General features: G+C 35.8%; 200 protein-coding genes and 1 pseudogene (2 of these 201 running past the window's edge). 96 read left to right on the top strand and 105 right to left on the bottom strand.

Annotation, left to right across the window (positions count from 1 at the left end):
* The 3 genes from AC3IS6_RS03845 to AC3IS6_RS03855 form a co-directional block, all read right to left on the bottom strand.
* Positions 1-286: the 5' end (the start) of a UvrD-helicase domain-containing protein gene (locus AC3IS6_RS03845; protein ID WP_489163682.1), read on the bottom strand. The gene continues 2,873 nt to the left of window position 1, outside the view; only the first 286 of its 3,159 coding nucleotides appear in the window; the start codon lies at positions 284-286; its stop codon lies off the left edge, out of view.
* A 142-nt stretch (positions 287-428) separates the two neighbouring features.
* On the bottom strand, positions 429-1,028 hold the full coding sequence (locus AC3IS6_RS03850) for a lipoprotein signal peptidase (RefSeq protein WP_489163684.1): 600 nt from the start codon (positions 1,026-1,028) through the stop codon (positions 429-431).
* Positions 1,029-1,152: 124 nt separating this feature from the next.
* A complete protein-coding gene (locus tag AC3IS6_RS03855; protein WP_489163685.1) occupies positions 1,153-1,368 on the bottom strand; it encodes a hypothetical protein in 216 nt (71 codons plus the stop codon).
* A gap of 179 nt (positions 1,369-1,547) precedes the next feature.
* Between AC3IS6_RS03855 and AC3IS6_RS03860 the strand changes: the two genes are divergently transcribed.
* Positions 1,548-1,904 (top strand): roadblock/LC7 domain-containing protein, encoded by a 357-nt coding sequence (locus AC3IS6_RS03860; protein ID WP_263362133.1) that lies wholly within the window; start codon positions 1,548-1,550, stop codon positions 1,902-1,904.
* 33 nt (positions 1,905-1,937) lie between these two features.
* Complete coding sequence (locus tag AC3IS6_RS03865) at positions 1,938-2,318, top strand: hypothetical protein (protein ID WP_017497678.1); 381 nt, start codon at positions 1,938-1,940, stop codon at positions 2,316-2,318.
* A gap of 256 nt (positions 2,319-2,574) precedes the next feature.
* On the opposite strand, the gene AC3IS6_RS03870 is transcribed toward AC3IS6_RS03865, so the two are convergent.
* The 5 genes from AC3IS6_RS03870 to gdhA form a co-directional block, all read right to left on the bottom strand.
* Positions 2,575-2,955 carry a TraR/DksA family transcriptional regulator gene (locus AC3IS6_RS03870; RefSeq protein WP_089048658.1) on the bottom strand — a complete coding sequence of 127 codons (381 nt, stop codon included), beginning with the start codon at positions 2,953-2,955 and terminating at the stop codon, positions 2,575-2,577.
* A 7-nt stretch (positions 2,956-2,962) separates the two neighbouring features.
* Positions 2,963-6,364, bottom strand: a complete 3,402-nt coding sequence (gene ileS / locus AC3IS6_RS03875) for an isoleucine--tRNA ligase (RefSeq protein WP_489163687.1) — start codon at positions 6,362-6,364, stop codon at positions 2,963-2,965.
* Positions 6,365-6,494: 130 nt separating this feature from the next.
* Entirely contained in the window at positions 6,495-7,208 is a 714-nt protein-coding gene (recO, locus tag AC3IS6_RS03880; RefSeq protein ID WP_489163689.1) for a DNA repair protein RecO, read from the bottom strand.
* Between the two features lie 83 nt (positions 7,209-7,291).
* Entirely contained in the window at positions 7,292-9,574 is a 2,283-nt protein-coding gene (gene porZ, locus AC3IS6_RS03885) for a type IX secretion system anionic LPS delivery protein PorZ (RefSeq protein WP_489163691.1), read from the bottom strand.
* Positions 9,575-9,709: 135 nt separating this feature from the next.
* Positions 9,710-11,053, bottom strand: coding sequence for an NADP-specific glutamate dehydrogenase (gene gdhA / locus AC3IS6_RS03890; RefSeq protein WP_291286117.1), 1,344 nt, complete (start codon positions 11,051-11,053; stop codon positions 9,710-9,712).
* 282 nt (positions 11,054-11,335) lie between these two features.
* Between gdhA and AC3IS6_RS03895 the strand changes: the two genes are divergently transcribed.
* The gene (locus AC3IS6_RS03895) at positions 11,336-12,118 is read left to right on the top strand and encodes a THC0290_0291 family protein (RefSeq protein WP_489163693.1); all 783 of its coding nucleotides are present in this window, start codon (positions 11,336-11,338) and stop codon (positions 12,116-12,118) included.
* A gap of 87 nt (positions 12,119-12,205) precedes the next feature.
* Positions 12,206-12,316 (top strand): annotated as a pseudogene (locus AC3IS6_RS03900) (THC0290_0291 family protein); the annotation flags it as partial.
* Between the two features lie 98 nt (positions 12,317-12,414).
* Here AC3IS6_RS03900 and AC3IS6_RS03905 read toward each other — a convergent pair.
* Positions 12,415-13,557, bottom strand: coding sequence for a cystathionine gamma-synthase (locus AC3IS6_RS03905; RefSeq protein WP_489163695.1), 1,143 nt, complete (start codon positions 13,555-13,557; stop codon positions 12,415-12,417).
* A gap of 105 nt (positions 13,558-13,662) precedes the next feature.
* On the opposite strand from AC3IS6_RS03905, the gene AC3IS6_RS03910 reads away from it, so the two are divergent.
* Entirely contained in the window at positions 13,663-14,406 is a 744-nt protein-coding gene (locus AC3IS6_RS03910) for a DUF3298 and DUF4163 domain-containing protein (RefSeq protein ID WP_489163697.1), read from the top strand.
* An 86-nt stretch (positions 14,407-14,492) separates the two neighbouring features.
* On the opposite strand, the gene AC3IS6_RS03915 is transcribed toward AC3IS6_RS03910, so the two are convergent.
* The 3 genes from AC3IS6_RS03915 to AC3IS6_RS03925 form a co-directional block, all read right to left on the bottom strand.
* The gene (locus AC3IS6_RS03915) at positions 14,493-15,644 is read right to left on the bottom strand and encodes an ATP-binding protein (RefSeq protein WP_489163699.1); all 1,152 of its coding nucleotides are present in this window, start codon (positions 15,642-15,644) and stop codon (positions 14,493-14,495) included.
* Between the two features lie 221 nt (positions 15,645-15,865).
* A complete protein-coding gene (locus AC3IS6_RS03920) occupies positions 15,866-16,621 on the bottom strand; it encodes an SDR family NAD(P)-dependent oxidoreductase (RefSeq protein ID WP_489163701.1) in 756 nt (251 codons plus the stop codon).
* A gap of 178 nt (positions 16,622-16,799) precedes the next feature.
* Entirely contained in the window at positions 16,800-17,672 is an 873-nt protein-coding gene (locus AC3IS6_RS03925) for an aldo/keto reductase (RefSeq protein WP_489163703.1), read from the bottom strand.
* 223 nt (positions 17,673-17,895) lie between these two features.
* Between AC3IS6_RS03925 and AC3IS6_RS03930 the strand changes: the two genes are divergently transcribed.
* The 8 genes from AC3IS6_RS03930 (at position 17,896) to AC3IS6_RS03965 (ending at position 27,314) form a co-directional block, all read left to right on the top strand.
* A complete protein-coding gene (locus AC3IS6_RS03930) occupies positions 17,896-18,900 on the top strand; it encodes an AAA family ATPase (RefSeq protein ID WP_007807095.1) in 1,005 nt (334 codons plus the stop codon).
* An 80-nt stretch (positions 18,901-18,980) separates the two neighbouring features.
* Positions 18,981-19,844 carry a DUF58 domain-containing protein gene (locus AC3IS6_RS03935; protein ID WP_489163705.1) on the top strand — a complete coding sequence of 288 codons (864 nt, stop codon included), beginning with the start codon at positions 18,981-18,983 and terminating at the stop codon, positions 19,842-19,844.
* Positions 19,845-19,993: 149 nt separating this feature from the next.
* Complete coding sequence (locus tag AC3IS6_RS03940) at positions 19,994-21,628, top strand: hypothetical protein (RefSeq protein WP_489163707.1); 1,635 nt, start codon at positions 19,994-19,996, stop codon at positions 21,626-21,628.
* The gene (locus AC3IS6_RS03945; protein WP_173965055.1) at positions 21,628-22,629 is read left to right on the top strand and encodes a vWA domain-containing protein; all 1,002 of its coding nucleotides are present in this window, start codon (positions 21,628-21,630) and stop codon (positions 22,627-22,629) included. Before AC3IS6_RS03940 ends, AC3IS6_RS03945 begins: the two co-directional genes overlap by 1 nt.
* Before the next feature lie 80 nt (positions 22,630-22,709).
* Complete coding sequence (locus AC3IS6_RS03950; RefSeq protein ID WP_489163709.1) at positions 22,710-23,744, top strand: vWA domain-containing protein; 1,035 nt, start codon at positions 22,710-22,712, stop codon at positions 23,742-23,744.
* Positions 23,745-23,865: 121 nt separating this feature from the next.
* Positions 23,866-24,645, top strand: a complete 780-nt coding sequence (locus AC3IS6_RS03955; protein WP_489163710.1) for a tetratricopeptide repeat protein — start codon at positions 23,866-23,868, stop codon at positions 24,643-24,645.
* A 105-nt stretch (positions 24,646-24,750) separates the two neighbouring features.
* Entirely contained in the window at positions 24,751-26,505 is a 1,755-nt protein-coding gene (locus tag AC3IS6_RS03960; RefSeq protein WP_489163712.1) for a BatD family protein, read from the top strand.
* 59 nt (positions 26,506-26,564) lie between these two features.
* Positions 26,565-27,314 (top strand): tetratricopeptide repeat protein, encoded by a 750-nt coding sequence (locus tag AC3IS6_RS03965; protein WP_489163714.1) that lies wholly within the window; start codon positions 26,565-26,567, stop codon positions 27,312-27,314.
* Between the two features lie 167 nt (positions 27,315-27,481).
* On the opposite strand, the gene AC3IS6_RS03970 is transcribed toward AC3IS6_RS03965, so the two are convergent.
* Together AC3IS6_RS03970 and AC3IS6_RS03975 are read right to left on the bottom strand one after the other, a co-directional pair.
* Positions 27,482-28,051 (bottom strand): 5-formyltetrahydrofolate cyclo-ligase, encoded by a 570-nt coding sequence (locus AC3IS6_RS03970; protein ID WP_489163716.1) that lies wholly within the window; start codon positions 28,049-28,051, stop codon positions 27,482-27,484.
* The gene (locus AC3IS6_RS03975) at positions 28,038-29,018 is read right to left on the bottom strand and encodes a succinylglutamate desuccinylase/aspartoacylase family protein (RefSeq protein WP_489163718.1); all 981 of its coding nucleotides are present in this window, start codon (positions 29,016-29,018) and stop codon (positions 28,038-28,040) included. The genes AC3IS6_RS03970 and AC3IS6_RS03975 overlap by 14 nt, the downstream gene beginning before the upstream one ends.
* A gap of 133 nt (positions 29,019-29,151) precedes the next feature.
* On the opposite strand from AC3IS6_RS03975, the gene uvrC reads away from it, so the two are divergent.
* From uvrC to AC3IS6_RS04040, 13 genes are all read left to right on the top strand, one after another.
* Positions 29,152-30,945, top strand: coding sequence for an excinuclease ABC subunit UvrC (gene uvrC, locus AC3IS6_RS03980; protein WP_489163720.1), 1,794 nt, complete (start codon positions 29,152-29,154; stop codon positions 30,943-30,945).
* A gap of 8 nt (positions 30,946-30,953) precedes the next feature.
* Positions 30,954-33,311, top strand: a complete 2,358-nt coding sequence (locus AC3IS6_RS03985; RefSeq protein ID WP_489163721.1) for a patatin-like phospholipase family protein — start codon at positions 30,954-30,956, stop codon at positions 33,309-33,311.
* Positions 33,312-33,628: 317 nt separating this feature from the next.
* A complete protein-coding gene (locus AC3IS6_RS03990) occupies positions 33,629-34,786 on the top strand; it encodes a homogentisate 1,2-dioxygenase (protein WP_489163723.1) in 1,158 nt (385 codons plus the stop codon).
* 151 nt (positions 34,787-34,937) lie between these two features.
* Positions 34,938-36,098: a 4-hydroxyphenylpyruvate dioxygenase gene (gene hppD / locus AC3IS6_RS03995; RefSeq protein WP_264525605.1), complete on the top strand. Its 1,161-nt coding sequence runs from the start codon at positions 34,938-34,940 to the stop codon at positions 36,096-36,098.
* A gap of 299 nt (positions 36,099-36,397) precedes the next feature.
* The gene (locus AC3IS6_RS04000) at positions 36,398-37,168 is read left to right on the top strand and encodes a DUF3108 domain-containing protein (RefSeq protein WP_489163725.1); all 771 of its coding nucleotides are present in this window, start codon (positions 36,398-36,400) and stop codon (positions 37,166-37,168) included.
* Positions 37,168-38,109 (top strand): tryptophan 2,3-dioxygenase family protein, encoded by a 942-nt coding sequence (locus tag AC3IS6_RS04005; RefSeq protein ID WP_489163727.1) that lies wholly within the window; start codon positions 37,168-37,170, stop codon positions 38,107-38,109. Before AC3IS6_RS04000 ends, AC3IS6_RS04005 begins: the two co-directional genes overlap by 1 nt.
* Positions 38,110-38,130: 21 nt before the next feature.
* A complete protein-coding gene (locus AC3IS6_RS04010; RefSeq protein ID WP_489163729.1) occupies positions 38,131-39,351 on the top strand; it encodes a M23 family metallopeptidase in 1,221 nt (406 codons plus the stop codon).
* A gap of 33 nt (positions 39,352-39,384) precedes the next feature.
* Positions 39,385-40,005: a hypothetical protein gene (locus AC3IS6_RS04015; protein WP_489163731.1), complete on the top strand. Its 621-nt coding sequence runs from the start codon at positions 39,385-39,387 to the stop codon at positions 40,003-40,005.
* Complete coding sequence (locus AC3IS6_RS04020) at positions 39,999-40,391, top strand: hypothetical protein (RefSeq protein WP_489163733.1); 393 nt, start codon at positions 39,999-40,001, stop codon at positions 40,389-40,391. The genes AC3IS6_RS04015 and AC3IS6_RS04020 overlap by 7 nt, the downstream gene beginning before the upstream one ends.
* 113 nt (positions 40,392-40,504) lie before the next feature.
* Positions 40,505-42,148: a glucose-6-phosphate isomerase gene (pgi, locus tag AC3IS6_RS04025; protein ID WP_489163735.1), complete on the top strand. Its 1,644-nt coding sequence runs from the start codon at positions 40,505-40,507 to the stop codon at positions 42,146-42,148.
* A gap of 322 nt (positions 42,149-42,470) precedes the next feature.
* Positions 42,471-45,296: a TonB-dependent receptor gene (locus AC3IS6_RS04030; RefSeq protein WP_489163737.1), complete on the top strand. Its 2,826-nt coding sequence runs from the start codon at positions 42,471-42,473 to the stop codon at positions 45,294-45,296.
* Between the two features lie 105 nt (positions 45,297-45,401).
* Complete coding sequence (locus tag AC3IS6_RS04035; protein WP_489163739.1) at positions 45,402-45,824, top strand: hypothetical protein; 423 nt, start codon at positions 45,402-45,404, stop codon at positions 45,822-45,824.
* Between the two features lie 87 nt (positions 45,825-45,911).
* Complete coding sequence (locus tag AC3IS6_RS04040) at positions 45,912-46,403, top strand: septal ring lytic transglycosylase RlpA family protein (RefSeq protein WP_264525614.1); 492 nt, start codon at positions 45,912-45,914, stop codon at positions 46,401-46,403.
* Between the two features lie 73 nt (positions 46,404-46,476).
* Here the strand turns inward: AC3IS6_RS04040 and AC3IS6_RS04045 are convergent, their stop codons facing one another.
* A complete protein-coding gene (locus AC3IS6_RS04045; RefSeq protein WP_489163741.1) occupies positions 46,477-46,932 on the bottom strand; it encodes a DinB family protein in 456 nt (151 codons plus the stop codon).
* A gap of 77 nt (positions 46,933-47,009) precedes the next feature.
* Here AC3IS6_RS04045 and AC3IS6_RS04050 point away from each other — a divergent pair, with 77 nt between their 5' ends.
* From AC3IS6_RS04050 to AC3IS6_RS04080, 7 genes are all read left to right on the top strand, one after another.
* Positions 47,010-47,360, top strand: a complete 351-nt coding sequence (locus tag AC3IS6_RS04050) for an arsenate reductase family protein (RefSeq protein WP_173965075.1) — start codon at positions 47,010-47,012, stop codon at positions 47,358-47,360.
* 231 nt (positions 47,361-47,591) lie between these two features.
* A complete protein-coding gene (locus tag AC3IS6_RS04055) occupies positions 47,592-48,452 on the top strand; it encodes a YicC/YloC family endoribonuclease (RefSeq protein ID WP_489163744.1) in 861 nt (286 codons plus the stop codon).
* Between the two features lie 314 nt (positions 48,453-48,766).
* Positions 48,767-49,045 (top strand): hypothetical protein, encoded by a 279-nt coding sequence (locus AC3IS6_RS04060; RefSeq protein ID WP_489163746.1) that lies wholly within the window; start codon positions 48,767-48,769, stop codon positions 49,043-49,045.
* Between the two features lie 26 nt (positions 49,046-49,071).
* Positions 49,072-49,644 carry a guanylate kinase gene (gene gmk / locus AC3IS6_RS04065; protein ID WP_263362153.1) on the top strand — a complete coding sequence of 191 codons (573 nt, stop codon included), beginning with the start codon at positions 49,072-49,074 and terminating at the stop codon, positions 49,642-49,644.
* Between the two features lie 84 nt (positions 49,645-49,728).
* Positions 49,729-50,094: a four helix bundle protein gene (locus AC3IS6_RS04070; RefSeq protein ID WP_489163748.1), complete on the top strand. Its 366-nt coding sequence runs from the start codon at positions 49,729-49,731 to the stop codon at positions 50,092-50,094.
* Between the two features lie 52 nt (positions 50,095-50,146).
* Entirely contained in the window at positions 50,147-50,728 is a 582-nt protein-coding gene (nadD, locus tag AC3IS6_RS04075) for a nicotinate (nicotinamide) nucleotide adenylyltransferase (protein WP_489163750.1), read from the top strand.
* Positions 50,729-51,433: a hypothetical protein gene (locus tag AC3IS6_RS04080; protein ID WP_489163751.1), complete on the top strand. Its 705-nt coding sequence runs from the start codon at positions 50,729-50,731 to the stop codon at positions 51,431-51,433.
* A 178-nt stretch (positions 51,434-51,611) separates the two neighbouring features.
* On the opposite strand, the gene AC3IS6_RS04085 is transcribed toward AC3IS6_RS04080, so the two are convergent.
* From AC3IS6_RS04085 to AC3IS6_RS04120, 8 genes are all read right to left on the bottom strand, one after another.
* A complete protein-coding gene (locus AC3IS6_RS04085; RefSeq protein WP_489163753.1) occupies positions 51,612-53,087 on the bottom strand; it encodes a nicotinate phosphoribosyltransferase in 1,476 nt (491 codons plus the stop codon).
* An 8-nt stretch (positions 53,088-53,095) separates the two neighbouring features.
* Positions 53,096-53,938, bottom strand: coding sequence for an ADP-ribosylglycohydrolase family protein (locus AC3IS6_RS04090; protein ID WP_489163755.1), 843 nt, complete (start codon positions 53,936-53,938; stop codon positions 53,096-53,098).
* A gap of 43 nt (positions 53,939-53,981) precedes the next feature.
* Positions 53,982-54,536 (bottom strand): RNA 2'-phosphotransferase, encoded by a 555-nt coding sequence (locus tag AC3IS6_RS04095; protein WP_489163757.1) that lies wholly within the window; start codon positions 54,534-54,536, stop codon positions 53,982-53,984.
* Between the two features lie 41 nt (positions 54,537-54,577).
* Positions 54,578-55,105: a riboflavin biosynthesis intermediates N-glycosidase gene (gene ybiA, locus AC3IS6_RS04100; RefSeq protein ID WP_489163759.1), complete on the bottom strand. Its 528-nt coding sequence runs from the start codon at positions 55,103-55,105 to the stop codon at positions 54,578-54,580.
* A gap of 82 nt (positions 55,106-55,187) precedes the next feature.
* On the bottom strand, positions 55,188-56,021 hold the full coding sequence (gene prs / locus AC3IS6_RS04105) for a ribose-phosphate diphosphokinase (protein ID WP_489163760.1): 834 nt from the start codon (positions 56,019-56,021) through the stop codon (positions 55,188-55,190).
* A gap of 74 nt (positions 56,022-56,095) precedes the next feature.
* Positions 56,096-56,788, bottom strand: coding sequence for an NUDIX hydrolase (locus AC3IS6_RS04110; RefSeq protein ID WP_489163762.1), 693 nt, complete (start codon positions 56,786-56,788; stop codon positions 56,096-56,098).
* Between the two features lie 115 nt (positions 56,789-56,903).
* The gene (locus AC3IS6_RS04115; protein WP_489163764.1) at positions 56,904-57,260 is read right to left on the bottom strand and encodes a PKD domain-containing protein; all 357 of its coding nucleotides are present in this window, start codon (positions 57,258-57,260) and stop codon (positions 56,904-56,906) included.
* Between the two features lie 67 nt (positions 57,261-57,327).
* The gene (locus tag AC3IS6_RS04120; RefSeq protein ID WP_489163766.1) at positions 57,328-58,233 is read right to left on the bottom strand and encodes a LysR family transcriptional regulator; all 906 of its coding nucleotides are present in this window, start codon (positions 58,231-58,233) and stop codon (positions 57,328-57,330) included.
* A gap of 85 nt (positions 58,234-58,318) precedes the next feature.
* Here AC3IS6_RS04120 and AC3IS6_RS04125 point away from each other — a divergent pair, with 85 nt between their 5' ends.
* The 3 genes from AC3IS6_RS04125 (at position 58,319) to AC3IS6_RS04135 (ending at position 61,730) form a co-directional block, all read left to right on the top strand.
* Positions 58,319-59,080 carry a type 1 glutamine amidotransferase domain-containing protein gene (locus tag AC3IS6_RS04125; protein ID WP_489163768.1) on the top strand — a complete coding sequence of 254 codons (762 nt, stop codon included), beginning with the start codon at positions 58,319-58,321 and terminating at the stop codon, positions 59,078-59,080.
* 167 nt (positions 59,081-59,247) lie between these two features.
* Positions 59,248-60,405, top strand: coding sequence for an iron-containing alcohol dehydrogenase (locus tag AC3IS6_RS04130; RefSeq protein ID WP_489163770.1), 1,158 nt, complete (start codon positions 59,248-59,250; stop codon positions 60,403-60,405).
* 329 nt (positions 60,406-60,734) lie between these two features.
* Positions 60,735-61,730 carry an NAD(P)H-dependent glycerol-3-phosphate dehydrogenase gene (locus AC3IS6_RS04135; RefSeq protein WP_489163772.1) on the top strand — a complete coding sequence of 332 codons (996 nt, stop codon included), beginning with the start codon at positions 60,735-60,737 and terminating at the stop codon, positions 61,728-61,730.
* Positions 61,731-61,967: 237 nt separating this feature from the next.
* Here the strand turns inward: AC3IS6_RS04135 and AC3IS6_RS04140 are convergent, their stop codons facing one another.
* The 3 genes from AC3IS6_RS04140 to AC3IS6_RS04150 all read right to left on the bottom strand — a co-directional run bounded on the left by AC3IS6_RS04140 (position 61,968) and on the right by AC3IS6_RS04150 (position 64,023).
* Entirely contained in the window at positions 61,968-62,375 is a 408-nt protein-coding gene (locus tag AC3IS6_RS04140) for a hypothetical protein (protein ID WP_489163774.1), read from the bottom strand.
* 162 nt (positions 62,376-62,537) lie between these two features.
* The gene (pheS, locus tag AC3IS6_RS04145; RefSeq protein ID WP_489163775.1) at positions 62,538-63,557 is read right to left on the bottom strand and encodes a phenylalanine--tRNA ligase subunit alpha; all 1,020 of its coding nucleotides are present in this window, start codon (positions 63,555-63,557) and stop codon (positions 62,538-62,540) included.
* Between the two features lie 109 nt (positions 63,558-63,666).
* Entirely contained in the window at positions 63,667-64,023 is a 357-nt protein-coding gene (locus tag AC3IS6_RS04150; RefSeq protein ID WP_264525631.1) for a hypothetical protein, read from the bottom strand.
* 242 nt (positions 64,024-64,265) lie between these two features.
* On the opposite strand from AC3IS6_RS04150, the gene AC3IS6_RS04155 reads away from it, so the two are divergent.
* From AC3IS6_RS04155 to lepA, 5 genes are all read left to right on the top strand, one after another.
* A complete protein-coding gene (locus tag AC3IS6_RS04155) occupies positions 64,266-64,805 on the top strand; it encodes a CvpA family protein (RefSeq protein WP_489163777.1) in 540 nt (179 codons plus the stop codon).
* Positions 64,806-64,938: 133 nt separating this feature from the next.
* On the top strand, positions 64,939-66,039 hold the full coding sequence (locus AC3IS6_RS04160) for a helix-turn-helix domain-containing protein (protein WP_489163779.1): 1,101 nt from the start codon (positions 64,939-64,941) through the stop codon (positions 66,037-66,039).
* A gap of 115 nt (positions 66,040-66,154) precedes the next feature.
* Positions 66,155-67,147, top strand: coding sequence for an alpha/beta fold hydrolase (locus AC3IS6_RS04165; protein WP_489163781.1), 993 nt, complete (start codon positions 66,155-66,157; stop codon positions 67,145-67,147).
* A 7-nt stretch (positions 67,148-67,154) separates the two neighbouring features.
* Entirely contained in the window at positions 67,155-67,826 is a 672-nt protein-coding gene (locus AC3IS6_RS04170) for a hypothetical protein (RefSeq protein WP_489163783.1), read from the top strand.
* A 262-nt stretch (positions 67,827-68,088) separates the two neighbouring features.
* Complete coding sequence (gene lepA / locus AC3IS6_RS04175) at positions 68,089-69,885, top strand: translation elongation factor 4 (RefSeq protein WP_173965098.1); 1,797 nt, start codon at positions 68,089-68,091, stop codon at positions 69,883-69,885.
* Between the two features lie 459 nt (positions 69,886-70,344).
* On the opposite strand, the gene AC3IS6_RS04180 is transcribed toward lepA, so the two are convergent.
* Positions 70,345-70,737 (bottom strand): helix-turn-helix domain-containing protein, encoded by a 393-nt coding sequence (locus AC3IS6_RS04180; RefSeq protein WP_489163785.1) that lies wholly within the window; start codon positions 70,735-70,737, stop codon positions 70,345-70,347.
* Positions 70,738-71,027: 290 nt separating this feature from the next.
* Between AC3IS6_RS04180 and AC3IS6_RS04185 the strand changes: the two genes are divergently transcribed.
* Entirely contained in the window at positions 71,028-71,984 is a 957-nt protein-coding gene (locus AC3IS6_RS04185; protein ID WP_489164910.1) for a helix-turn-helix transcriptional regulator, read from the top strand.
* Positions 71,985-72,029: 45 nt separating this feature from the next.
* Here the strand turns inward: AC3IS6_RS04185 and AC3IS6_RS04190 are convergent, their stop codons facing one another.
* Together AC3IS6_RS04190 and AC3IS6_RS04195 are read right to left on the bottom strand one after the other, a co-directional pair.
* Entirely contained in the window at positions 72,030-72,530 is a 501-nt protein-coding gene (locus AC3IS6_RS04190; protein WP_281924657.1) for a DinB family protein, read from the bottom strand.
* A 54-nt stretch (positions 72,531-72,584) separates the two neighbouring features.
* A complete protein-coding gene (locus AC3IS6_RS04195) occupies positions 72,585-73,070 on the bottom strand; it encodes a DinB family protein (RefSeq protein WP_489163787.1) in 486 nt (161 codons plus the stop codon).
* Positions 73,071-73,283: 213 nt separating this feature from the next.
* Between AC3IS6_RS04195 and thiL the strand changes: the two genes are divergently transcribed.
* On the top strand, positions 73,284-74,330 hold the full coding sequence (thiL, locus tag AC3IS6_RS04200; protein WP_173965104.1) for a thiamine-phosphate kinase: 1,047 nt from the start codon (positions 73,284-73,286) through the stop codon (positions 74,328-74,330).
* A gap of 168 nt (positions 74,331-74,498) precedes the next feature.
* On the opposite strand, the gene AC3IS6_RS04205 is transcribed toward thiL, so the two are convergent.
* From AC3IS6_RS04205 to AC3IS6_RS04225, 5 genes are all read right to left on the bottom strand, one after another.
* Positions 74,499-75,197: a response regulator gene (locus tag AC3IS6_RS04205; RefSeq protein ID WP_489163790.1), complete on the bottom strand. Its 699-nt coding sequence runs from the start codon at positions 75,195-75,197 to the stop codon at positions 74,499-74,501.
* Entirely contained in the window at positions 75,194-77,245 is a 2,052-nt protein-coding gene (locus AC3IS6_RS04210) for a tetratricopeptide repeat-containing sensor histidine kinase (RefSeq protein ID WP_489163791.1), read from the bottom strand. The genes AC3IS6_RS04205 and AC3IS6_RS04210 overlap by 4 nt, the downstream gene beginning before the upstream one ends.
* Positions 77,246-77,342: 97 nt before the next feature.
* Positions 77,343-77,576, bottom strand: coding sequence for a hypothetical protein (locus AC3IS6_RS04215; protein WP_281924660.1), 234 nt, complete (start codon positions 77,574-77,576; stop codon positions 77,343-77,345).
* A 174-nt stretch (positions 77,577-77,750) separates the two neighbouring features.
* Positions 77,751-78,560, bottom strand: coding sequence for a LytR/AlgR family response regulator transcription factor (locus AC3IS6_RS04220; RefSeq protein WP_489163792.1), 810 nt, complete (start codon positions 78,558-78,560; stop codon positions 77,751-77,753).
* Positions 78,561-78,828: 268 nt separating this feature from the next.
* Complete coding sequence (locus AC3IS6_RS04225; RefSeq protein WP_173965109.1) at positions 78,829-80,370, bottom strand: glycine--tRNA ligase; 1,542 nt, start codon at positions 80,368-80,370, stop codon at positions 78,829-78,831.
* 98 nt (positions 80,371-80,468) lie between these two features.
* Between AC3IS6_RS04225 and AC3IS6_RS04230 the strand changes: the two genes are divergently transcribed.
* Positions 80,469-81,152 carry a ComF family protein gene (locus AC3IS6_RS04230; RefSeq protein ID WP_489163793.1) on the top strand — a complete coding sequence of 228 codons (684 nt, stop codon included), beginning with the start codon at positions 80,469-80,471 and terminating at the stop codon, positions 81,150-81,152.
* A gap of 92 nt (positions 81,153-81,244) precedes the next feature.
* On the opposite strand, the gene AC3IS6_RS04235 is transcribed toward AC3IS6_RS04230, so the two are convergent.
* Positions 81,245-83,944, bottom strand: coding sequence for a zinc-dependent metalloprotease (locus AC3IS6_RS04235; RefSeq protein ID WP_489163794.1), 2,700 nt, complete (start codon positions 83,942-83,944; stop codon positions 81,245-81,247).
* Positions 83,945-84,141: 197 nt separating this feature from the next.
* On the opposite strand from AC3IS6_RS04235, the gene AC3IS6_RS04240 reads away from it, so the two are divergent.
* The 4 genes from AC3IS6_RS04240 (at position 84,142) to AC3IS6_RS04255 (ending at position 87,987) form a co-directional block, all read left to right on the top strand.
* Positions 84,142-85,071, top strand: a complete 930-nt coding sequence (locus AC3IS6_RS04240; protein WP_489163795.1) for a bifunctional riboflavin kinase/FAD synthetase — start codon at positions 84,142-84,144, stop codon at positions 85,069-85,071.
* A 270-nt stretch (positions 85,072-85,341) separates the two neighbouring features.
* Positions 85,342-85,779: a hypothetical protein gene (locus tag AC3IS6_RS04245; RefSeq protein ID WP_017497388.1), complete on the top strand. Its 438-nt coding sequence runs from the start codon at positions 85,342-85,344 to the stop codon at positions 85,777-85,779.
* Between the two features lie 171 nt (positions 85,780-85,950).
* Entirely contained in the window at positions 85,951-87,039 is a 1,089-nt protein-coding gene (gene bioB / locus AC3IS6_RS04250; RefSeq protein WP_173965112.1) for a biotin synthase BioB, read from the top strand.
* An 81-nt stretch (positions 87,040-87,120) separates the two neighbouring features.
* Positions 87,121-87,987: a cupin-like domain-containing protein gene (locus tag AC3IS6_RS04255; RefSeq protein ID WP_489163796.1), complete on the top strand. Its 867-nt coding sequence runs from the start codon at positions 87,121-87,123 to the stop codon at positions 87,985-87,987.
* 69 nt (positions 87,988-88,056) lie between these two features.
* Here the strand turns inward: AC3IS6_RS04255 and AC3IS6_RS04260 are convergent, their stop codons facing one another.
* The 3 genes from AC3IS6_RS04260 to AC3IS6_RS04270 all read right to left on the bottom strand — a co-directional run bounded on the left by AC3IS6_RS04260 (position 88,057) and on the right by AC3IS6_RS04270 (position 100,611).
* A complete protein-coding gene (locus AC3IS6_RS04260; protein ID WP_489163798.1) occupies positions 88,057-91,554 on the bottom strand; it encodes a DUF8693 domain-containing protein in 3,498 nt (1,165 codons plus the stop codon).
* Between the two features lie 574 nt (positions 91,555-92,128).
* Positions 92,129-95,989 (bottom strand): DUF8693 domain-containing protein, encoded by a 3,861-nt coding sequence (locus AC3IS6_RS04265; protein WP_489163800.1) that lies wholly within the window; start codon positions 95,987-95,989, stop codon positions 92,129-92,131.
* A 173-nt stretch (positions 95,990-96,162) separates the two neighbouring features.
* On the bottom strand, positions 96,163-100,611 hold the full coding sequence (locus AC3IS6_RS04270) for a DUF8693 domain-containing protein (protein ID WP_489163802.1): 4,449 nt from the start codon (positions 100,609-100,611) through the stop codon (positions 96,163-96,165).
* A gap of 287 nt (positions 100,612-100,898) precedes the next feature.
* Between AC3IS6_RS04270 and AC3IS6_RS04275 the strand changes: the two genes are divergently transcribed.
* Together AC3IS6_RS04275 and AC3IS6_RS04280 are read left to right on the top strand one after the other, a co-directional pair.
* The gene (locus AC3IS6_RS04275) at positions 100,899-101,372 is read left to right on the top strand and encodes a regulatory protein RecX (RefSeq protein ID WP_489163804.1); all 474 of its coding nucleotides are present in this window, start codon (positions 100,899-100,901) and stop codon (positions 101,370-101,372) included.
* Positions 101,373-101,737: 365 nt separating this feature from the next.
* Positions 101,738-105,121, top strand: coding sequence for a DUF8693 domain-containing protein (locus tag AC3IS6_RS04280; protein WP_489163805.1), 3,384 nt, complete (start codon positions 101,738-101,740; stop codon positions 105,119-105,121).
* Positions 105,122-105,203: 82 nt separating this feature from the next.
* On the opposite strand, the gene AC3IS6_RS04285 is transcribed toward AC3IS6_RS04280, so the two are convergent.
* From AC3IS6_RS04285 to AC3IS6_RS04360, 16 genes are all read right to left on the bottom strand, one after another.
* The gene (locus AC3IS6_RS04285; RefSeq protein ID WP_489163806.1) at positions 105,204-106,370 is read right to left on the bottom strand and encodes a beta-ketoacyl synthase N-terminal-like domain-containing protein; all 1,167 of its coding nucleotides are present in this window, start codon (positions 106,368-106,370) and stop codon (positions 105,204-105,206) included.
* A 199-nt stretch (positions 106,371-106,569) separates the two neighbouring features.
* Positions 106,570-107,841: an adenosylmethionine--8-amino-7-oxononanoate transaminase gene (gene bioA / locus AC3IS6_RS04290; RefSeq protein WP_489163808.1), complete on the bottom strand. Its 1,272-nt coding sequence runs from the start codon at positions 107,839-107,841 to the stop codon at positions 106,570-106,572.
* Positions 107,842-107,941: 100 nt separating this feature from the next.
* Positions 107,942-108,559, bottom strand: coding sequence for a dethiobiotin synthase (bioD, locus tag AC3IS6_RS04295; protein WP_489163810.1), 618 nt, complete (start codon positions 108,557-108,559; stop codon positions 107,942-107,944).
* Between the two features lie 106 nt (positions 108,560-108,665).
* Positions 108,666-109,280, bottom strand: coding sequence for a DUF485 domain-containing protein (locus AC3IS6_RS04300; protein WP_263362189.1), 615 nt, complete (start codon positions 109,278-109,280; stop codon positions 108,666-108,668).
* A complete protein-coding gene (locus AC3IS6_RS04305; RefSeq protein ID WP_173965122.1) occupies positions 109,270-109,773 on the bottom strand; it encodes an RNA polymerase sigma factor in 504 nt (167 codons plus the stop codon). Before AC3IS6_RS04305 ends, AC3IS6_RS04300 begins: the two co-directional genes overlap by 11 nt.
* Positions 109,774-109,780: 7 nt before the next feature.
* Positions 109,781-110,644: a TraB/GumN family protein gene (locus tag AC3IS6_RS04310; protein ID WP_489163812.1), complete on the bottom strand. Its 864-nt coding sequence runs from the start codon at positions 110,642-110,644 to the stop codon at positions 109,781-109,783.
* 97 nt (positions 110,645-110,741) lie between these two features.
* Positions 110,742-110,939 carry a hypothetical protein gene (locus AC3IS6_RS04315; RefSeq protein ID WP_489163814.1) on the bottom strand — a complete coding sequence of 66 codons (198 nt, stop codon included), beginning with the start codon at positions 110,937-110,939 and terminating at the stop codon, positions 110,742-110,744.
* 215 nt (positions 110,940-111,154) lie between these two features.
* Positions 111,155-112,291, bottom strand: a complete 1,137-nt coding sequence (locus AC3IS6_RS04320) for an aminotransferase class I/II-fold pyridoxal phosphate-dependent enzyme (RefSeq protein ID WP_489163815.1) — start codon at positions 112,289-112,291, stop codon at positions 111,155-111,157.
* 184 nt (positions 112,292-112,475) lie between these two features.
* Positions 112,476-112,757: a F0F1 ATP synthase subunit delta/epsilon gene (locus AC3IS6_RS04325; RefSeq protein ID WP_173965126.1), complete on the bottom strand. Its 282-nt coding sequence runs from the start codon at positions 112,755-112,757 to the stop codon at positions 112,476-112,478.
* 92 nt (positions 112,758-112,849) lie between these two features.
* Positions 112,850-114,361, bottom strand: a complete 1,512-nt coding sequence (gene atpD / locus AC3IS6_RS04330; protein ID WP_047777068.1) for a F0F1 ATP synthase subunit beta — start codon at positions 114,359-114,361, stop codon at positions 112,850-112,852.
* Positions 114,362-114,592: 231 nt separating this feature from the next.
* Entirely contained in the window at positions 114,593-116,119 is a 1,527-nt protein-coding gene (locus tag AC3IS6_RS04335; RefSeq protein ID WP_489163818.1) for an SGNH/GDSL hydrolase family protein, read from the bottom strand.
* Positions 116,120-116,205: 86 nt separating this feature from the next.
* Positions 116,206-119,037 (bottom strand): TonB-dependent receptor domain-containing protein, encoded by a 2,832-nt coding sequence (locus AC3IS6_RS04340; RefSeq protein WP_489163820.1) that lies wholly within the window; start codon positions 119,035-119,037, stop codon positions 116,206-116,208.
* A 388-nt stretch (positions 119,038-119,425) separates the two neighbouring features.
* On the bottom strand, positions 119,426-119,950 hold the full coding sequence (locus tag AC3IS6_RS04345; protein ID WP_489163822.1) for a hypothetical protein: 525 nt from the start codon (positions 119,948-119,950) through the stop codon (positions 119,426-119,428).
* A gap of 343 nt (positions 119,951-120,293) precedes the next feature.
* Positions 120,294-122,144 carry a glutamine--fructose-6-phosphate transaminase (isomerizing) gene (gene glmS / locus AC3IS6_RS04350; protein WP_489163823.1) on the bottom strand — a complete coding sequence of 617 codons (1,851 nt, stop codon included), beginning with the start codon at positions 122,142-122,144 and terminating at the stop codon, positions 120,294-120,296.
* A 10-nt stretch (positions 122,145-122,154) separates the two neighbouring features.
* Positions 122,155-123,786: a BamH family beta-barrel-assembly machinery protein gene (gene bamH / locus AC3IS6_RS04355; RefSeq protein ID WP_489163825.1), complete on the bottom strand. Its 1,632-nt coding sequence runs from the start codon at positions 123,784-123,786 to the stop codon at positions 122,155-122,157.
* Positions 123,787-123,807: 21 nt separating this feature from the next.
* On the bottom strand, positions 123,808-124,614 hold the full coding sequence (locus AC3IS6_RS04360; protein ID WP_173964648.1) for a glycogen/starch synthase: 807 nt from the start codon (positions 124,612-124,614) through the stop codon (positions 123,808-123,810).
* A 78-nt stretch (positions 124,615-124,692) separates the two neighbouring features.
* On the opposite strand from AC3IS6_RS04360, the gene panC reads away from it, so the two are divergent.
* The 5 genes from panC to AC3IS6_RS04385 all read left to right on the top strand — a co-directional run bounded on the left by panC (position 124,693) and on the right by AC3IS6_RS04385 (position 130,840).
* Positions 124,693-125,571 (top strand): pantoate--beta-alanine ligase, encoded by an 879-nt coding sequence (gene panC / locus AC3IS6_RS04365; protein ID WP_263362204.1) that lies wholly within the window; start codon positions 124,693-124,695, stop codon positions 125,569-125,571.
* A gap of 14 nt (positions 125,572-125,585) precedes the next feature.
* Positions 125,586-125,936: an aspartate 1-decarboxylase gene (gene panD, locus AC3IS6_RS04370; RefSeq protein ID WP_017495920.1), complete on the top strand. Its 351-nt coding sequence runs from the start codon at positions 125,586-125,588 to the stop codon at positions 125,934-125,936.
* Positions 125,937-126,339: 403 nt separating this feature from the next.
* The gene (locus AC3IS6_RS04375; protein ID WP_489163829.1) at positions 126,340-127,494 is read left to right on the top strand and encodes an alpha/beta hydrolase; all 1,155 of its coding nucleotides are present in this window, start codon (positions 126,340-126,342) and stop codon (positions 127,492-127,494) included.
* Positions 127,494-128,855, top strand: a complete 1,362-nt coding sequence (gene radA, locus AC3IS6_RS04380) for a DNA repair protein RadA (protein ID WP_173964645.1) — start codon at positions 127,494-127,496, stop codon at positions 128,853-128,855. The genes AC3IS6_RS04375 and radA overlap by 1 nt, the downstream gene beginning before the upstream one ends.
* A gap of 17 nt (positions 128,856-128,872) precedes the next feature.
* Positions 128,873-130,840 carry a transglycosylase domain-containing protein gene (locus AC3IS6_RS04385; RefSeq protein WP_489163831.1) on the top strand — a complete coding sequence of 656 codons (1,968 nt, stop codon included), beginning with the start codon at positions 128,873-128,875 and terminating at the stop codon, positions 130,838-130,840.
* Positions 130,841-131,442: 602 nt separating this feature from the next.
* Here the strand turns inward: AC3IS6_RS04385 and AC3IS6_RS04390 are convergent.
* The 3 genes from AC3IS6_RS04390 to AC3IS6_RS04400 form a co-directional block, all read right to left on the bottom strand.
* The gene (locus AC3IS6_RS04390) at positions 131,443-132,480 is read right to left on the bottom strand and encodes an aldo/keto reductase (RefSeq protein ID WP_489163833.1); all 1,038 of its coding nucleotides are present in this window, start codon (positions 132,478-132,480) and stop codon (positions 131,443-131,445) included.
* A gap of 261 nt (positions 132,481-132,741) precedes the next feature.
* Positions 132,742-133,686, bottom strand: coding sequence for an OmpA/MotB family protein (locus AC3IS6_RS04395; RefSeq protein ID WP_489163835.1), 945 nt, complete (start codon positions 133,684-133,686; stop codon positions 132,742-132,744).
* Between the two features lie 109 nt (positions 133,687-133,795).
* Positions 133,796-134,557 carry an exodeoxyribonuclease III gene (locus AC3IS6_RS04400; protein WP_263362210.1) on the bottom strand — a complete coding sequence of 254 codons (762 nt, stop codon included), beginning with the start codon at positions 134,555-134,557 and terminating at the stop codon, positions 133,796-133,798.
* A gap of 118 nt (positions 134,558-134,675) precedes the next feature.
* Between AC3IS6_RS04400 and AC3IS6_RS04405 the strand changes: the two genes are divergently transcribed.
* On the top strand, positions 134,676-136,478 hold the full coding sequence (locus AC3IS6_RS04405; RefSeq protein WP_173964640.1) for a GNAT family N-acyltransferase: 1,803 nt from the start codon (positions 134,676-134,678) through the stop codon (positions 136,476-136,478).
* A gap of 65 nt (positions 136,479-136,543) precedes the next feature.
* Here the strand turns inward: AC3IS6_RS04405 and AC3IS6_RS04410 are convergent, their stop codons facing one another.
* The 4 genes from AC3IS6_RS04410 to AC3IS6_RS04425 all read right to left on the bottom strand — a co-directional run bounded on the left by AC3IS6_RS04410 (position 136,544) and on the right by AC3IS6_RS04425 (position 138,828).
* The gene (locus AC3IS6_RS04410; RefSeq protein ID WP_173964639.1) at positions 136,544-136,819 is read right to left on the bottom strand and encodes a TM2 domain-containing protein; all 276 of its coding nucleotides are present in this window, start codon (positions 136,817-136,819) and stop codon (positions 136,544-136,546) included.
* A gap of 58 nt (positions 136,820-136,877) precedes the next feature.
* Positions 136,878-137,342, bottom strand: a complete 465-nt coding sequence (locus tag AC3IS6_RS04415) for a DUF2752 domain-containing protein (protein WP_489163838.1) — start codon at positions 137,340-137,342, stop codon at positions 136,878-136,880.
* Positions 137,317-137,700, bottom strand: coding sequence for a DUF4234 domain-containing protein (locus AC3IS6_RS04420; RefSeq protein ID WP_173964637.1), 384 nt, complete (start codon positions 137,698-137,700; stop codon positions 137,317-137,319). Before AC3IS6_RS04420 ends, AC3IS6_RS04415 begins: the two co-directional genes overlap by 26 nt.
* Positions 137,701-137,880: 180 nt before the next feature.
* Positions 137,881-138,828 (bottom strand): 2-hydroxyacid dehydrogenase, encoded by a 948-nt coding sequence (locus AC3IS6_RS04425; RefSeq protein ID WP_489163840.1) that lies wholly within the window; start codon positions 138,826-138,828, stop codon positions 137,881-137,883.
* A 348-nt stretch (positions 138,829-139,176) separates the two neighbouring features.
* Here AC3IS6_RS04425 and AC3IS6_RS04430 point away from each other — a divergent pair, with 348 nt between their 5' ends.
* Both AC3IS6_RS04430 and nhaA read left to right on the top strand, forming a co-directional pair.
* Positions 139,177-139,866 (top strand): alpha/beta hydrolase, encoded by a 690-nt coding sequence (locus AC3IS6_RS04430; protein ID WP_489163842.1) that lies wholly within the window; start codon positions 139,177-139,179, stop codon positions 139,864-139,866.
* A gap of 163 nt (positions 139,867-140,029) precedes the next feature.
* A complete protein-coding gene (gene nhaA, locus AC3IS6_RS04435) occupies positions 140,030-141,172 on the top strand; it encodes a Na+/H+ antiporter NhaA (RefSeq protein WP_489163844.1) in 1,143 nt (380 codons plus the stop codon).
* Between the two features lie 137 nt (positions 141,173-141,309).
* Here the strand turns inward: nhaA and proC are convergent, their stop codons facing one another.
* The 10 genes from proC to AC3IS6_RS04485 all read right to left on the bottom strand — a co-directional run bounded on the left by proC (position 141,310) and on the right by AC3IS6_RS04485 (position 153,377).
* Positions 141,310-142,086: a pyrroline-5-carboxylate reductase gene (proC, locus tag AC3IS6_RS04440; RefSeq protein WP_489163846.1), complete on the bottom strand. Its 777-nt coding sequence runs from the start codon at positions 142,084-142,086 to the stop codon at positions 141,310-141,312.
* A gap of 412 nt (positions 142,087-142,498) precedes the next feature.
* Positions 142,499-143,905 (bottom strand): magnesium transporter, encoded by a 1,407-nt coding sequence (mgtE, locus tag AC3IS6_RS04445; protein WP_489163848.1) that lies wholly within the window; start codon positions 143,903-143,905, stop codon positions 142,499-142,501.
* Positions 143,895-144,674, bottom strand: coding sequence for a 16S rRNA (adenine(1518)-N(6)/adenine(1519)-N(6))-dimethyltransferase RsmA (rsmA, locus tag AC3IS6_RS04450; RefSeq protein ID WP_489163850.1), 780 nt, complete (start codon positions 144,672-144,674; stop codon positions 143,895-143,897). The genes mgtE and rsmA overlap by 11 nt, the downstream gene beginning before the upstream one ends.
* Positions 144,675-144,755: 81 nt before the next feature.
* Positions 144,756-145,067: a DUF4286 family protein gene (locus AC3IS6_RS04455; protein WP_489163852.1), complete on the bottom strand. Its 312-nt coding sequence runs from the start codon at positions 145,065-145,067 to the stop codon at positions 144,756-144,758.
* 155 nt (positions 145,068-145,222) lie between these two features.
* Positions 145,223-147,004, bottom strand: a complete 1,782-nt coding sequence (locus AC3IS6_RS04460; RefSeq protein ID WP_489163854.1) for a tetratricopeptide repeat protein — start codon at positions 147,002-147,004, stop codon at positions 145,223-145,225.
* Positions 147,005-147,088: 84 nt separating this feature from the next.
* Positions 147,089-147,925, bottom strand: coding sequence for a prolipoprotein diacylglyceryl transferase (gene lgt, locus AC3IS6_RS04465; RefSeq protein WP_489163855.1), 837 nt, complete (start codon positions 147,923-147,925; stop codon positions 147,089-147,091).
* A gap of 94 nt (positions 147,926-148,019) precedes the next feature.
* A complete protein-coding gene (gene serS, locus AC3IS6_RS04470) occupies positions 148,020-149,291 on the bottom strand; it encodes a serine--tRNA ligase (protein ID WP_489163856.1) in 1,272 nt (423 codons plus the stop codon).
* A gap of 336 nt (positions 149,292-149,627) precedes the next feature.
* The gene (locus tag AC3IS6_RS04475; protein ID WP_489163857.1) at positions 149,628-151,055 is read right to left on the bottom strand and encodes a tetratricopeptide repeat protein; all 1,428 of its coding nucleotides are present in this window, start codon (positions 151,053-151,055) and stop codon (positions 149,628-149,630) included.
* Between the two features lie 40 nt (positions 151,056-151,095).
* Positions 151,096-152,640: a patatin-like phospholipase family protein gene (locus tag AC3IS6_RS04480; RefSeq protein WP_489163858.1), complete on the bottom strand. Its 1,545-nt coding sequence runs from the start codon at positions 152,638-152,640 to the stop codon at positions 151,096-151,098.
* A 194-nt stretch (positions 152,641-152,834) separates the two neighbouring features.
* Positions 152,835-153,377: a DMP19 family protein gene (locus tag AC3IS6_RS04485; protein WP_489163859.1), complete on the bottom strand. Its 543-nt coding sequence runs from the start codon at positions 153,375-153,377 to the stop codon at positions 152,835-152,837.
* Between the two features lie 587 nt (positions 153,378-153,964).
* Between AC3IS6_RS04485 and AC3IS6_RS04490 the strand changes: the two genes are divergently transcribed.
* Positions 153,965-155,476, top strand: a complete 1,512-nt coding sequence (locus AC3IS6_RS04490; RefSeq protein WP_489163860.1) for a T9SS type A sorting domain-containing protein — start codon at positions 153,965-153,967, stop codon at positions 155,474-155,476.
* 18 nt (positions 155,477-155,494) lie between these two features.
* On the opposite strand, the gene AC3IS6_RS04495 is transcribed toward AC3IS6_RS04490, so the two are convergent.
* A complete protein-coding gene (locus tag AC3IS6_RS04495; RefSeq protein ID WP_263362221.1) occupies positions 155,495-155,668 on the bottom strand; it encodes a hypothetical protein in 174 nt (57 codons plus the stop codon).
* 680 nt (positions 155,669-156,348) lie between these two features.
* On the opposite strand from AC3IS6_RS04495, the gene AC3IS6_RS04500 reads away from it, so the two are divergent.
* Both AC3IS6_RS04500 and AC3IS6_RS04505 read left to right on the top strand, forming a co-directional pair.
* A complete protein-coding gene (locus AC3IS6_RS04500) occupies positions 156,349-156,906 on the top strand; it encodes a YdeI/OmpD-associated family protein (RefSeq protein ID WP_489163861.1) in 558 nt (185 codons plus the stop codon).
* A gap of 65 nt (positions 156,907-156,971) precedes the next feature.
* Positions 156,972-157,874, top strand: a complete 903-nt coding sequence (locus AC3IS6_RS04505) for a PhzF family phenazine biosynthesis protein (protein WP_489163862.1) — start codon at positions 156,972-156,974, stop codon at positions 157,872-157,874.
* A 42-nt stretch (positions 157,875-157,916) separates the two neighbouring features.
* On the opposite strand, the gene AC3IS6_RS04510 is transcribed toward AC3IS6_RS04505, so the two are convergent.
* Positions 157,917-159,047: a DinB family protein gene (locus AC3IS6_RS04510; protein WP_489163863.1), complete on the bottom strand. Its 1,131-nt coding sequence runs from the start codon at positions 159,045-159,047 to the stop codon at positions 157,917-157,919.
* A 151-nt stretch (positions 159,048-159,198) separates the two neighbouring features.
* A complete protein-coding gene (locus AC3IS6_RS04515) occupies positions 159,199-159,426 on the bottom strand; it encodes a CDGSH iron-sulfur domain-containing protein (RefSeq protein ID WP_489163864.1) in 228 nt (75 codons plus the stop codon).
* A 469-nt stretch (positions 159,427-159,895) separates the two neighbouring features.
* On the opposite strand from AC3IS6_RS04515, the gene metG reads away from it, so the two are divergent.
* From metG to AC3IS6_RS04560, 9 genes are all read left to right on the top strand, one after another.
* Complete coding sequence (gene metG / locus AC3IS6_RS04520) at positions 159,896-161,953, top strand: methionine--tRNA ligase (RefSeq protein ID WP_489163865.1); 2,058 nt, start codon at positions 159,896-159,898, stop codon at positions 161,951-161,953.
* Positions 161,954-162,301: 348 nt separating this feature from the next.
* Positions 162,302-162,577 (top strand): hypothetical protein, encoded by a 276-nt coding sequence (locus tag AC3IS6_RS04525; protein WP_489163866.1) that lies wholly within the window; start codon positions 162,302-162,304, stop codon positions 162,575-162,577.
* A 103-nt stretch (positions 162,578-162,680) separates the two neighbouring features.
* Positions 162,681-164,198, top strand: a complete 1,518-nt coding sequence (locus AC3IS6_RS04530; RefSeq protein WP_489163867.1) for a hypothetical protein — start codon at positions 162,681-162,683, stop codon at positions 164,196-164,198.
* A 79-nt stretch (positions 164,199-164,277) separates the two neighbouring features.
* Positions 164,278-165,156: a DMT family transporter gene (locus AC3IS6_RS04535; protein ID WP_489163868.1), complete on the top strand. Its 879-nt coding sequence runs from the start codon at positions 164,278-164,280 to the stop codon at positions 165,154-165,156.
* Positions 165,157-165,387: 231 nt separating this feature from the next.
* The gene (locus AC3IS6_RS04540) at positions 165,388-166,095 is read left to right on the top strand and encodes an HAD family hydrolase (protein ID WP_173964415.1); all 708 of its coding nucleotides are present in this window, start codon (positions 165,388-165,390) and stop codon (positions 166,093-166,095) included.
* Positions 166,095-166,724: a CatA-like O-acetyltransferase gene (locus tag AC3IS6_RS04545; protein WP_489163869.1), complete on the top strand. Its 630-nt coding sequence runs from the start codon at positions 166,095-166,097 to the stop codon at positions 166,722-166,724. The genes AC3IS6_RS04540 and AC3IS6_RS04545 overlap by 1 nt, the downstream gene beginning before the upstream one ends.
* A 49-nt stretch (positions 166,725-166,773) precedes the next feature.
* Complete coding sequence (locus tag AC3IS6_RS04550; RefSeq protein WP_489163870.1) at positions 166,774-168,219, top strand: hypothetical protein; 1,446 nt, start codon at positions 166,774-166,776, stop codon at positions 168,217-168,219.
* Positions 168,220-168,313: 94 nt separating this feature from the next.
* A complete protein-coding gene (locus tag AC3IS6_RS04555; RefSeq protein WP_173964418.1) occupies positions 168,314-168,832 on the top strand; it encodes a ferritin in 519 nt (172 codons plus the stop codon).
* 657 nt (positions 168,833-169,489) lie between these two features.
* A complete protein-coding gene (locus AC3IS6_RS04560) occupies positions 169,490-170,182 on the top strand; it encodes a DUF2461 domain-containing protein (protein ID WP_489163871.1) in 693 nt (230 codons plus the stop codon).
* A gap of 61 nt (positions 170,183-170,243) precedes the next feature.
* Here AC3IS6_RS04560 and AC3IS6_RS04565 read toward each other — a convergent pair whose 3' ends face one another.
* Positions 170,244-170,573 (bottom strand): single-stranded DNA-binding protein, encoded by a 330-nt coding sequence (locus AC3IS6_RS04565; protein ID WP_489163872.1) that lies wholly within the window; start codon positions 170,571-170,573, stop codon positions 170,244-170,246.
* 174 nt (positions 170,574-170,747) lie between these two features.
* Between AC3IS6_RS04565 and AC3IS6_RS04570 the strand changes: the two genes are divergently transcribed.
* The 4 genes from AC3IS6_RS04570 to AC3IS6_RS04585 are packed head-to-tail and all read left to right on the top strand — an operon-like array spanning position 170,748 to position 175,470.
* A complete protein-coding gene (locus AC3IS6_RS04570; protein WP_173964428.1) occupies positions 170,748-172,277 on the top strand; it encodes a bifunctional GNAT family N-acetyltransferase/carbon-nitrogen hydrolase family protein in 1,530 nt (509 codons plus the stop codon).
* On the top strand, positions 172,274-172,621 hold the full coding sequence (locus AC3IS6_RS04575) for a hypothetical protein (protein WP_489163873.1): 348 nt from the start codon (positions 172,274-172,276) through the stop codon (positions 172,619-172,621). Before AC3IS6_RS04570 ends, AC3IS6_RS04575 begins: the two co-directional genes overlap by 4 nt.
* Before the next feature lie 12 nt (positions 172,622-172,633).
* Positions 172,634-175,039 carry a M28 family peptidase gene (locus AC3IS6_RS04580; protein WP_489163874.1) on the top strand — a complete coding sequence of 802 codons (2,406 nt, stop codon included), beginning with the start codon at positions 172,634-172,636 and terminating at the stop codon, positions 175,037-175,039.
* 11 nt (positions 175,040-175,050) lie between these two features.
* A complete protein-coding gene (locus tag AC3IS6_RS04585) occupies positions 175,051-175,470 on the top strand; it encodes an SRPBCC family protein (protein ID WP_489163875.1) in 420 nt (139 codons plus the stop codon).
* A 42-nt stretch (positions 175,471-175,512) separates the two neighbouring features.
* Here AC3IS6_RS04585 and AC3IS6_RS04590 read toward each other — a convergent pair whose 3' ends face one another.
* Positions 175,513-175,908: a rhodanese-like domain-containing protein gene (locus AC3IS6_RS04590; RefSeq protein WP_489163876.1), complete on the bottom strand. Its 396-nt coding sequence runs from the start codon at positions 175,906-175,908 to the stop codon at positions 175,513-175,515.
* Positions 175,909-176,055: 147 nt separating this feature from the next.
* Here AC3IS6_RS04590 and AC3IS6_RS04595 point away from each other — a divergent pair, with 147 nt between their 5' ends.
* The 10 genes from AC3IS6_RS04595 (at position 176,056) to AC3IS6_RS04640 (ending at position 186,018) form a co-directional block, all read left to right on the top strand.
* A complete protein-coding gene (locus AC3IS6_RS04595; protein WP_489163877.1) occupies positions 176,056-176,958 on the top strand; it encodes a LysR family transcriptional regulator in 903 nt (300 codons plus the stop codon).
* On the top strand, positions 176,943-177,392 hold the full coding sequence (locus AC3IS6_RS04600; RefSeq protein WP_489163878.1) for a GNAT family N-acetyltransferase: 450 nt from the start codon (positions 176,943-176,945) through the stop codon (positions 177,390-177,392). Before AC3IS6_RS04595 ends, AC3IS6_RS04600 begins: the two co-directional genes overlap by 16 nt.
* A 108-nt stretch (positions 177,393-177,500) precedes the next feature.
* On the top strand, positions 177,501-178,325 hold the full coding sequence (locus tag AC3IS6_RS04605; RefSeq protein ID WP_489163879.1) for an NAD(P)H-binding protein: 825 nt from the start codon (positions 177,501-177,503) through the stop codon (positions 178,323-178,325).
* A 135-nt stretch (positions 178,326-178,460) separates the two neighbouring features.
* Complete coding sequence (locus tag AC3IS6_RS04610) at positions 178,461-178,937, top strand: methylated-DNA--[protein]-cysteine S-methyltransferase (protein WP_173964434.1); 477 nt, start codon at positions 178,461-178,463, stop codon at positions 178,935-178,937.
* Between the two features lie 179 nt (positions 178,938-179,116).
* Entirely contained in the window at positions 179,117-179,830 is a 714-nt protein-coding gene (locus AC3IS6_RS04615) for a 3'-5' exonuclease (RefSeq protein ID WP_281922879.1), read from the top strand.
* 11 nt (positions 179,831-179,841) lie between these two features.
* Entirely contained in the window at positions 179,842-180,915 is a 1,074-nt protein-coding gene (locus tag AC3IS6_RS04620) for a winged helix DNA-binding domain-containing protein (protein ID WP_489163880.1), read from the top strand.
* 110 nt (positions 180,916-181,025) lie between these two features.
* On the top strand, positions 181,026-182,465 hold the full coding sequence (locus AC3IS6_RS04625; RefSeq protein WP_264525722.1) for a nucleoside recognition domain-containing protein: 1,440 nt from the start codon (positions 181,026-181,028) through the stop codon (positions 182,463-182,465).
* Between the two features lie 91 nt (positions 182,466-182,556).
* Complete coding sequence (tnpA, locus tag AC3IS6_RS04630) at positions 182,557-183,018, top strand: IS200/IS605 family transposase (RefSeq protein ID WP_489163881.1); 462 nt, start codon at positions 182,557-182,559, stop codon at positions 183,016-183,018.
* 589 nt (positions 183,019-183,607) lie between these two features.
* Positions 183,608-184,342 (top strand): hypothetical protein, encoded by a 735-nt coding sequence (locus AC3IS6_RS04635; RefSeq protein ID WP_489163882.1) that lies wholly within the window; start codon positions 183,608-183,610, stop codon positions 184,340-184,342.
* Positions 184,343-184,413: 71 nt separating this feature from the next.
* The gene (locus AC3IS6_RS04640) at positions 184,414-186,018 is read left to right on the top strand and encodes a fumarate hydratase (RefSeq protein ID WP_489163883.1); all 1,605 of its coding nucleotides are present in this window, start codon (positions 184,414-184,416) and stop codon (positions 186,016-186,018) included.
* A gap of 140 nt (positions 186,019-186,158) precedes the next feature.
* Here AC3IS6_RS04640 and AC3IS6_RS04645 read toward each other — a convergent pair whose 3' ends face one another.
* Complete coding sequence (locus tag AC3IS6_RS04645; protein WP_489163884.1) at positions 186,159-186,656, bottom strand: PAS domain-containing protein; 498 nt, start codon at positions 186,654-186,656, stop codon at positions 186,159-186,161.
* Positions 186,657-186,755: 99 nt separating this feature from the next.
* Positions 186,756-187,838, bottom strand: a complete 1,083-nt coding sequence (gene dinB / locus AC3IS6_RS04650; RefSeq protein ID WP_489163885.1) for a DNA polymerase IV — start codon at positions 187,836-187,838, stop codon at positions 186,756-186,758.
* Positions 187,839-188,067: 229 nt separating this feature from the next.
* On the opposite strand from dinB, the gene AC3IS6_RS04655 reads away from it, so the two are divergent.
* Both AC3IS6_RS04655 and AC3IS6_RS04660 read left to right on the top strand, forming a co-directional pair.
* Positions 188,068-188,802, top strand: coding sequence for a metallophosphoesterase family protein (locus tag AC3IS6_RS04655; protein WP_489163886.1), 735 nt, complete (start codon positions 188,068-188,070; stop codon positions 188,800-188,802).
* Between the two features lie 50 nt (positions 188,803-188,852).
* Positions 188,853-189,383: a DUF6646 family protein gene (locus tag AC3IS6_RS04660; protein WP_173964444.1), complete on the top strand. Its 531-nt coding sequence runs from the start codon at positions 188,853-188,855 to the stop codon at positions 189,381-189,383.
* A 129-nt stretch (positions 189,384-189,512) separates the two neighbouring features.
* Here AC3IS6_RS04660 and AC3IS6_RS04665 read toward each other — a convergent pair whose 3' ends face one another.
* The 8 genes from AC3IS6_RS04665 to AC3IS6_RS04700 all read right to left on the bottom strand — a co-directional run bounded on the left by AC3IS6_RS04665 (position 189,513) and on the right by AC3IS6_RS04700 (position 200,526).
* Positions 189,513-190,400 carry an SAM hydrolase/SAM-dependent halogenase family protein gene (locus AC3IS6_RS04665; protein ID WP_489163887.1) on the bottom strand — a complete coding sequence of 296 codons (888 nt, stop codon included), beginning with the start codon at positions 190,398-190,400 and terminating at the stop codon, positions 189,513-189,515.
* Between the two features lie 135 nt (positions 190,401-190,535).
* The gene (locus AC3IS6_RS04670; RefSeq protein WP_489163888.1) at positions 190,536-193,310 is read right to left on the bottom strand and encodes a M4 family metallopeptidase; all 2,775 of its coding nucleotides are present in this window, start codon (positions 193,308-193,310) and stop codon (positions 190,536-190,538) included.
* Between the two features lie 366 nt (positions 193,311-193,676).
* Positions 193,677-194,333 (bottom strand): CoA transferase subunit B, encoded by a 657-nt coding sequence (locus tag AC3IS6_RS04675; RefSeq protein WP_489163889.1) that lies wholly within the window; start codon positions 194,331-194,333, stop codon positions 193,677-193,679.
* Between the two features lie 113 nt (positions 194,334-194,446).
* Positions 194,447-195,337 (bottom strand): class A beta-lactamase, subclass A2, encoded by an 891-nt coding sequence (bla, locus tag AC3IS6_RS04680; RefSeq protein ID WP_489163890.1) that lies wholly within the window; start codon positions 195,335-195,337, stop codon positions 194,447-194,449.
* Positions 195,338-195,446: 109 nt separating this feature from the next.
* Positions 195,447-196,145 carry a CoA transferase subunit A gene (locus tag AC3IS6_RS04685; RefSeq protein WP_489163891.1) on the bottom strand — a complete coding sequence of 233 codons (699 nt, stop codon included), beginning with the start codon at positions 196,143-196,145 and terminating at the stop codon, positions 195,447-195,449.
* A gap of 266 nt (positions 196,146-196,411) precedes the next feature.
* Positions 196,412-198,718: a penicillin-binding protein 1A gene (locus AC3IS6_RS04690; RefSeq protein WP_489163892.1), complete on the bottom strand. Its 2,307-nt coding sequence runs from the start codon at positions 198,716-198,718 to the stop codon at positions 196,412-196,414.
* Between the two features lie 10 nt (positions 198,719-198,728).
* The gene (locus AC3IS6_RS04695; RefSeq protein WP_489163893.1) at positions 198,729-199,208 is read right to left on the bottom strand and encodes a gliding motility lipoprotein GldH; all 480 of its coding nucleotides are present in this window, start codon (positions 199,206-199,208) and stop codon (positions 198,729-198,731) included.
* The gene (locus AC3IS6_RS04700) at positions 199,192-200,526 is read right to left on the bottom strand and encodes a PSP1 domain-containing protein (protein WP_489163894.1); all 1,335 of its coding nucleotides are present in this window, start codon (positions 200,524-200,526) and stop codon (positions 199,192-199,194) included. Before AC3IS6_RS04700 ends, AC3IS6_RS04695 begins: the two co-directional genes overlap by 17 nt.
* Positions 200,527-200,883: 357 nt before the next feature.
* Between AC3IS6_RS04700 and AC3IS6_RS04705 the strand changes: the two genes are divergently transcribed.
* The 4 genes from AC3IS6_RS04705 to AC3IS6_RS04720 all read left to right on the top strand — a co-directional run bounded on the left by AC3IS6_RS04705 (position 200,884) and on the right by AC3IS6_RS04720 (position 203,100).
* Positions 200,884-201,384 carry a hypothetical protein gene (locus AC3IS6_RS04705; protein WP_489163895.1) on the top strand — a complete coding sequence of 167 codons (501 nt, stop codon included), beginning with the start codon at positions 200,884-200,886 and terminating at the stop codon, positions 201,382-201,384.
* Positions 201,345-201,677, top strand: a complete 333-nt coding sequence (locus AC3IS6_RS04710) for an SHOCT domain-containing protein (protein WP_489163896.1) — start codon at positions 201,345-201,347, stop codon at positions 201,675-201,677. The genes AC3IS6_RS04705 and AC3IS6_RS04710 overlap by 40 nt, the downstream gene beginning before the upstream one ends.
* Positions 201,678-201,696: 19 nt before the next feature.
* A complete protein-coding gene (locus AC3IS6_RS04715; RefSeq protein ID WP_489163897.1) occupies positions 201,697-202,239 on the top strand; it encodes a hypothetical protein in 543 nt (180 codons plus the stop codon).
* Positions 202,240-202,347: 108 nt separating this feature from the next.
* A complete protein-coding gene (locus AC3IS6_RS04720) occupies positions 202,348-203,100 on the top strand; it encodes a hypothetical protein (protein WP_489163898.1) in 753 nt (250 codons plus the stop codon).
* 84 nt (positions 203,101-203,184) lie between these two features.
* Here AC3IS6_RS04720 and AC3IS6_RS04725 read toward each other — a convergent pair whose 3' ends face one another.
* From AC3IS6_RS04725 to trhO, 4 genes are all read right to left on the bottom strand, one after another.
* Positions 203,185-203,415 (bottom strand): ferredoxin, encoded by a 231-nt coding sequence (locus AC3IS6_RS04725; RefSeq protein ID WP_489163899.1) that lies wholly within the window; start codon positions 203,413-203,415, stop codon positions 203,185-203,187.
* The gene (locus AC3IS6_RS04730; RefSeq protein WP_489163900.1) at positions 203,415-204,656 is read right to left on the bottom strand and encodes a peptidase U32 family protein; all 1,242 of its coding nucleotides are present in this window, start codon (positions 204,654-204,656) and stop codon (positions 203,415-203,417) included. Before AC3IS6_RS04730 ends, AC3IS6_RS04725 begins: the two co-directional genes overlap by 1 nt.
* A 667-nt stretch (positions 204,657-205,323) precedes the next feature.
* Positions 205,324-205,758, bottom strand: a complete 435-nt coding sequence (tnpA, locus tag AC3IS6_RS04735) for an IS200/IS605 family transposase (RefSeq protein WP_489163901.1) — start codon at positions 205,756-205,758, stop codon at positions 205,324-205,326.
* A gap of 24 nt (positions 205,759-205,782) precedes the next feature.
* Positions 205,783-207,141: an oxygen-dependent tRNA uridine(34) hydroxylase TrhO gene (trhO, locus tag AC3IS6_RS04740; protein WP_489163902.1), complete on the bottom strand. Its 1,359-nt coding sequence runs from the start codon at positions 207,139-207,141 to the stop codon at positions 205,783-205,785.
* A 315-nt stretch (positions 207,142-207,456) separates the two neighbouring features.
* Here trhO and AC3IS6_RS04745 point away from each other — a divergent pair, with 315 nt between their 5' ends.
* From AC3IS6_RS04745 to AC3IS6_RS04755, 3 genes are read left to right on the top strand one after another with little or no spacing between them, the layout of a single operon-like run.
* Positions 207,457-208,602 (top strand): efflux RND transporter periplasmic adaptor subunit, encoded by a 1,146-nt coding sequence (locus tag AC3IS6_RS04745; RefSeq protein WP_489163903.1) that lies wholly within the window; start codon positions 207,457-207,459, stop codon positions 208,600-208,602.
* Positions 208,603-208,619: 17 nt separating this feature from the next.
* Positions 208,620-211,796, top strand: coding sequence for an efflux RND transporter permease subunit (locus AC3IS6_RS04750; RefSeq protein ID WP_489163904.1), 3,177 nt, complete (start codon positions 208,620-208,622; stop codon positions 211,794-211,796).
* Entirely contained in the window at positions 211,786-213,156 is a 1,371-nt protein-coding gene (locus tag AC3IS6_RS04755; protein WP_489163905.1) for an efflux transporter outer membrane subunit, read from the top strand. The genes AC3IS6_RS04750 and AC3IS6_RS04755 overlap by 11 nt, the downstream gene beginning before the upstream one ends.
* A 172-nt stretch (positions 213,157-213,328) precedes the next feature.
* Here AC3IS6_RS04755 and AC3IS6_RS04760 read toward each other — a convergent pair whose 3' ends face one another.
* The 8 genes from AC3IS6_RS04760 to AC3IS6_RS04795 all read right to left on the bottom strand — a co-directional run bounded on the left by AC3IS6_RS04760 (position 213,329) and on the right by AC3IS6_RS04795 (position 221,461).
* The gene (locus tag AC3IS6_RS04760) at positions 213,329-213,739 is read right to left on the bottom strand and encodes a BrxA/BrxB family bacilliredoxin (protein ID WP_173964459.1); all 411 of its coding nucleotides are present in this window, start codon (positions 213,737-213,739) and stop codon (positions 213,329-213,331) included.
* A gap of 97 nt (positions 213,740-213,836) precedes the next feature.
* Positions 213,837-214,634: a tetratricopeptide repeat protein gene (locus AC3IS6_RS04765; protein ID WP_489163906.1), complete on the bottom strand. Its 798-nt coding sequence runs from the start codon at positions 214,632-214,634 to the stop codon at positions 213,837-213,839.
* Between the two features lie 3 nt (positions 214,635-214,637).
* Complete coding sequence (locus tag AC3IS6_RS04770; protein WP_489163907.1) at positions 214,638-215,825, bottom strand: lycopene cyclase family protein; 1,188 nt, start codon at positions 215,823-215,825, stop codon at positions 214,638-214,640.
* A gap of 18 nt (positions 215,826-215,843) precedes the next feature.
* Positions 215,844-216,308: a thioredoxin family protein gene (locus AC3IS6_RS04775; protein ID WP_489163908.1), complete on the bottom strand. Its 465-nt coding sequence runs from the start codon at positions 216,306-216,308 to the stop codon at positions 215,844-215,846.
* Positions 216,309-216,453: 145 nt separating this feature from the next.
* Positions 216,454-218,715: a TonB-dependent receptor gene (locus AC3IS6_RS04780; protein ID WP_489163909.1), complete on the bottom strand. Its 2,262-nt coding sequence runs from the start codon at positions 218,713-218,715 to the stop codon at positions 216,454-216,456.
* A 267-nt stretch (positions 218,716-218,982) separates the two neighbouring features.
* Positions 218,983-219,894 (bottom strand): NAD(P)/FAD-dependent oxidoreductase, encoded by a 912-nt coding sequence (locus tag AC3IS6_RS04785; protein ID WP_489163910.1) that lies wholly within the window; start codon positions 219,892-219,894, stop codon positions 218,983-218,985.
* Between the two features lie 11 nt (positions 219,895-219,905).
* Positions 219,906-221,111, bottom strand: a complete 1,206-nt coding sequence (locus AC3IS6_RS04790; protein WP_489163911.1) for a GTP-binding protein — start codon at positions 221,109-221,111, stop codon at positions 219,906-219,908.
* 2 nt (positions 221,112-221,113) lie between these two features.
* The gene (locus AC3IS6_RS04795) at positions 221,114-221,461 is read right to left on the bottom strand and encodes a MerC domain-containing protein (RefSeq protein ID WP_489163912.1); all 348 of its coding nucleotides are present in this window, start codon (positions 221,459-221,461) and stop codon (positions 221,114-221,116) included.
* Between the two features lie 94 nt (positions 221,462-221,555).
* Between AC3IS6_RS04795 and AC3IS6_RS04800 the strand changes: the two genes are divergently transcribed.
* The 3 genes from AC3IS6_RS04800 (at position 221,556) to AC3IS6_RS04810 (ending at position 224,643) form a co-directional block, all read left to right on the top strand.
* Complete coding sequence (locus tag AC3IS6_RS04800) at positions 221,556-221,948, top strand: Fur family transcriptional regulator (protein ID WP_489163913.1); 393 nt, start codon at positions 221,556-221,558, stop codon at positions 221,946-221,948.
* A gap of 74 nt (positions 221,949-222,022) precedes the next feature.
* Complete coding sequence (locus AC3IS6_RS04805; RefSeq protein ID WP_489163914.1) at positions 222,023-223,891, top strand: Nramp family divalent metal transporter; 1,869 nt, start codon at positions 222,023-222,025, stop codon at positions 223,889-223,891.
* Positions 223,892-223,989: 98 nt separating this feature from the next.
* Entirely contained in the window at positions 223,990-224,643 is a 654-nt protein-coding gene (locus AC3IS6_RS04810; RefSeq protein ID WP_489163915.1) for a metal-dependent transcriptional regulator, read from the top strand.
* Positions 224,644-224,789: 146 nt separating this feature from the next.
* On the opposite strand, the gene AC3IS6_RS04815 is transcribed toward AC3IS6_RS04810, so the two are convergent.
* The 7 genes from AC3IS6_RS04815 to AC3IS6_RS04845 form a co-directional block, all read right to left on the bottom strand.
* Positions 224,790-225,188, bottom strand: a complete 399-nt coding sequence (locus AC3IS6_RS04815; RefSeq protein WP_489163916.1) for a hypothetical protein — start codon at positions 225,186-225,188, stop codon at positions 224,790-224,792.
* A 147-nt stretch (positions 225,189-225,335) separates the two neighbouring features.
* Complete coding sequence (locus AC3IS6_RS04820) at positions 225,336-226,118, bottom strand: enoyl-CoA hydratase/isomerase family protein (protein WP_489163917.1); 783 nt, start codon at positions 226,116-226,118, stop codon at positions 225,336-225,338.
* A gap of 10 nt (positions 226,119-226,128) precedes the next feature.
* Positions 226,129-227,544, bottom strand: a complete 1,416-nt coding sequence (locus tag AC3IS6_RS04825) for an ATP-binding protein (RefSeq protein ID WP_264526368.1) — start codon at positions 227,542-227,544, stop codon at positions 226,129-226,131.
* A 130-nt stretch (positions 227,545-227,674) separates the two neighbouring features.
* On the bottom strand, positions 227,675-228,223 hold the full coding sequence (locus AC3IS6_RS04830) for a CopD family protein (protein WP_489163918.1): 549 nt from the start codon (positions 228,221-228,223) through the stop codon (positions 227,675-227,677).
* Between the two features lie 3 nt (positions 228,224-228,226).
* A complete protein-coding gene (locus AC3IS6_RS04835; RefSeq protein ID WP_489163919.1) occupies positions 228,227-229,243 on the bottom strand; it encodes a PDDEXK nuclease domain-containing protein in 1,017 nt (338 codons plus the stop codon).
* 8 nt (positions 229,244-229,251) lie between these two features.
* The gene (gene hemH / locus AC3IS6_RS04840; protein WP_489163920.1) at positions 229,252-230,271 is read right to left on the bottom strand and encodes a ferrochelatase; all 1,020 of its coding nucleotides are present in this window, start codon (positions 230,269-230,271) and stop codon (positions 229,252-229,254) included.
* Between the two features lie 210 nt (positions 230,272-230,481).
* Positions 230,482-230,686: the 3' portion of an AraC family transcriptional regulator gene (locus AC3IS6_RS04845; RefSeq protein WP_173964474.1), read on the bottom strand. It continues 668 nt past the right edge of the window; 205 of the gene's 873 nt are visible here — the last part of the coding sequence; its start codon lies off the right edge, out of view; the stop codon is at positions 230,482-230,484.

Raw genomic sequence — 230,686 nt, forward strand, 5'->3', positions numbered from 1 at the left:
ATTTTATTTTGATTTTAACAATAGAAAGCCCTGTATCACGAGACAAGTCCTCCATCAAATCGACTGCTTTCGCCGAAGGTTCCTCTTTAGCAAACTCCGACAAACTTCCCACAATACGGCTTTTCATTTCATGAACCGCCTTATTGGTAAAGGTAATAGCCAGAATATTTCGATAGGCATCATTTCTCGGAGAAGAAAGAATAATTTTGAGATACTCTTTTACCAAAGTATAGGTCTTTCCAGAGCCTGCAGATGCATCGTAGATAGAGAAAGACGGACTTTGCATGAGTTTAGTTTTTCGTACGGTAAAAATAACACATTAAAATTTGAAATACCAATAAAGCAAAATTCCAAATTCTAATAGCCAATGCATTTATCGCACAGCTATTGGAATTTGGAAATTAAGTATTTTAGATTTTCTATAATAACTATACGGCTTTAGGAAAGGCTCTTTTATTAAAAACCAGTAAGATACCCACCCCTGTAGAAATTGCCACATCGGCAACATTGAAGATCGCATTAAAAAAAGAAACTTCTTCACCACCCCAGTAAGGAAACCAAGCCGGCAAAGTACCTCTCCAGATTGGAAAATAAAACATGTCAACCACTAAACCATGAAACCATGTTCCATAAGGTTCTGGTGAGAAAAATGTAGCCAGATTGCCATGACTGTCGTCAAAGATAATCCCATAAAATACCGAATCAATTATATTTCCGGCTGCTCCGGCAAAAATCAACGCTATAGCTACAATTAAGTAATCTGAATAACGCTTCTTAACCGAATCCGCCAACCAGTATCCAATTCCTACTACAGCAAAAATTCTAAAAACAGTTAGAAATAGCTTACCATATTCGCCAGGTATCTTTGTCCCCCAGGCCATTCCTTCATTTTCAATAAAGTGAATTCTAAACCAGTCAAAAATTACTACTTCATCACCTAAAACAAAGTTTGTTTTTACATAGATTTTTGAAAGCTGATCGACAATTAAAACTAAAAATATAAGGAAATACGCTTTTCGTAATGACATTTTATTAAATTTTGATGGGGCAAAAGTAACAATTTAATCAAAAAAAACGCCCCTATTGGAGCGTTAATTGTTTTTGGAGATAAACCAGCAACTGCCGAAGTATTTTAGTCCTTTAACTGAAGCTCTATTTTTTCACATTTGGCTGAACCGGTTTTTTAGGCGGATCCGCAAAGAAATCTGAAATAGATTTAAGCAACCCTTTACCTTCTTTTCCCGCTGTCCCATTCTTTGCTTCAGCCTTCTTTATCTGAGTTTTAAACTGTATACGAATCTTTTCAAATTCCTTCATTCGATGCTCAACATCAGAGTTCACTTCTTTGAATTTCAATACTTTAGCCATTTTATAAGATTTTTATGTTAAATAAATAAAATTATAATGATTTGATATTACAATGATACATAATTTAATTTATATTTGTTAATAAAAATTAACACTTGTTTAGACTAAAAAATCATATTTATCTCTCACACGGTATTAAAACGAAAAGAATTTAACAACTTTCCTAAATCTTACAAAATATGAATGAAATCACAACTACTCTAAACGATTTTCTGCTTACTACCAAATCTTCCGCAGCATTAATCATTAATGGGAAAGGGAAATTAATCACATCACTTCATTTAGATTATGCGGATAGTATCGCCGCAATGAGCTCGGCCATCGTATCGATGAGCGACAAACTTTTATTAGATCTCGAAAAAGGCTCCCTAAAACAACTCTTTTTAAAAACCACAGAAGGAGTTGTTGTTGGAAACAAAATAAGCGGCACAAATTTTATTATTACATTTTCAAAAGACGGCAGTAACCTCGGTTTATTACTACGATCGACCGAAGAAACGGCTACAGAACTAAGCAAAAATTCTTTGTTAAAATAACATATTTCTATTAACACCAAACCCCGAAAAACTATGAGTAATGACTTTTTAAACGTTTTTTTGAATGAAATGAAAACTAACGTAAACGGCTTTATTGCAGTAGCTGTAACAGAAATCGAATCAGGATTAAGCTTTGGAAACCTGACAACAGATCCGGCATTTGACCCTGAACTTGCAGCAGCTTACAATCTCGAAGTTGTGAAGGCAAAATTAAGTGCAGTAAAAGCTTTAAATTTAAATCAGGAGATCGAAGACATTTTGATTACTCTTTCCAATCAAATTCACATCATCGACATTTCTCCCAACAAAAAGTTCATGATCTATCTTGCCGCGGATTCGACTAAAGCAAATTTAGGAATGACAAGAGCAGTTTTAAGAAAACACAAATTAGAATTAGAAAAAAACTTAGCTTAAACTGAAGCTTATTTTATTAATTAGAACTGTCTTCTTTACAGACAGTTCTAATTGACATTACTTCTTTCCTACGTAAAAACGCCTGTTTTTAAAATTCTTACAAAAATAAACGAACTAATTTTACTACATATCCATCCTGGTGTAGCTAAATTCTTTCTTTAAAGAATTGTCATTGCTTTAACAAAGCTACTCAAACATTAAACAAAAAAACGCCCCTAAAAGGAGCGTTTGTTTTATAGAGTATAAAAACCCGGAATTATCTCTGCAAGTTTTTAGCTTCGATACTCATTGTAGCATGAGGAACGATTTTAAGCCTTTCTTTGCCGATTAATTTACCTGTTACTTTACAAATACCATAAGTTTTATTTTCAACACGGAATAGCGCGTTTTTTAGATCGCGAATAAACTTTTCCTGTCTGATAGCCAACTGTGAGTTTGCCTCTTTAGACATCGTTTCGCTTCCTTCTTCAAATGCTTTAAAAGTTGGAGAAGTATCATCTGTTCCGTTATTCAAATCATTCATGTAAGCACTTTTAATTAAATCCAGATCGGCTTGTGCTTTTTGTATTTTAATTTGAATTATTTCTTTGAACTCTGCTAAATCAGCATCAGAGTATCTTGTAATTTCATCTATCATATTATACTTATTTTGAAATTAATATCACTGTTTTAATATCATCAAATTCAATTTCTGTGCCGTTTTCCAAAGCGTCTACAAAAACCAAATCATCAGTTAATGTCTCAGACTTAATATAGTCTTCATTTTTTTGAATTGCCTCTTCTAAAAGGCCGCTTCTTTTTATTTGAACTTTAATCTTATCGGTAACTTCAAATCCTGAATCCTTACGGATGTTTTGAATTCTGTTTACCAATTCTCTTGCGATTCCCTCGTTTTTCAATTCGTCAGAGATTGTAATATCAAGCGCAACCGTAATTCCGTTTGAATTTGCAACCAACCAACCTTCAATATCCTGAGAGGTTATTTCTACATCTTCTAATGATAAAGTTACAGTATTTCCTGCAATAACAATATCCAATGCACCCTGCTTGTCTAATTGATTGATCTGATCTGCCGAAAAAGACTGTATCTCTTTGGAAATCAGACCCATGTCTTTACCGAAGCGCGGCCCTAAGGCTTTAAAATTAGGTTTAATCTGCTTCACCAAAATACCCGAATCATCGTCCAAAAGCACAATTTCTTTCACGTTAACTTCCGCTTTTACAAGTTCAGAAATAGCTTCAATTTCAGCTCTCTGATTCTCGTCAAGTACCGGAATCATTACCTTTTGCAAAGGTTGACGCACTTTAATCATTTCCTTCTTACGAAGTGATAAAACCAAAGACGAGATGGTTTGCGCCTTCTGCATTTTGCTTTCTAACGTTTTATTAACAAAGTTTTCGACAAATTTTGGAAACTCTGCCAAGTGAACACTGCTATATTGCTCGGTTTGCGTAGAACCTGTTAAGTCGCGGTATAATTTATCCATGAAAAAAGGAGCTATCGGTGCGCTTAATTTACTTATCGTCAATAAACAAGTATAAAGCGTTTGATACGCTGCTATTTTATCATGAGCGTACTCCCCTTTCCAGAAACGACGACGACACAGACGAACATACCAGTTACTCAGATTCTCCTGAACGAAGTCAGAAATAGCTCTTGCTGCTTTTGTAGGCTCATAGTCTTCATAACACTCATCAACAAATTTTATTAATGTATGCAATTCGGACATGATCCATTGGTCAATTTCCGGCCTTTCGCTTAATGGAATTTCTGCCTCAGCATATTTAAATCCATCGATATTGGCATATAACGAAAAGAAGGAATAGGTATTATAAAGGGTTCCGAAGAATTTACGACGAACCTCAGCAATCCCTTCAATATCAAACTTTAAGTTATCCCAAGGATTTGCGTTAGAGATCATATACCAACGTGTGGCATCAGGACCGTATTCCTTAATTGTTTCAAAAGGATCTGTCGCATTTCCTAAACGCTTCGACATCTTTTGTCCGTTTTTATCCAGAACCAAACCATTTGAAACTACATTCTTATACGCAATTTTATCAAAAACCAAAGTTCCGATTGCGTGTAACGTATAAAACCATCCACGAGTCTGATCGACACCTTCTGCAATGAAATTTGCAGGGAAATCTTTATTCTCGTCAATTTTATCTTTATTTTCAAAAGGATAATGCCATTGTGCATAAGGCATTGCTCCTGAATCAAACCAAACATCAATTAAATCACTTTCGCGTTTCATTGGCTGGCCTGAAGCTGAAACCAAAGTGATCCCGTCCACTACATTTTTATGTAAGTCGACTAAATCATAGTTTGATTCAGACATATTTCCGATTTCAAAACCTTTGAATGGATTTTCTTTTTGAAAACCTGCTTCGATAGATTTTTCGATCGCATTGTACAATTCTTCAACAGAACCAATAAGAACTTCTTCTTTTTTGTCTTCAGTTCTCCAAATTGGCAACGGAATCCCCCAATATCTAGAACGAGATAAGTTCCAGTCGTTAGCATTTTTTAGCCAGTTTCCAAAACGTCCTTCACCAGTAGACTTAGGCTTCCAATTGATAGTTTCGTTCAGGTCGAACATTCTATCTTTAACATCGGTTACTTTAATGAACCATGAATCTAGTGGATAATATAATAACGGCTCATCGGTTCTCCAACTGTGTGGATAACTATGTACGTATTTTTCAACTTTAAAGGCTTTATTTTCTTCTTTTAATCGAATAGCAATCTCAACATCTACAGAACGCTCTGGCGCCTGACCCGCATCATAATACTCATTCTTTACATACTTACCGGCCAAATCACCTACATGTGAAGTAAATCTTCCCTGTAAATCAACCAAAGGAACTGCTGTTCCATTTTCGTCTAAAACTAACATTGGTGGCACTTCCGGTTTTGCTTCTTTTGCAACTTTAGCATCATCAGCACCAAAAGTCGGAGCAGTATGCACAACTCCAGTTCCATCTTCTGTGGTAACAAAATCTCCTGTGATTACTCTGAACGCATTCTCTGGATTTTGATAAGGCAATACATATGGCAATAATTGCTCGTAACGGATTTCAGCCAAATCGACACCTTTTCCCTCTGCTAAAATTTTATATGGAAGCTGTTTGTCGCCATTTTTCACTTTATCAAAATCAGCATCGTCTTCGCTCACAAAAAACCCTTTTCCAAACTGTTTTCCGACCAAATTTTTAGCCAGAATTACATTAATCGATTCAAAAGTATACTGATTGAAGGTTTTCACTAAAACGTAATCAATCTTTGGCCCAACTGTCAAAGCTGTATTTGATGGCAATGTCCATGGAGTTGTCGTCCAGGCCAAAATATGAATATCTCCAAAACCTTGTAAAAAGGCTGGCAAAGTTTCCGGCAAAGTTTTAAATTGTGCTACGATCGTAGTATCAGTAACATCACGATACGCTCCGGGCTGATTTACTTCGTGAGAAGACAATCCTGTTCCGGCTTTAGGCGAATAAGGCTGAATCGTGTATCCTTTGTATAACAAACCTTTATCATAGATTTGTTTCAAAAGCCACCATACAGATTCCATATATTTAGGCTTGTAAGTTACATACGGATCTTCCATATCTACCCAATACCCCATTTTTTCGGTCAAATCATTCCATACATCGGTATAACGCATTACGGTTTTTTTACACGCTTCGTTATATTCTTCGATAGAAATTGTTTTACCAATATCTTCTTTTGTAATTCCAAGTTCTTTTTCGGTCCCTAATTCTACAGGCAATCCGTGAGTATCCCAACCCGCTTTTCTTTTTACCTGAAAACCTTTTTGAGTTTTATAACGACAAAAAATATCTTTAATCGCACGCGCCATCACGTGGTGAATACCCGGCAATCCGTTAGCTGAAGGCGGACCTTCAAAAAACACATAAGGCTCAGCACCTTCACGGGTACTTACACTCTTTTCAAATATATTTTCTTTCTTCCAAAAATCAAGTACTTCTGATGCTACTGTTGGCAAGTCAAGTCCTTTGTATTCAGTAAATTTTGTGCTCATTTTATCCTTTTCTTAAACGAGGTGCGAAAGTAAGGAATTTTGAGGAATATAGATAAAAGATGTTTAAAAAAAGCGCCCGGATAGAAAATTTCTAATAGATCTCGTAAAAAAGATTCCCGATTTTAAAAAATTAAGAAAAAATCTCCTTTAAAACCTCTAAAGATTTTGGTTTTTTGAATCCTTCCAAATGAAAACTGTAGTAATCAATAAGGATTTTTAGTAAAATTTGCCTTTCAACTACATGAAAAACCTTCTGATCGTTTTCGAATTTAAGATCAATTAATTTCTTAAAAAGATTTGTTTCATGTTCTGTCAAAGTATTCGCCCCATGAAACAAAGTAAAAACGCCGTCAATCATTTCAAAATAAGAAAATTCGACTTCTGAAACATCAGGATAAAAACCCAGGTATTTTGTAGCTTCCAAAAGCAGAATCAAATGAAAATTCGAAATTTCATCATGATGATCCAACCAGGTCAGTGCTGTCTCTAAGAACACAAAAAACGATTCGTTTTTCTCTTCTTCCTGAATAGAATAATGGAGCATCTCAGACAAAAACATAACCATAGTACTTTTCACAAGATCGGTATGAATACTTTGAAAAGGCACTGCTGTTTTTATTTCTTTAAAAGTCTCCAAAGTTCCTTTATTCTTATGCATCGCCTCGATTTCAAGAATAGACAAAGGCTGAAAATAAGCAATTTTCTGGCTTGCTTTCCGACTTGAAAAAGCATCACGCACAAAATAAGATTTCAGGCCGTTTGAAAGAGTAAAACACTTTACAATCAAACTTTTCTCCTGAAATTTTAACGATGAAATTACTATTGCTTTAGTTTTAATTAACAAAATTAGACCTTCTTAGACATTAGACTTTCTTAGACTTCTTAGATACTGGATTGTTCGATTATTCGATAATTAGATTTTAACAATTATCTAATTATCATTACTTTTTTCACTTTGGTCTCACTACCATCCTCAGCCGAAATAAAAACCATATATACTCCCGAAGCTACTTTATATTTTCCAAAAGCGGTTGTATCCCATTCAATTGTTCCGCCTGATGAAGTGGCTTCATAAACCAGATTACCTTCAATGTCTGTAATTTTAATATTAGCTTTATCAATAAGTCCGGCAACTTTTACAGTTCCGGCATATGTTGGACGCACTGGATTTGGATAAACATATACATTGCTCAAATCCTCATTTGCTCCCGTCGCTATTCCTTTAAAAGATATCATTCCTTTGTTGGTCGCAATAAAAACTTCCCCGGTTACACTGTTGATTTTAACATCGTTTACCACATTACTGGGTAAAGGCGAATTATTTATTGTAAAGTGATACTTCGTTTCCTGACCGTTTGGCGACACCATAAAGATCCCGGAATCTATTGTACCAATCCATTTATTATTAGCACCGTCAACCGCGATCGAAGTGATAAACTGCTCATAAAGCAATTCCTGAGCCAAATTATCCTCCATAATTATGATCGGGTTTGCCTTTAGCTGACTTTCTGTTTGAAAACCTCCCACATTAGATAAAACTCTTAATCCTTTAGTGGTACCAATCCAAAGCTGATTCTTTGTATCAAGTGCCACCGCTCTGACATCAGCAATTGGAAGATTCCCCAAATCAGCTCCAAAAGTCATCTTTTTAAATGTATTATTACTTTCGTTAAAAGCAATTAACCCGTCATTATTCGTTGCAATCCACTTTGTATTATTTTTATCGATTACAATACCGGCATAGCTGGTTGCTTCTGCATTTTTAAGAATTGAGGTCGTAGCATAACTCTGCCACTTCCCATCAGTTTTCAGCACTTTTAAACCGTTCTTAATTCTGCTGTTGGTCACCCACAAATTACCCGTTTTATCAAAAGCGGTTCCGTTAACACGAACATCAATATAATTTGGACCTTCGTAGGTTATCGTCTCTAATCCACTATTTTTTTCATTATATAAAAAGACCGGAATATCATTTTCAATTTTCAATAGTCCGGAAAAGAAAGAACTTACAAAGACCTGTTTTTCATTCGTCGGATTTATAATAACCCGGGTCAATGATTTCGCATCTAAAACCTGTGAATAAGGAATATTCAGCCAACTCGAAGTATTGTATTTACTAACACCGTAACTATCTAAGTTATAGGGATTATAATAAATATCATAATCACCATACACAGCCCAAAGTACATTAGGACTTACATCCAGAGAAAAAATATTATTTCGTACTGGTCCCGAAGGTGTATTCTCCTGAAAAGCAGAATTTCCTGAAAGTGTAGACGAAAATAGGCCTTTTTCTTTTGTTCCAATATAAATCTGGTCTCCAATAAGGGTTGAGCAGGTAAAATTCAGGGTATTATCTAAAACCTGCGTATTTGCTATTTGGCGCATCAATACCATTTGATTGGTATAAACATAAACCGTATTAGGTGTTGTAACTACTAAATTATGATTTACAGCACGCATGTCTGTTGAAGGTCGCGGAAGCTGAAAAAAGCTAACAAATGCATTTGAATTGTACCGATGAATGTATCCTCCTGAATTTATAGCAATAAGCTCACTATCTAATGGTTCTACACTGGTCCAATCACCCGCAGTTACCAAACTCCACTGGTTAAAATCGATAAGATTACCATTAGAACTACTGGCTTTTTTAATTCCGTTTGAAGTCGCAGCATAGAAAAATCCGTTAAAATAAGCCGTTTGCCTTACTTTTACTTCCGCACCATTATCTCCAATAAAATAAGTGTCTCCAAATTGCAGAGTGGTTAAATTAAACTGCACAATTCCAAAATCGCAGGAAACATAAACCATTCCGTTATGCTCCATAAAATGGTTAATTCTCTTTAAATTGGCCGGCAATTGTTTATTAATGATATCGATCACCTTTAATATACTGCCATCGGTATCATTTACCACGATCATTAATCCGTTTTCGTATCCGATTACTGTTTTCTTAAATCCTTCGCTGTGATACAAAGAAGATATCGTCTGCCCTGACAGGCCATCGACAGTTGTGGTAGTTTTTATTGTGTTTAACGCCGTGTTTTTAGAAAAAAGGGCATTCTCTGAAGCAGTAAAAATGGTAGTTGAGGATTGTGAGATATCTTTTACTTCATTGAATGAAAAATAACCCTGCCAGGACAATTTATTCTGAGAGAGACAAAATTGCACTACCAACAAAAACAAAACGTAGAAAAACCTTCTTTTCATTATTTAATAAATTCAGATAGACAAATATACTACAAACGAAAGTATTTGATTTTTGTTCTCCTAGAAATAAAAAAATGCCTCCGATTTATCTTTATAAAAGACAAATGGAGGCACTAAAAAACTATAACTAAAAAATTATACTACACCTTGTGCAAGCATAGCATCGGCAACTTTAACAAATCCTGCAATGTTAGCTCCTTTAACGTAGTCAACATAACCTGATTTATCCGAACCGTATTTTACACATGAAGCATGAATTGCTAACATGATTCCTTTTAATCTTTCGTCAACTTCTTCAGAAGACCAGCTTAAACGTAATGAGTTTTGCGACATTTCAAGACCTGAAGTTGCAACACCACCAGCATTAGAAGCTTTTCCAGGAGCGAATAAAATTTTCGCATCAAGAAAAACAGTAACAGCTTCTGGTGTAGACGGCATATTTGCACCTTCTGCAACGGCAATACATCCGTTAGCAACTAATACCTTAGCTTCATCACCATTTAATTCGTTTTGAGTTGCACATGGTAATGCTACATCACATTTAACTTCCCATGGACGTTTTCCTTCTACGTATTTCGCATTTGGATATTTTGCCACGTACTCGCTGATCCTTCCTCTAAGCTCATTTTTCAACTCCATTACAAAAGCTAATTTTTCAGCATCGATTCCATCTGCATCATAAATGTATCCGGCAGAATCTGACAATGTAACAACTTTTGCTCCTAACTGAGTTGCTTTTTCAGTTGCATATTGTGCTACGTTTCCAGAACCAGAAACTGCAACAATTTTTCCTTTAAAGCTATCTCCTTTAGTTGCTAACATACTTTGAGCAAAATAAACTGCTCCGTAACCTGTAGCTTCAGGACGAATTAATGATCCTCCGAAAGAAATTCCTTTTCCGGTTAAAACTCCGGTAAACTCATTTCTTAATCTTTTGTACTGACCAAACATATATCCTACTTCTCTACCACCTACTCCGATATCTCCGGCAGGAACATCAGTATCAGCTCCAATATGTTTTGAAAGTTCCGTCATAAAACTTTGACAGAATTTCATAATTTCGTTATCTGATTTTCCTTTTGGATCAAAATCAGAACCTCCTTTACCACCACCCATAGGCAATGTTGTTAAGCTATTTTTGAAAGTTTGCTCAAAAGCCAAAAACTTCAAAATACTTAAGTTAACAGAAGGATGAAAACGCAAACCTCCTTTGTAAGGTCCGATTGCTGAGTTCATCTGGATACGATATCCTTTATTAACCTGGATTTCACCTTTGTCGTTCAACCAGTTTACTCTGAACAGGATAACACGCTCAGGTTCTACCATACGCTCCAAAAGCATTTTGTTCTGGTATTTTTTATTTTCTTCAATAAAAGGAATTACCGTTTCGGCAACTTCTAAAACTGCTTGTAAAAACTCTGATTCGTTCGGGTTTTTTGCACTAACCGAATCCATAAAAGCGGTAATACTTTGTGACATGATTATTAGATTATTAACATTTAAGAAAACGTTTTCGTTATTTAAGACAAAGGTAATCGAAAATGGTATTTATTGAATATTTTTTTAAGAATCTCTTAAACTTTTATTTATAATACAGCTAATAAAGAAAAAAGATATTTTAGGTTTTGCGTTTTACAGTAAATTACTACCGAAATATTTAATAATTTAATATTTTTAATAAATATTCATCAATACACCTGTTTATACTTTTTAGTTCCTCGTGTTTTTATATATTTGCCGGGATTTGAAAGCCCAAACCCCATGCTTAAACCTATAGTACTCACGTTATTTGCCTTTCTGGGCATCTCAACATTATCGACTGCACAATCACTGGCACACGAAGTTGGAATAATATTCGGCCCCGTTACTTTCCAATCTGATTTTGGTGAAAGAAATAACCTGGATACCAATCTTGGAAACACGGGATTTGGTGTCGGATTGGTTCACTTTATAAATTTCTCTTCCAATAGCAACGGAGAAAGCTTCTTTACTGAGCATTTCAAAGTCAGATCAGAACTTTCTTTTAATAACACAAAACTGAATCATTTTGGAGAATGGACTGAGAAAAAACCTCAAACATTAGGGGTTAAGCAGCTTAAAGCCATGCACGGGAAATCAACTGTAATTTGTTTTGGATCACAACTCGAATTTTCTCCTGTAAAAATACATTACTACGAAACTTCTATAGGGACTTTCAGTCCTTATGTAAGCTTAGGCTTTTTAGTGAGCTACTATACGACAGAAGTAAGCTCTGAACTTGGCCAACTGGGAACTCCCGAAACTACATTTCCAAAATACCTAACCCCTTCAGACGGACGTCAATTTGGCTATTCCAGTGAGAATGGTTTGGTTTTATCAGGTACAGCCGGTTTAGGTATTCATTACAAATTAGGACGCATGAATGATTTAATGTTTGAAACTCGTTTTCAGGTTTTCAACTCCGACTGGGTTGACGGTTTAAATCCAAACAAGAAGATTTACAAAGAAAACAAATCAAATGACTCACAGATTTGGTTTAACGTAGGATATATTCAGTACTTATAATCTTTAAAATTCCAAATAAAACAAATCCCAAATTCCAAAATATTAAAATTGGAATTTGGGATTTATTATTTGAAACATATGTTTTTTTTCAACTTCGACTGGGTTGACGGACTAAATCCAAACAAGAAAATTTAAAAAGAAAACAAATCAAATGACTGGCAAGTTTGGTTTAATGTATGGTACATTCAGTACTTATAATTTAAAAAATTCCAAGTCCCAAGTTCCGAATAAAAAATCCCAAATTCCAAAGTAATTAAAATTGGAGTTTGGGATTTATTTTTTGGAATTTACTTTTTTTATGCTAAGGCTTGTTCCAGATCAGCAATTAAATCTTCGGCATCTTCAATACCAACACTTAATCGAACTAAATCGTCAGTAATACCAACTTCTGCTCTTTTGTCTGCCGGAATTGAAGCATGTGTCATCAAAGCCGGATGATTGGCCAAAGATTCCACTCCACCTAAAGACTCAGCCAAAGTAAAAACTTTCAGCTTTTCTAAAAAAGCAATCGAATCTTCTTTTTTTCCTGATTTGAACGTAAAAGACACCATCCCGCCAAAAGCTTTCATTTGTTTTTTAGCAATCTCATGAAATGGATGACTTTTTAAACCCGGATAATAAACGGTATCAATCTTAGGATGATTACTCAAATACTCTACTACTTTTTCTCCATTTTCACAATGTCTCTGTACTCTCAACGAAAGTGTTTTGATTCCTCTTAAAACCAGGAAACTATCCATTGGTCCTAATGTTGCTCCGGTAGCAAATTGCTGAAAATGCAACTGATCACCTAAAACCTCATCTTTCACAATTAAAGCTCCGGCAATGACATCTGAATGTCCACCCAGGTATTTTGTTGCAGAGTGCATTACAATATCAGCTCCCAAATCAAGTGGTTTTTGCAAATAAGGTGTTGCAAAAGTATTATCGACAGCAAATAGAATATTATTTGCTTTGGTGATTTTTGCTACTTCTTCGATATCTGCTAATTTCATCAACGGGTTAGTTGGTGTTTCAACCCAGATCAGTTTCGTATTTTCATTGATTAACGATTTCAGTTTTTCGAGATCTGTCATATCTACAAAATGAAACTTAATCCCTGAATCTTTATAGATTCTAGAGAACATTCTGTAGGTTCCTCCGTACAAATCATCCATTGCGATAATCTCATCGCCAGCTTTAAAAGATCTCAAAACACAATCCGTAGCCGCCAAACCTGATGAAAAAGCCAATCCACGGGTACCGTTTTCAATACTTGCCAAAGCATTTTCTAAAGCCGAACGTGTTGGATTTGATGCTCTGCTATACTCATAATCCGCCAAAGGTTTTCCCGGACTGGTTTGTATAAAAGTTGAAGTTTGATACACGGGAGGCATAACAGCTCCTGTAGCTGGATCATGATGCTGACCACCATGTATTACTTTAGTATTGAATTTCATATAGTTATATATTTAAAATGCATAATTGTGCTACAAATTTACCGTTTAATTTATTTTAATCCTGACACAACTTCTTACCTTTGTATATAATTAACATTTTTTGACATGAAACAATATCCTTTTTTAATCTTTTTACTTTTGACGCTTGTAAGCTGCAGCAAAGAACTTTCGTTTGAAAATGAGACATTTGAAAAAGAATCTACATTGCCTTGCGAAAAGGACTGCCCAAAAATAACCATTGATATTCCTATTGCAAAAAATATCCCTATTGTAGCTGACAGTATCAATAAAAAAGTTTTTTCGGTCATTAAAGAAATCGTCTATTTTGAAGAAGACCCGAAAAAAGCCAATGACTACAAAGCCCTTACAGCATCTTTTATCGGCTCTTATGAAGAAATGCATAAAAAATTCCCGGGCGAAACTTTTGGATGGGAGGCAAAAATAAAAGGAAATATTGAATTTGAATCCGATCAGATTATCAACATCAAAATTGACCACTATACTTTTACCGGAGGAGCACACGGTTATCAAGGGTATCGTTCCTTACTATTTCATTCTAAAACCGGAAAAACGATTTTTACCGATCAGGTCTTTAAAAATGAAAAAGAATTTCTGGCTTACGCCGAAAAAGAATTTCGAAAAAAATATAAAATCCCGGAAAAATCAAATATTAACGCAACAGGTTTAATGTTTGAAAATGATAAATTCCAACTGCCACAAAACATTTTCTACACCAAAGAAGGATTGCTTTTATACTACAACTCCTATGAAGCCGCTTCTTATGCTGATGGCCCAAAAGAACTGTTGTTCCCTTATGATGAAATCAGTAAATATTTAAAATACCAATAGCTTTAAACCAAAGCTGCACGTGCCAAAAAAACTTTATCGCTTTGAACCTTTGCACTTTTACCTAGAACCTCAGTACCTTAGCCACTCTATTTAGCTCCTTCCTGAAAATCGTATTTCATCTTACGTAAAATTCGCAGAGCTTCTTTAAACGACAAATAAATATTGCCAAAAGGCTTTAAAAGTAGTTTGGCGTCGATTAGTTTTTGTTTGGCATCGTCAAAACCATTTAGATAACAAATCATAAAAGTAGAAGGCAGATTCTCCAAATCTTTTAATTCTCGCTCTGATAAAGCTATACCGCGTTGAAGTTTTTGAAGTAAAGCCATATTTGCATTGTAAATATGATACAGCATTTTACGGTTGAACTCAGGAGGCTGGAAAAGCATTTCGCTATCAATTTTATAATAGCCGTTGTCAAAAAAATGAATGGTTTGCTTTTCTAACGGATAGTAGCTGGTCTTGTCGTTTAAACCTAAAGGAACATACTCCGTTATGGTAAAACTATTTTCATCATAAACAATTGTAACCACATCCTGAGCAGAATAAAAAAGTTTAATCTGTTCATTGATTAGCTCAATATCAACACGGGATAAGAAGGTTTTATCTCTGGATTTTTTTGGTACTCCTGCCCAGCAGATTACAAACAACTCTTTAAAAACATGATATTTAGGCGACATGTCTTTGTGCCTGAAATTCATAAAATCAATTACACCGTCAAGCGTGTACTGAATACTGTTTCTCGAATTGTTTTCGATCCCGATAACTGTTTCTGTATTTTGGTAATTCTTTTCGACTTCGCCTTCAACAGGAACCGAATTACTCCCCCGACGCACAAAAACACTATTAGCAACGATCGTATGAATTCCTTTTTTGAAATAGGAGATTTTACTTTTGGGCTTAATAGTCACCAATCCGATTACTTTATCTTTCGGAAGATTCGGAAAAGGCACATTTTCGTATTGAATTTTAGGCGGATTTTCTAAAAAAGCATTAACAAGATTCTGGATGCGGCTATCATCAAAAAAATCATCCCCTACAATTTCGTTATCGTGATCCTCTACTCCCACCACGATATAAGAATTATTCGTAGGATTTGAATTCGATAAGGCACAAATATGCTTCAGGAATTTCCCTTTTCCTTCACGTGAATGCAGGTTCAATTGCCTTTTTTTATCATAAAAACTGCTCTCGTCGTTATGAGCGAGCAGGTTTTTTATTAAAAGACGTTTATTGATCATTTTTTTAGATTGTTAGACTGACTTAGACTGGCTTAGATCTTTAGACATTCTTAGAATGTTAGATTATTGAGTTGGGAAACAAATTGCCAAACTTCTCAGGCACCTAAATTAATCTAAAAATTCAAGAAGTCCGTCAACCCAATTTTAAGATTACCAACTTAGAGTAAAAAAATCTAGGAAGTTTAAGCTAGTCTAAAGATCTAAGCCAGTCTAAGAAAAGTCTATAAATCTTTTTTAACAATTGTCGACGAGGCTTGTGCCGTACTCATGACAACTAAATCGGCAATATTGACGTGGTAAGGTCTTGAAATCACAAAGTGAATAATATCGGCGATATCTTCTGCCTGAAGCGGATCAAAACCTTTGTACACATTTGATGCTCTTTCTACATCGCCTTTAAAACGCACTTCACTAAATTCGGTTGCCACCATTCCGGGATGAATCCCTCCAACTCTGATTCCAAAAGGATTTAAGTCAATCCGCATTCCAGCAGTAATCGCATCAACGGCATGTTTACTTCCACAGTACACATTTCCGTTAGGATAAACTTCTTTTGCAGCTGTTGAACCAATGTTTATAATGTGTCCGGATTTTTTGGCTGTCATTTTTGGAATTACTGCTTTCGAAACATACAAAAGTCCTTTTACATTTATATCAATCATAGCATCCCAATCGTCCAAATCTCCAGTTTGAATAGGATCTAAACCATGTGCATTCCCGGCATTGTTTATCAAAACATCAATATCCGAAAATGACGCAGGAAGTCCAGCTATTTTTTCAAGAACATCCTTTTTATCACGAACATCAAATGACAGGGAATGTACTTCTGTAAATGCCGAAAGTTCTTTTTCAAGTTCGCTTAAACGGTCAGTACGTCTTCCGCAAAGCACCACTTTAAAGTTGTTTTTAGCCAGTATTTGCGAGGTTGCTTTTCCAATTCCGCTTGTGGCACCAGTAATTAAAACTGTTTTTTTCATTTTAAATATTTTATTTAACACATAGAAACATAGTTCTGCTTTGCTTTAAGGCATTTCATTTGCATTAGTTCACAAAACTATGTGCAAATGACATGCTTAAAAATACTACTTCTAAGTAAGCAGAGCATCTATGTTTCTATGTGTTTATTTTTTTTGCATCCTGACTAAACACTAAAAATTAAGCAACATCGTCACCCATACTTTCCGTCCAGATCGCAAACCAGTCTTCTTTGTCCATTTCTAACTCTACTGCTTTCATCAGCGATTGAATTCTGGCAATATTTACGGTTCCGGCAATTGGAATTACCTTTGCAGGATGTTTTAAAATCCACGCCAATAAAAGGGTATCAGAACCAAAACCATATTTTTTAACTAAATCTGACAGCAGCTTTTTCAAACGACGTGTTTTTTTAGTGTCTTCTCTAAAAACTGTTCCAAGAGGATTCCAAGACAACGGACGGATTCCGTGTGTTTGCATATAATCAAAACTTCCGTCAACCATAGGCTCAAAATTCGTCGCTGAAAACTGCACCTGATTGTAACTAACTTCTGTTTTCTGACGAATCAATTCAGTTTGTGAACTTGTAAAATTCGAAAGTCCGAAATCAATAATTTTACCTTCCGATTTTAACTTTTCAACAGCTTCTGCTATTTCTTCGACCTGCATAAGCGGGCTCGGTCTGTGCAGCAAAAAAACGTCTACATAATCTGTCTTCAGTTTCTTCAATGATTCTTCAACAGACCACACTATATATTCTTTAGAGTAATCGTAATGTTTGATTGTATTTTTACGACTTTCAGCAATCATCTGAATACCGCATTTGGTGATTAATTGTAATTTTTCACGCGAAATTTTGCTGGTTTGAAATGCTTTTCCAAAATCGGCTTCAGTAGTATAAGCGCCGTAAATATCTGCGTGATCAAAAGTAGTAATTTTGTTTTCGATACAAATCTGTATCATGTTTTCCATTTCTTTAAGCGTTAGGTTTTTATCCCATACACCCCAATTCATAGTGCCCGAAATAATAGGCGATAATACTGTTTTACTCATGGTTTTATTGCGTTATTTTTGGTAATAAATATGCTTTTCTGAAGCATAATCACCAAAGTTCTTAAAAATATAAAAATAGATTCCCAATTCGTCCTTAAAATTAGGTCTTTGGTCGAAGTTTTAACCATTTTTTAACATCTTACTTCTCAAAAAATATTCAATTTGCACTCTCAAAAGTTAGGCATAAAAATCAACGTTTTAAAAAGGTTTTAAAAATATTTATATGGAAGAAAATACAACGACTTTAGACATTAGAGCGATAAATGAGAAAATTGAAAGAGAAAGTGCTTTTATAGACCTTCTTACAATGGAAATGAACAAAGTTATTGTGGGCCAGAAACATATGGTCGAGCGTTTACTAATCGGACTTTTAGGACAAGGGCACATTTTGCTTGAAGGTGTTCCGGGATTGGCCAAAACTTTAGCGATAAATACTTTGTCGCAAGCGGTTCAGGGTTCGTTTAGCCGTATTCAGTTTACTCCGGATTTATTGCCTGCCGATGTTGTTGGAACGATGATCTACAATATCAAAGCCAACGAATTTTCAATTAAAAAAGGACCAATCTTCGCTAATTTCGTCCTTGCCGATGAGATTAACCGTGCTCCGGCAAAAGTACAGTCAGCACTTTTGGAGGCGATGCAGGAAAAACAAGTTACAATTGGCGATACCACTTTTAAACTAGACCGTCCGTTTTTAGTTCTTGCAACGCAAAATCCGGTGGAGCAGGAAGGAACTTACCAACTTCCGGAAGCCCAAGTCGATCGTTTTATGCTTAAAACTGTAATTGACTATCCAAAAATCGACGAAGAACGTTTTGTAATTCGTCAAAACTTAAAAGGATCTTACGAAAAAGTAAACCCTGTAGTTTCTGTAGAGCAAATCCTGCGTGCGCAGGAAGCTGTACGTGAAGTTTACATGGACGAAAAAATCGAAAAATATATCTTAGATATCATCTTTGCTACCCGTTATCCGGAGAAGTACAAACTTGCCGACTTAAAACCTCTTATTAGTTTTGGAGCATCACCTCGTGGAAGTATCAATTTAGCTAATGCAGCAAAATGTTACGCTTTCATCAAACGTCGTGGATATGTAATTCCAGAAGATGTTCGTGCAGTTGTACATGATGTTCTACGTCACAGAGTTGGAATAACGTATGAAGCTGAAGCCGAAAATATTACTTCTGTAGACATTATCAACAAAATCGTAAACGAGATTGAAGTACCTTAAAAATTTGTTTAATGTTTCATGTTTCAAGTTGTAGCAAAACTATCTTGAAACATGAAACTTTTAAACTTTAAACAAATAAAATGGATACAAAAGAGCTTTTAAAAAAAGTACGGAAAATAGAAATCAAAACCAAAAGACTGAGCAATCATATCTTTTCGGGAGAATACCACTCTTCCTTTAAAGGACGAGGGATGACTTTTAGTGAAGTACGTCAATACCAATATGGCGATGACATTCGTAACATCGATTGGAATGTAACGGCACGCTACAATGAAGCCCACGTAAAAGTTTTTGAAGAAGAGCGCGAACTAACCATGGTTTTAATGGTGGATATTTCGGGATCTGAAAGTTTTGGTTCAAAAAGTCAGTTTAAGAAAGACATCGGCAACGAAATTGCGGCAACGATGGCTTTTTCGGCTACACAAAATAATGATAAAATTGGTTTAATATTATTCTCTGACAATGTAGAGTTGTATATTCCCCCAAAAAAAGGACGTTCTCACGTACTGCGAATCATTCGTGAGTTAATTGAATTTGAACCGAAGAGTCATAAAACCGATATTTCACAAGCTTTAAAATTCCTATCCGGAACGCAAAAAAAGAAAGCTATCGTTTTTATGATTTCCGATTTTATGTCTGAAAATTACGAGCAGACTTTAAAAATTGCTTCAAAAAAACATGACATAACCGGCGTTCGTGTATACGATATCCGTGAGGAAAAAATTCCAAATTTAGGAATGGTGAGTATGCTTGATGCTGAAACGGGAAAAATTCAATTGGTCAATACCGGTTCAAAAACAGTACGACTTAATTATGAAAAGCATTATCAGGACAGAGTAAACTATTTCAAAGATATTTTCAGCAAATCCGGAGCAGGAGTCGTAAATACAAGAGTCGACGAGAATTATGTAACGAAGTTGTTGGGCTATTTTAAATCAAGATGATAATTCTAGATTATTAGACTTCTTAGATTGTTAGAATATTAGATTTTAAAGAATATAATTATCCCAAAAATAAAATCCGCTTAAATCTGTGTCATCCGTGTGCCATTTTAAGCATTAGTTTTAGACTAAAATCTGAAATCAAAAATCAAATGAAATTAAAATTTTACATATTTTTATTTTTACTTTCTTCCGCTGTTTTTGCGCAACAAAAACAAGTAGAGACAAGCATTGATACTACAAAAAATAAAATTGGCGCCGAATTTAAACTAACCCTCAAAACGGTTGTAAGTTCGAAGTCTAAGGTTGTTTTTCCTAAACTAAAAAACATAGGACCATTAGAGGTTATTCAATCGTATCCCATTGATACCGTAAAGAAGAATGACACTTATGAACTGATCAAAAAATATGGTTTAACACAATTTGATTCCGGAAAATATACCATTCCGGCTATTAAGATTTTAATTGACAAGAAACCCTACTTAACAGATTCTATTCGTGTTGAAGTGGCAAATGTAAAAGTAGACACTCTGCAACAAAAAATGTACGATATCAAAGACATCACTCCCGCTGATAGTGGCATGGGCAATTGGTGGCTTTATCTTTTAATTCTGATTGTAATCCTTGCCATTGGAGCATTTGTATATTGGTACGTTAAGAAACACCAAAAGAAAAAAATAGAAGAGGAAGTTTACAAAACTCCTATCGAAAAAGCGACTAGCTTGTTGAACAATCTAGAGCAAAAAGAACTGGTACAGAAAGGCGAAATTAAAGAATACTATAGCGAACTAACGGATATCGCCCGAAACTATATCGAAGAAGCCATTCATATTCCTGCAATGGAAAGCACCACTTCTGAATTGATTCAGGCCATCAGAACCGCTTCTACAAAAAAGAAAATGACTTTAACACCGGAAACCGTTGAAAACTTAGAACGCGTGCTGCGTCAGGCGGATTTGGTAAAATTTGCGAAGTCTAAACCTTTAGAATTTGAAATTACGGAAGACCGAAATAAAATTCAAAAAGTAATCTTAACCCTTGATAATGCTATTCCAACCGAAGTTCCGGCAGAGGAAGAAGATCAATTGTTGAACGAAGCACAAAAACAAAAACAGATTAAACTTCAGTTGTTAAAGAAACGCAACAAACGCATTGCCATTTCTGTAGGCTCTGTTTTCTTTTTATTAATTGCAACCACAGCCTTTTTTATCGCTACCAAAGGTTTCACTTATGTAAAAGATAATATAATCGGACATCCGTCAAAAGAATTATTAGAGGGAGAATGGGTAAAAAGTGAGTACGGAAATCCGGGTATTTTAATCGAGACGCCAAAGGTTTTAAAACGTATGGATACGCAGAAAGTGCTTCCCAAAGAAACCATGGCGCTGATCAAAGAAATGCAGCTTTTTGCTTATGGAAGCATGGTTGGAAATTTCTATGTAACCGTTTCAACAAGCAAATTTAAAAATCCGGTAGAACTTGATCTGGCCAAAGCATTGGAAGGTTCTTTAAAAGTTATCGAAGCTCAGGGTGGACAAAATATCATTGTAAAACAAGAAGATTTTCAAACCAGCGAAGGGGTTCAGGGACTAAAAGGATACGGAACCATGACCGTCCTAAATCCGGTTGACAAAACAAGTTCAAAAGCATATTATGAACTTCTACTCTTTAAACAGGATCAGGGATTGCAACAAATTTTGATTTTACATGAAGAAGGAGACACTTATGCCAATGATATTACAACCAGAATATTAAATTCTGTCGAACTTAGAAAAGCGAGTAACTAATGAATAAGATAACTTTTTTAAATCCGGAATTCTTTTGGTTATTTCTGTTAATTCCAATTGCGATCGCTTGGTTCTTCTGGAAACGAAACCAACAATCGGCGACTTTAAAGATGAGTTCAACTCAGGGTTTCAAAAACAGCGAATCGTTGCTGACTAAATTAAAACCTTGTTTATATGTTTTCAGGATTATTGCCTTAAGCTCTTTAATCATTGCTTTAGCAAGACCAAGAACGGTTGACATCAGCAATCAGACCAAAACTACAAAAGGAATCGATATTGTAATGGCGATTGACGTTTCGGGTAGTATGCTTGCCAAAGATTTAAAGCCAAACCGTATGGAGGCTTTAAAAAGAGTCGCTGCAGATTTTGTTGAAGAAAGACCTAATGACAGAATCGGATTGGTTCTATATGCCTCAGAAGCATATACCAAAACCCCTGTTACAAGTGATAAAGCCATAATCTTAGAAGCGATCAAAGGAATCAAATACGATACGGTTCTGCAAGACGGAACAGGAATTGGAATGGGATTGGCAACGGCCGTAAACCGCTTAAAAGACAGTAAAGCAAAAAGCCGTGTGATTATTCTAATGACCGATGGAGTAAACAACGCCGGTTTTATCGAGCCCGAAACGGCTTCTGACATTGCAAAACAATACGGAATAAAAGTATATACGATTGGAATTGGAACCAACGGAATGGCTCCATCCCCATATGCATACGCACCAAACGGAGGTTTCCTTTTCAAAATGCAAAAAGTAGAAATCGACGAGCAACTAATGAAAAGCATCGCCCGTAAAACAGACGGAACTTATTTTAGAGCCACAAGCAACGATCGATTAGCCGAAATATACAGTGCCATCAATAAGTTAGAAACCACTGAAATACAAGAATTAAAATTCTACGATTACGATGAAAAGTACAGAACATTTGTTTTATTAGCAGCCTTTTTACTATTATTGGAAGTAGGTTTACGAAATACGGTTTACAGAAGCTTTATATAATATTTTAGTCGCAGTCACAGTTTTCAGTTTACAACTGAAAACTGTGACTAAAAACTGCGACTGAGAACTAGAATTAAAAAATGGAATTAGACGAAAAAAAATATTTATACCTTTTATTCTTACTCCCGATTGTGGCGTGCATTTTTCTTTTCAATATGTATTGGAAGAAGAAAAAGCAACGCGAATTTGGTGATCTTGAAATGGTAAAAAGACTGAGCCCTGAACGCTCTGTTTTTAAACCTGTATTAAAATTATCGGTATTTCTTTTGGCACTTGCCTGTTTGATTATTGGATTGGTGAATCCGAAGATTGGAACCAAAATGGAAACCGTAAAACGTGAAGGAATCGATATTGTTTTTGCCGTTGACGTTTCAAAAAGTATGCTTGCCGAAGATGTCGCACCAAGCCGTTTAGATAAAAGCAAACAATTAGTTTCCCAAATCATCAACAATCTGGGAAGTGACAGGATTGGAATCGTAGCCTATGCCGGAAGTGCTTTCCCCGTTTTACCTATTACCTCCGATTATAGTGTGGCCAAAATGTTTCTGCAAAGCATGACTCCTGATATGGTTTCCTCACAAGGAACTTCGCTGGATGAAGCCATTCGATTGTCTTCGACTTATTTTGACGAAAAAAGCAAAACCAGTAAACTGTTGATTTTAATTTCTGACGGAGAAGACCACTCTGAAGGTGCCTCAGCCGCTGCCGAAGAAGCCAACAAAATGGGAATGAAAATCATTACGGTTGGTGTTGGAACTGAAAAAGGAAGCACCATTCCGTTAAAAGAAAACGGAGTAGTCAGAAGCTATCAAAAAGATCAAAACGGACAGACTGTTATTACAAAATTAAATCAGGAAGGTTTAAAAACTATTGCAAAAGCGACTAAAGGTGGTTATGTTTACGGCGGAAATACAAAGGAAGTGCTGGAATACATCAAGAACGCCCTGAACAATATTCAAAAAACAGAATTTGAAGCTACTCAAATGGCCGATTTTCAATCCCAATTTCAGTGGTTCATCGGATTCGCTTTTCTGTTGTTATTTTTAGATATTTTCCTTTTAGAAAGAAAAACAAACTGGATTAAAGAGTTGAATTTATTTAACGAAAAGAAATAATTAAAGTTAGCCACTAATTACACGAAACAAAAAATGTCTTCGTGAGATTCAAAAATAAAAAACAATTAAATTAGTGATAATTGGTACAATTTGTGGCCAACTAAAAACATAAAAAATTAGAATGAAAAATTTACTTCTTTATATTTTACTAACATTTTCTTTGGCAGTTTCTGCTCAGGAGAAAGACAAAACATTGCCTGACACCAATGAGGAATATAAGCAGAATAAATTTACTGATGCAGAAGCCAACTACAGAATTTCAGAGTCAAAATTCCCAAAACGTGCTACCGCTCCTTATAATCTGGGAAATACTATTTACAGACAAAATCAGGCCTCTGAAGCTAAGTTTGCTTACGCGAAAGCCATAAAAAATTCCAAAACAAGACCTGAAAAACATAAAGCATTTCACAATTTAGGAAATGTTTTAATGAAAGAGAAAAATTACACTCAGGCTGTCGAAGCTTACAAAGAAGCTTTGCGCAACGATCCAACTGATGAAGAAACGCGTTACAATTATGCTTTGGCAAAACAAAAACTAAAAGAAAATCCTCCGAAAAACGACAAAAACAAAGATAAGAATAAGGACAAGGATAAAAAGAACGACAAAAAAGACGATCAGAAAAAAGACGGCGACAATAAAGATAAAAAGGACGGAAAAGACGATCAGAAGAAAGACGATAAAGGCGATAAAGACAAGGATAAAAAAGACGGCAAAAATGACCCTAAGAAAGATGACAAATCCGACAACAAAGGGGAGCCAAAACCAATGCCGGGAGGGATATCCAAAGAAAGAGTTCAGAATTTACTGGATGCAGTAAACAACGAAGAGAAGAAGATTCAGGACAAAGTTAACGCCCAAAAGGTAAAAGGTAACCCTAAAAAAACAGAAAAAGACTGGTAGAAAGATTGTTTGTTGTTTTTGGTTTATTGTTCATAATTGCTAAACCAACGATAAACCAAAAACAACAAACAACAAACTATAAACAACAAACCGATTAAACAAGTAATGAAAAGATATTTAATTCTATTACTATTCACTTTTCAGGGGCTTATGGCTCAGGTTCAATTTGAAGCCAAAGTAAGCAAGAATACGCTTGGAGTAAATGAAAGACTCCGTATTGACTTCATCATGAATGTTGATGGAGACAACTTTGACCAGCCTTCATTTGATGGTTTTAAAATTGTAGCCGGACCCAGCCAGCAAATAAGTCAGTCCTGGATTAATGGAAGAAGTTCTTTTCAGAAAATCTATTCTTATATTTTACAACCCAATCAAAAAGGGTCTGTAACGATCAAACAGGCCGCTATTGAATACAATGGTCAGATTTACAAAACGGCACCTTTGAAGATTGTGGTAACCAATGCTGTTGCGCAGGAAAGAGATCCAAATGACAGACCGCAGGGATCCAGTTCTGGCGATGAAATGCTAAATCTTGTAGCCGAAATTTCAAAGACAAATCCATATCTGAATGAACCGATTACAGTGGTGTACAAATTGTATTTCAATTATATCAATGTAACAGGATTTAAAGAACTTGCAAAACCTAAATACAACGACTTCTGGAATCAGAATATCGATATCAAACAACTAGCTGTTGAGCAGGGTAGCTATCAGGGGCAAAGATGTTATTATGTCATCTTAAAAAAGACCATCTTATATCCTCAAAAATCAGGAAGGCTTACTATTGAGCCTCTTTCACTGGACATAGGTGTACAACTGCCAACCAACCGTCGTGACATGTTTGGCCAAATGATTGTAAGCGATGACAACAAAGTGGTTTCAGCCGGCGCTAAAACAATCAACGTACGACCACTGCCGGAGGCTACCAAACCTGAAGGTTTTGGAGGTGCAGTAGGTAAATTTAATTTTACCGTTACCCCTTCTAAAACAACTTTGAAGAATGGAGAAAGTCTTGATTTATTTGTGAGTGCAACCGGAAACGGAAACATGAAATTGTTTACTTTGCCAAAACCTGTTGTACCTAATGCATTAGAAATGTATGATCCTGTACACGACGAAAAGGTGACAACTTCACTGTCCGGAATGTCTGGAAAAATTAGCGACAAATACACCATCATTCCACAATACAAAGGAAAGTATGCGATAAAGCCAATGCAATTTTCTTATTTTGATTTGGGCACAGGTTCATACAAAACAATCACGTCCCAGGAGATCATGATTGACGTTTTAGATGGTCCAATGCCATCGGCAGCAAATGCCCCTGCACATGCGGCTACAAATGCAATTGCCAAAACAGAACAATTTAAATATATCAAGCCAAAAACAACTTTAGTTTCTATTGCTAAGAAAGATTTTTACGGTTCTAATCTATATTACACTCTATTGTTTTTGCCTTTCGTTATTCTGCCAATTATCATTTTGGCTAAGAAAAGAAAAGAAGCAATTGATGGTGACGTTACCGGAAACCGAATTAAAATGAACAATAAGCTGGCGAAGAAATATTTATCTGAAGCCAAAAAACAGCTTAACAACAAAGAACCATTTTATATTGCTCTGGAAAAAGCAATGCATAATTTCCTGAAAGCGAAACTACATATTGAAACCTCAGAAATGAGTAAGGATAATATTCGCGAATTGTTACTGTCCAGAAGTGCCAACCCGGAATCCGTTCAAAGTTTTATCGATTTGACTGAAAACTGCGAATTTGCGAGATATGCTCCGGCATCAAGTGCATCAATCCAACAGGATTTTGACAAGGCTGTTTTGATAATTTCGGAGTTAGAAAAACAAATTGTTTAAACTTAAATAAACTAAAATCCGACAGGTTTAAAAGTCCTATCGGGTTTAAAAGAAATAAAATGAAAAACATAATAGTGTACCTTTTTTTATTAATTACTCAGGTTTTCTTTGCTCAGAGCAGCTTTGAAAAGGGAAATATGTTGTATCAAAAAGGACAATATCAACAAGCTGTTGATGTTTACGAAAGCATTATCAAAGAAGACAAACAACAATCGGCAGAATTGTATTTTAATCTGGCAAACAGCTATTATAAATTAAATAAAGTCGCTCCTTCGATCTATAACTACGAAAAAGCACTAGTATTAAAACCACATGATCCGGAGACCTTAAACAACTTAAAATTTGCCAAGAAACTAACCATTGATGAAATAAAAGAAGTTCCAAAAGTAGGTTTCGCAAAACTGATTCAGAACTTTACCGGTATTTTTAATTACAATACCTGGGCTATCATTTCGATCGCAATTGCCTTTGCCTTCTTATTGACTTTTATTGGCTATTACTTTTCTCAGCTTACCCTTTCGAAAAGAATTTACTTCATTGGAATGTTTATCCTTTTGGTAGCACTAGTTTTAAGTGTTTCAGCTGGAATATCTGAAAAAAATCATTTTGACAACGATCGCCCTGCAATTGTTTTTGCCGAATTGAGTGAAGTTCGCAGCGAACCTCAAAAAGCAGGTTCTGCCATTCTCTTACTACACGAAGGAGCAAAAGTTTATGTAATCGAAACTGTCGGAAGCTGGAAAAAAGTCGAATTAACTGACGGAACGGAGGGCTGGATTGATGCTTCAACGATTAAAGAAGTAAAATAAAATTTCTCAAAAACTCAAATAAAAAATCCCAAATACCGATTTAAAATGGTACTTGGGATTTTTCATTATATGACCTAATTGTTTCTAAATCATACAAATGATATAAAAAAACAGGTATCAGCTTGTTTAAACAATAAATTTACCTATATCACCTTTGCGGTTTACAATCAAAAAGTATAGATTTTTAAAGGCGTTACACAGTAATCCAGCTTCACATCCGATTCAAAGACATCTGTAATCTGGTTCTCCGCTTCAAAAAAAGAAAGTCCAATTTTGATTGTGTCAGGTTTGCATTCCGCAAGAAACTTATCATAAAAACCTTTTCCGTAACCTACCCGATTTCCAAAAACATCAAAAACTAAAAGCGGTACAAAAACCACCTCAATAGTTTCAGACGGAACCGGCAAACCATTTACAGGTTCCGGGATATTATATTCATTTTTTTTAATTCTGGTATTATCCGTCAACAAAAAATGTTTCATACCCCGAGTTTCAAAATCACTTTTTGAAACTACTATTTCCTTGTCTTTTCCGGAAAGTAAATGCAGAACATATTCTGTATTGACTTCCCGCTGTTCTTCAATAGGAAGAAAAACATGATAATAGGTTTTATTCCAAATGGGCAACTGGATTAAATTATTGGCAATAGCCAGACTTTTTTCTTCAATATCATTTTCCGAAAGTTCTTTTCGAAGACTTTTATAATGTAATCGTAACTCTTTTTTATTCGTCGGCATGTTCATCACTGTTTTTAGACATATGGTAAATGGCGTCCCCTTCGTACACAATTGGCGAGTGATTGGCGTTAATCACAAATCCATCATGAGGTGCTTTTACTTTTTGCTCAAATTTACCAAACGGATCTGTAATAATGGCCAAGATAGTCCCTTTGGTTACAAAACGTCCAATCCTATTATAATCGTGCAATAGGCCTGAGCATTTGGCACGCAGCCAAACCGAATTTTTAATATAAATAGAAGGTTCATCCTCTGTTTCCACTAGCTGTTTAGAATCCAGCATTTTTAAATAATTCAACAAACGCTTTGCTCCTTTTACCCCTTCATTTGCAACAAAATCATTAATATCCAGCGATTTTCCTCCTTCAAAAAGCAGCATTTTCACATTGGCTTTTTCGCAAGTATTTCGGAAAGAACCGTTGATATTTTTAGAGTATAAAGTAAAAGGTGCATTAAACACATCGGCAAGTATTTTCAGCTCGGGATTGTTCTGTGTGATTCTAATTTGCGGAGCATTAAAACGGCTTGCTCCTCCGGCATGAAAATCAACCGCATAATCGATAATAGGTAAAATTTCGGCCACGATATGATAGGCAAAACGGCTTGCCAGAGAACCTTTTTTACTTCCCGGAAAAACCCGGTTCAAGTCACGTCCGTCAGGAAACTCTCTCGATTTATTTACAAAACCGTACATATTGATAATGGGAATGCAAATAATAGTTCCTCTCGAAGGGCGATTGATTTTTTTGCTGATAATTTGTCGAACAACTTCAACACCATTGATCTCGTCGCCATGAATTCCGGCCGAAAATAAAACAACAGGGCCTTCTGTTTTTGAACGGCGTACAATAACCGGAATATTAAGTTTTGTAGTGGTATGAAGACGTGCAATTTCAACGTTTATAGTTTTACTCTCGCCCGGCAAAATTGCTTCGTCAAAAATAATCAGGGGTTTACTATTTTTCATGTAGAATTATAAAATCTAAATATAGAAATTATTCTTTTGATTTCGTAAATTTGAAACTAAATCAATGTTAAGCTTTTTAAACCGCGAAATGTTTTCTAAAAAGTACAACATCTATCTTCAGAAATAAAACAGAATGCAAAAACCATCCCTAGATCTTCAAATCCTAACCTTGCCTGACAATCCGGGTGTATACCAATATTATGATAAAGACGGGAAGATTTTATATGTTGGAAAAGCCAAGAACTTAAAAAAAAGAGTTTCCTCTTATTTCAATAAAATACACGATACCGCCAAAACCAATGTTCTGGTTAAGAAAATTGTAACCATAAAACACATTGTAGTTCCAACAGAAACCGATGCGCTTTTATTAGAAAACAATCTGATTAAAACCCTGCAGCCACGATACAACGTCCTGCTTCGTGACGACAAAAGTTACCCTTGGCTCTGCATCAAAAAAGAACCTTTTTCGAGAATATTCTATACACGAAAAATGGTCAAAGACGGCTCTGAGTATTTTGGCCCTTACACCAGTTTTAAAACGGTACACACCATTCTGGATTTAATCAAAGAATTATATCCTTTACGAACCTGTAATTTCGATTTGAGCCAATCAAATATCGATTCAGGAAAATTTAAAGTTTGCCTCGAATACCACATTGGCAATTGCAAAGGCCCTTGTGAAGGATTGGAATCTTTAGAAGATTATCAACGACAAGTGGATGCTATCCGCGAAATTTTAAAAGGAAATTTCAAAGAAAGCATGAAAGACTTCAAACGACTGATGACAGAATACGCAAAGGATTTACGTTTTGAAGAAGCGCAAAAAATAAAAGAAAAAATTGACGTCCTCGAAAATTACCAGTCACGATCAACAATTGTAAATCCGAAGATTACCAATATTGATGTTTTCTCGATTGTTTCAGATGAAAGTGCAGCCTATGTTAACTTTCTTCAGATTTCACACGGATCGATTATACGTTCGCATACTTTAGAAATCAAGAAAAAACTGGATGAAACAGATGAAGAATTATTAGAACTGGCGATTATAGAACTTCGCGAACGTTTTCAATTACTTTCTAAAGAAATCATTGTTCCGTTTGAAATGGATCTGGGCGAGAACATTAAAACCACTGTTCCGCAACTGGGAGACAAAAAACAAATACTGGAACTGTCTATTCGAAATGCAAAGTTTTATCGAATTGAACAACTCAAACAGTTACAAATTGTAGATCCCGACCGACATGCTAACCGAATCATGGCGCAAATGCAAAAAGACCTGCGATTGCCTGTTGAACCACGTCATATCGAATGTTTTGACAACTCGAACATTCAGGGAACAAATCCGGTAGCTGCCTGTGTTGTTTTTAAAGACGGGAAACCCAGTAAAAAAGACTATCGCCATTTTAACGTCAAAACCGTTGAAGGTCCTGACGATTTTGCTTCGATGACCGAAATCGTATACCGTCGTTACAAAAGATTATTAGACGAAAATGAGCCTTTACCACAATTAATTATTATTGACGGCGGAAAAGGACAACTATCTGCGGCATTAAAAAGTATCGACGCCTTAGAGCTTCGCGGCAAGATTGCTATCATTGGAATTGCGAAACGCCTTGAGGAATTGTTTTACCCAGGAGATTCGATTCCGTTATATCTGGATAAAAAATCAGAAACCTTAAAAGTGATTCAGCAATTACGAAACGAAGCACACCGATTTGGAATTACCTTTCACAGAGACAAACGAAGCAAAGCGGCACTTAATTCCTCTGTAGAAAGCATACCTGGCATTGGCGAAAAAACGATGCTCACGTTAATACAACATTTCAAAAGTGTTAAAAGATTAAAACTCGCGACAGAAAAAGAAATATCTGACGTTGTAGGAGTATCAAAAGCCAAAAAAATTGTCGACTTTTACAAAACCAACTAGTTATCTTCATGCGTATAGATCAACTGCCCCACGAAAATACCATATCGAAAAGTTTTTTTTCTTCACTAGAGAAAGAACTTTCCAAAGTTGTTCTTTTCTTTCAGAAAGGAAAAACTCTTTGTATTCTGCAGTTTTCTTTTTCTGTATGTAGTGCAACAGTCTTACTTTTTACAGTATTACTACTAAATCCACAAAAAACATTTTCGCAAGAACAAAAAAAAGATAGCCTAAAAAGACCTAAAATTGGTTTGGTTTTAAGTGGTGGTGGAGCCAAAGGTTTTGCACATATTGGTGTTTTAAAAGTTCTGGAAGAAGCTGGAATCAAAATCGATTATATTGGCGGTACAAGTATGGGATCTATAATTGGCGGACTTTACGCTTCCGGATACAATGCAACTCAAATCGATTCTATTTTCAAAAAGACAAATTTTGACGAACTCATCAACGATTATATTCCGCGTTCGTCCAAAAACTTCTACGGTAAAAAAAATGACGAGCTGTATGCCATCGTTTTGCCTTTCAGCAACTTCAAAATCGGAATTCCGGAAGCACTTTCAAAAGGAATGTACAATTACAATTTATTAAGTAGCCTTACCCGAAATGTACGTCATGTACGTGATTTCAACAAACTCCCAACACCATTCTTATGTATTGGAACCAATATTGAAACTGGTGAAGAAGTTTTACTAAACAAAGGAAATCTCGTTCAGGCTATGATGGCGAGTGCAGCATTCCCTTCCTTGTTCACCCCTGTTGAAATCGATGGAAATCTATTGGTCGATGGTGGAGTGGTCAATAATTACCCTATAAAAGAAGTGCGCAATCTGGGTGCCGATATTATTATTGGTGTTGATGTTCAGGACGATCTTATGAACCGCAAAAACCTTAAAAACGCAACTAGAATACTCGTACAAATTACTAATTTGCAATCTATTGATAAAATGAAAAGCAAAATCAAGGATACCGATGTTTATATCAAACCGGACATTCGCGATTATGGCGTAATTTCATTTGACAAAGGTGAAGAAATCATTAGAAAAGGAGAAGAAGCTGCTTTTGCCGTTTATGAAAGAATTAAATCCCTGACAGATGAAACGCACTTTTATAAAAAGCCAAAACTAAAAATCGTCACTGACACACTCGAAATCAAAGAAATAAACAGCGACAACCTCGAAAATTACACAAAAGAATACATTCGCGGAAAACTACGTTTTAAACCGGGAAGCACAATCACCTATAATGATCTTAAAATCGGAATCAATAATCTGAATGCTACCCAGAACTTTAGTACCATATCTTATTGCCTGCAACCGAATGACCAGCAGGATAATCTTGATATAGTTTTAAAAGAAAACCCAACCCAGACTTTTTTAAAACTAGGCCTTCATTATGACGGGCTTTACAAAAGCGGTATCCTGCTCAATCTTACCCATAAAAAAACCTTTTTAAAAAATGACGTTACCTCTATTGACGTTATTCTGGGAGATAACTTTAGATACGATTTCAATTATTATGTTGAAAATGGTTTTAATATCAGCTTTGGATTTCAGTCCCGATTAAACCAGTTTAATCGAAACGTTACCACAAGTATCAGTACTTTAACAGCACAGAATCCAAATGTAAACCTCATTAATGTCGATTTCCTAGACATCACCAATCAGGCTTATTTTCAAACCATCTTTGTGCAGAAATTTTTAATGGGCGGTGGTTTTGAGTACAAATACCTAAAAATTAACTCTCCTACGCTTTCCAACACAGAGAATATTATTGAAAAAAGCAACTATTTTAGTCTTTTTGGATATTTAAAATACGATTCGTTCGACAGTAAGAGCTTCCCTCGCTCGGGCTTATATTTCTCTACTGACTTGCAAACGTACTTAGCATCATCTGATTACACCCGTCAGTTTAAGCCCTTCTCGATCGCAAAGGCCGAAATTGCATTTGCAAAAACACTGTTTAGAAAAGCTACCGTAAAAATTGAAGCTGATGCCGGATTTAATATCGGCAGTGACAGCGTTCCGTTTTTCGACTTTATACTCGGAGGATATGGTTACAGCAAAATCAATAACTTCAATTATTTTTATGGATACGATTTTCTAAGTATTGCCGGAAACAGCTTTATAAAAACCGCCGTTACTTTAGATTATGAAATTTTTAAAAAGAATCACGTTAACTTTTCTGCTAACTTCGCTAACTTGGGAGACGATATTTTCACTAAGGTCGACTGGATTTCGATGCCAAAATACTCCGGATACGCTGTTGGATATGGATTAGAAACCATTATTGGCCCTATCGAAATCAAACAATCCTGGTCTCCTGAAATCTCTAAAAGCTTTACCTGGTTTAGTATTGGGTTCTTATTTTAGCACTAAAGCAAAGAATAGTTCAATAAAAATGCACTATTTTTTTACCATTTAAAAATTATATCAAAAAAAAGCAAAATAAATCATGTTTATAAATGATATAATTTATAATTTTACTCAGCAAAAATTACGACATTTGTTATAATGAAAACAAAATGGACAGGTTTATTAGAGTATCTTCAATTCCTCATCAAGAGAAATCCTGAGTGAAGCTATCGAATTGAGATAATTAGTCAATTATAAGAATTGAGTTAATTATCTGTTCACACAATTCAAATTTTTCAAATTATCTAATTTTCAAATTATCTAATAGAAAAGCCATGCCATTATATCACAAACTTGGAGACTTCCCTCAAAAGAGACATACACAATTCGAAAAACCTAACGGAGGTTTTTATTACGAACAATTATTTGGAACCGAAGGTTTTCACGGACACTCGTCATTATCATATCACGTACACAGACCTACTCAGGTAAAAGAAATTTTAAATTCTTATTCTGTTGAGCCTAAAATTGCCATCGGAAAAAATATAAAATCATTACTCTTTAAAGGTTTTGAATTAAAAGCGGAAAATGATTTTCTGGACAGCCGCAAAGCCATGATGGTCAATAAAGACTGTATCATTGGTTTGGCAGCTCCTAAAGAATCGCTTCGAAATTATTTTTACAAAAATGCCGATGCCGACGAAATGCTTTTCATTCACAAAGGAAAAGGAAAATTAAGAACCATGTTGGGAAACATCCCTTTTGAATATGGAGATTACTTAATTATTCCTCGAGGCATTATTTACCAAATAGAATTTGAGACAGAAGAAAACCGACTTTTTTATGTCGAATCCTACTCTCCTTTTTATACCCCAAAACGTTACAAAAACCAATCGGGTCAACATTTAGAGCATTCGCCATTTTGCGAACGCGATTTTATTTTGCCAAACGAACTGGAGACACATGACGAAAAAGGTGATTTTTTGATTAAAATCAAAAAAGAAGGTATGATTCACGAAGTGGTTTACGCCTCACATCCTTTTGATGTAGTAGGTTGGGACGGTTACAATTTCCCATACGGATTCTCGATTCATAATTTTGAGCCTATAACGGGACGTGTTCATCAACCGCCTCCGGTACACCAAACATTCGAAACGGCCACTTTTGTCGTTTGTTCTTTCTGCCCAAGACTTTACGATTATCATCCGAAAGCAATTCCGGCACCTTACAACCACAGCAATATAGATTCTGATGAAGTACTTTATTATGTGGACGGCGACTTTATGAGCCGTAACAACATTGAGCAGGGTCATATCACTTTACACCCAAAAGGAATTCCACATGGTCCCGCGCCTGGTGCGATGGAACGCAGCATTGGTCACAAAGAAACTCAGGAATTAGCCGTTATGGTTGATACTTTCCGCCCATTAATGGTTACAGAAGAAGCCATGGGACTTGACGACGGTCAGTATTACAAATCCTGGACGGAGTAAATCACTAAATCGATCTAACCGCAAAGATCGCCATAACTACTTTACGAACCTTGCGAAATAACTTCGCGTGTTTTGCGGTAAAAAACAAATCTTAAAAACAACACTTCGGTTCAATCAATTAAACGATTAACCGATTAAACAAATAAACATTATGTCAAAAGAAGTAAAATCAGTAGAATACGGATTAGAAAAAATCTTTGAAGGAGCACAGGATTTCCTTCCATTATTAGGAACCGATTATGTAGAATTCTATGTTGGTAATGCAAAACAATCGGCACATTATTACAAAACGGCTTTCGGGTATCAGTCATTAGCTTATGCCGGACTGGAAACCGGAGTAAAAGACAAAGCTTCTTATGTTTTAAAGCAGGACAAAATCAGAATCGTTCTGACAACACCTTTAACACAGGATTCACCAATACACGAACACCTTAAAAAACACGGTGACGGTGTAAAAGTAGCTGCTCTTTGGGTTGAAGATGCCAGAAGTGCCTATGAAGAAACTATAAAACGTGGCGCCCGTTCTTTTATGGAGCCAACAGTTGAATCAGACGAATTTGGAGAAGTGATTCGTTCAGGAATCTATACTTACGGAGAAACGGTTCACATTTTCGTAGAAAGAAAAAACTACAACGGTATTTTCCTTCCGGGTTATAAAGAATGGAAATCGGATTACAATCCGGAACCAACCGGTTTAAAATACATCGACCATATGGTTGGAAATGTAGGCTGGAATGAAATGAATACTTGGGTAAAATTCTACGAAGACGTTATGGGATTCGTGAATTTCTTGTCATTTGATGACAAGCAAATTACCACAGAATATTCAGCATTGATGAGTAAAGTAATGTCGAACGGAAACGGAAGAATCAAATTCCCTATTAATGAACCAGCAGAAGGAAAGAAAAAATCTCAAATCGAAGAATATCTTGATTTTTACGGCGGGCCCGGAATTCAGCATATTGCCATTGCAACAGATGACATCATCAAAACAGTATCACAACTGAGAGCACGAGGTGTTGAATTTTTATCTGCTCCCCCTCACACCTATTACCAGGCAATTCCTGAAAGATTAGGAGTTCATATGGATATGATGAAAGAAGATATTAACGAAATCGAAAAGCTAGCCATCATGGTCGATGCTGACGAAGACGGTTACTTATTACAAATATTTACGAAGCCTGTTCAAGATAGACCAACGCTGTTTTTCGAAATTATTCAAAGAATGGGAGCAAAAGGATTTGGCGCAGGAAACTTTAAAGCACTTTTCGAGTCAATCGAAAGAGAGCAGGAATTGAGAGGAACGCTATAAAAACGCATTTTTTTTACATTATGCGAAAAAATCCTCTGTAAAACGATGGTTTTTATGCAAATGTTATGTTAAACTCACTTTTTAACATTTATTTTTTGAACTTAGTATCTATCTTTGCACTCGCAAATCAGGAAGGGGTGGTTTCCTTCCGAATTGATATAAATTTCATAATTTATAGTTTTTTGGTTAGTTAATAGCATAAAAACTCCGTCATTCCTTGACGGAGTTTTTTTGTTTTGGTACATTTGGAATAAAATTTGCATTTATTTATCTTTATAATGGAATGTAAAAAATGTACTATGAAAAAATTAGTCCTCCTCCTATTAATCCTCACGACTCTAAGCTTCAACACTCAAAAAGAAGATGCTTTCGATACCGGGGAATATTTTAAATTCAGAATTCATTACGGAATTATAAACGCCGGCTATGCGACACTCGAAATTAAAGACGCTACAATCAACAATAAAAAAGTATTTCATGCTGTGGGAAAGGGATACACAACGGGAATGTCAAAATTTTTCTTTAAAGTTGAAGATCTTTACGAAAGCTATTTTGACAAACAAAACGGAGATCCCTATCGCTACGTTCGAAAAATAAACGAAGGTGGTTACACTAAAAACCAGGAAGGTTTTTTTGATCCGTCTGAAAGTAGAGTTTTAGTAAAAGATTACAAACGTAAGACCGAGAAAACAATAGTAACAACACCTAATGTACAGGATATCATCTCTTCTTTTTATTATCTAAGAAACCATCCGAGCATTGACAAATTAAAATCTGGAGAAGCCATTACTATTGACATGTTTTTTGACGATGAAATCACCAAATTTAAGTTAAAATATGTAGGCCGTCAAGATATTACAACTAAATTTGGCACCGTTTCTACCATGGTCTTCAAACCATTAGTACAAACAGGAAGAGTTTTTAAAGAAAAAGAAAGCGTAACACTCTGGATCACAGACGACGACAATAAAATCCCGATACGTATAAAAGCAGATCTGGCCGTAGGATCACTTAAAGCAGACCTTGACGAATACAAAGGATTAAAAAATCCATTTAAAGCAAAAAAATAATGAACCCTACTGATCATTCAGAATCTATTTTAAAAGAGATTGACCTTAAATACCAAGCTATAAATCAAAAAACTGATGTACAATTAGAAGGATTGCTTTGGTCAAAACCTATCACCTACTGGGACTACATTCAGACCGATGCCCTTTTAAGCTTACAAACACAACGCACCACCCTTCCTGACGAAATGGTTTTCATCATGTACCATCAGGTAAACGAGTTAATTTTTAAAATGATTTTGTGGGAAATTGATCAAATTGCCGACACACAAAACATTCAAGTTGCCTTTTTCAGCGAAAGACTTTCAAGAATCACCCGATACTTTGACATGCTGACCAACTCATTCAGCATTATGGAAAACGGAATGGAAGTCGATCAATACATGAAATTCAGAAACACGCTGACTCCGGCCAGCGGCTTTCAAAGTGCACAATACAGATTAATCGAATTTGCTTCGACAGATGTTATTAATTTAACCGATCGCAGATACAAATCAAACTTTGACGAAAACACCCCGTTAGAAACCAGTTTTGAACATTTGTACTGGCAGGCCGCCGGAAAAGATTACCAAACAGGTGAAAAATCATACCTGCTTCAGGAATTTGAAAACAAATACAAAGACCAGTTTTTGAGACAAATGTCTACTTTTAAATCAAAAAATATCTGGCAAAAATTTACACAATTACCTTTAGAAGACCAACAAAATCAAGAACTAATCGATGCCATGCGTCATTACGACAAAACGGTAAACATTACCTGGGTTATGCAACATCTTAACACTGCAAGAAAATACATACTGGAAAGTGGAAAAGGAAACGGAGAAGCTACCGGCGGAAGCGATTGGCAAAAATATATGCACCCAAAATACCAAAGACGCATCTTTTTTCCTAAATTGTGGGCCGAAGAAGAATTGTCCAATTGGGGAAATGAAGCAGCCATTTAATTTCCTAAAAAATTTAAAAGTTTGAAAAAAGCATTCGTAATTATAATCATTTTATTCTCAATATTTTCATGCAACAAAACCGCTGAAAAAGTTGAAACTAAAATCACTAAACCAAAAACTAAAAAAGTAGAATTTGGTTTTAATTACGCCGACTTCAATGTTATTCACGATACCATTAAAAAAGGTGATTCCTTTGGATCTATCATTCAGGGGCAAAATATTGGAGACAAAAAAGTCTACGATGTTGTAAAACAAATTAAAGATTCTTTTAATGTAAGAACTATTCGCTACAACAAACCTTATACTGTACTTCGGTCTAAAAACAAAACAAACAAACTCCAGGTTTTTATTTATCAACCCGATGCCCTCACCTATTACGTTGTTGACTTTAGGGATAGTATTGCCAAAGCATACAAAAAAATAAAACCTGTCACTTTAAAACGCAAAATCATTGGAGGCGTTTTAAAAAGTTCATTATCAGAAACTCTAGGCAATGAAAGTGTAGAGGCTGCACTTGCCAGCAGAATTACAAAAGTATTTTCCTGGTCTATTGACTTCTTTAAACTAAAAAAAGGAGATCGTTACGGGTTAATTTTCACAGAGCGTTTTATAAACGGCAAAACCTACGACGGCGTAGAAGACCTTGAAGCTGCTTTTTTTGAATACAAAGGCAAAATTATTTATGCTTTTCCTTTTGAAAGAGATACTACTTCAGGAAAAATTGAATATTATGACGATCAGGGAAGAACGCTGAAAAACTTCTTCTTAAAAACTCCGATTAAATTTAGCCGAATCACTTCCCGATTTACCGCAAACAGATTTCATCCGGTACAACACACCTGGAAAGCTCACAAAGGAACCGACTATGCTGCACCAACCGGAACACCAATTTCGACAACTGCATCTGGAGTTGTAGAAGCAACAGGATACACAGCAGGAAACGGAAACTTTGTAAAAGTAAAACACAACGGAACCTACTCTACTCAATACCTGCACATGTCCAGAATTTTAGTTCGACGCGGTCAACGTGTTACTCAGGGACAAACTATCGGATTAGTTGGCAGTACCGGTCTTGCAACGGGACCCCATGTATGCTACCGTTTCTGGAAAAATGGCGTTCAAGTCGATGCATTAAGACTTAACTTACCAACCGGAGAGTCTTTAACAGGAAATGACAAAACCCGCTTCTTTAAAAAAATCGAACCTTTAAAGAGAGAACTGGACAGTATTGGAAACCTATAAGAATTCGTATTTATCCTTAAAATAGAAGTAAACATGAAAAACAAACGCATTAAAGACATTCTTGATGAAACTTTTTCTGATTTAAAACTATTTTACAGAGACACTACTTTAAACAACAACTTACTTGCAGCTTATCAAATTGGGCAAATACTGAAAGAAAAAGATCTTACAGACATGTCATTTATTGGCGGCGGCCTTTCCGGCAATTGCAGATATTTGATTGCAAGCGCAGGAGCGAGAGATCTGTCTAAATTCAATCCTGATTCGGTAAAAAACGGACATGCACTCTTAGATGATAATTCTTTCTTTAAAGTATTAGACATTTACAAAATCAGCGACAAAACTCAAATCTTCCTGCTGAACATTCCCGGAAACTCGCTTCCGCTTTTCAAAAATTCAACTTCAAATCTTGAAGAAGAAATTACCGAAAAAGCAAAGCAAAAATTCGCCAATAAAATCAACTCGCCTTTAATTCCAGAACTTCAAACCGAAAATTGGAAAGAAAAAACCAAAGCCCCTATTGGCATGAGTAGTACCGGCGAATTGTATTTTGACGATTCAGCCATAAAAAAAGAAGAACCTAAAAGAATAGAAATCAATAAAGACAGGAAACAGATTGAAATCAACAAAAAGCCCTGGTGGAAAATATGGTAAATAATACTGCCGGTTCAAACAATATTTCACCACTTCACCTTTCAGGAATGAAGCGAATTTTATTATTCCTTTCTTGCACAATAACAATAAGCTGCTCCAATAACCCCCACACTTTTATTTTAAACGATAAAAAAGAAAACAAGTACTTTATAGCGGAATCAATTAACCGGGCATTTGAAGAAGATCTAATCGAAAAATCGCCTTTAATTGTAATAAACGGAATTCCTTTTAAATACAACAAAAAGCAGGACACCATACTATTACCTCTTGAAAAATCTGATATTATTAGCCTGGATTTTCTAAACAAAAACAGCAGCCGCATCATTTACAATGAAAAAGAAAATGATGGAGCCGTCATCATATCAGCAAGAATTAAGAGCAAATAAACACATATATCGTTTTCGTAACTAATTGTTATATAATCGTGAAGCGTTACTCTATTAAAAACTAATTTCAGTATTTTTGTTTTTTTATAACCACATTCTCAATTAAACAAAAAATGGCTTTAAACACAACAAACCCAACCGGGACTGAAGCGTGGAAAAATCTACAAAACCACTATAACGCAATTCACGAAACTACGATACAAGAATTATTTCAACAAGACAATACTCGCGTTGAAAAGTTCAATTTACAATGGAATGACTTCCTTGTTGATTATTCTAAAAACAACATTAGTCAGGAAACCATATCTCTTTTATTAGAATTAGCCAACTCAATTGGATTAAAAGAAGCCATCTCACAATATTTTGGAGGAGAAATCATCAACCAAACCGAAAACAGAGCCGTTTTACATACTGCATTACGCGCACCGGAATCGGCAGTTATTAAGGTAGATGGCGAAAATGTAATCCCGGAAGTTTACGAAGTAAAAAGCAAAATCAAACAATTTAGTCATGAAGTTATTTCAGGAGAAAGAAAAGGTTTCACTGGAAAAGCTTTTACAGATATTGTAAATATAGGTATTGGAGGTTCTGACCTTGGTCCAGTAATGGCGGTTGAAGCTTTACAATTTTATAAAAACCACTTAAATCTTCATTTTGTATCTAATGTTGATGGTGATCACGTAAACGAAGTAATTAAAAAATTAAATCCTGAAACAACATTATTTTTAATTGTTTCTAAAACTTTTACTACTCAGGAGACTTTATCCAACTCTGAAACCATTAAAGAGTGGTTTTTGAAATCGGCTTCTCAGGAAGATATTGCGAAACATTTTGTTGCCGTTTCTACCAATATTCAAAAAGTAACCGAATTTGGAATTAATCCTGACAATATTTTCCCAATGTGGGATTGGGTTGGAGGAAGATTTTCTTTATGGAGTGCCGTTGGATTAAGCATTAGTTTAGCAATTGGTTTCGATAACTATAATGATTTATTGAAGGGTGCGAACGAAATGGACGAACATTTTAAATCGACAAAATTTGACGAAAACATTCCCGTGATTCTGGCATTATTAAGCATTTGGTACAATAATTTCTTTGGTGCTGAAAGCGAAGCATTAATTCCATATACCCAATACCTGCAAAAACTTGCTCCTTACCTACAGCAAGCCACAATGGAAAGTAACGGAAAAAGCGTTGGCCGTGACGGAAAACCAGTTAACTACCAAACCGGAACTATCATCTGGGGAGAACCAGGAACTAATTCGCAACATGCTTTTTTCCAATTGATTCATCAGGGTACAAAATTGATTCCAACAGATTTTATCGGATTCGTTCAACCATTATACGGAAACGAGGATCATCACAACAAGTTGATGTCAAACTTCTTTGCTCAAACAGAAGCTTTACTAAACGGGAAAACCGCTGCACAGGTTCAGACTGAATTTGACAAACAAGGATTACCTGCAGAAAAAGCTACTTATTTGTTGCCTTTTAAAGTTTTCACCGGAAACAAGCCAACAAACACAATCTTAATACAAAAACTAACTCCGAAAAGTCTGGGATCACTGATCGCATTGTACGAACACAAGATTTTCGTGCAGGGTATTATCTGGAATATTTTCAGTTATGATCAATGGGGAGTAGAATTAGGAAAACAACTGGCGAATTCTATTCTGGATGAAATTAACACTAAAACCATAAAAAATCACGACAGCTCGACTTCTTTTTTGTTAAATCACTTTTTGAATAACAAATAAAATTAACAAAAACCCTCTTGCTCAACATACTGAAACGCCTTGATTTAATAAAAATTAAGGCGTTTTTTCATACAAATACGACTCAAAAACGACCTAAAGCACTGGTTCTTGCAAGTTTAGCACTACAAGACCATTACAATTATTACTATTTTAACAAAATCAATGCCTAAAAATCTAAAAGAAGCGCATTTTATCTAACAAAAAATAGAAAAATCATTTTAATGCGCAACACATTATACAAAACTTAATTTTCTTAACATTTTGATAACACTATCTGATTTAATTGTTATAATTTTGCCAAAAACAATAAACTAAATAACAAATGAAGACAATGAAAAATTGGTTACTTACTGGACTATTGTTCATGATAGTTTCAACCGCATTTTCTCAAGGAAAAATTTCTGGTATGATTACCGATGGGGTAGGCTCATTACCAGGAGCAAACGTAGTCATTAAAGGATCTACAGTTGCTACTTCTACAGATTTTGATGGTAAATTTACTCTTAATGCAACAACAAGTACAGGAGAAATCGTTATTTCTTTTTTAGGTTACGAAAACAAAACTGTAAAATTTTCAGTATCGGGTGGAACAGCTAACGTAGGAACCATCGTTTTAACTTCTAATTCTAACGAATTAAGCGAGATTGTGGTAAAAAGCACTATCGTCGACATTGCAAAAGACAGAAAAACTCCTGTAGCAGTATCTACAATTAAAGCTGCTGAAATTCAGGAAAAACTTGGAACTCAGGAATTTCCGGAGATCTTAAGAAACACACCTTCTGTATACGCTACTAAAGCGGGTGGAGGTTTTGGAGATTCAAGAATCAACATTCGTGGTTTTAACCAAAACAACATCGCTGTAATGATCAACGGTATGCCGGTTAACGACATGGAAAATGGTTCTGTTTACTGGAGTAACTGGTCTGGTTTATCTGAGGTAGCTTCTGCTATTCAGGTTCAAAGAGGTTTAGGTGCTTCAAAATTGGTAACTCCATCTGTTGGAGGAACTATCAACATTGTAACTAAAGCTTCTGACAGAAAAGAAGGAGGATCTTTCTCTTCTGGTTTCGGAAATGGAAGAAACTTCAAAGTTCAAGGTTCATACAGTACTGGAAAATTAGCAAATGGACTTTCTGCTTCTATCTTATTGTCTCAAACAATGGGAGATGGATACATCAACGGAACTGAATTTGAAGGCTCTAACTATTATGTAGCCTTAGGATACGGAACAAAAAACAACAAGCATGACTTCCAAGTTACAGTAACAGGAGCGCCACAATGGCACAACCAAAGATCTACTGTACCTTCGATTGCTACTTACCAAAAATATGGTATCAATGGAGATCCAAACATCAGATACAATGCTGACGCAGGATTCTTAAATGGTGAATCTTACAACATCAGAAAAAACTACTACCACAAACCGGTAGCTTCTTTTAACTGGGATTATAAAATCAATGAAACTACTAAACTTTCAACTGTAGTTTATGCGTCTATGGGACGTGGAGCTGGTGCAGGAGCAACAGGTGGTATTGGTGGAAACACTTACAACAGTGCAGTATTCTTAACACCTAATGGTTTAGTTGATTACAACAAAATCCAAGCTTGGAACAACGGTACCGGACAAGTTAACTTTAACGGTGCAAACAGAACAAGAACACAAATTGGTGGTGTTTACCAAAACAGTTCTTCAACTGGTAGAACTGGAGCAGGAACTACTGCATCTCCATATGTTTACAACACTACATCAGGTATTTCACAAACTTCATCTATCAACTCTCATGACTGGTTTGGAGCGGTTATTAACCTGAACAAAAAATTATCAAACACACTTACTTTAGATTTCGGTCTTGATGCAAGAACATATACTGGATACCACTTTACTGTTGTTAACGACAGATTAGGCGGAGGTGAATTCTTTGACAACAACATTGCAAGTTTGAAACCAACTGGAAGACGTCTTACAAATACAGCTGCTACAAACGTACAATGGAATGTTTTTGACAAAAGACAATATGACAAAATTTCATTCAACAGTACTGGAAAAGTAAAATGGTATGGTGCGTTTACACAATTAGAATACTCTAAAGACAATTTAACAGCATTCGTACAGGGAGCAGTTTCTCAACAAGGATTCAAAAGAGAAGATGACTTCGTTTACTTACCAACTGATCCATTAGCTTCTACTCCTTACAAAAACATCTTAGGAGGAAACGTAAAAGGGGGTGCTAACTACAACCTTAGCGAAAAAAGTAATGTTTACGTAAACGCTGGTTACTACTCAAGACAACCATTCTTTAACTCTGTTTATCCAAACAACAGATCGACAGTAAACCCTAACCTTACTAACGAGAAAATTATTGGATTTGAGGCTGGATACGGTTTCCGTTCAAGATTCTTTAACGCGACAGTTAACGTTTACAACACAACTTGGAATGACAGATACTTAAAAGGTAATGCATTACCAACTGACCCAAATACTTACACTGAATACTTAGGATTAAACGAGGTACACTCTGGAATTGAAGTAGAAGGAAGCTCTAACATCACTGACAGATTAAAAGTAACAGGTATGATCTCTTACGGAATCTGGGAATACAAAGGAAATGCTACTGTTAACGCATACAATCAGGCAGATAACTCTCCTGTTGCCGGATACACTGCAACACCAGTATACATGGACAAAGTAAAAGTAGGTGATGCTGCTCAAATGACAGCTTCATTAGGTGCTGCTTACGAAGTTTTAACAAGAGTAACTGTTGATGCAAACTACAACTTTAACGATAAATTGTACGCTGGATTAAGCCCGATTAACTTTGCCGATCCAAACAACAAAGGAGCATTACAATTGCCTTCTTACGGTTTATTAGATGCTGGTTTTTCATACAAAATGTTAGTAGGAAAAGACAAAGACAAATCAGTTAACTTTAGATTAAATGTTAACAACGTATTAGACAAAATTTACATTGCTGAATCAAGAACTAATACTTTTGCTGACGACAATCTTCCTGTAGCTTCTGGCCAACCAGCTGGTTCAAAAGGAACTTATGCTTCTAACGGAATGCTTTACAATGGACTTGCAAACGTAAATCAGGTTTTCTTTGGTTTCGGAAGAACATGGAACTTCTCTCTACGTTACGATTTCTAATATTTAGAATCTAAATAAATACGAAAAGCGGCATTGACTTTTAGTCTGATGCCGCTTTTTTTATGCCCTTTTTTGTTATATTTGTTTTATCAAAAAATCTAATTTATGTACTATTTTTTACAAAAATTCCATTCAGGCTGGGCTTATTTAGCACTGTTGCTTTTATTAATTGCAGTTGTAAATGCCATCATCGGTCTTACTTCTAAAAAAGACTTTACAGGCAAAGACCGCAAAATTGCACTGTTTGCTTTGATCGGAACTCATACACAGTTATTGATTGGTCTTATTCTTTATTTTGTATCTCCTAAAGGAATAGCTGTCCTTGGACAAATGTCTAATGCAGAACTTAGACTTACTTCCTTAGAGCACCCTTTAATCAACATTATAGCTATCATTTTGATCACAATCGGATGGTCGAAACATAAAAAATTAGTTAATAGCGAAGCGAAATTTAAAACTTTCGCTATATTTTACGGATTAGGATTATTACTTATTCTAAGTAGAATCCCATGGAACCTATGGTTCTAAAAAACCAATTAAAGCCCTAAAATTAGGGCTTTTTTTATCTCGGCATATTATTTGTACAAACTCCCCAAGTCTGAAAAAAAATAAAACATGAGAAATAAAAAATATATTTTACTCACTTCACTTACTATAACTTTTTTAAGTTGTTTTACCTATGTCATAAGTCAAACAAAGCCTGCAACCGAACCTAAAATCACTCAGGATACTGTCAAAACTGCCAGACCTAATTTAATCGCAATACCAACCGATTCAGTTTTTACCGATAAAGGTTTAAAATTAAAACCTTACAAGAAAAACGCACATGCCTCCTACTACGCTGACCGTTTTAACGGTAAAAAAACTGCCAACGGAAGCCGATTCAGTAACAGTGCGTATACTGCAGCACACAAGAAGCTTCCCTTCGGAACAAGAATAAAAGTTACAAATGAAGCCAATGGAAAATTTGTAATTGTAAAGGTTACAGATCGCGGTCCGTTTGTTAGAACAAGAGAACTAGACCTATCCAAAAGAGCCTTTATGGAAATCACTAAAAGCAAAGGAAGTGGCGCCATGAAAGTAACTATTGAAACGATAGTAGAATAATACCATTTTAAATAGCAAACCCGACAGATTAAAAACTTGTCGGGTTTATTAGCTAATAGAGATCCAGAAAAGATTAAACAAACTTTCGAATACTCATCACTACTCCGGTATGCACTCCTTCATGGTAATTATTGAAATCCAAAGCTCCGTTGATGTTCTTTAATGTATACCCTAAGCTGGTAGGATATTCATGGTAATTCACAAAAATACTTTTTTCAAAATCATTTATGGTTTGTTCAAAAGTAGTCGAAAGCAAAGTTCGTATTTCGTCCACTTCTGTCTCCGACACATCCCCCTCCGGCTTCGAATCTTTTCGATATTTAGCCATAAACTCTTCTGAAACCATAACAGGCAATCCCGACAACTTGTAAACTATAGCCTGCTGTGTAGCTACACAATGTGCAATGTTCCAGATGATATTGTTATTGAATCCTTGTGGAATTTTGTTTAATTGTTCTAATGAATGACTATCTAAAACTTTCAAAAGAATCTCTCTAATGGTCTTTTGTACTTCAAAAACTGGGTTCATATATTTATTTTTTTTCTAAAATTAGGCAATTTTAAGTTTCAAATGAATTTTCTTTGTAGTCTCTTAAATTTAAAATTATGAACAAAATATACTACTTAGCTTCCTGCGACACTTGTCGAAAAATCATTAAAGGCTTACCCAAAGACAACAATCTCGTTTTTCACGATATCAAACAAAACCCGATAACAGCCGAAGAACTTGAAGAGATGTACAAACTTGCCGGAAGTTATGAGGCTTTGTTTAGCAAGAAAGCGCAATTGTACAAATCGATGGATTTAAAAAACAAATCTCTAACTGAGGATGATTATAAAAAATACATTCTGGAACATTATACATTCATAAGCCGTCCGGTTTTTATCATTGATGGCAAAATTTATATCGGAAACAGTCAGCAAAACATATTACAGGTAATGAAGGCTTTAGGATAAAAAAATTGGCCACAAATTGCACAAATTTTCACTAATTACACGCTGTTCAACTTTCTCAACCCTGTTTCAAACTTGTGTTTTGTGAAATTTAGATTTATAAGCTCCGGAATCTGTGTAAATTCGTGAAATTTGTGGTAAAAAACTTTAAAAAACCTTACTCTTAACACTTTAGCATTTTACAGCCAAACACTGCAAACTTTTATTTATCTTTGCGCCTTTATACTCAATTATATGATACAATCTATGACAGGGTTTGGCAAAGCTTCTTTGCAATTGCCTACAAAAAAAATTACCGTTGAAGTAAAATCCTTAAATAGCAAAGGTTTAGATTTAAATGTTAGAATGCCCTCGCTTTATCGCGAAATGGAACTAGGTTTAAGAACTCAAATCTCTACCAAACTAGAAAGAGGAAAAATTGATTTCGGAATTTACATTGAAAGTACTTCTGAACAAACCTCAACTAAAGTAAATGTTCCTGTTGTAAAAAACTACATTGCTCAGCTAAGAGAAGTTTACTCGGATGCCGACGAAACTGAATTAATGAAGATGGCCGTTCGCATGCCTGATACTCTAAAAACAGAACGTGAAGAAATTGACGAAAATGATTGGGAGCAAATCCAGGTGATCATTGAGGAAGCTCTAGAGAACATTCTGACTTTCAGAAAAGACGAAGGCGAATCTCTTGAGAAAGAATTCAATCTTAGAATATCGAATATCCGTCAATATATGAATGACGCTCTGGCACTTGATCCAGAACGTATAAAAGCCATCAAAGACCGTTTACAAACTGCCATTTCAGAATTAAAAGTAAATGTGGATGAAAATCGTTTCGAACAGGAATTGATTTATTATCTGGAAAAACTTGATATTACCGAAGAAAAAGTTCGTTTGACCAATCACTTAGATTATTTCCTAGAAACCATTAAAGGCACAGAAGCCAATGGTAGAAAACTGGGATTCATCACTCAGGAAATGGGTCGCGAGATCAACACCATGGGTTCAAAATCGAATCATGCACAAATGCAAAAATTGGTTGTGATGATGAAAGATGAACTGGAAAAGATTAAAGAACAGGTTTTAAATGTGCTTTAGAGCTAAATGAAGATCTTTCTTTTTTCAATAATTCTTTTATTAAGTTTTCATACGAAAGCTCAAAACATTTCAGAAATCAATAAGGTTTTAGAAATCAGGGATACGCTAGAATCTGAAAAAGAAATTCGCATTTATAAAGATCATTCTGTTGCAGACCGAATTACTGTACTTAGAATGCATAAGGAAGAAAAGGATAATTGGATTGTTACTCTTTACTTTTATTCAAAAACATTAAAACAAGTTACCAAGATTGATGAAATCCGTTTTCCTAAAGAGGATATTGGAAGTTTAAAACCAAAAGATGCGAACCTAATTTGGCTAAATTTAATGTTAACCAATGTCGAATTTTTGCCAAGTATTACAAATTTGAAAAACCTTTCATTGATATAGAAAAAGGAGAGCAAATTATAGTAAAAAAGAAATTTCTCGTTATAGATGGCGTAGGTTATCAAGTTTATGTTAAAAACGGAAAACTAAAAAATAGTTTTTCTTTTAACAATCCTGAAGCTTATTTAAAACGTTATCCAAAAGTGGACGAGTTAATCTCATATAATGAATTATTATCAATCTTAAAAAAAGAGTTTGATCTCTGAATTGATTGATCACATATAAATAAAGAATGAACAAAGGAAAATTAATTGTTTTCTCAGCACCTTCGGGATCGGGAAAAACAACTATAGTAAAGCATTTATTAGGGAAAGAAGATTTAAATTTAGAATTTTCAATCTCGGCAGCTTCACGCGAACCACGCGGAGAGGAAGAACACGGAAAGGATTATTATTTTATTTCGTTGGAACAATTCAAAAAGCACATTAAAGCAGAGGAATTCCTAGAATGGGAAGAAGTGTATCGCGATAATTTTTACGGTACTTTAAAATCGGAGATTGAAAGAATCTGGGCTTTAGGAAAAAATGTAATCTTTGATATTGATGTGGCCGGCGGACTGCGTATCAAACACAAATTTCCGGAACAAACTTTAGCGGTATTTGTAAAACCACCAAGTGTTGACGAACTAAAACGCCGACTAAAACAACGTTCTACAGAAAGTGATGACAAAATAAACATGCGAATTGCAAAAGCTTCGGTTGAACTGGCAACAGCACCGCAATTTGATACGATTATCAAAAATTACGATTTAGATACCGCTAAAGAAGAAGCGTATCAATTGGTAAAAGATTTTGTGAACAAATAGCTTTGTTAGTCCTCAGCTCTTTAGTTGTTAGTCCTTAGTCTTTTGTTTTGACGCCAAAAACGAAAATTTAAAATCCAATTTTACATGAGTGGAGTTAAATCATATAAAGAATTACTTATCTGGCAAAAAGGGATCAAAATTGTATTCTTAGTTTATAAGCTCACAATGGATTTTCCGAAAGAAGAGATATATGCACTGACAAGCCAATTAAAAAGAGCTTCTGTATCGGTTCCATCAAATATTGCTGAAGGTTTTGGACGTCAAACGGATAAATCGTTTAATCACTTTTTAAGTATTTCTAAAGGCTCATTAAATGAAATTGAAACACAGTTAATTATCGCAAAAGAATTACAATTTATTTCTAATGACGCCTTATATAATGAAATTATGTTTCTAATCGAAGAAGAAAGTAAAATGATTAATGCCTTTTCAAGAAATCTAAAAAACTAAGAACTAAGCACTAAGAACTAAGGACTAATCACTAATTACCTATTACTAAACTATGAAAATAGGCCTTTATTTCGGAACGTATAACCCCATTCATGTTGGTCACTTAATTATTGCCAACCATATGGCCGAGTTTGCCGATTTAGATCAGATATGGATGGTCGTTACACCGCACAATCCGCTTAAAAAGAAGTCTACCCTATTAGACGATCATCAACGTTTGCAAATGGTTTATTTAGCTACGGAAGATTATCCGAAAATAAAACCTTCAGACATAGAGTTCAAATTACCCCAACCCAATTATACCGTTAATACGTTGGTTCACCTGCATGAAAAGTACCCAACGCATGACTTCTCTTTAATTATGGGAGAAGACAATTTGAAAACGCTTCACAAGTGGAAAAACTACGAGGTCATTTTAGCAGATTATGATATTTATGTTTATCCCAGAATTTCAGAGGAGGAGGAAAATATCGAATTAAAATCGCATCCAAAGGTTCATATCATTGATGCTCCGATTGTAGAGATCTCTTCTACCTTTATCCGAAACAGCATTAAAGAAGGAAAAAACATTCAACCTTTGTTACCCCCAAAAGTTTGGGAATATATCGATCACAATAATTTTTATAAAAAGTAAATGTCTTTCTCTGCCTCGATTTTTTATCCAAAGAAATCCAGACAATTTGATTTTACTATATCTGAAAAGCTAACTTATTATTCTTTAATTGCTAGTGTTTCGTATGTCTTATTGCTTGTATTTATAGAAACTTCATTTGGATTTAAGATTTCAGAATATGCCTATTATTTGCTTATCATTCCTGTTATAATTTATTTCATTGCTGGCGCTATCAGGCTCAACGAATATGAGAATCTAAATGGATCTTTTATAGGAAGAATTTCCTTTGAAGATGATTTTTTAGTTATTGATACAAAACAATATCACTATAATAAAATAGAAAATCTAATTCTATACGGAAACTCTTATTCTGGTCAAAGAAATGAAAACACAAAATCTGGTCCGGTATACAGCAACGGAATAAACAATTTGATTTCTTTTAATTATGAAGGTAAAAAAATCTCCCTAAATTTTAAGTTAGATTCTGAAAGACATATTGATGAACTGCAATTCGCTTTATTGGACATTATTACCAATGAAAAGATTCCATACCAAAGAAAATATTTGAATTTTATAAATATGGAACACCGCTCCTATACAAAATTTGAGTTATTCGTTGCGAAATTGATTAAAGAAAAAAGAATGGAATGCACGGAAGGATTGTTATTAATTGGATATGATTCAGATAATGAAGCAAAAGAATTAAGAGCAAAATACTGTTGCTAAAAACATGACGACAATCACAAAAAAAGCCTGAATTTGAAAATTCAGGCTTTCCTTTTTAAATACTATATTTCGATTTCTAATTCCATCATCAAAACCATGTCACCCCGAGGGGGAGCATCGGAATCAATGTATCATCAAAACTATAGATCTGTCATCCCTCTGGGATTTAGTAACTCAATTAATAAGTATCTGCAACAATACTATTAATTTTAACTCGAGATCTAATATCTGCTAAACACTGATCTACTAAAAGTTTTCCATCTCTGAAAACTTCTTTCAATTCGCCCTGTTTTTCTTCTTCCCAGGAAACATTATCCGTTAAATGATATACACCATCAATCAAATCAATTTTCATCAATCCTTTGGCTGATTTTTTAGTTCCGTCATCCGTGATCGGATCTTTAAAAATAGCTCTTCCTTCTTCGTCAACTTCTCCATAGGTGGCTTTCATCGCAAAACCAAAAGTATCTCTGGTGTTGTATTGATACGTGAATGAACCAATTCCCAAAACAACGTTGGTAGAAGCAAAACCTTTTTCTTTTAATCTCTCTCCAATCTGAGTTGCTCTGTCTACTGTAATACTATCCCCGTAAATAGCCCCAATTTGAGGAATAAGCTCTTTATATCCTTTTGCATTAACAACGCCTCCAAAAACGTCCCAAAGCAGCTCAATTACCCCTTTTTTCTCTTCTTCGGTTTTTCCGTTTGGATTACCGCAAATAATATCTACCGGATCACCACTATCAGGTCGGATAACAACTTTACCTTCTCTGGCAATTATTTCTTCTTTCAATCGTGGTAAATAATCGGTAAGCACTTTCCATAAGTCCCATGTATCCGAAACGATAGAAACGATTCCTTTTGGATATACTTCTGTCACCAATCTTTTGAAAGTTTCGCACTCTCCTTCAGTTGTTCCCATACACATTACAGAGTGCTCCGTTGCCGCAACTGAACCTGCAATCAATTCGGTATCAGAATTAGCATTGTAATATTCTTCAAAAAAGTCAATTACCGGAATGGTGTCTGAACCTGTAAAGCTCAACAAATGTCCGGCAGCAGAAGTAATTGCAGCTTCAATTCCTCCCATTCCTCTCATAGAGAAATCATGTGCCTGCCAGTCTACAAATTCAGGAACAGAAGAGGTTTCGTCGGCAAATTTGTCCAATACTTTTCGATATTCTTTAGCAATCGTAGCAGAGTTACAAGGCAGCCATACTACTGCAGACAATAAGGTTTCAAAATAATTCGTCAGCCAGAAAAACTCCGGAAGTGTATTGTACATGGTAAACATTGGCACTCTTAAAGGTACGCTTACCCCTTCTGGCAAAGCTTTAAATACCATCGGAATATATCCTAAATCGTGTAAATCTTCGATATGTTTGGTTCCAACCTGATTTTCACCTAAATAATTATTAATTCTACGAGCGTATTTTTTAACCACTTCTTCTTTCGGCTGTTTAAAAAAATCAGCCTCAAAATCATGAATAATATATTTTTTGATAAAATATTGTAATCCAAAAAACACAACTTCATCAAGACCTTCGATTCTTGATTTTCTTGGTGTCCAGTTTGAGTATACCAATGTGGTTTTATCCGGATATTGTCTTCTGTGATCAACTTTGTAACCGTCGGTTAATAATAATGGGTTCATAAAATTTATTAGTTATTAAATTTATTATTTAGCTTTAAATCCAGTTCGCTAAGAAAGTCTTTTCCGAATTTGTCATTCTCCAGTTCATTGTATAAAAACAAAGGCAAGGTTTTATCGCAATTTTCTTTGTTACTCAATATCGCCATGCATAAGGCGGCAACAGTATCTGTATCTCCACCATAATCTATACTCGTTTTTAGACAATCTTTCATAGAAGTTGCTTCCGAAACGATTTTAATGACAGCTTGCGTCATTGGATAACCGTGCATGTCAATTGGCGAAGTAATCCTGTAGATTTCATTTTCCTTTAGCGTTTCATTTAAAAATGGTATCAGGGTTGATCCATCCCCTAAATTGTATTTAAAGTAGTGAACAGCCAACGCAATACGCTTCGCACAACTGATCCCTTCGACTGTATAATGGGAAGTTCTTGCCTGAATTTCGCAGAACTGCATCAATTGATCAATGTCCTTTAAATAGCCAATACTATAAGCTCTCATGGCAGATCCGTTTCCGCTACTTCCTTTATCGATTGTTTTGATAAAATCAATTCCGCTCTTACTGGCATCCAATGCATTGTAAACCCTGTCTGAATAACCTCTTCTTTTATCTCTGTGAAATACCTCAACAAACTTATCCGCAACTTTTACTTCGTTCCAGTTCTCGTCCTCTAACAGCAATTCCGAAATTGCGATCGCCATCTGAGTATCGTCTGTATATCTTTTGTAAATTTCGGTATAAAGTCCGCGTTTATGATATTGGGTTAAATCATTATTTTGAGCAATAAAATCCAGATCCCTAAATTCGAAACCTGCACCGTATGCATCGCCTATTGCTGCTTCTAGTATCATAATGAGTTGTGTTTTATAATTTAAAAATGGGTCTGATACTTTTTTACGATTTAAATCCTATGTACTTTGCCGGCACCTCAGCAGTCAGCCAAACATTATTCTCGGACAAATAAAATTTAAATCCGTCTCTGTACATGGCACCGCTTCTTACGGTCAGAATCTGCGGAACGCCTCGTCTGCTTCCCACCTTTATCGCAGTTTCCTTGTCTTGAGAAAGGTGTACATGCTGACGGCTCATTTTTTGCAAGCCTTCAAGTTTTATGCTTTCCATAAACTTTCCAACTGTTCCGTGGTATAAAAACTCTGAAGGCTCGGTTTCATTCAGGTTCAGCTCAACCGAAATCGAATGTCCCTGACTTGCTCTGATTTTCGTTTTATCTTCATTAAAAGCAAAACGTTTTTTATCATTATTTTCTACTACGTAATCTAAAAGTTCAACAGTCATTTGATTTTGACTTCCTCTGTTATTACATTTTAGAATCAATTCTTCAACATCTGTCCAACCGTTCTCGTCTAATCTCAATCCGATTGTCTCAGGTGAATGCCTGAGTACCAGACTCAGAAATTTACTCACACTTTTAGCTATTTTTTCATTCATGACAATAGTTTCTTAAGCTCTCTCTTTCAACAATCCTATACCTATCTTAATTCATCCCTAACTTCCATCAAAGCAAAACCTAACAAATTCAAGCCTTTCCATTTAGGAGGATTCAAAACATCTTTGTGATCACCAGCCATACCAATTCCCCAAATGGCATCAACCGGACTGGCTTCTACAATAATTCTGTCGTTTGTATTTAGTAAAAAAGTTTTCAACTCAGGATTCTGACTGAATTTATGATAATTGCCTTCTTTCACAATGTCAAATCTAGCAGCCAACCAAAGCGTTTCATTATAATTCTTTACCTCTCTTCCTAACTTTTTAGCTTCGGCAGGAGAATTGGCTTTAATAATTTTTGCTAAAACTGCATTATCTTTAAACAATTCAGCCTTCTTTGCCATCATCCAGTGTTCTGCAGTTTTGTAAGTCACTTTATCAACGGTAAAAGCACTTAACCACCACTGACTGAAACAGGTTTTCGAAATGTTTCCGTCTATTGTTGGCTGGTGTCCCCAAAAAAATAAAAATTTACTTTCCGGAGCTATAGTATTTATATTGTATTTCATTTTTTCTATTTATTGAAACAAAGAAGTGATCTCTTTGTTTTTTTGTTTCAGTTTTCAAGTTCACTATATAACTTGAAACTTTCTAAACTAATTGATCCAATCCAATCACCTGAACGCTTTCGCCTTCGAAATCTTTTACTGAATTGGTGGTAAAAATAGCGTCAAAGCAATCTAAAACTTCAAAGCCTTTGTTGAAAATTCCGTGGCTTACGGCCAGGTATAATTTTCCTGCATTTTTCTTTTTTAATTCTTCAGCCAGTCCTACGAAAGTTCCTCCTCCGTCACAAATATCATCCACAATTAAACAATCCATTCCGTTTAGATCGTCTTCATATACTTTGAAACCAGATAATCTTCCGGTTTTTACATCACGGCTTTTGCTGCATTCTACAACATCAACTCCGCCTAAAAATTCAGAAACTTTGTAGATTTTCTTCAAAGCTCCACCGTCTGGAGAAATCAATTTTACGTTCTCGCCAATTACTTTTAAAACTGCTGCAATAAAAGTATGATTTGGGATGACTTCGCAGTTGTTTACCAATGCAGGAGTAACTTCAGAATGTGCATCAAAAACAAAAACTTTATTCAACTGAAGTGCATTGATGATATCAGCATATACTTTTACAGATAAAGATTCGCCTTTAATCATTACACGATCCTGTCTGGCTGCCGGGAAGTACGGAATGAACAAATCAATTACTTTAACCTCCATTCTGCGCAGTGCGTCTACTGTGATGCACAATAAACCTAAATCGTTGAATGAATTTAATCGGTGTGTAATTGTTACTTTTTGTGTAGTGTCAAAATCAGGATTAATTTTGATATGAGGCTCTCCTCCTGAAAATGTAAAACTTTGAAATTTGATTTCTTCCTGATTAACAATAGGATTGAATTTTGGGTCTAGGTTAAGTATCATAGTTTTATAATTTGCGTTAATTATACGCAAATGTAGAATTAAATTTTAAATAAACAATTTATTTTGTGTAAAAATTACGCAAACTTTATCTCAAAATGAAAACCTCCCTCTATTAATTCATTGTATTTCAGTTTATTAAACTTAAAAAGTTTTGCCGGACGACCACTTTTTATTGGAGAAAAATGTTCTGTTTGATCTAAAAAGCCATAACTAAGGATTTTTTTTCTAAAGTTTCTTCGGTCTATTTCCTTTTCTAAAATAGTACAATAAAGATTTTCAAGATCCGAAAACAAAAATTCATCCGGAAGTAAATCGAAACCAATGGGCTCGTAAGTTAGTTTTGCTTTTAATCTTTTTATAGCGGTTTCAAGTATTAAGTTATGGTCGAATGCTAAAGTCGGAATTGCATCTATTTTAAACCATTGTACCTTTTCGGCATCGGTATCCGCTTTAATTTCGAGATTCGAAGCATCGACCAAAGCATAATAAGCAACGGAAATTACACGATTTCTGGAATCTCTGTTAATATCATCTCCAAAAGTATAAAGCTGTTCCATATAAGTAAGCTGAACATTGGTCTCTTCATGCAGCTCTCTAATAACCGCTTCACTTAAAGATTCATAGTGCTTTACTAAACCGCCTGGTAGAGCCCAATACTTTTCGGCAGAGCCAAACTTTTGCTCAATTAAAAGTACATACAAACTGTTGTTCTTATATCCAAACACAATGGCATCAACCGCAATTCGAATATTTTGAAAATTCTCCATATCTAAAAAATCATATCTCACAAATATAACGAATGAGAGCCAATTTTATAATCTATCGTCTAAGCAATAAATCATAAAACTGACTCTCATCATTATCCTTTTTCTTTCGGTCTGTCTAATTTATTGTTACTGTTCTTTTTGGAATAGAAGTACAATCAGCACCATTTTTCGCAACAGTAACCTCTGCTTTAACCTCATACGTTCCTGCTGCCGGGTAAATATGCGTAGTACTAGTTCCGGTTCCGGTTGTACCGTCTCCAAATGTCCACTTTACCCCCACTAAAGTCCCCGTTCCGCTATATCCAACGGAATAGTTCATTAATTTCGGATTAGTAGCATCAGTTGAATTATGTAGTTTTACAAAAATTGCTTCTCCCAGGCAATCTACAATCTCCTCAGCGTCATTTTTGCTGCAGGAGTTAGCCGTATAAAATACCAGAGCAAACATTAAAATTGATACTATCTTTTTCATTTTTAAAATTTTTAAGAATTTATCTACCAAAAATATTCTATAAAAATACAGAAAACAATGATTTTCATCATAATCGGTTACCAAAAAACAATTTTAACTCTTTGGAGATAATTTCAAAAAACGAATTCAAATTATTGTTTTTAGCGGTCAGTACAAACACATATACTTCCGGTACATGAAAACTGTTCCACAACAATTGCAATCTATTCTCTTTGATATATTTTCTCGCATTACAATTCCAGGTTATAGCAACTCCTTCATTATCGGATAACATGCGGAGCATTTCAGATTCAGACGGAATAATGTAATTGGGTACCATCGATGGTCTTTTTTTATTAAAAGCATGCAGCCAGAATAATTTTATGTGCGGAATTCTCGCATCATGACTGTACCACTTTTGCTCATTGAGCCACTGTTCTACCTCTGTATAATTATCTGATTTTAATTTCTGACGAAATTCAGTGGCATCCAAACTTGTCGGCGCTACCATTATGAGCTTAATTTTACCCACAATTTCATAGATCGTATCAAACGTATCATACCTTTTAGTTGTGATCGCAAAATCAAGTTTTTTAGCATCAACTAACTCAAAGAGCACATCGTTTTCTGCAAAAGTAAAATCGATCAAATCAAACTTAGAAATCAGCAGATTTCCAATACAATTAAAAAGATTCCTCGAAATACCAACCGAAATTAATCGGGTAGCATCCTCTGCTTTTGCGCGAAAAGTACTCTCTACATTTTCAAGCCGGTCAAGGGCATCTATGATTAAATTATTGAGTAACTTAGCGTATTCCGTTGGTTCTACGCCTTTTGACTTTCGGTTAAACAATTTATTCCCAACATGGGCTTCCAGCATTGAGATTTGCTGGCTAACTGCAGGCTGACTCATAAATAACTCTTTTGCAGCGATAGAAAAATTTCCGTTTTTATATACAGCCTTAAAGGTTCTGTACCACTCCAGATTCACCATGACATAAATATATTTATAACAAACATAGTTTATTTTATTTTTACTGATATCACTTTAACCGTAAATTTGATCAAAATTTAAACTTATGAAAAGAATAACCTTACTTACGATTATAGCATTCAGTGCTTTTAGCATCTCAGCTATAGCTCAAAAATCAACGAAAAAAAGTGCCAAAAAAGTACTATTTGTTGTAACCAGTAATGATAAACTGGGGAATACCGGAGAGAAAACGGGATTCTGGTCAGAAGAATTCGCTGCACCTTATTATGAATTATTAGATCAGGGGGTCGAAATTACGATTGCTTCGCCTTTAGGAGGTCAGCCGCCAATTGATCCTAAAAGTGCCGATCCGGCATCGGCAACCGCAGACACTAAACGTTTTGATGCCGATAAAACTTTACAGGAAAAATTAAAACACACGCACAAACTTTCAACCATCAACCAGAAAGATTATGATGCTGTTTTTTATCCGGGAGGTCATGGACCGCTTTGGGACTTGGTAGAAGATAAAAGCTCGATTGCCTTAATCGAATCTTTCTATACCCATAAAAAACCTGTTGCTTTTGTTTGTCACGCTCCGGCAGTTTTAAAAAATGTAAAAGTTAACGGTGTCTTTTTAGTGAAAGGCAAAAATGTTACCGGTTTTACAAATGCCGAAGAAGAAGCCGTGGGCTTAACCAAAGTAGTTCCATTTTTACTGGAAGATGCTTTAACACAAAACGGCGCTAAATTTTCGAAAGAGGCCAACTGGCAGCCTTATGCTGTTCAGGACGGTCTTTTAATTACAGGACAAAATCCGGCTTCGTCTAAATTAGTGGCTGGAAAATTATTACAACAGTTAAAGTAAAAAAGGCGCTAAGATTCGAAGGTACTGAGGTCCTAAGATTACTGGCAAGAAAAAAATTAATCATTTAACAATAAAACAACAAAGATCATAAGGTTATGAATTACTAAGATTATAAACAAAAAAAACTCAGTACCTCAGCACCTTAGCATCTTAGAAACTCTAAAAAAATGCTAAACTTTGAATTATACAATCCGACGAATTTAATCTTCGGAAAAGGACAAATTGAAAAACTTTCTACTTTGGTTCCTAAAGATGCCAGAATCTTACTGGCCTATGGTGGTGGAAGTATTTTTAAAAACGGAATTCACGAACAAGTAATCAACAACTTAAAAGGCTTTGATATTGTAGAATTTGGCGGAATCGAACCCAATCCACATTTCGAAACTTTAATGAAAGCGGTTGCCGTTATAAAAGCTGAAAAAATTGATTTCATCTTAGCTGTCGGCGGTGGTTCTGTAATCGACGGTGTGAAATTCATTTCAGCAGCTGTGAATTTCGACGGAGATCCGATTGATATTTTGCAAAAACGTTTGCTTATTAAAGAAAACGCTCTGCCTTTTGGAACTGTTTTGACTTTACCTGCAACGGGAAGCGAAATGAATTCAGGAGCTGTTATTACCATCGAGGCAACACAGGAAAAACTGGCTTTTGGCGGAAGTGCCCTTTTTCCTAAATTTTCAATTTGTGATCCAACTGTAATTGCTTCATTACCAAAAAGACAATTGCAAAATGGTGTTGTGGATGCGTATACACACGTAATGGAACAATACCTGACCTACCCGCATGAAGGATATTTACAAGACCGTATCGCCGAAGGAATCTTGCAAACCTTAATTGAAGTTGGCCCAAAAGTAGTCGAAAATCCAACCGATTATGCTTTGGCTTCTAATTTTATGTGGAGCTGTACAATGGCTTTAAACGGACTGATTCAAAAAGGAGTGCCTTCAGACTGGGCCACACACATGATTGGTCATGAATTAACAGCTTTATACGGAATTGATCATGCGAGAACTTTGGCGATTATCGGACCAAGTTTGTACCAAATAATGTTTGATACCAAAAAAGAAAAACTCGCACAATATGGCAGAAGAATTTTCAGCTTAACGGGTTCTGATGATGAAGTCGCAAAAGAAGCGATCGATAAAACCGTTGCCTTTTTCCATACCATGGGAATGGACACTAAACTTTCTCAATACACGGATGACTACAGCAAAACAGCCGATTTTATCGTAAATCGTTTTAACGAAAGAGGCTGGAAAGGTTTGGGAGAAAAACAACTGATTACTTTAGAAAAAGTAAAATCGATTGTTGAAATGAGCTACTAAGCCATAAATTCAAAATAAAAAAATCCAAATTCCAACTTTAAGCTCATTTGGAATTTTACAAAAAAGGCGTTCTCACTTTCGGGGAACGCCTTTTTACAATACTAAAACAAAATTAACTAACTCAATTCTTGCTAAACTCATTAAATTCTAATTTATAAATAGTTACAACGTATTGATTGTCTTTTTATTGTGCATACCGAAAAATATTTTCTTTTTAATTTTAAACCTTCTGGAAACCATTGCATTTAATGGCGGTTTCTAAATTTCTTAAATGAGATTTTGTATTATTACTACATTATTAAGTACTTTTGCTTTAAATTATTAAAATAATGAGCGAAAATTTAAAATTTGCAGTAATTGGAGGAGGAAGCTGGGCAACAGCAATTGCAAAGATGTTATGTGTAAATCTTTCAGAAATTGCCTGGTACATGCGTAATGATGCTGCTATCGAGCACATTCAGAAATACAAACACAATCCAAACTACTTAAGTTCGGTTGAATTTGACACTACAAAACTTAAACTGACCAACAATATTAATGAAGCTGTGGCTTATGCCGACTATGTGATTTTTGCTATCCCATCTGCCTTTCTAGATGGAGAATTAAAAAACTTAACGGTTTCATTGGCAGACAAAATCATCTTTTCGGCAATTAAAGGAATTGTTCCTGAAACGAGTTTGATCGTTGGAGAACATTTTCACATTCAATACGACATTCCGTACTACAACATTGGTGTAATTACTGGCCCATGTCATGCTGAAGAGGTAGCATTAGAGCGACTTTCGTACTTAACAATCGCTTGCGGTGATCCTGATAAAGCACATGTTGTCGCAAAACATTTATCCGGAAATTACATCAAAGCCAAAATTTCTGATGATATCATTGGTACCGAATATGCAGCAATGCTTAAAAACATCTACGCCATCGCAGCAGGAATTGCACACGGTTTAGGTTATGGAGATAACTTTCAGTCGGTTATGATGAGTAACGGAATTCGTGAGATGAAAAAGTTTATCCGAAAAGTTCACAAAATGAAACGTAACATCAATGATTCGGCTTATTTGGGTGATTTATTAGTGACAGGATATTCTGTATTCTCAAGAAACAGAATGTTCGGAAACATGATTGGAAAGGGTTACACCGTAAAAAGTGCCATGATGGAAATGAGCATGGTTGCCGAAGGTTATTACGCTACTAAAAGCGCTTATAAACTAAACCAGGGTTACGGTGCTAAAACTCCAATTATCGATGCTGTTTACGCTGTTTTATACGAAGGTAAAGATGCAAAAACGGTTTTCAAAAAATTAACGGAGTCTTTGGATTAGTTTTTTTTAGAGAAGATAGATTGTTGAGGCAAGAGCAAAGAGGCAAGAATATAGAGAATAGAATATAGAAGTCAAAGTTTAGATTTCTATATATTAAAATAAAAAAAAGAGTCAAGATGAATTTTAGTTCTGTCTTGACTCTTTTTTTATCTGGCAAACCAAGTTTACAATCTATAGTCTTTATTCTATATTCTTGCCTCTTTGCTCTTGCCTGTACAAATCTGCACTCCACTCTACTTACTTCACCATAACTCCTTCAACAAACAAAATAGGCACTTCCTCCGTATCGTTTTCGTTGATTAGGTTTGATTTAAAAGTAAATTTCTTGTCGTACAAAGTATTTCCAATAAAAAACGTTACCATAAACTCGTTATTTAATACCAGTAAGCTCTTTTCTACCATTTCGATTTTCACAACCGAAACCGAAGGAACCTCAACAAATGCATGACGCAGAACAGACGTTTTTTTCATCTCTCCATCGATTGTTCCAAATGCTTTTGAAACGACCATAACGCTGTCTAAATTAAAATCACTGTCGTTTACCAGGTAGGCGTACCACACCTTTTCCATAAAATCGTCGCTCCATTCCTGAACGGCGGCCACGAATACATTTTCTACTTCCGGTATTGTTATGTCTTTTTTCATCTATTAAATTTTAAAAACCTTTGTCAAAGCCTGAAGCTTCAACAAAGGTTTGTTTATTGTAAAGGTAATTTATAACGTAAAGTCATAGCCCTGATGGAAGCGGCATCCTTTTGTTTTTTTCTTTAAAAAACAAAAGATACAGCGGACAGCAGGAAATAGCTCCTAAATATTTGCTTTAAACTGCTCTAAGAAACGAACATCATTCTCATAAAACATACGGATATCGCCAATTTGATACAGTAACATCGCAATACGCTCTACTCCCATTCCGAAAGCAAAACCGTTGAATTCGTCAGGGTTGATGTCGCAGTTTTTAAGAACATTTGGATCTACCATTCCACAACCTCCAATTTCCAACCAGCCAGTTCCTTTAGTGATACGGTAATCGGTTTCGGTTTTTAAACCCCAATAAATATCAATTTCAGCACTTGGTTCTGTAAACGGAAAGTAAGACGGACGTAAACGAATCTTCGATTTTCCGAACATTTCTTTCGTAAAATAAAGTAAGGTCTGTTTCAAATCAGCAAATGAGACATCTTTGTCAATGTACAAACCTTCTACCTGATGGAAAATACAGTGTGAACGTGACGAAATGGCTTCGTTACGAAATACACGTCCCGGAGAAATGGTACGAATTGGCGGTTTATGATTTTCCATATAACGCACCTGAACAGATGATGTATGCGTACGCAACAACACATCAGGATTTGTCTGAATGAAAAAAGTATCCTGCATATCACGCGCCGGATGGTATTCCGGTAAATTCAAAGCGGTAAAGTTATGCCAGTCATCCTCGATTTCCGGACCTTCGGAAACATTGAAACCAATGTTGGCAAAAATATCAATAATCTGATTTTTAACGATTGAAATCGGGTGACGTGAACCAATAATTACTGGCTCTGCTGCACGCGTTAAATCACCAAACATTCCTTTTACTTCCTGCTTGCTTTCCAGCTCTTCCTGAATTGCTTTTACCTTTTCTTCTGCAGCAGTTTTTAAGGTATTCATTACTACTCCAAAATCTTTTTTCTGGTCATTTGGAATATTTTTAAACTCGTTGAAAAGTTCTCTAACTAATCCTTTACTACCTAAATACTTGATTCGGAATTGCTCTAAAGATTCTTTATTTTTATCATTAAAGGCCTTGGCTTCCTCTATATGTTCTTTTATCTTGTCTATCATCAGTCTTGCTTTGAAGGTGCAAATTTACGTAATTTTAGTTAAAAGTTAGCAGTCGCAATTGCAGTTTTCGGCGAACTATATTTACAAAAATGGGGACCGCAACTAAAAACTAGTCAATAAGTTCTCTTTCTAAAAAATAATTCACAATGGCTTCTTTCATCAAAACCGATTGTTCTCCTGCTTTTAACGAAGGTAATTCTTCTTTTACTTTATAATGTGGCCATCCGTCGGCATCAAAAAAGTCAAATTCATAAAACCCGTATGGTTCTAATAATCGACAAATAGCGATGTGCATCAGGTTTAATTTTTCATCTTTTTTGAATTCACGGTGTACTTTTCCGAGTTCCTGAACTCCGATTAAATAAATTATGGCATCTAAATCTAAGTCTTCTCCTTGCGAGAATTGATTAGACAGTATATCGACGAGCTTTTCCCATCGCTCTTTTAGTTGTGTATCTCTGGACATTGTATGATTTTAGATTGTTGATTTTAGATCTTAGATTGTTGAAAAATTTAATTCTGAAGGGGACAGAACTACAATCTTAACTCTAAATTTTGAGTTGCAAAGATACACAGTTCAATACATTGCACCTAAAAAAATTAAACACTTAGAAAAGAAGAACTCCAAAAAACGGCTGAACCTTTGCCACTCTGAACCTCCGAACCTAAAAAAGTATATCTTTGCGCTTTTTTTAAACACACCAAAATATGAGTTTTTTTGATATAATTGTGGCCGCTCTTTTAGCTTTTAGTTTATATAAAGGAATTAAAAACGGACTTTTTGTCGAAGTTGCTTCTTTCATTTCTTTATTGTTGGGAATTTATATCGCCATTAAATTCTCTTCTTTTATGAAAGAACTTATCATGAAACACGTTTCATGGAATCCGAATACGATACAAATTACTGCTTTCATTCTGACTTTCATATTAGTGGTTATAGGTGTTTATTTTTTAGCCAAAATCCTTACCGGAATTGCTGATTTTGCTTTTCTGGGATGGGCCAATAAACTGGGCGGAGGCTTTTTCAGAATTTTAAAAACGATTCTGATCATGAGTATTTTTATCGCTCTTTTTGAGAAAATCAATTTCAACAATACTTTTGCCAAAAAAGAAACATTAGACCATTCTATTTTTTACAATCCGGTTAAAAAAGTAGCGGCTTTCGTTTATCCTTCTGTCGAAAAATGGTATGAGGAATTTAAAGACATTCATGCCGAAACGTCTAAAGAAACATCTAAAGAGGAGTAATATTCCTGTAATTATACCTCACAACTAAAAAACAGTAGTTTTTTCAAAACAACTCGACCCCAGATAATTGCGTAAAATAAATTATCTTGCCTGATATTTCCAACAACCGATTTAATTTATAATCAAAACCTGTATGTTGTATTTAACCGGCATTATAATCACCTTTTTTCTGGTTGTTGTACTGGCAAGCAAAAGGAACAAAACTGAGGCCGACAAAATTCTGGCACTCTGGCTGTTTTTTACCGGCTTTCATTTATTCCTGTTCTATCTTCATTACAAAAATGATTATAGCGACTTCCCTTTTTTACTGGGATTAGAGCTTCCGATGCCTTTAGTTCAGGGGCCTTTTTTATTTTTATACACTTCGGCTTTAACGAACCAAAATCGCTATAAAAAGTTTAATCTTTTACATTTTATTCCTTTTCTAGCTGCCATTCTGGTATTGACACCTTTTTATAATTTGTCTTTCGACGAAAAAGTAACTGTTTTCAAAAATGAAGGAAAGGGATACGAGACCCTGATCACTGTTTTGTATGCCGCAATACTCCTTTCCGGAATTGTTTATGCTTTACTTTCCTTGCAGAAACTCGTAAAACACCGTAAGAACATCAACAATCAATTTTCGTTTACCGAAAAAATCAACCTGACCTGGCTGCGCTATTTAATTATCGGATCCAGCATCATCTGGATCGTGGTCATTTTCTCTGACGATCAGTATATTTTTTCGGTTGTCGTTTTCTATTTGATCTTTATTGGATATTTCGGCGTCAAACAAGTTGGGATTTTTACAAACCAACCCTTTTCCGAAAACAACCTAACTACGACTTCAGTAGCAGAAAAAACCACTGTTGCCCATCAATCTGAAAAAATTAAATACGAAAAATCAGGCCTTACCACTACAGAACTTCAAACCATTCATCAGAAGCTGACTCAGATTATGCACGATGAAAAACTCTACAAAAATGCCGATTTAACTTTAACCGAGCTGGCCCAGAGGACAAGCGTTCATCCAAATACACTTTCGCAGGTCATCAATTCGGTCGAACAGAAAAATTTTTACGATTACATCAACTTCCAACGTGTTGAGGAGTTTAAAAAAACAATCCGTTTACCCGAAAATCAAAAATTCACCTTCCTGTTTGTCGCATTAGAATGTGGCTTTAATTCGAAAACGGCTTTCAACCGAAATTTCAAAAAAGAAACCGGACTTTCTCCTTCTGAATATTTAAAATAATTTTCATTTTAAACCCGACAGGTTTTTGAATTATAAACTGGAACCACCTTACAAGTTGGGGCGACTAGCATAGTACCACAGTGCATCTTTGCAGAAATTTAAACCAATTTATGCAATGAAAACCAAAGTACTTTACTCAGCCGTAATCGCTGTTTCAATTTTCTTTTTTATTGGATGCGAAAATGAAAATGACATTCAGGGGCTTGGAAATTTAGTTCCCAAAACTGTCGATCAGGATGCCTCTATCCCTTCTATTTTTATAAACGGAACGCAGCTACACGCTGAGGCTTTCGGAAATCCCAACAACCCAATGCTTGTTTTCCTGCATGGCGGTCCCGGCTCAGACTATAGAAGCGCCTTGAATGTAAAACAACTCGCCAATGAAGGCTATTATGTGATCTTTTACGATCAAAGAGGTTCCGGATTATCCAAAAGACATGACAAAAACACGTACTCAATTCAACTCGTACTCGATGATCTTACCGAAGTCATAAAATATTACCGAAAAACCAGCACTCAAAAAATATTTCTCTTTGGGCATTCCTGGGGCGCCATGCTCGCCGCGGCTTATGTCAACCAATACCCAACTGCCATCAATGGGGTCATTCTGGCAGAACCGGGAGGTTTAAACAAAAAACTATTAGACGATTATGGCGAAATGAGCCGGAAAATAAAACTATTCTCTGAAGCCACTAGTAATTTACTGTATGTCGATCAGTTCTTGACGGGAAAAGAAAACCAGCATGAGATTCTCGATTACAAATTTGGCATTTCTACGAGTTTCTCTTATGCAAAAGGCAACAAAGAAGGTATTCCGGGACCATCACCATTTTGGAGGATCGGAACAACGGTCTTAGAAAGCTTTACCGATATCGCCGAAAATAATGGCTTTGACTTTACGACAAACCTAAGTCAGTATAAAACCAAAGTTTTCTTTTTATACGGTGAGTTCAATCAATCGTACGGTTTGTCTTTTGCTCAAAAAGAAGCCGCTTTTTTCCCGAATGCCACCATAGCGGAAGTAAAAGAAACAGGACACGAAATGATTTATTTCAAATGGGAAAATGTACATCCGTTAGTGTTCAACTATTTAAACGCACTAAAATAACCAGGCAATGAAAACAATACTAGTAATAATTACCTTTATCTTATCTCTTTTCCTAACCAAAACCTATTCTCAAACTATAAACTGGGAAAATCTTAAAGAGAATCAAAAACACATTCTAAATATAAATGCCGGCTGGGAACATAGTTTTGTTTACGGACTTGCTTACGGTTACCATCTCAAAACCAAACTGCCAATTGTAATCGAAGCATCTTTTTCCTTACCATCAGGCGAAACAATCCCGGATGATTTTAAAAGTAAAATTGGAGGACAACTGAATCTTTACCAACTGAATCATTTCCGTTTTAATGCCGCCATTCACGGAATTTATCGCCGGTACGAAAATCCGTTAGTCACCTTACAAAACTTTGGCGCCGATGCAACTGCGATTATTGGCTATTACAAACCAAAATGGTTTGCCGCCGGAGAATTTGGTTTTGACAAAGCGATTGTTACTCATTTTAAAAATTCGGCAGTTTATAAAGAAGTCTACCCCGACGTAAAAAATGGTTGGTATGAACCGTCAACCGGAGGCAATTTCAACTATGGCATACAAGCCGGATATTCCTTTCGCCGAAGTGACCTTACTTTACGACTGGGAAAAGTAATTACCCAGGATTTTAAAACAGAACCACTGATTCCACTATACTTTCAACTGGGGTATAATTTAAAACTAGAATGATTTGGTTAATTACACTAAACCCGACAGGTTTCAAAAACCTGTTGGGTTCTATTTCTCCTCTCTTTTTAGAGAAAATCACAGTATATTTTAACATTTTAAAAGCCATTTTAAAATTCAGAATTCAACTATCGAAGATCAACATTCCAGAATCCAAAACTTTGCGCTATCTTTGCGGCTTAATAACATGCTCTAAGGCAATTGCTACAGTGCAAATTTATACCCGGAAATTACTTAAACTCGTTTAGAGAATTGACATATTAAAATGAAGAAGATACGTAACTTTTGCATTATTGCACACATTGACCACGGTAAAAGTACACTGGCAGATCGCTTATTGGGTGCTACACAAACCGTTACAGCTCGTGAAGAAAAAGCACAATTGCTTGACAACATGGACCTGGAACGTGAGCGTGGAATCACCATTAAGAGTCACGCCATTCAAATGGAATACACTTACAAAGGCGAGGAATATATTTTAAATTTAATTGACACTCCCGGTCACGTTGACTTTTCATACGAAGTTTCACGATCTATTGCGGCCTGCGAAGGTGCTCTTTTGATCGTTGATGCGGCTCAAAGTATTCAGGCACAAACCATTTCGAACTTGTATCTGGCTTTAGAGAATGATCTTGAGATTATTCCGGTTTTGAATAAAGTAGATTTACCAAGTGCTAACCCAGAAGAAGTCAGTGATGATATTATCGATTTATTAGGATGTAAATTAGAAGATATTATTCATGCTTCTGGAAAAACTGGTTTTGGTGTTGAGAATATCTTAGCTGCTATTATCGAAAAAATCCCTGCTCCAAAAGGAAATGTTGACGAACCATTACAGGCATTGATCTTTGATTCACATTACAACCCGTTTCGTGGAATCGAGGTTATCTTCAGAGTGATGAATGGTGAAATCAAAAAAGGACAGAAAATTAAATTCATGGCTACCGGCAATGAATATTTTGCCGATGAAGTGGGAACTTTAAAACTAAATCAGGTTCCAAAAAATGTAATTTCTACAGGTGATGTTGGTTATTTAATTTCAGGAATTAAAGAAGCCAAAGAAGTAAAAGTGGGAGATACTCTTACAGATGCCAAAACACCAACCACCAATATGATTACAGGTTTCGAGGATGTAAAACCAATGGTTTTCGCCGGAATTTATCCTGTTGATACCGAAGACTATGAAGATTTGCGTTCTTCTATGGAGAAATTGCAATTAAACGATGCTTCGTTAGTCTTTACTCCGGAAAGCTCTGCTGCTTTAGGATTTGGTTTCCGTTGCGGATTCTTAGGAATGCTTCACATGGAAATTATCCAGGAACGTTTAGAGCGTGAGTTCGATATGACGGTTATTACTACTGTACCTAACGTTTCGTATTTGGCTTATACCAAAAAAGATCCCGAAACTGCATTTGTTGTAAACAATCCTTCAGACTTGCCTGAACCTTCTCGTTTAGACCGTGTTGAAGAACCTTTTATAAAAGCAACTATCATTACAAAAGCCGATTTCGTTGGAAACGTAATGAGTTTGTGTATCGAAAAGCGTGGTCAAATTACCAATCAAACGTATTTGACAACAGAACGTGTTGAGCTGAATTTTGACATGCCATTGGCCGAAATTGTATTCGATTTTTACGATCGTTTAAAAACAGTTTCTAAAGGTTATGCTTCTTTTGACTACTCTCCTATTGGAATGAGAACTTCAAAACTGGTAAAACTGGATGTCCTTTTGAACGCACAAACTGTGGATGCACTTTCTGCTTTGATTCACGAAGACAACGCTTACAACATCGGTAAAAAAATGACCGAGAAATTACGCGAGCTGATTCCAAGACAACAATTCGACATTCCGATTCAGGCAGCGATTGGTGCGAAAATTATCGCTCGTGAAACGATTAAAGCACTTCGTAAAGACGTTACCGCAAAATGTTACGGTGGAGATATCTCTCGTAAACGTAAGCTTCTTGAAAAACAGAAAAAAGGTAAGAAACGTATGCGTCAGGTAGGAAACGTTGAGATTCCACAAGAGGCGTTTATGGCTGTTTTGAAATTGAACGACTAAGCTTTTTTTGAGAGAATAGAGTAAAGAACAAAGAATATAGAGAAAACCTGATGATGAAAATTGTCAGGTTTTTTTGTTTTCACCCCTTCCGAAGATTTTTTTTACAGATAAGATTTTGATCTATAGAATAGAACAACTATATACCGCTCCGCTGGAGCTTTTCCCCTACTGCTTTTTATTATCTATAAATATTTTGCTCCAACGGAGCAAACAATGCCAATTATCTAAATAAACAAAGGGGCTGACTCATAAATGAGTCAGCCCCTTTGTTTTATATCAATTAAAATCTTTCTCAAAAAGAACTATTACTTTTTCTATCTCAAACTGCTCCAGCGGAGCAAAATATGTATAGAAAATGTAATTTCCCAGCATCAAAAAGCTCCAGCGGAGCGAAACATATATTTTTTTGAGACAGTTCCTCTGTTATTTTACATTTCAGCAATAACCTTTGTGTAAAACTTATTTCGATTTTAACAACTTCTCTAAATATTCGTTTTTTTCTTTTTCAGATTGAACTAATCTCTCGTACAATTCTACCACTTTATCAAGAGGATTAAAATTGCAACTGTTATTAACTCCAGCATTAACAATACCATTATCGTGATACGTATTACCAATAATATTCAACACAGCTTCTTCAGAGAAATTCTTAATTGCTTCAACACTTACGCCCAGAACTTTTGCCACTGCTATTAATTTTTCATCATCAACAGTCTCACTATTCTCCATTGTAGATACCGTTTGCTGGCTTACACCTAAAGCTTGTGCCAAAGCTTCCTGCTTCATGTCTCTTAATTCACGAATACGGCTAATTTTTCGCCCTATATGATTTGGTTTTGTTACGATACTCATGGCTCAAAGATAATAATTATGAATAAAAAATTACGACAATTGTATGATACAGCTTTTACGCAGTACAATACAGGCAAAACTAATTTCTGACAAACAATTCGCCTGATCTGCCTCCTAAACAAAAATACAATTTTTCAGACAAGTATTTCCTAAAAAATAAAATTATGGGGTATTCAATACATTGGAAAGACAAAGCAGAGACAATCTGTCTCAATTTGGAACAGCTTTTTATTTCTTTAAACATCAAACCTTTGTAACTTTGAACCTCTGAACCTTTGAACCTAGAAAAAATGGACGAAACTCCAAAACGATTTGACCGAATTGTCGCCATCCTCATCCAATTACAATCTAAAAAGATTGTAAAAGCACAGGAATTGGCTGATCGTTTTGATTGTAGTTTACGAACAATCTATAGAGACATTCGAACGCTGGAAGCTTCGGGGGTTCCTATTTACAGTGAAGCGGGTGTTGGTTATGCTTTGATGGATGGTTACAGATTGCCTCCCGTTATGTTTACACGCGAAGAAGTAAGCAGTTTTATTGCTGCCGAAAAACTCATGCAAAAATTTACAGACCCATCTCTTGGAGCTCATTATGCTTCGGCTATGTATAAACTGAAATCTGTTTTAAGAAGTACTGATAAAGACTGGCTCTCCAATATCGAATCCAGAGTTGTAATGAACACTGCTGAACCTCTGTTTAACGATAATTCCCCAAATACTTTAGCACTTCTGTTTGAAGGTATTGCGGAGAAAAAACAGCTTTTACTTTCGTACAAAACCTACGAAACCGATACGGCTACGCAAAGAAACATAGAACCTGTTGGGGTTTTTCACGATAACAACAACTGGTATTTTTTAGGATATTGTCATTTACGACAAGATTATCGTCAGTTTAGAACAGACAGAATTCAAGGTATTCGCAAAACAGACTGTGATTTTACGATCGAACATGATGCTTTAGAAACTTATATCAATAAAACAGAAACGTGTCCGACAACAAAAGTTCGCATCTTAATTGACAAAAAAATCGCCCGTTATCTGAGTACCGAAAAAAAGTACCACGGATTCATTTCAGAAAAAGAAGTAGACGGAAAAATAGAAATGACTTTTATGTCACGCGATATCGAAAACTCATTCCCACGCTGGTTTCTCATGTTTGGAGACTACGCCACTATCCTGGAACCTGAAAGACTCAAAATCACAACGCTGGAATTACTGGAAATCAACCGAAAAAGACTGTTATAAAAAAAATGCCTAAAGATCAAGTTCATCTTTAGGCATTTTTCAAATCTAGTGTTTCTCTTTTACCACATTGTAAAAATTATAATCGGTATTCGAAGCGTCGGTAATACCAATATTTCTTCCAATAGTTACAATTTGACCTCTGTGATACGTTCCGTGATTCACCACCTGCAACAAGTAATCGCTAACAGGCAAATCACACTGAAACCATGGATTTTCGATTTTGATTGTTTTCAACAACTGTTCGTCTGATAATGATGTGATGAATGCCGCTAATTTTGCAGAGGTATTCAATAAACCTTCAAATACTTCATCCTTGTTTAAATCAGTACTCGCTCTTCTTTCGGGCTGGGGAGTTTCAGTTATTACTGAAAACCAATATTCCTCGGTTTCCCAAATATGATTTAGCGTTTTAATAATGCTAGGGTAGCTTGAAAGAACTTCTTTATGCAGCAATTCATCTGTTTTTGCCGAAAGCCAATTCACAAATTGCTGATTTACCCACAAATTATAAGCGGCATAATTGGTCATAATTTTTTTAAAACTCATACTGTTCGATTTAAATTTGAATAAAATAGATTAAAGTTTATTTAGTACTTCTGGCTATAGTCCTCTCTCCCAGAAAAAAGGAGGCTCGATATTTAAAGCTCTTAGATACACATAACCTTGTCCGCGGTGGTGCACCTCATTGTCAATAAAATACAACACATTTTGAATTATAGGAAATTCGTATTGACCGAACAGGTTAAAACTTTCACTAAAATCTTCGATCGACAATTGTTTCCAATATTCGTTAATTTCAGCTGTTGCTTCATCCCATTTTTCCAGGTACTGTGCTTTAAAGATCAATTTTTCAGATGCTTCGGTATAAGGTTTGATCTCTTTATTTACAATTCCTTTTAGTGCCGGAGCCGCAATAGCCAAAAGTTCATCGGTTAACTGAGCGAAAGTTCGCATTCCTCCGATTGAAAATTCGAAAAAATCTTTCTCCGGAAATTTTTCAATAAGGTTACGTGTAAGCTTACGGTGTCCTTGCCAGTGGATCAATAAATCTTCAGGAGTAATTACTTGGGCTGCTAATGTTTTCATAGTTTTAAAGTTTTAATTATTTCTTACTTCAAAAGTATTGAGGGTCGGTGACAACAGTTTGTCAGCAGGAAATAAAAAAATAAAATATTTTTCATTTTCTCTTCTAAAGATACGTTTCTCTACAGATAAAGAAGGCGTTCAGAGAGAACATCTCCTTAAATTCGATAAAACCTTTGTACCTTTGCGCCTTAGAAACTTTGGAACTTAAAAGAAATGATCGAAGATAAAAATCCGCAACGTACCAGTATAGCACAATTAGGAGAGTTTGGCCTAATTGACCATTTAACCAAAAATTTTGATGTCACTCAGGAATCTACCCTGAAAAGTATAGGCGATGATGCCGCTGTTCTTGATTTTAAGGACAAAAAAGTAGTGGTCTCTACAGATTTATTAATTGAGGGAGTACATTTTGACCTGGCGTATATGCCTTTAAAACATTTGGGATACAAATCGGTTGTTGTTAACCTGTCCGACATTTGTGCAATGAATGCAAAACCAACGCAAATAACGGTTTCTGTGGCGGTTTCTAATCGTTTTCCACTAGAAGCCTTAGAAGAATTATTTGAGGGCATTACGCATGCTGCAAAAGAGTATAAAGTAGATGTTATTGGTGGCGATACTACCTCATCTCAAAAAGGACTAATTATTAGCATCACCGCAATTGGAGAAGCTAACGAAGAAGAAATTGTTTACCGAAATGGTGCCAAACAAACCGATTTACTTGTCGTTACCGGAGATATAGGAGCTGCTTACATGGGATTGCAGGTATTGGAGCGTGAAAAACAGGTTTTCCAGGTGAATCCTAATAGCCAACCGGATCTGGATATGTACAGTTATTTGATCGAACGCCAGTTAAAACCCGAAGCCCGAAAAGATGTTCGCACCTTATTACATGCACTTGAAATTAAACCTACGGCGATGATTGATATCTCAGACGGATTATCTTCTGAAATTATGCACCTCTGCAAACAATCAAAAGTGGGTTGTAATTTGTATGAAGATAAACTCCCACTGGATCCTCAGTTCATTTCAACTTGTGAAGAATTTAATATCGACAGTACAACAGTGGCTATAAACGGCGGTGAAGATTATGAATTATTATTTACCATCGACATCAATGATTTTGACAAAATAAAAGGAAACCCAAACTTCTCGATTATTGGTCACATGGCTGATGAAAGCGAAGGAGTACATCTTGTAACACGTGCCAATACAAAAATTGCTTTAAAAGCCCGTGGTTGGGATGCTTTGACGGAGTAGTTTTTTTTAGTCGCAGTTTTCAGTCTCAGTGTTTAGTAAAAATGTTGGCTGAAAACTGAGACTGAAGACTGAAGACTGAAGACTGAAGACTGAGAACTAAAATAAAAAAAATCCAAATTCCAGAAACATAACTGGAATTTGGATTTTTTTTATTTGTAATTTCTTTCTCTACAAAAGCCCTTTGCATTTTGCTTCTTTAACTAAGTCTTCATCAGAACCACTTTTCACTTTAAGTAACTCTTTAAGACCTGTTTTGCGCTTTTCGATAGCATTAACAGAAATTGGGATGTATTGCGGCATATCTTCCAAAGAAGTTCCTTTCGACAAATGAAACAAAATCTGCTTGTCAAATTCATCAATTTCAATTGAATTATGAGTCGATTGATTGAGCATCTTTTGAACGGAATGGCTGTAATATTTATCACTTTTCATGACTTTATCAAACGCAAAAAGTAATTCATCAAAAGTAAGGTCATTTTTAATGATTAAGCCATTAGGACTAATCGTTCTAATGATTGTTTTAATTTTTAATAACTCGGTATACATTGTAAGCAGAATTATTTTGCATCTTGGCATTTTCTTCAAAAGTAACTTCGCCAGATCTTCACCCGAAAAAATATCTTTCTCTTCATACGCGGGCATGCTGATATCTAGAAAAGCAACATCAAATTCCGGAGTCCGAGCATCTTCGATTAAGTCATATCCTGATTTACAATCGTGGGCCTGTAAAATAAGAAACTCATATTGTTTAGGATTGTAGCGTGTGATCGCATTTTTATATCCTTCAATAATAAAAGGGTGATCGTCAACAATTAAAATATTTTTTTTAATTAATTGAGGAACCGGGGCGTTGGGGTCAATTGTCATTTATGCTGTAGGTTTATTTTTTGATCTATAGGAATTTTAACCATCAAAAGAGTTCCTTCTCCTTTGACTGATTTTAAAGAGACTACACCTTTACATTCTGCGGCTCTGTATTGAATATTATGCAATCCTATTCCGTTTTTCGTTGTTTTGGTATTAAAACCAACTCCATCATCAGCAATTGACAAAATCAGATGATCGACTTCACTTTTAAAACTGACCGTAATCGTACTCGCCTCTGCATACTTATTGCAATTCTGAAGTGCTTCCTGAACAATTCTGTATAAATTAATCTTTACTGTATTACTCACCAGTTCCCATTTAATATTAGAATCAAAAGAGGTAATTAATTCTGAATCATACGTGTTTCTTTGATCTTCAAACAATTTGTTTAAAATCGCGATAAAATTATTAATTAATTCCGATTTCTCTCTGTTTAAATCATGCGAAATCTCACGTATATCTTCTTCAATTTTTTTCAGTTCCTCAAGGTATTTTTTTCTCTTGGGAGCTGCCTCGGCCTCATCTACTTTATCTAAACTGTCAAGGCTGATTCTAATACCAAACATTCTTCCCAACACGCCATCGTGTAAATCCTGCGCTACTTTTTTCTTTTCTTTAATTCGGGTCTGTTCAATATCGTTTTGTTGCAGAATCATCAAATTATAGATGTCTTCGTTAGCAACTTGCTGTTGCTGCTTAAAAAGTAACTCCCTATGTCTTGCCTGCTGTGTTTTGTAAACATAGAAAAACAAACCAATCAGCGTACAAATACTGAAGACATAGATTAAGGTTTTATTTTTCTCTTGTAAGTTTGAATTTTGATCTTTTATTTCGTTGGTTTCATATTGAATCCTCGAGAATTTCTCTCCTATAATCCTCTCCTCTCTTACCAGTTTTTCGTTTATCTCTATATACTCCTTTGAATATTTTGGAGCATTCTCAGGGTCAACAATAGCAATCTGTTTAAGAGCATCTAAAGTATTTCCTAATTTATTTGAAACCCGGGATAAGTTTAGAGCTTGTTTTGAAAATTGAAAAGCTCTCAAAGTATCTTTCTTAAACCCATAATACTCAGACAGATGTATTTTATTCAATATAATTCCCGAGGTAAGTTTTAAACTATCTCTAATTTTCAACGCCTTATAAAATTGTCCGGGAAGTTCATCAAATTCTTTTGACTTAAACTTAGCATAAGCCAGATTATCTAAAAGCATTGCATATAATGTTGCACTCTCTTCAAATAAATTCTTTTGCAACAAACCTTTCCTAAAATATGTCTTCGCCTTTTCGTAATCCTCCATACTTAGGTAAACAAAACCTATGTTGTTTAGTGAAGTAGCTTTTAACTGTAAATCTAATGGAATTGATTTATCTTCTAAAATAGACAGTGCCTTATTGTGAAACATCAATGCTTTATCATATTCTGTCCGTTCGTTATACAATACTCCTAAAAGATTGTAACAATCATAAAGTTGATTATTAACTTGTTTCTCCTTTTTTAAAATCTGAAGTGCTTTAAATACCATTATTTCACTTTCGAAATAATCTGCTTCACTAAATTGCAAATCTGCTTTGAGAAAAAATGTCTTGGCGAGGTTAAGCTCGTCGTTAATTCGCAAATATATTTTCTCTGCCGCAAAATAATTTAAAAAGGCGCTATCTGAAATCGTTTGTGATCGATAATAATCTCCCAGATAAGTATAAACCTTAGCAATACTAGATGAATCTTTACTATCTATTGCTCTTTCCAGAATTAACTTTGATGTTTTTTTATAGGCTTTCCAATCGCTCATGTTATAATAACGATTAGCCACTTTAAACAGATTTACTCTATTAAGAGAGTCATTTTTTTGACCTACAATTATATCAAAAGCTTTTTGATTATAGCTTTGTTTATAATTCAAGGGCATATTAATATCACTAGCCAATGAAAAATAGATAGAGAGACTATCTGTTGAAGAATTTTCATCTTTATTTTTCTTTGTTTCATTCGTACATCCGAACAAGATAAGAGTTAAAAACAATAATATCCGAAAATGCTTTTTCAATGTGTATCTTTGATTTTTATCAAAAATACTAAAACTATAGACATAAAAAAAGGCTGTCTAAAAAGACAGCCTCTTAATTATATATACTTTTATATACTTAATCCAATTTTATTGTTGTTCTTGTTGATTGACTAACAGCAGCAAAACTTTTTAATTGAATTTGTGCACTCTGAACATCTTGTTTTCTAGTACCTGTTCCCCCTGTTTTTTGTCCTCCACTACCATCAGTAGCGATACAATTTTTATTATTCAAGACTGTTGCAGGATTTACAAATGAAGTTGCTACCATTACTAAAGAAAATATTCCTAATACTAAAGCTGTTTTTTTCATGATCTGAGGGTATTAAATGTTTGATTTTTTGTTTTGGAGAATCATCGCTTTGTGCGAATCATGGTGTAAAACTAAGCCCACATTTAAAAAAAATTAATATGAAAAAACAGGTTTATGGTAAAACACACCCAATTAATAGTCAATGGGGGGCAAATCAATGTAATTACCTAATTTTTAGACTTCTAAATAATTTCCTACAGCAAAATCGGCAATAATTAAATCAACATTTGATTTATAGGTTTTTGAAAATGGGATTTTTTTGGAAGAATTTCTAATATAGCAAGTTGAGTTTCCGCTATGAATCCTTGCAATATAATTCTGATTGATGATATAGCTGTTGTGAATCCGAATAAAAGGATGTGACAAAATACTCTCGAAATGTTTTAGTGTTTTAAAAGCCGTTATCATTTCGCCGGAATTCAAATAAATATCTGTCGAGTTGTTATCTGCCTGAAAGTAACTAATATCATTGGCATTGATGTACCGATAATCACCATACGATTTCACGCATAATATAAGTGGTTGCTCTGCATCTTTAACGGGTTTTGCAAACAACTCGCTCAATGGGGTACTCTCTTCTTCAATTGGATCAGAATCGTTTACAGGAAGTGTTTTTTCGAGTTTTAAAACAGTCTTCAATACATCAGGCCGCAGGACCGGCTTCAATATATAGCCAAAAACACCGTACTGAATGGCCTCAAAAGCAAGTTCTTTCTTTGTCGTCGTAATGACTATCTTAGGGATAAGGAATAAAAAACGATGCAATTCATTTATAAAGGCCAGTGACAAGTTACTGGATAAATCTTTAGGAGCAATTTCTAAAAAAATAAGGCAGGGCCGATGTTCTAAAACCAAATTCAGACCCAATTGATAATTCGCAGCTGATCCCACGAAAGTCAGTTCTGAAAAACCTTCTGCAATTGTTCTGGTTTTCAAAATACTTTCCACATCATCATCAATGATAATATACGAATACTTTTTCAATCTTACATTTTGTTGATTTTTCATGAACCCCCTACAACTACCCCTTTAGTTTCATCAATCCTTTTAAAAAGATTTTTATCTAGCAATTTATTCGCAATTAAAAATACGAATTTCGATTATTCTACTATTTCATTGTTAATATGTTACGAACAAATGTTAACACAAAAGGGTGAAATGCAGAAATAGTCGCCAAAATACACTATTTGACATTAAAAAAAAACCAAACTCCTTATGGAATTTGGGCTTTTATATTGAAGTATGACAAAAATTACATTTTCATCAACCAGTTTTTCATTGAAACTTCGTTTTCAATTATATCTTTCAATTCTGAAATCTTCACACGATCTTGTTTCATTGTATCTCTGTGACGAATCGTTACTGTTTCATCTTCGATTGTTTGATGATCTACCGTAATACAAAACGGCGTTCCAAGCGCATCCTGTCTTCTGTAACGACGACCTACTGCATCTTTTTCATCATAAGCTACATTGAAATCCCATTTTAAATCTTCTATAATCTTTTTAGAGATATCAGGTAAACCGTCTTTTTTAACTAAAGGCAATACAGCCGCTTTTGTTGGTGCCAAAACAGCCGGTAATTTCAACACTGTTCTTGTTGAACCGTCTTCCAGTACCTCTTCTTGTAATGAAGTTGCAAAAACAGCCAAAAACATACGATCTAAACCAACAGAAGTTTCTACTACATATGGCACATAGTTTTCGTTTAGTTCAGGGTCAAAATATTGTAATTTTCTTCCTGAATATTCTTCGTGTGCTTTTAAATCGAAATCTGTACGAGAGTGAATACCTTCCAATTCTTTGAATCCAAATGGGAAGTTAAACTCAATATCTGCGGCAGCATTTGCGTAGTGCGCTAATTTTTCGTGATCGTGAAAACGGTAATTATCTTTTCCTAATCCTAAAGATAGGTGCCAGTTTAAACGTGTTTGTTTCCAGTGTTCGTACCATTTCATTTCTTCACCAGGACGTACAAAAAACTGCATTTCCATTTGTTCAAATTCACGCATACGGAAAATAAACTGTCTCGCAACAATTTCATTTCTAAATGCTTTACCCGTTTGAGCAATTCCAAAAGGAACTTTCATACGACCTGATTTTTGAACATTCAGGAAATTTACAAAAATACCTTGTGCTGTTTCCGGACGTAAATATAAATCCATTGCAGAATCTGCAGAAGCTCCTAATTTCGTTCCGAACATTAAGTTGAACTGACGAACTTCTGTCCAGTTTTTAGATCCTGTTTCAGGATCCGCAATTTCTAATTCCTCGATCAATGCTTTTACATCTTCTAAATCTCCATTACCCAAAGAACGCCCCAGACGCTCTCTGATTTCTTTTTCTTTAGCCAGATATTCAATTACACGGGCATTTGTTGTAACAAATTCCTGCTCATTAAAAGCATCTCCAAAACGAGCGCTCGCTTTTTCAATTTCTTTTTTAGCTTTCAGATTAAGTTTTTCTGCATAATCTTCTACCAAAACATCGGCTCTGTATCTTTTCTTTGAATCTTTATTATCAATTAATGGGTCATTAAACGCATCAACGTGGCCTGAAGCTTTCCAGGTTGTTGGATGCATTAATATTGCAGCATCTAAACCAACAATATTTTCATTCATCTGAACCATTGATTTCCACCAATATTCACGAATATTCTTTTTTAACTCGACACCATTTTGTGCATAATCATACACTGCACTCAATCCATCGTATACTTCGCTTGACGGAAAAATAAATCCGTACTCTTTTGCGTGCGAAACCACATTCTTAAATATATCTTCTTGTTTTGCCATAGTGATGCAAAAATATAAAAAGTACGTTTAAAAAAAAGAAAAATAATAAAGTTTGAAGTAATGATTTGGTTATTTTTGTAACTAAATTCTCTCTATTTGTGTTTAATTATCTTATCAACCTCTTTTTTCCTAAAGTCTGCGTCGGATGTCACGTACTTTTACACAGTGGTGAAACTATTATATGCACACGCTGTCGTCATGAATTACCTCTTACTCAACACCATTTAGACCCAAAAAACGAAGCTCTAAAGAAATTTTACGGCAGAATCGATATTCAGCATGCATCGGCATTTTTATATTTCAACAAAAAAGGAATTGTTCAGGAGCTTATCCACAATCTCAAGTACAAAGGTCATGAAGAAATCGGAACTGTATTAGGAGACTGGTACGCCGAGGACTTAAAAGAATTAAACTTAGAATCTCCTTTTGACGTTATCATTCCAGTCCCTCTGCACCGCAGAAAACTAAAAGAACGAGGCTATAATCAGGTTACTACTTTTGGGAAGACTTTGTCTAAAAACTTAGAGATTACTTATGATTCCACTTTATTGTATCGAAAGAAATATTCGAAAACCCAATCTAAGAAAAATCTTTTGGGAAGATCTGAGAATATCGAAAACATCTTTGATGTCCAATTTTCAGAAGAAAATCACAACAAGCATTTTTTAATCGTTGATGATGTACTCACTACGGGGGCCACACTTGAGGCCTGCTCTAGGACTTTACAAAAAATTCCGGGCGCTAAAATCAGTATTGTATGCATAGCATTGGCAAACTCCTAGTATTAAATTCCAAAAAAAAATTCCAAATTCCAATAACTGTTCGTTGATAGTTCTTGGAATTTGGAATTTTTTTATTGGAATTTATTCTTTCTCTAGTTCACAATTATTTTCTTAACCGTTCTACGATCACCGTCAATCACGGTCACCAAATACATCCCCGAAGAGACTCCTGATAACTGAATATTTTGATTAAAATAAGGCGTTTTATCATATGAGTTAAAATACACTTGTTTACCAAGAATATCATGTACATAAACTTGAACCCTATTGATCGAATCACTTGAAAACTGAATCGTAAAATTTCCTTTGTTTGGATTTGGATATAACATAAATGCTACATTTTCAAGATCTATTTCTCCTAAAGTAAATGTTTGATTGCAAATATTTAAGGATGCTGAATTGATCGTTCCAAAATTACCTGAAACCGCATCACGAACTCTAAAACTCCAGGTTCCTTTTGGGTCCTGACCATTAAAAGCGCTCAATGCATCTACAGGGATAACAATCTGACTTGTTACTTTGGAACAATCTAAAGTAAATCCGGCATCATCAAACTGAAGTATTAAGCTAGAATTTATCCCTCCACAACTTTTATTATTATACAAATTCACAACTGTACCCTGCGGACTTACCATTTGTATTTCGAGATCAGAAAGCTTATCGTGTGTTACATTAACCAAAACATTGACATCAGAAACTTTTCCGGTTGATGCCGGTACATTTACCGTTTTGGCCGTAAAGCTAGTTCCGGACGGAATTGCAAAAGAATTCCCGAAACTATAAGAATCACAAGTGGTCGTAGAGCTGTAGCCCACTGCAAATGATTTGCTGTTTATTGCGTAATAAATATTTGCGGTTGGTTCAACCTTAATCCTGCAATTAGTTGAAGCAGTTACACTGCCAGGAACCTGAATCAACTGCGAACCGTCATTTGGTGTATTTGAGGCTAAAATTACAGGGTATGTCAAACCTCCATCCAGAGACAATTTAATGTTTACCGACGAAGATCCCGGTAGGGTATTGGTATTATTTACCGCCCAGGTTACTGTTTGACTCGATCCTATTTGCCAGCTTATATCGCTGGTGTTTTGCGAAGTAACTGTAAATGGCCCTGCATTAGTTACAACAGTTGCAATCATAGTATCCGTATTCGTCTGTGCAGCTCCTAATCCTCCATTGTCTCTTGCTGTTAGCGTAAAATGCAATGTTCTTGCAACCGAAGAAACAGATTCCCAGGTTGTGGTTAGTTTATTCAGAAGCACGGTATTTAAATCAGGCATATAACGAACAGGTGAACTTCCCGGTACTATAGATCTAAACAAAGGGCCGTTTGGTTTTGTGGGATAAGCAATACTGTTACTGTTCGCGGTTGATGATGATGTTGCACTATCAAATTGTTCCCAGGTATAGGTAATCGTACCAACTGAACTAGAACCTGAGCCAACTAAAACAAAAGGTGTGCTCATTGGAATTGTATAATCTAAACCTGCATCAACAGTTGGAGGATTATTGGTAATTACCGTATTAGCAGGACAACTCTTTCCGGCAAGAGTATTCTGAATTTGCAAAATACTTGCATAAGTAAAATAATCATCTGAATTACTTTGAACATCATATCCCTTCGATACTCCCGCATACCCCATAATGGTTGAACCACTTCCCGGCTCAACATTTAAACCTGTTCTTTCTGACGCATCATAAGAAAAAGTATGATTTGCTCCTAATTGATGTCCAATTTCGTGAGCTACAAAATCAATATCAAAGGTATCGCCTTCCGGCTTTTTATCAGATGGTGATGTATAGGCACTTCCTTTTCCCATCGCTTCTGATGGTGTTGGACTACTACAAACACAACCTATACAGCCTGCATTACCTCCGCCTCCATCGTGTCCAAACAAATGTCCAATATCATAATTCGCCTCTCCTATTACTGCAGTTAAAGTACTCTGCACTTCTTTACTCCAATAATCGTTACCATCTGAAGGATCTCTGGAAGTTCCTTTGGAGGGATCAGAATAAGGGTCCGTTAATGCATTAGTATAAATTACAGCATCATTGTTTGCAATTAAAACAACTCCCACGGCAAGATCTTTATTAAAAACCCCATTTACCCTTGACAAAGTAGCATTCATTCCAGCTACCGCTCCCGCTTTTGTGCCTCCAAAATAAGCAGTGTATTCTCCAGTACAGGACAACGCCAATCGCAGGGTTTTGAAAACTTTATTGTTTGCTGCCGACTTTGCAGTATTTGATGAGGCGCTTTTATTCGACGCAGCGTCCAGTGTCTTACAGTCTAATTGAGATTTGGCAGCCGCATCAGTATTGGTAAACAAAACATAAGTAGATTTATCTTCTTGATTTTGTTCTATATACTCCGCAGGTCTATCGGCACGAAGTACCATAGTCTGGATTCCAATCGGTGCCACACTAAAATAAATTGTAGCCGTTTTATCATCTAAACCACGTCCTTCATAAGCTCTGATCTCAGGATACTTTGCCTGCAACTCAGGTTCAAAATTCGAATGTTCCGAAACTGAAAAGCGTTCCAAGACACCACTGGCATTAGGAATCGTAATTTCTGTCGAAGTACTTTTTTCTGATTTATTAGTAGTTGCAGCAAGTCGTGATTTCAAAAAATCTGAATTCAGTTTATAGTACAACCGCCCAGAGTCAGACGAGATTCCTCTCTTACTCGGAGAAACCGTACTCACTTTCTGCCACAAAACATCACTTTGGGCATACATATTTGCACAGCAAAAAATAAAAAATAAAAAAAGTAGATTTTTTCTCATATTTTGGAAATAATAGTATACCAAAATTACGTTAATAAAATCGAAATTTTACACTTATCACAGACAATTAATGCTTTTTGGTTTACAAGTTGTCCCATTTTCACAAAAAGTAACTGCTTGAGATTAAAAAATCAATTACCCTTAGTATCAAATTTAAAATAGATAGTATAAATTTGCACCATCTTAAATTATTTGTTTTGAAGCTCTTTCATTCTATAAACGATTTTCAGTCCACCAAGAAAACAATTTTAACTCTTGGAACATTTGATGGTGTACATATTGGTCATAAAAAAATTCTGGAACGTATTACCCAAAACACCGAAAATGGAAAGTATGAAAGTTTAGTCCTTACCTTTTTTCCACATCCAAGAATGGTATTACAGGAAAAATCAGAAATAAAACTTTTGAATACCATCGCCGAAAAATCAAAACTCCTGGAAGCAACCGGAATTGAAAATCTGGTTATTCATCCTTTTAACGAAAGTTTCTCAAGATTAACCGCTGAAGAGTTTGTACATTCCATTTTGGTAGATCAGTTTCATATTCAAAAAATAATTATTGGACACGATCATCGCTTTGGCAGAAACAGAACCGCTAATATTGATGATTTAATTGCTTTTGGTCTTGAATATGGTTTTGAAGTTGAACAAATTTCAGCTCAGGAAATTCAGGACGTTTCTGTAAGTTCAACCAAAATCAGAAAAGCACTGAACGAAGGAAATATGACCTTAGCCAACGATTATCTGGGCTACAGCTACTTTTTATCCGGCGAAATTGTTCAGGGAAAACAATTAGGAAGAACCATCGGTTTTCCAACCGCAAACATACAAATTGATGAAGATTATAAATTAATCCCCAAATCTGGCGTATACGTTGTTCAAGCTCTGATTGATCAAAAAGAGGTTTCTGGAATGATGAATATTGGTTTTAATCCAACGGTTAACGGACAAAAACAAACTATCGAAGTGAATCTTTTTGATTTTGATGCTGACATATACGGCAAAAAAATTGAAGTTTCGCTATTGCAATACCTCCGTGAAGAACAAAAATTTGGTTCTGTCGATTTACTAAAAGAACAATTAAATCAGGATAAAAAAGATGCTTTGGCATTTTTAAACAGAGTTTAACAAGCTTTCTCTTTGCAAATTAAAATCTAATCGCTTACCGGGAGATTAAATTATTCCTTTACTCGTCTATTAGGATTACAATCTTATGCGATGACAAAATTATTTTGAAATACTCCTTCTCTTAATTGAATTCATCCGTTCTATTTTTGAATAGTAGGCTGAAACATACTTTTCATCATTTTTAAATCATCGTAGTTGTTTTTTTAGTAAATTTGATATAGAACTCTGTTTATCAAATATTTGCTATTAACTTCTTTAAAAATAACAACTATGAAATTACCTAAAGAAATTACCAACGGTTTTCTGATTTTCCTTGGAATCGGAATTTACTTTTTATTGATGAACGTATTAGGTTTGGCGCATTTATTCTATTTGCGAACCCTGAATGTCTTTTTTATATTTTATGGTGTAAATAAAACAATGAGAATGAACCTTCATGAAGGCGAAACTAATTTTGTGTCGAATGCGGTTTCAGCAATGGCAACCTCTGTGGTTGGTGTGGCTTTAAGCGTTTTTGGATTGTTAGTTTATAGTTATGCCAGAGGTGGAGATGCTTATGTAAAAACACTTTCAGAAACATTTATGTTTGGCGGAAATCCCTCTGTACCAACCTATTGCATCTGCTTACTGTTTGAAGGAATTGCTTCCTCAGTAATCGTCACGCTGATGATGATGTTGTACTGGAATAATAAATATGCAGCCGATTAATTTTTCAAAATAAATCAAACTATTTAGCACTCTAAAATCATAAAAAATTACAATTCTATGATTTTAGAGTGTTTCTTTTTTGAAATTATCTGTCAAATATTCATTTACAGGATTGGGCATTGGTTGATTGGAACAATTTAACTACTTTTGGAGCATCAAAAAACTGCATCAATGAGCATTACAAAACACAATTGGACAAAAGACGAAATAATCGCCATATATAATAAACCTATGATGGACTTGCTGTACGAAGCAGCAACAATTCACAGACAAAAGCATGATCCTAACGTAGTTCAGGTATCTACTTTACTTTCAATCAAAACCGGAGGCTGTCCGGAAGACTGTGGGTATTGCCCACAAGCTGCTCGTTATAACACCGGTGTTGAAGGAAATGATTTAATGAGTGTTAGTCAGGTTAAAGCACAGGCTTTACGTGCAAAATCAAGCGGATCGTCTCGTGTATGTATGGGAGCTGCCTGGAGAAACGTAAAAGATGGCGAAGAATTTGATCAGGTTTTAGAAATGGTTCGTACCATTAATAAACTTGATATGGAAGTTTGCTGTACCTTAGGTATGATTACCGAAAATCAGGCACAACGTTTGGCTGAAGCGGGTTTATATGCTTACAACCATAATTTAGATACTTCTGAAGAATATTATAAAGATGTTATTTCAACACGCGGTTTCGAAGACCGTTTACAAACGATAGAAAATGTTCGTAAAACGAATGTTACAGTTTGTAGTGGAGGAATTATCGGAATGGGAGAAAGTATCGAAGACAGAGCCGGAATGCTTGTTGCGCTTTCTACTTTAAACCCTCAACCTGAATCTGTACCAATTAATGCTTTGGTAGCTGTTGAAGGAACTCCAATGGAAGAGGAAAAACCAGTTGAAATTTGGGAAATGATCCGTATGGTTGCTACTACGAGAATTGTAATGCCGGATACACAGGTTCGTTTATCTGCAGGAAGAACAAATATGAGCCGTGAAGGACAGGCAATGTGCTTTTTTGCAGGTGCAAATTCTATTTTTGCAGGTGATAAATTGCTTACTACACCAAACCCTGATGTTCATGAAGACATGAAAATGTTCGAAATGTTAGGATTGAATCCGCAAAAACCATTTACAAAAGTTTCACAACCTAAAACGGTTGAAGCATCTGATTCACAGTTTGCTCCTCTGGGCGAGAAACCAAAATGGTCAAGACCGGGACATACAATTGACAGAAACCTTGAGGCTTCGGTCAAATCAAAAAATTAAGAAAAAGAGTTCATAAATCTCGATAAATATTTTTAAATTGCTTATAACATGTGTTATAAGCAATTTTTTTATTTAAAAGAGATGAAGTTAAAACAAATCGAACGGGTAAAAAAAATTTCAAAAGCAGATTTTATTTCCCAATATGTAAAAAAGCAAATTCCTGTTGTTGTTGAAGAATTGACCCAAGACTGGCCAGCTTATCAGAAATGGAAATTATCTTATATCAACGAAATCGCAGGAAACATCATCGTTCCCTTATATGATGACAGACCTGTAAATCATCAAGACGGTTTTAATGAAGCTCATACTACCATGAAAATGAGCGACTATATTCATCTTCTGGAATCGAAGCCAACTAATTATCGCATTTTTCTTTATAATTTAATGAAAGAAGTCCCGTCTTTAAAAGAAGATTTTTTATGGCCGGACATAGGTTTAAATCTGGTCAAACAAATGCCTATGCTTTTTTTTGGTGGAGAAAAAGCCCGGGTATTCATGCATTATGATATTGACTACTCCAATATTTTACACTTTCACTTTCATGGAGAAAAACAATGCATGCTCTTTGCTCCGGATCAATCGAAATACATGTACAAAGTACCCCACGCTTTAATTTCAAGAGAAGATATTGATTTTGACAATCCTGATTACGAAAAATTCCCTGCCCTAAGAAATACACAAGGATTTATCACCAATCTAAAACACGGTGAAATGCTATACATGCCCGAAGGGTACTGGCATTACATGAAGTATTTAACCCCTGGATTTTCGATGAGCCTAAGAGCTTTCCCGAAAAACATTACAAACTTATCGAAAGCTGTTTACAATGTTTTTATCATGCGTAACTTTGATATTATGATGCGCAAATTCAAAGGTCAAAAATGGATTGATTATAAAAATGAAAAAGCAATTCGGAATACCAATCAAAATCTGCAAGAGCCTTTCTGAGGACCTTTTCTGATTGTTTAAAAAGCAGTCGCAAAGTTTCAGTTTGCAGCTGCTTTTTCTGTTAATTATCTAAAAAACTATTTTCTTAGTGCGTGTAACGTCATTTTCTAACATCACTTTTACCAGTACCATCTGATTCCCTGGTGCCAGATTTGGTATTTGTAATTCTTTATTGCTAATTTTCTTTTTGTTGTACATCAATTTCCCCGACAAATCAAAAACAGAGACCTCTTTAAGCTGTTCATTTGATGACATCACGTTTACTATTCTATTTTTGACTGAAACAAAAATGGCATTCTGCAGGTTTTCGAAATCATCGGTGCCTAACGTTTTTCCTTTATAACGCAACACCAGTCGATCTGCAAAAGTTCCGATTGCGGTTGTAAAAGTGTAATTACTCTGTTTTAAATCATGAATTACGCCGGTTACTTTATCTTCAATATAAATCGGCTGTTCGTTCATATTAAGGTCTACTTCGTCAATCGAAATCATAAATTCACCCGCGATAGTAGTACGATAACCTAACGGAACGAGATCGGTATCAACAAAAGGCAAAGCCCTTCCCTGAATTACATAATTGTTCCCGTTAGCTATACTGTAAAAATCGAGATAAGGATTAGCATTAAAACTAATTCCGTCATAGTTGGCATCATACTCATTCGTAGCTCCCTCAATATACCCTACAAGTAACTGCTTAAAGGCTCCGGATGTATTGGTCATGTTTAACCAGATACGTTTTTTTACCAGAGCCGTTTCTTTTGATGTGTTTTCAGATTTAAAAAACTGATTATTATTTCCTGCTACCCGCATCGAATTGTTAAACTGTACTTTCCCTGCTGCTACAGTAGTTACAAAAAATGATTGTCCCGCTGCTATTTTACCCGTTGGTTTAATTCCATTATCATTGGCCGGATTATCACTATGTAATGGATCTGATTTAGCAGAAACTCCGCCACTTAAATTATAAGAAGCATAATCATCGGTTGTATACTGATTTGTATAGGTTAACTGTACAGGCGTATTGTGTGTCCAAAAATAAATGGTTCCACCCAGTAAACTGTTTCCGCTTAAAAGGGCATCGGCATTTAAAGCAGATGGATAAGGATTTCCTACTAAATAACTTTTTCCCGAACTTAAAAATTCTCCTTCCAAACTTCCATTGTTCGGAACTCCTGAAAAAATTCCCGTAAATGGTGCTTTAATAGTATTCGAATAGGTCTCCGGGCCACGAATGATATACCCTTTGCCCACTACCATATTAGTGGTTCTATCGGTAACTACCCATTGTGTGCCATCAAAACCAAAATATTTTGTTGCTGATGTTCCGGATGAAAGATCAATTAATCTTTGAGGATTTACGGGAGTTGACCAATACAGATAATCTTTTTTTAAGATCCCGGGACTTGTTCGCTCATAAAAAATACTTCCTGAGTTAATTGCAGTATTCACTTGAAACAAACTTGAACTGGTTTTAAAAGTCAAAGAAGTACCTGCTCCCGAATCTACAATTAGTGCATTCTTAACTGTTAACGTATTTGAACTATTTATGGTTACTTTTTTTCCGGCATTTATCGTACAGCCACAGCTATTTACATCTCCAGACGAAGAAAAATCATCTGCAAAAACAACATTCTGGCTTGTTGTTGGCGTTCCAAGCGACCATCCTCCTGCAATTGTATAGGTATTCGTTGCTAAAGCATTTACGACAATACTCGACAATGACAAAGAAGCACAGGTGCCCGGATATTGTACCGTAAAATTATAAGTACCGGGAGCCAGACCTGTAATTGTATATTTAGTCCAATCGGCACCTACTCCTCCCGAATAAGTATTGAAGAACGTACCGGTTTGAGTAATCGTATAATCGTTTCTGTTTGGCAAATTCTTTAAAACAACAGTTCCAGTCAGAACATCACAGGTGGGCTGAACCACCGGATCATTAAGTGGCGTGCCTGGCTGAGTAGTTGTCGTTATATTTTGTACTGTTGCTGTACCAGTAGCACTGGTTCCACAACCATTCTTTGATCTGAGTCTGTAATAATAGGTTATACTTCCAGCCAGTCCGGTCACTGTATAGGTCGTCACATTTCCTATATCAAGAGCATTATATCCTGATACAAAACTAGCAAATGTATTCACAAGAGAAACATCTAACAGATAACTCACTGCATTGACTTCCGCACTCCAATTTGCCGTAAATGTAGTGCAAAAAGTATTCGTGGCTGCCTGCAATACAACATTACCCGGAGAAACAGCTGGTTTGTAAGTTACGGTATTCGAATAAGCACTCAAACAGGTACCGTTAAATGCTCGAACTCTGTAATAATAAGTAGTCGCATTGCTTAAACCCGTAATATTTACCGTTAAAACATTTCCAACATTCAAACCGTTATAGGTTCCAACAAAACTTCCGAAATTAATATCTGTCGAAAGATCCAATGTGTAATAAGTTGATCCCGAAACAGATTGCCAATTTGCTGTAATCTGGGTACAGGTTGCTCCGGTTCCTGCTAAAGCAACAGGAGCTGTCCCGGATGATGTTACATTTACTGAAGTAGTATTATTTGCACTGATAGTTGAAGCACAATTATCGGCAGCATTGCCACTTGTTCCAGAAGTTAAAGATGTAACTGTTAAACTTTTACTTCCTAAAGCTGAAAATCCGGGAGCTGTAAAAGTACTGGTTCCACTTGTACTTACAGTCATACTTACCGGTGTCTGAGTTACTCCGTCTACCTGATAAGCAACACTATATGCTCCTACCGGTAAACTACCATTTAGGGTTATTGTTGACGATGTTCCTGTACAAATATTTACGGTCGAGGCTGATATACTTGTTAGGCTATAAGTTGGACAGGTATAAACAATCACAACTTTTCCAGTTCCTCCGGCTCCCCCTGTTGAAGCGGAACCTAAAAGTGCCGATTTTCCACCACTCCCACCACCTCCGGGCTGAGTTCCGGGATTACCATTACTATTGGCTAGTAAACCTGTAATACTCGCCCCTCCGGCTCCTCCGACATCTGCCCCGCTAGTACCTCCGGCTCCTCCGGCTCCGGTTACAGCAGGTAAAAGTGTCTCACCGGCTCCACCGCTTACCCCATCGACTTTAGTGGCTCCTGTAGATCCTGAAGCTAATCCTCCGGCGCCTCCTGCCGGATTGGTGACTGTACCATTATTGACAATCCCACCATTTCCTGCAAGTGCCGTTACATAACCTGTAATTGAGGAATTATCGCCAGCACCTCCATTAGCTGACAAAGCTCCTGCACCTCCTTTACCAACCGTAATCGACAAGGTCGTTTGAATAGACATGCTCATAGAGTAGGTACCCCCTGCAAAAGCCCCTCCTCCTCCTCCTCCGGCAGCTCTCTGTAAAGTCAGACCCGGAACAGTTGAGCCACCTCCGGCTCCACCGCCTCCCCAGGCACTCATAGTTACTGATGATACACCCGCAGGAACATAAAAACTACTTGTTCCAACACTTGAAAAAGAGACTGTCTTAGTCTGTGCATAAAAAAACAAAGGCAATACAAATAACTGAAGTGTAAGTAAATATTTTTTCATCGTGGTATTTTTTTATATTTAAAAACAAGCTCCTCAATCAGACAGAAATCTGATCAAAGTAATTTTTAAATACCTCAAAAAATAAAACAACAATGCACAAGATAGACTAATCCTGAAGACACAAATAAAATATTGATGTGGAAAGTACTTTTTGTTTCATTTAATGGGGCATTTAAATTCGCAATCAGTATTTTAGGCAGATAAAAACTAATGGACACTCTATTCCATATCGTTTTAATAGCAAAGGATAAAAATTAACTTAACAGGCTTTTAAGCATTTCAATCGTAAAGTAACAACAAGGTACGATTTTATTTACAATGAAGACAACTGTTTTTGATTAAACTGTGCGATTTTAACACTTATTCGATCACACAATACATTAATAAACAACAGATTACCAGCAAACACAGGGAATCACGTCCAAAGTACTCTTTTAAAACTATAAAAATTATTACTTAAAGAAATGCGATATTACCTTTCAGATCGCAAAAAAGAAACCTAAAAGTCCTTATTTACGAAAACAATTGTTCATTGAAAACAAACAACAGGAATTAAAAGGTACCCAACATATCTTTAAAGCAAAATTTTTCGGGTTATCATTTTTCCGTTATTCAATTTGATTTTTAGTATCAAAACCTGGTTGTTTGAATTGAATTTAGCCCCTTGAAATTCCAGATTTTCAATATTCTCTTTTTGATACAGTTGTTTTCCTAAAATATCAAAAATGACTATTTCACTGATTAGTTCCTGTGTAGAAGTCACTTTAACTACTTTGTCCTGAACTGAGATGAAAATATCTTGTTTTTTATCCTCAAAACCGTTTCTCAATAAAGACTCATCTATAAAACTTAATACAAGACGTTCATTAAAAGTTCCCGATTGAGTAGCAAATGAATAAGAACTATGACTTAAATTATGCTTTATCTTCAAATCTTTGTCTTCTACAAAGACATTCAACTTCTTGAAAAATTCATCCTGATGATCAATGCTAATACTAAATTTTCCTGCAACAGTAGTTTCATAACCAAGCGGTATTGAATCCGTTTGAACAAAAGGCAATGCTCTGGCCTGAATTACCAAGTTCTTACTTTCAACCCTACTATAAAAATTAACAAACTGGTTTCCATTTATTGATTCTGCATCATAATCAATGTCGTAACTATTTGTTGCATCCCCAATATAACCAATCAAAATTTGTTTAAAAATACCATCATCGTTCTGAAAATTCAACCATATACGATGCTTTTCAATTGCATTTTTGATGTTTTTATCCGAAATCTTATCTGCTTGTTTAAAAAATGTCGAGTTTCTTCCCGTAAGCCTCATACTATTATTGAATTCTATTTCCATCGGACCTTTGCTATTTACAAAAAAAGCCTGTCCTGAGGAGATCGTGCCATCAGGAACTGTTTCATTAATTCCTGATGCGATGGCTTTTCTTGTTCCTACACCGCCAAGTAAATTGTAAACCGCATAATCATCGGAAGTATATTTATAATTGGTAAGCGGTGTATTATGTGTCCAGAAATAAAGTGTCCCCTTAATTTTTGATTTGTTTTCTGCCAAAAAAACATCCGCATTGAGAGAAGATGGATAAGGGTTTCCAATTAAATTGAAGCTATCGGCGATTCCCAACTTAATCTCAATTTTACCATTACTTGGTATTCCTTTAAAAGTTGCTTCAAATTCTAACGGTACTGTCGTGGAAAAGTCTTGTGGTCCCTGAATTATGTATCCTCTTCCACGAAGCATTATATTTGTGGGATTCTCCCGATTCCATTTTTTATCTTCATAGTTATATGAATAAAATTTTTCTGAATGTGACTTAGGAGATACCTCTATTAATTTTTGTAAGTCTACGGGAGATGACCAATAAGTATAATCCGATTTTCGTATAGGAGTTGAATTTCTTGTTAAATGAACGACACCTGTATTTACGATATCGTCATCAGACTGATATAGGCTTGCAGAATCTTCCATTGTTAAAATTCCTTCACCCGCATATAAAAGTTCGATTCCTAAAGTATTCCCATTTAAAAGTGTAACCTTTTTCCCTTTATCGATTACACAACTGCACACATTTGCAGAAGTTAGATTTTCATAATCGCCTTTGAATTCAATTTCTTTTCCTCCCGACGGGAAACCATTGGACCAAATACCACCATCCCATACTGTTGCATCTAAACAAAGTTTGATTCGTGCAATTCTATGTTTTGAAACACCTGATATTGAGTTGAAATTTCCCCCAATAATCAACTTGTAGTCAGGTGTAAAACCCATTGCAAAGAGACTATTGTTAAGCTGGCTTTCGAATGAAGAATCGTAGTCCCCAGATTTTTTCAAACGTATTAGTCGTAAAGCTGTATTGGATTTATAGGTTCCGGAAAAGGTTCCACCAACCAAAATACGATCGTCTGGCTGAATTAAAATACTACGAACATCTCCTTTATTAAAAGCAATACCATTCTCAAAAAGAACATCTAAACTCCCATCGGTATTCAGGCAGGTAATACGTTTTTGCGAAGTTCCGTTGTAAATTAAGAATGATCCTCCAACTACTATTTTCTGATCGGATTGCAGTCCAACTGTATAAACATTTTTATCAAAACCTGCCCCTGTTTTAAACCCTAAATCAATATTTCCGTTGGAATCTAGACGAGCCAATTTGGGAGACGAATTACCATTAAAATTAATAAATCGCCCCCCTATTATTATTTTACCATCAGGTTGCACGACTATTGTCTCGACAATACCATCGGCACCAACACCCATGTCAAAACTAATATCACGTAAACCGTTTTGCAGCAATCGAATTATTCTTCCAGCCGGCGCCCCTTTATAACTTGTAAAGTTACCTGCGACAATTACTTTTTCATCTGATTGAACAGCGATGGCATATACCTGTCCATTAAATCCTGTACCTATATTAAAAGTATTATCTATTGCTCCATCGGGTAAAATCCGAACAATTCTGTTGCAAATGACTTCGTTGTACTTTGTAAAATTTCCACCGAAAATGATCTTTCCATCTGATTGTAATATCCCAGATTTTATCCCATTATTAGCACCTGACTGTCCTGAATTAAAAGTTGCATCGAAAGTCCCATCAGCTAAAACCCTTGCTATTCGTGAACTAAAATTTCCGTTGAACTTCTTGAAATTCCCTAGTACCAATGTCTTTTTATCCGTTAAGGACAGCACTTTCAAAACAGAACTATCAAAACCAACTCCAGCTGACAAATATCCTTCTACATGTTCTCCATCTCCATTAATTTTTACCAATCTTCCCTGATTCAGACTATCAAAAGCCGAAAACGAGCCAGCAACATACCAGGAATTTTCTGTGTCTTTTGCCAAAGACAAAACTGATCCTGATCCCGGCCCCGAATCAATACCAAAATCCGTTTGAAGAATTCCATTTGAATTTAACAAACAAATTCGATTCACTGCGATTCCATTATAAAAACCTGTAAACGATCCTCCTACCATAATATTATCATAGGAATCATTTTTAATAACCTCAACTGCATCCCCACTAAAACCAGAACCGGTTATAAAATCTTTATCTATACTACCATCCCGATTCAATCTGATGATTCGGTTAGCGGTAAATCCATTATAGCTTGTAAATTTTCCTCCCAGAATAATTTTCCCATTTGGTTGGATAACGATCGTGTTTACGTCATCGTTAAAACCCATTCCAACATTAAAATCAATATCAACTTTGCCATTCGGAAGTAAACACACTATTCTGTTGGCTGCGATAGTATTAAAAACAGTAAAATTACCCGTCAGCAAGATTTTACCATCGGGCAAAATAATTGCATTTGTAATATTGGCCGAAGAGCCTGAACCTGTACTAAAAGAAGGATCTAAGCTCCCATTTGATAGAATGCGCGCCACTCTGTTTACTGTACTATTATTATATTTTGTAAAACTTCCGGTTATAATTATTCTACCATCGCTTTGTGGGCAAATGTTATAAATAATACCGGCGGTAGCAGCAATAGTAGTATCAAATGTTGCATCATAAGTCCCATTACTGTTTAATCTGATAAGCCTACCGGAATTGATTCCATTAAAAGAAGTAAAACTACCCCCTACGATTATTTTGCCATCAGGCTGAATGTAACTGGTATAAACTTTACCATTGAAGCCTGTTCCTGTATTCCATGTTTCATCGATACTGCCATCCAAATTTAAGCGGGTTAAGTAGTGGGTCGAAATTCCATTGAGACTCAAATAATCTCCACCGACAATAAGTTTTTGATCCGATTGTAAAGATACTGTCCGCACAATATTATCAAAACCATCTCCTTTCTGTCCGTCATCAACTGTGTTGAAAGAAATATCTACTTTGCCTTGTTGCGCACAAAGTTCCGGACTATGTAAATAGCCAACAAAGATTAGAGAAAAGATTATTTTTTTTATCAAAATACAAAATTTAAGTTAATACAATTTGTACGAATTAACTCAAAAATAAATACTCTGCCTGAGACCTGCAATACCGGATTTCAGTGATATTTTAAAAATCTTTTTTAAGCAAAAAAAGAATCCATTCCGAAAAACGAAATGGATTCTTTTTGAAATGAACTATTATTTATAGTTTATTGAAATATAATTTTTCTTGTAGCTGTAAAATCATTTGCCAAAGTTACCTTAACCAATAATACCTGATTGGATGATGGCAAATTCTGAATTTGTAATTCTGTATTGCTCACCTTCTTTTTATTGTAAAGAATCTTTCCAGACACATCATACACTGTAATTTCCTTGATATTTTCCTGAGAAGATTGTATCGCAATTACTTTATTTTTTATCGAAACTAAGATCCCGTCTTTCACTTTTTCGAGGTCTCCGATTCCTAAAGTTTTACCGGTATAACGCAAAACCAAACGTTCTGTAAAGTTCCCCACTTCTGTTTTGAAAGTGTAATTACTTTGTGTTAAGTCATGAATAACTCCTGTCGTTTTATCTTCAACATAAATCGCCTGCTTCGCTAATTTACCGTCCGCTTCGTCTATTCCAATCGTGAAATCACCCGCTACAGCAGTACGGTATCCTAATGGAACAACATCTGAATCTGTAAAAGGTAACGCACGAGCCTGAATTACAAATTTATTCGCATCACTTACACTGTAAAAATCCAAATACTGATTACCGTCTAGAGTTAATCCATCGTACTGGCTTTCATATTCGTTAGTTGCACCCTGTATGTAACCCACCAATAGTTGTTTAAAAGCTCCTGTTGCACTGGTCATGTTTAACCAAATACGGTTCTTTTCGATAGCAGTCCCTTTTGAGCTGTTTGCAGATCTGAAAAACTGACCATTATCAACCGCACCTAAACGCATAGAATTGATAAACACTACTTTTCCTGCAGCTTTAGTTGTTACAAAAAATGCTTGTCCAGCTGCAATTTCTCCAGTTGGCTTAGCCCCGCCATCAAGTGTAGGATTATTATTATGACCCGGATCTGATCTTGCCGATACTCCTCCAGTCAGGTTGTATGAAGCATAATCATCCGTACTGTATTGATTCGCTGGTATAGGTTTTGCCGGAGTATTATGTGTCCAAAAATAAAAAGTTCCGTTTATTATATCTCTATTCACAACATTAGTTATCAGGTCATCTGCGCTTACAGCAGATGGATAAGGATTTCCTATCAAATAACTTTTTCCTGAAGCTAACAGTTCCGTTTCTATATTTCCATTATTCGGAACTCCCTTAAAACTTGCCGGATAAGCTGTCTTAGAAACATTCGTATAATTATCCGGTCCACGAATAATATAACCTTTAGCCACTACCATATTGGTCATTCTATTGGTTTGTACCCATTGTGTCCCATTAAAACCATAGTATTTACTAGCAGTTGTTAAAGGCGAAAGATCGATTAATCTTTGTGGACTTACCGGAGTTGACCAATACAAATAATCTTTTTGGAATATAGGCGGGCTCGTACGTTCGTAAGTGATATCACCCGTATTTGTAACATTATTTGTTTGAACTAAACTTGCTGTATTTTTAAAAGTCATCGTACCACCACTAAGTACTTTGACATCATTGATAATATTTAAGGTATGCCCAACCGCTATTATAACATTTGCGCCGGAATTAACTTCACAAGAACATCCAGTCACATCACCTGTAGAAGTAAAATTTGAAGCAAAAATAAGTTTCTTACCTGCCGTTGCAGCAGTATCCCAGCCATTGTTATAGGTCGCTATTGGAGCCGGATTAATTACGATTCCTGCGGTCACTGCCGATGTACAATTGGCATTTGCAACTGTGTACGAATACGTTCCTCCTGCAAGATTAACATCTGTAACTGCTGTTCCCGTATAAGGTACAGCTACTGCTCCGGGCGATCTTGTTAAAGTTCCGCCGGAAGGAAGGCCACTTAAAGCAATACTACCCGATGTTAAAATACAGGTTGGTTGTGTAACTGTTCCTACTGTTATAGTTGGGATCGGACTTACCGTTACCGTGATGGTAAATGGGTTTCCTGCACAACCTGACGAAGTAGGGGTTACCGTATAAGTTGCTGTTTGATCTGTGGTAGTTGAATTCGTTAAAGTTCCTGTTATAGAATTTGGCGAACCTGAACTTGCCGCTCCACCAGTTAGTCCGCCGGTAACGACCGGAGATGGCCAACTATACGTAGTACCCGATGGGACATTATCATTTGGCCCGCTAGCTGGTGTTATCGTAAAACCCGTATTGGTACAAGTTGAGGCTGTCTTTGGCTGAATTACCGCCGAAATCATATTAACTAACACAGGAGTTGAGTACACTGACGTACTACCACACGTTACTTTAGCACGATAACGAGTTGGAATCACCTGAGTTGTAGTATAAGTTGGATTACTTGACAAAACATCTCCACACACAATAGTTATTTTATCAATACTCTGTCTATCAAATTGTGCTCCTGTACGTGCTGAAAACTTAAACTTCCAATTGGTCTTGTCGGCAGCAACGTAACCAGGTACCGAAAGTCCGGAAACAATTGTGGCGACCCCTATCTTTAGAGATAACAATCCATTAATATCGACCGCTAAGTTTGCAGTTCTGTAGGAAGAGTTTCTAAGAATATACGGACTAAGGCTACTCGCAAAAATCTGTACTCCTCCATAAAAAATTCTAACCATACTGGCTTTTTCAACCCCCGTAGAGTTATCATAGGTGTCTAATTTTAATATAAAACCTGTACCCTCTCCTTCTTCACCTCCACCAGCACTAGAAGCAGAGATACTACTAGCCGGTCCATAACTTAAACTCATTCCATCTGCATCATTACCGTCAAACATCCTAAAATCGAAACTTGCCGTAAAAGGTGTTATATTCGATCCCGGAGAAGTGTTAATAAAATATCCCCCTGCACGACTTGCGGCGGCCGGAGTTAAAATTAATTCACCCCCGCTGATACTTGTATTACCTGTAATGACTGCATTAGTTGGAGTCGTGCTAAAATCGGTATCTATAATAGTAACAGGTCCCGGTGTAGCATTGATCCAGGTTGCGTTATCTGTCGAAGTTTCCCATTGATATCCCGTTCCTCCCGTACTTGGATTTTCAACAGATAAAGTGAAAGGTACATTAGAGCAAACAGGATTAGCCGTTGATAAAGTAGCCCCGGGAGCAGGAGTAGAACAAGCCCCTTCAACATTTATACTATAATCTTCTACCTGTCCATAGCTATAACCATCAACAGGACCATTAGGAGTTGTATTATAGGAATTGTAATGACTGATTACACGCATTCGGGTAGTACCCTGAGCAGCATTTAAAGGCACAGCAATTAAATTAGATGCTGTTTTACCATCTATTCCGTTAGAATTCCTAATAGTTGATATATTAAACGGTTCACCAGAATCTGAAAAGTCCCCATCCTGATTCCAATCAAAAAAGACTTGGTAATAATAGATATAGTCTCCATCCGTATTACCCTGAACGGCTATGGTATAACTTTGACCAACAGTGACACTGGTTTTATAATTAGTATAATTCTCATATGCAGGCGACGTTAATAAAGCAGAACTGGCATTTGAGAGAGCATTAAAAACTACATTGGTAATCGGCCTAACATAAGTAAAATTAAATGAAGGATAGGATCTTCCAACAGTCACAACACCCAAAGTGGAAGCAAAATAAGTATTGTTTTTGTAGGTTGCAACAGAACTGGTACTCCCCCATGAACCAATGTCCTGATTTACTCCCGCAAATGTAAGTGTATTTGTATTATGTGTAAAAGTTCCCAAATTTGCAACGACACCTGATTTAATAGTTAAATTATTAGTTGACGAACCAACTGAAAAAGTTTTAACGGCACCCGTATTTCCGGATAACACTAAATTGTAATAAGTGTTATATCCTATAGTTTGAGCACCTGTATTATTATATTCAACCGTTCCTGTTGAAGGGGTTAAAGTTCCCGAAGTCATCGAACCTCCCACTTTCAATAATCCTGATCCACTAAAAGTTATATCATTATTAGTACTACCCATTGCTATGTTACCGAATACTTCTACCGTTCCCGATGACAATCTTAAACTGCTTTTTCTATTTGTACCTCCCGAAGATTGCATTGTGACACTTGCACAAGACATTGAACCAGCGGCAACATCTATATATTTAGTAATTCCATTTGTTGTAACAGCATTAATAGTTACATCTCCTGAAACAGTTAATGAATTGGATCCCGTAATTGTTACGGCTGTGGTTGAATTCGAATTACCCCCTCCACTAATTGTCAATGTTTTACAAACCGCCGCTGTATTAATATTAACTGTTCTAAGATTTGCACTAGTGCCATTAGGGATAATCACATCTTCTAAAATTGTTGGAACAGTATTGCTACTCCAATTTGCTGGGGTATTCCAGTTTCTATCTCCAGTTGAGCCATCCCAGGTTACTGTCTGTCCATAACCCAAATTCATTATCAAAAACATTCCCAGGCAGGCTAATTTGATAACTGGATTAGAAGTTTTCCTGGTCTGATTATCAGAAAATTTTAAAAATACGGAACGGACAATCAAAAGTAATTTTTGAATCATATGAATAGTGGTATTTATGATTAAATTTGTTTTTGCAAACAAAACACAAAACTAACTGCATTAAAAAACACATTTTTTTATGTTCTGTTTTTAAATAATAACGGCTAAAAACCTGTTTTACAAGGTCATAATAAACTGTTAATTTTTGCGTACAAAAATATTATAATTCCTCACATATACAACATTTTAGCTGAAGACTTTTTTGAGAAAAACAAAAAAAATAGTTGTGTTTTTAACATTTAAATGACTATTTTTAGCAGCAACCGTTAAAAAGAAAGAAAAAACACATGAATTCAATCTGTACTCCAAAAGAGGCCTTACTAAAACTAGAACACTATTGTGCCTATCAGGAACGTTGTCATGCCGAAGTAGTTTCTAAATTGTACGGCCTCAAAATGACGGCCGATGAAATTGATATGATTGTAGTTCAGCTGATTGAAACTAACTTTCTAAACGAAACACGATTTGCCTGTAGCTTCGCCAGAGGCAAACACCGTATTAAACACTGGGGCAGAATCCGAATTACAAATGAACTAAAAGCAAAACAAATTTCTTCGACCAACATTACGCTTGCTTTAAAAGAAATTACAGCCGAAGAATACGAGACCACTTTTGACCAACTTTCTGAACGATGCTGGAATGGCATTACCGAAAAAAACACCTTAAAAAAACGAAAAAAATTCTGCGACTATATGCTTCGTCGTGGATATGAAAGTTTTCTTGTTTACGATAAAGTCACTTTACTTGAAAAAGAATTCTAGTCTATAAAAATTCCAATCCTAACCTCATTCCTTCTTGGATTTTCTCGTCAAAATCACCACACTCATACATTCAATTTTCTTGCGGATTTTTTACTCAAAAGACGTTTTTTATACTTATAGCTCTAAAAATCGGATCGTTTCGAGTATTATTTTGCGATTTTTCTTATGCTTTAAAAATGTTATTTATAAGAAATAACATAAAATCTCATTTCTAAACATGTATTTCGTCGACTATTTTAACATTTTGTCGATTAAACGTCCATTGTCAAAACCGGTTACTTCCCGAAGACGTAGATGTATCTATCTTTGCCCGGGCAAAAATTTATCCCGTTCCGGCATAACAAATTGTATAGAATACACCTACTATGAAGAAAACTTTACTTTCTAATGTTCCCTTTTTAAATGTAAAAAACCTGTCATCCCAAACTAGATTAAAAATTACCTTTTTCTTTTTTTTAATGGGGGTATTTTTTAATGGTGTATATGCTCAGTGTAGTGCACCGGCAACACCTGGAGCAATCATAGGAACTACCACAATATGCCAATCTTCTACACAAACCTACAGTATTTCTGATGTACCCGGAGCTACCTCCTATATCTGGACTACATCAAATGGTAACCTCCCAATTACTTCCGGTCAAGGAACAAATACAATAACAGTAACATCACCCGATAACAACCTAACCTCAAACCTTACGGTACGAGCTAAAAATACTTGTGGCGAGAGCTCTTCAACGTCACTTTCAGTACAAGTAGTAAGCACCTCGGTAGGAGGTGGTGTACACAGAGATGGCTCCAATAAAATTTGTTTAAACACCGATACTGGTACAATGAAATTACAAAATGGATATGTAGGATCGGTTGAAAAATGGCAAAAACGATTAAACAATTCTTCAACCTGGACTGATATTGCCAACACTAGTACTACTTATTCCGAAGTTCCTTCTTCAGCAGGTACTTGGGAATACCGTGCTTACGTAAGCAATTACGGCTGTTCCCCTCAATATTCTACTTCCTTTCCTATAGTCGTAAAACCTGAAGTCGTAATAACACCGGCTCCAGTTACCGAAGCAATGCAATTTTCTACTTCAGCAACATTAACCTACACCGGCAACAACTCAGATCAATATTATTTAAAATTTGACTCAGCTGCTGTAGCTGCAGGAATAAGCAGTAATACACAAAAAGGAAATACTTCGCAACCTAATGGAAGCATTACGATTCAGTTCCCATACTGTCTTGCCGTCGGAACCTACAATGCAGTACTTTATGTCGACACGGACTTTCCCAAATGCACCAGTAAAAACTACAATGTATCTCTGGTAATAAAACCAAATCTTTCTGTTAGTGGCACTTTAAGTTCAGACCAAACGATATGCAATAATAAAACTCCCAACGACTTAGTACTCAATGGAGGAAGCGTGGATTCTGTCATAAAATGGCAAAGTTCTACAGATGCAGAATTCACAAATCCGTATGATATCCCATCGTCTGCAAAGTTAAAAACACTTCCAGGTGCTAAAATAGGTCCTTTAACTAAAAGTACTTATTTTAGGGTCATCAGTCAGGCTAATGGATGCAGTAAAACTACTTCTAATGTTGTACTTATAACTGTAGATAGTGGTGCAGCAGCGACTTTTACAGACTCTCCATCTTCAACCGTTTGTGCTAATACTAATACAACCTACACCACCCAACCCGGAAAAACTAACTACCGTTGGAGTGTACCTGGTATCGTTAATACGGATTATCAAATTCAAACTGGAGGAATTGGAACTTCAAACAATACTGTAACGCTAAAATGGTTAACAAAAGGAAATAAAACAGTAACCGTAAATTATTCAAATGGATGTTCAACATCTGCAAACGCAAGCAATACTACTTCTGTAACAATAACAACTGCTCCAACAGTAGGAACGATTAAACAGCCAAATTGTACTACCCCTACAGGAAGTGTTGTTTTAGAAAATGTACCTCCTTCAGGAAGCTTAATGGAATCCCGCGGAACTGTATATACTTACACATCTTCAGGAACAACATATGAGATTACCGGATTAGCGCCCGGAACTTACAAATTTGCCATTGACGATAATTGTACAAAAGTATATTCCTCGGATGTTGTCATCCTGCCCGGAAATGTATGGAATGGAACTGAATGGTCAGACGGAACACCATCACTAAATGACCTAATTCACTTTACCGGAAATTATACAGCAGAAACAGATCTTAATGGATGTTCCTGTACCATTGACAATGGAGCGACTGTAACAATAAAATCAGGAATAACACTGACTGTTACAAACAGCATCGATGTTGACTCGGGATCTTTAGTATTTGAAAACAACTCAAGTTTAATACAAAAAACTAATACTGTAAATACCGGAAATATTAATTATATCCGTACCAGTCCGCCTATATTCCAAAAAGATTATTTGTATTGGTCCACCCCGGTAACTCCACAAAAATTAGTGGGTGTTTCGCCTTCAACTCCTAGTACTATGTATTATGGTAATGATGGTACACAATGGGTGCGAACCAATAGAGAAAGCAATATGATTGTGGGGAAAGGATATATTATTCGAGGTCCTTCAAACTATACAAATACAAACAAGCAAGAATTTACCGCAACTTTTAAAGGAGTTCCGAACAATGGAGATCTGGAAGGAGAACTTTTAACGGCATCAAAAAGTCATTTAATCGGAAATCCTTATCCTTCAGCTCTAAATGCAGATTTGCTTTTAAAAGACAATCCCATGTTAAACGGCACACTCTACTTCTGGACGCACAACACTCCGGCAAAACCCGTAGCAACAAATCAATATAGCACGGATGATTATGCTTCATACAACTTGAGTGGAGGTGTTTCGGCGAAATCAGATAAACGGCACAGTAACGACCCTGCAAAAGACAAGGGTACTAAACCAACAGGGAAAATAGCTGCCGGACAAGCTTTTTTTGTGACAACTAATGCTGGAGGAAAAGTAAAGTTTAACAATTCAATGCGATTAGGAGGCGCAAATAACAGCCAATTTTTCAGACCCGGAAATACCTCAAAAGAAACCTCGATAGAAAAGCATCGTATTTGGTTAAACATGACCAATGCAACGGGAGCTTTTAAACAACTACTCGTTAGTTATATCGAAGGCGCAACCAATGACTATGAAAGCAGATATGACGGACTAACTTTTGATGGCAATCAATATTTAGATTTTTACAGTGCAGATGAGAAAAATAAATATGTAATTCAGGGTCGTGCTCTGCCTTTTTCGGATTCAGATCTTGTTCCTTTAGGTTACCGAACTACAGTTGCAGGTGATTTTACTGTTGCAATAGATGAAGTAGACGGAGATATGAGCAATCAGGCAATTTACATCGAAGACAAAACAACCGGAGTTGTTCATAATTTAAGTCAAAGCAATTACACCTTTAAAACGGAAACCGGTACCTTTGCAGATCGTTTGACATTACGATATAAACTTGCCAAAACATTAGGAACAGGGGATTTTGAAAATACTGAAAATGGCATCCTGATTTCAAGTAAAAACAAATCAATCCACCTGTTATCCTCACAAGAAAACATAAAAGAAGTTACTGTTTTTGATGTAACGGGGAAACAGCTATACAGTAAGAATAAAGTAAACAGTAACGACCTTCAGATTCAGAACCTGTCTTCAGGCAATCAGGTTTTATTGATTAAGATAACTCTGACCAATGACTTTACCACAACCCGAAAAGTACTGCTTCAGTAAACCGAAAACCTTTTATTTTGCCCATAAAAAAATCCATTCTGACAACAGAATGGATTTTTTTATATCTTAAATTTATAGGAGACTATGATTTTTCAATCAAAATACTAACTGCATTTCCTCCGAAACCTACCGCATTAATCAATATTTTTCTAAGGGATTTAGTCTGTTTTTGCTCTTCTCCAAAAGGTACTCCAATAAAAGTATCGTGTTGAAACATCAAAAGTGCCAACTCTAAACTCAATATACCGGATGCTCCAAAAGTATGTCCGATCTTCCATTTATTAGTAGTAAGTAAAGGCAACTGGAAACCAAAAACCTTTTCGATAGCGCGCAATTCTGTTAAGTCTCCTTTGATTGTTCCCGGCGCGTGCATCACAATAGCATCAACGGTTTCGGGAGCGACATCTTTTAACGCCATTTTCATTGATTTCTGGAAACAGGTCGCTTCTGCAGAAATTGAGATATTATGTTCCAAGATTTCCGTTGCATAACCAACTCCTGTAACGTATGCCAATGCATTTTCTTTTTCTCCGGCTTCCAGACAACAAACCGCTGCCCCTTCCCCTAAAATCATGGTGTTCTGCGTTTTCTCAAAATCAAAAGCCAAATTAGGCCAGGATTCTAACTCCTGATCAATTCTGGAATATATTTTAAGAGCTCTCATTTGAGCAATCGTAAAATCCGTCAACGGAGCTTCACTTCCACCCACCAAAAATTTATCCGCCATACCGGACTTCAACCATGCCACTCCATTTAATAAAGCATGAAGCGCCGTTGAACAGGTTATAGAATGAGATATTTCGGGACCGGTACTTTGCAGGTCATGAGCAATCCACGACGATATATTCCCCAGAGTTGTTGTTGGAGAAGCTAAAGTTTGTGCCTTTCCGGTATCAATATATTCTTTGTAATGTTTTTCGAATAGGTCTGTCGCTCCTCGGGACGAGCCAATATTGATTCCAAAAGTATCTTCTGAATTCCATCCTGCTTGTCGAACTGCTACTCTTGAAGCTGCCAGAGCAAACAAAACCGAATCATCTAAAAATTTATACTTCGGATCAGACTCCCTCACTTCCGCTACAATTTGCTTAGATTCGGCATCAAGAGCTGCAACAGATGTTTCCTGCTGATCTAAAAATTGTTTCGTAAAACAATGCTGACGATCAAGGTACTTTTTCCAAACTGAATCTGTCGTATTTCCTAAAGGTGAAATAGAAGAAAAAGCTGTTATGGAGATTTTTTTATTCAATGTTTGTAATTTATAACCCTAAGGTTGTTTTTCTAACTGTAAAAGCCACAAAATACTACTCTGGACTTTTATATTAATCCTAAATTCACTCCTTTTCACAAAAGTTCCCGCAACAATCCCTTTAATTTAGAGTACTTGCGTTGCTTCTTATTATAATTTGGAGTAAATCAGTTCAATCCGTGAAAATCTGTTGGCAAATTTACACCATTTCGATAGCATCTTCAATTGTTTTGTAGACTTTTTGAAGCTGTTCGTCACTCATTATATATGGAGGCAAAATATAAACGATGTTTCCAACCGGACGCAAAACAACTCCTTTGTCAATAAAGAAATTATAGAGTTTGGTACGCATAGAACCGTAATAACTTTCCTGAGAATCTGATTTGATTTCGACTGCAAAGATAACACCCAATGTTCTGGCTGTAATTACTTTCGAATGTTTCTCGATTTTCTTCTGAAAATCCAAATGGCTTTTATGAATTCTCTCGATATTAGCCTGCATTTCCTCCGTTTGTAACAAATCAATACTTGCCAAAGCCGCAGCACAACCAGTAGGATTCGCCGTAAATGTATGCCCGTGAAACAAAGCTTTATTGATGTCATCATCATAAAAAGCATCGAAAACTTCTTGTGTAAAAGTGGTAATCGCCATTGGAATCGTTCCTCCGGTTAATGCTTTTGACAAACAAATCATATCAGGAACTTCTGTCACATAATCCATTGCAAAAGTTTTTCCGGTTTTACCAAAACCTGTCATTACTTCATCGGCAATAGTAAGAACATTATGCTCTTTACAAATCTGCATTAGTTTTGCCAAAGCTTCCGGTTCGTACATGACCATTCCGGCAGCACCCTGTACCAAAGGTTCAAAAATAAAACCGGCACAATTATGCTTTTGAATTACATCTTTCAGGGCATCAAAGCTTTCTTGCTCCTGCCCTTTTACCGGAACCGGAATTCGGACTACATCAATAAACATTCCCTGAAAAGCCTGCGTGTAAAAAGATATTCCACTTGCGGCCATTGCTGCGAAAGTATCCCCGTGAAAAGCATTTTCAAAAGCAATTATAGTTGTTCTTTTTTCATTTTTATTGAAAAAAAACTGCAACGCTACTTTTATTGCAACTTCCACTGCTGTGGAACCATTATCAGAAAAGAAAATCTTCTGTTGGTTTTTAGGCAAAATCTCAATTAGTTTTTCAGCCACTTTGATCGCTGGCTCGTGTGTGAAACCACCAAACAATACATGTTCTAATGTGGTTAACTGTTTGTAAATCGCATCGGCAATAAACCGATTACTGTGTCCAAACGGATTTACCCACCACGAAGCAATGGCGTCAATATATTCCTTACCATTCTCATCCCAAAGTAAAGCACCTTCACCTCTGGAAATTGCAATGGGAGTTTGTGCTGTTTTATGCTGCGTATAAGGATGCCAAAGGTATTGGCTGTCTTTTTCTGTTAATGTCATCTTGTTTAGAATATGGATATTAGAGTATAGAAAATAGACTAAACTCTACAATTTTGACAAAGATAAGAAAGTCTGTTTTCTTTATTCTGCCTTCTTTTCTCTATAAATTAAGTAAGTTCTCTCGAAACAAATCTGCATATTCCCGAATTACATTCTGATCAAAGTACGGTTCATCATCAATTCTTCCAATATACTTAACTCCAGTTTTATTAAGAATTAAACTTTCCGTCGATTTATTTTCGTTTCCACTAAAGATGATACCTGCTACTTCAAAACCTCTATTCTGAATCGCTTCTATGGTTAGAAGTGTATGATTAATGCTTCCCAAATAATGTCTTGAAACCACAATTATTTTATAATCCGACTGAATTAAATCTACAATGGTATCTTTTTCATTTAACGGAACAAATATTCCGCCGGCTCCTTCAATTACCAAATGATTAGTAGTTTCGGGTTCCATAATTTTATTTAAATCTATCGTAAGCCCATCAATTTCTGCTGCCAGATGCGGACTTGCCGGTGTGTTTAATTCATATGCATTAGGGTAGAATTGAGATTTTGAGTTTGAGATATGAGATTTTACTTTATGTGTATCACTAAAATTCAAATCTCCGGCCTGAATGGGTTTCCAATAATCAGCCTCTAAAGCTTCAACAACGATTGCCGAAGTAACGGTTTTACCAACATCAGTTGAAATTCCGGTTATAAATATTTTCATACTTCTTTTGTTTCACAGAGACTCACAAAGTGAATATCCGTTTCATAATTTATGCAAAAATACCAATAAAAAACAAAACCCATCATTGAGATGGGTTTGTTATTTTTTATTCTTCTTTCAGTTCGTCTATAACTTTTCGGATTTCCTTAGCATACTTTCCATAATAGTGATGCACCCACCATTCGGTAAACACTCCTATCATTAAGATCGTTAGTACAAAAACAAGCACAATCAATCCTAATTTCCTGTTAGCAAAACCCTCATTTAAGATCTGTGTAAAATCTGGCATTTCGTAAAGAATAAATCCAAAGAAATAGATTAGAAAAAAAGGCGATAATGAAAAAGTAAAAGTCTTATAAAGCTGCATATTAAGCCTGATATCAAGATATGTTTCGTATAGACTGTCTTTAGTTTTCAATGCGACCTTATCTAATCTTCTATAGAACAAAAAAAGCTGCGTTAAATAATAGATGCATATAGCAACTAATATTCCGAATATAAAATAGTAAGGCACTACTAAGTTCGATGGAAATTTACTGTGTACTGGCAAAAGACCTATGATCACCAAGGATAAAATTTGAATGAAAAACTCCATTCTTAAACTTTTTCTAATCCTGTCCAAAGGCATACTTGCCGATTGTATTTTTTCTAAATTATTTGGAACAACAACATTTTCAGTCTTTTCATTATTCCATGCGTTTTGTATATCGTTAAAATCCATATCCCTGATTTTTAATTATTTCTTTTAATTTTTCTTTGGCTCTGTTTAATTTCACTCTGGCATTTCCTTCTGAAATTCCTAAATTCTCACCAATCTCTTTATGAGAGAAACCTTCCAATTGATAAAAAATGATCGCTTTATCAATTTTTTCGAGTTTTTGAACCGCTTTATAAAAATGATCAATCTGACTTTCTTTAATCTGCGAATCACCTTCATCTTCTTTAATATTCTCAGAGGCGATTTCGTACTTATCAACCTTTCGCTTTTCCTTTTTCAGAAAAACAATGGCTGTATTCACTGCTACACGATACATCCAGGTCGAAAACTGACTTTCATTTCTAAAAGAATCATACGATTTCCAAAGCTGGCAAATAATTTCCTGAAACAAATCCTGTTGATCGTCAGGATTATCCATGTACATCTTAGAAACTTTGTAAAGTATTCCCTTATGACTTTCGATCCGATTTAAAAATTCTTGTTCTTTCTCTTTCAAAATAATCTTAGTTCATTATTGGTTTTACCTTATACCCTGCTTTTCTTAATAAATTAATTACTCCGTACTCACCTCCCAAATGTGCCGATCCTACAGCAAAAAAGACACTCTCTTTTTTCATCAATTCCGGCATACTCTTTACCCAATTGATATTTCTCTGGTCTAAGATAACCTTATTTGTTTTTTCACTTGACATTCTTTCATTAGTAGTGACCTCATACAGCCCAATAATATTTTCACTTTTATAAAGTGATACCGACTTAGCAGTTTCCGAAGCATTTAACTCACCCAGCATCTCAATCAATTCATCATCTGTATAGGCATTTTCGAGTATTTTCATCTGGCTTTTTACCGTTTCCAACCCCCCAATTTCAATATTTCTTTTCTTGGCTTTCTCGATAAATTCCATTTCATAAAGCTTAACATCATCACAGCCAAAACTTTTGACAGAAATCAGGCTCATTACCGTAGCCAGACTCAAGGCATCTACCTGTTTTACACCCATTCCGGTTGCTCTTTGCAGAATTACATCTAATTTTGCAAGTTGTTCCGGGCTCAATTTCTTACTCAAAGGCTCTTTACCCAAAGCCAGCTGCTGCATATCAGCCATTTCTTTTGGATCTGCAAAATCAATTTCTAAAACTAATTCGTTAGAAGCTTCAAATGCCTTCTTCGTCTTTTCAGACAGAAAATAATCTTTTGAACATATGGTATGAATTGTTCCGTACAAATACGATGGCTTCGTCAATCCTTTCCCTGATACTTCCCATAAAAGCGAATTTTCAAGTTTTGAAGATTCTACCTGTGCTTGTGCTGTTCCGTTAAAAATTAATACGATTGCTGCGATTGCTGATGTAAATAAATTTTTCATTTTGTTGATTGATTGATGATGATTTGATTGATTTGATTTGATTGATTTGATTTAGTTTGATTGATTGATTGTACTTTGATGATCGATAGAATACCTATTACGATTTGCTGTATTTTTCTCTCTGCCAAGATGCCATTGAAGCAAAGAAGAGGCAAATCATAATTAGCAATAATTCTTTATCCGGTTTATCTAAAATAAACTGATTCACTAAAGAATAGCCAAGTCCTGCAGAAGCAGCAAAGACAAATACGAAGTTGAACACTTTTTCGGTAACTGATATTGAAGTTGTTTTCATAATTATTTTGGTTTATTTGATTACGACTCGTAAGTAATCAAACAATCAAAACGTTACAAAAAATTCTAAACTTTTTTAAAGAAACCCATAAACAAAGGGGGAGCCGAAGTTTTTTTAATCATTTATAGTTTCACAGAAATACAAAAAAAGTGCCCAACAAAATAACTTTGTGAAGCTCTGTGACGACTTTGCGATTCTTTGTGAAACACCAAGTTTTAAAATACGAAATTCCCTAACAATTCTAAAATCTGGTTGATTTCCTGTTCTGAATTATAACTATGAATACAAAAGCGTAAACGTTCCTGACCTTCCGGAACGGTTGGAGAAAGTATAGGTTTTACATCGAAACCTTTGTCCTGAAGCTGTTTTGCCAATCGCTTTACATTTTCATTTCCCGGAACAATCGCCGACTGAATAGCCGATTTACTCCGAACAAACATTGGCTTTAGCCCTAACAAGTTTTTTTGTTGATTGAAAAACACTATGTTCTGACGTAACTTTTCAATTGTTACTTTTTCCAATTCCAATTGTTGGTAGGCAATTAAAATTGTAGCAACAGAATGTGGAGAAAGTCCGGTAGTATAAATAAAGCTTCTGGCGAAGTTTACCAGATATTCTTTAAGATCAGAACCTCCTAAGACTACGGCACCATGACAGCCTAAACCTTTGCCGAAAGTCATGATTCGTGCAAAGATTTTGTCATGCAATTTCTGATATTGCATTAGCCCCTCACCTTTGTCTCCAAAAACTCCCAAAGTATGTGCCTCATCAACTACCAAATAGCAATTGTATTTCTCCGACAACACTACTAACTCCTCTAGATTTGGACTATCACCATCCATAGAAAAGACGGTTTCCGTAACAATATAAACATTCGTATCCAGAAACTTTTGAATAAGCCGTTCCAGATCTTCAAAATCATTGTGATTGAACTTATACGATTTTGCATTAGACATTATGATCCCGTCACGAATAGAAGCATGACTTAATTCATCATACAAAATCACATCATTACGCTGCGGTACAGCGCTAAAAAAACCAACATTGGCATCATAACCCGAATTAAAGATTAAAGCCGACTCAGCGTCATGAAATTCTGCAATAAACGTTTCTGTAATGTGATATAAGGAATGGTTCCCCGAAATTAATCTCGAACCAGTAGCACCATTCTGAAATATTTCATTTTCCAGCAAATAAGCATGAGTATACTTAAAAATAGATTCTGATTTTGAAAAACCGATATAGTCATTAGACGAAAAATCGACCAAATTATTAAACGCAGGTAGTTTTCTAAGCGAGTTATTCTGTTTTCGTATCTCTAATTTCTGATTCAGGTTTTCGGGTAATTTCATAAAAGCAAAGTTATGAAATTGATTGCAAAATAAACAGCACGGCTAATACTGCCTGTCATTCCCTTTCAATTATCAAAATTATACTTGCGAAAGCAGCATTCTTTTAATAGTCAAAAAATACAAATTAAAGCATAAAAAAAGGCCTCAATTACTTGAGGCCTTTTCAATTTATTCTGAAATTGTATTAGTCAACTAAAACAATTACTTTATTATCTTTCATTTCAACAGTACCTGATGCAATCTCTAATGTATAGGTTTGATCGTTTACTTTTGTGAATTTACTCGCTACTTCTTTAGAAAAATTAAACTTTGCAGAAGCAATTTTAATAGTTCCTTTTTCCAGAATAGAGACAATAGGAGCGTGATTATTCAATATTTGAAAGCTTCCATCAACTCCAGGCAATGTAACCGATGTTACTTCTCCTGAAAATAATTTTGCTTCTGGTGATACTATATCTAAAATCATAACTTTTTTTTAAATTCCAAATTATAAAATCCCAAATCCCAATTTTGGAATTTGGAATTTTTATTTTTTGATGTTTGTCAAGCTATGCTTGATTATGCTTCAGCTAACATTTTTTCTCCAGCTTCGATAGCATCCTGAATAGAACCTTTCAAGTTGAAAGCTGCTTCAGGAAGATGATCTAACTCACCGTCGATAATCATATTGAATCCTTTGATAGTATCTTTAATATCAACCAATACTCCAGGAATACCTGTAAATTGCTCCGCTACGTGGAATGGCTGAGATAAGAAACGTTGAACACGACGTGCTCTTGATACTGATAATTTATCTTCTTCAGATAATTCTTCCATACCAAGAATCGCAATAATATCTTGCAATTGTTTGTATTTTTGAAGAATTTCTTTTACTCTTTGTGCACAATCATAATGCTCATTTCCTAAGATTTGAGGAGTCAAAATTCTTGAAGTAGAATCTAACGGGTCAACCGCAGGATAAATACCTAACTCAGCAATTTTACGAGACAATACCGTTGTTGCATCTAAGTGAGCAAACGTTGTTGCTGGTGCCGGGTCAGTTAAGTCATCCGCAGGAACGTAAACCGCCTGTACAGATGTAATAGATCCTTTGTTTGTAGAAGTAATACGCTCTTGCATAGCTCCCATCTCTGTTGCCAAAGTTGGTTGGTATCCTACTGCAGAAGGCATACGTCCTAAAAGTGCTGATACCTCAGAACCTGCTTGTGTAAAACGGAAGATGTTATCAACAAAAAACAATACGTCTTTACCTTGATCAGTTCCAGCTCCATCACGGAAATACTCAGCGATAGATAATCCCGAAAGTGCTACACGAGCACGAGCTCCAGGAGGCTCATTCATTTGTCCGAAAACGAAAGTAGCTTTAGACTCTCTCATTCCTGGCATATCTACTTTAGATAAATCCCATCCTCCATTTTCCATAGAGTGCATGAAATCATCACCATATTTAATAATTCCTGACTCTAACATCTCACGAAGTAAGTCATTTCCTTCACGTGTTCTTTCTCCTACTCCTGCGAATACTGAAAGTCCACCGTGACCTTTTGCAATATTATTAATCAACTCCTGGATCAATACTGTTTTACCAACACCTGCACCACCAAACAATCCAATTTTACCACCTTTTGCATAAGGCTCGATCAAATCGATTACTTTGATACCTGTGAATAAAACTTCTGATGAAGTTGACAAATCTTCAAATTTAGGAGCTTGTCTGTGAATAGACAAACCGTTTTCACCTGTTTTAGGCAAGTTTCCTAAACCATCAATTGCATCTCCAATTACATTAAATAAACGTCCATATACGTCTGGACCGATTGGCATTTGGATTGGATTTCCAGTTCCAACTACTTCATATCCTCTAGACAAACCGTCTGTAGAGTCCATAGAGATTGTACGAACAGTGTTTTCTCCAATGTGAGATTGTACTTCTAGAACTAACAATGTTCCGTCTTTTTTAGTGATTTCTAGTGAATCATAAATTTTTGGAAGTTCAACATCCTTACCGTTGAAAACTACGTCAACTACTGGTCCAATGATTTGAGCAACTTTTCCTATTACTTTTGACATTACTTATGTATTTATTAAATAGCTATTTAGGTTTATCGAAAATACCTCTTTTTTCAGAGCGCAAAGATAATTTTTTAAAATATAAAATCAATATTTTTTTTATAAAAAATACTACGATTTTGTTTGATTCTTAAAAGTCAGGCCTCAAATACCGAAAATAGCATTTTTTAACCGCATAAAAAAAGCCACTGCATTGTGAAAGCAAGTGGCTCTATTTTAGAAAAACAAGTTTTAATTTATAACTTTAGGATAAAGGATCTGATAATTACCAACATCAACTCCTTTTAAATTTGAACCGTATTTTGCATTAATTGCCTCAATAAATTTATTAGCAATAAAAGCATAACCTCTTGCCGAAGGATGAACACCATCTAAAGAGAATACTCCTCCGGTAACAAATGTACTTGTCAAAGTATAACCATCTACAGAAACTCCATTTGCGGTAGACAACTGTTTCATCAGCCCGTCAGCATCTACCAAAGCCAGACCATTTGCTTCCTGAGCCGCTTTAATTGTTAGATTATAGGATGCTGTAGCCGTTTTAATATCGGCTATCTCTTTTGGTATCAAGACAAACTTATCCTGCAATGGATATGTAATTCCAAATTTATCCAGTGGAGCCGGAGGCGCCATTCCAATTCCTGAGTTTGCAGCCGTAGGTGCCGTTCCAATGGCAGTTCTGGTAGTCAGAAGCACCAAATCAGCAACTTTAGCCTGACGCGCCTGACCGAAAACAGTACCATAAAAGGCCGCAGTCTGTGCTCCTACTGACGGTGTAAGTACTGCAGTAAGCTGTGCAGATAAATTAGTAAGAGTTTCATCTTTTATCAGCAAAGGATTTGCTGCAGTTAGCGATAGTAAATCAATTCTATCCGTAACTCCAAGATAATTTAAGGCGCTTTTCAACGGACCGTATAATTGTGCGTTAAGCGCATTGATTGTTGCTGTTCCAACAGCCGTACTTCCATTACCTAAAACAGAAATGGTTAATGGATTATAAGGAACTGTTGTAAAGTGAGGCAATGTACTTATGTCCGGTAAATTTGCAACTACACCTTTTCTTCCATTCTTAGACAATTCTGTTGCCAGATTTTTATAAACAGCATCAAAAGTAGCCGGATCTGTAATCGGATTTGTTCCGTCTCCTCCTGACGTGGCATAACCTAAAACATCGTTACCACCAATCCATAAAGAGAAAAAAGTAGGATTCTGCGCTAAAGCATCGCCTAAAACCGTTGCTGAAGCCGAAGAAGCAATCCTTCCAAAATAAGGATTAGCGCTGGCGTATCCTGCAAATGCCAAATGAGTTGCTTTTGCCCCCGGAATTCCTAAATTACTGAAAGCTCCTGTCAAACGTGCACTTATATCTGTACCCGAAACACCACTAACAGGAACCGGAGTACTTGTTGCTACATCTAAATACAATCTAACCCCTAAACTAGGTACCTGAACACCACCGGAGGAAAACCCTCCAATATTATCGGCCATAAAAGGAGTCGTAAAAGCTCCACCACCTACCAATGCAAATTGCTGTGCTAAAATATTAGGGTATGCATTTGTCTGACCGGCCTTAAACAAAGCATTGTCTGAAAAACCTGCCGCGAAAGAATCCCCCAACGCAACATATTTTGAAAAATTCGCCTGCCCCGAAGTTAACGGCTGTCCATCAGATGAATCTGACACCGTTACCGAATCATCACTATTACAAGCCATAAAGGTTACTGAAACCAAAAACAGCCATTTTAAATTTTTTACCATGATCTACTATATTTTATAATTATCCTTTTCTGAATATTGTATTCGGAAAAGCAAATAATAAGTTTTGTTTCGTCTATTACTTCAAATTACGGATTGATTGTCCAGGAAACAAAATACTGCTGCCCAATATATCCTGCACCAAGTACCTGAGCATATTCTTTTCCTCCAATATTTGAGGCCCCTAATTTGAAAAGTGATTTTAATTTTGGAAGCCCATAATTAATCTGCGCATCAATTACGGTTGCTTCTTTAATGATACCATCCGCAAAAGTTGATTCCCATTTGTATTCACTATTCCATCTTCCACTCACATTGAACCCGAAGTTCTCAAACAATTTATCATTTCCAAGAGATACTTTAACTCTGTGTTTTGGTGTATTAAAACCAGCTTCAAAACTTGGATCTTTTGCCTGATCAAAATCAAACTGAGCATAATTATAATTTACTCCTAATTCAAAATTAGCAATCACTTTTTTAGAAAGACCTACTCCAAACCCAAACGATTTGATTTCAACATCTGTATTAGTATACAGCTGATAAGCTCTTATATTTCCACTTTGAAGCGCATGAAGCGTCTGAAAACCAGAATCTGTAGGCCCGGCTAAAGGATTTGGCGCATCTTGTGCTGTACCATAAAAAGGAGCCACAACATTTAAATTCCCAATAAAATGGTTGTAAATATTATAGTAAGCATTAAGATCTACCGAAACATCATTGATAAAAGAACGATATCCCAATTCAAATGCCTTAACTTCCTCTGGTCTTACATAGTTTACATTTGTTTTTCTCAAAAGTGCTGCCGCAGCTACAGGATTACTTCCTGCCAAAGCAGCAAAAGCACTGGCTGAACTTGCTGTGTACGAATTACCATATGCATTCAGACCAGTCATTACAACAGTTGGTCCTCCTGCAAAAGCCTGACCTGTCGTTGTCGAAACAGGCAATGTTTCAGTGTAACGCAATAAGTTATCCGGAGCAGAACCTATCAATACTGCACTTCCCACATTAAAACCTATATACTGATCCTGTGTAGACGGGTTTCTGAAACCTGTTTGGAACGATGCTCTGAAATTATGATTTTTTTTCTCCCCTCCAGAATATACAAAGGAAACTCTAGGCGAGAAATTACCATCGAAATTTTTAGATTTGTCGTAACGAATAGAACCTGTAAATTTCAGTCTGTCTTCCATAAATTTCTTTACCAACTGCGTATATGCACCATAATCTGTATAATTAATACCGCTATTACCATCAGTGTAAATTCTTCCATGAGAGTTTAACTCATACAATCTAAACGATCCACCAACCTGAATTTCAGCAAACTTTATCAAATCTTTAAAGTTATAGTTTGCATCTGAATGGTAAATTTTTGAATTATCTACCAGTTTTGAACCCGTTAGTACACTTTCATCATCAATTACCTGACTAAAAGCATTCTTAAACGCTGACGTGCCCGGCAAAAAACGACCTGTATCTGCTGTAGTTCTTCCTGCCGCATGTGCCTGTTCAGGAGTTGCTCCTCCTAAAGTAGCCTGAACGTAAGCTCCCGCATACTGACCAAACCAGGTTTTATCGTCTTTCCATTTTCTGTTTATATTAATTCCGGTAAAAGCCATATCATAAGAATCTCCTCCATCTTCTGTAGTAGTATACCCTCTCACAAAGAAATTCTTTCCTTTGAATTCAATTTTGTGCTGCTGCATAAAAAAGTTATTCAAGTAATATCGATTAGCTCCCTGATAAACGGCATTTCCGAAACCAAATTTACTTTGCCAGATAATTTCCAATCGTTCATCACCAAAAGGTCGTCCATGAAAAGAAAAATCAATCTTAGTATTTCCTGCTTTGTTATTCGTAAGATCAACTTCGTTGTAACCTGTTCTGCTCACATTTTTATTCGGCAATAAATTCACAGCCGAAGCAGGAAGCAACCCTAAAGCAGCCAGAGATTGCCCCACCCCTTTTAAGTTAGTCGAAACCTCGTCACCATAAACATTGATTCCATCATAATTAATATTACTTCTGTCAATTCCGGGAATTGTTTTGTCATTATAATTTGTAGCATACCAATCAGTAGCTTCCATATATGTAAAATTTGCTTTGGCTGCAAAATATTTATTAAACGCATGTGCGAAACGCATCCCAAAATCATAGTAATTATTAGTACCGGCAGCTTTTTGTGAAGTCACTCCGTATTTAAAATAGGCTGATGCCCCCTGATAAGTAAAAGGACTTTTACTATTCATAAACATAATACCGTTAAAGGCATTTGCACCGTACAAAGCAGAAGATGCACCCGGTAACAACTCAACACTCTGAACATCAATCTCCGAAACACCAATCATATTCCCCAAAACAAAGTTCAAAAGCGGAGATGAATTGTCCATACCATCCACCAATTGCATAAAACGGGTGTTAGCTACAGTCGCAAAACCTCTGGTATTGATTGATTTAAAAGACATACTACTGGTATTCATCTGCACCTCTTTTAAATTTTCCAGACCATCATAAAAAGAAGGAGAGGCCGTTTTCTTAATGTCCTGAATTCCCATTCTTTCAATGGTTACCGGAGACTCAAGCACTCTTTCGGGAGTTCTAGAAGCAGAAACCACAATTTCATTCAATTTGGTTTCCTCATCCTTTAAAATTACATTAATTTTTTGATTCGCAGCCGTAACACTAATGGTTTTAGATTCGAAACCTACAGCCGAAACTTTAATGCTAAAAGGCAGTTTCGTAGAAGTATTTAACTTAAATGTACCGTCAAAATCGGTAGAAGCACCGTTTGAACTTCCAACTACGACAATGTTGGCTCCGGGAATAGGTTGTTTACTGCCATCAGTCACAGAACCGGTAATTGAATTCTGCGCAAAAGATATTCCGCTGAAAAACAACATAATTAATAAATAGACTCTCATTTGGTTAGTTTTTGGTTAGTTTTTGTTTAGTTTATACTACCAAAATACAAATAATTTCAATATGTATAAAAAAATGTTAAATAAAATTCACTTTTACTATATTTTTACACAATATTTTAACTATTCATCAATACTGTTTTGTTAAATTAAAATCAAATATTACACCTCCAGCAATTCAATTACTATGCATACATATTATTTTAAACCAAAAAAATGAGGATTTAATAAAAATACACAGACGATAAAAAAAATATGACAATAAAAAAAAGCGAGATCAAAATCTCGCTTTTTTAACATTTTTAATAATTCAACTATTTTGTCAATCGAAACGAAACAAAATGCCAATAATTATTCCTTATACCCAAACCATTAAATACAAACAAGTTGCTTAAAACTCAATCTTCAAGCCAATTTGATTAGCACTTGCGATTAAAGTAGTTTTGGGAACCGATTTATAATTTTCTACCAAACCTTCATTATGTTTCGCAATGGCAGATTTAATCTTTCTAGTATACCCCATCTTAATAGGGATCGAAGCGATAATCATTGCACCTCCAATAATCGCGGCTGTAAAACTGGTACGCTCAGATTTAATCGAAGGATTATATCCGTTTCCGGGATATGAAACTGTGGTATTATCCTCAGTTAAACCCACTATTAAATTGGCAACCACAAGGCTGCTCCCTCCGTAGAAAAGTACATTTCCCCACGTTTTTTTGTTACGCCCGACGTTATAAAGTGACAATGCTTCCGGATTGGTGTCTAAATAGGCACGAACTACATTCGATGATAGTTTTTTGTTTTCGGTATCGTTGTAAACCACTCCTCCACTTCTATAGCTAAGTTGTTGTGAGAATACCGATACACATACTACTAAAAACAGACAACTAATCAATAATTTCATTTTCTTCATATTTATATATTATTTTTTAAATGTTCCAATGTTGTAAACACAAAAAAGCACCTCGTCACTAAAAGATATTCTTTCTTAAAAATTATAATTGATTCTATATCCCAAAGCCACACATCTACTCCTTGTCTTTTCATAAACCTTATACCTTTAAATCTATTTACTACGAAGTCAGAGCGCTTCTCAAATTGGGTTTAAACAAAAACAGTAAAAATTTCCTATTTAATAATTCAAAAAATTTCGCGCAAACTAATAATTATCTTTCTAGCACGCAAAATTTGCGACAAAAAAAATGCGAGACCTAAGCCTCGCATTTCTAAATACTTATATACTTTAAATAAAAGTTCTATTCTACCGTAACCGATTTTGCCAAGTTACGAGGCTGATCTACGTTACAACCTCTCATTACTGCAATGTAGTACGAAAGCAATTGTAAAGGTATTGTTGTAATCAGCGGAGACAATGCATCTGAAGTCTCAGGGATCTCAATTACATAATCGGCTAACTCACGAACTTGTGTATCACCTTTGGTAACCACGGCAATGATTTTACCGCTTCTGGATTTGATTTCCTGAATGTTACTTACGATTTTATCGTAATGACCTTGTTTAGGTGCAATAACAATAACCGGCATGTGCTCGTCAATCAAAGCAATTGGCCCGTGCTTCATTTCGGCAGCAGGATAACCTTCTGCATGGATATAAGAAATCTCTTTCAATTTTAATGCTCCTTCCAATGCTACCGGGAAATTATAACCACGTCCTAAGTACAAGCAATTTGGCGCATCTTTAAATGCAGCCGCAATTTCTTTTGCTCTGTCGTTAGTTTCTAATGCCTCTGCTACTTTTTCCGGGATTATCTCTAATTCCTGCAAATAGGTATGAAAATCAGTATTTGATAAGGTTCCTTTAGCTTTACCTAATCGCAATGCGATCATGGTTAAAACTGTAATTTGAGTTGTAAATGCTTTTGTTGAAGCTACTCCAATTTCTGGCCCCGCGTGTGTATAAGCACCAGCATGACTTTCTCTCGAAATAGAAGAACCTACTACATTACAAACTCCAAAAACAAAGGCACCGTTTTCTTTTGCCAATTTAATCGCCGCCATAGTATCAGCAGTTTCTCCCGATTGAGAGATTGCAATAACTACATCATCTTTGTTGATGATTGGATTACGATATCTAAACTCTGAAGCATATTCTACTTCAACAGGAATTCTCGTAAACTCCTCAAAAATGTACTCTGCCACTAAACCAGCATGCCATGAAGTACCACAAGCAACAATTAAGATTCTTTTTGCATTAAGGAACTTTTCTAAGTTGTCCTCAACACCAGCCATTTGAACGATTCCTTCATTTGCATGAAGTCTTCCTCTATACGTGTCTTTTATAACACTTGGCTGCTCGTAAATTTCTTTTAGCATGAAGTGATCGTAACCTCCTTTTTCAATTTGCTCCAGGTTCATCTGAAGCTGCTGAATATAAGGATCTACTAAAGAGTCGTCTTTAATTTTTCTAACTTTAAGCGGCTTGTGCAATCTAATATTTGCCATTTCACCATCTTCAAGATAGATCGCATTTGAAGTGTACTCAATAAAAGGCGAAGCATCAGAAGCAATAAAATATTCTCCTTCTCCAACACCAATTGCCAATGGACTACCCAATCTGGCTGCTACAATTTCATTTGGGTTCTTTTTATCAAAAACAGCAATTGCATAAGCTCCTACTACCTGATTTAAGGCAATCTGAACTGCTTTACCCAATTTTATACCTTCATTTTTCTGAACTTCTTCAATTAAGTTCACTAAAACTTCTGTATCTGTATCTGATTTAAAAGTATATCCTCTCTTTATTAATTCTTCTTTAAGCGGTGCATAATTCTCAATAATTCCATTGTGAATAATAACCAGCTCTCCTGAATTAGAAAGATGCGGATGTGAATTTACATCATTTGGAACACCATGGGTTGCCCAACGTGTATGTCCAATTCCTATGCTTCCGGTTGCGTCTAAACTCTCTTTGGCTTTAACCTCAAGATCCGAAACTTTACCTTTTGTTTTACAAAGTTTTATCCCTGACTCGGCATTATACAACATAACACCGGCACTATCATATCCTCTGTATTCAAGTCGCTTTAATCCTTTTATAATAATAGGATAAGCCTCTCGATGACCGATATATCCAACAATTCCGCACATATATTAATTATTAATTTGGTTTCGTGTAGTAAATTTCAAGCTGTAATTTTTTCCCTGTCGGGATATTTGCGCTTGACGTACCTCCAAATAATACAGTCCCCAGCGGGCTAATTACTGAAGCTCTTGGTACCTCTGAGATAACGCTGTTTTTTAGCTTTAATTTGTTAGAAGATATTATACTTGCATCTCCCGTAACTACCAAACCTAATTTTACGTTTTTCACAGTTGCATTCTTAATGATATTACGAATGTGATTCGTTAATCTAATTTTATAAGTTGTTCCTCTTTTTGTAGTAGGATCTACATTAATAATACCGCTATATACCGCTTTATTCAATAGCGGATTAGATGAAGTTCCATCAACCAAATAATCTGCGATAGGTACATTGTCGTCCAGATTATACAAGTAAATTCGTTTAGGCTCGTAAGAACCTGTCATTTTATCTGTGTCAATAGAAAAAATTAAATTAGCCTCATTAACCAACCATTTCTTCGACCTGATTTCATCCAGTTTAGCACCAAAACCATTAAGTTCCAGCACCGCCAATGACCCCTGTCCTCCTTTTAGATAAAGCCTGTCGTCACCAGTTTTATTATTTGGATTCGATAATACACTAGCATAAGCAGCTTCTTTAGCCTCCTTAAGTAAACCTGCTGACGCACCTGTTAACTTAATCGTTATCGTTTTCTCCTCCATCGTTGTATCCGGATCAGTCGTTATAACCGTCTTAACCTTATACTTGATCGTAATTTTACCTGCTGTTGCAAAATTCAACAAAGCCATATTGGCTGGACTGGTTCCTGAACGTTCCACCTTAAAATATAATCCTCTGAAATACTCCTGAAAAACATCAGCAGAAGCCAATTTTGCAGCCGGAGCTTTAAGGATTTTATCCATAAAGAAAGTTTTATTCAGGTTCAAACGCATTTCCGGGGCAACTTTTGTACTTGTTTCTTTACCGGTCGTAGGATCTGTACTCTTATCCGTAATCTCACTTGCATTAAAGAAAAACTGCTCATTTTGAGTGATATCCGAATCATCGTTTAAAGGAGTTCCTTCAGTCTTTCCCGGAGCCACATAAGGTTTTTTAGATTTATCAAAATTGATATAATCGGCTACACCTGTATCTGTGTCCATATCTGTATTATACAGCTGTGCAAATTGTGCTCCTCCATCAAAAAAGGAATTACGCATTTGAACACCAGACTCATACACACTAAGTTTCATCTTCCCATTAGAAGCTCCGTAAATAGAATCTAACGCAAATGTCCTATTACCACTAGGATCAGTACTTTTAACATGATTAAAATAAGGAACACTAAGTACTACACTCACTATTTCAGGCGCATCACCAATAGTAGGCGCATAGGTTTCTAAACTAACCTGAGTAGCAAAACTGGCCGTTGTACTACCAAAAACTGTATTATCGTAAATACCTAAACCATAATTTACCGCTCCATTTGACTGAATCGGGGTTACTTCCTGATTATAAGCTAAAACATCATATTTTTCAGATTCCAGACCAAAATGATCGTCTCCGATCAAACCATCACCAATCGCATTAAAATCTTTATCGCAAGAATATAAAAGGACAACTGTTGCAACTAATAGTATTTTCTTAATAAAAGAAGTATTGTACATGTTTAATAATAAAGTTAAAATTTAAAGACCCATTGTTTTATAGAAATTTGTATACGCTTCAGCGAATGCATCTTTCGTGGCGAAAGGTAAAAAAGGTTTTCCTGAAGATTCTATAAATTTTGTTAAACTTGGAGATACATTCTCAGAAGCTATAATTACAGCATCCGAATGCAATATACTGGCTTTTAGGATATTTTCGTAATTAGGAACTTCCAAATCAGCAACTGATTCATGCGGAACTCCGTCAAATTTCACTTTATTAATCATCTCCAGATCCAGATTCTCATCAAAAGATTGTCCGTAAACCGAGGTTACAATTTTAGTCTCAGAAAATAAAGCCTCATTTTTATAATAGTGCTTCATGTAAATAGGTAACATCGAAGCCAGCCAACCGTGAACGTGGATAATATCCGGAACCCAGTTTAGTTTTTTTACTGTTTCAACAACTCCTTTTGCAAAAAAGATAGCTCTTTCATCATTATCAGGATACAAAACCCCTTCTTCATCGGCAAAAGTTGCTTTTCGCTTAAAATATTCATCATTATCAATAAAGTAAACCTGAATTCTTTCTTTCGGGATCGAAGCAACTTTAATAATCAATGGCATATCTAAGTCATTCACTACCAAGTTCATTCCTGAAAGTCTAATTACTTCGTGTAACTGGTGTCTTCTCTCGTTAATATTCCCATATCTTGGCATGAAAATTCTTATTTGACCTCCTTGATCGTTAATCATTTTTGGAACGTCATAAGACATTAAAGAAACCTCATTTTCAGCCAAATAAGGCACGACTTCAGATGATACATATAATATCCTCTTATCTTTCATAATAGTATTTTACTTAATTTTTGGTAATAAAAACGTTGCAAAATTACAAAATTTTATGCAGTTATTAACTAATATATTATGTTTGCACTAAATTTTAATAATACTGCCATGCATATTTTCTACGGTAAAGTAGCTTTGATAGCTTATTTAAAAACTATCAAAACCGCAAATTCTACTATCGGATTTGTACCTACAATGGGCGCTTTACACCAAGGGCATCTGGCTTTAATGCAAAGATCACTTAAAGAAAATGACGATACCGTCGTGAGTATTTTTGTGAACCCAACCCAGTTCAATAATCCTGAAGATCTTGAAAAGTATCCGCGTACTCTAGAAGAAGATGTAAAGAAAATGAGAGGTTTAAGTGATAAAATGATTCTTTACGCTCCTACTGTCGATGATATTTATGAAGGCCATACGATCTCTGAGGATTTTGATTTTGATGGTTTAGAAAACCAAATGGAAGGAAAATTCAGACCAGGTCATTTTAACGGAGTCGGAACTATCGTAAAACGCTTGTTTGAAATTGTCACTCCAACCAACGCTTACTTTGGAGAAAAGGATTTTCAGCAATTGCAGATCGTTAAAAAAATGGTTGAAAAAAATCATTTACCCGTAAATGTCGTAGGCTGCCCTATTTTCAGAGAAGACAATCAACTCGCGATGAGTTCACGAAACGAGCGTCTAACTCCTGAAGAACGAAAAGAGGCTTCTATAATTTACAAGGTTTTGACCGAAGCAAAAGAAATATTTCTGAAAGGCACTTCTGAAGAAACCATTCAATTTGTAGAAAATTCTTTCAAAGACAACGAACGATTTGAACTCGAATATTTCGTCATCGCTGACGAATCCACATTATTACCTATAGAACACAAAAGCAAAGACAAAAACTACCGTGCCTTTATAGCGGTATTTGTTAATTCTATAAGGTTGATTGACACCATTTCATTAAATTAATTTACCTTTGCACCATGCAAATTCAAGTTATAAAATCTAAAATTCATCGAGTAAAAGTAACCGGAGCTGATTTAAATTATATTGGCAGCATTACTATTGATGAAACTTTACTGGAAGCTTCAAACATCATTGAAGGCGAAAAAGTAGCAATTGTAAACATCAATAATGGCGAACGTTTTGAAACTTACGCGATCAAAGGAGAGAAAAATTCAGGAGAAATAACCCTGAACGGACCTGCTGCCAGAAAAGTTCAAAAAGACGACATTATCATTATCATATCTTATGCAACCCTGGAGTTTGAAGAAGCTAAAACTTTCAAACCATGGATCATTTTTCCAAATGAAAATGATAATTCGCTAACCTAATCTTTCCTTTTACACTTTATTCGATTTAGTTTGTTCAATATCTTTTGACACAAACAGTAATTTATTGGCTTAAATTCAATATTGACTTTAACAACAAAAGGGGCTTGCTATTTTTAAAATTCTTACTACTACCTGATTGCAATAATTAACAAAAAATTGATTTAGGACATAGAAACATAGATTACTTAGGTGGAAAAAAAATGAAAGAAAGAAACACATTTCTTTCACATAGAGAAATATGCGTATTTAAATGAAGTAAAACGCCTTTTCTATAAATACAAAACCTATGTAACTATGTGTTAAAATAAATTCGACCCAACGGATTACAATACTAAAAAAGCAAATAAAATGTTATATTGCTACACTATTACAATACTTTTTAACTCACTGAAATGCCCCACTCATGAAAAAAGTTTACCTACTAATTGCCTTAATTTCAATTTCTGTCTTTTCGCAGAAAAAATTTGACAACATTAAATCCGAAAAGCTTGGAGAAGAACGAAGAATAACAATAGGCCTTCCGGAATCTTACGAAGCCAATCCCGATAAGAAATATCCCGTTTTATATTTACTGGATGGTGATTATTTATTCGACCCATTCTCCGGCGCCATAAGCTATGGTACCTATTGGGGAGATTTACCTGAGATGATTATTATTGGTGTTCATCAAAATAAAAACGACGAGCGCGAAGACGATACTACGATTGATCAGAATACTGGACTTCCTTTTGAAAAAGGAGCTAGTTTTTTTGAATTTGTTGGTGCCGAATTAGTGCCTTACATTGAAAAGAAATACCGTACATCGCCTTTCAGAATTATTGCCGGTCACGATGTAACAGCAAGTTTCATTAATTTTTATTTATACAAAGAGCAGCCTCTTTTTAATGCTTACATTGCTTTTAGTCCTGAACTTGCCAATAAAATGGAAATTAGAATTCCCGAAAAACTGGCCAAAACTACAGAACCTTTATTTTACTATCTGTCTGTAGCCGATGGAGACAATAAAAAAATCAAAGAACCTATCGAAAAATTAGACAGCAATATTAAAATCGCCAATAATCCGTTAGTAAATTACAAATACGATTTATTTAAGGGCACAACCCATTACACTCAGGTTTTACATGCAATTCCAAGTGCCTTATATCAGATTTTCGATGTTTACAAACCCATTAATTCCTCTGAATACAACAATAAAATTGCGGTTCTGGAAACCGGATATGCTGATTATTTAGAAAACAAATACAACACCATGTCTAAAGTTTTAGGAGTTCAGATTCCAGTGAGAATGAGTGATTTTAAAGTAATTGAAAACCTCATTTTAAAAAAGAACGCCTATGACGAATTAGGCAAAATGGCTGAAATTGGAAATGTAAACTATCCAAAAGCCATGCTGGGAGAATATGAACTAGGACTTATGTATGAGAAAATGGGTGACCCAAAAAGAGCTTCTAAAAAATACCAAAATGCTTCTCAAATGGAACCAATTGGTGATTTGAATAAAGATTTGATGTACGAGAAAATGGACCAGATGAATGTACTTGCAAAAACTACTAAATAATGTCAAAAGTTAAAACTACTTTTTTTTGCCAAAACTGCGGGACCCAATATGCCAAATGGCAAGGACAATGCAATGCCTGTAAAGAATGGAATACTATTGCTGAGGAAATTATTCAGAAGCAGGAAAAAGTAGCCTGGAAAAGCGAGCCCACTTCAAACGGTAAGGCTCCGCGTCCTTTAAAAATTAATGAAATTGATTCGGCACAGGAAATCCGAATGAATACTACTGACGGCGAACTAAACCGTGTTTTGGGTGGCGGAATTGTACCCGGATCCCTGACGCTTTTGGGCGGTGAACCAGGCATTGGAAAAAGTACACTTTTGCTTCAAATTTCATTAAAACTACCTTATAAAACTTTATACGTTTCCGGCGAAGAAAGCCAGAAACAAATCAAAATGCGTGCAGAGAGAATCACTCCCAACAGCGACAATTGCTACATTTTGACAGAAACCAAAACACAAAATATTTTCAAACAAATTGAAGCAATACAGCCTGAAATTGTAATCATCGATTCGATTCAGACTTTACACACCGATTATATTGAATCAACTGCAGGAAGTATTTCTCAAATCAGGGAAACAACTGCTGAATTGATAAAATTTGCCAAAGAAACCAATATTCCGGTTATTTTAATCGGGCATATTACCAAAGACGGAAATATTGCCGGACCAAAAATCCTTGAGCATATGGTAGATACTGTCTTACAGTTTGAAGGCGACCGAAATCATGTATACCGAATTTTACGCTCGTTAAAAAATCGTTTTGGTTCAACTGCCGAACTCGGAATTTACGAAATGTTAGGCAGTGGCTTACGCGAAGTATCTAACCCTTCAGAGATTCTAATTTCGCATAAAGACGAGGAATTATCCGGAACAGCAATTGCCACTACACTCGAAGGCATGCGTCCTTTGATGATCGAAATACAATCACTGGTAAGTACCGCAGTTTACGGAACTCCCCAACGAAGTACGACAGGCTACAATGCTAAAAGACTGAACATGATTCTGGCAGTTCTGGAAAAAAGAGCCGGATTTCGCTTAGGCGCCAAAGACGTCTTTCTTAATGTTACCGGCGGAATTTCTGTTGATGATCCTGCTATTGACTTAGCTGTTGTTGCCGCCATTTTATCTTCCAATGAAGACATTCCGGTAACAAAAGGGTTTTGTTTCGCGGGCGAAGTTGGACTCTCGGGCGAAATTCGTCCAGTAAACCGTGTCGACCAACGCATTCAGGAAGCCGAAAAACTTGGATTCACCACTATCTTTGTATCCAAATACAATAAAATTGCTTTAAAAAATATCGGAATCAAAATTGAACTTGTGGCTAAAATCGAAGATGTAGCCAGCATTCTTTTTGGTTAATTTTTTACAAACCAGCTATGAAATTCCCAAAACAAAAAATATACAAAGCACTCTTAATACTTGCATTAGTATTGGTAGTGCTTTTTTTAGGTTTTTACATTTTCCGTGATTCACTTCTCAAACAAGCCATCGCCAAAGTAACTAACAAAATGAACACGGAGTACAATAGTACATTTTCTGTAAAATCAGCTTCATTTGATGGTCTATCCGGCATAAAACTAACCAACGTGATTCTGGTTCCAAAAAACGCTGATACCCTTTGTCATATCGAAAAAATAGAAACCAGTATTAGTTTAGCTAATTTATTGATTGGTGATGTTCAAATTGGAACTTTAAAGATCAACAACGGTTATATTCAACTCGTCAAAAAAGGAGATATACGTAATTTTGATGCCTTCTTAAAAAAAGACAAATCAGATTCGGATAAAAATGAAAAGCGCAAATACGCCACATTTGCCTATCGCATAATTTCGAAACTCCTAAATCTGGTTCCGACGGATATGAAGCTCGAGAATTTAAATTTTAGAATTGATGATAATGGCAAAAAAACCTCAGTTGCTATCAATAAACTCGTTCTGGATAACAAACAGCTCGAAACCAACCTTCACGTTCAAAGCAAAGATTTTGACCAACGCTGGAATATAAAAGGTTTTGCCGATCCAAGAAATAAAAAGGCAGATATACGATTTTTTAATCTGGATACCGGCGCAATTCGCGTTCCCTACTTAGACGAACGTTACAATTTAAAAGCCAGCTTTGACTCGATCCGACTGAATGTACAGAACATCGAAAAAGACGGCAGCGAATTACACATAGATGGCTATACTTCTATCACTAATTTAAAAATCAATCATCCGAAAATTGCCAGTAAAGATGTCGTTATCAAAAATGCCCGTTTTGATTATCGTTTTTTACTGGGAGATAGTTTTATTTCGATCGATAGTAGTTCGACCATGCAATTGAATAAGATAAAACTTCATCCTTATGTCTCCTACGACACCGAGAAAGATACCGTTTATACTCTAAAAGTAAACATTCCGAAAATGCAGGCACAAAACTTTATCATTTCCCTGCCCGAAGGTCTATTCACCCATTTTGAAGGAATGGAAGCTGCCGGAAGTTTTGATTATAAACTCGATTTCAGATTCAACAAAAACAAACCAAATACGTTAGTTTTTGACAGCAAATTAAACAAAGAAGGTTTAAAAATTACCAAATACGGAGAAGCTGACCTAAACAAGTTAAATGGTGAATTTGTTTATCGCGCTATTATTCAAAACGTACTGCAACGTCCCGTTTTAGTCGGAAACGCAAACCCCAACTATACGCCTTTGGATCAAATTTCTCCTTATTTACGAAAATGCGTTTTAACAACAGAGGACCCTTCGTTCTTCTCCCATCGTGGTTTTATCAATGAGGCTTTTAAACAATCTATTTTAAAAAACATCCGAACCAAAAAATTCTCACGCGGCGCCAGCACTATTAGCATGCAGCTGATTAAAAACGTTTTCCTTACCAGAGAAAAAACACTTTCGCGTAAACTCGAAGAAATTTTGCTGGTTTATATTTTAGAAAACAATCGGGTTGTAAGCAAGGAAAGAATGCTGGAAGTTTATTTCAATATTATCGAATGGGGACCAAATGTGTATGGAATTGGAGAAGCAAGTCATTTTTACTTCCAGAAAAGCCCCGCCAATCTGAGTCTGAATGAATGTTTGTTTCTGGCTACTATCATTCCGAAACCCCGAAAATTCATGTATCAGTTTAACGATCAAGGCAATCTGAAAGACTTTGCCGTAAAAAATCAAAAATTTTTAAGCAATTTAATGTTACGTCGTGGAGTTTTGATTTCCGAAGACACGATTGGAGGTCTTTCTCCGGTTTATATTTCCGGCAATGCCCGTTCGTTACTTCGAATTAAAGCACCTGATTCTACCGCTGTCCAAACAGATTCATTAGCTATCGAAGAAGAATTTGATCTTTAAAAAAACATCGATTTCAAGGATCTTCATCAATTTTTGCCCTGAAATTGTTTCTACTTTTCACAAAAAATTCCACAAATTCCGCAGAAAAAATCTGTGTCAATTTGTGGAATTCGTGTTTAAACTAGTGACAGAAAAAATGAATTGTATAACGGCATTTTTAACTCTCTTTTATTCTTGAAAATAACTATTCCTTAAAAACAATACCAGGCTATAGCCTATAACTGCTGCATAACAGAACAAACTCAGAAATAGAAAGATGTTATTATACTGATCATCAAATTCTAATATCTTAAGAATAAAATACACACCCAATGAAAGTGTTCCAATTATTCTTAAAAACAGCCTTACTCGTTTCGTATTTATATCCATAATCATAAAATTAATGCTTACTGTCTAGCTTCTGCTTAATACCTGCCTTTATAAGACATTACAGACAAATATATAAATAAAGATGTAAAACGCTATCCTAATCTGAAGTAGCACTTCCTCTTTTTTCAAATCTCTCTATAAAATTACAACAGATATCAATAAAAATTCCACAAACTTTCACAGGCTAAATCTGTGTCAATTTGTGGAATTTGTATGTAATCTAAAATTTCTGACTAAGGCGCCGGATCCGGAATTATTGCCTGAATAGCATTTATTTCAGCTATAATTTCGCTCGATAACACTACGTCAATAGTATCAATATTTTCTTTTAGCTGTTCCATTGTTGTGGCTCCGATAATCGCACTGGTTAAAAACGGCTGCTGCAGCACAAATCCCATTGCCAATTCGGTTAAAGTCAAACCATTTTTCTTCGCAATTTCCTGATATAGTTTTGTAGCTTGTGTACATTGTTCGCTGTTGTAACGTGTGTACTGCGGAAAAAGATTGATTCTGGCATTTGGATGTGCTTCGCCCGTTAAAAACTTACCCGTTAAAACCCCAAAAGCCAACGGAGAGTAAGCCAATAATCCCACATTCTCGTACTTCGAAACCTCGGCAGAGCCCACCTCAAAAAGACGATTCAACAAACTATACGGATTTTGAACGGTTTTAATCCTTGGCAGATTATGATACTTGCTTTCTTCTAAAAAACGCATCATTCCCCAGGCATTTTCATTTGAAACCCCAATATGTTTTATTTTACCTTCTTTGATTAAACTGTCGAATGTTTCTAATACTTCTCTGAAATTATCTTCCCACGAATCGTCATGACCATTAAAAGATCGCTGTCCAAAACAATTGGTTTTTCGCTCTGGCCAATGCATTTGATACAAATCGATATATTCTGTCTGCAAACGCTTTAAACTGTTCTCTACCGCATATTTAATACTCGCCGGTGAAAAATCCCCCTTTTCACGCATATAAGTAAAAGCCGGGTTTGGCCCCGCAATTTTAGTCGCCAATACAACTTTATCACGGTTTCCTGATTTCTTAAACCAGGTTCCTATTATTTTCTCTGTACTTCCATAAGTTTCTTCACGCGCCGGAACGGAATACATTTCGGCAGTATCAAAAAAATTAACACCTCTCTCAAGCGCATAATCCATCTGCTGATGCCCTTCGGCTTCTGTGTTCTGTTGCCCGAAAGTCATCGTTCCGAGATTTATTTTACTAACTTTTATGTCGGTATTGGGTAAAGTTGTGTATTTCATATTTTTTTAAGTTGCTAAGTCACTAAGGAGCTAAGTTTCTAAGTTTTTCTTTAAAGTCTAATTATTCAAAGATACGATGCTATTTCTCAAATAGAAATTTAGCAAAAGTTAAAAAAATTACAAGATTTCTTTTAAGACTTCTGAAATATCGAGCTGCAAAAATTACAAGTCCTTACTCTTATAACTAAAGAAGGTTCAAAGTAAAACTTTGAACCTTCTCGAAAAAATCTTAGAAACTTAGCCCCTCAGAACCTTAGCTACTTAATTAATACTATTAAGCATCTCAGCGATTTCATCTAATCTTGGCGTTAAGATAATCTCGATTCTGCGGTTCTTAGCTTTTCCTTCCGGAGTTGCATTACTTGCTAATGGAGAAAATTCGCTACGACCAGCTGCAGTAAGTTTTTGTTTGTTGATTTTAGCGTTTTCACTTAAAATATTTACAATTGCGGTAGCTCTTTTGGTAGACAAATCCCAGTTATTTGCAATCGGTCCTGAACCTGCATACGGATCATCATCTGTATGTCCTTCAATTAAAACCGAAAGATCCGGATTATCTCCCAGAACTTTCCCCAGTTCAACGACTGCCTTTCTACCTTCCACACCAACTGCCCAGCTTCCTGAATTGAACAACAATTTGTTTTCCATTGAAACATATACTTTTCCGTTTTTCTGTTCTACGGTCAGACCTTTTCCTTCAAAACCGTTTAAAGCTTTAGACAATGTCTCTTTCAATTTACGCATTGCTTCTTCTTTTGCTGCGATCATTGCTTCAAGTTCATTCAGGCGGTTTGCTGTTTTATCCAGTCGAGCCTGTTCATCAGCCAATTTTTTAGATTTTGCCTCTAGTTGCGCCAACAGTTCACGATTTTTAGCCATGTTACTTTCTAAAGCATCGTTACTGTTTTTCTCTAAAGCATTATAAGAATCCTGAAGTACTTTATACTTTTTCTGCTGAGCAGCCAGATCCGCTTTTTGTTTTTCAAGATCTGCTTTAGTTCCATTTAAATCTTTTACTAAAGCATCACGGTCCAATTCTAACTGATTCTTTGCTTTTTGCAAACTCTCATTTTCATCAGCAATGGAACGATTTTCTTTTTTGAGATCCGAATATTTGGTTTCAAGATCGTTGTAAATTTTCTTGGACACGCAAGAAGTCATAGACATCGCTACGACCAATAATCCGATAGAGGCCTTTTTTATCATTTTTATTTTTATTTGGAGGGTATTAATACTAAAGTCAAAATTCAACACTAATGACAGTGTCAATGTTTAAATTTAAACAGCAATTCATTCAACAATAACAATACCACTTTTACTCTATTTCAACTAAAACGGGACAATGATCCGAATGAACGGCATCCGGAAGAATCACAGCTCGTTTTAACCTATGCTCCAAAGAATTACTTACCAGATTATAGTCGATACGCCAGCCTTTGTTATTCCCTCGGGCTCCTGCGCGATAACTCCACCATGAATAATGATGCGGATCTTTATTAAAATGACGGAAACTATCTACAAACCCGGATTTCATAAATCCATCTAACCAGGCACGCTCAGCAGGTAAAAAACCAGAAACCGTTTTATTACGAACGGGATCGTGAATATCAATAGCTTCATGGCAAATATTATAATCACCACATATAATCAGATTCGGAATCGTTTGTTTTAACTCATTAATATAAGTTTGAAAATCATCCATAAACATAAATTTATGATCTAATCTTTCAATATTAGTTCCTGACGGCAAGTACAGACTCATTACAGAGCAGTCGTCAAAATCGGCACGAAGGTTACGACCTTCAAAGTCCATATGCTGAATTCCAGTTCCGTAAACCACATTATTTGGCTTTGTCTTAGATAAGATAGCCACACCACTATACCCTTTTTTAGTTGCCGGATAATAATATTGATACGGATAACCAGCTGCAGTGATATCGTCAACCGGAATTTGCTCTTGCGTAGCTTTTATTTCCTGAAGACAAATCACATCTGGATTCGCTTGTTGCAGCCATTCGATAAACCCTTTGGTTATTGCGGCACGTATTCCGTTTACATTATAAGAAATAATTTTCATCAGCGTTTTTTTTAGGATTCCAAATGTAATAAAAAAGTGGAAAGTTTGCATTTGAAACAGCGAAAAGTAGAGTTTTTTGTTATCTTTGTTCGCTGCTCTAATAAATTAAAAATAGTACATGGGTTTAGTTACCGCGAAAGAAGTTGCAAAAGCGATAAATGTTGATAAGTACGGAGTTCTGGGTACTTTTTCGGGCTGGATTCTTATGAAAGTTCTTAAGATATCTACCCTTAATAAAATTTACGATCATAATAAGCATTTAGAGGATGTTGCTTTTTTAAACGGAATTTTGGATGAGATGGAAATCAAATTTGAAATTCCGGAAGAAGATTTAAAACGTTTACCGAAAGATGGCGCCTATATTACCATTTCAAATCACCCTCTGGGCGGAATTGACGGTATTTTGCTTTTAAAATTAATGCTTGAAAGAGAACCAAATTTTAAAATCATTGCCAACTTTTTACTACATAGAATTGTTCCGCTAAAAAAATACATCATGCCTGTCAATCCTTTTGAAAATCATAAGGATGCCAAATCAAGTGTGGTGGGGATTAAAGAAACCTTACGCCATTTAAGTGACGGAAAACCGTTAGGGATTTTCCCGGCCGGAGAGGTTTCGACTTACAAAGATGGAAAACTAGTGGTAGACAAACCATGGGAAGAAGGTGCTTTGAAGCTAATCAGAAAAGCCAAAGTTCCGGTTATACCTATTTACTTCCACGCCAAAAACAGTAAGTTGTTTTACTGGCTTTCTAAGATTGACGATACTTTACGTACTGCAAAATTACCATCGGAATTACTAACGCAAAAAGATCGTGTTATTAAAGTCCGTATCGGAAAACCAATCTCGGTAAACGAACAAAACGAAATCGAATCTTTTGAAGACTATTCTGAGTTTTTAAGAAAGAAGACTTATATGCTCGCCAATCCATTTGAGAAAGACAGCAAATTATTAGACACTGCAAGCTTAAAAATCCCGAAAGCACCTAAAAAAATTGCAACACCGGCAAATGAATCGAAAATGATTGACGAAGTCAATGCGTTAAGAGAAAGCGATTGCAGGTTATTACAGAGTAAAAACTACGAAGTGTTTTTTGCCCGTGCCAAGTCGATCCCGAACATCTTACACGAAATTGGACGTTTACGCGAAATCACTTTTCGTGAAGTGGGTGAAGGGACCAACGAATCTATTGACTTAGATCAATACGACCAATACTATCACCACATGTTTTTGTGGGACGACGAAACCAAAAAAATTGCAGGTGCTTACCGCATGGGATTAGGTTCAGAAATCTATCCGAAACACGGTATTGAAGGTTTTTATCTTACGGATCTTTTCAGGTTTGAACCGGAATTACACGATATGATGCATAAATCGATCGAAATGGGTCGTGCCTTTATCATCAAAGAATATCAGCAAAAACCAATGCCTTTATTCCTGTTGTGGAAAGGAATTATTCATACGACCTTACGTTATCCGGAACACAAGTATTTACTTGGCGGTGTAAGTATCAGTAATCAATTTTCTGACTTCTCAAAATCGTTGATGATTGAGTTCATGAAGTCTAACTATTACGATCCTTATATTGCTCAATACATTCACCCGAAAAAAGCATACAAAGTAAAATTAAAAGACGCTGATAAAGACTTTATCTTCGACGAAGCCGAGTCTGACCTGAACAAGTTTGATAAGATTATTGACGAATTGGAACCTGGAAACTTACGTTTGCCTGTTTTAATTAAGAAATACATCAAGCAAAATGCCCGTGTAGTTGCTTTTAACGTTGATCCTTTGTTCAACAATGCCGTAGATGGTTTAATGTACATTAGAATAGCGGATATTCCTGAAAGCACAATGAAACCTGTTATTGAAGAATTCCAAATAGAATTAGAACGCAAATTATCAGAGAAAGAAGATTAATTGCATCATCTATACAAACAAAAAATCCCATCTTAAAATGGGATTTTTTTATGCTTTAAAACGACTTAGAACCAGCCCTTTTGACCAACCTGATAAGTTTGATAAAACTCTTCATCAGTTCTTGTAAGATAGATTATTCCTTCTATAATACCTATTATACCTCCAATTCCGAATACAAATCCAAGAATAAGCTGGATAATTCCTTCCTTATTATATCCCAAATAGAATTTATGAATACCAAGAGCGCCTAACAAAATTGCTAAGATTCCCGCAACTACTTTTTTATTCTCTTCACGACGAACCGGAGGATTATTCCAATGTTCTGTTTTACTGTTTTCCATTTTTATAGTGTTTTTTAGTTATGCTAATTCAACTTTATGAGGATGGAACTCTTGGGTTTTAAAACCAAATCGACTGATGCAAAATATCATCAAAAGAGCTTTCTCTAACAAAAAGAACCAATCGTATCAAATGATAAAAGGCTAAAAAATAAGCCATATTGTAGGCTAATTTTCTATTGTACAGAAGCCCTGTAAAATATTCTTTTTTAGTAATAATTTCAGTTGTCAGTATAATGATGGTAAGCCAGCAAAACACAATAACAAAAGGTCCCAGTATATGGTAACTAAGAGATTTATAGATGTCGCCCTGATAGAAATAAACCAATGATTTGGTAATTCCGCAACCCGGACAAGGAAAACCGGTCACCATTTTAAAAGGACAAAATGACTGATCTGATTCCAGATGGTCATTATGATTGTCAAGCATTAAAAAAAACGGAACTATCAGTGTAATTGCTGCACCGATAATTCCGTAAATTTTACGTTTTGTTCTACTATTATTTGTATAATCTGTTGATATCACCTTGTACTATCATTGCTGCTGCAAAAGGGAAAAAGAACCCTAAAACAATTAATAAAGTTGATTGGTCTTTTTGAAGTTCCCCAGTTCTTTGATAAACTTTTGGCAATGCTTCTTTACCAGCCAAGTAATAAAAATAAATGTTTACAGGTGTACAACATCCTGCAAAAATTGCAATCGGCTGTGAGATAACTTCTTTACCTGCAACGGCATTTAAAACCTCAGATACTTTAATGTTCCAATAAATTAAGTATAATCCGCATGTTAAAAATCCAAAAAGCAATACCATAACAGGATCTACTTTGAATACCGGAATTGGTTCATTAAAATTATTAGACGTTTCTTTTAAATCGTTTTCCATTTTTACTAGTTAAAATTAATTGGTTATGTCCTACTCTTCGGATTTTCGGTTCCTCCCTATTTAGAAACAATATTATTAAAAATTAACTTTAAAAACTAATTATAGGCTAAAATTCTACAGAAAAGACTCGTTATTTAATTGTAAAAACAGTACTAAATCATTATTCTTCACCAACTAAGACTATGTATGAAAGACCGCTTTTATTTTGTCTGCAATTACCTGCGCCAATCGTTCGTGGCTTTCAAAAGTCCAGCCAGCAATATGAGGTGTTAGTAAAGCATTTTTGGATTCCAGTAAATACTTAAAAGCCTCCGGAGTACTTTCTTCCTGAAACAAAGTCTCGAAGGATAATTTCTCATACTCCAAAACATCCAAACCAGCCCCTAAGACTTTTTTATTCTTCATTGCTTCAACTAAATCTGCGGTTACAATGTTTTTACCGCGTGAGGTATTTATAATCCAAAATGGCTTTGCAAAAGCATTTATAAAATTTCCGTTAACCATTTTATCAGTTTCGGGAGTCCATGGAAGATGCAGGCTCAGCACATCGCTTTTTTGCTGCAATTCTGCTAACGAAACCTGTTTTGCATTTTCATCTCCTACGTTATCTAAAATATCGTAACACAGTACTTCGGTCTCAAAGCCTCGAAGTTTTTTAGCAAATGCTTTTCCCATGTTTCCATAACCAATGATTCCTACGGTTTTACCATCAAGTTCATGACCACGATTCCTCTCACGGTTCCAATGCCCTGCTTTTACTTCGGCATCTGCCTGATTCAGATTATTAAACAACGACAAAATCACTCCAAGCGAATGTTCTGCAACTGCGTTGCGATTTCCTTCGGGAGCAGCAATCAAATGAATTCCTTTTGCTTCGGCATACTCGCAATCGATACTTTCTAAACCTGCTCCGACTCTGGCAATAAACTGTAAGTTGACGGCATGATCCAAAAAAGTTTTGTCAATTTTAAAGCGACTTCGAATCACGATTCCGTTATAATTTTGGATTTTTGCTTCAATTTCTTCTTTAGAAGATTTGAAGTCAGCGTGGTTTTCAAAACCGGCATTTTCCAACTGTTGCCATAAAATTGGATGATTGCTATCAATATGAAGAATTTTTATGCTCATTGTATTCTATTTTATAAAACAAAAATACAGCTTATTCTTTATTTATGCCGTTCCTTAAGCACGCTGTTTCTACTATCTAATCTTAAAAAACGGAAAAGACAAATAGAAAAATTATTTTAAAGAAATTACCCACTTATTTGTTTGAGATTCCAAAATAAAAACATTAACCACTGGTATTAAAGCACTTATACACTAAAGTTCTCGAAACCTTAACATTATCAAATTATTTAATTTCATACATTTATGAATAAAATTAAACTTCAGAAAATAATCATGCCCCATTTTGCTTCATCACACATTGAGTTTTAAATAAGCAATTATATTTTAATCAATTAAACATCAGTAATTATGGCAACAAAAGATTTAACTATTATTTTGGTTCACGGCGCTTGGGGAGATGGTTCGCATTGGCAACATGTAATTCCGGGATTAGTAAAAGAGGAATATAAAGTACGAAGCGTTCAAAACCCATTGACTTCTTTACAAGATGATATTAATAAAACACAGGATCTGATTGATGCACAGGAAGGAAAAGTACTTCTGGTGGGGCATTCTTACGGAGGAGCAGTAATCTCAGGTGCAGGACATCATGATAAAGTTGTAGGTTTAGTTTACATAGCCGCATTTGCTCCTGATGCAGGAGATAGTCTGGGAGCCCTATTAGGACGCAGACCCGGATCAGGCGGAGCCAGTATCTATCCTGATCCAAAAGGTTTTTTATGGATCAAGTACGATGAGTTTCACGAAGCATTTGCTCAAGATCTGGACAAAGAAGCGACATTGATCTTATCACTGGCACAAAAACCTATTCATGGCCAATGCTTTGGAGATATCGCAGGTGAACCGGCATGGAAAACAAAACCAAGCTGGTATCAAATTTCCAATTTCGACAATATGATTCCGCCAGAAACAGAAAAAGAAATGGCAGAGCGAATCAATCCTAAAAAAATCATTCGCTTAGATGCAGGACACGCCTCGCTGGCATCACACCCTAAAGAAGTGACAGCCTTAATATTAGAAGCTGCTGCAACCCTCTAAAAAACACTCCAAACCGCCAATCAGATTGGCGGTTTTTTTGGTTATAAAACAATCCTAAACTCCAACACCAAGCCTCTTAATTTTTTATTCGTTAGTTTTTTTTTAACTTTGAAAATATAAGCCTTAAAAAAATCGCTTCTAAATTCTCTGAACTTTAATAAAAATGAAATTAACAAAAACTTTTAAAGCCTTCTTCAACAACGAAAAATCAGGAGGACTACTCTTGCTTTTTGTCACTATAATATCTCTCTACCTCGCCAATTCATCTTTTCAAACAGAATATATTGCTTTCTGGGAAAAAGAGCTCAACGGACATTCAATCACACACTGGATTAATGATGGCTTAATGACTATTTTCTTTTTATTAATTGGATTAGAGCTAGAAAGGGAGATTTATCACGGTGAATTGTCTAATATTAAAAATGCCTCTTTACCCATCATGGCTGCCTTGGGTGGGATGCTGGTTCCTGCCGCTATTTTCCTGGTTTTAAATTTTGGAACGGCAACTCAAAACGGAGCAGGAATTCCAATGGCAACTGACATTGCTTTTGCAATTGGAATTTTATCTCTTTTAGGAAAGAAAGTTCCTTCGTCGCTAAAGGTTTTTTTAACGGCTTTAGCCGTTATTGATGATCTTGGTGCTATAATTGTTATTGCCATCTTTTACACCACCTCAATAGCATTTGTAAATCTCGCAATTGCTCTGGGAATCTGGATCTTCTTATTTGTACTGAACCGCATGAAAGTTCAAAACCTGATTCCGTATTTAATTGGAGGTGTCGTAATGTGGTATTTCATGTTAAACTCAGGTGTTCACGCTACCATTACGGGTGTTATTCTGGCGTTTGTAATTCCGTTTGGAAATGGTGACGAAAATTCCACTTCCTATAGACTGCAGCACTTTTTGCACAAACCCGTTGCCTTTTTTATTCTGCCTTTGTTTGCTATAGCCAATACTTGCATCGCTATTCAATCAGACTGGCACGAAGGTTTAAATCACCCTAATACCTATGGAATCATTCTGGGCTTAGTGGTAGGTAAGCCTTTGGGAATTTTACTTTTCTCGGCTATTGGTGTAAGTATTGGATTATGCAGTTTGCCTAAAAGCTTAAAATGGGCTCATATTTTAGGTGCCGGCATGCTGGGGGGAATTGGCTTTACCATGTCTATTTTCATCACCATCCTAGCCTTTAAAGATCCGGAAACCATTATTTTCTCCAAAATTGCTATTCTGATCGCTTCTGTACTTTCGGGTCTTTTTGGATTGGTTTATCTGAAATATACAGTAAGCAGAAAACATGGTTAAATTCTAACACTATTGATTGACGATACATTTCTTCGCATAGAAATAACAAAAACCATAATAGCTGTAAAACAAAAATCCCAAATTCCAAGTTTTAGTAAATTGGGATTTGGGATTTTTAATATTGGGATTTCCTTGTCCTAACCCTTAATTTGTTTCAAAGAAGTCTTAATTCCTTTTATTAAAGACGAACTAAAACCATTATGTTCCATTTCGTTCAAACCTACAATTGTACAGCCCTGAGGCGTCGTAACACGATCGATTAATTGTTCCGGATGTACTTTCTCTTCCAGTAACATTTTTGCTGCTCCTTTGACCGTTTGAGCCGCAATTGCCAACGCGGTATTAGAATCAAATCCAATTTCAATACCTGCCTGCATAGAGGCACGAATGTATCGTAAAGCGTATGCTGTTCCGCAAGCACCAAGTACTGTTGCTGCATCCATTAATTTTTCATCGATAACCGGAGCAGTTCCCAGATCCTGAAACAAATCAACAATCGGCAATGCTTTTTCTCTGTCTTTTTCAGGAAAAGAGATGCAGGTGGCCGATTCACCAAATTGTGCTGCTATATTGGGCATAATTCGCACTACCGCAAATTCATTATTGGTTTTAGACTGAAGCATATCCAAAGATAATCCGCTTACGGCCGAAGCAATTGTTTTTCCTTTTATAACGGGTAAAATTTCTGCCAAAACAACATCTACCTGATAAGGTTTTATGGTTAAAATAACCACATCGGCTTCCTGAATAGTATGTTTATTATCTGAAGAAACCGTAATTCCATACTCGGCTAAATACTGGATACTGGCAGTGTTTCTTCTTGTGACGGTAATCTGGTTGTGTTTAGAGAATTTGGCAATTCCCAAGGCAATAGAAACCCCAAGATTCCCTCCTCCTATAATGTGTATTTTCATACTAGTTGTTTTTTGAATTATTTTTGGTTGATTAATAGCTCATTTTCCGCATGTAAATTACGTAGATTTTACAGATTTTAAATCACTGCAATCTTTCAATTTGTGGCAAAAATCTAAAAGCCAGGAATCATTTCGATTATTCTAAAAGGCTTATTCTATCAAACAATTTGCTAAAGGAACGCCGATGACACACATTTACAAAACTAAAAACGCGGATTAAAACGGATTTTAAAAAATAAAAAATAAAAGATCCGTTTTAATCCGTGTTTTCGCGATAGCGAATCCGTTTAATCCGCGTTCCTCTATAGACAATTTTAGTTAACAGCTCTTTATCCAAATTGCAAGCGACTTTCTTGAAATTTGTGGTCGCAATGAACAAATCTTGCACAAAATTTATGGATCTATATTATTCTTACAGCAACTTCCCTTTTAATAATAAAGAAGCAATAGTAAAATAGATAACTAATCCCGTTACGTCGACTAAAGTAGCCACAAACGGTGCTGATGAGGTTGCGGGGTCCAGTTTAAGTTTTTTCAATAAAAAGGGTATCATAGATCCCGAAAGCGTTCCCCATAAAACAATAAAAACTAAAGAAAGAGAAACTGTCAAACCAATTGTTAACCAATGTTCTCCATATTCATAAAGACCGGTTTGCTGCCAAACCAGAATCCTGATAAAACCAACAATTCCCAGAATAGCACCCAATAAAAAACCTGATGCGATCTCTTTCTTCATTACATACCACCAGTCTTTTAAGGTAAGTTCTTTCAATGCCATGGCACGAATAATAAGAGTTGCTGCCTGTGAACCTGAATTTCCTCCACTCGAAATAATAAGCGGAACAAATAAGGCTAAAACTACCGCTTTCTCAATTTCACCTTCAAAAAAGCCCATTGCCGAAGCCGTAAACATTTCACCGATAAATAAAACCACTAACCAAGTGGCTCTTTTTTTGACCATTTCGCCAAGACGTGTCTGAACGTATGGCAATTCAAGAGCTTCCAATCCCCCAAATTTCTGAATATCTTCGGTATCTCTTTTCTCGATTTCGTCTTTTATGACGTCAATAATATCATCAATCGTAATGCGACCCACTAAACGTCCTAGTTCGTCTACCACCGGAATTGCCTCCAGGTCATATTTATCCATTATTCTGGCGACTTCAACATCGGGTGTTTCTACGTTTACAGAGTACAGTTTTCTAATATAGATATCTGAGATTTGTGTTTTAGTAGATGTTGTTAACAAATCCTTAAGTGACAATCTTCCTTTAAGTCTGTTTTCATCATCAACAACATAAATAGAATGTACTCTGGAAACATTTTCTGCCTGAATACGCATTTCTTTTACACAAGTCAATACGTTCCAGTTTTCGTTGACTTTCACCAACTCTTTGTGCATGATACCCCCGGCAGTATCTTCGTCGTAACGCAATAAATCTACGATTCCTTTTGCGTGTTCTACGTCCTGAAGCTCCGAGATTACCTCTGCTTTTCTATCTTTTGAAAGTTCTCCAATAATATCTGCCGCATCATTGGTTTCAAGTTCATCCAGCTCTTCAGCAATTTCTTTTGGCGAAAGTCTGTTTAAGATTTGTTCACGCAAATCATCCTCTAATTCCAGAAGAATTTCGGCTGTTTTTTCGCTATCTAAAACTTTAAAAATATAAGTCGCTTCATCAATGTCAATTTCATCCAGAATTTCAGCGAAATCCGCATGGTGCATGTCATTTAATAAAATTTCAAGCTCCTTATTATTTTTAGCTTGGATGAGTTGAGCAATTTTTTTAATTAGCTCTTTACTGATTTTAAACTCCATCGGCTTCTATTTTTTGAGTCAAAACAATAAATTCTTCTACACTAAGTTGTTCAGGACGTTTATCAAAGATAGTGTCTTCTCGCAACTTATCGGTTAAATTTAATGTTTTCAAACTGTTACGTAATGTTTTTCGTCTTTGCTGAAAAGCCGTTTTCACTACTGTAAAAAACAACTTTTCTCCGCATGGAAGGCTATAGTCTTCCTTTCGGGTCATTTTCATCACACCCGATTTCACCTTGGGCGGAGGAATAAAAACGTTTTCATCTACTGTAAACAGATACTCTGTAGTATAGAAAGCCTGAGCCAAAACGGATAAGATTCCGTATGCCTTTGAGCCTTTTTTCTCGCAGATTCGTTCTGCAACTTCTTTTTGAAACATCCCCGAAAACTCCGGAATCTGATGTTTAAATTCTAAAGTTCTAAAAACAATCTGTGTAGAAATATTATAAGGGAAGTTTCCGATAATAGCGAATTGCTTGTTTTCGTAAACTTCATTAATATTGTATTTCAGGAAATCCTGAGAGATAATTTTATCTTTTAGTTTTGGATAATTCTCACCTAAATACGCCACTGATTCGGTATCGATCTCGATCACATGTGTATTAATTGGTTTGTCAAGCAAATACTTAGTCAACACACCCATCCCCGGTCCTATTTCTAAAACCTCATCATATCCGTTAAGGCTTAAGGTATCTGCAATTGCTTTGGCGATACTTTCATCCTTCAGGAAGTGTTGCCCTAAATGTTTTTTGGCTTTTACTTTTTCCATTCTCTTTTCTGAATTCTTAGATTATTAGACTATTAAATTTCTCGAAAAATCTAAGAAGTCTAATGATCTAAAAATCGTTTTTTAATGTTCTGAAATCACTTCTAACTCTGTTCTGAAAGAAAGCATTTTATCTGCAAATAATCCTAGTGCTTCTCTATGAAACTCGGGTTCATCTTCGATATAATAACGCTCCAGAGTCTCTTTACTATCTGTAACATATTGAACAGAATACGTAATTCCGCCCATTTCTTCCTCTATCATTACTCTGACAATTCTTGCCGAAGAAAACTTATGTGTAGCTAAAATTTCCGGTATGTGTTTTTCCTGCATCCATTTTAGCCATTGGTCATGAACGCTCTCGTGTATATTGGTGGTAACGTTGTAAATAATCATTTTTTTTTAAGGTTCTGAGATTCTAAGATTCTAAGGTTCTGAGTCATTTTATTCTCCGAATCCTTAAAAACAAATCATCATATTTCTAATTCTCTTTTTTTTGGAATTTGGAATTTACTTTTTGGACCCGAGCGATAGCGAACGGGCGAAGCAATTTACAAATTCTTGTCTCCTCTTAACTGTCGGTATTTTTTTCTGGCATCAACAAAATAGATACTATCCTGATGATTAAAAATTACCTTCTCATATAATGGCTTCGCCTTTTCTGCATCATGCAATTCATCATCGTAAATTTCTGCAGAGAAAAACAATGCTTCATCTACATAAATTCCGTCACCATGATGGTCAATAATCTGCTGATACTGCGCCAAAGCTGAATTGTAATCCTTCAGGCTTTCGTAAATCTTACCTAAACGCAACATTGTAACAGCTTCTATTTCCTGTCCTTTAAAGCTTTTCAATATCCCCAGAAACTGAGCAATTGCTTCCTGCTTTTTATTCTGGTACATTAAAAAATCACCTTTAGCAAACTGCTTTAACGCGGTTTGTGTTGAATCGGCAACCGTATTATCGTTAATCAGTAAAAAATACTCTAGTGCATCATTGGCAATTAATTGCGTATTTGCAGCTTTCAATTCTTTAAACTGTTTCGAAGCCCATTCGAAATCGCCTTTGTAATAACTCGTTTTAGCCGCTTTTAAACTCGCTTCATGCGCCATGACATCATTCTTCAAATCCAATTGAATCTGCGAATAATAAATCAGCGCCTGATTGAACTTCTCTTCTAAAAGCAGGATGTCTGCCAACTCCATCTTTGCATCAGCCTGCTGATAAGCATTCAAATTTAACTCCAACGCTTTCTTAATAATTTCCTTGGCTTCTTCGGTCTTTTTAAGATTAAAAGCCAGGAAATGCGCCTGAATTATTTGCAAAGATAAGGTAAAAGGAGTTATTTCATAGGTTGTAAGCAATTGTTGTAGCTCAGTACTGATAATTGTATAGTCTTTTTCCTGTGCTTTGTCGATTTTAATTTGCATCAGAGACGAATTTGTCTGAATGAGTAAATCAAGATCCTTGGTGTTCAGAAGGATAAAATTCAGGATTTCCTCCGCTGTATCGGTGTCATCCTCATTCAATGCAAACTGTCCTAAATTAACAATGCTCGAGAGCGATTCAGGTTCTCGTTTGTAAATTGCTTTTTCCTGAATGAAAGCTTTACCGAATTCTTTTTGCTGTACATAAAACCAGCTTAGGTAATGATTCCAGAACACATCCTGATCTTTTTGTGTTTTCAAAATCAAAGCTTTACGCATAGCATCTTTAAAAGCAGTATTATCCGTTTCTCCATTCATGAAACGAGATAACTGTGTCTGGATTAAATTAGCATTCTGTGGGTTTTTATATGATTCTGTCAGCAAAAGATCAATCATTTGATCGGTCTTCCCTAGCTGCCCGTACAACATCCCGATTTGAAAATTGAAATTATAATTAGGCTGTACCAGCATCGCCGTTTCATAAGCTCTTAAGGCATATTCTAGTAATACTTTTTTCTCGAAAGAATTGCCCACTCCGTAAACATCATTCGGATTGGTTTTGATTTTTTCGATCGCCTGTTCGTAGTAACTTTTGGCTTTGGCATCGTTTTTCTGCAGTTGAAAATTATAGCCCAACTCTACTAAAAAAACACCCTGCTTGTATTTATTGTAACGATCCTGAATTACTTTTTGTGCTCTTTCAAATTGCTGTAACTGCTGATAGCAATCGATCGTTCTTAAAAAATATTGTGTATTGGACGGTGCACTATTTAAAAGCTCTTCGTAACTGATTTTGGCTTTTTCAAAATCACCTTTATCGTAGTAATACTGTGCAAGCTGTTCATTCTGTGAAAATGCAAAAGTAGACCAGAACAAAACGATATAGATGATGCAGTTTTTCATATTTTAGTCTTTTTTTATATTCGGTATTGGTCTAATTTTCAACAGCTACTGAAAACGATGAAAGCAACTATAAGCATTTACTGCTTACTGAACGCCGTGACTATAAACTTTACCTTTTGATTTCCAGACAATCAATCCTAAACCAATCAAAATAAAAGGAATACTCAATATTTGCCCCATATTAATTGGCATACTATTCTCGAAGGCTTCCTGATTCTCCTTGAAAAACTCAATTATAAATCTGGCAAGAAACAATAACATCAAGAAATACCCGAAGATTAATCCGTCTGCTTTTCGAATTTTCTCTGATTTGTACATCGCATACAAAATTACAAAAATCAACAGATAAGCAAATGCTTCATACAGCTGTGTTGGATGCCTTGGAATCATATCATCTCTCTGAAAAACAACACCCCAGTTTCCATTGGTCGGTTTTCCGTAAATTTCAGAATTCATAAAATTCCCAAATCTGATAAAAGCTCCCGTAACCGGAACCCCAATTGCCATTTTATCCAAAAGCCACAAGAACTTAACTTTATACTTTCGACAATACAAAACCATTGCAATTAAAACTCCTATTGACCCTCCATGACTTGCCAGACCCTGATATCCAACAAACTTATAAACCCCAGCCACTTTCTGAATGGGTAGCAGAATTTCTATCGGATGTTGTAAAAAATAGGATGGCTCATAAAAAAAGCAATGCCCTAATCGCGCTCCCAAAATTGTTCCAACGATTACATAAACCAGTAAACTATCGAGATTGTCCAGCGAAAGATTTTCTTTTTTATAAATGTTTCGCACAATAGCATAGCCCAGTAATAATCCGCAGGCAAAAAAAGCACCATAATATTTCAACGGAAAACTATCAGTTATCCAAAAAATAACGGGATCTACGTCCCAATTCAAAATCCCTTCCATCTTCCTCTGTTTTTTTAGTTGTAGTTCTTAGTTTAAATTAAGAAACCTAACAGATTTTGAAACCTGTTAGGTTTAATCCTAAGTACTGTAAAATTTAGTTTATAATATCAAATCCGCAGTAAGGTCGTAACACTTCCGGGATTACGATTCCTTCCGGGGTTTGGTAATTCTCTATAATTCCGGCTAAGACTCTCGGCAATGCCAATGAACTTCCGTTTAAGGTATGTGCCAGTTGGTTTTTTCCGTCTTTGTCTTTGAAACGCAATTTCAAACGATTGGCCTGAAAGGTTTCAAAGTTCGAAACTGAACTGATTTCTAACCAACGGTCCTGTGCAGTAGAAAACACTTCAAAATCGTAAGTCAAAGCAGATGTAAAACCCATATCACCACCACACAAACGTAAAACGCGGTATGGTAATTTCAATTCCTTTAAAATATCTTTTACATGTTCTACCATTCCATCTAATGCTTCATAAGACTTCTCAGGGTGTTCAACACGTACAATTTCTACTTTATCAAATTGGTGCAAACGGTTTAATCCACGTACGTGAGCTCCGTAAGAACCTGCCTCACGACGGAAACATGGCGTATATGCGGTATGTAAAACTGGCAATTCGCTTTCGTTTAAAATCACATCACGGAACAAATTCGTAACCGGAACCTCAGCCGTTGGAATCAAATACAAATCATCAACTGTTGAATGATACATTTGTCCTTCTTTGTCCGGTAATTGTCCTGTTCCATATCCTGAAGCTTCATTTACCAAATGCGGCACCTGGACTTCATTGTATCCGGCAGCTGTATTTTTGTCTAAAAAGTAATTGATCAAAGCACGTTGCAAACGAGCTCCTTTTCCTTTGTAAACCGGAAATCCTGCTCCTGCAATTTTTACACCCAGTTCAAAATCGATGATATCGTATTTTTTTACCAATTCCCAGTGAGGCTGTGCACCTTCGTGTAAAACCGGAATATCACCTTCCTGAAAAACATTCAAATTGTCATCTGGTGTTTTTCCTTCCGGAACAATATCAGCTGGAAGATTTGGTAAAGTATATAATTTATTGGTTAATTCGGCAGCTAAAGCTTCTGCTTTTTCACCCAATTCTTTGCTTTTTTCTTTTAAGGAAACTGTTTTTTCTTTTAAGATTGCAGCTTTTGATTTCTCTCCTGCTTTCATCAATTCCCCTATATCTTTGGATAATTTATTAGATTCAGATAAAGTGTTGTCTAATTCTACTTGTGTTGCGCGACGGTTTTCGTCTAATTGCACCACTTCTTCAACAACGCTTTTAGCATCGATATTTCGTTTTGCTAAAGCCTTGATTACTTTCTCCTGATTCTCTCTAATAAATGCGATTTGTAACATAGCTTGTTTTTTATAACTATTGTATTTTTTTATAATGGAAGCAAATTTAAGGAAATGTTTCCTAAGATCACGACAAAGTTGATTCTAAAGTTATTTCGGAGGTTATTACTCAGAGATACACGAAATATTTGCAGAGATGCGCAGAGATTATTCTTTACTCTTCACTCTTTACTCTTCACTCTTCACTCTTTACTCTTTACTCTTCACTCTTTACTCTTTACTCTTTACTCTTTACTCTTTACTCTTTACTCTTTACTCTTTACTCTTTACTCTTTACTCTTTACTCTTTACTCTTCACTCTTCACTCTTCACTCTTCACTCTTCACTCTTCACTCTTCACTCTTTAATCACCTTAAAAGTCTCCGCTGAATTTTCACCTGCAACTTTAAGCACATAAAAACCCGATGGCAAACCCGAAATATCAATTTTTCCGTCTGTACTTTTTCCTTTTAAAACAGAAACCGATTCGAAACTAAAAAATTCATAATCAAAGTTTTCAACACCAAAATCTTTTACCGAAACAACTGTAGTCGCAGGATTCGGAAAAGCAAAAGGTTTTTTCTTAATTACAATTTCCTGCTGCGTATTCTGGCAGGCACTTTCTAACAAAGAAGACAAATCTGTTTCATCATAAACTAAAGTATAATTGAGCTCTTTTGCTTTTTGAAACCATTCGCAGGCTTTTTTGTATTTATGTTGATCCAGATAAATAATGCCGAGATTTTTCATGGCATACGAATTGTTTTTGTCCATTTCTAGTGCCGATTTCAAATCGGCAATTCCCTTCTCTGATTCTCCTAACTTATGATAAATCAAACCACGAGTGGTCCTTAAGTCTCTGCCCCCGTAAGCCGTAGTTCTTTCAACAATTGCTTTTTCTGATACAAAAGCTAAGACTACATTTTCCATTGCCTTCTCATATTCTCCAGTATCACTGTACAATCGCGCAAGTCCCCATCTGGCATGTGCATGGTTCGGCTTTACAGCTACTATTTTCTCCAGATAAAAGCGGGCCAAATCATACATCTTTCTGCGCTGCAGCAACGATGCAAAGTTGTACAAAATACGCAAATCGTCAGGAGCACTCTTTATTGCTTTATTGTAATAGTGAATAGCAAAATTATCCATTTCGCGTGAAGCATAAAGAAACGCTAATCGGTCATATAGTTTGCTTCTAAACAAATCCTTCTTTTGTTCTAAAGAATCTGTCAAAACGATACCCTTATTTTTAGGATCTTTATCAATCGAATATTCTACCTTTTTCAGATCTTCAAGAGCTAAAGTAATATTGCCAAGACTCACGCTTAATACGCCACGGTTGTACAAATCATTAACTTTTGTAGGATTGTAATTGGTTTTAATATTGATTTCGGTAAGCAGTTTAAGAGCCTTTTTTACCGTTTCTTCCCTGTCTTTGTTAAACGGCAGTTTATGATCCGTTCTGCTTATTTGTTTTCCATGCGAAAAATTCCAGGTTACCAATTTCTCTCCTTGTTGATTGTATTGAAAACAATCAGAATCTTTTAGTCCTTTTTCATCATAATAAAAAACCTCATTCAGCTTTCCATTCGAATAATAGGTTTTGGTGCTGTCCGGGTTCTTGTCCGGACCGTACCAAATTTGTACAGAAATTACATGATCGTCATAATAATATCGGGTAACATTATCTCCTGTATCCGTACTCTTTATCTGACCCGATAAGGCGACAGGCAAAAACAAAAAGACAAAGGTTCTTTTTATAAACATGGAAATTTGTTCTCTCAAAATTTTATTGATTAAGCAGAAAATGCAATTTTGGGTAAATTTATTTGTTTTCTATCAATAAAGCTTTCAATTCATCGGTTTTTAAATAAGCCGCAAACCTGCCAGATAGCAATAAAACTTCTCTTTCTTCTGGCGTAATTCTTAATTTGGTCTCAACATGCGAAGCGTACTCGTACAATAATAAAATCTGGCTGGCAGTTAAGCCCTTAAACTTTTCCCGACTTAAAGTCGCGACAATGATTTCACCATCCTTATCTTTCTTAAAAGAATCTTCACCAAACTTTTCTACTAAATCCTGTTTAAAATTACCATAAAGTCTGACCCAGCTACCCGGCTCATCGTTGGTGTTTTTTAATTCCGTAACCAAATCTTCATAATCCTGATTCTTTTCAAGCCTTAACAGGTGATCCCGAATGGTTGTAAAACCGATGATCTGATAATTGGTAATCGGGATTTTATAACGTTCGAAAATATTTTCTACATCTTTATCAAAAGTCATGTATCGGGTTTGAACCGTATATAAAGAAGCAGTTTCAAACAATGAGATCAATCTGATTTTGGCGTTTGTGATGTAGGGTGTCTTTTTTCCTTGTCCCAGGCAATCTATAAAAAGAGCTTTTTTATTAACCTCTTTTACTTTTGTATCGTCATGCAGTAACTCAATTAGCGTTTTATACCCCATATTGTCAGAAGCTCCGCCATCGACAATACACAATATTTTATTCTGATCTTTCACGCCGAATTTTACTTTCGGAAGCACACCCGGAAAAGCCGAACTTGCAGTAATAGCATAAGTGACCGGAAAATTATAACCGTCATTGATCTCATTTTCATTCAGTGCAATCGAAGCTTTATTGGGCGCTAAAGACGAATTTAGATTTAAACTTCTAATAATATGAGGCATAAACGGAATTCGTTCGCCATTATTAAAAGCCGTTCCGTTGGCCACAAACATGGGCAAAACGGGAACTGATTTGCTGTCTTTTGAAACAAAAAAATCAGACATCAGCATTTGAGAATTAAACTTGTTGGTGTTATCCGGATTTATAACGTCGTATTGCAAAATATCCGAATCAATACGCTGTGTCATCGATATTCTGTCGCCTTTCTCATTTCGGCTGTTGTTTAGTAATGACAAAATATTGGCCGATTTGTCGACATAATCTTTGTACGCGTCTGCCTTTGAAAAGTAAAATTCATTGAAAGAGCAATTTTCCTGATATAGTTTATTTTTCAGAATGGTCAGATAGTATCCTGCCGAAAAACAGCCTCCGGAAACGGTAGAAAAATAATCAATTTCGTTCAGAAAATTACGTTCCGAATTGGCTTCCTGAATTTCTTCCAATCCTAAAAGCACGCCCATACTAAAAAACTGTGCCCTCGAACCTCCGCCCGAAATACCAATTCCTAAGGCAATATTTGGGTTTTGAAATTTTTTATCACGCTCCTGAACTGACTTATAATCGCTTAATGAAACGGAAGGAATCGAATTGTAATTGATTTCAGAAAAGAGGTTTATTTTATTCTGAGACAACCCAATCTGAAAGCAAAGAAAAAGCAATATACAGCCGAACCCGTGTTTCATTTTTTTTCTTTTAAATCCTAAATCACTGAACGCTAAAATAATGAAGTTATTTCACAAAGTAATGTGAACATCTCACAAAGATTCTTTAATAAAATTAGTCCATAATCTTATTAACCCAAATGTTTTATACTGAAAATCAAAGATTAAAATGGTTGCAAAAGCTTTGCAGCTTCACGTCTTTGCGAGACTAAAAATTAGGCTCTCTTAATCTCATGTCCTACAAATTCCTCCAAGGTCGCAAACATATCATCTACAGAAAGAACTTCAAAATCGGGATGATTTTTTAAGAAATTAGCATTTAAAGTAACCAGATTTTCTTCTAATTCATAAAACGTATCGTTGTTCAGCAAATCACGTGTTGGATTTACGCCTTCCAATTTTCCACTTACGAATTTATTAAGCTTTACACTGCTCATCAATTTGACCTTTTTGCTTTGCTGTTGGAACAACTCCAGGTGTTTTTCGGCACCAATTAAAATCAGACCTTCTTCGATAAGTTCGTTTAATTCTTTATTCCAACCTGACTTATAGACAAACTGAGCAAAATTCCCTTCGGCATATTGCGAATAGTAATAATCTAAGTAATAACTCATCAGGGCATCTTCATGAATAAACTCGTCATCAACGCCTTCTTCACGCATTAAATTGATTACCGAAATATTAGAGTGAATCACATCCTGAAGATTTTCACTGTTCATTGCCGTTTCAGAAACTATTATTCTACCAAATTCCTCCATTTTGTTTTTGTTTTGAGATTGATTTGCAAATTTCCGTTAAATTAAAACAGAAAAGAAACACATTTTGATTTATATAACATCTAACTCATCACTATTCTTCTTTTCATTCATTTTTGCTACTAAAGCTTTCAAGCATAATGCCTGTGCTTTTTCTCTTCCTGAAACTTAGCCTTTTTTCGTTTTAACAATTTGATATATAAAGCCTTGTTTTTGCCATTTCCTCAAGTCCTTTTAGATTGTTTTCCAATACTTTACTTTGGATTGCAAATTTCGAAGAAATAATAACATAAGCGACAATATTTTCTTATCGCGACAAAACGTACTATTTACTGTCATTCCTAATACAATCTCATCCTGATAAAAATATAATTTTGTGAGATTTTTTTGAATGAAAAAAAGCTACTTTAGCATACTTAAAAAACGACCAACTTGATCTAAAATCTAAAGAAAGGGAAACTTCCGTTATCCAAAAATGAAATTCAGATAATTGGTATGTTCAATAAACAAAAAGGCCTTAGCATTTTCTGTAGTTTTAGAGAAGCCGGAATTCTAATTTTAACCCCTAACCAAAAGAAAAAATAACGAATATGAAGAAAACATTACTTTTTTTGATTTTTAATTATACTCTTTCTTATGCTCAAAATGATGGCACTTTAGACACTTCTTTTGGAAAAAATGGTATAACAATTACCGATCTCACTTCAAACGGTATCGATTATGCCTTCGACGGAATACAATTAGCAGATCATAAAATTCTTGTTGGAGGTTACACTTCTGCAAACAGCAATTCCAGCTTAGTGTTAAAATACCTGCCCGATGGCACCTTAGATCTCTCTTTTGGAACGAAAGGTTATTCCATGATCAAATTTGGAAATGAAAAAAGCGCTGTCAGAAAAATTGGAATTCAGTCTGACGGAAAAATTATTCTATCCGGACGTTCTGGCGAAAGATTCGCATACGCAGCTATAGCGCGACTCAATACTGACGGAACTTTAGACACCACATTTGGAACAAATGGAATTACTAAAAATATACTCGGATCAGAATCTGATCTACAATCCATACACATTTTACCTAATGATAAAATGATAGCCGTTGGATATGTTTTGAATGACAATTCAGATATTCTGATCTTAAAATTAAATGCTGATGGAACGTACGACAACAGCTTTGGTAATAATGGTGTTCAGGTGATCAACTTTGATTCACTTTCACAAAGGGCGTTTTGTTCAGTTATGAATGGAGACAAAATTTTAATTGGCGGCTCAGTAAGCAACCCCACTGAAGCATCATTATTGGTACAATTAAACGCAAACGGAAGTATTGATACTTCTTTTGGCACAAATGGTTACCGTTACGTACAATTTGATTCGAATGCTCGGGAAGATTATGATCGTTTCCTATCTGTCAAAATAGATAAGGATAAAATCTATGCGGTAGGAGCTAAAGCAATCACTCCTTTAAAATATGTCATTAATTTGGCAAAATTCGACATCAATGGAACTCTTGATACTACCTTTAGTGATGATGGAAAATTACTAATTGACACCAAAAGTGATAAAGATTTTATAAACGACCTTAATATTCTTCAAGACAATTCAATTCTTTTGGCTGGAGTAACGGCTGTATCGAATTCATCAAATAGTTTATTGATAAAATTAAATCCCGACGGAACTTACAAAACAAACTTCGGCAACAAAGGAATTGTACTCTCAAACATGAATGCCTCCAATAGCACCATTCAAAAAGTAATTGTAAATGAAGCTAATTTAATAACAGTAGGTGTTAGTTCCTCTCGATCGGCCAACATTGGTTTGGCAAAATATAAAAATTCAAATACTTTGGGGATTCCGGAAAATCAATTACAAAGCAAGAGTTTTAATGTTTTTCCAAATCCGGTTAAAGACAAACTAAACATCACATCTTTATTGGATCAAAAACCTGATTCCATAACATTAATCAATTCAAAAGGGCAAATTATACTTGAAAACAAAATAAACACAGAACAAATAAATCTAGAAAACTTTGCTGAGGGAATCTATATTTTAAAAATTCAGTCAAATGGATTAACAGAAAACGTAAAAATAGTCAAGTATTAAAATCGGGAAAATGTAATACTATTTAGTGATATCAGATTCATCACTATTCTTCTTTTCATTCATTTTTGCAACCAAAGCCTTCAAACGTAATGCCTGTGCTTTTTTCTCCTCCTGAAGCTTAGCCTTTTTTCGTTTTAGCAATTTGGTATGCAAAGCCTTGTTTTTGCCGTTTTTTTCAGGTCCTTTCGCCATGGTTTATAGTCTTTTTAATTGCTCTTGCAAAGATAAGAAAGTGATTGTATCGAAGAATTAAAATATACTCTATTAAAAACATGGAATAATGATTGATAGTCTATAAAAAACAAAGGCTCAAAAGTGCTATGTAAATTCTCACAACCTATAAAACTATCAAAATCATGAAAGAAACAGTCTACAAGAGTTTACTCCTATCCTTACTTCTCACCAATATTTGGAGTGTAATTACATTTTTCATTTACTTTTTTGAAAGCCCAGGAATGTTTAGTGGCTTTAAAACACTTGAATTTTTCACATACTCTTGTTGGATCTCTGCCGGCTTAGGATTAGTGATCATATTACTTTCATTTATAAAAAAGTTAAAAATTGAACTTAAAATCTTTTCACTCACATTGATTTTCTGGATCAATCTGTTCTTTTTTATTCTACTTTTAATTACAATAGCACTAGAAATAATTGACTCTGAATCATTCTTTGACCTATTCTTTTTCTTCAACATCATTATTGCACCAATATCCTTGCTGAGGATTAAAACAATTTATAAACTGGTAGAAAAACAACAAAACCAAAAGAATTGACCTTGTTTTTTGTCACGGGAATCTTTTCTGATATTTATTATACCTTTATAATTTCATTAGAGCGAATCCAAATTTGTAATTGATTTTTATTTCAAAAAAATGACACCAACCTTCTTCCCCACCCAAGAAAAATTCAGAACATGGTTAGAAAAGCATCATCAAAAGGAAACCGAACTTTTAGTTGGTTTTTATAAAGTGAGTACCAAGAAGCCATGCATGACCTGGTCAGAATCTGTTGATCAGGCGCTTTGTTTTGGCTGGATTGATGGCATTCGAAGATCTGTCGATGAAGAAAGTTATACGATACGGTTTACACCCAGAAAAAAATCCAGTATATGGAGTGCCATCAACATCAAAAAAGTAGAAGAACTCACTAAGGCCGGACTCATGCTACCCGAAGGCTTAAAGGCTTTCGAATTAAGATCTGAAGAAAGATCTAAAATCTACTCGCATGAAAGAGAAGCTTACCTACTTGACCCGGAATTTGAAAAACAATTTAAAGACAATAAAATAGCCTGGGAATATTTCAACAATCAGGCGCCATCGTACAAAAAAGTAATAATTCACGTAATTATGAGCGCCAAGCAAGAAAAAACCAGACTTGCAAGATTAGAAAAAGCAATAAAATTTAGCGCCGAGGGAAAACGAATGTTATAAAAAGCTGTTGTTTTGATATGGTATAATCTGTAACTTTATTCCGTTAAAAAAGTAAAAAAGAAATAATGGAAGGAAGAATAGCATTGGAATATTACGTCTTAGATGTATTCTCAAACGAAAGTTATAAAGGAAATCCACTTTCTGTCGTTTTTACCGATGGTAATTTAAAGCTGGAAACTTATCGTGATATTTCTAAAGAATTTCGCTACTCCGAAACCTCTTTTATTTATTATTCTACAAGAGAAAAAGCACTAATGGTTCGTTCCTTTACCCCAACAGGAATCGAAATCGATGGTGCAGGACATAACCTATTAGGCGCTGTCTGCGGTGCTCTCTTAAAAGGAATGCCCATTTTTGAAGAGCAAAACGAAAGTGAACAATTTGTAATTATGAAACATTCCGCCATTCCGTTAACGGTTACTCTTGATCCTGTTTCTTTCTATCCTCTTGTTCAAATGCATCAAAAATCGGCAGTCATTAAAGAAGAAATCCCAACTTATAAAATTGCAGTCGCGCTCGGTTTAAAAATTGAAGATCTAGATGTAAATGCTTTTGTTCCAACAATAGTTAAAACAGAAGTTGCCCATACCATGGTTCCTATAAAAAACAGCCAAATACTCAATAGTTTTGTTCCGGACAACCAGCTTTTAATCGAAATTTCAAAAGAATATAAATCTGAAGGATTTTATTGTTTCACTCTTGCTGATGAAAATCAGGAACATATAGTCGAAACCCGATTCTTCAACCCGATTATCGGAATAAATGAAGATCCTGCTACCGGAACTGCTGCCGGCCCACTGATTGGCTTTTTAACACAAAAGAAATTCACTAAATCCGATAAAAAATACAAAATTCTTCAGGGTGTACGATTAAAACAGCCCTCGATGATTGAAGTGATGAATCGCGAAGAAGATATCCTGGTTGGAGGTTCCTCCATCATAACGATGCGCGGAGAACTTTACTTATAAAAAAAGCTGCACATGATGCAGCTTTTTCATAAATCGAAACTATTACTTTTTGATTTCTTTTGGTAATGTTGGTTTCTGCTGAGGTGGAATACGTTTCTTTAAAAACAAAATCTGCCCTAGATGACTCGACTGATGTTCCATAACATGAAACCAGCAATATTGATTACTCATATCATACTTTGTCTGAACTTCGGCAAACCAAGCATCGTCTCTCTTTTTTAACTCCGAAATTGTTTTGGCTCTTACTTCATTGTAGATGTCCAAATAATATTGAATATCATGTCCTTTAAATTCATCTCGTCCACCCTGATCCAGGTTTAAAGCCGCATCCCACTTTTTTTTCTCTTCCTCATTAAATCCTCTGTTTTCAAAGGTAAAAACCTGATAGTACTTTTCGGCTGCGGCCAAATGCATCACTAATGCTCCAATTCGGTTGGCTTCTGCGTCATGCAAATAATCAATTTCGTACTGATTCATATTCTTCACTGTTCTTTCTACACGAGACTTAAGGTCTTCAAGCATCGAAATCATATCTCCAATTTTTGGTGATGCTCCTTCCACATTTCCAATCTTTGCTTCTGCTCGCGGTTTAATCCCGCTTCCTTCCAACAATAAGCTGCTTTTACCATCAGTACTGGATTTGTCTAGTGTAATTTTGTATTCTTTCACTTTCACATAAGCATCTTTTGAAATACCCAGACCCCATTTCGGAATTTCACCATTTTTTAATGAGGTTTCAAAACTTGGGTTTAAAACTGCCAAAGGCTCAAAAACACCTTTGTCATTCTCGATCAGCAATTCGAATTTATCAAAATAGAATTTACCGTTATACAAACACAGACCTCCAAAACTAAGTGATTTACTATTTTTATCGATAGTTCCTTCTATGGTATAAGATTTCCATTCGTTTGATTTAACCGGTCGATCACTCATATTATCAAAAAAACCTTCCTCTTCATTCTTGGTATCAACTCTTGCCCAAACTCCTGCCCAGGCCTGAGGTTCGGTACTTTCTACTTTTACCGATGCGATTACTTTAAACTTCTTTTTAACAGGAGACTGAATTTCTATCGTTTGATTGAAAGATGTCCAATCACTCGAAACCGTCTTTTGTGTTTGGGCATGAGCCAAAACAAAACATAAAAGCAACAATGGGGTTACCAATTTTTTCATTCTTTATATTTTTAAAAATTTAGGTAAATATAACACACTTTTTTAAGGAAATAACTTATCATAATTGAGAAATTAGGCAAAAATGAAAACAAAAAAAAGCCACATCAGTTTAGATGCAGCTTCTTTATCAGAATAACCAAAAACGAGGTTCTTAGTTTGTTTTCATTGGTGGTAAATCGAATGCTTTTGACTCGTGTTCAAAATTATTACGGTGTCCGCCATCGCAAAAAGGCTTATTTGCCGATAATCCACAACGGCAAAGGCCCAATGTCGATCTTCCTTGTAGTCCGTAAACAGCTCCTTCAGAATCCATGATTTCGAAATCGCCTTCTATTTTTATTGATCCATTTTTATTGATGATCAGTTTTGTCTTGCTCATAAAATTGCCTTTTTCTTGTTTTTTTGAACACAAAGGTTGCGAAATAAATCTTGAAGATTTTAACAGAGATGCTAGTTTAAACTGGTTCTATTTTATGCGTTATTGCACAAAGTTACCAGAAGGTTTTCGCAGAGATCCTCCAATTTTTTTGTTGGGTTGCGATAATCTCGCGAAGACACAAAAACGCAAAGTTTAATTTATAGCTGATGATCAACGGCACTGTTGTCATTTCGACCGAAGGGAGAAATCCTCGCAAGAAGCTCCGCAACAGTGCGCGCTCACCATGTGAAGATTTCTCCCTTCGGTCGAAATGACATAACAATGGGGTAAATTTCTTTGTACCTTCACCTCTTCACGACATCCAAAAAGTAAAATTCTTCGCGAATCTCGGTGAAAATGGTTGCGAAACTCCGTGAAATAACAAAATCTCAATTCTATTGCTTATTTTTGCACTCAATAAAATTGAGTTATGATACAGAATCCAAAGAGATATACTATTACGGCAGCCTTACCTTACACCAACGGACCTATACATATTGGCCATTTGGCGGGGGTTTACGTGCCTGCAGATATATATTCGAGATATTTACGTTTGCAAGGAAAAGATGTTGCGTTTATTTGCGGAAGCGATGAACACGGTGTTGCAATTTCAATGAAAGCCAAAAAAGAAGGAGTTACGCCACAAGAAGTTATTGATAAATACGACGGAATTATCCGTAAATCGTTTGCTGATTTCGGAATTTCATTTGACAATTATTCCAGAACTTCGGCTAAAATTCACCATGATACCGCTTCGGAATTCTTTAAAACATTGTATGATAAAGGAGATTTTATTGAAGAAGTAACCGAACAATTGTACGATGCTAAAGCCAATCAGTTTTTGGCAGATCGTTTTGTGGTTGGAACCTGCCCGAAATGTGGTAATGAAGAAGCTTACGGAGATCAGTGCGAAAAATGCGGATCGACTTTAAATGCAACCGATTTAATTAACCCAAAATCGACAATTACCGGAGAAACTCCAATTTTAAAATCAACGAAACACTGGTTTTTACCGCTAGACAGATATACCGATTTCTTAACCGAATGGATTTTGGTTGGACATAAAAACGACTGGAAACCGAATGTTTACGGACAAGTAAAATCATGGGTAGACGGCGGACTTGAGCCTCGTGCGGTAACGCGTGACCTTGACTGGGGAATTGATGTTCCGGTTGAAGGTGCCGAAGGAAAAAAATTATACGTTTGGTTTGATGCCCCTATCGGATACATCTCCTCTACTAAAGAATGGGCTGCCCGTGAAGGAAAAGATTGGGAGCCTTACTGGAAAGATGAAGACACGAAACTGGTTCATTTTATAGGAAAAGACAATATTGTTTTTCACTGTATTATTTTCCCGGCAATGTTAAAAGCTGAAGGAAGCTATATTTTACCGGACAACGTACCTGCAAATGAGTTTTTGAATCTGGAAGGAAACAAACTTTCGACTTCTAAAAACTGGGCGGTTTGGTTGCACGAATATTTAGAAGAATTTCCGGAGAAACAAGACGTCTTGCGTTATGCTTTAACGTCAAACGCACCGGAAACTAAGGATAACGATTTTACCTGGAAAGATTTCCAGGCAAGAAATAACAACGAGCTGGTAGCGATTTTTGGAAACTTCATCAATCGTGTGGTGGTTTTAACCAATAAATATTACGACGGATTTATTCCAAAACCGAATGATTTCAACGAAGTTGACGAAGCTGCTTTGGCAGAATTGAAAGCTTACCCGGCTGTCATTTCAAGTTCGGTAGAGCGTTACAGATTCCGTGAAGCTTTAGGTGAATTGATGAATGTGGCTCGTTTAGGAAATAAATATTTAGCCGACGAAGAGCCTTGGAAAGTAATGAAAGACAATCCGGAGCGTGTAAAAACTCAAATGTATGTAGCACTCCAAATTGCTGCTGCGTTGAGCATTTTGGCAGAACCATTTTTACCTTTTACTGCTGCAAAATTATCCAGAATCCTGAAAAACGAGGGGAAATTGAAATGGAATGATGTTGCTGAAAATTCAGAATTGATTCCGGAAGGCCACCAAATAGGTGAAGCCGAATTACTTTTTGCAAAAATAGAAGACGAAGAAATTCAAAAACAAATAGACAAATTGGAAGCTACAAAAACCGCCAACCTTGCCGAATGCAAGCAACCTGAACCACAAAAAGAACTCATTCAATTCGAAGATTTCGCTAAAATGGATATCCGTGTTGGAACTATTTTGGAAGCAGAAAAAATGCCAAAAGCCAACAAACTTCTGGTACTGAAAGTAGATACCGGAATTGACGTTCGTACAATCGTTTCAGGAATTGCAGAAAGCTTTTCTCCGGAAGAAATCATCGGGAAACGCGTTTCAGTCTTAGCCAACTTAGCGCCAAGAGCACTACGCGGTGTAGAAAGCCAGGGAATGATCCTGATGACTACAAATGCCGAAGGAAAACTAGTTTTCATCAATCCGGATGCTGATGCTCCAAATGGTGAAACGGTAAACTAAACTGATTTAGATATTTAGCATATCGTTTGTCATTTCGAGGAACGAGAAATCGCACGCGAGATTCACGCACTGTTGTTGAGTTTCTAGTGCGATTTCTCGTTAGAAAATGACAACATTACAGAACTAAAAACAAGCCAAAATTCTTACATTCTATTGTTTCTTTCAAATTTATATTCGTACGTTTGTACTGACAAAATATTTGAGAGACTTTCAATAATAAACTTATTAAAAGTAACAATAAGCGAAACCCTCATCATGGTGCTGGAGCAGGAAACTGCCCTTGATCTATTCTTTTGAATATTTTGTCACACCTAAAATGAGGGTTTCGTGCGTTTAAAATTTTCGATCATGACAGAGGAAAATCAAAAACCAACACAACAAGATGTACTGCCAGCGGTAGCACAATTTCTTTCCTTTCTTTGGATGGAAGGAGAATTTAGAGAACAACCGGAATACTTGTCCGAGATTTTCGAGGCAATTCTGGAAACAGAGATTGGTGACAACCAGGATCTGCGAACTAAAATGATGAACTGCATCAAAACCAGTAAGATGTTAGCGAAAGCGCTTGAACCATTTTCTGACCTGCAAATTAAAGAAGCTTACAGTAAAATTTTGAATGCTTAACACTCTCTTAAACGCGTGAAATTGGTAATCGATTCACGCGTTTCTTTTTTGATGTTTTATTTGAGAAAAAAGTAAGATCTTAGCAAAAAAAAACTCCTTGATCATGCTAAAAAAAATACTTTTGACATTCCTGCTTTTAAATAGTTTGCCTTCTTTTTCTCAAGATATTGCAAAAGAATTTGATTTAAAATTAGAAGAGAAAAGAGATTTTTTTCAGGTAGTCAATGAAGATAAAAAAGAAGTGATTCTGTTTTTAAATGATAAGGAAAAAACTAACGCTATAAGATTTGATGAAAAATTCAATATTATAGATTCTTTAACTATTGTAAGACCAGAAAAAAAATACGAGAGCATTATTGGTTATAGTCAAAAGGATAATAATTGTTTTGTTTTCTGGGCATCGAAAGACAGAAAAGAAATTAGTTCACAATATATCAATTTTACAACTGGAAAAACTGAAAATAAGGCAATTGCTTTAGAACTAAAAAAGGAAAAAATAGTTCAAGAACTTACTATCAACAACAAGTTTTACCTTATTACAATAATAAAAAACACAAGTACTTTAAAGTTTTATATATCTGACGATAATGGGAATCTAAACGAAAAAATAGTTGACTTGTCGCATTTAGAATTTAAGAACATATTTGATCATCCCGAAAACTTATATACTGTTCTAACAGATGAATCTTCAGAACCTTGCTTTCAAACTATAGCCAATGACAGTCCTCCGTCATTAGCATTAAGCTCTAAAAGATACAAAATTTACACCTATAATCCAGAGGAGATTATCTTCACTATTGATAATACTACACATGCTACACAAGTTTTAAGAATTAATCTTCAGTATTTTACACCAAATCTTATATCTATTAAGCAACAAAAAACAACTAAAGGCGAATATGGTGCAATAACATTTAGATCAAATTCTTTTTTGATTGACAACAAAATTCTTCAAATAAAAACCAATGCTTTTGTTTTGTTTTTTACAATTAGTGATTTAAATGGTAACATTCTTAAAGAATATAAAGTTTTGCATGATCAGGAAATTGATTTTAAAAATTCTGATTTCCTCCAGCAAAAGAACAGCTTTTTTTGGCGAAAGAACGATATTTTTTCCAGCACAAAACCTATTAAAAATTCAGAACAATTTCTTAGAAGAATTAAAGACGTGCCTAGTGTATCGTGCTATAATTTGAATGGAATTTATTATACCGCTATTGGAAGTTCAGAAGATATAACTCAAGGTTCTGTTGGAATATCAATGAATCAAAATTTAATGAGTACGGGCGGAATGGGAATGAATGGAACTACAATGATACCTTTTAATTCAGGAAGAAGTTATACCGTAACGAATTTAATTTCCTATAAAAACAAAGCAGTAGTTTATACGAATTGTATATTTGATTCTACTTTTAATCATCTTGATCGTGAGATGAAAATCTCCGCTTTTGACAAAGCTAGAATTTTCTTAGAAGAGAACGAAGAAATTAAAAAAACGGTATCAATATTTTCTAAAACTCTATACAAAGATTTAATACTTTTTAAGTTCAAAAATAGTTTATATCTAGGAAGTTATAATAAGAACAATAAAAAGTACCAAATTTTCAGCTTTACTGAATAACTGTTATAAATTTTAAACTTCTTTAGAAAAAACATAAGCTTTTAAATCCGCTATTTGGAAAGTACAAATTAAAAATGAAATGAAAATCACCAAACCAAGATTAGCCTTAATTTGCGGAATACTATGTATTTCTATTTTTCCAATATTGGTTAAACTAAAACTGGCGCCGGGGCTAATTTCGGCTTTTTACAGAATGTTTTTTGCTGTGATTTTGCTTTTGCCCTATGTAATAATCACCAAAAGTTTTAAACTTCCAAAAACGAAGCCTTTTCTTCTGGCGGTACTTTGCGGTATTTTATTCTCTTCAGATGTTGCCGTTTGGAATATTGCTATTCAGGATTCGAGTGCTACGCAAGCTTCTTTACTTACCAATTTATCACCGCTTTGGGTTGGAATTGGCTCTTTTTTCTTTCTTAAAATACGACCAGCCACCAATTTCTGGATCGGAACCGTGGTTTCCTTATTCGGAATGATCACTTTGGTAGGCTTTAGCTTTTTTATGGATTTAAATTTTGATCAGGCCTTTTTGTTCGCTGTTTTATCTGGTATTCTCTATTCGATTTATCTTTTGGTCAGCAAAAAAGTACTTTCAGATGTTGATGTTTTATCCTTTATGACGATTAGTTTATTGGCTTCAAGCGTTTACCTGGCCATACTTTGTTATTGTTTGAATCAGCCTTTTACAGGTTTCTCTGATACGGGTTGGTTTGTATTGGCGCTTCAGGCAGTAATTTGTCAATTGTGCGCATGGCTTTCTATCAGTTATGCCACACAACACATGCGTGCCACAAGGGTTTCGTTAAGTTTATTAAGTCAGGCTGTAATTACATCCATTTTAGCTTGGTTGTTTTTGGAAGAACAAATAACTTTACAAATGGTTTTCGGCGGAATCATTTTACTCTTCGGAATTAGAATTACGTTCTATGATAAGACGATTTCATTAAAAAAACTTTTCTGAGTCATTGGCTCGCGGATGACGCTGATTTTACGGATTTTCGCAGATTGATTATTCATCTGAATCATTAAATTCGTGAATTCGTGGCGAAAAAATACTCTCGCAGATTTAGCAAATCTGGCAGATTTTTTTTAGAGTCATTGAAATCATTTTAAGCTGTGGCAGTAAAAATTAGTGAATTCGTGGCGGAAAAACCTGAAACAAGAAAAACTTCAAACCTGAAACAAAAACATTATGTTACATAAAAACAAAATACCCAACTTAAAAGTAATCGCATTTGATGCCGATGACACTTTATTTGTAAACGAACCTTACTTTCAGGAAACAGAACATAAATTCTGTGCTTTGATGGAAGATTACCTTTCTCATCAAGGGATTTCGCAGGAATTGTTCAAAATCGAAATCGAGAATTTATCTTTATACGGTTACGGAATCAAAGGTTATATTTTATCGATGATTGAAGCAGCCATAAACATTTCGAACAAAACCATTCCGATTGAAGTTATCGAAAAAATCATCCAATACGGAAAAGAATTACTCGAAAAACCGATCGAACTACTGGACGGAGTCGAAGAAACGCTAAAAACGCTGCACGGAAAATACAAACTGGTTGTGGCGACCAAAGGCGACCTAAAAGACCAGCACAGCAAATTACACCGTTCGGGACTGGGGCATTATTTTCACCATATCGAAGTAATGTCGGACAAACAAGAGATAGATTACACAAAATTATTAGGACGTTTAGACATTCAGGCAGATGAATTTCTGATGATTGGAAACTCACTAAAATCGGATGTTTTACCTGTTTTAGGAATTGGTGGTTATGCGGTGCACATTCCGTTTCACACTACTTGGGAGCACGAAAAAATCAATCACAAAATAGAACACGCGCATTTTAGTTCTTTCGAAAAAATTACTGAAATCCTTCAGAACTTATTGTAATGAAAACACTTTTAGACTTAGAAAACTGGAATAGAAAAGAACATTTTGCACATTTCATTCAAATGGAAGAACCCTTTTTTGGCGCTACCGTCGAAATTGATTGCACCCAAGCCTATGAAACTGCAAAAAGTCTTCAATCCTCCTTTTTTATCTATTATTTGCACAAGACACTCACTGCTGTAAATGCCATTGAGAATTTTAAATACCGTATTTCCGGAGATCAGATCTACGTTAACGATCGCATCGATGCCTCGGCCACAATTGGACGTGAAGATGGCACTTTCGGATTCTCTTTTATAGAATACAATCCTGATTTTAAAATCTTCCAGAAAACAGCTTTAGAAGAAATCGAGCGCATTCAAAACACCACAGGTCTATTTACAAGATCCTTTGAGAATGATAATTTAATTCACTTCTCGGCAATTCCTTGGTTGAATTTTACTTCGCTTTCGCATGCCCGTAGTTTTACTTTTCCGGACAGTTGTCCAAAGATTTCTTTCGGAAAAATGATAACTTCCCCAACCGGAAAAAGAACTATCGCAATGTCTGTTCACGTACATCATGCCTTAATGGACGGATTACACATGGGACAGTTTGTTGATTATTTTCAGGAACTAATGAACCAATAACTCCAAAATAAAGATCTAAATTTGGAATGATTTTTGTCGATAAAAGCACATGAAAAAACTAATCATTTTCTTGTTACTAACCTATCAGTCAACGCTGTTGAGTCAGACCGTTTTGGCTTCCTATCCGTTAGATTTAAAAAGGTACGATCAAAACAATAACATCTTAAATGTCGAAAATAAGGCAACACATGATGTATTTGTTTTTGTTACAAACACTCAGAATCTTACCATTTTAAGATACAATAATGCTTTGTTTCTAAAAGATGAATTTACTTTATCGCGCACCAATATTGAAAACAGATCCATTATTGGATATAGTTTCAGTGAAGACGGGAATCCAAGTCTTTATTGGGCTTCCGAGGATTCTTCAGATATTTTGGTCATTAAATATTATTTAGAAACCAAAACGTATAAGATTCTAAAATTTCAATATCCTTCTTCAAGTGAATATATCGTTGCTAAATTCCAAAGCAATAACCAATTCTATCTGCTTTCCAAAGATGTTTCACAACATACTCTGACAGCTTACGTTTTTAAAAATGGAATAGTAGAAGAACGTATATTTGACTTCTCTTCTTTTACTTTTCAAAATAGAAGAACCCAGCCCTTGTCTTTTAGCCAGATTATTAAAGAAAACCCAATTATAAAAATTGATCCGGATGATTATACTCCTTTAGACAAAGCTTCTAAAAAAAGTAAAATTTATATCGAGAACAATCACTTTATCCTGACATTTGATCATAATCCAAAAGAAACACAGCTTTTTGATTTGAATTTGGACAATCAGGATGTTATTGAAAAGAAAATTACGCAGTCTGAGACTAAAACACCTCGAAAAATAAGCAACTCTTTTTATTATGAAAAGAAACTTTATCAAATCAATGCCAACGAAGATGAGCTGTTGCTTGACATTAGGAATTACAATTCGGGAGAGCTTATAAAAAACATCCGAATTACAAAAGAAGATACTATAAGTTTTAAAACGTCTCCTTTGTTTGTTCAACAAGGCGGTGAACGCAAACCTCGGGAATTAAAAAACACTAAGAGATTTCTACAGCATTTGTTTGCTTTAGAGATAGGTTTATCCGTTTATGAAAACGGAACAAGCACTTCTATGACTCTTGGAGGAACACCACGCGTTGGCGGCGCTTATTACACAGTGATGAATGATACTTTTACGTGGGACTATCTGCCGGTTGTAAACGACGAAACCGTATTTTTTGAAACTGCTTTAGACCAAAAATCTGAGTTCACTAGTAAAGATCTGGCACCAATGGCACTTGACAATTTGTATTATTATTTAAATACAAATAAAAAAGCAACCTTAGGAAATGTTTTGAAGTTTAGCGACTATTACATTTTAGGCTATTACGATACTGCCTCAAAACAATACACGATGCGTAAATTTACCGATGGATTTCCGGACGATCAGATGCAAAACCCAATCATAGACAAAGCTACTTTCTCGAAACCCTTTTCTTTTGAAAAACCTTAAATTAATTGAGAATTAATCCAAATGTCTGATGTTTTCGGGTTTGCAAAAAAGGGAATGGATTATTTTTTCTAACTTTACATAAAAGACACATATTATGTTATCAAAAAATATTGAAACAGCTTTAAACAAGCAAATCCGCATAGAGGCAGAATCTTCGCAAACCTACCTTTCTATGGCTTGTTGGGCTGAAGTACACGGACTTGAAGGAATTGCTCAATTTATGTACACACAGTCAGACGAAGAGCGCGCACACATGCTAAAATTAATAAAGTATGTAAACGAACGCGGAGGTCACGCTCAGATTACCGATCTAAAAGCGCCTAAAACATCTTATTCTACGTTTAAAGAAATGTTTGAAACTCTTTACAACCATGAGATTTTTGTTTCAGAATCTATCAACGAATTGGTACACATTACTTTTTTAGAAAAAGATTATGCAACACATAATTTCTTACAATGGTACGTATCTGAACAAATCGAAGAGGAAGCTACAGCTAAATCGATCTTGGATAAAATTAACTTAATTGGAGATGACAAAGGTGGACTTTACTTGTTCGACCGTGATATTCAACAATTAACGGTTACAAGTTCGATCGCTATCAACCCAAAATAAAAAAAGTTAAAGTTTATTTAGAATATATAAAAATAACATTTTTCTTTTATATTTGCCTCTGTTTTTATAATACAGAGGAAAATTGGGCAAGAAAGAAAAAGACAAGGACAAAAAAAAGGATAAAAAGAAAAAGAAGAATAAAGCTATCCTTGAGAACATTAAGAAGTTGGAAAACTGTAAATCTTCATGTTGTGAGAAATACAAAAAAAGCGAAAAGAAACGTTGCTCACGTTGTCCTATGTTTGATTTATTCAAAAAAACGGCTTAACGATTATATACAAACCCACCAACTGGTGGGTTTTTTAATTTAAAGCAATAGGCTCTTTCCAAACAAAAGTTCAATAGAACACGGATTAAACTGATTCGCTATGCGAATCCGCGGATGAAAACAGATATTTTGAATTATACGAAATATGTAATCCGCAATCTGACAATACTTTACTTTATCCATTTTGAAAATCCGTTCCCATCTGCGTCTTCGTGAAACAAATCCGCGTCATCTGTGTTACAATGCAAAAGAAGCTCTTAACTTTTACTATTGACTCGCACATTCCTTAAATCTTTGTGTAACTTTGTTGATATCCGTTTTTACTACTACGGTTAAAAACGAATTTCCCTATTTTTAATATAGATCCTCAAAAAGACGCGGCATTACTTATGGAAAACCAAATTACGATACCCAAATCCAGTCTGGATTTTCTGACTCAGGTTAAAGAAAACAATAACAAACCCTGGTTTGATTTACATAAGCCAAAGTACCTAATCGAATTAAATCATATTGAAACCTTTGCAGAGGTTTTGCTTCAGGAGCTTTCTAAAACAGATGTTCTTGAAACGACTTCAGGCAAGAAAAGTGTCTACAGAATTTATCGCGACATTCGCTTTTCTAAAGACAAAACCCCCTTTAAAACCTTTTGGGGAGGCAGCTACACCAGAGCAACAAAAGAAAGACGTGGTGGTTATTATTATCATCTCGAAAAAGGAAACAGTTTTCTTGCCGGTGGTTTCTGGGGACCAAACGCTGCAGATCTAAAACGCATCAGAGCCGAATTTGGTCACGACCCTCAACCTATGCAGAAAATAGTGCAGTCAGAATCTTTTATCGGCAATTTTGGTTCTTTACAGGGAGAACAGCTCAAAACAGCCCCCAAAGGATATGATATAAACCATGAAGCGATTGATTTACTTCGTTACAAACAGTTTCTCGTTATCAAACGTATTACCGACGAAGAGGTATTAAGCCCTCACTTTCTGGAACAGGCTCTCGAAACGTTCAAAAACATGAGACCCTTTTTTGATTATATGAGTGAAATCTTAACAACAGATATTAATGGTGCTTCCATTTTATAAAACACAAACCGGACAGGTTTTTAAAACTTGTCCGGTTTAGATTACTTATGATCAACACTATTTACTTCAACAGTAAAATTTCAGTGACAACCACTTCGGTAATAAACTTTTTCTCTCCGTTTTTATCGTCATAACTTCTGTGAGTCAGCTTCCCTTCAACGGCAACCTCTTTTCCTTTCACTACGAACTTTTCGATAATTTCAGCCGTTTTGCCCCAGGCCGTAACACGATGCCATTCCGTTTGTTCGACTTTCTCTCCCTTGTCATTCGTGTACTTTTCGTTAGTAGCGATACTTAAATGCGCTAGTTTTCTTCCGTTTTCTAAAGTTTTAATCTCCGGATCGTTTCCTACGTTTCCAATTAACTGTACTCTGTTTTTCATTGCATTCATGGCGTATAATATTTAAATGTTAGTATAAATGAATTCGTTAATCAAATTCAACAAGGCAAAGATGCGATCAACCTCAGCAATTATCCGGTTGACAACTATTTACTTTCGGTTGTAACTATTTGTAAGCGTTTGTAAGTGGAAATTATTTTGTATATTTGAGAGAAACCTTACGATATGCAGACAAAAATCAATAAAGTCGAATTACGAAATTTGGAATTCGATGACTATAAGCAGCTAAAAGATTCTATGGTAGAATCATATCCCGAAATGGCAGATTCTTACTGGAAAGAGGACGATATTAAAAGACTACTTTCCATTTTTCCCGAAGGACAGCTCGTTATACTGGCGGATGGAAAAGTCGTAGGATCGGCACTATCGTTAATTGTTGATGAAAAACTAATTGACAAAAGACACAACTACAGACAAGCAACAGGAAACCATACTTTTTCTACCCATAATAAAAATGCTGAGATTCTGTATGGAATTGATGTTTTCATTCATCCCAATTATCGGGGTTTGCGTTTAGGCCGACGTTTGTATGACGCTCGAAAAGAACTTTGCGAACAGTTAAATCTAAAAGCGATTGTCTTTGCCGGCAGGATTCCAAACTATGCCCAGCATTCCAAAAAGCTCACTCCAAAAAATTATATCGACAAAGTAAAACACAAAGAATTACACGATCCGGTACTTTCTTTTCAGTTAAGCAATGATTTTCACGTACTTCGAATTATGAAAAACTACCTCGAAGGCGACGAAGAATCAAAAGAATTTGCGGTGCTTTTAGAATGGAACAATGTGTATTATGATGAAAGTCCGAAATTGATTAACCTCGAAAAAAGTGTCATCCGTCTGGGACTGATTCAATGGCAAATGCGTCCGCTCAACAATATAGAAGAGTTTTTTGAGCAGGCGGAATTTTTTATTGACGTAGTTTCAGGTTACGGAAGTGATTTTGCACTGTTTCCTGAACTTTTTATAGCGCCTTTGATGGCTGATTACAATCATTTATCCGAAGCCGAAGCCATTCGCGAACTGGCCCGATATTCTGACCCTATCAGAAAGCGTTTTCAGGAATTCGCCATCTCATACAACATCAATATCATTACCGGAAGTATGCCTTATTTAGACAATGGCAACCTGTACAATGTTGGTTTTCTATGCAAGAGAGACGGAACTTCTGAAATCTATACTAAAATCCACGTAACACCAAATGAAGTGCAGCATTGGGGGATGAAAGGCGGTTCTCAATTTAAGACCTTTGACACCGATTGCGGTAAAATTGGTATTCTAATTTGCTACGATGTCGAATTTCCGGAACTTTCAAGAATTATGGCCAACGAAGGAATGAATATTTTATTTGTTCCGTTCTTAACTGATACACAAAACGCATACACCAGAGTAAAACACTGCTCGCAGGCGCGTGCCATCGAAAATGAATGTTATGTCGCAATTGCCGGCTGTGTGGGCAACCTGCCTAAAGTAAATAATATGGACATTCAATATGCTCAGGCATCTGTTTTCACCCCTTCTGATTTTGCTTTTCCAAGCAACGGAATCAAAGCCGAAGCAACACCAAATACAGAAATGACGCTTATTGTTGATGTTGATTTGAACCTGCTGAAACAACTTCACGAACATGGAAGTGTACGCACATTGAAAGACCGAAGAACAGATTTGTACGAAGTTAAAAAGATAGATTCATGAAAACATGCCTTGAATGCTCTGAAAAAATTGTAGGCAGGGAAGATAAAAAGTTCTGCTCAGACAGCTGTCGAAATGCCTACAACAATAAAATAAATAAAGACAGTACGAATTTCATGCGTAATGTGAACAATAAATTACGGAAAAATTACCGAATTTTGAGCGAACTAAACTCTGAAGGTAAATCTAAAGCAACGAGAGATAAAATGATAAACAAAGGTTTTGATTTCGATTTCTTTACCAATATCTTGCAGACCAAAACAGGAAATACCTACTATTTTCTGTACGACCAGGGATATCGCTCTTTGGACAATGATTATTTTATGCTTGTTAAGAAAGAAATATAGTACATATTTACCATGAAAAAAAACCAGACCTCAATTCTAGCCGTAATTTGCATTCTTACCATTCTTGGTATTTTATACGCCACAATGATGCCGCAGTTAATTTCTAAAGGAGATGAAGCCCTTGCTGAATTTTCTACGGACAGAGCCTTAAGTCAAGTCAAAATTATTGCTCAAAAACCGCATTATGTAGGTTCACTCAATCACGAATTGGTAGCCAATTATCTTAAACTGGAACTCAATCGAATTGGATTGGAAACCAGTGTTCAGGAAGGTTTTACGTTAAATGACAAAGGGCTTCTTGTAAAATCAAAAAATATTCTTGCACGTATAAAAGGCACCAACAATACAAAAGCACTTTTGCTTCTTTCTCATTACGATAGTGCGCCGCACTCTTTTTCAAAAGGTGCAAGCGATGATGCTTCAGGTGTTGCTACTATTCTGGAGGGAATCCGTGCTTTTTTATATGCTAAGCAACCCCATAAAAATGACATCATCATTCTATTTTCTGATGCTGAAGAATTAGGTTTAAACGGCGCGGCACTTTTTGTAAACAGCCATCCATGGGCAAAAGACGTAGGTTTAGTTCTTAATTTTGAAGCCAGAGGGTCGTCAGGGCCAAGTTATATGCTAATGGAAACCAACAAAGGAAATGAAGCCCTTGTAAAAGAATTTTCGAACGCAAAAACTACTTATCCTGTTTCTAATTCGCTAATGTACAGCATCTACAAAATGCTTCCAAACGATACTGATTTGACGGTTTTTAGAGAACAAGGAAACATTCAGGGATTCAACTTTGCTTTTATCGATGGTCATTACAATTACCACACACAACAAGATGATGTGCAGCACCTAAGTAAAACCACACTGGCGCACCAGGGAACTTACCTGATGCCCTTGTTAAAATACTTTTCCAATGCCGATTTAAATGCTACAACTTCAACAGAAGATGATGTGTACTTCAGCGCTCCGTTCTCTTTCATCAGTTATCCTTTTTCATGGGTACTACCAATGACTGTTATTGCTTTGGGATTGTTGATTCTTTTCATTTTTATTGGAAAAGCCAAACGTGTTATCACTTTCAGAGAGATATTTAAAGGATTCGTTCCATTATTGGGATCTATCGTAATAGCGGGTCTGGTAACCTTTTTGGGATGGAAAATTATTCTACAAATATATCCGCAATATTCTGATCTCCTAAATGGATTTACCTACAACGGACATGCTTATATCGGTGCGTTTGTAACGCTAAGCATTGCTATTTCATTTGCTTTTTACCACCACTTTTCAGACGCTAAAATCACCATGAACCATTTTGTAGCACCATTGCTGCTCTGGATCATTATTAATGCATTTATAGCAAACAGCCTAACCGGAGCTGGTTTTCTGATTATTCCTGTATATTTTGGTATACTCTTGTTCGGAATTTTTGTTCTTACACAGCATTATAGTTTGGGACTCAACCTCTTGTTTAGTATTCCGGCATTTGTTATCATAGCACCATTTATCGTGATGTTTCCAATTGGTCTTGGATTAAAAATCCTTTTTGGAAGTGCCATACTTACCGTATTGCTTTTCAGCCTGGTGTTACCCATATTTGGTCCGTTTGCTAAAAAAGGAATCTGGACGATGTTCTTCTTTGCTGTTTCAATTGGCTTTTTTATCTATGCAGGATATCACTCAGATTATGAACCCGGAAAAGCAAAATCAAACAGTTTACTATATGTTTATAATGCCAATACTAATTCGGCCACATGGGCTACCTACGATGTCAATTTAGACGATTGGACCAAAACCTATCTAGGGCAAACAAATCAAAAAGCCGTTGGTTTAAACACATTACCAATAGCCAGTAAATACAATTCAGGTTTTACCTATAGTTCAATTGCTCCAGTTGTAGCTGTTCCAAAACCAACAATTGCGTTCTTAAAAGACAGCGTGGTTGGTAATAACCGATATTTAAAAATAAAAATCACTCCAAACAGAAAGGTAAATCGTTACGATATTTATGCCAATCCAAAAATGACTTTTTTCAATTTCAAAGCCAATGGTGTTGCAACTTCAGGACAAAAAGGAAATCGTCTGGAGCGCGATGGTATGAAAATATTATGCTACTATGTTGTAGGCAATGAGCCTTTGGTGATGGAGTTTTACATCAACAAATCATCCGTTCTTGACATGGATTTAATTGAAAGTTCTTTTGATTTAATGACGAATCCGCTGCTTAAGGTAAAACCGAGAAGCGATTGGATGATGCCAACACCTTTTGTTTTAAATGATGCCGTATTGGTTCAGCAAAAAATAAAAAGATACACAGCACCGGTAACTTCTCCTGCCACCGCAACAATAGCAAAAGACACCACCACTATAAAAAAAGACAGCCTAAAACCTCTTGCAAAGCCAATTGTAAAACCGCAATAAAACCATCTGTAATGGCAACAAATATTTCTACAATTCTGTTAAATGCCCCATTAGAAAAAGTCTGGAACACCTTGACTCAGCCTGAACTGGTCAAACAATGGCAGTACGGCAGCGATTTAATTACTGATTGGAAAATTGGTAACGAAATCAGATTTAGAAATGAATGGGAAGGTCAGGTTTTTGAGCAATGGGGAACGGTTCTGGAAGTTATTCCGAATCAGAAAATCAAGTATTCTTTATTCTTTCCAAGGCCGGAATTAGAAGATAAACCGGAGAATTACTTCATCATGAGTTACATTCTAACTGACGAAAATCAGAAAACAAAACTCGAAATTGTTCAGGAAGATAATCGTCCCGGAGCGGTTCAGGAAAAACCGCAGGGCGAAGAAAATCCAATTTTACAAGGATTAAAAGCTTTAATCGAATCATAAAAATAATAAAGGCAAACTTTCTGTAAAGTTTGCCTTTATTATTTAACAGGTGCATTCCATTTTCAAACCCGTTTTTATACCGTTTCTTCCCTCAGTAGCATAACCATCAAACTTCCACCACTCGATTCCTCCAATTAATTCTTTTACTTTAAAACCAAGTTTTGCCATATTCAAGGCTCCCTTTGTTGAAGCATTACAGCCAATTCCATCGCAATAGGTTACATGTAAAACCTCTTTATCCAGATGTTGCATATTCTCAACCGTCATTTCACGATGCGGAATATTTATCGCTGTGGGAATATGTTCTGTTTCAAATCCAAAAGCTTTCCGGGCATCAATCACGATTACTTTTTCTCCGTTATTCAAGGCATCGAACAAATCAGACGGATCAATTTCGAAGGCTAGCTTATTCTCGTAGTGTTTAATTTGTGCTTCCATTTTTACAGTTTTTAGTGTTTTAGTTTTTCAAATGTAATATCGTGGTGCTTTCCATAAAAACGAAAAGAATTCATTCATTTGATTACTTTTTTTCATAGAAAACCCATCCTAAAATTTTGTTCCTTTGTACTTCTAATTCCCTAAAAAATGGAAATACGTCATTTACGATTAATAAAAGCAATTGTTGAAGAAGGAAGCATCACTAAAGCAATTGACAAGTTGCATTTGACACAATCGGCTTTGAGTCATCAGCTTAAAGAAGCCGAATACCAGTTGGGAACCGCTATTTTCCTGCGAACAAATAAAAAGCTAGTTCTAACCAAAGCCGGCGAAAAGATCTACGAACTTGCCAATGAAATTCTGGACAAACTCTCGCAAACCGAATTGCAAATCAAACAAATGGTTTATGGAGAATACGGTGAAATCAGAATTAGCACCGAATGTTTCTCAAGTTATCACTGGCTTCCATCGGTTTTAAAACAATTTCATCTTTTATATCCAAATGTTGAGCTTAAAATTGTAACCGAAGCAACTCATATTCCAATACAAAAATTACTGGAAAACACCATTGATATTGCAGTAATCAGCGATCAGATCAAAGACAATAACATTCGATATATTGAACTTTTTCAGGATGAAATGGTCATGGCAGTTTCTGAGAATCATGCCTGGGCAAACAAAAAATATGTTGTAGCCGAAGATTTTATCGACGAACATTTACTCATTCACTCCTTTCCGATGGAAACGGTTACGATACATCAGTTTGTACTGGCACCCGCCAAGATCACCCCCAGAAAAATAACTGCCCTGCCGCTTACAGAAGCATCGCTCGAAATGGTCAAAGCCGATATGGGTGTAATGTCAATGGCAAAATGGGCGTTATTACCTCATTTAAAAAACAATCCTATAAAAGCCGTAAAAATTGGAAAAACGGGTTTAAAAAGAAAACACTTCATAGCGATTCGGGAAAATCAGGAATATCCGGATTACTTTTACCGCTTCATCACTTTTTTACAAAACGAAATCAATCTTCAATGGAATATTCAATAAGAAACTGCGAACTCTCTGACTTATCAAAGTTGGTGGTTTTATGCCAAAAACATGCCGAATTCGAAAGGGCTGAATTTTCTTCGGAAGGAAAAGAAGATAAATTAAAAGAAGCCCTTTTTAGAGATCAGCCGAAACTGCATTGTCTGGTAGTTGCAACAAAAGAAACGATTGTAGGTTATACTTCCTTTACTTTTGACTTTTCAACCTGGAATGGCGCAACTTTTCTTTATATGGATTGTCTGTTTCTGGAAGAAGAAACCAGGAGTTTTGGAATTGGTGAAATTCTAATTGAAAAACTAAAACAAATTGGAAAAGAAAACAATTGCATTAATATGCAATGGCAAACACCTCAGTTTAACGAAAGAGCCATCAAATTCTATCACAGAATGGGCGCAAAAGGAAAAGACAAAGTACGTTTTACTTTAGATCTCTAATATTCTAATCTGCAAAGATATAAAGACATCAAGAAAAGACTTTAAAACCTATCGGTTTTAATTCTTTGCAACTATGAAAGGCTGTATCTTTGCCACTTTAAACGAAAAATGACAAAAATCAGTATTTTAGGATGTGGCTGGCTGGGATTACCTCTAGCCAAAAAGCTAATTGAAAAAGGGCATTCGGTAAGCGGATCAACGACTTCTGAAAATAAACTTCCTGTTTTAGAAGTTTCAGGAATAAAGGCTTTCCTGGTTGCGCTTGAAAGCGAAAGTGTCTCAAATAGTATAACTAATTTCTTAGCGGAAAGTGAAATCCTAATTATTGATATTCCACCAAAATTAAGAGAAAAAAGTACCGATCTTCCAACTCCATCCGAGAGGGTATTTGTTCGAAAAATTGAAAACCTGATTCCGTTTATAGAAAAATCAGCCGTAAAAAAAGTGCTCTTTGTAAGTTCAACCGCAGTTTATGGAAATGATAACGGGACTATCACAGAAGAGACTCCTCCGAATCCGGAAACCGAAAGCGGCAAACAATTGCTTCTAGCGGAAGCTTTACTCCAAAAAAACCAAAACTTTACCACCACAATACTGCGTTTTGGCGGTTTGATTGGAGAAGATCGTCATCCGGTAAAATTTCTGGCCGGAAAAGAGAACCTCGAGAACCCCGATGCTCCCGTAAATCTAATTCATCAAAACGACTGTATCAACATCATTGAAGAAATCATAAACCAGTCAAAATGGAAGGAGATTTTTAATGCTGTCGCACCTTTTCACCCTACAAGACAAGAATATTACAGTCAGAAAGCGAGAGAGCAAAATCTTGTTGTACCCAAATTCAGTACACAACAATCAAACATTAAAAAAGTAATTTCAGGCAAAAAAGCCGAAACCAATCTAAATTATCATTTTAGATTAGACGAATACTAGTCAAATTAACCTAGACTTTACTCCTGATAATCCTCATTGCAACAAATCGCTTAAATTTGTCTCTATTGCGTATAGAGTTTACAACAAAACTTTACGAACTTTGCGTAAGCCCTTACCCTTTTACGGTTAAAAACTATGGAAACAGCATATATCAATTCACCATTAGGAATCACCAAAATCGTTGGAGATGATGATGGTATTGCCGTAATCTCAGTTTCAGATGTTGGAACAAATGAGGTTTCTCCAACTATTCCCGACGTTTTACAAGCTGCTGTTTTACAGCTTCAGGAGTATTTTGAGGGTAGAAGAACCGATTTCGATTTAAAACTAAATCCAAAAGGAACCGACTTCCAGCAAAAAGTATGGAAATCACTGTTGGAAATTCCATTCGGAAAAACCGTCAGCTACATGGATCAGACCAAGAAACTGGGTGATGTAAAAGCGATTCGTGCTGTTGCATCCGCAAATGGCAAAAATCCGTTGTGGATTGTGGTTCCTTGTCACCGTGTTATTGGCACCAATGGTTCTTTAACAGGTTATGCAGGCGGTTTGTCGCGCAAGAAATGGCTGCTTGAACATGAAAATCCCAGTACACAGCAAAGTTTGTTTTAGTCACTTTTCGATAAACTTAAATGGATGTCACTTTATTTTTGATAAGTCGTATTTCAACGAAAATGAATCACAAAAAAAAGCAGCATCACAGCTTTATAACCATAAGCTATTTCTTATTTTTAAAATCATTTATGTACTTTTATAAATCTAAATGCCTAAAAATCTAAGACGTCACAATAATGATTGAAAAAATAAATCTTAACAATATCCTTTTCCTCGATATCGAAACCGTACCCGAAGAAGAGAATTTCAATTCGCTTGACGCAGAAATGCAATCCCTTTGGGACCATAAGACTCAATACCAGCGCAAAGAAGAGTTTACTCCCGAGGAGTTTTATGAGCGCGCGGGAATCTGGGCTGAATTTGGCAAGATTGTCTGTATTTCGGTTGGTTATTTTACCATCAAAGGAGATATCAGAAATTTTAGAGTAACTTCTTTCTTTGGAGACGAAAAGAAAATCCTACGCGATTTCAACAACCTGATTAACAATCATTTCAACAAACCACAACACCTATTATGCGGACACAATGCCAAAGAATTTGACATTCCGTTTATTGCACGACGTATGATCATCAACCAAATTGCAATTCCGGATAAACTCAATTTATTTGGAAAAAAACCTTGGGAAATACCACATTTAGATACTTTGGAATTATGGAAGTTTGGTGATTACAAACATTTTACTTCCTTAAAACTGCTGACCAAAATCCTGGGAGTTCCTTCTCCAAAAGGCGATATCGACGGCAGTCAGGTAGCACATGTTTTTTATGTAGAGAAAGACATCGACCGCATTGTAACCTATTGTGAAAAAGACACCATTGCTGTAGCTCAAATTTTCCTGCGTTTGCGCCGGGAAGATTTATTAATTGACGACGAAATTATTCATGTGTAATTCTTCTCTAAATGACGTATTCAAAAATAGCTCAACTTCGACTTATTTCTCAAAAACTTCATAAGACGGTTGATAGCTCACCAAAAGAAATTGTAAAGCACTTAGGCGCGATGCAGGCTCAGGACTATGCGATGGCAAAATGGGCAGTTGGCTCCCGTTGCAATGCTTCAGAAAAAGAAATCGAAAAAGCCGTTAATTCAGCACAAATTATCCGAACTCATATCTTGCGACCAACCTGGCATTTTGTTGCTGCCGATGATATTTATTGGATGCTGGACGTTTCCGGACCACAAGTTAAACGTATTGTAGCTTCCTACGTTAAAAAATTTGGCTACGACGTCAAAAAATTGGGTCAGATTAATGCCGCTATCGAAAAAATACTGGCAGGAAACAATCATCTGACACGTGAAGAAATCATGCAGGAACTTAATATCACTAAGACTTCTGGCCACGATCATTTATCCGGCCCTATTATGATGTATGCTGAGCTTGATGGTTTAGTCTGTAACGGAAAAATGAAAGGAAAACAACAGACCTATGCCTTACTCGAAGAAAGAGTTCCAAAACCACAAACCAAACTAACAGAAGAAGAAGGTTTGGCGAAACTAGCGCTTCATTACTTTGAAAGCCATGGCCCCGCTACCTTACTTGATTTTTCCTGGTGGTCGGGTTTCTCTCCTACCAGCTGCAAAAAAATCATTAATGCAATTGAATTGCAATTAAACTCCGTTACCGTTGACAATCAAATCTATTGGTTTAAAAATAACTTCCCTACTGAAGATAACTTCCGCGAAAGCGTACATTTTTTACCTGCATTTGATGAAATTTTAATTTCGTACAAAACCCGTGAAGCTTCCATTTTACCCGAACATCAGTCGAAAGCTTTTACAAACAATGGTATTTTCAAACCCATAATTATGGAGAACAGTAAAGTTATCGGGACTTGGAAACGTACCATTAAAAAAGAACACACCAAAATAGAAACCCAATTTTTTAATGAAACTGAAAATCACAAAAAAGCAGTGTTGTTTGAAGGTATAAAATCTTTTGAAAATTATTTGGGAACCAAAATTCTAATCGAATAATTCCAATTTTCACAAAACCGATTCTGTTTCTATCAAATACTTATCGTTTCCTCTTTAAAATCTTTGCGCGTTTTATGGTTAAATAATTACATTTACAAAAAAATATAATTATGGTATTGAGCAGATTTTGGTTAGCTATTTTTGTGTCTTCAATTTTATTTGTGGTAGTGAGCTTGTTTACTGGAAACAGTTACACACTCGATTTTATTTTGAACGGACAAAAGGACGATCCAATTCTGGTATCTGAAAAATATCTGGAACAAATTCCTGCTTTTGTAAGAGACAGCATCGATTTAAAAGAAGATAAAACTATGATTGTAAACAGGGACTTAACAAATCCTGATACCACTTATGTTTACAAAAACAAAACCGTAAAAATTTACAGCGGTGTACAAAAATCAGACGGTTTGTTACCAACCTGCAAAAGTACCCTGATCGACATCATCATTCCGTTAATTGCCTACTTGGCTTTTTTCTGTGGGTTAATGGAGCTTTTAATTATCTCGGGAGCTTCCGAAAAACTAGCCAGATTCCTAAGTCCGATGTTTACCAAAGTATTCCCTACCGTTCCCAAGAATCATCCTTCGATATCGTATATGACCTTAAACTTTGCCGCTAACTTTCTTGGTTTAGATTCTGCTGCCACTCCATTTGGACTGAAAGCAATGGAGAGTTTACAGGAGCTGAATGTCGAAAAAGACAAAGCAAGTGATGCCCAAATCATGTTTATGTGTCTACATGCTTCGGGTTTAACCCTAATTCCGACTTCAATTATAGGATATCGTGCCGCAGCAAATGCAGCTAATCCGGCAGATGTTATGCTTCCTTGTATCATCACTTCGTTAATTGGAACCATTGCAGCATTCCTAATTGTTGGAATCAGACAAAAAATAAACTTCAAAAGCGCTTCATTAGTACTCGCCTTAATGGCCATTATTGCCGCCATTATAGGACTATTGTTCTACGTAAATCATTTAGATTTAATCGGAAAAAACTATTTCACTTCGAATCTTTCGGGATTGATGCTAGTTGGTATTATTGGTATCACATTGATTTTCTCCTTCATTCACGAGAAAAAATTCACAGCACAGGACACTACAATGTTTGATACATTCGTTGTTGGCGCAAACAATGGTCTGAAAACCGGAGTTAAAATTTTCCCTTATGTTCTTGGAATGCTGGTTGCCATCTCTCTTTTTAGAAATAGCGGACTGTTTGAAATTATTAGTAACGGAATCGGTTTTATCTTTAGCAGCATTGGAGTAAGTTCTGAAATCATAAATGCATTGCCAGTTGCATTACTTAGACCTTTCAGTTCAGGAGGCTCCAGAGGCTTTTTACTGGATTCGATGAGCACCTTCGGAGCAGATTCACTAACAGGTCGTTTAAGTAGTATTTTCCAATGTAGTGCCGAAACTACATTTTACGTGATTGCCGTTTACTTTGGATCGGTAAACATTAAAAACACCCGATATGCGCTTACGACAATGTTATTGGTTGATTTTATTTGTGTGATTGCCGCGATTTTTGTAGCCAGCTGGTTTTTTTAATCTTTTAAAAATAAGCTTATTTCTCACAAAAAAAATTTAACTGTAAGAATATTTTGTATTTTAGTATTCTATTTAATGCAAAAGATACAAAGTGGCAAACACCTATCATCAAATTTATATTCAGACCGTTTTCGCTGTCAAATATAGAAACGCACTTATCAATAAGGAATGGAAATCCACATTGCTGAGCATTCTAGGCAATCTGATAAACGAAACAGGCTGCAAAACCATACTGGTAAATGGTACCGAAGATCATATTCACTGCTTTCTAGCCTTAAAACCTAACATTGCGGTTTCTGAATTAATGAAAACCATAAAGGCTAAATCATCGAAATATGTAAATGATCATAAGCTTACAAAAACCAGATTTGAGTGGCAGGTAGGTTATGGTGCCTTTTCATACAGCCGCTCCCACGTTGATGCCGTTTATAAATACATCCAAAATCAGGAAGAACACCATAAAAAACAATCGTTCAAAGATGAGTTTTTAGAGTTTTTAGAGAAATTCAAGGTCCCTTTTGATGAAAAATATCTTTTTGATGATTTGATATGAACCGATCCGATGGATCTTTGAATTTATTATCCCAATATTTTAAAACGAATTGGAAATACCGTTATAAATATTGGTCGATCCGATGGATCTCTAAATGTGTTATGCAATATTCGCAAACCGGATTGAAATCCGGCTCTACAAAAATGGTCGAGCCCAAGGCTCTTTATTTGGATATGTAAATATTCAAAAACGCATTGAAATTCAGCTCTACGATATTAATTGGGTCACAAACTCCTATTTCAACAATTGTAAAATTCCATAGGAATGGCTTATTTTATAGCAACGGATTTTAATCCGTTGACAAATAAAACGACCATCACATAAAAAAGTTCCAGAGGAACGAAAGATATTAGTCGAGTCAAAGACGTCTTTAGATTTAATTAAAACCGAATGAATTAAGCCCTACCATAATTAATTAAACCACAAACACCTATTTCAACAATTGTAAAATTCCGTAGGAATGGCTTATTTTGTAGCAACGGATTTTAATCCGTTGACAAATAAAACGACCATCACATAAAAAAGTTCCAGAGGAACGAAACATATTACAAGTTTATTCTCTGAACAAAACCCAAAGCAACAACAAACCATGAAGCCACAATACCTTTTTCTTTTATCGCTTTTAATCGCCTGTCAAAAACCAAAACCCGTTTCTCAGATTCAAACTGACAAAACGAATTCAGAAAAAAAATCAGGTCTTCTTGTTTCTAAAGAAAACTTCTTGAAAACAGATACCATATTGGTTTATACCAATGGTGAAACTTCAAAAGATCATTATATACTAGCGCATTTGTTAGATCGAAAAATGGATAAGGACAGTGTTGTAACGGGAAAATACCGACTTGATTTTTATTTTAATAAAACAAAAACTGCCGATACAAAGCTTAATATTAAAGGAATTGAGGAAGGATCCGAATGGAGTGTTATTTACGGACTGGGTCAGGAAAGCATCCAAAATTCTCCTTTTATACAAATTCATTTTGGATATCCAGCCTGTGGTTATACGCAAAATAACTATTTGTACTACTTAAAAAACAACAGTCTACAATTGGTTCATGAATGGTACAGCATGTCTGACAGTGGATGGGGCAGCTGGGTTGAATTCGGAAATACAGGTGCAAAAAGCAATCCTGAATCGTTCTATTGCAAAACAGTTTCTTTTGAACCGGATGATAATGATGAGAATATGGGAACCGTTACCCACTCTGACTCAACCGTTTTTCGCTTAAGCGGAAATCATTGGAAGAAGCAGTTACTTTCGGTAAAAGACAAGAATTATTTTGAGAAAAAAATGAGTTTTGATGATTTCCACAATCAAAAGTAAAGGAGTAAAAACAAGGCTTATTCAAATTCTTTCTTAGGTAAATAATTTCTAACTTTGTAAAAAACAAAGCAATGATTGATTTTATATACCAGGACCCTTATCCTATTTTAAAAGATGATACACAATACCGCAAAATCACCTCTGATTTTGTAAAAGTAGAGCAATTTGGACAACGTGAAGTTTTAACCGTTGACCCAAAAGGATTAGAATTATTGGCTGAAGAAGCCCTTACAGATGTTTCGTTCATGTTGCGAACCACACATTTGCAAAAACTAAGAAACATTCTTGACGATCCCGAAGCGACAGATAATGACCGTTTTGTAGCTTACAATTTGTTACAAAATGCATCGGTTGCTGCCGAAGGTCAGTTACCAAGTTGTCAGGATACAGGAACGGCTATCGTAATGGCTAAAAAAGGAGAAAGCATCTTTACTGGTGTTGATGATGCTGAATGGTTGAGTAGAGGAATTTTCAATACGTACCAAAAACGCAACCTGCGTTATTCTCAAATAGTACCGATTTCGATGTTTGAAGAAAAGAATTCAGGTTCGAATCTTCCTGCTCAAATTGACATCTACGCCAAAAAAGGAACTTCTTACGAGTTTTTATTCATGGCAAAAGGCGGTGGATCTGCTAATAAAACCTATTTATACCAACAAACGAAATCTTTACTGAATGATAAATCCATGGACGCTTTCATTCGTGCAAAGATTAAAGATTTAGGAACATCGGCTTGCCCTCCGTACCACTTGGCTTTAGTAATTGGAGGAACTTCTGCGGAAGCGAATCTAAGTGCTGTTAAAAAAGCATCTGCCGGTTATTATGATAATCTGCCTACTTCTGGAAACATGGCTGGTCAGGCATTCCGTGATTTAGAATGGGAACAGCGTGTTCAAAAAATCTGTCAGGAGAGCGCTATTGGTGCTCAGTTTGGCGGAAAATATTTCACACATGATGTTCGTGTAATCCGTTTGCCGCGTCACGCTGCTTCCTGCCCGGTTGGATTAGGAGTTTCTTGTTCAGCAGACAGAAATATTAAAGGAAAAATCACAAAAGACGGAATTTTCGTAGAGCAATTAGAAGTAAACCCGAAACAATTTTTACCGGAAACAGCACCACACCTAGAAGCGCCTGTTGAAATTGATCTGGATATGCCAATGGCTGATATTTTAGCTAAGCTGACACAATATCCAATTAAAACGCGTTTAAAACTAAACGGAACTGTGATTGTAGCCCGTGATATTGCACACGCAAAAATCATGGAATTACTGGAAGCAGGTAAACCAATGCCGGAATACTTTAAAAATAATCCGGTTTATTATGCAGGTCCTGCAAAAACTCCGGAAGGAATGGCTTCAGGAAGTTTTGGACCAACAACTGCAGGACGTATGGACGTTTATGTAGATGAATTTCAAAAACATGGAGGCAGCATGATCATGTTAGCCAAAGGAAACCGCACCAAACAAGTGACAGATGCCTGTCAAAAATATGGTGGATTCTATTTGGGGTCTATTGGTGGTCCTGCCGCTATTCTGGCTCAGGATAACATTCTAAAAGTTGAAGTGGTAGATTTTGAAGAATTAGGAATGGAAGCGGTTCGTAAAATCACCGTTAAAGATTTCCCGGCTTTTATTATTACTGATGATAAAGGAAATGACTTCTTTGAAAATCTTTAAAATGAGGATCTAAGGTGCTGAGGCACTAAGGTTCTAAGTTTCCTTACACAATAAAAAACCGCCCGAAGGCGGTTTTTATTTTTTACTAAGTACTAGCTCCTTTGTTCCTTTGAACCTCAGCACCTTAGTCCCTTAGAACCTTAGTCCAAATCTTCACTTTCAAAAGCAATGAAATGTGACAATTGCCCCTTTACATTAAAAACAGGACTTGCATTAATTTTACACTTATAGGTACGACCGTCTTTTCTATAGTTTTCTATCGTTTTCTCAAAAGGAATTTGCTTCTGGATGGCCTCTTTTATTTCTTTAAGAACAGCCTTAGAAGAAGCGGGTCCCTGAAACATCTTGGGCGTTTTACCCAAAACTTCTTCCTCCTTGTAACCTGTCATTCTCCTAATTCCGTTTGAAGCAAAAATGATCTTCAGGTCTAAATCAGTAACGACAACAACTTCTTTCTTAATTCGTTCTTCGATTTCCAAATTATTAGTATCCCAGGTAAACTGACTCGAAATTTTATTAACTTTCTTTACATCTGCAAGAATAGCCTTTAATTCTTTCAAATGTTCACAATGAAAATCCCACGCCATAATAGGGACTGAATTACGATGAGAAACTTCTTCTGATTTATTAGTTTTCATTGCGAATGATTCAATATTAATGTACTCTTCCTCTCAAAGGTAGAGAGAAAATTCCTCACAAAAGAACAAATTGTATAATTTAATTATTCTTTAATGTAATTAAAAGGAAAATTTAAGTTGGACAACTACAGCCTTCTTTTCTTCGGTATTTAAATTGTTCAGCGAAATACCCAATAATCGAACCGAATCTTTCATTCGTTCCTGATACAAAAGCTCCTCAACCGTCTCTAAAATCAAACTTTTATCCGAAATGAAGTATGGCAGTGTTTTACTTCTGGTTTGTTGCGTAAAATCGCTGTATTTGATTTTAAGCGTTACAGTCTTACCGGATATATTATATTTTTTTAATCGCTTCTCTAAAGATGTCGCAATCTTTTCGAGCTGTTCCAACATAAAAATTTCGGACGATAAATTAACATCAAAGGTGTGCTCCGCAGCAACTGATTTAGTGACACGATACGCTTTTACCTCACTGTTATGAATTCCCCGAACCACATTGTAATAAAAGGTTCCCGATTTTCCAAAATGTTTCTCCAGAAACTCAATCTCTTTGCTTTTAAGATCTGCTCCTGTAAAAATACCCAGTTGGTACATTTTCTCTGTTGTCACTTTTCCAACACCATAGAATTTCCGAATAGGGAGTTCTTCCAAAAAACTTAAAACCTCATCGGGATTAACCGTTTTTTGTCCGTTTGGTTTGTTGACATCTGATGCAATCTTAGCGACAAATTTATTCACCGAAATTCCTGCCGAAGCTGTGAGTCCAACCTCATTCAAAATCCGTAGTCTGATTTCCTGTGCAAGCAGACTTGCACTTGGATTGCCTTTTTTATTTTGCGTTACATCAAGGTAAGCTTCATCAAGCGAGAGAGGCTCAACCAGATCGGTATAATCATGAAATATTTTATGAATTTTACTTGAAATCTCTTTATAGCGGTCAAAACGAGGACGGACAAAGATAATTTCCGGACAATATTTTTTGGCCAAAACTCCGCTTATCGCACTTCGCACGCCAAATTTTCTGGCTTCATAACTTGCCGCCGAAACGACACCTCTATTCTCTGATCCGCCAACAGCAACCGGTTTTCCACGTAAAGCCGGATTATCCATCTGCTCTACCGAAGCATAAAACGCATCCATGTCGATATGAATGATTTTTCGATATGTAGGGGTTTCGGACATGCTACAAATTTAAATAGGAAAGAGACACAAAGAGTCGAAAATAATCATAAAAAAAACGCTCAAACCACTTCTAAAGTTCATTTTACATTTACATCTGTCCAAGTGATCGTCTGCTATATGACGGCTCAAGCCATCCTCTTTACAAATGATCTCCATTAAAGATTCTCAAGTTAATGGTCTCAAACGAATCATTTTCTTTATTTTTGTGATTCTACATTAAAGAATTAAAATGCGAACATTTGTTATAGGCGACATACACGGCGGTTTACTCGCACTTGAACAAGTGATGAAAAGAGCCCAAGTTACCACACAAGATACTCTTATATTTTTAGGCGATTATGTTGACGGATGGAGCCAATCTCCTCAAGTAATTGAATATTTAATGGACTTAAAGAACAAACAAAACTGTATTTGTATTAGAGGAAATCATGATGAACTTCTTTTGTCCTGGTTTAAAAACAAAACAGAAGATGTTGATGAAACCTTATGGTTCAAACACGGCGGAGAAGCAACTGTTCTGGCTTACGAAAAATTAAGCCCGGAAAAGAAACAGATTCATATTGCTTTTCTGGAATCCTTGGAAGATTATTACCTTGACGATCAAAACAGGCTATTTGTTCATGCAGGCTTTACCAATCTCAACGGGGTAAAATATGAATTTTTTCCAAAATTATTCTATTGGGACAGAACTCTTTGGGAAATGGCACTGTCCATAGATCCTAATTTAAAAAGCGATCACCCACTTTATCCTAAACGTTTTACTTTGTATAAGGAAATCTATATTGGGCATACTCCGGTCACCCGAATTGGCGAAATAATACCGGTTCAAAAAGCAAATGTATGGAACGTCGATACCGGTGCTGCTTTTAAAGGTCCACTGACCATTTTGAATGTTGACACCAAAGAATTCTGGCAAAGCGAACCCTTAAACGAATTGTATTCTTCGGAAAAAGGCAGGAATTAATCCCTAAAAAAGCTATTTTTGCACTTTAAAAATAATTAAAATTTATATTTATGAAAAAGGTAATTACACTTTTGTTTTTAGTATCATTTGGATTCACGCAAGCACAACAGGCTTTTAAAGGAAAAGGAGATATTAGAGTAAATGTTGGTGCTAACATACAAGATGGTGGTTCCGGAATTCAGGGTTCAGTAGATTTTGGTCTTGGAGAAAACTTCTCTTTTGGCTTTGTAGCAAACTATTTATTAGGAGTAGATAATTTTAATGGTTTCTATCACAACAATCCAACTCCATATACCGATTTAAAACCGGATTTTAGCGACCGTTTTGATGCTAAAGCCAGAATTAATGCTAATTTGAGCAGTGTTATCGGTGTTGACCAATTGGATATTTACCCAGGTTTAAGTTTAGGACTTCATAACTTTGGAGGTCATGTTGGTGGTCGTTATTTCTTTACTGACGGATTTGGTGTTTTCACCGAAATTGGATTTCCTATCGCAAAATACGGAAGCAATAATGATGTATTTGATCATTTAAACAATCAGGTAACTTTTAGTTTAGGAGCTTCATTCAACTTGCAATAAGCCCTGAATATATTGAGTTCCAGATTTTACAGAAAGCTTACAGCTGATTACTATTTCTTACGAAATTCCCGGACAGCAAAATTTATAAAGTTAAAAACCGCCTAAGTTGGCGGTTTTTTTATTTGATCCTTATTTACTTAGCAGAATATTCCAATTTTCTCCGCTATAGACTTTATACTTTTCTGAGAAATTTCCTTGATTGACCGCCAATGAAAAATTTAAAAGACTATTAAAATAACAAACATCTGCGCCAATTGCGGCTTCCCCAAATGTATTTACTAACTTAAGTTTTCCTTCATATACTTTTTTAGCTCCATTAAAAACCTGAACCTTCACCATGTCTCCTGCTTTCAGATCTAAATTCGAGGCTGTTTTTTTATCGATATTCGTCCATACATTTCCATATTGAATATCTAAAACCGGAATACCTCCTTTGATGATTCCTTTTTCAAAAATTGATTTCTGGTAATCAATTTTAACAACTTCGTTGGGTAATTTAGGCCCTACTTCTTCAAAAGTAATGGTTTTAGAAGCTAAACGTGCTCCCGTAAAAGCATACACATCACGACCATGAAACGTATAAGATTCGTTTGAATTCTGACGACGGTTTTTTTCCTCATCGATTTCACGAATTTCCTCAATCCCTAATTGTTCTGCAATTAAAGTCAGTGTTCCGTTATCCGGAGTCACAAAATAATGTCCCGACTTTGTCAACAAAACCACAGAATGTCTTGCGGTTCCTACTCCCGGATCACAAACAGATACGAATACGGTTCCTATGGGATAATATTGTGCGGTTTGCGACAAGCGATAAGCGGCCTCCCAAATATTATATGCCGGAATTTCGTGAGTTAAATCAAATATCTTTAAATCTGTCGAAACTCCCATTGCCACGCCTTTCATGGCAGATACAGCTCCGTCTTTCAATCCAAAATCTGATTGAAAAACTAATACATTATTCTGTGAAAAGCTCTTAAAAGCAATCACACACAAAAGAAGCAATACGCGTAATTTCATTTTTATCTTTTTAGATTATTGGATAAACAAACTTACGAAAACCAGTTTAAGCATAACATTCAGAAATTAGACTTATAGCATCCATAAAAAAGCCCCGCAAAATTGCGGGGCTTTCAAACTTAAAATTACAATTTTTTATTTCTTAGCGAATTTCTTAACGATTCGTTTATTTCCGTTATTTAATTCGATTATGTAAAGTCCCGTTTTTAAAGTTCTTACATCAATTGGATTCGCAGAAAGCTCCCCAGTGCTAACTTGTTGCCCCAATGTATTTGTAATTCTAAACGTATATCCTGTATTGTCTGTTAATGAAACATTTAATTCATCGACAACCGGGTTTGGATACAATGCGAATCTTGAAGTTTCGTTAGTTTCAAGTAATCCGGCAGCAATTTCCTGGTTTACAATAGCCCCAGAAGCAGTGATATTGATCGAATAATCTTCTACCTGTCCATAAGAAAACGTCTCACAAGAAGTTGGTATTCCGTTATATTTCATGGAAACTCTCAGTCTTGTCGTTCCAAGTGTTGCAGTTGCTGGAATTGTAATTGTTCCTGTTGCTGTAGCTGCTGTAGATGTAGCTTTGGTCCACACGGTTTCGCCTGCATCTGCAAAATCACCATCCTGATTATAATCGATAAAAACAGCATATCCTTCGCTGTAAACAGTAGAAGTCCAGGTTGGAGTGATTGTTATCGTATAAGCAGTTCCTCTTGAAGCATTTGTAGAAATAGCCGTATAGTTTTCATAACCTGCCGTTCCGGTTGAAGTGTTATTGATTGTTCCGAATACCACTTTACCAATTCGCTCATCTGCAGTATTACTTCCCTGAGAAGTACAATACGATACAGTTGCTGCAGTAGTGGTAACATTTACGACATTACTTGCTGCTGAAACATTTCCTGCCGCATCTTTGGCTTTTACACTAAAGCTATACGCTGTAAGTGCTGTTAAACCTGTTACCGTATAACTTGTTGTAGTAGAAGAACCTTTCAGTGTTGTTCCCTGGTAGATATCATATCCTGTAACGGCAACATTATCTGTTGAAGCTGTCCATGTCAGATTAGTTGTTGAACCAGTTGTACCTGAAGCCGCAAGACTTGTTGGAGCTGTTGGCGCAGCAATATCCGTAGATCCTGTATAAGCAGCACCAATTCCTACTGCATAAAATGCATTAGTTGTAGCGATAACTTCTGCCGAACCAGCACCATACAAATCAATAGCTGATTGTATCCCTGAAGTTCTTGCATTAGCGTAAGTCGAATTTGCAGTCAAATACACGCTTTCTAGACGATATGCAATTTTTGCCGCTTTATCAATTGTGATACCTGTTACATTATAGGCGCTTCCAATATCATTTGTCCCTGTTTTACCAACAGACAAAATATAAAACCAGTGATTCAACACCCCTGAATTGGTATGAACACCACAATAATCATTACTGCTTGTTGGTGTACAATTTGGATTAATCCAATACGTTCCACCATAAGTGTCCGGTTGACCTTCTGAATTTGGATCACTCATAGAGCGTAAAGCAAGGTGTCCTGATCTTCTTTCGATATCCTCTCCAATTAACCAGATCGATTTTGTTGGTGCTGCTGCATTCTCAATACAAGCTCCCCAAATATCCGAAAACGCTTCATTCATAGCTCCGGATTCTTTTTGATAAGCTAAGTTTGCAGTATAGGTACAAACAGCGTGTCCTATTTCGTGTCCCGCAACATCAATAGCTGTTAAAATATCAAAATAAGTTCCGCTACCGTCCCCGTAAGTCATTACACTACCATTCCAATAGGCATTGTCGTAAGCGTTGCTGTAATGCACATAGCTTTTTATGATGGCACCTGCGTTATCATAGCTATTTCTGCCGTGTACAGTTGACCAGTAATCATATGTTTTTTCAGCTCCCCAATGTGCATCCAGTGCTCCATTATCTTTATTGGTATTGTTAAACTCGGCAGCTGTCCAGTTGTTATCAGCATCTGTAAAATTTACGGCAGCAGTATAACTGGTTCCTTTTTTCATGTTGTAAGTGTTTATTCCTAAACCCCTTGTTGCATCGGCAAGTATATAAGATGCTCCGCTTAAAGTAGTTTGTATCACCTGTGTTCCGCTATAACGTGTCGTCGCATTTGCGGCAACAAAAGCTTTTTTGGAACTAGAATCTTCTTTTTGACTGATTGCTTTTGCTTTAGCGGCTTTTACTTTATTCCCGTGGCTGTATTCGCCAAGATGTTTTATGGTAGCATTAAAAAACAAGACTTTTCCGGTTTCAGCATCGATGTAAAGATCACCACGGCTTACCGGATTGGTGGCATAAATATCAAATTTATAAGCCAATCTCACTTTATCTGACTTTCGGTTTTCACCCTGATCTTCCATTGCCGGCAATAAGACCAATTCGCCTTTTGGCTTTTCATAGTTCATTGCAGCAGCGTCTGCCGGGGTTTCCCATAGATATTGTTTTGCTCCTGTATAGGCGATCGCTCTGTCAAAAGCAGCTTTACTGGATAATTTTGGGGTTGTTTTTACATTTTCGAGAGCATAAAACTCTCCGTTCATCGAAACTAACTTTCCGTCTTTTGAATGTAAGGTGTAGTTGGCAAATTCAACTTTAACACCTTGTTCGTACAACTGGAACTTTTCGTGTGTAAAACCTTCTTTATCAGATTCTACTCTAACTTTCGAAAAAGACTGATTGTCTTTTAGACCCAATTGCTCTCTAAAAACAGTATTGTAATCTGTTCCTCTGTACGTAGATTTATCACTAAAAGTGATTAAGCTTGGTTGCCCATTTTCTGATACATTTTTCTGACTTACCCTTTTGTCTGTGTTTTGGGCAAATCCCGACATTGAAAATGTAAGAATAACAACGGCTGACGCCATAATTCCTGGTAATTTTTTGTTCATAATAATGTGGTGTTTAGTTTGGTTAAATGATTACAAATAAAATATCAAACGTAAGTAAATACTTTATTTTAAGATAAAAGTATTTTATTTCAGTTAGATAATCGATGAAATTTGCCTTTAATCGACCAAATACAACACTTTTTACCTTAAATTCACTTTTATTTAACAAACTGTGATTATTTCACAAAAAATAGCCCTAAAAAATAATTATTCTATTGATTTATAACACATTAAGTAACAAAAGGCAGGAAACACAAGGCTTAGCGCAAAAAACAAACCACCTCCTCCATTCTTAAGTTTTTCCTACAAAAAAAGGCTAGCCCTTTTAAAAGCTAGCCCTCATGCGATTTCATCTTAATTACAGAATTATCTTATATCCATCTCCGGAATTTCTCCTTCAATGATCAAATCAGCCTCGGTTGATGCAATTATATGTTCAACAGAAATACCTGGTGCTCTTTCTAAGAGCTTAAAACCATTTTTGGTTACTTCGAGAACTGCAAGCTCGGTTACTACTTTTTTAACGCAACCTACACCCGTTAAGGGTAAAGTACATTTTTTCAGGATTTTCGACTCGCCTGCTTTGTTTACGTGCATCATGGCAACGATGATGTTTTCGGCAGAAGCAACCAAGTCCATTGCACCGCCCATTCCTTTCACCATTTTACCCGGAATTTTCCAATTCGCAATATCTCCATTTTCAGAAACCTCCATAGCACCCAAAATAGTCAAATCTACCTTTTGGCTTCGGATCATCCCAAAACTAAAAGCCGAATCAAAGAAACTGGCCCCTGGAAGTGTTGTAATGGTTTGTTTTCCGGCATTTATGATATCAGCATCTTCTTCTCCGGCAAAGGGAAAAGGCCCCATTCCAAGGACACCATTTTCACTTTGAAATTCCACTGCAATATCTTCTCTCACATAATTTGCTACAAGAGTTGGAATCCCAATTCCAAGGTTCACAAAATATCTGTCTTTTACTTCCTTTGCAATACGTCTTGCAATATCTTCTTTTGTTAACATATTTTTGAATGTGTCAATTAATCAATTAGTCAATGTGATAATTAGTCAATTAGATAATTACAAGACCATTATAACGTTGTCTCATTTACTAATTATCAGATTATCTCAATTACCTATTTTTTATTTATAAAATAATCCCAGGTTGTTTTTGCTATGTCGGCAATAATTTTTTCTGTATTTTCCTGAGATTCTATAATGTTTGTTAAATAAACCGATAAAACAAAATGTTTCCCATTAGGAAGTTTAACGATCCCCACATCGTTCAGGGCAACCCGTAAATTATCATCGTTAGTCCCGGACATTCCAGTTCTGTGCGCCAACTCCGTATTTTCAGGTAGTCCTGCTTTCATCCAGGTAAGTCCTCTGGAAGTTTCGACCATGATCTGATACAAATACTTTGTTGTGGCTTCCTTTAGAATTTCACCTTTAAAGAATTTTTCAAGTAATACCGTTGTTGCCCATGGGGTTGTGGTATTCAGATAAAGATTCTTCCAGGTCTTCATTTGTTCCTCGTTAACTTTAACAACGAAGTCCTTAATCCCCTGTTTGTTTATGAATTTTTGTACTGCCTTTGTTCCACCCAATAAATCAATCAGAATGTCACATCCGTTATTATCGCTATGCGAAACCGTATAGCGTAACAATTTATCCAACGTTAAACTCCTGTTTCCATCGGGAAAATCTTCCCTCAGTGGACTCCAGGTATCCGGGTGTAAATCTTCTTTTTTAATGAAAATTTCCTGCGTTAACGACAGTTTACCTTCATCCACTTTGTTTAAAACAGCCAAAGCAATATGAAATTTAAACACACTCATCATAGGAACCTTTAGGTTTCCATTTATACTCAAAGTGTCTTTATCTTCAATACTTTTGATAGCAATCCCTACTGTTGCATGCTTATCTGCAATAATCTGGCGTAATTTCTCACGCAGCTCAGTTGTCGTCTGTGCAAAAGCCTGAAACGAAAAGAAAGAAAACAGGAAAATACAAAAAGCTTTGGTCATTTTTTTGAATGTGTCAATTTGAAAATGTGTCAATTTGGAAATCAGACAATTAGACAATATCAAACTTTGCTTAGTCGAAAGTAATTATCTAATTGTCACATTATCTCAATTATCTACTTCTAACAGTGCGTTGCTCGATTCTCTTCTCAAATTTTTCTCCCTGAAAGATGCGCTGTACCATAATTCCCGGAATGTGGATCTGGTTTGGATCTAATGTTCCAACCGGAACTAATTCTTCGACTTCGGCAATGGTTATTTTACCCGCTCCTGCCATACATGCATTAAAATTTCTGGCTGTTCCTTTAAAAATCAGATTTCCGGCCTCGTCACCTTTCCAGGCTTTTACAATGGCGAATTCTGCTTTAAAAGCCTGCTCCATAATGTGCATTTTTTCATTGAATTCACGAACCTCTTTTCCTTCGGCAACTTCAGTTCCGTAACCTGCTGGTGTAAAGAAAGCAGGAATTCCGGCTTGTGCGGCACGACAGCGTTCGGCTAAAGTTCCTTGTGGAGTCAATTCAACTTCCAGTTCTCCTGAAAGCATCTGACGTTCAAACTCAGCGTTTTCTCCCACATAAGAAGAGATCATCTTTTTAACTTGTTTTTTTTGCAAAAGCAATCCCAAACCAAAATCATCCACTCCCGCATTATTCGAAATACAGGTTAAATCTGAAATTGAAGTGTTTACCAAGGCTGCAATTGTATTTTCAGGAATTCCGCATAAACCGAAACCGCCAAACATAATGGTCATTCCGCTTTCAATTCCTTTGATAGCGTCCTGAACGTTATTTACTTTTTTTGTAATCATAACAAACTGTCTTTATTACTGTATATTTTTGATAAAAATAAGATTTTTAGATTGAATTATAACGATTTCGTAAAAAATAAAATGATTGATTTTACCAATTAAAAACAACCTTCTGTTTCGCACAAAAATCTAAGATTTTACTGTTAATCTCCCTTACAATCGGATGCCTTTGAAACCAATTGCATTCTATGAACAAAAAAATCCTTTTATGTTCTTTCTGATTTAGAAGAGCACAAAAGGATTTATTATTTTAAAAAGAACTAAAACTACAGTTCGAATTCGTCTGTATTTTGTTCTGTTTGCGTAGTGTCTTTTACTACTGCCGGTCTGCTATAGCAATCTACTTTTATAGAAAGATTAGCCGGACGTTCAAATTCTGATTTAGAAATTTGAAGTCCTTCGTCAGCATAACAAAGTTTCATAAAGTAACCCCAGATTGGCAGTGCCGCCGTTGCTCCTTGTCCATAAGTCAAACTTTTGAAACGTGCCGAACGATCTTCACAACCTACCCAAACTCCGGTTACAAGATTTGGTACCATTCCCATAAACCAACCATCAGACTGGTTTTGAGTCGTTCCTGTTTTACCTGCAATTGGATTTTTGAACATGTATGGATATCCTGTCCAACGGTTATCACCGCTTCCACCACCCTGTGTACGTAAACGCGCACCTGAACCGGTTTCCGTAACTCCTTCCAACAATTTGATTACTGCAAAGGCAATATCTTTATTTAAAACGTCGTGTGATTCCGGAATTGGCTCATAGATCACCTCTCCGCTTTTGTTTTCAATACGGCTTAAAAATTGTGGCTTTACATATACACCCTGATTGGCAAATGTGCTATACGCAGCAACCATATCTTCCACTGTAATGTCTACAGCACCAAGTGCGATAGATGGCTGAGCTGGGATTTCAGTTTTAACTCCTAACTTATGAGTTAATTCTACTACAGCTTCAGGACCTGTTCTGTCGATTAATTTAGCCGATACTGTATTAATCGAATTGGCAAGACCTTGTTTCAAAGTTACCATTCCACGATATCTGTTATCAGAGTTTCTTGGCTCCCAGTCGGCAGTAACATTGTGACGCCCTTTGTGAATCATAAAAGGTCCATCAAGAATAGAATCACAAGGCGACATGTTCAGTTGCTCAATAGCAGTTGCATAAACGAATGGTTTAAAGGTAGACCCTACCTGTCTTGCTCCCTGTCCAACGTGATCATACTGAAAATATTTATAATTAATTCCTCCTACCCATGCTTTAATGTTTCCGGTTTGAGGCTCCATCGCCATTAAACCAGATTGCAGAAAGTGTTTGAAATAACGGATAGAATCAAGTGGCGTCATCACGGTATCGCGTTCTCCTTTCCAGGTAAACACACGCATTTTTGTTTTTACTTTGAATGAAGCAATGATATCCTCTTCGCTTTTATCCATATCTTTCATGATGGCCCAACGAGTCGAATTTTTCATTGCCTGCATTATGATTCGATCTGTTTCTGCTTGCGTAATATTTACAAACGGCGCATTTTTATTGGTTTTCATTTCAATAAAAAATTGTTGTTGCAGATTTTTCATGTGCTCAGAAACGGCTTCCTCAGCATGCAGCTGCATTCTTGAATCGATGGTGGTATAAATTTTCAAACCATCCTTGTAGATATCGTAATCAGAACCGTCCGGTTTTTTATTCTCCGCAACCCATTTTTTCATGTAATCACGAAGGTATTCTCTGAAATAAGTAGCTGTTCCTTCACGGTGACTTTCCAATTTGAATTTTAAAGCAATTGGAAGAGCCTGTAATCTTAATTTCTCTGGAGTTGTAATCATTTTTGCTTTTTCCATTTGAGAAAGCACTACGTTACGACGGTTTTTTACACCTTCCGGATTACGAACAGGGTTATATAATCCAGAGTTTTTGAACATTCCGACTAAAATAGCCGATTCGTCCATAGTTAGATCTTTAGGATCTTTAGAGAAATAGGTTTGTGCTGCCGAACTTACTCCAACAGAGTAATTCCCGAAGTCATACACATTACAATACATTGCCAAAATTTCATTTTTGGTATATTGTCGTTCCAGACGAATGGCAATAATCCATTCTTTTATTTTTTGTACAATTCTAAATGGAAGAAATTTAGACCCTTCTCCATGAAATAACTGCTTGGCCAGCTGCTGTGTTAGTGTACTCGCTCCACCGTTGGTTCCTAAACTAAAAACGGCTCTTAAAGTTCCACGTCCGTCAATTCCGGAATGCTCATAAAAACGAGCATCTTCGGTGGCAACCAAAGCTTCTACAAGACTTTTTGGCAAATCTGAGTATTTAAGCTGAGATCTATTGGTTTTGAAATACTTACCAATAACCACTCCGTCAGACGAAATGATTTCGGTGGCTAAATTGGAATCCGGATTCTCCAGATCTTCAAAGGAAGGCATTGAACCAAATAAGCCCCATGAGGCAAATAAAAAGAAGGCAAGAACACCTAATAAACTATAGGCAAAAATTCTCCAGAACTTCTTTTTGTAATAATTAATATCTTTAACGCTATTGGATTGATTGTTTTTCTTAGCAGCCATAACTATTTTTCTAATCTTTTTGTTCTATTCTAAAACCAACGTCTGTAATACCTTCTAAAGCCTGAACACCAGGAATTTTACCTGATTCTCTGACGGCCTGTTTGATATGTACTTTGTATTTTCCTTTAAACTTTACGTCTTCTTTGTAAAACAGTTTACTTTCTTTAATGTCAGTAAAACCATTTCCTAACAAGGTACCGTCGGGATTTGCCATTTGGTACTCTAAAGTATCTACTTTGGTAAAACCACTTGGTGTTTCAATAGCTACAATCAGAAACAAATTATTGAACGGATAGTTGTTATTGTCTCTCAAATTCACAAACAAATTGTATTTTTTTGTAGAATCTAAAACCGGCAGATCGAATGTTACAATACTGTCTTTGTGCCACGCACTTCCAACAGATTTATATTCATCAAATACTCTTTTTTTATCGCAGGAAAAAAGGAGTATTGCTGCCAAAAAAAGAATCCCGCTACTTTTTATTCTCATTTTTAGTAATAATTATAGGTTTTCTTGGCTCAGCTGATTTCTTATCATTCGAATTATTGGGTTTATTCGATTGATTTTGCTTGTTATGTGGTTTATTCGATTTATTCGGATTGCCACCAGCCGGCTTGTTTGTGTTGTTATTTGCTTGCTGCGGTTTGTTTGGAGCAGCCACAACTGCATTTTCAGCATTTGGTTTACGTTTACGACTTGGCTTTTTCTTTCTTTTTGGCTGATCGAAACGGGTTAAACTCTCCTGCCCCATTGCGTTATTAAAGTCTTTTTCAGGCTCTGAAGTCTCTTCGATTGCAAAATCTTCCAGCGAAGACACTTTATTCTTTTGTTTGTTTTCGGCAATAATTTCTTTTACCTGATCGATTTTTAAAACATGCCAGTTCGCAAAATTATTAGTGTAAGCAAACCACATTAATCCTTTAAAGATATCTTGTTTCTGACAAATCGCGTCGCCTTTTTCGGTCACTAATTTAGTATCATAATCCGGAAAATCTTTCAGCGCATCCATATAAGTATCTAACTCATAGTTCAAACAACACTTTAATTTCCCACATTGCCCTGCCAGTTTCTGAGGATTCAGTGAAAGCTGTTGGTAACGTGCTGCCGATGTATTGACACTTCTAAAATCGGTCAGCCAGGTTGAACAACAAAGTTCACGTCCGCAAGAACCAATTCCACCCAAACGAGCTGCTTCCTGACGGAAACCTACTTGTTTCATCTCGACTCTGGTACTAAATTCTTTGGCAAAATCTTTAATCAGAAGTCTAAAATCGACCCTGTCATTAGCCGTGTAATAAAATGTAGCTTTTGATCCGTCTCCCTGAAATTCAATATCCGAAATTTTCATTTCCAGCTTATGCTGAATCGCCAATTCACGGGCACGAACTTTCATTGGTTCTTCACGGTCACGCGCTACAGACCAGATATCAATATCTTTTTGAGAAGCTTTTCTGTAAATTTTAGGAACTTCGTTACTCTCAGGATTTACTCCTTTTTTCTTCATTTGAATTTTTACCAATTCGCCTGTCAAAGTCACAATTCCAATATCATGTCCCGGTGAAGCAACAGTTGCAACTATATCACCAATACTTAAAGTTAATTTTTCTGAATTTCTAAAGAATTCTTTACGCCCATTTTTGAAACGAACCTCAACACAATCAAAAATCGCCTCTCCATTGGACGGACTCATGTTCGCGAGCCAGTCAAAAACCGTCAATTTATTGCAGCTATCGGTGCCGCAAGTCCCATTATTTTTACAACCTTTTGGTGCACCACCATCTGAGGTTGAACAACTTGTACATGCCATAATTATATATGTAGTGTCGCAAAAAAGCGACTTAAGTTCATAAACGTTTGATCGGTAAAGATAGTATTTTTTTTAGTTTGCTTTTTAACGATTAAAACTAAAGGGATGTTAAATGAACAAATGTCCCATTTTTGATAAAAAAGACTTTTTTTAACCCTATAAATTCACCTTCTCTAATTCTCTTCCTGTTTTTTCAAAAGACATTTCCTTACAATTCTACTCTATAACTATCAAATTATTCTTTTTCCTACAAAAAAATATTAATACCTTCGTCAAAAATTTATTCGGTAAAAAAGATTAAAAGACAAAAAAACTTCAAAAGTAAAATCTTTTAACTTTCAAACTATAAAATACCTAATGATTCAACTGCTAACAAACATAGAGGTAAAAAAGAATACAGCTCTCATCTATAAATTCCTTCTTAATCTTGACAGGGAAAAGTATTGCCAATGGCACCCAGCGCATAAGGACTTTGAAGTAATTAAAAGAACAGAACAAGAACTGGGAAGTATTCTTTATTTCAAAGAAATTGTTGACGGAACAACAGTAAAGTATAAATGGCGTATAATTGAAGTAGCCGAAAATAAGCTGGTAAAAATGAAAGCCCTGTACTTTTATCCTGTCTATCTTACTATCGCTTTAGAAAGCATCACTGAAAACAAAACTATCGTTCATCATTATTTAGATATTGGTTATCGCGTTAAATTTTTAAGCCTAATTACCGATTGGGTTGTTGGTCATACTTTATTTTCACTTAAAAAAAGAAAATCACAACAACAACATGCTATTGAAGAATATACAAATCTGGAAACACACCTTTGCATTACAGTGCCGCAAACGGTAAAAAAGATGTGGTGAAATATTTATTGGATAATAAAGCCGATGCTTCGATAGTAAATGTAAAAGAACAGAAAGCCATTGATTATTCAAATATAAAAGGCTTTAATGAAATTACAGAATTGATTCTGAAATACGCTCCTTCGGGAACCATTGTAACTCCGATTCAAAAAGAAGAACCACAAAAAGCAGATTCTGGAAATGCAATGGAAGGCAAGAAAAAAGCATTATTAGATTTGAAAGAACTTCTAGATGCTGGAATTCTAACTTCGGAAGAATTTGAAAATGAAAAAACTAAAATTTTAAAAGGATAAATAACAAACAAACTTAAAAATGAAAAAGACTTTAAATAAATCCATTCTGTTATTCGTATTAATCGCAACTAGTATAATTTCTACTTCTTGCAACAACCTTTCACCAGAAAAAACCTTTGAAATTGCCGCTTTAAATTCGAATTTATTATCTCGTTTTGGAAGTAAAGATATCAATTACAAGCTGGAATCTGAACCTCAGGTTTATGATGAAACACAAAAAAAGATGATTCCATCTTCTTATTACGATTATTTTAAATTTGATATAACCAATTTAGAAACTCAATTTAAAAGAATTCAAGAAATCAATGAAGACGATGATAACAAAGAACTTCTTCAGGCATCAAAAGACTTATTTTCTTATGCGATAGCAAAACAAAAAGAAGGTTATTTCCCAATTGCGAAACTGAAAGACGAAAAAGCTTCTTCTGAACAAATACAAAAAGCAATAGTTGATTTTGACAATTCAACTCAAAACGAAATTGACGACAAGTTTACCAAATTGATGACTGCAGGAAAAGCTTATGCTGAAAAATATAATATCAACGCCAAATTCGGTATTTAAGAATGAATTAATCTCATCAAAAAATCAGGCAGGACTTGCCTGATTTTTTAACCTTAAATGGGTTCAATTGATAAATTTCACAATACAACCTTCTAAAAAAACCTAAATATGGTAAAGAAATACTTTTCAATTATTGGAACAATTTTACTGCTCTCTACCATTTCCAGCTGTAAAGATTCCAAAACCAACGAAAAAGATTCAAGTACAGAAGTCACAGAACTAAAAAATATTCCTGAAGTAGAAGAATCAAATGTTGTAATCAAAAAAGATCTCGCTGACTTTATACCTAAAAATTATGTTCCTTTTGATACCATAAAAGGTGATTTAAACAAAGATGGAAAAGAAGATATAATTCTGATTATTAAAGGAACAGACAAGAGTAAAGTAATTCAGCATGAATATCGCGGCGAATTAGACAGAAACCGAAGAGGTATTATAGCATTATTAAACAAAAATGACGGTTATGAATTAGCCGTTAAAAATTACGATTGCTTTTCTTCTGAAAATGAAGAGGGAGGCGTTTATTATGCTCCTGAACTTGATTTTGAAATAAAAAATGGAAATTTATACGTGAACTACGCTCACGGAAGATACGGATATTGGAATTATACTTTCAGATATCAAAATTCAGATTTTGAGCTAATTGGTTACGATGCGAGCAGTAATCACGGGCCAATTGTTCTTACGGAAACCAGTATCAATTTTTTGACCCGAAAAAAGATTGTAAATCACAACATCAACGAGAATACCTATGACGGTGATGAAGTTTTTGAAAAAACCGAAAGCAAAATCAGCAAAAACAAACTGATTAAAGTATCTGAAATTAAAGATTTTGACGAGCTGGAGTTTTTAGAAGAATAATTTGAAAACATCGAATTATATATGAAAATCAATAAAAAGACTTTCTAAGAAAGTCTTTTTATAATTACAATCCCTAAAATCTTATTACGTCTCCTTAACCGTAATAATCTTCACTGGACAAGCTTTGGCTGCCAATTCACAGCTTTCTGCAATAGTATGATTCGGAGATTTTAAGGTGAAAAATCCTTTAGAATTTACAGAATGAATCAAAACTGACTTTCCATCTTTCTTTGACATTTGAAAATGAATAGGATCCATCTCAACGCAGTAATTACATCCAATACATTTATCTCTTTGTAATGTTACAATAACCATTATGCTTCAACAATTTTATATAATTTGTCCGACATTCTAATTCTGAATGGCAGTTTAAAACTGCAATCATCGCCTTTTGTCGCTTTTTCTCCTGCGGCATCATTTACAAACATTTCATCAATAACCATTTCCTGCGCACCCGTGTTTGGTCCTGTTACTAAGATTTTATCTCCTATTTTTATATCGTAAGCTTCGATCTTAAATTGTCCGACTTCTGCTTTTGGGAAATAATGAGTTCCTCTTCCCACATAAACTTTTTTCTGCGTTGCTGCAGATCCGGGAATGTCGCTCCACTCGCCTAATTCTTGTCCTAGATAATAGCCTGACCAAAATCCGCGGTTATAAACGGTTCCTAGAGCTTTCATCCAAACTGCTGTTTTTTCTTTTGAAAAAGTTCCTTCATAATAAGCATCAATCGCTTCTCGATAAGTTTTAGTTACTGTTCCTACATATTCAGGCGCACGTCCTCGTCCTTCAATTTTTAAAACTTTAATTCCAGAGTCAATAACCTGATCTAAGAAATCAAGCGTACATAAGTCTTTAGGCGACATCATGTATTCGTTATCCAATTCGATTTCAAAACCAGTTTCCTGATCGATAACAGTATATTTTTTTCTGCAGTTTTGTTTGCAGGCCCCACGATTAGCAGACGAGTTATGCGAATGCAAACTAAGATAACATTTACCGGAAACCGCCATGCACAAAGCACCATGGCCGAAAATTTCGATTTCGACCAAATTCCCGTTTGGACCTTTTATCTGTTCTTTTTCGATTTGATCTGTAATATTTTTTACTTGACGTAAGCTTAATTCTCGACTTAGAACAATTGTATCGGCAAATAAGCCGTAGAATTTAATGGTTTCGATATTCGTCACATTCAATTGTGTTGAAATGTGAACTTCCATTCCAATTAATCTTGCCATTGCAATTACGGCTTGATCAGATGCAATAACCGCTGTAATGTTTGCTTCTTTAGCTTTTGTCAATAATGTTTTTACGACTGATAAATCGTGATCGTAAATAATGGTATTTAAAGTCAAATAGCTTCGAACGTTTTTTTTCTCGCATCGATTGGCAATTTCTTTCAAATCCTCAATCGTAAAATTAACCGTTGAACGTGCACGCATGTTAAGTTGTTCCACACCAAAATATACAGAATCACAGCCATTATCTAAGGCAGCCTGAAGCGACTCAAAATCTCCAGCAGGAGACATGAGTTCGATTTTATTTGTAATAGTCATTTTTGATTTTATTATTCCAATGATATGTTTTCCGAATCTACTCATCTAACAATTGGCAAAAATAATGTGGGTATAGATTAGATTTCTATGATTTTTATCATAGTCTATATTTTAAAAAAATTATTTGTAAATCGTTGCGCAAACTTTATCAAAAATAGCCCACGGTTTCAACCGTGGGCTATTTTTGCGCATTTCAAATTCAATTTTGAAAATATACAATCGTTTTGGATATCCGTTGCGTTCCTGCGGTTGAAACCGCAGGCTATGTTTTTCTCTACGGATATTTTTTAAATATAGCCCGTGGTTTCAATCACGGGAAACGTTTTTGATTCAATCTTGTAAAACATATGTGCATTAGGGATATTCGCTGCGTTCCTGCGGTTGAAACCGCAGGCTATGTTTTCTTTCAATGATTTTTAAATATAGCCCGTGGTTTCAACCACGGGGAACGTAGCGATGAACATCTTCAACAACAGCGAAAGACTAAAACTTGTAAAACAGACGATCGTTGTGGATACTCGTTGTGTTCCTGCCGTTGAAACCGCAGGCTATGTTTTTCCTCTGCGTATGTTTATTAAATATAGCCCGTGGTTTCAACCACGGGAAACGGATGGTTATCCATCCATATTCAAATGATTTCAACCACAGGAAACATAGCTATGAACAATCATTTGTCTCCCAATCCATGCAATTTTACAAAATCATCGAATTCATCTTGTCCGTTTTTCTTAAGATGATGCTGCTTTTGTTTTTTAATGTAATTATAGACAACATCTAACTGGGACTCACTAACAGAAAAAGCTCCAAAACCAGTTTGCCAGGCAAATTTTTCAAGGATAAATTCTCCTCTATTCATAGAATGAGAAGAACCTCCTTTAACTTGCCTTACAATATCGGTAATCGTTTTTTGTGGATTTTGTAAAAATAAAACATGCACGTGATCAGGCATTCCGTTTATGATTCTAACGAGACATCCTAGTTCTGTTAGTTCTTGCCAAATGAAATCGTACAATTTTTTCTCAATTGAAAAATCAATTAGTTCCTGTCGATTCTTGGTTGCCCAAATTGCATGAATCCATAATTTGGTAAAAGATTGGGACATAATGTAAATTAGCTTAAAATTTCGCTAATTTACAATTTTATACAATTTATCTGACAAACGAATACGGAAAGGTACCTCAAAAGTAACCTTATCACCAATTTTAGCCGTTGAAGTTTCGGCTCCTTCAACAATCAGTCTTTCTAAAACCATTTCCTGATTACCAGTCGTTGGCCCCGAAATTAAAATTTTATCTCCAGTATTTAGCTCTTGGTTTTCAATCGTAAACTGTGCCACTTGTGCTTTTACATAATAATGCTCTGCTTTTCCAAGAAGTACTTTTTTTACTTTTACTTTCTGACGAATATCAACAGGTTTTTCTGCTGCAGCCAAAGCTGTATTGGGTAAATCACCTGAATGTTTGAATTTTAAATTTTCAGATTTTCCTTTTCTGAAAACCTTGTTTCCAACTTGTTTTCCGGTTCTCAAACGAACCTGGTCCACCAAAGGCATGTGGATAATTTCTAAACATTCTGTAGAACAACAGTTTTCCATTGCCTTTTTACATTCATCACACTGAATAAATAATAAATGACAGCCGTCATTCTCGCAATTGGTGTGATTGTCACAAGGCTTTCCGCATTGGTGACATTGCGAAATGATATCTTCTGTAATTCTTTCGCCCAGACGATTATCAAATACAAAGTTTTTCCCAATGAATTTGCTTTCCAAACCTTCGGCCTCAATTTGTTTGGCGTAGTTGATAATACCCCCTTCTAATTGAAAAACGTTTTTGAAACCCTGATGTTTGAAATATGCACTTGCTTTCTCACATCGGATTCCTCCGGTACAATACATCACAAGATTTTTATCTTCTTTATGATTTTGAAGCTGTTCATTGATGATAGGTAAACTCTCTCTAAAAGTTTCAACATCAGGAGTAATAGCATTTTTAAAGTGCCCTACTTCACTTTCGTAGTGATTTCTAAAATCGACTACAATCGTATTTGGATCCTCTAAAATCTCGTTGAACTCTTTGGCTTTTAGGTGGACCCCTATATCGGTTACATCAAAAGTTTCGTCGTTTAGACCATCAGCGACAATTTTATGACGAACTTTAATGGTTAATTTTAAAAATGAATGATCGTCATGTTCTACAGCTTCATTCAATCGTATGCCTTTCATAAAGTCGTAGACATCCAGAGTTTCTCTAAAAGCCTCCAAATTTTCGGCAGGAATACTCATTTGAGCATTAATACCTTCATTAGCAACATAGATTCGGCCTAAAGCATCAAGCTTATTCCAGGCAATAAATAAATCGTCGCGAAATTTTTTGGGATCTTCAATTTTGGCATACGCATAGAAAGACAACGTTAGTCGTTGTTTACCGGCATCATCGATTAAGATAGCTCTTTCTTCTGCGCTCAAAGTGTTATACAGTTGCATGCTATAAACAGTTTTAAGTTAAGAATTAGGTGTGATTTTTAAAATCTGCTGCAAAAATAAGATTTATTTTCAGATTAAAAATGCTATTAACATTTCATCTCATTTTTCCTGATGAAAAAAAAGTCCCAAATTTATAGAGGATTGCAATTTATCATTTATCCTAAAACTCCTTTAAAAGGATACTAAAGTAAATACAACCGTAATAAAAATGAAAGGCTCTTTTTCTACATTTTTGCTAAAAAAATATTAACTTAGCTTTGGACTTAATTGGTTTCTAGTTAGTTGAATATTAATACATCTTAATATAAATTAAAAATGAACAAAATTTACCCTTCAGCAATCCTACTCTTTTTCTTTCTTTCAGCCTGTAAAAAAGAAACTCCTCCACCGCCCAAACCACTTGAAATTTCAGTTCTTACTGTTTTAAATCAGGATGTAAACGTAGAATCTGAATATACGGGACAAACTTACGGTCAGTCCGATATTCAAATAAATCCGCGTGTTGATGGCATTATTATAAGTTTAAATTTTAAAGAAGGGGGTTTTGTTACCAAAGGACAACTGCTGTATACCATAGATCCACTACCCTATAAAGCCAAAAGAGACCAAGCCGAAGGAACACTGGCAGAATCACAGGCACGTTTGGCAAAGACCAAAGCAGACTTAGATATGATCGCCCCACTAGCCAAGATAAATGCCGTTAGTCAGAGAGAATTAATTTCGGCTAAATCAGCATACAATGCTTCTCAGGCTCAAATTAAAGCATCACAGGCCTCCTTAGAAAATTCGAAAATTGAACTGGGTTATTGCCGAATTGAAGCACCCATTTCAGGTTTAATCGGAATATCAAAAGTAAGAGTTGGTGATTATGTTAGACCTGGCGCGGCGTCTGTTCTGAATACAATCTCTGATTTGGGTGATGTAAGAGTTCGATTTACAATGAGTGAACAGGAATTTCTACGTCTATTCAGAGAATTCAACAAACCCAATTCTCCTTTAAAAGGTTCTGGCGCAACAGTTTCGCTAAAGTTATCTGACGGTTCTGTTTATCCCGAAACCGGTAAAGTCAGCTTTGCCGACAGACAGATTGATCCTTCTACCGGAGCTATAACATTTGAAGCTGCATTCGCAAATCCGGACAAATTGTTACGCCCAGGACAATATGTAAAAATTGCACTGCTTACGGACGTTCGTAAAGATGCGATTGTTATTCCGCAACGTGCTGTTATTGAAGTACAGGGTATTTTTCAGGTTTATGTATTAGGAAAAGACAATAAGGTTAATATGCAAATTGTAAAACCCGGTCCAGCTGTAAAAGATGGTTACGTTATTGAAGATGGCTTAAAACCCGGAGACAAAATAGCCATGGGAGGTACTTCATTATTAAAAAATGGAAGTGTTATTACGCCAAAAGTAATTCAATGGCAATTGGGTCAGACTGAAACTGCAGCAACTAAATAACTTTTACACCTTGTATTATGGGAGAATTTTTCGTTCGAAGACCAATCGTTGCTATTGTAATCAGTATTATTATTGTGATACTTGGATTATTGGCATTACAAAAAACGCCTATTTCACAATACCCGGACATCAACCCGCCTGTTGTAAAAATCAATACCAGTTTTACAGGTGCCAATGCGCTAAATGTCGAACAGGCCGTTGCTACGCCCATTGAACAAAAAGTAAATGGTGTAGAAAATATGCTGTACATGAAGTCTACCAATACCTCTGACGGTGCTTGTACTATTGAAGTAACTTTTGATGTGGGAACCAATTTGGATAATGCTAACATGCTTACTCAAAACAGGCAAAATCAATCATCTCCTTTTATGCCCCAAAGTGTAAAACAGCAAGGTGTAGTAGTAAAAAAGTCCTTATCATTTCCGATGATGCTATTTACAGTCACGTCAAACAATCCAAAATATGATGCTAAGTTTTTAAACAATTATGCCAGTATCAATATCGTAGATCAATTGGCCCGTATAAAGGGTGTTGGTGAGGTTTCTCTTTTTGGAGGAAGTGACTATTCGATGCGTATTTGGTTAAAGGCCGATGTCATGAGCAAACTGGGTGTTACTGTCGATGATGTAAAAAATGCTTTAAACGCCCAAAACATGATTAGTCCCGGAGGGAAGTTTGGAGCTGAACCCGCACCACCGGGTACCGAATTTACTTATGGTGTTACACTTCAGGATCGTTTAGTAACCGAAAAGCAATTTGGAGAAATCGTTGTACGAAGTAAAAAAGATGGCGCACAGGTTTTACTAAGCGACATTTCCAGAATTGAGTTAGGAACCGAAAATTACAGTTCGTCTGCCCGTCGCAACAGTTCTCCAAGTGCCGTAATGGCTGTTTACCAAATGCCCGGCAGTAATGCGCTTGAAGTGGCAAAACTAGCCAAAAATGCTATGAAAGAGCTGTCTCAAAAATTCCCAAAAGACATTGAATATCAGGAATCACTGGATACAACCCTTGCTATTACTGCCGGAGTTGAAGATATTGTCCATACGCTCTTTGAAGCGGTTATTCTGGTTATTCTGGTTGTGTTTATTTTTCTACAAAACTGGCGCGCCACATTAATCCCTTTAATAACCGTTCCGGTTTCATTAATTGGAACAATTGCCGTTTTCCCGTTATTAGGATTTTCAATAAACACACTTTCACTCTTAGGATTAGTGTTAGCTATTGGTATCGTAGTCGATGATGCCATAGTTGTAGTAGAAGCTGTAATTCATCATATCGAGAAAGGCAAAAGTCCCCGGGAAGCCACAATTCAGGCGATGCGCGAAGTATCCGGTCCTGTAATTGCCATTGCCCTGATCTTGATTGCCGTTTTTGTACCTGTCGCAATGACTCCGGGAATTACAGGTCGTTTTTATCAGCAGTTCGCCATAACTATTGCGGTATCAGTTGCATTCTCTGCCTTTAGTGCGTTATCTTTAAGTCCGGCCTTATGCGCCATGTTGCTAAAACCGACAAAACCAATCGAAGAGCAAACCGGGTGGTTAGCAAAATTTTTCGCGGGATTTAATCGGATTTTCGAAAAGGTTACCGGAAAATACATTAAAGGAGCCACTTTCTTTGCCAAAAAATCAATGCGAATTGTTGTATTACTAGTCGTCATTCTTGCTGCTGTTGTATTATTAGGCAAAAAAATTCCGTTAGGTTTTATACCTGAAGAAGACCAGGGCTATGTACTAGTCAATATGTCTTTACCACCTGCCTCTTCCTTACAGCGTACAGATGAAGTATCCCGAAAAGTAGACCATTTTCTGAAAGAAGAAAAATCCATACTGTCTTATACGACCATAAATGGTTTTAGTATGCTTACCAATTCGTACCAGTCTAATAGTGCATTTATTTTTATCTCATTAAAACCCTGGGAAGACAGAGATGAAACCTCTAAACAATTTGTAGACCGTTTAAACAAAAAATTTGCAACTGAAATCACTACAGCTTCTGTATTTGGATTTGGTCCTCCTGCAATTCAAGGTCTGGGTGCCTCTGCAGGTTTTAGTTTAATGTTACAAGACAGAGGCGGAAACACACCACAATATTTGGCGGAGCAAACTCAGGCTTTTATAGCTGCAGCTCAGAAACGTCCTGAAATAAAACGAATTTACACCACCTTTAATGCGGGTTCCCCACAAATTAAATTGGACATCGATAACGACAAAGCAATGAAACTGGGTGTACCGGTCTCAAAAGTTACAGAGGCATTAGGTGCTTTTTTAGGAGGAAGTTATGTGAATGACTTTAACCGTTTTGGCCGTCAGTATAAAGTTTTCATACAAGGTGAAGCTGTTAACAGAGTAAAACCCGAAGACTTAAATCTAATTTATATAAAAAACAATGATGGCGACATGCTTCCAATATCCACCCTGGTAACCGCAACAAAAGTTATGGGTCCGGATTTTACCAATCGTTTAAACCTGTTCAGGTCGGCCGAAATTGGAGGAAGCCCCAACGACGGCTACAGTAGTGCTCAGGCTCTGGAAGCTTTAGAAGAAGTCGCAAAACAAACGCTGCCTGCAGATATGGGCTACGACTACATTAACCTTTCCTATCAGGAAAAACATTCACCGGGTGGAAGTTCTGTATTTATAATGGCGTTGGTATTTGTGTTTCTGATTCTGGCCGCACAATACGAAAGTTGGAAATTACCCTTTAGTGTATTACTTGGGGCGCCTTTCGCCGTTTTTGGGGCTTTTTTAGGCCTTCTTCTCGCCAGAATAGGAAGTGATGCTTATGTTAACAACGTTTTTGCCCAAATTGGGTTAGTATTGTTGATTGGATTGGTCGCCAAGAATGCGATTCTTATTGTAGAATTTGCCAAAGAAGAATATGAAAAAGGAAAACCACTGTATGAATCGGCTATGGTTGCGGCGAAGCTTCGTTTCCGACCAATTTTAATGACCGCTTTTGCCTTTATTCTTGGAGTAGTTCCGTTATTAACGGCTACAGGTGCCGGTTCTCAGGCTCGTATTGTAATGGGAATGGCTGTGTTTAGCGGTATGTTAATCGCCACTGTTCTGGGTGTATTGATTGTACCCGGCTTATTTGTTATGATTGAAAACATAGGAAAGAAAAAAGAAGATACGGTCGCAGCAGCAGAAAATAATAAGGACTCAAATACTACAAGCCATGATGATTAAGAAATATAAAATAATCGCAGTTATACTTGCACTTTCACTATTACCTGTAGGCTGTATGGTGGGACCTAAGTATACAAAACCTGAACAGCAAAAAACTGATTCTTATCAAAATGAACGAAATTTAGACAGCCTGGCTTCGGTCACCAATTTAAAATGGTTTGACATATTTAATGATGATGTTTTAAAAGATCTGATTACAAAAGGTCTTCAAAACAATTATGATTTAAAAATTGCGGTCACCAGAATTGATCAGCTTCGAGCAGAATTAGGATACTCTAAAACAAACTTATTGCCTTCCTTTCAATACGGAGCAACCATAAACAGTAATGAGAAAAACCTGACGCCATCGAATGTTGGCGCAAGCATGTCCTGGGAAATTGATTTTTGGGGAAGGTACCGTCATGAAAATAACGCTGTACAAAATGAACTCCTTGCGACCGAAGAAGCACGCAAGGTGGTGCTTTCAAATATTGTGAGTAATATCGCTACTGCTTATTTTCAGATGCGCAATTTTGATGATCAATTAGAAATCGCACAGCAAACCCTTTCTACCAGAGAAAAGTATTATGAAATCATCAATCAAAGATTTAAAAGCGGCTATATCTCTGAGGTCGACAAAGTACAAATAGAACAGCAGGTTGCTATTGCCGAAGCTACTATTCCAAATATTAAGAGACAAATAACGGTTCAGGAAAATATCATTTCTCTGCTTACCGGTCAGCTTCCATCACAAATTCCAAGAGGAAAATCTAATACTGAATTGCGAATTGTGAGCGAAATACCGTTGTCGATCCCCTCTTCTTTATTGGAAAACAGACCAGATGTAAAAGCGGCAGAGTTAAAATACAAAGCTTCAAACGAAAGAATCGGAACAGCTCAGGCCATGCGTTTTCCTTCTCTTAATCTCGCAGCAATTGCAGGATTTGCCAGCACCGATTTAAGCAACCTGTTTTTAGGCAGTTCTTATTCACAAAATGCCTCTGCAGGCATTGCGGGTCCTATATTTGCTTTTGGAAAAAATAAACGAAGAGTAGAAATCTACAGACAACAGGCTGAAGAACTCAAATTTGCCTATCAAAAGACCTATATCTCGGCCGTTACAGAAGTCGAACAATCCATTCAAAACATCAAAACGTATAAAGACGAATGGGAAGCACGCAACAGACAGGTTAAAGCAGCTTTAATAAATTACAAGCTCTCCTACGAAAGATATGACAGCGGTTATGTTTCTTATCTGGAAGTTTTAGATGTCGAAAGTAACTTATTTCAGGCTCAGTTAAGTCTTGCCCAGTTATCTGAAAGACAATTGAGCTCAATGGTGCAATTGTACAAAGCCCTTGGCGGGGGATGGAATCTTTAAAGGTTCTGAGTTGCTGAGGTTCTAAGGAGCTAAGGTTATAAAACTGTAAAACAACAGAAAGCACTATTTTCATAGTGCTTTCTGTTTTAAATCTTTGTACCTCTGTACCTTTGTCACTTTGTGCCTAAAACCTTAGAACCTCAGCAACTCAGAACCTTAGTCCCTTTAAGAATTAACAAAACTCCTCAAAAGCATCTTTCAAATTCTCAGCGATCAATTCAGCTGGACGGCCTTCGATGTGGTGACGCTCTAACATGTGAACCAATTCTCCGTTTTTGAACAAAGCCATAGATGGCGATGATGGAGGAAAAGGAAACATATGTTGTCTAGCAGCATCAACCGCTTCTTTATCAACACCAGCGAAAACTGTGATTAAGTGATCTGGTTTTTTAGCTCCTTCTAAACTCATTTTTGCTCCCGGACGTGCATTTCTTGCAGCACAACCACAAACAGAGTTTACAACAACTAAAGTGGTACCTTCAGCTTTGATAGCGTTATCTACAGCGTCAGCACTATGTAAATCTTGAAAACCAGCAGCAGTTAATTCAGCTTGCATTGGTTTTACCATTTCTTCTGGATACATATTTTTTATTTTTAAGTTTTACTTTTGAACTGCAAAGTTACAAAGTTTACTCGCAACTACTTAAATTCAGGTATAAAGTTTTGTTATAGTTCAATTGTTATTTGCGAAACTTTATTTGATATGGATAAGTCTCATAGATCGTATTGTCTACATTGATCGAAAAACCTTTGGCTGCATCTTCTCCTGCCACACCAACCAAAGCGACGACTTCTTCTCTTGGTTTCCCTTGTTTCAGCCAGCAAATGGCTTTATAATATTTTACATCCGAAAATTCAGGATATACTTTGAGCGCTTTATCAAAAATAACAAGTGCTTCGTCCCATTTTTTGAGCTCGTATTTGGCAATTCCCTGATAAAAATACGCTGTAGGGTGTTCTAATTGTTCTCTGTTTTTATAAATGTCATTTACATAATCGTCAAACAGCTTTTCGGCTTTATCGTATTCATTCAATTGCAAATAACAAAGCCCTATATAAAAACTATAGGTATGATCCATTACATAACTGTTTCCGTAAAGTTTAATACATTCTTCAAAATCAACAATCGCACTTTTATACGTTTTCGCAAAAATACATTTTATAAAAGCCCGGTAAGGAAGCCATTCTTGTTTATTATAACGAACGGCTTTATCCAGAAAAGGCATTCCGACTTCATATTTCTTGCATTTAAAATACGGCATTGCTTTTTGTTGCCACAGATAAGCTATTGTGCTATCTTTTTTTAGACCTTCGTCGATGCAATTTTGCCATTCTGACATTTGAAAAGTATAATTGTACTTATAAGCACAACTGTCTAAGTATTTGACCTGAATAGCATCCTGAGCTTTATTTTTGGATACTTGTGCAAAAGAGATAATCGAAAAAAAGAAACTGAATCCTAAAATAATGCTTTTCAAAGGTTATTGTTTTAAATTAAATTTATTTGGAAGAAAAATCACTCTAAATAACGCTTTTATAAATGGCACTTTAGGACACTTTAAAATAACTTTAACATCCTCGATCAAAGTAGTTTCTTCGTCCAAGAATTTAAAGATCAAAGACGGATTTCCTTTTTTGAATAATGACGAAAAAATACTGCTTCCCAATTCATTATGACGATATAGAATATCCAAAAGCAGTAAATCATAAAACCAGAATCTGCTTTTTTTATGAAAGGCACTTAATTTTAGCGACGTTGAAGAATTAAGAAAGTTTACTAATTCAGATGATTTTTTATCCGAATTTCTAAAAGTATAGCCCGTACTTGCTTTCGTCCAGCCTCCGGCTGTTCCAATATTCAAAACGCGTTTGGTGTTTTTCTTCCAAAACGGATAAGCGGTCATTGGGATACTTCCCTGCTCCTTTTCCAGAATTTCGTATGGATGAACTCCTAACTTCTCCAGATAAATCTGAATTTCATTTTCGTACTCTTCCTTAGAAAGTAAAATTTCAGAAAATAGTGTGTATTCTACCAGAGCTTCGGTTTTTGAAAGAGGCAGAACATACATAAAGCGCGTATTTTGTTTTTGTTCGACCGAGAAATCCATAAAAGTGGCTTGCTGCGGATTGAAGACTTCCTTTTCAGTTTTCACAAACCATCCTGTAAAATGCTGCTGCAAAACAGGATATTTCGTTTGACTTAATGCAAAAGATGAAGTATAAATACTATTGAACAGCTGATTACAGGTATATCTGTTCTCTTCTGTTCCAATAAAAACATGGATTTCAAGTTCGTTAATATCGGTTACTTTTTCATTTAAAAAAGTAATATTGGAATGTTTCGAGAGTTCTTCAAAAACAAAATTATAAAAGTCTAATCCCCGAATTTGACTGTATTGATAAGGATTCAGGTTTAAATCACGCTTGAAATTTTCATCAGCAAACAAGGCAGAATCCCATTTTTTTAAAACAATCGGATTCCAAATCGTTTCATGATTGACCCAAAAGCACCAGGTTCGGTCATTTGTCTTTTTTACATCCTGATCCAGTAATAAAACCGATTTGTTTGAAAAGTTCCCTGACAACGCCATTTTGTAAACGGTCATCAAAGCCGCTAAACCTGTACCGGTAAAAATGTAATCGAAGTGTTTGATTTGCGAAGAATTCATTTTCAAAAATAAGAAATTTTATTCTTGCAGCTTTTCTAAAATCAGTTTAAAATCGGCAGGATTAAGGGAGTTACTGTACTGCAGAACGATCTCCTTCTTTTCATTCAAAACACATAAAACCGGATATACAATTTGATTGTTGATGGTTCCGAGCTGCAAAGCTAGCTCATGAACTCCAACATTGTTACCTGTAGGTTTGTATTTAAAAATCTGATTGTTAAAAGTAATCTCTCGCTTTTCTTCGGCATTAAAATCGACGAAATAAAAATCAGAATTTAGTTTTTCAATGATTTCCTGATTTTTGAAGGTTGTCGATTTCATTCTTTGACAATACTGGCACCAATCGGTATGAATAAAAACAATGATTTTCCGTTTTTGAGTTTGCTGTAAAGCATCTACCTCCTCAAAAGTTCTGCTTTTTAACTGGCAGAAACCTGTTGAAGTTATTCCGAAGAAGAAAATAAGTAGAAATAGCTTTTTCATTGTTTTGTTTTTTTCAACAGATTTTAAAGGATTGCTCTTTTGCCACGAATTCACGAATTAAATTGTAAATCTTTATCTAAAAAAAGTGGTGATTCGTGAATTCGTGGCGAATAAAAAAACTTTTATTGATCTGTGAATCATAAATTTACCTAAAAGTATATCGCAATCCCAAAAAGCCGCGAATAGTTTGATTTTGTCCGTAAACATAAGTGGTATCAAAAGTCAAACCGTACGGATTATCAGGTGTAACCAGTACTTTTCCCGCCGAATCATACTGCACATTTTTATCAAACGGATCATTGGTTCTCGAAATCAAAAACGGATTATTCTGCTTTGGAGTAAAGTTCAATAGGTTTTTTACTCCTCCGTAAAGTTCGAAATTCTTCCAGCCCGTATAGCTAAATTGAATATTCTGAATGCTGTACCAGGGCGAATTTGGATTTCTAGGATCGTATTCGTTCAATAAAGGCAATTTCATTGGGCTGTAAACATTTCCGGTATAATCCAGTAATAAATTCCAAGGTTCTATTTTGTAAGATACACTCCAGGTTCCGGTAAATCTTTCGGTTAAAAAGGGTCTTTGTGAAATTCCGTCCTGAACATTTTTATTGTCTAAAACAGTCGCTCCAAGAATAAACTTTAAACCATTGGTGAAATTAACATCAACATTCGTACTGATTCCCTGACTGATAGCATATCCATCAATATTGTCATAAATGATTTTATTGGGATCGGTTTCATAATCTGAAATGATTTTATTACTGAAACGGGTATAAAAAGCTGTTGTTTCAATTCCCATAAAAGTACCATTGCCAAAGTTTATTTTCTGAATATAATTCAAATTTACGTTTACTGATTTCTCCGGTTTTAAATTATTCTGAATCACAACATCTCGCGATCCTGTTAGGGCAGCATGATCTTCTGTAAACAAATTGACAACCCTAAATCCTGTTCCGGCATTTAATCGGAAGATCTTATTATCATTTGCTTTAAAACGATACGCAAATCTGGGTGTAAAGATAGAACCGTGAATGGAGTTATAATCGTATCGTGCTCCCAGTAAAACCTGACTCTTCGGCGAAAACGTGATCTCATCCTGAACAAAAATTCCCGGTAGCCAAGTGCTTTCGGCCTCTTTTGTTGCCGGTGTATTGTCGTTGTAATATGAATATCGAGTCGCAATTCCGGCAAGGAAATCATTTCTGCCTAACTTTTTATCCCAGGTCAATTGCAGGAAACCTATTTTTTGATTCGCGATATACGATGTTGTTCCGTAGCGACTGTCCTGATAATGCACATTTCCGGAGAACGAAAGCATCAGTTTCTCTTCAAAAGGCAATTGATAACTTCCTATTAATTCTCCTCTTTTGGTATAAATACTTTCACCATAAATTTCGTCACCACCACGGTATTTTTTCTCCCAACGAACGTCTCCACCCCAGCGATCTTCATACATACCTCGTGCTGCGATGGTAAACAGACGATTATTATTACGATGAAAACTCCATTTATTAAAAACCGAAATCCTTTTAGAAAGTGTCACATCTGTAAAATTATCTTTGTCTTTATCGATAACCTGATCGTAGTTGAAATAATTAACCCCTACAAGTGATGTCGCTTTTTTTCCGGCATTAAACTTCATTCCTAAATCAAGATTATTTTCAAAATAGGTAGTTGTAAAGTAATCCACAGAAAAAACCGGAGCATTCGTTGGATTTTTAGTAATAATATTGATTAATCCTCCAACAGCCTCACTTCCGTAAAGAGAAGAAGCCGGACCTTTTACAATTTCTATTCTTTCAACCAAAGAATTCGGAATTCCGGACAAGCCATAAACTGTCGAAAGACTGCTGACTATTGGCATCCCGTCGATTAAAACCAAAGTATACGGTCCTTCCAAACCGTTTATATGGATATCTCCAGTATTACAAACCCCGCAATTTAGCTGCGGCCTGACTCCGTTTATATTCTGAAGCGCTTCATAAATACTGGGTGTTGGATTCTTTTTAAAGAAAACCGGCGAATAAACCTCAACGGGAACGGCACTTTCCAGACGTTTTACTGCTTTTAAGGTTCCTGAAACAACCACTTCATTCAATTGATTGTCTGTATCCTCCAATTCAAGATCATACGATTGACTAGCGCCCTTCGTAACCTCAATTTTCCTTTTTAAAGTCTGAAAACCTACCAGCGAAACCTGAAGTGTATAATTTCCAACCGGAACATTTTCGAAGTTGTAATATCCCAAACTATCCGTAACCGCTCTGTATTTTGTTCCTGCTAAATGTACGTTTGCCAACTGTAACTGATGGCCGTCACCGGAGATAATTCCCGAAACAGAACTGGTTTCCTGAGCAAATGAAAACTGTAAACAAAATAAAAGCAGTATCAAAAATAGTTTTTTCATTATTATAAAATTAAATTTAGACAAAACTAAAAATTAAATTTGACAAATATTGTTTCTAAAGCAAAAAACTTTCAAATAGACTTTAATTCAATGTTTTGCGGGGGTTTTACTGACATCAAAAAAAGAGTTAGTCTCTTTCCTTTTTAAAGCAGATTAATCAAATTTTGTTCTTGCAAACGGAGACAGGCCCTATAACTTAATGTAAGATGAAATGCCTTTTGACAAGCTATACTAACACTGTCTCTATGTTTTTACCAAAAAATTATTTTAGACAAATGATTCGTCAATGAGTTCTTTATTGATCGAAGCCCCTGCGAAAGATCCGGAAGAAACCGCCATCGCAACGGATCTTGCCTGAATATGGCAATCGCCACTGGCAAAAACTCCCGGAATTGTGGTTTTTTGAAGTGCATCTACTTTCAGCAACCCTTGCTCGGTCAATTCGCAGCCTAAAGATTCCGGTAGCGGACAATGTTGTTCGAAAGGCGACTTATAGTAAATCGCTTTCACTTCAATTTTGGATTGATTTTTAAAACCAATATGCTGAATATATCCGATCTCCTGCTCTACAACCGCAATTTCATCTTCTATAATTTGAATTTTATGTTCTTGTAAAATCCGGGATTGGTATAAAGTAAAAGCTGATTTTCCGTTGGTAAGTATTCTTAAATCGGTGGTCCAGTTCGAGATAAGTTTCGCATATTCAAAGCCCATATCGCCATTAGCAATGATCGCCGTTTTTTCTTTTTTAACTTCATACCCGTGACAATATGGACAATGTAAAATCGAAATTCCCCAACACTCCGCAAAACCATCAATTTTAGGAAGAAGGTCTCTTACTCCCGTTGCGAATAATACCTTTTTGGAAGTAAACACTTTTCCGGATTCTGTTTTGATCTCAAATCCACTTTCAGTTTGAATTGCGCAAATTACCAATCCATTATAAAACTTAACCGTGTCGTAAAAGTCTACCTGTACCTTGGCTTTCGCCGAAATAACTGCAGGTTTCTCCCCATCATGTGTTATAAAATTATGCGAATGTGGTGTTTGTCGGTTACAAGGCAAACCACTATCGATAACCAAAACCTGTCGTAAAGAACGTCCCAAACTCATTGCTGCCGAAAGCCCGCTATAACTACCTCCAATAATTATAACCTCATATTTAGTGTTGTGTATCATGATTTACTATTTTAAAAAGTTCGGGGAATTGGAAAAAGATCGTTTTTTGGAAAAAAGCCATCCTGAAAGTCTACAATTTCATCTGCGGTACAAAGACACTTTTTCAGTTCGCTGAGAATTTCAGTCTCTTTTATTTTCTGACCAATAAAAACAAGTTCGTTGAGTCTGTCACCAAAATTAGAAGTCCACCGCTCCTCGATAATATCCTGAAATTCAACAAAATTATTAAAAGTCATTCGTTCGCTTAGTGGCATACTCGCCCACCAGACTCCGGCTCCTTCGGCTTTCATCGATCCGCCGGCCTGGCTCCAATTTATGGCTTGTTCCGGTCGGGATGCCATCCATAATAATCCCTTACTCCGAATGATGTTGGCAGGAAAATTGGATGTAATAAAATCCCATAATCGATTGGGATGAAAAGGTCGCGGATCTCTAAACACAAAAGAATTAATTCCGTACTCCTCTGTTTCAGGTGTATGAATTCCTTCTAACTCCCTAATCCAACCCGCTGAATTTTCGGCCTCTTCATAATTGAATAATGCTGTATTTATAATTTCGTTTGGATTTACTTTTCCCAGAACCGAATTAATTATTTTCGCCACAGGATTAATTTTTTTTATAAAAGCGCTCAGAAACTCTAATGATTTTGCACTAATAAGATCTGTTTTATTCAAAACAATTACATTGGCAAATTCTACCTGATCTACCAAAAGATTGACTATTGTTCGATTGTCATTTTCAATATTGGATACGTTTTGCTCCTGCAATGTTTTAGCGGAACCAAAATCTTTAAAAAAGTTAAAACTATCCACAACGGTAACCATCGTATCGATAAAACTAAACCTGGACAAATCAATATTCTCCTCTTCATTCACAAAAGAAAATGTTTGGGCTACCGGAATGGGTTCACTAATACCGGTACTTTCAATAAGCAGGTAATCAAATCTGTTTTCTTTTGCCAGTTTTTCGACTTCAAGCATCAAATCTTCCCGCAGGGTACAGCAAATACAACCGTTTGTCATTTCTACCAATTTTTCCTCCGTTCTGGATAAAGTGTGTTCGTTCTTTACAAGTTGTGCATCAATATTAATTTCGCTCATGTCATTAACAATCACGGCAACTTTCAATCCTTCTTTGTTGTGAAGAATATGATTGAGGAGTGTCGTTTTTCCTGCGCCAAGAAATCCGCTTAATACGGTTACGGGTAGTTTTTTCATTTTTAAGCGTGTTTATGGTTTTTATAATTCAGCAGATGTCCGATAATCATTCCGATACCACCTACGAAAATCAGATCTAGATGAATATCCAATATCATTTCACTCAGAATACTGATCCAAATCAGGGACATTGATAAAATCAGAATTGTTGCTACTAACAGACTTGATTTTTTAATAATTTTGAGAACTGCAACCAAACCTATGGAAACAAAGATCAAATCGATAAAAGGATTATGACTTAAACCCAAAGGCAAAATAGTAAGGAGTGGAAATACGAGGCAATGAACCAGGCAAATGGTAGCACTTGAGATTCCTAATATATCGTAAAAAGGTGTCGTTGTTTTCTTCATTTTCAGTACATTTGCTTAATGCAATTTTGTTGCAAATATATAACTTTATTTTAAACGCAACATTGTTGCGTTAATATTTTTTAATGCTCTAAAAATGAAAACAACAAGAAATACAGCAGCAAAGACAGCCGTTCTCGAGATTTTTGACAAATCTAAGACAGCCTTATCCCATACAGAAATTCACAAACAAACGGAGGATTTATGCGATCGCGTGACGATCTACAGAATATTAGACCGACTGGTAAATGATGATATTGTACATAAAATCGTAAATCTGGACGGGACTGTAAAATATGCCAAATGCCACCATCATGCCCAAAGAGTACACATTCACAATCACGCTCATTTCAGCTGTGAAAAATGTTTAGAGGTAACTTGTCTGGAGAATGTAAAACCGAGTTACATCATTCCGCACAATTATAAAGTAAATGATATAAACTTCACCTTGTCAGGATTATGTCCGAATTGTTTGAATTCAAACATTTAAGTTTTAGACTTGTCTAAAAATATTGTTGTGCGAATATAATTTATCCCTATATTTGTTCAAACAACATTTTTACAATGACCAAATCTTTAGAAGAAGTTCACCAATCGGTTGCAACACAGCATAAAAAAACAGGTTTCAGAAAAATATTAGCTTTTTTAGGTCCGGCATACCTCGTAAGTGTAGGCTATATGGATCCCGGAAACTGGGCGACAGATATCGCTGGAGGTAGTCAGTTTGGATATTCTTTACTTTGGGTTTTACTGATGAGTAATTTAATGGCTCTGTTGCTTCAGAGCTTAAGCGCAAGACTGGGAATCGTGACACAACGTGATTTGGCCCAGGCATCTCGAGAGACCTATTCTAAATTCATCAATTACATTTTATATTTTTTAGCCGAAATCGCCATTGCGGCCTGTGATCTTGCCGAAGTTTTGGGAATGGCAATTGGAATTAATCTCCTTTTTGACATTCCGTTGATCGAAGGAGTTTTAATCACAGTATTAGACACTTTCTTGTTATTATTCCTGATCAACAAAGGAATCCGAAAAATGGAGGCTTTTATTATTGTACTCGTTGCGATCATAGGCTTCTCTTTTATATTCGAAATGATTTTTGCTGAACCTGAACTGGATAAAGTTATTTATGGCTTAGTACCTTCAATTCCAAGTTCTGCTGCTTTGTATATTGCGATTGGAATTATTGGTGCAACGGTCATGCCCCACAATTTATACTTGCATTCTTCACTGGTACAAACCCGAAAATTCGACAGAACTCCCGCCGGAATTAAACAGGCGCTGAAATACAACTTTATAGATTCGACCATCGCCCTAAACCTTGCCTTTTTTGTAAACGCCGCCATTCTTATTCTGGCAGCAGCCACCTTTTACAAAAACGGTATGTTTGAAGTGGCTGAAATTCAGGATGCGCACAAATTCCTTGAACCTTTACTTGGAACCAAATGGGCTCCTATTTTATTTGCGGTTGCCTTAATTGCGGCCGGACAAAGCTCAACCGTGACCGGAACTTTAGCCGGACAAATTGTAATGGAAGGATATTTGAATTTACGCATCCAGCCTTGGGTTCGCAGAATTATAACACGACTAATCGCTATTGTACCTGCCGTTGTGGTGATTTTAATTTATGGCGAAAGCGTAACCGGAAAACTATTGATTCTTAGTCAGGTTATTCTAAGTTTGCAACTGGGTTTTGCGATTATTCCGCTGATTCATTTTGTGAGTGATAAAACTAAAATGAAAGGATTTCACATCTCCAAAACGACACAAGTTGCGGCATGGATCATCGCTTCGATTATCGTAACCTTAAATGCAAAACTAGTGTATGACGAAATCACGTCATGGCTTGAAAATTCAAATAATTCGATGGTTCTTTGGTTTACGGTTGTTCCACTTGCCTTTGGATTCCTTGCTTTGCTGCTTTATATCATATTCAAACCTTTTGTTGCCAGAGTAAAATCAAATATCGAAAATCATTCACCACATCATTTAAAACTAGTCTATACGCCAAAGGAAAGCTATGGTAAGAAAAACATAGCCATTACTGTAGATTTTTCTAAGGCCGATGAAGCTGCACTCAACAATGCCTTTGAACTGGGCGGAATAGACGCACAATACACCTTAATTCACATTGTTGAAACTGTTGGGGCTTTGATGTACGGAGGCAATGTTGACGACCATGAAACAACTATTGACGAAAAATTATTGTCAGAGTATCAGCAGATGCTCTCCTTAAAAGGTTTCAAAATCAAAACCGAACTTGGTTTCGGAAAACCAAACAGTGTGATTCCGAACATCATCAATGTGGGTAATTTTGATATTCTGGTAATGGGAACTCACGGTCACACCGGTCTAAAAGATATTTTGTTTGGTACAACTGTCGATAAATTGAGACATAAAATTTCTATACCTTTGTTAATTGTTAAATAAAGCCGCTAAGGTTCTAAGCTGCTAAGGTTATCAGGTTTTCTTTTAGAGTCCTTTAACTTAGCAACTCAGAACCTCAGAACCTTAGAACCTCAAAAAAAATGACTTTTTCAGAAGAAAACTATCTTAAATCCATATACCATCTTACAGCTTCGAACGATACTGAGGTCAGCACGAATGCTATTGCCGAAATGATGGAAACCAAAGCTTCATCAGTCACGGATATGCTTAAAAAGTTATCAGAGAAAGATTTGGTGAATTACAAAAAGTATCAAGGAGTTTCATTGACCGAAAACGGGAAACTAGCCGCCAAAATGATTGTTAGAAAACACCGTTTGTGGGAAGTTTTTTTAGTCGAAAAACTAAATTTTTCCTGGGATGAAGTTCACGATATTGCCGAACAACTGGAACACATCAAGTCCGAGCAACTCATTAACCGCCTGGATGATTTTCTGGGAAACCCTACAGAAGATCCGCACGGAGATCCAATTCCCGATGCAAATGGACGAATCGTCAAAATCGAGAAACAATTGCTTTCTGAATTAGCGGAATATCAAACCGGAGTTTGTGTGGGTGTAAAAGATACTTCCTCAGAGTTCTTAAAGTATCTGGACAAACAAGGCATTGCTTTAGGATCTAAAATTGAATTTTTATCGAAAGAATCGTTTGATTTATCCGTTAAAATTAAGGTTGATGGAAGGGAATTGTCTATTTCGAATAAAATTGCCTCTAACCTATTTGTAAAGCTGGTTTAGAGGTTTGTTATTCCTTAATGGATAAAGATTTTTTAGATCTCCATAAATGGGCCGAGTCTACGGCTCTCAATCTTGTGGGAATTTATCGTTTGGACGGATTAAAATCCGTCCAAACAAAAAATAACCATAACGATAAATATTATACTTTAAACAATCCCTTTCTCAATCATCTCCAGCATAACTAGCGATGCGTTCTTAAAAGTAGGTTCCTGCTCAATGATACTTCCCGCATTCTTTTTATTTACTTTGAAAGTAACATCATTATCTGTGGTAAACAAAAGTGCTGTCAAAAATGGTTTTTTGATATAAGAGCCTAAAACCAATAAAGCTTCATCCAGCGCATGAATGCTTTCAATTTCTTCCGTTTTATAACGAGTCGTTAATGAAATAGAGAAGGTATTGTCTTCATTTAAAACTAAACGAAAATAAATATTCTTAATCTCGGTATCTCCCATTGTTTTGGCCAAAGTCAATTTTGCGAAAGTTCCCGCCTGGATGCTTTCTTTAACTCGTTCACAAAAAAGGGCAAATATTGGTTCGTACATTTTTTTAAGGTTCTAAGGTTCTGAGATGTTGAGGTTCTAAGTCTTTTACCGCAAAGTTGGCTAAGATTTACACAAAGGACACAAGAAAAATTAAAAACTTGGCGAACCTTGCGTAAATCCTTGCGGTCTTAGCGGTTTTGAAAAAATTTATTTCCCGGTAAATTCAGCTTTACGTTTTTCTAAAAAGGCAGTTGTTCCTTCTTTAAAGTCTTGGGTTCCGAAACATTTTCCGAATGATTTTATCTCGGTATCAAAACCATTTTTACCATCTGTGAAATTCGCGTTTATAGCTTTTATAGCTTTAGCGATAGCAAAAGGAGCGTTTTTAATAATTTTTTGAGCAATTCCGGTAGTAAACTCTAAAAGTTCCACTTGTGCTACTACGTGATTTACTAAACCATATTGTTTGGCCTCTTCTGCAGAAATCATAGCGGCAGTCATAATCATTTCCATCGCACGTCCTTTTCCAACTAACTGTGGCAGGCGCTGTGTTCCCCCATAACCTGGAATCAATCCTAAAGTTACTTCCGGCAATCCCATTTTTGCATTGTCTGAAGCTACTCTAAAATGACATGCCATGGCCAATTCAAGTCCCCCACCAAGAGCAAAACCATTAACGGCTGCAATTACAGGTTTTTTCAAATTTTCAATCAAATCAAATAATGTTTCCTGTCCTTCAGCAGCTAATTGTGCTCCTTCTACAATGGTATAATTCGCAAATTCTGAAATATCGGCTCCGGCAACAAATGCTTTCTCGCCACTTCCGGTGATAATGATAACACGAACATCATCATTTTTACCTAACAATTTTACTGCTTTACTTAAATCACTGATAGTGGCTTTGTTTAATGCATTTAATTTGGTAGGTCTATTGATGGTTACGGTTGCAATTTTTTCTTCGATTGAGATTAAAAGATTTTCGTAGTTCATGATGCTTAATTTATGAGTTTGTTATCGGTAAAGAAACCCTAAATGTAGTTCCTTTTCCGTAAGTTGATTCAAAGGTAATTGTTCCTTTGTAATTTTCGATAATGTTTTTGATAATTCCGAGTCCCAGCCCCATCCCGCTTGTTTTCGTAGTAAATTTAGGTTCAAAGATTCTACTGATATCCTGTTTCTGAATTCCGATTCCGTTGTCTTTTACCGCAATTTCAACATTGTTGTTTCTGCGTTTCACCGTTACGACGATAGATTTATGAAACTGGCTTTCCGGAATTGCCTGAGTCGCATTTTTAACGAGATTGGTGATAACCCGTATCAATTGCGTACGATCCATTTTGGAAATAATTTCTTCTTCCTCACTTTCAAAAACAATATAATCTTCATTGAAAATATCTAACGAAAGTTCAACAACCTCCACCACATTTAAGGTTTCATTTTGTTGTGCCGGCATCGACGCAAAGTTCGAAAATGCCGAGGCCACTGCAGTCATGGTATCAATTTGCTGAATTAAAGTCTCTGAATAATCATTTAGCTTTTGCTTTACATCGGGCGCAGTGGGGTCAAACTTGCGTTGAAAACTCTGCACCGTTAATCGCATCGGGGTAAGCGGATTTTTAATTTCGTGTGCTACCTGTTTTGCCATTTCACGCCAGGCTTCTTCACGCTCGCTTTGGGCTAGTTTTATGGCACTGGTTTCCAGTTTGTCAACCATTCCGTTATAAGCCTTGATCAAAAAGTTAACCTCTTTGCTGTTTGCTTCTAAAACAATCTTTTCGTTTTTCTGGTCCAGATTTGTTTCTTCCAGTTTATCCGAAATTGTTTTTAGTGATTTTGTAATATAAGTCGATAAAAAATAAGCGAGTCCAAAAGCGACAATCAGCATAAAGGAATACACCTGACTTAAACGAATCAAAAAGGTATTCAGCTCATTGTCGTAATAGCCGTCGTCTTCTAAATATGGAAGATTCAAAATTCCGAGAGGCTTGAACTTTTCATCTTTAATCAAACTATAAGAGGATCTGTTTTTAACTCCATCAATCGTTTTAATATCTACAAAACGTTTTTCGATCGAAGACCGCACTAATTTCAGGATGTATTCCGGAATTGGCGGCGCTACTTTATCAACCGCAAAAGACTCCTTTGAGGATTTCAGTAGTTTCCCATCCAGACTGTAAATGTTGATTTCGATTTTATGAATCTGAGCCAGTTCGTGTATTTTATCTTTAAAAATCAGATCCAGATTGGCCGTTTTTAAAGGATAGGTTGTGGTGGAAAGCACATAGTTAATGTGTTCTTTTACTGCATTTTCTTTACGTTCGAGACGCTCCTGATGGTACTCTTTTGCTTCGTTTTTAAACTGAATAATCGAAATAGAAGCCAATAAAAACGATGCCACAACAATCAATACAATCATCGACAGGAAAATCCTGACACGCAGCGAAAGCATCGACATTTTGAAGTTGTTAAACATATTTAGTTATTAGTGAAGAGTTATTAGTGAATAGTAAAAGTTTAAAAACTAATTACTAATCACTTTTTACTAATTACTTTTTTTCTCTTATTCTTTTATAAAATTTAAAGCCCAGCATAAGTAAGCCTGAAAATAGAATGATCCCAACTACGCCAAAAATCCAATTGAAAGCACTTTTTAAAACGACTAAGAAAACCACCGCAAAAAGTATAATTGTCGCACCTTCATTCCATAAACGCATATAGTTACTTGAATATTTTATCTCATCGTTTTGTAATTGCTTAAAAATCTGATGACATTTTAAATGGTACAAATACAAAAGAAAAACAAAACCTAATTTAATGTGCATCCATGGCATTTTGAGCCAGGCGTTTCCTAAATCGGTAAAAAACAACATCCAAAAAGCAAAAATACTTGCCAAAATTGCTGACGGCCATGTAATGATATACCACAATCTATAGCTCATTATTTTAAATTGTGCCTGCAAAATTTCCTTTTCAGGAGATGGTTTATCATTGGCTTCAATTTGATAAACAAACAAACGTACTATATTAAACAATCCTACAAACCAGGTTAGTACGAAAATAATATGTAGTGATTTTAAGTAGTTATAATATTCCATATATTAAACATCAGTATTAGATTCTAATAATTTTTCAAACTCTTCTTCTGTTGGAAGATACTTAGCAATGTTTTCAGGTAATTGACGATAATTGTATGTAGCCACACCGATAGGTTTGTTTGCCATTTCTAAAGCATATTCTACGGTTAATTTACTTTTTGTTTTACAAAGCAATATTCCTATACTTTGGTTATCCTCAGGATATTTAATCGTTTTATCTAATAATTGCAAATACCAATTAAGTTGTTGACTATGTTCTGGTTTAAATTCAGAGGTTTTAAGCTCAATTGCTATCATTGACTTTAACTTTCTATGATAGAAAAGAATATCTACAAAATATTCCTTTTCATCAATTTCAAGTCTAAATTGCCTTCCCATAAAAGCGAAATCATTACCAAACTGTCCTAATGTTTTAGTAATATTATTGACAATTGCATTTTCTAATTCTCTTTCACTATGAATATCTTCCATATTCAAAAAGGACAAATTATATTCGTCCTTGAATTCTAAACGATATTCAATTAATTTATTTTCAGTTATTGTATTGGAAAAATTATTCTGAAATTTATTGTTTTTTGCAAAACTATCAAATTTTATTTCTTCTTCTAAAACAGCTCTACTCCAACCTCTTTCTTGACATTTTTGAAGATAAAAATTTCTTTTTTCAGAATCTTTTAATTTAGAGAAAATGACATTTGTATGACCCCAAGGAATTTTGGACACAGCTTGTGTCCAATTTAGATTATGTTCTACTTCTTCATATATAAGTTTCATTCGTCTTAAATTTCTCGAAGAAAACCCTTTAACTCCAAGATATTCACTTTGTAAATCCTTAGACAAATTATCAACAATACTTTCTCCCCAACCCGATTTCAATTTTTCTGAAAGAACTTTTCCAAAATCCAGATACATTAAAATGAGTTCAGTATTAACTATAGATAAACTTCTATATTGAGCAAGTTTTATTCTTTCTTTCAATAGAAGAAGCGTTTCTCTATAATTTACGGGTAAGTTTTCCATTGATAACTTTATTTAACCGAAGCCCAATCGTTAATCCAATTTCCAACTGTCTGGCACCACTCATCATCGTCATTCAAACACGGAATTGCTAAGAAATCCTCACCGCCATTTGCTTCAAAATCTTCTTTGGCACGCATTGCAATTTCCTCTAAAGTTTCTAAACAATCCGAAACGAAAGCTGGTGTTACAACGGCTAAATTCTTGATTCCTTTTGCTGGCATCTTATCAATTTTAACATCAGTATAAGGCTCCAGCCATTTGTCTCCTGCCAAACGTGACTGAAAAGTTAAGCTATACTTGTCTTCAGGAATCCCCAATAACTTCACAACTTGTCTGGTTGTTTCATAACACTGATGACGGTAGCAAAAATCATGTGCCGGTGAAGGTGTATTGCAACAAGATCCGTCAATTTTGCAATGTGATTTTGTCACATCGGTTTTACGAATATGACGTTCCGGAATTCCGTGGTATGAAAACAATAAATGATCATAATCAAAACCAACCAAATGTTTCTGAATAGAATCAGCCAGGTTTTTGATATAATCCGGTTTATTGTAAAACGCGGGAACATCAGTAAAAGTCATTTGTGGAAATTTCTTTTTACGAATTTCTTCTGCCTTTACTAAAATAGTCAAAGTAGAAGCCATCGCATATTGTGGGTATAAAGGGAAAAGCAATACCTCTGTAACACCTTTTTCATGTAATTCCTGAAGTCCTTTTTCGATCGTCATACTTCCGTAACGCATTGCTAAAGCAACAGGCACATTTACCAAAGGCTGAACCTTTTTTTGCATTCTTTCAGAAAGGACAACTAAAGGAGAACCTTCATCCCACCATATTTTCGCATAAGCATGTGCTGATTCTTCCGGTCTTTTTCTTAAAATAATACCACGAACCAACAAAGCTCTTAATAAATACGGAACGTCAATCACGTATTTATCCATTAAAAATTCGTCTAAGTATGGTTTTACATCTTTTGGTTCCGGACTTTCTGGAGATCCTAAGTTTACTAATAATACGCCTTTCATGTTTTTTACTTTAGGCTTTAAGCTCTGGGCTTTAAGCTTTTTATTTGATTTTAAAATTTTCGTCAAAAGTATTGTTTGTTACTTCTTAGAAATATGATAATTATTACTTTTTGTTTATTGTAAGATATCGAAAATCGATTTATTGAATAATACCTAAATAGATCAGACAGATCCTTTTTGGGTTAATTTGTGAATTACATCACAAAAAAACTAAACATTTGCATTAATCGACATCAGGTATTTTTTGGGAGTAGTGGCAAATTTTTTCTTGAATGCCGCTATAAAATGACTTCCTGTGCTATAACCGATTTTTAGTCCTACCTCATTTACGTTATAAGAACCGCTATCGAGCAGTTTTCGGGCAAAATCCATTTTATAATCAAACAGAAATCCATAAACCGTATCGCCGTAGATT

The organism is Flavobacterium sp. KH_035 (assembly GCF_057839565.1).

Coding starts and splice junctions, on each gene's coding strand:
- AC3IS6_RS03850 (WP_489163684.1), bottom strand. CDS start 1,028: ATGTCATTACGAAAAGCGTATTTCCTTATATTTTTAGTTTTAATTGTC.
- AC3IS6_RS03855 (WP_489163685.1), bottom strand. CDS start 1,368: ATGGCTAAAGTATTGAAATTCAAAGAAGTGAACTCTGATGTTGAGCAT.
- AC3IS6_RS03860 (WP_263362133.1), top strand. CDS start 1,548: ATGAATGAAATCACAACTACTCTAAACGATTTTCTGCTTACTACCAAA.
- AC3IS6_RS03865 (WP_017497678.1), top strand. CDS start 1,938: ATGAGTAATGACTTTTTAAACGTTTTTTTGAATGAAATGAAAACTAAC.
- AC3IS6_RS03870 (WP_089048658.1), bottom strand. CDS start 2,955: ATGATAGATGAAATTACAAGATACTCTGATGCTGATTTAGCAGAGTTC.
- ileS (WP_489163687.1), bottom strand. CDS start 6,364: ATGAGCACAAAATTTACTGAATACAAAGGACTTGACTTGCCAACAGTA.
- porZ (WP_489163691.1), bottom strand. CDS start 9,574: ATGAAAAGAAGGTTTTTCTACGTTTTGTTTTTGTTGGTAGTGCAATTT.
- gdhA (WP_291286117.1), bottom strand. CDS start 11,053: ATGTCACAAAGTATTACCGCTTTTATGGATTCGGTTAGTGCAAAAAAC.
- AC3IS6_RS03895 (WP_489163693.1), top strand. CDS start 11,336: ATGCTTAAACCTATAGTACTCACGTTATTTGCCTTTCTGGGCATCTCA.
- AC3IS6_RS03905 (WP_489163695.1), bottom strand. CDS start 13,557: ATGAAATTCAATACTAAAGTAATACATGGTGGTCAGCATCATGATCCA.
- AC3IS6_RS03910 (WP_489163697.1), top strand. CDS start 13,663: ATGAAACAATATCCTTTTTTAATCTTTTTACTTTTGACGCTTGTAAGC.
- AC3IS6_RS03915 (WP_489163699.1), bottom strand. CDS start 15,644: ATGATCAATAAACGTCTTTTAATAAAAAACCTGCTCGCTCATAACGAC.
- AC3IS6_RS03920 (WP_489163701.1), bottom strand. CDS start 16,621: ATGAAAAAAACAGTTTTAATTACTGGTGCCACAAGCGGAATTGGAAAA.
- AC3IS6_RS03925 (WP_489163703.1), bottom strand. CDS start 17,672: ATGAGTAAAACAGTATTATCGCCTATTATTTCGGGCACTATGAATTGG.
- AC3IS6_RS03930 (WP_007807095.1), top strand. CDS start 17,896: ATGGAAGAAAATACAACGACTTTAGACATTAGAGCGATAAATGAGAAA.
- AC3IS6_RS03935 (WP_489163705.1), top strand. CDS start 18,981: ATGGATACAAAAGAGCTTTTAAAAAAAGTACGGAAAATAGAAATCAAA.
- AC3IS6_RS03940 (WP_489163707.1), top strand. CDS start 19,994: ATGAAATTAAAATTTTACATATTTTTATTTTTACTTTCTTCCGCTGTT.
- AC3IS6_RS03945 (WP_173965055.1), top strand. CDS start 21,628: ATGAATAAGATAACTTTTTTAAATCCGGAATTCTTTTGGTTATTTCTG.
- AC3IS6_RS03950 (WP_489163709.1), top strand. CDS start 22,710: ATGGAATTAGACGAAAAAAAATATTTATACCTTTTATTCTTACTCCCG.
- AC3IS6_RS03955 (WP_489163710.1), top strand. CDS start 23,866: ATGAAAAATTTACTTCTTTATATTTTACTAACATTTTCTTTGGCAGTT.
- AC3IS6_RS03960 (WP_489163712.1), top strand. CDS start 24,751: ATGAAAAGATATTTAATTCTATTACTATTCACTTTTCAGGGGCTTATG.
- AC3IS6_RS03965 (WP_489163714.1), top strand. CDS start 26,565: ATGAAAAACATAATAGTGTACCTTTTTTTATTAATTACTCAGGTTTTC.
- AC3IS6_RS03970 (WP_489163716.1), bottom strand. CDS start 28,051: ATGCCGACGAATAAAAAAGAGTTACGATTACATTATAAAAGTCTTCGA.
- AC3IS6_RS03975 (WP_489163718.1), bottom strand. CDS start 29,018: ATGAAAAATAGTAAACCCCTGATTATTTTTGACGAAGCAATTTTGCCG.
- uvrC (WP_489163720.1), top strand. CDS start 29,152: ATGCAAAAACCATCCCTAGATCTTCAAATCCTAACCTTGCCTGACAAT.
- AC3IS6_RS03985 (WP_489163721.1), top strand. CDS start 30,954: ATGCGTATAGATCAACTGCCCCACGAAAATACCATATCGAAAAGTTTT.
- AC3IS6_RS03990 (WP_489163723.1), top strand. CDS start 33,629: ATGCCATTATATCACAAACTTGGAGACTTCCCTCAAAAGAGACATACA.
- hppD (WP_264525605.1), top strand. CDS start 34,938: ATGTCAAAAGAAGTAAAATCAGTAGAATACGGATTAGAAAAAATCTTT.
- AC3IS6_RS04000 (WP_489163725.1), top strand. CDS start 36,398: ATGAAAAAATTAGTCCTCCTCCTATTAATCCTCACGACTCTAAGCTTC.
- AC3IS6_RS04005 (WP_489163727.1), top strand. CDS start 37,168: ATGAACCCTACTGATCATTCAGAATCTATTTTAAAAGAGATTGACCTT.
- AC3IS6_RS04015 (WP_489163731.1), top strand. CDS start 39,385: ATGAAAAACAAACGCATTAAAGACATTCTTGATGAAACTTTTTCTGAT.
- AC3IS6_RS04020 (WP_489163733.1), top strand. CDS start 39,999: ATGGTAAATAATACTGCCGGTTCAAACAATATTTCACCACTTCACCTT.
- pgi (WP_489163735.1), top strand. CDS start 40,505: ATGGCTTTAAACACAACAAACCCAACCGGGACTGAAGCGTGGAAAAAT.
- AC3IS6_RS04030 (WP_489163737.1), top strand. CDS start 42,471: ATGAAGACAATGAAAAATTGGTTACTTACTGGACTATTGTTCATGATA.
- AC3IS6_RS04035 (WP_489163739.1), top strand. CDS start 45,402: ATGTACTATTTTTTACAAAAATTCCATTCAGGCTGGGCTTATTTAGCA.
- AC3IS6_RS04040 (WP_264525614.1), top strand. CDS start 45,912: ATGAGAAATAAAAAATATATTTTACTCACTTCACTTACTATAACTTTT.
- AC3IS6_RS04045 (WP_489163741.1), bottom strand. CDS start 46,932: ATGAACCCAGTTTTTGAAGTACAAAAGACCATTAGAGAGATTCTTTTG.
- AC3IS6_RS04050 (WP_173965075.1), top strand. CDS start 47,010: ATGAACAAAATATACTACTTAGCTTCCTGCGACACTTGTCGAAAAATC.
- AC3IS6_RS04055 (WP_489163744.1), top strand. CDS start 47,592: ATGATACAATCTATGACAGGGTTTGGCAAAGCTTCTTTGCAATTGCCT.
- gmk (WP_263362153.1), top strand. CDS start 49,072: ATGAACAAAGGAAAATTAATTGTTTTCTCAGCACCTTCGGGATCGGGA.
- AC3IS6_RS04070 (WP_489163748.1), top strand. CDS start 49,729: ATGAGTGGAGTTAAATCATATAAAGAATTACTTATCTGGCAAAAAGGG.
- nadD (WP_489163750.1), top strand. CDS start 50,147: ATGAAAATAGGCCTTTATTTCGGAACGTATAACCCCATTCATGTTGGT.
- AC3IS6_RS04080 (WP_489163751.1), top strand. CDS start 50,729: ATGTCTTTCTCTGCCTCGATTTTTTATCCAAAGAAATCCAGACAATTT.
- AC3IS6_RS04085 (WP_489163753.1), bottom strand. CDS start 53,087: ATGAACCCATTATTATTAACCGACGGTTACAAAGTTGATCACAGAAGA.
- AC3IS6_RS04090 (WP_489163755.1), bottom strand. CDS start 53,938: ATGATACTAGAAGCAGCAATAGGCGATGCATACGGTGCAGGTTTCGAA.
- AC3IS6_RS04095 (WP_489163757.1), bottom strand. CDS start 54,536: ATGAATGAAAAAATAGCTAAAAGTGTGAGTAAATTTCTGAGTCTGGTA.
- ybiA (WP_489163759.1), bottom strand. CDS start 55,105: ATGAAATACAATATAAATACTATAGCTCCGGAAAGTAAATTTTTATTT.
- prs (WP_489163760.1), bottom strand. CDS start 56,021: ATGATACTTAACCTAGACCCAAAATTCAATCCTATTGTTAATCAGGAA.
- AC3IS6_RS04110 (WP_489163762.1), bottom strand. CDS start 56,788: ATGGAGAATTTTCAAAATATTCGAATTGCGGTTGATGCCATTGTGTTT.
- AC3IS6_RS04115 (WP_489163764.1), bottom strand. CDS start 57,260: ATGAAAAAGATAGTATCAATTTTAATGTTTGCTCTGGTATTTTATACG.
- AC3IS6_RS04120 (WP_489163766.1), bottom strand. CDS start 58,233: ATGGTGAATCTGGAGTGGTACAGAACCTTTAAGGCTGTATATAAAAAC.
- AC3IS6_RS04125 (WP_489163768.1), top strand. CDS start 58,319: ATGAAAAGAATAACCTTACTTACGATTATAGCATTCAGTGCTTTTAGC.
- AC3IS6_RS04130 (WP_489163770.1), top strand. CDS start 59,248: ATGCTAAACTTTGAATTATACAATCCGACGAATTTAATCTTCGGAAAA.
- AC3IS6_RS04135 (WP_489163772.1), top strand. CDS start 60,735: ATGAGCGAAAATTTAAAATTTGCAGTAATTGGAGGAGGAAGCTGGGCA.
- AC3IS6_RS04140 (WP_489163774.1), bottom strand. CDS start 62,375: ATGAAAAAAGACATAACAATACCGGAAGTAGAAAATGTATTCGTGGCC.
- pheS (WP_489163775.1), bottom strand. CDS start 63,557: ATGATAGACAAGATAAAAGAACATATAGAGGAAGCCAAGGCCTTTAAT.
- AC3IS6_RS04150 (WP_264525631.1), bottom strand. CDS start 64,023: ATGTCCAGAGATACACAACTAAAAGAGCGATGGGAAAAGCTCGTCGAT.
- AC3IS6_RS04155 (WP_489163777.1), top strand. CDS start 64,266: ATGAGTTTTTTTGATATAATTGTGGCCGCTCTTTTAGCTTTTAGTTTA.
- AC3IS6_RS04160 (WP_489163779.1), top strand. CDS start 64,939: ATGTTGTATTTAACCGGCATTATAATCACCTTTTTTCTGGTTGTTGTA.
- AC3IS6_RS04165 (WP_489163781.1), top strand. CDS start 66,155: ATGAAAACCAAAGTACTTTACTCAGCCGTAATCGCTGTTTCAATTTTC.
- AC3IS6_RS04170 (WP_489163783.1), top strand. CDS start 67,155: ATGAAAACAATACTAGTAATAATTACCTTTATCTTATCTCTTTTCCTA.
- lepA (WP_173965098.1), top strand. CDS start 68,089: ATGAAGAAGATACGTAACTTTTGCATTATTGCACACATTGACCACGGT.
- AC3IS6_RS04180 (WP_489163785.1), bottom strand. CDS start 70,737: ATGAGTATCGTAACAAAACCAAATCATATAGGGCGAAAAATTAGCCGT.
- AC3IS6_RS04185 (WP_489164910.1), top strand. CDS start 71,028: ATGGACGAAACTCCAAAACGATTTGACCGAATTGTCGCCATCCTCATC.
- AC3IS6_RS04190 (WP_281924657.1), bottom strand. CDS start 72,530: ATGAGTTTTAAAAAAATTATGACCAATTATGCCGCTTATAATTTGTGG.
- AC3IS6_RS04195 (WP_489163787.1), bottom strand. CDS start 73,070: ATGAAAACATTAGCAGCCCAAGTAATTACTCCTGAAGATTTATTGATC.
- thiL (WP_173965104.1), top strand. CDS start 73,284: ATGATCGAAGATAAAAATCCGCAACGTACCAGTATAGCACAATTAGGA.
- AC3IS6_RS04205 (WP_489163790.1), bottom strand. CDS start 75,197: ATGACAATTGACCCCAACGCCCCGGTTCCTCAATTAATTAAAAAAAAT.
- AC3IS6_RS04215 (WP_281924660.1), bottom strand. CDS start 77,576: ATGAAAAAAACAGCTTTAGTATTAGGAATATTTTCTTTAGTAATGGTA.
- AC3IS6_RS04225 (WP_173965109.1), bottom strand. CDS start 80,370: ATGGCAAAACAAGAAGATATATTTAAGAATGTGGTTTCGCACGCAAAA.
- AC3IS6_RS04235 (WP_489163794.1), bottom strand. CDS start 83,944: ATGAGAAAAAATCTACTTTTTTTATTTTTTATTTTTTGCTGTGCAAAT.
- AC3IS6_RS04245 (WP_017497388.1), top strand. CDS start 85,342: ATGAAATTACCTAAAGAAATTACCAACGGTTTTCTGATTTTCCTTGGA.
- bioB (WP_173965112.1), top strand. CDS start 85,951: ATGAGCATTACAAAACACAATTGGACAAAAGACGAAATAATCGCCATA.
- AC3IS6_RS04255 (WP_489163796.1), top strand. CDS start 87,121: ATGAAGTTAAAACAAATCGAACGGGTAAAAAAAATTTCAAAAGCAGAT.
- AC3IS6_RS04260 (WP_489163798.1), bottom strand. CDS start 91,554: ATGAAAAAATATTTACTTACACTTCAGTTATTTGTATTGCCTTTGTTT.
- AC3IS6_RS04270 (WP_489163802.1), bottom strand. CDS start 100,611: ATGATTCAAAAATTACTTTTGATTGTCCGTTCCGTATTTTTAAAATTT.
- AC3IS6_RS04275 (WP_489163804.1), top strand. CDS start 100,899: ATGAATTCAATCTGTACTCCAAAAGAGGCCTTACTAAAACTAGAACAC.
- AC3IS6_RS04280 (WP_489163805.1), top strand. CDS start 101,738: ATGAAGAAAACTTTACTTTCTAATGTTCCCTTTTTAAATGTAAAAAAC.
- bioA (WP_489163808.1), bottom strand. CDS start 107,841: ATGACATTAACAGAAAAAGACAGCCAATACCTTTGGCATCCTTATACG.
- bioD (WP_489163810.1), bottom strand. CDS start 108,559: ATGAAAATATTTATAACCGGAATTTCAACTGATGTTGGTAAAACCGTT.
- AC3IS6_RS04300 (WP_263362189.1), bottom strand. CDS start 109,280: ATGGATTTTAACGATATACAAAACGCATGGAATAATGAAAAGACTGAA.
- AC3IS6_RS04310 (WP_489163812.1), bottom strand. CDS start 110,644: ATGAAAAATTTATTTACATCAGCAATCGCAGCAATCGTATTAATTTTT.
- AC3IS6_RS04315 (WP_489163814.1), bottom strand. CDS start 110,939: ATGAAAACAACTTCAATATCAGTTACCGAAAAAGTGTTCAACTTCGTA.
- AC3IS6_RS04320 (WP_489163815.1), bottom strand. CDS start 112,291: ATGAAATTACCCGAAAACCTGAATCAGAAATTAGAGATACGAAAACAG.
- AC3IS6_RS04325 (WP_173965126.1), bottom strand. CDS start 112,757: ATGATTTTAGATATAGTATCACCAGAAGCAAAATTATTTTCAGGAGAA.
- atpD (WP_047777068.1), bottom strand. CDS start 114,361: ATGTCAAAAGTAATAGGAAAAGTTGCTCAAATCATTGGACCAGTAGTT.
- AC3IS6_RS04335 (WP_489163818.1), bottom strand. CDS start 116,119: ATGGTAAAAAATTTAAAATGGCTGTTTTTGGTTTCAGTAACCTTTATG.
- AC3IS6_RS04340 (WP_489163820.1), bottom strand. CDS start 119,037: ATGAGAGTCTATTTATTAATTATGTTGTTTTTCAGCGGAATATCTTTT.
- AC3IS6_RS04345 (WP_489163822.1), bottom strand. CDS start 119,950: ATGAAGAAAATGAAATTATTGATTAGTTGTCTGTTTTTAGTAGTATGT.
- glmS (WP_489163823.1), bottom strand. CDS start 122,144: ATGTGCGGAATTGTTGGATATATCGGTCATCGAGAGGCTTATCCTATT.
- bamH (WP_489163825.1), bottom strand. CDS start 123,786: ATGTACAATACTTCTTTTATTAAGAAAATACTATTAGTTGCAACAGTT.
- AC3IS6_RS04360 (WP_173964648.1), bottom strand. CDS start 124,614: ATGAAAGATAAGAGGATATTATATGTATCATCTGAAGTCGTGCCTTAT.
- panC (WP_263362204.1), top strand. CDS start 124,693: ATGTTTGCACTAAATTTTAATAATACTGCCATGCATATTTTCTACGGT.
- panD (WP_017495920.1), top strand. CDS start 125,586: ATGCAAATTCAAGTTATAAAATCTAAAATTCATCGAGTAAAAGTAACC.
- AC3IS6_RS04375 (WP_489163829.1), top strand. CDS start 126,340: ATGAAAAAAGTTTACCTACTAATTGCCTTAATTTCAATTTCTGTCTTT.
- radA (WP_173964645.1), top strand. CDS start 127,494: ATGTCAAAAGTTAAAACTACTTTTTTTTGCCAAAACTGCGGGACCCAA.
- AC3IS6_RS04385 (WP_489163831.1), top strand. CDS start 128,873: ATGAAATTCCCAAAACAAAAAATATACAAAGCACTCTTAATACTTGCA.
- AC3IS6_RS04390 (WP_489163833.1), bottom strand. CDS start 132,480: ATGAAATACACAACTTTACCCAATACCGACATAAAAGTTAGTAAAATA.
- AC3IS6_RS04395 (WP_489163835.1), bottom strand. CDS start 133,686: ATGATAAAAAAGGCCTCTATCGGATTATTGGTCGTAGCGATGTCTATG.
- AC3IS6_RS04400 (WP_263362210.1), bottom strand. CDS start 134,557: ATGAAAATTATTTCTTATAATGTAAACGGAATACGTGCCGCAATAACC.
- AC3IS6_RS04405 (WP_173964640.1), top strand. CDS start 134,676: ATGGGTTTAGTTACCGCGAAAGAAGTTGCAAAAGCGATAAATGTTGAT.
- AC3IS6_RS04410 (WP_173964639.1), bottom strand. CDS start 136,819: ATGGAAAACAGTAAAACAGAACATTGGAATAATCCTCCGGTTCGTCGT.
- AC3IS6_RS04420 (WP_173964637.1), bottom strand. CDS start 137,700: ATGGAAAACGATTTAAAAGAAACGTCTAATAATTTTAATGAACCAATT.
- AC3IS6_RS04425 (WP_489163840.1), bottom strand. CDS start 138,828: ATGAGCATAAAAATTCTTCATATTGATAGCAATCATCCAATTTTATGG.
- AC3IS6_RS04430 (WP_489163842.1), top strand. CDS start 139,177: ATGGCAACAAAAGATTTAACTATTATTTTGGTTCACGGCGCTTGGGGA.
- nhaA (WP_489163844.1), top strand. CDS start 140,030: ATGAAATTAACAAAAACTTTTAAAGCCTTCTTCAACAACGAAAAATCA.
- proC (WP_489163846.1), bottom strand. CDS start 142,086: ATGAAAATACACATTATAGGAGGAGGGAATCTTGGGGTTTCTATTGCC.
- mgtE (WP_489163848.1), bottom strand. CDS start 143,905: ATGGAGTTTAAAATCAGTAAAGAGCTAATTAAAAAAATTGCTCAACTC.
- rsmA (WP_489163850.1), bottom strand. CDS start 144,674: ATGGAAAAAGTAAAAGCCAAAAAACATTTAGGGCAACACTTCCTGAAG.
- AC3IS6_RS04455 (WP_489163852.1), bottom strand. CDS start 145,067: ATGATTATTTACAACGTTACCACCAATATACACGAGAGCGTTCATGAC.
- AC3IS6_RS04460 (WP_489163854.1), bottom strand. CDS start 147,004: ATGAAAAACTGCATCATCTATATCGTTTTGTTCTGGTCTACTTTTGCA.
- lgt (WP_489163855.1), bottom strand. CDS start 147,925: ATGGAAGGGATTTTGAATTGGGACGTAGATCCCGTTATTTTTTGGATA.
- serS (WP_489163856.1), bottom strand. CDS start 149,291: ATGTTACAAATCGCATTTATTAGAGAGAATCAGGAGAAAGTAATCAAG.
- AC3IS6_RS04480 (WP_489163858.1), bottom strand. CDS start 152,640: ATGAAACACGGGTTCGGCTGTATATTGCTTTTTCTTTGCTTTCAGATT.
- AC3IS6_RS04485 (WP_489163859.1), bottom strand. CDS start 153,377: ATGGAGGAATTTGGTAGAATAATAGTTTCTGAAACGGCAATGAACAGT.
- AC3IS6_RS04490 (WP_489163860.1), top strand. CDS start 153,965: ATGAAGAAAACATTACTTTTTTTGATTTTTAATTATACTCTTTCTTAT.
- AC3IS6_RS04495 (WP_263362221.1), bottom strand. CDS start 155,668: ATGGCGAAAGGACCTGAAAAAAACGGCAAAAACAAGGCTTTGCATACC.
- AC3IS6_RS04500 (WP_489163861.1), top strand. CDS start 156,349: ATGACACCAACCTTCTTCCCCACCCAAGAAAAATTCAGAACATGGTTA.
- AC3IS6_RS04505 (WP_489163862.1), top strand. CDS start 156,972: ATGGAAGGAAGAATAGCATTGGAATATTACGTCTTAGATGTATTCTCA.
- AC3IS6_RS04510 (WP_489163863.1), bottom strand. CDS start 159,047: ATGAAAAAATTGGTAACCCCATTGTTGCTTTTATGTTTTGTTTTGGCT.
- AC3IS6_RS04515 (WP_489163864.1), bottom strand. CDS start 159,426: ATGAGCAAGACAAAACTGATCATCAATAAAAATGGATCAATAAAAATA.
- metG (WP_489163865.1), top strand. CDS start 159,896: ATGATACAGAATCCAAAGAGATATACTATTACGGCAGCCTTACCTTAC.
- AC3IS6_RS04525 (WP_489163866.1), top strand. CDS start 162,302: ATGACAGAGGAAAATCAAAAACCAACACAACAAGATGTACTGCCAGCG.
- AC3IS6_RS04530 (WP_489163867.1), top strand. CDS start 162,681: ATGCTAAAAAAAATACTTTTGACATTCCTGCTTTTAAATAGTTTGCCT.
- AC3IS6_RS04535 (WP_489163868.1), top strand. CDS start 164,278: ATGAAAATCACCAAACCAAGATTAGCCTTAATTTGCGGAATACTATGT.
- AC3IS6_RS04540 (WP_173964415.1), top strand. CDS start 165,388: ATGTTACATAAAAACAAAATACCCAACTTAAAAGTAATCGCATTTGAT.
- AC3IS6_RS04545 (WP_489163869.1), top strand. CDS start 166,095: ATGAAAACACTTTTAGACTTAGAAAACTGGAATAGAAAAGAACATTTT.
- AC3IS6_RS04550 (WP_489163870.1), top strand. CDS start 166,774: ATGAAAAAACTAATCATTTTCTTGTTACTAACCTATCAGTCAACGCTG.
- AC3IS6_RS04555 (WP_173964418.1), top strand. CDS start 168,314: ATGTTATCAAAAAATATTGAAACAGCTTTAAACAAGCAAATCCGCATA.
- AC3IS6_RS04560 (WP_489163871.1), top strand. CDS start 169,490: ATGGAAAACCAAATTACGATACCCAAATCCAGTCTGGATTTTCTGACT.
- AC3IS6_RS04565 (WP_489163872.1), bottom strand. CDS start 170,573: ATGAATGCAATGAAAAACAGAGTACAGTTAATTGGAAACGTAGGAAAC.
- AC3IS6_RS04570 (WP_173964428.1), top strand. CDS start 170,748: ATGCAGACAAAAATCAATAAAGTCGAATTACGAAATTTGGAATTCGAT.
- AC3IS6_RS04575 (WP_489163873.1), top strand. CDS start 172,274: ATGAAAACATGCCTTGAATGCTCTGAAAAAATTGTAGGCAGGGAAGAT.
- AC3IS6_RS04580 (WP_489163874.1), top strand. CDS start 172,634: ATGAAAAAAAACCAGACCTCAATTCTAGCCGTAATTTGCATTCTTACC.
- AC3IS6_RS04585 (WP_489163875.1), top strand. CDS start 175,051: ATGGCAACAAATATTTCTACAATTCTGTTAAATGCCCCATTAGAAAAA.
- AC3IS6_RS04590 (WP_489163876.1), bottom strand. CDS start 175,908: ATGGAAGCACAAATTAAACACTACGAGAATAAGCTAGCCTTCGAAATT.
- AC3IS6_RS04595 (WP_489163877.1), top strand. CDS start 176,056: ATGGAAATACGTCATTTACGATTAATAAAAGCAATTGTTGAAGAAGGA.
- AC3IS6_RS04600 (WP_489163878.1), top strand. CDS start 176,943: ATGGAATATTCAATAAGAAACTGCGAACTCTCTGACTTATCAAAGTTG.
- AC3IS6_RS04605 (WP_489163879.1), top strand. CDS start 177,501: ATGACAAAAATCAGTATTTTAGGATGTGGCTGGCTGGGATTACCTCTA.
- AC3IS6_RS04610 (WP_173964434.1), top strand. CDS start 178,461: ATGGAAACAGCATATATCAATTCACCATTAGGAATCACCAAAATCGTT.
- AC3IS6_RS04615 (WP_281922879.1), top strand. CDS start 179,117: ATGATTGAAAAAATAAATCTTAACAATATCCTTTTCCTCGATATCGAA.
- AC3IS6_RS04620 (WP_489163880.1), top strand. CDS start 179,842: ATGACGTATTCAAAAATAGCTCAACTTCGACTTATTTCTCAAAAACTT.
- AC3IS6_RS04625 (WP_264525722.1), top strand. CDS start 181,026: ATGGTATTGAGCAGATTTTGGTTAGCTATTTTTGTGTCTTCAATTTTA.
- AC3IS6_RS04635 (WP_489163882.1), top strand. CDS start 183,608: ATGAAGCCACAATACCTTTTTCTTTTATCGCTTTTAATCGCCTGTCAA.
- AC3IS6_RS04640 (WP_489163883.1), top strand. CDS start 184,414: ATGATTGATTTTATATACCAGGACCCTTATCCTATTTTAAAAGATGAT.
- AC3IS6_RS04645 (WP_489163884.1), bottom strand. CDS start 186,656: ATGAAAACTAATAAATCAGAAGAAGTTTCTCATCGTAATTCAGTCCCT.
- dinB (WP_489163885.1), bottom strand. CDS start 187,838: ATGTCCGAAACCCCTACATATCGAAAAATCATTCATATCGACATGGAT.
- AC3IS6_RS04655 (WP_489163886.1), top strand. CDS start 188,068: ATGCGAACATTTGTTATAGGCGACATACACGGCGGTTTACTCGCACTT.
- AC3IS6_RS04660 (WP_173964444.1), top strand. CDS start 188,853: ATGAAAAAGGTAATTACACTTTTGTTTTTAGTATCATTTGGATTCACG.
- AC3IS6_RS04665 (WP_489163887.1), bottom strand. CDS start 190,400: ATGAAATTACGCGTATTGCTTCTTTTGTGTGTGATTGCTTTTAAGAGC.
- AC3IS6_RS04670 (WP_489163888.1), bottom strand. CDS start 193,310: ATGAACAAAAAATTACCAGGAATTATGGCGTCAGCCGTTGTTATTCTT.
- AC3IS6_RS04675 (WP_489163889.1), bottom strand. CDS start 194,333: ATGTTAACAAAAGAAGATATTGCAAGACGTATTGCAAAGGAAGTAAAA.
- bla (WP_489163890.1), bottom strand. CDS start 195,337: ATGACCAAAGCTTTTTGTATTTTCCTGTTTTCTTTCTTTTCGTTTCAG.
- AC3IS6_RS04685 (WP_489163891.1), bottom strand. CDS start 196,145: ATGATTACAAAAAAAGTAAATAACGTTCAGGACGCTATCAAAGGAATT.
- AC3IS6_RS04690 (WP_489163892.1), bottom strand. CDS start 198,718: ATGGCTGCTAAGAAAAACAATCAATCCAATAGCGTTAAAGATATTAAT.
- AC3IS6_RS04695 (WP_489163893.1), bottom strand. CDS start 199,208: ATGAGAATAAAAAGTAGCGGGATTCTTTTTTTGGCAGCAATACTCCTT.
- AC3IS6_RS04700 (WP_489163894.1), bottom strand. CDS start 200,526: ATGGCATGTACAAGTTGTTCAACCTCAGATGGTGGTGCACCAAAAGGT.
- AC3IS6_RS04705 (WP_489163895.1), top strand. CDS start 200,884: ATGATTCAACTGCTAACAAACATAGAGGTAAAAAAGAATACAGCTCTC.
- AC3IS6_RS04715 (WP_489163897.1), top strand. CDS start 201,697: ATGAAAAAGACTTTAAATAAATCCATTCTGTTATTCGTATTAATCGCA.
- AC3IS6_RS04720 (WP_489163898.1), top strand. CDS start 202,348: ATGGTAAAGAAATACTTTTCAATTATTGGAACAATTTTACTGCTCTCT.
- AC3IS6_RS04725 (WP_489163899.1), bottom strand. CDS start 203,415: ATGGTTATTGTAACATTACAAAGAGATAAATGTATTGGATGTAATTAC.
- AC3IS6_RS04730 (WP_489163900.1), bottom strand. CDS start 204,656: ATGACTATTACAAATAAAATCGAACTCATGTCTCCTGCTGGAGATTTT.
- tnpA (WP_489163901.1), bottom strand. CDS start 205,758: ATGTCCCAATCTTTTACCAAATTATGGATTCATGCAATTTGGGCAACC.
- trhO (WP_489163902.1), bottom strand. CDS start 207,141: ATGCAACTGTATAACACTTTGAGCGCAGAAGAAAGAGCTATCTTAATC.
- AC3IS6_RS04745 (WP_489163903.1), top strand. CDS start 207,457: ATGAACAAAATTTACCCTTCAGCAATCCTACTCTTTTTCTTTCTTTCA.
- AC3IS6_RS04750 (WP_489163904.1), top strand. CDS start 208,620: ATGGGAGAATTTTTCGTTCGAAGACCAATCGTTGCTATTGTAATCAGT.
- AC3IS6_RS04755 (WP_489163905.1), top strand. CDS start 211,786: ATGATGATTAAGAAATATAAAATAATCGCAGTTATACTTGCACTTTCA.
- AC3IS6_RS04760 (WP_173964459.1), bottom strand. CDS start 213,739: ATGTATCCAGAAGAAATGGTAAAACCAATGCAAGCTGAATTAACTGCT.
- AC3IS6_RS04770 (WP_489163907.1), bottom strand. CDS start 215,825: ATGAATTCTTCGCAAATCAAACACTTCGATTACATTTTTACCGGTACA.
- AC3IS6_RS04775 (WP_489163908.1), bottom strand. CDS start 216,308: ATGAAAAAGCTATTTCTACTTATTTTCTTCTTCGGAATAACTTCAACA.
- AC3IS6_RS04780 (WP_489163909.1), bottom strand. CDS start 218,715: ATGAAAAAACTATTTTTGATACTGCTTTTATTTTGTTTACAGTTTTCA.
- AC3IS6_RS04785 (WP_489163910.1), bottom strand. CDS start 219,894: ATGATACACAACACTAAATATGAGGTTATAATTATTGGAGGTAGTTAT.
- AC3IS6_RS04790 (WP_489163911.1), bottom strand. CDS start 221,111: ATGAAAAAACTACCCGTAACCGTATTAAGCGGATTTCTTGGCGCAGGA.
- AC3IS6_RS04795 (WP_489163912.1), bottom strand. CDS start 221,461: ATGAAGAAAACAACGACACCTTTTTACGATATATTAGGAATCTCAAGT.
- AC3IS6_RS04800 (WP_489163913.1), top strand. CDS start 221,556: ATGAAAACAACAAGAAATACAGCAGCAAAGACAGCCGTTCTCGAGATT.
- AC3IS6_RS04805 (WP_489163914.1), top strand. CDS start 222,023: ATGACCAAATCTTTAGAAGAAGTTCACCAATCGGTTGCAACACAGCAT.
- AC3IS6_RS04810 (WP_489163915.1), top strand. CDS start 223,990: ATGACTTTTTCAGAAGAAAACTATCTTAAATCCATATACCATCTTACA.
- AC3IS6_RS04815 (WP_489163916.1), bottom strand. CDS start 225,188: ATGTACGAACCAATATTTGCCCTTTTTTGTGAACGAGTTAAAGAAAGC.
- AC3IS6_RS04820 (WP_489163917.1), bottom strand. CDS start 226,118: ATGAACTACGAAAATCTTTTAATCTCAATCGAAGAAAAAATTGCAACC.
- AC3IS6_RS04825 (WP_264526368.1), bottom strand. CDS start 227,544: ATGATTGTATTGATTGTTGTGGCATCGTTTTTATTGGCTTCTATTTCG.
- AC3IS6_RS04830 (WP_489163918.1), bottom strand. CDS start 228,223: ATGGAATATTATAACTACTTAAAATCACTACATATTATTTTCGTACTA.
- AC3IS6_RS04835 (WP_489163919.1), bottom strand. CDS start 229,243: ATGGAAAACTTACCCGTAAATTATAGAGAAACGCTTCTTCTATTGAAA.
- hemH (WP_489163920.1), bottom strand. CDS start 230,271: ATGAAAGGCGTATTATTAGTAAACTTAGGATCTCCAGAAAGTCCGGAA.